This is a genomic window from Achromobacter xylosoxidans, assembly GCF_002192695.1.
Taxonomy (GTDB): domain Bacteria; phylum Pseudomonadota; class Gammaproteobacteria; order Burkholderiales; family Burkholderiaceae_B; genus Achromobacter; species Achromobacter xylosoxidans_C.
Window position 1 is genome coordinate 1 of sequence record NZ_MTLG01000011.1, and the last position, 227478, is coordinate 227478.

204 protein-coding genes, 4 tRNA genes, 1 pseudogene and 1 riboswitch (1 of these 210 only partly in view) are annotated in these 227478 nt (G+C 66.7%); of the genes and pseudogenes, 116 read left to right on the forward strand and 93 right to left on the reverse strand.

Annotated elements, in window-relative coordinates; genetic code table 11:
- Positions 1-317: 317 nt before the first annotated feature.
- The 10 genes from BRO63_RS02430 to BRO63_RS02475 all read right to left on the reverse strand — a co-directional run bounded on the left by BRO63_RS02430 (position 318) and on the right by BRO63_RS02475 (position 8189).
- Positions 318-758 (reverse strand): single-stranded DNA-binding protein, encoded by a 441-nt coding sequence (locus tag BRO63_RS02430; protein ID WP_088138379.1) that lies wholly within the window; start codon positions 756-758, stop codon positions 318-320.
- A 73-nt stretch (positions 759-831) separates the two neighbouring features.
- The gene (locus BRO63_RS02435) at positions 832-1359 is read right to left on the reverse strand and encodes a DUF3158 family protein (RefSeq protein WP_088138380.1); all 528 of its coding nucleotides are present in this window, start codon (positions 1357-1359) and stop codon (positions 832-834) included.
- On the reverse strand, positions 1356-2135 hold the full coding sequence (locus tag BRO63_RS02440) for a PFL_4669 family integrating conjugative element protein (RefSeq protein WP_011489281.1): 780 nt from the start codon (positions 2133-2135) through the stop codon (positions 1356-1358). The genes BRO63_RS02435 and BRO63_RS02440 overlap by 4 nt, the downstream gene beginning before the upstream one ends.
- 331 nt (positions 2136-2466) lie before the next feature.
- Positions 2467-3717, reverse strand: coding sequence for an STY4528 family pathogenicity island replication protein (locus BRO63_RS02445; protein ID WP_088138381.1), 1251 nt, complete (start codon positions 3715-3717; stop codon positions 2467-2469).
- Positions 3718-3720: 3 nt separating this feature from the next.
- On the reverse strand, positions 3721-4281 hold the full coding sequence (locus tag BRO63_RS02450) for a DUF2857 domain-containing protein (RefSeq protein ID WP_088138382.1): 561 nt from the start codon (positions 4279-4281) through the stop codon (positions 3721-3723).
- 15 nt (positions 4282-4296) lie between these two features.
- Positions 4297-5949 (reverse strand): ParB family protein, encoded by a 1653-nt coding sequence (locus BRO63_RS02455; RefSeq protein ID WP_088138383.1) that lies wholly within the window; start codon positions 5947-5949, stop codon positions 4297-4299.
- Complete coding sequence (locus BRO63_RS02460) at positions 5942-6199, reverse strand: hypothetical protein (RefSeq protein WP_003460282.1); 258 nt, start codon at positions 6197-6199, stop codon at positions 5942-5944. Before BRO63_RS02460 ends, BRO63_RS02455 begins: the two co-directional genes overlap by 8 nt.
- Positions 6183-7058, reverse strand: coding sequence for a ParA family protein (locus tag BRO63_RS02465; RefSeq protein ID WP_088138384.1), 876 nt, complete (start codon positions 7056-7058; stop codon positions 6183-6185). Before BRO63_RS02465 ends, BRO63_RS02460 begins: the two co-directional genes overlap by 17 nt.
- Positions 7059-7101: 43 nt before the next feature.
- A complete protein-coding gene (locus BRO63_RS02470) occupies positions 7102-7314 on the reverse strand; it encodes an AlpA family transcriptional regulator (protein WP_003460278.1) in 213 nt (70 codons plus the stop codon).
- Positions 7315-7433: 119 nt separating this feature from the next.
- Entirely contained in the window at positions 7434-8189 is a 756-nt protein-coding gene (locus BRO63_RS02475; protein WP_003460276.1) for a hypothetical protein, read from the reverse strand.
- 1101 nt (positions 8190-9290) lie between these two features.
- Between BRO63_RS02475 and BRO63_RS02480 the strand changes: the two genes are divergently transcribed.
- The 5 genes from BRO63_RS02480 (at position 9291) to BRO63_RS02500 (ending at position 14028) form a co-directional block, all read left to right on the forward strand.
- Positions 9291-9364: transfer RNA gene (locus BRO63_RS02480), tRNA-Cys, on the forward strand.
- Positions 9365-9441: 77 nt separating this feature from the next.
- Positions 9442-9675, forward strand: a complete 234-nt coding sequence (locus BRO63_RS02485; RefSeq protein ID WP_088138614.1) for a hypothetical protein — start codon at positions 9442-9444, stop codon at positions 9673-9675.
- A gap of 84 nt (positions 9676-9759) precedes the next feature.
- A complete protein-coding gene (locus BRO63_RS02490) occupies positions 9760-11220 on the forward strand; it encodes a catalase (RefSeq protein ID WP_088138385.1) in 1461 nt (486 codons plus the stop codon).
- A gap of 112 nt (positions 11221-11332) precedes the next feature.
- Complete coding sequence (locus BRO63_RS02495; RefSeq protein WP_088138386.1) at positions 11333-12964, forward strand: thiamine pyrophosphate-binding protein; 1632 nt, start codon at positions 11333-11335, stop codon at positions 12962-12964.
- A 62-nt stretch (positions 12965-13026) separates the two neighbouring features.
- Positions 13027-14028, forward strand: coding sequence for a Bug family tripartite tricarboxylate transporter substrate binding protein (locus BRO63_RS02500; protein WP_088138387.1), 1002 nt, complete (start codon positions 13027-13029; stop codon positions 14026-14028).
- Here the strand turns inward: BRO63_RS02500 and BRO63_RS02505 are convergent.
- Complete coding sequence (locus BRO63_RS02505; protein ID WP_088138615.1) at positions 14025-14990, reverse strand: LysR family transcriptional regulator; 966 nt, start codon at positions 14988-14990, stop codon at positions 14025-14027. The two genes, BRO63_RS02500 and BRO63_RS02505, sit on opposite strands and share 4 nt — an antisense overlap.
- 119 nt (positions 14991-15109) lie before the next feature.
- On the opposite strand from BRO63_RS02505, the gene BRO63_RS02510 reads away from it, so the two are divergent.
- Positions 15110-16639 carry a CoA-acylating methylmalonate-semialdehyde dehydrogenase gene (locus BRO63_RS02510; protein WP_088138388.1) on the forward strand — a complete coding sequence of 510 codons (1530 nt, stop codon included), beginning with the start codon at positions 15110-15112 and terminating at the stop codon, positions 16637-16639.
- A 12-nt stretch (positions 16640-16651) separates the two neighbouring features.
- On the opposite strand, the gene BRO63_RS02515 is transcribed toward BRO63_RS02510, so the two are convergent.
- From BRO63_RS02515 to BRO63_RS02560, 10 genes are all read right to left on the reverse strand, one after another.
- Positions 16652-17404 (reverse strand): sulfite exporter TauE/SafE family protein, encoded by a 753-nt coding sequence (locus tag BRO63_RS02515; RefSeq protein WP_256943227.1) that lies wholly within the window; start codon positions 17402-17404, stop codon positions 16652-16654.
- Positions 17405-17410: 6 nt separating this feature from the next.
- On the reverse strand, positions 17411-18412 hold the full coding sequence (locus tag BRO63_RS02520) for a Bug family tripartite tricarboxylate transporter substrate binding protein (protein WP_088138389.1): 1002 nt from the start codon (positions 18410-18412) through the stop codon (positions 17411-17413).
- A gap of 199 nt (positions 18413-18611) precedes the next feature.
- A complete protein-coding gene (locus BRO63_RS02525; RefSeq protein WP_088138390.1) occupies positions 18612-19517 on the reverse strand; it encodes a LysR substrate-binding domain-containing protein in 906 nt (301 codons plus the stop codon).
- A 54-nt stretch (positions 19518-19571) separates the two neighbouring features.
- On the reverse strand, positions 19572-20405 hold the full coding sequence (locus BRO63_RS02530; protein WP_088138391.1) for an amidohydrolase family protein: 834 nt from the start codon (positions 20403-20405) through the stop codon (positions 19572-19574).
- 49 nt (positions 20406-20454) lie between these two features.
- Positions 20455-21135, reverse strand: coding sequence for a fumarate hydratase C-terminal domain-containing protein (locus tag BRO63_RS02535; RefSeq protein ID WP_088138392.1), 681 nt, complete (start codon positions 21133-21135; stop codon positions 20455-20457).
- Positions 21129-22064 (reverse strand): fumarate hydratase, encoded by a 936-nt coding sequence (locus tag BRO63_RS02540; RefSeq protein WP_088138393.1) that lies wholly within the window; start codon positions 22062-22064, stop codon positions 21129-21131. Before BRO63_RS02540 ends, BRO63_RS02535 begins: the two co-directional genes overlap by 7 nt.
- Positions 22065-22076: 12 nt before the next feature.
- Positions 22077-23816: an L-aspartate oxidase gene (locus BRO63_RS02545; RefSeq protein ID WP_088138394.1), complete on the reverse strand. Its 1740-nt coding sequence runs from the start codon at positions 23814-23816 to the stop codon at positions 22077-22079.
- A 1-nt stretch (position 23817) separates the two neighbouring features.
- The gene (locus BRO63_RS02550) at positions 23818-24162 is read right to left on the reverse strand and encodes a succinate dehydrogenase (RefSeq protein ID WP_088138395.1); all 345 of its coding nucleotides are present in this window, start codon (positions 24160-24162) and stop codon (positions 23818-23820) included.
- Positions 24159-24494: a succinate dehydrogenase gene (locus tag BRO63_RS02555; protein ID WP_088138396.1), complete on the reverse strand. Its 336-nt coding sequence runs from the start codon at positions 24492-24494 to the stop codon at positions 24159-24161. Before BRO63_RS02555 ends, BRO63_RS02550 begins: the two co-directional genes overlap by 4 nt.
- A 1-nt stretch (position 24495) precedes the next feature.
- Positions 24496-25230 carry a succinate dehydrogenase/fumarate reductase iron-sulfur subunit gene (locus tag BRO63_RS02560; protein ID WP_088138397.1) on the reverse strand — a complete coding sequence of 245 codons (735 nt, stop codon included), beginning with the start codon at positions 25228-25230 and terminating at the stop codon, positions 24496-24498.
- A 334-nt stretch (positions 25231-25564) separates the two neighbouring features.
- On the opposite strand from BRO63_RS02560, the gene BRO63_RS02565 reads away from it, so the two are divergent.
- Together BRO63_RS02565 and BRO63_RS02570 are read left to right on the forward strand one after the other, a co-directional pair.
- Positions 25565-25640 (forward strand) — tRNA-Gly (locus BRO63_RS02565).
- 83 nt (positions 25641-25723) lie between these two features.
- The gene (locus BRO63_RS02570) at positions 25724-26338 is read left to right on the forward strand and encodes a hypothetical protein (protein WP_088138398.1); all 615 of its coding nucleotides are present in this window, start codon (positions 25724-25726) and stop codon (positions 26336-26338) included.
- Between the two features lie 172 nt (positions 26339-26510).
- On the opposite strand, the gene BRO63_RS02575 is transcribed toward BRO63_RS02570, so the two are convergent.
- A complete protein-coding gene (locus BRO63_RS02575) occupies positions 26511-29507 on the reverse strand; it encodes an autotransporter family protein (protein ID WP_088138399.1) in 2997 nt (998 codons plus the stop codon).
- Positions 29508-29999: 492 nt separating this feature from the next.
- On the opposite strand from BRO63_RS02575, the gene BRO63_RS02580 reads away from it, so the two are divergent.
- From BRO63_RS02580 to BRO63_RS02645, 14 genes are all read left to right on the forward strand, one after another.
- Positions 30000-32798: an ATP-binding protein gene (locus BRO63_RS02580; protein ID WP_256943228.1), complete on the forward strand. Its 2799-nt coding sequence runs from the start codon at positions 30000-30002 to the stop codon at positions 32796-32798.
- A 5-nt stretch (positions 32799-32803) separates the two neighbouring features.
- A complete protein-coding gene (locus tag BRO63_RS02585) occupies positions 32804-34036 on the forward strand; it encodes an EAL domain-containing response regulator (RefSeq protein WP_088138400.1) in 1233 nt (410 codons plus the stop codon).
- The gene (locus BRO63_RS02590; RefSeq protein WP_088138401.1) at positions 33963-36203 is read left to right on the forward strand and encodes a hybrid sensor histidine kinase/response regulator; all 2241 of its coding nucleotides are present in this window, start codon (positions 33963-33965) and stop codon (positions 36201-36203) included. Before BRO63_RS02585 ends, BRO63_RS02590 begins: the two co-directional genes overlap by 74 nt.
- A gap of 297 nt (positions 36204-36500) precedes the next feature.
- A complete protein-coding gene (locus BRO63_RS02595) occupies positions 36501-37193 on the forward strand; it encodes a hypothetical protein (protein WP_143219437.1) in 693 nt (230 codons plus the stop codon).
- Positions 37194-37365: 172 nt separating this feature from the next.
- Complete coding sequence (locus BRO63_RS02600) at positions 37366-37893, forward strand: fimbrial assembly protein (RefSeq protein WP_088138403.1); 528 nt, start codon at positions 37366-37368, stop codon at positions 37891-37893.
- Between the two features lie 69 nt (positions 37894-37962).
- Complete coding sequence (locus tag BRO63_RS02605) at positions 37963-40224, forward strand: TcfC E-set like domain-containing protein (protein WP_373557760.1); 2262 nt, start codon at positions 37963-37965, stop codon at positions 40222-40224.
- A 24-nt stretch (positions 40225-40248) separates the two neighbouring features.
- Entirely contained in the window at positions 40249-40938 is a 690-nt protein-coding gene (locus BRO63_RS02610) for a pilus assembly protein (RefSeq protein ID WP_088138404.1), read from the forward strand.
- Positions 40939-40966: 28 nt separating this feature from the next.
- Positions 40967-41998, forward strand: coding sequence for a hypothetical protein (locus tag BRO63_RS33875; RefSeq protein WP_143218608.1), 1032 nt, complete (start codon positions 40967-40969; stop codon positions 41996-41998).
- Positions 41999-42006: 8 nt separating this feature from the next.
- Entirely contained in the window at positions 42007-42507 is a 501-nt protein-coding gene (locus BRO63_RS02620; RefSeq protein WP_088138406.1) for a hypothetical protein, read from the forward strand.
- A 19-nt stretch (positions 42508-42526) separates the two neighbouring features.
- On the forward strand, positions 42527-43078 hold the full coding sequence (locus tag BRO63_RS02625) for a hypothetical protein (protein WP_088138407.1): 552 nt from the start codon (positions 42527-42529) through the stop codon (positions 43076-43078).
- A gap of 35 nt (positions 43079-43113) precedes the next feature.
- Positions 43114-43767 (forward strand): hypothetical protein, encoded by a 654-nt coding sequence (locus BRO63_RS02630; RefSeq protein ID WP_088138408.1) that lies wholly within the window; start codon positions 43114-43116, stop codon positions 43765-43767.
- A gap of 134 nt (positions 43768-43901) precedes the next feature.
- On the forward strand, positions 43902-44531 hold the full coding sequence (locus tag BRO63_RS02635) for a ProQ/FinO family protein (protein WP_088138409.1): 630 nt from the start codon (positions 43902-43904) through the stop codon (positions 44529-44531).
- 151 nt (positions 44532-44682) lie between these two features.
- Positions 44683-44758 (forward strand) — tRNA-Gly (locus tag BRO63_RS02640).
- A 55-nt stretch (positions 44759-44813) separates the two neighbouring features.
- Positions 44814-44887 (forward strand) — tRNA-Cys (locus BRO63_RS02645).
- An 83-nt stretch (positions 44888-44970) separates the two neighbouring features.
- Here the strand turns inward: BRO63_RS02645 and BRO63_RS02650 are convergent.
- Together BRO63_RS02650 and BRO63_RS02655 are read right to left on the reverse strand one after the other, a co-directional pair.
- On the reverse strand, positions 44971-45429 hold the full coding sequence (locus BRO63_RS02650) for a hypothetical protein (protein ID WP_088138410.1): 459 nt from the start codon (positions 45427-45429) through the stop codon (positions 44971-44973).
- Entirely contained in the window at positions 45426-46400 is a 975-nt protein-coding gene (locus BRO63_RS02655; protein ID WP_088138411.1) for a D-2-hydroxyacid dehydrogenase family protein, read from the reverse strand. Before BRO63_RS02655 ends, BRO63_RS02650 begins: the two co-directional genes overlap by 4 nt.
- A 242-nt stretch (positions 46401-46642) precedes the next feature.
- Here BRO63_RS02655 and BRO63_RS02660 point away from each other — a divergent pair, with 242 nt between their 5' ends.
- Positions 46643-46966: a hypothetical protein gene (locus BRO63_RS02660; protein ID WP_179215023.1), complete on the forward strand. Its 324-nt coding sequence runs from the start codon at positions 46643-46645 to the stop codon at positions 46964-46966.
- A gap of 2 nt (positions 46967-46968) precedes the next feature.
- Positions 46969-47559 carry a DUF2946 family protein gene (locus BRO63_RS02665; protein WP_088138412.1) on the forward strand — a complete coding sequence of 197 codons (591 nt, stop codon included), beginning with the start codon at positions 46969-46971 and terminating at the stop codon, positions 47557-47559.
- 9 nt (positions 47560-47568) lie between these two features.
- Here BRO63_RS02665 and BRO63_RS02670 read toward each other — a convergent pair whose 3' ends face one another.
- Positions 47569-48033: a nuclear transport factor 2 family protein gene (locus tag BRO63_RS02670; protein WP_088138413.1), complete on the reverse strand. Its 465-nt coding sequence runs from the start codon at positions 48031-48033 to the stop codon at positions 47569-47571.
- A gap of 96 nt (positions 48034-48129) precedes the next feature.
- Positions 48130-48531 carry a DoxX family protein gene (locus BRO63_RS02675; protein ID WP_088138414.1) on the reverse strand — a complete coding sequence of 134 codons (402 nt, stop codon included), beginning with the start codon at positions 48529-48531 and terminating at the stop codon, positions 48130-48132.
- A gap of 130 nt (positions 48532-48661) precedes the next feature.
- On the opposite strand from BRO63_RS02675, the gene BRO63_RS02680 reads away from it, so the two are divergent.
- The 5 genes from BRO63_RS02680 to BRO63_RS02700 all read left to right on the forward strand — a co-directional run bounded on the left by BRO63_RS02680 (position 48662) and on the right by BRO63_RS02700 (position 52844).
- Positions 48662-49594, forward strand: coding sequence for a LysR family transcriptional regulator (locus tag BRO63_RS02680; RefSeq protein WP_179215024.1), 933 nt, complete (start codon positions 48662-48664; stop codon positions 49592-49594).
- A 10-nt stretch (positions 49595-49604) separates the two neighbouring features.
- Positions 49605-50186 (forward strand): NUDIX hydrolase, encoded by a 582-nt coding sequence (locus BRO63_RS02685; RefSeq protein ID WP_088138415.1) that lies wholly within the window; start codon positions 49605-49607, stop codon positions 50184-50186.
- Entirely contained in the window at positions 50183-50956 is a 774-nt protein-coding gene (gene aat, locus BRO63_RS02690) for a leucyl/phenylalanyl-tRNA--protein transferase (protein ID WP_088138416.1), read from the forward strand. Before BRO63_RS02685 ends, aat begins: the two co-directional genes overlap by 4 nt.
- A 42-nt stretch (positions 50957-50998) precedes the next feature.
- Entirely contained in the window at positions 50999-51736 is a 738-nt protein-coding gene (locus tag BRO63_RS02695) for an arginyltransferase (RefSeq protein WP_059371650.1), read from the forward strand.
- A gap of 67 nt (positions 51737-51803) precedes the next feature.
- Complete coding sequence (locus BRO63_RS02700) at positions 51804-52844, forward strand: quinone-dependent dihydroorotate dehydrogenase (protein WP_059371649.1); 1041 nt, start codon at positions 51804-51806, stop codon at positions 52842-52844.
- Between the two features lie 149 nt (positions 52845-52993).
- Here BRO63_RS02700 and phaP read toward each other — a convergent pair whose 3' ends face one another.
- Positions 52994-53572 (reverse strand): TIGR01841 family phasin, encoded by a 579-nt coding sequence (phaP, locus tag BRO63_RS02705; RefSeq protein WP_088138417.1) that lies wholly within the window; start codon positions 53570-53572, stop codon positions 52994-52996.
- A gap of 374 nt (positions 53573-53946) precedes the next feature.
- Between phaP and BRO63_RS02710 the strand changes: the two genes are divergently transcribed.
- A complete protein-coding gene (locus BRO63_RS02710) occupies positions 53947-54924 on the forward strand; it encodes a tripartite tricarboxylate transporter substrate binding protein BugD (protein WP_088138418.1) in 978 nt (325 codons plus the stop codon).
- Between the two features lie 80 nt (positions 54925-55004).
- Here BRO63_RS02710 and BRO63_RS02715 read toward each other — a convergent pair whose 3' ends face one another.
- The 3 genes from BRO63_RS02715 to BRO63_RS02725 all read right to left on the reverse strand — a co-directional run bounded on the left by BRO63_RS02715 (position 55005) and on the right by BRO63_RS02725 (position 57696).
- Entirely contained in the window at positions 55005-55868 is an 864-nt protein-coding gene (locus BRO63_RS02715; RefSeq protein WP_088138419.1) for an IclR family transcriptional regulator, read from the reverse strand.
- A 168-nt stretch (positions 55869-56036) separates the two neighbouring features.
- A complete protein-coding gene (locus BRO63_RS02720; RefSeq protein ID WP_088138420.1) occupies positions 56037-56852 on the reverse strand; it encodes a competence/damage-inducible protein A in 816 nt (271 codons plus the stop codon).
- A gap of 34 nt (positions 56853-56886) precedes the next feature.
- Positions 56887-57696 carry an EI24 domain-containing protein gene (locus BRO63_RS02725; RefSeq protein ID WP_088138421.1) on the reverse strand — a complete coding sequence of 270 codons (810 nt, stop codon included), beginning with the start codon at positions 57694-57696 and terminating at the stop codon, positions 56887-56889.
- A 63-nt stretch (positions 57697-57759) separates the two neighbouring features.
- On the opposite strand from BRO63_RS02725, the gene BRO63_RS02730 reads away from it, so the two are divergent.
- On the forward strand, positions 57760-58143 hold the full coding sequence (locus tag BRO63_RS02730; protein WP_088138422.1) for a thioredoxin family protein: 384 nt from the start codon (positions 57760-57762) through the stop codon (positions 58141-58143).
- 91 nt (positions 58144-58234) lie between these two features.
- Here the strand turns inward: BRO63_RS02730 and BRO63_RS02735 are convergent, their stop codons facing one another.
- The 3 genes from BRO63_RS02735 to BRO63_RS02745 form a co-directional block, all read right to left on the reverse strand.
- Positions 58235-59716: a DEAD/DEAH box helicase gene (locus BRO63_RS02735; RefSeq protein ID WP_088138423.1), complete on the reverse strand. Its 1482-nt coding sequence runs from the start codon at positions 59714-59716 to the stop codon at positions 58235-58237.
- 323 nt (positions 59717-60039) lie between these two features.
- Positions 60040-60375: an AzlD domain-containing protein gene (locus tag BRO63_RS02740; protein WP_088138424.1), complete on the reverse strand. Its 336-nt coding sequence runs from the start codon at positions 60373-60375 to the stop codon at positions 60040-60042.
- On the reverse strand, positions 60372-61121 hold the full coding sequence (locus BRO63_RS02745; protein ID WP_179215025.1) for an AzlC family ABC transporter permease: 750 nt from the start codon (positions 61119-61121) through the stop codon (positions 60372-60374). The genes BRO63_RS02740 and BRO63_RS02745 overlap by 4 nt, the downstream gene beginning before the upstream one ends.
- Before the next feature lie 195 nt (positions 61122-61316).
- On the opposite strand from BRO63_RS02745, the gene BRO63_RS02750 reads away from it, so the two are divergent.
- From BRO63_RS02750 to BRO63_RS02765, 4 genes are all read left to right on the forward strand, one after another.
- Complete coding sequence (locus BRO63_RS02750; protein WP_088138425.1) at positions 61317-62237, forward strand: branched-chain amino acid transaminase; 921 nt, start codon at positions 61317-61319, stop codon at positions 62235-62237.
- Positions 62238-62314: 77 nt separating this feature from the next.
- Entirely contained in the window at positions 62315-62536 is a 222-nt protein-coding gene (locus tag BRO63_RS02755; RefSeq protein WP_059371641.1) for a zinc-finger domain-containing protein, read from the forward strand.
- Positions 62537-62573: 37 nt separating this feature from the next.
- The gene (locus BRO63_RS02760) at positions 62574-62996 is read left to right on the forward strand and encodes a YybH family protein (protein ID WP_088138426.1); all 423 of its coding nucleotides are present in this window, start codon (positions 62574-62576) and stop codon (positions 62994-62996) included.
- A gap of 17 nt (positions 62997-63013) precedes the next feature.
- Positions 63014-64114, forward strand: a complete 1101-nt coding sequence (locus BRO63_RS02765) for a YheT family hydrolase (protein WP_088138427.1) — start codon at positions 63014-63016, stop codon at positions 64112-64114.
- 30 nt (positions 64115-64144) lie between these two features.
- On the opposite strand, the gene BRO63_RS02770 is transcribed toward BRO63_RS02765, so the two are convergent.
- Entirely contained in the window at positions 64145-65671 is a 1527-nt protein-coding gene (locus BRO63_RS02770; RefSeq protein WP_088138428.1) for a M48 family metalloprotease, read from the reverse strand.
- Positions 65672-65728: 57 nt separating this feature from the next.
- Between BRO63_RS02770 and galU the strand changes: the two genes are divergently transcribed.
- Complete coding sequence (gene galU, locus BRO63_RS02775; protein ID WP_088138429.1) at positions 65729-66580, forward strand: UTP--glucose-1-phosphate uridylyltransferase GalU; 852 nt, start codon at positions 65729-65731, stop codon at positions 66578-66580.
- Positions 66581-66608: 28 nt separating this feature from the next.
- Here galU and BRO63_RS02780 read toward each other — a convergent pair whose 3' ends face one another.
- Both BRO63_RS02780 and BRO63_RS02785 read right to left on the reverse strand, forming a co-directional pair.
- Entirely contained in the window at positions 66609-68054 is a 1446-nt protein-coding gene (locus BRO63_RS02780; RefSeq protein ID WP_088138430.1) for an amino acid permease, read from the reverse strand.
- Positions 68055-68138: 84 nt separating this feature from the next.
- Positions 68139-69554, reverse strand: coding sequence for an NAD(P)/FAD-dependent oxidoreductase (locus BRO63_RS02785; protein WP_088138431.1), 1416 nt, complete (start codon positions 69552-69554; stop codon positions 68139-68141).
- 220 nt (positions 69555-69774) lie between these two features.
- On the opposite strand from BRO63_RS02785, the gene BRO63_RS02790 reads away from it, so the two are divergent.
- Positions 69775-70623, forward strand: a complete 849-nt coding sequence (locus BRO63_RS02790; protein WP_088138432.1) for a MerR family transcriptional regulator — start codon at positions 69775-69777, stop codon at positions 70621-70623.
- Positions 70624-70654: 31 nt separating this feature from the next.
- Here the strand turns inward: BRO63_RS02790 and BRO63_RS02795 are convergent, their stop codons facing one another.
- From BRO63_RS02795 to BRO63_RS02815, 5 genes are all read right to left on the reverse strand, one after another.
- Complete coding sequence (locus tag BRO63_RS02795) at positions 70655-71530, reverse strand: cytochrome c oxidase assembly protein (RefSeq protein ID WP_088138433.1); 876 nt, start codon at positions 71528-71530, stop codon at positions 70655-70657.
- Between the two features lie 87 nt (positions 71531-71617).
- Entirely contained in the window at positions 71618-72721 is a 1104-nt protein-coding gene (locus tag BRO63_RS02800) for a porin (RefSeq protein ID WP_088138434.1), read from the reverse strand.
- Between the two features lie 49 nt (positions 72722-72770).
- Positions 72771-75569 (reverse strand): magnesium-translocating P-type ATPase, encoded by a 2799-nt coding sequence (gene mgtA / locus BRO63_RS02805; protein ID WP_088138435.1) that lies wholly within the window; start codon positions 75567-75569, stop codon positions 72771-72773.
- 421 nt (positions 75570-75990) lie between these two features.
- Positions 75991-76341 (reverse strand): hypothetical protein, encoded by a 351-nt coding sequence (locus BRO63_RS02810; protein WP_088138436.1) that lies wholly within the window; start codon positions 76339-76341, stop codon positions 75991-75993.
- Positions 76342-76784: 443 nt separating this feature from the next.
- Entirely contained in the window at positions 76785-77789 is a 1005-nt protein-coding gene (locus BRO63_RS02815; RefSeq protein WP_088138437.1) for a sodium:calcium antiporter, read from the reverse strand.
- Positions 77790-77841: 52 nt separating this feature from the next.
- Positions 77842-78030: riboswitch (yybP-ykoY riboswitch) on the reverse strand.
- A gap of 128 nt (positions 78031-78158) precedes the next feature.
- On the opposite strand from BRO63_RS02815, the gene BRO63_RS02820 reads away from it, so the two are divergent.
- Entirely contained in the window at positions 78159-79502 is a 1344-nt protein-coding gene (locus BRO63_RS02820; protein ID WP_088138438.1) for an aminopeptidase P N-terminal domain-containing protein, read from the forward strand.
- Positions 79503-79525: 23 nt separating this feature from the next.
- Here the strand turns inward: BRO63_RS02820 and BRO63_RS02825 are convergent, their stop codons facing one another.
- Positions 79526-79990 (reverse strand): hypothetical protein, encoded by a 465-nt coding sequence (locus BRO63_RS02825; RefSeq protein WP_088138439.1) that lies wholly within the window; start codon positions 79988-79990, stop codon positions 79526-79528.
- Between the two features lie 79 nt (positions 79991-80069).
- Between BRO63_RS02825 and BRO63_RS02830 the strand changes: the two genes are divergently transcribed.
- The 6 genes from BRO63_RS02830 (at position 80070) to ruvA (ending at position 85597) form a co-directional block, all read left to right on the forward strand.
- Positions 80070-81239, forward strand: a complete 1170-nt coding sequence (locus BRO63_RS02830) for a UbiH/UbiF/VisC/COQ6 family ubiquinone biosynthesis hydroxylase (RefSeq protein WP_088138440.1) — start codon at positions 80070-80072, stop codon at positions 81237-81239.
- A 116-nt stretch (positions 81240-81355) separates the two neighbouring features.
- Positions 81356-82381, forward strand: coding sequence for a tRNA dihydrouridine synthase DusB (gene dusB, locus BRO63_RS02835; protein ID WP_179215029.1), 1026 nt, complete (start codon positions 81356-81358; stop codon positions 82379-82381).
- Positions 82382-82417: 36 nt separating this feature from the next.
- On the forward strand, positions 82418-82657 hold the full coding sequence (locus tag BRO63_RS02840; RefSeq protein ID WP_006217670.1) for a helix-turn-helix domain-containing protein: 240 nt from the start codon (positions 82418-82420) through the stop codon (positions 82655-82657).
- 104 nt (positions 82658-82761) lie between these two features.
- The gene (gene purH, locus BRO63_RS02845) at positions 82762-84351 is read left to right on the forward strand and encodes a bifunctional phosphoribosylaminoimidazolecarboxamide formyltransferase/IMP cyclohydrolase (protein WP_088138442.1); all 1590 of its coding nucleotides are present in this window, start codon (positions 82762-82764) and stop codon (positions 84349-84351) included.
- The gene (gene ruvC / locus BRO63_RS02850; protein WP_088138443.1) at positions 84351-84899 is read left to right on the forward strand and encodes a crossover junction endodeoxyribonuclease RuvC; all 549 of its coding nucleotides are present in this window, start codon (positions 84351-84353) and stop codon (positions 84897-84899) included. The genes purH and ruvC overlap by 1 nt, the downstream gene beginning before the upstream one ends.
- Positions 84900-85024: 125 nt before the next feature.
- Positions 85025-85597: a Holliday junction branch migration protein RuvA gene (ruvA, locus tag BRO63_RS02855; RefSeq protein ID WP_013391723.1), complete on the forward strand. Its 573-nt coding sequence runs from the start codon at positions 85025-85027 to the stop codon at positions 85595-85597.
- A gap of 7 nt (positions 85598-85604) precedes the next feature.
- On the opposite strand, the gene BRO63_RS02860 is transcribed toward ruvA, so the two are convergent.
- The 5 genes from BRO63_RS02860 to BRO63_RS02880 form a co-directional block, all read right to left on the reverse strand.
- Positions 85605-86513, reverse strand: coding sequence for a complex I NDUFA9 subunit family protein (locus BRO63_RS02860; protein WP_088138444.1), 909 nt, complete (start codon positions 86511-86513; stop codon positions 85605-85607).
- Positions 86514-86615: 102 nt separating this feature from the next.
- The gene (locus BRO63_RS02865; protein WP_088138445.1) at positions 86616-87581 is read right to left on the reverse strand and encodes a threo-3-hydroxy-L-aspartate ammonia-lyase; all 966 of its coding nucleotides are present in this window, start codon (positions 87579-87581) and stop codon (positions 86616-86618) included.
- A gap of 123 nt (positions 87582-87704) precedes the next feature.
- Positions 87705-88778 (reverse strand): Holliday junction branch migration DNA helicase RuvB, encoded by a 1074-nt coding sequence (gene ruvB, locus BRO63_RS02870; protein WP_088138446.1) that lies wholly within the window; start codon positions 88776-88778, stop codon positions 87705-87707.
- Positions 88779-88866: 88 nt separating this feature from the next.
- Positions 88867-90429 (reverse strand): sensor histidine kinase, encoded by a 1563-nt coding sequence (locus tag BRO63_RS02875; RefSeq protein WP_088138447.1) that lies wholly within the window; start codon positions 90427-90429, stop codon positions 88867-88869.
- Complete coding sequence (locus tag BRO63_RS02880) at positions 90429-91130, reverse strand: response regulator (RefSeq protein ID WP_054457345.1); 702 nt, start codon at positions 91128-91130, stop codon at positions 90429-90431. The genes BRO63_RS02875 and BRO63_RS02880 overlap by 1 nt, the downstream gene beginning before the upstream one ends.
- 275 nt (positions 91131-91405) lie before the next feature.
- Between BRO63_RS02880 and BRO63_RS02885 the strand changes: the two genes are divergently transcribed.
- Together BRO63_RS02885 and recQ are read left to right on the forward strand one after the other, a co-directional pair.
- Positions 91406-92647, forward strand: coding sequence for a fimbrial protein (locus tag BRO63_RS02885; protein WP_256943229.1), 1242 nt, complete (start codon positions 91406-91408; stop codon positions 92645-92647).
- Positions 92648-92740: 93 nt separating this feature from the next.
- Entirely contained in the window at positions 92741-94570 is a 1830-nt protein-coding gene (gene recQ / locus BRO63_RS02890) for a DNA helicase RecQ (RefSeq protein WP_088138449.1), read from the forward strand.
- A 42-nt stretch (positions 94571-94612) separates the two neighbouring features.
- Here recQ and BRO63_RS02895 read toward each other — a convergent pair whose 3' ends face one another.
- Together BRO63_RS02895 and BRO63_RS02900 are read right to left on the reverse strand one after the other, a co-directional pair.
- On the reverse strand, positions 94613-95665 hold the full coding sequence (locus BRO63_RS02895) for a cytochrome d ubiquinol oxidase subunit II (protein ID WP_088138450.1): 1053 nt from the start codon (positions 95663-95665) through the stop codon (positions 94613-94615).
- A complete protein-coding gene (locus BRO63_RS02900; RefSeq protein WP_088138451.1) occupies positions 95662-97005 on the reverse strand; it encodes a cytochrome ubiquinol oxidase subunit I in 1344 nt (447 codons plus the stop codon). The genes BRO63_RS02895 and BRO63_RS02900 overlap by 4 nt, the downstream gene beginning before the upstream one ends.
- Before the next feature lie 136 nt (positions 97006-97141).
- Between BRO63_RS02900 and BRO63_RS02905 the strand changes: the two genes are divergently transcribed.
- From BRO63_RS02905 to minE, 4 genes are all read left to right on the forward strand, one after another.
- Positions 97142-98908, forward strand: coding sequence for a glutamine--tRNA ligase/YqeY domain fusion protein (locus BRO63_RS02905; protein WP_013391713.1), 1767 nt, complete (start codon positions 97142-97144; stop codon positions 98906-98908).
- A 162-nt stretch (positions 98909-99070) separates the two neighbouring features.
- A complete protein-coding gene (gene minC, locus BRO63_RS02910) occupies positions 99071-99937 on the forward strand; it encodes a septum site-determining protein MinC (protein WP_013391712.1) in 867 nt (288 codons plus the stop codon).
- 141 nt (positions 99938-100078) lie between these two features.
- Positions 100079-100894: a septum site-determining protein MinD gene (gene minD / locus BRO63_RS02915; protein WP_041652327.1), complete on the forward strand. Its 816-nt coding sequence runs from the start codon at positions 100079-100081 to the stop codon at positions 100892-100894.
- A 3-nt stretch (positions 100895-100897) separates the two neighbouring features.
- Complete coding sequence (minE, locus tag BRO63_RS02920; protein ID WP_006217654.1) at positions 100898-101155, forward strand: cell division topological specificity factor MinE; 258 nt, start codon at positions 100898-100900, stop codon at positions 101153-101155.
- Between the two features lie 89 nt (positions 101156-101244).
- Here the strand turns inward: minE and BRO63_RS02925 are convergent, their stop codons facing one another.
- The 4 genes from BRO63_RS02925 to BRO63_RS02940 all read right to left on the reverse strand — a co-directional run bounded on the left by BRO63_RS02925 (position 101245) and on the right by BRO63_RS02940 (position 104978).
- Positions 101245-101469, reverse strand: a complete 225-nt coding sequence (locus BRO63_RS02925; RefSeq protein WP_042796532.1) for a glycine zipper 2TM domain-containing protein — start codon at positions 101467-101469, stop codon at positions 101245-101247.
- Between the two features lie 191 nt (positions 101470-101660).
- Positions 101661-102194 carry an isochorismatase family protein gene (locus BRO63_RS02930; RefSeq protein ID WP_088138452.1) on the reverse strand — a complete coding sequence of 178 codons (534 nt, stop codon included), beginning with the start codon at positions 102192-102194 and terminating at the stop codon, positions 101661-101663.
- An 83-nt stretch (positions 102195-102277) separates the two neighbouring features.
- A complete protein-coding gene (gene ettA, locus BRO63_RS02935) occupies positions 102278-103951 on the reverse strand; it encodes an energy-dependent translational throttle protein EttA (protein WP_088138453.1) in 1674 nt (557 codons plus the stop codon).
- A 106-nt stretch (positions 103952-104057) separates the two neighbouring features.
- On the reverse strand, positions 104058-104978 hold the full coding sequence (locus tag BRO63_RS02940) for a DMT family transporter (protein WP_088138454.1): 921 nt from the start codon (positions 104976-104978) through the stop codon (positions 104058-104060).
- 101 nt (positions 104979-105079) lie between these two features.
- On the opposite strand from BRO63_RS02940, the gene BRO63_RS02945 reads away from it, so the two are divergent.
- Positions 105080-105946 (forward strand): AraC family transcriptional regulator, encoded by an 867-nt coding sequence (locus BRO63_RS02945; protein WP_256943230.1) that lies wholly within the window; start codon positions 105080-105082, stop codon positions 105944-105946.
- A 69-nt stretch (positions 105947-106015) separates the two neighbouring features.
- The gene (locus BRO63_RS02950; RefSeq protein WP_088138455.1) at positions 106016-106549 is read left to right on the forward strand and encodes a hypothetical protein; all 534 of its coding nucleotides are present in this window, start codon (positions 106016-106018) and stop codon (positions 106547-106549) included.
- A 58-nt stretch (positions 106550-106607) separates the two neighbouring features.
- Here BRO63_RS02950 and BRO63_RS02955 read toward each other — a convergent pair whose 3' ends face one another.
- The 7 genes from BRO63_RS02955 to BRO63_RS33880 form a co-directional block, all read right to left on the reverse strand.
- The gene (locus BRO63_RS02955; RefSeq protein ID WP_088138456.1) at positions 106608-107603 is read right to left on the reverse strand and encodes an ABC transporter ATP-binding protein; all 996 of its coding nucleotides are present in this window, start codon (positions 107601-107603) and stop codon (positions 106608-106610) included.
- Positions 107600-108580, reverse strand: coding sequence for an ABC transporter ATP-binding protein (locus BRO63_RS02960; RefSeq protein WP_088138457.1), 981 nt, complete (start codon positions 108578-108580; stop codon positions 107600-107602). Before BRO63_RS02960 ends, BRO63_RS02955 begins: the two co-directional genes overlap by 4 nt.
- Before the next feature lie 7 nt (positions 108581-108587).
- Positions 108588-109502, reverse strand: coding sequence for an ABC transporter permease (locus BRO63_RS02965; RefSeq protein ID WP_088138458.1), 915 nt, complete (start codon positions 109500-109502; stop codon positions 108588-108590).
- Positions 109502-110491 carry an ABC transporter permease gene (locus BRO63_RS02970; RefSeq protein ID WP_013391701.1) on the reverse strand — a complete coding sequence of 330 codons (990 nt, stop codon included), beginning with the start codon at positions 110489-110491 and terminating at the stop codon, positions 109502-109504. The genes BRO63_RS02965 and BRO63_RS02970 overlap by 1 nt, the downstream gene beginning before the upstream one ends.
- An 84-nt stretch (positions 110492-110575) precedes the next feature.
- On the reverse strand, positions 110576-112147 hold the full coding sequence (locus tag BRO63_RS02975) for an ABC transporter substrate-binding protein (protein ID WP_088138459.1): 1572 nt from the start codon (positions 112145-112147) through the stop codon (positions 110576-110578).
- A gap of 187 nt (positions 112148-112334) precedes the next feature.
- Entirely contained in the window at positions 112335-112832 is a 498-nt protein-coding gene (locus BRO63_RS02980) for a MarR family winged helix-turn-helix transcriptional regulator (RefSeq protein ID WP_088138460.1), read from the reverse strand.
- Positions 112833-113032: 200 nt separating this feature from the next.
- Positions 113033-113221 (reverse strand): hypothetical protein, encoded by a 189-nt coding sequence (locus tag BRO63_RS33880; protein ID WP_125472485.1) that lies wholly within the window; start codon positions 113219-113221, stop codon positions 113033-113035.
- Here BRO63_RS33880 and BRO63_RS02985 point away from each other — a divergent pair.
- The 14 genes from BRO63_RS02985 to BRO63_RS03050 all read left to right on the forward strand — a co-directional run bounded on the left by BRO63_RS02985 (position 113202) and on the right by BRO63_RS03050 (position 130626).
- Positions 113202-115424, forward strand: coding sequence for an indolepyruvate ferredoxin oxidoreductase subunit alpha (locus BRO63_RS02985; RefSeq protein ID WP_088138461.1), 2223 nt, complete (start codon positions 113202-113204; stop codon positions 115422-115424). The two genes, BRO63_RS33880 and BRO63_RS02985, sit on opposite strands and share 20 nt — an antisense overlap.
- A 12-nt stretch (positions 115425-115436) precedes the next feature.
- Positions 115437-116981: an indolepyruvate oxidoreductase subunit beta family protein gene (locus BRO63_RS02990; RefSeq protein WP_088138462.1), complete on the forward strand. Its 1545-nt coding sequence runs from the start codon at positions 115437-115439 to the stop codon at positions 116979-116981.
- 26 nt (positions 116982-117007) lie between these two features.
- Positions 117008-117985 carry a PDR/VanB family oxidoreductase gene (locus tag BRO63_RS02995; protein ID WP_088138463.1) on the forward strand — a complete coding sequence of 326 codons (978 nt, stop codon included), beginning with the start codon at positions 117008-117010 and terminating at the stop codon, positions 117983-117985.
- Between the two features lie 23 nt (positions 117986-118008).
- Positions 118009-119328: an aromatic ring-hydroxylating dioxygenase subunit alpha gene (locus BRO63_RS03000; RefSeq protein ID WP_088138464.1), complete on the forward strand. Its 1320-nt coding sequence runs from the start codon at positions 118009-118011 to the stop codon at positions 119326-119328.
- A complete protein-coding gene (locus BRO63_RS03005) occupies positions 119325-119816 on the forward strand; it encodes an aromatic-ring-hydroxylating dioxygenase subunit beta (protein WP_088138465.1) in 492 nt (163 codons plus the stop codon). Before BRO63_RS03000 ends, BRO63_RS03005 begins: the two co-directional genes overlap by 4 nt.
- A 9-nt stretch (positions 119817-119825) precedes the next feature.
- On the forward strand, positions 119826-121460 hold the full coding sequence (locus BRO63_RS03010) for an AMP-binding protein (protein WP_088138466.1): 1635 nt from the start codon (positions 119826-119828) through the stop codon (positions 121458-121460).
- Positions 121457-122623, forward strand: coding sequence for a thiolase family protein (locus BRO63_RS03015; protein WP_088138467.1), 1167 nt, complete (start codon positions 121457-121459; stop codon positions 122621-122623). The genes BRO63_RS03010 and BRO63_RS03015 overlap by 4 nt, the downstream gene beginning before the upstream one ends.
- Positions 122620-123861: an SDR family NAD(P)-dependent oxidoreductase gene (locus tag BRO63_RS03020; protein ID WP_088138468.1), complete on the forward strand. Its 1242-nt coding sequence runs from the start codon at positions 122620-122622 to the stop codon at positions 123859-123861. The genes BRO63_RS03015 and BRO63_RS03020 overlap by 4 nt, the downstream gene beginning before the upstream one ends.
- Positions 123862-123904: 43 nt before the next feature.
- Positions 123905-124690: a cyclase family protein gene (locus BRO63_RS03025; RefSeq protein ID WP_088138469.1), complete on the forward strand. Its 786-nt coding sequence runs from the start codon at positions 123905-123907 to the stop codon at positions 124688-124690.
- A gap of 50 nt (positions 124691-124740) precedes the next feature.
- Positions 124741-125469 (forward strand): SDR family NAD(P)-dependent oxidoreductase, encoded by a 729-nt coding sequence (locus BRO63_RS03030; protein ID WP_088138470.1) that lies wholly within the window; start codon positions 124741-124743, stop codon positions 125467-125469.
- A 187-nt stretch (positions 125470-125656) separates the two neighbouring features.
- Entirely contained in the window at positions 125657-126808 is a 1152-nt protein-coding gene (locus BRO63_RS03035) for an ABC transporter substrate-binding protein (protein ID WP_088138471.1), read from the forward strand.
- Positions 126809-127046: 238 nt separating this feature from the next.
- Positions 127047-128087 carry a branched-chain amino acid ABC transporter permease gene (locus tag BRO63_RS03040; RefSeq protein WP_059371591.1) on the forward strand — a complete coding sequence of 347 codons (1041 nt, stop codon included), beginning with the start codon at positions 127047-127049 and terminating at the stop codon, positions 128085-128087.
- Positions 128084-129877, forward strand: coding sequence for a branched-chain amino acid ABC transporter ATP-binding protein/permease (locus BRO63_RS03045; protein ID WP_088138472.1), 1794 nt, complete (start codon positions 128084-128086; stop codon positions 129875-129877). Before BRO63_RS03040 ends, BRO63_RS03045 begins: the two co-directional genes overlap by 4 nt.
- A complete protein-coding gene (locus BRO63_RS03050; RefSeq protein ID WP_088138473.1) occupies positions 129877-130626 on the forward strand; it encodes an ABC transporter ATP-binding protein in 750 nt (249 codons plus the stop codon). Before BRO63_RS03045 ends, BRO63_RS03050 begins: the two co-directional genes overlap by 1 nt.
- A gap of 33 nt (positions 130627-130659) precedes the next feature.
- On the opposite strand, the gene BRO63_RS03055 is transcribed toward BRO63_RS03050, so the two are convergent.
- Positions 130660-131595, reverse strand: a complete 936-nt coding sequence (locus tag BRO63_RS03055) for a glycosyltransferase family 2 protein (RefSeq protein WP_088138474.1) — start codon at positions 131593-131595, stop codon at positions 130660-130662.
- Between the two features lie 224 nt (positions 131596-131819).
- On the opposite strand from BRO63_RS03055, the gene BRO63_RS03060 reads away from it, so the two are divergent.
- Positions 131820-132788, forward strand: a complete 969-nt coding sequence (locus BRO63_RS03060; protein WP_088138475.1) for a LysR family transcriptional regulator — start codon at positions 131820-131822, stop codon at positions 132786-132788.
- 99 nt (positions 132789-132887) lie between these two features.
- Here BRO63_RS03060 and BRO63_RS34395 read toward each other — a convergent pair whose 3' ends face one another.
- The 4 genes from BRO63_RS34395 to BRO63_RS03075 form a co-directional block, all read right to left on the reverse strand.
- A complete protein-coding gene (locus tag BRO63_RS34395) occupies positions 132888-133016 on the reverse strand; it encodes a hypothetical protein (protein WP_006226408.1) in 129 nt (42 codons plus the stop codon).
- 229 nt (positions 133017-133245) lie between these two features.
- Positions 133246-134178, reverse strand: coding sequence for a sugar kinase (locus tag BRO63_RS03065; protein ID WP_088138476.1), 933 nt, complete (start codon positions 134176-134178; stop codon positions 133246-133248).
- Positions 134171-134821 (reverse strand): bifunctional 4-hydroxy-2-oxoglutarate aldolase/2-dehydro-3-deoxy-phosphogluconate aldolase, encoded by a 651-nt coding sequence (locus BRO63_RS03070; protein WP_088138477.1) that lies wholly within the window; start codon positions 134819-134821, stop codon positions 134171-134173. The genes BRO63_RS03065 and BRO63_RS03070 overlap by 8 nt, the downstream gene beginning before the upstream one ends.
- Positions 134822-134843: 22 nt before the next feature.
- The gene (locus BRO63_RS03075; protein WP_088138478.1) at positions 134844-135629 is read right to left on the reverse strand and encodes an IclR family transcriptional regulator; all 786 of its coding nucleotides are present in this window, start codon (positions 135627-135629) and stop codon (positions 134844-134846) included.
- A gap of 242 nt (positions 135630-135871) precedes the next feature.
- Between BRO63_RS03075 and uvrA the strand changes: the two genes are divergently transcribed.
- From uvrA to BRO63_RS03090, 3 genes are all read left to right on the forward strand, one after another.
- Entirely contained in the window at positions 135872-141634 is a 5763-nt protein-coding gene (gene uvrA, locus BRO63_RS03080; RefSeq protein WP_088138479.1) for an excinuclease ABC subunit UvrA, read from the forward strand.
- 5 nt (positions 141635-141639) lie between these two features.
- Positions 141640-142776, forward strand: a complete 1137-nt coding sequence (locus tag BRO63_RS03085) for an aminodeoxychorismate synthase component I (RefSeq protein ID WP_088138480.1) — start codon at positions 141640-141642, stop codon at positions 142774-142776.
- 96 nt (positions 142777-142872) lie between these two features.
- Positions 142873-143505, forward strand: a complete 633-nt coding sequence (locus tag BRO63_RS03090; protein WP_088138481.1) for an aminotransferase class IV family protein — start codon at positions 142873-142875, stop codon at positions 143503-143505.
- Here BRO63_RS03090 and BRO63_RS03095 read toward each other — a convergent pair.
- Positions 143502-144404: a LysR family transcriptional regulator gene (locus tag BRO63_RS03095; RefSeq protein WP_054457424.1), complete on the reverse strand. Its 903-nt coding sequence runs from the start codon at positions 144402-144404 to the stop codon at positions 143502-143504. The two genes, BRO63_RS03090 and BRO63_RS03095, sit on opposite strands and share 4 nt — an antisense overlap.
- Positions 144405-144614: 210 nt before the next feature.
- On the opposite strand from BRO63_RS03095, the gene BRO63_RS03100 reads away from it, so the two are divergent.
- From BRO63_RS03100 to BRO63_RS03110, 3 genes are read left to right on the forward strand one after another with little or no spacing between them, the layout of a single operon-like run.
- Positions 144615-145874 (forward strand): aromatic ring-hydroxylating dioxygenase subunit alpha, encoded by a 1260-nt coding sequence (locus BRO63_RS03100; protein ID WP_088138482.1) that lies wholly within the window; start codon positions 144615-144617, stop codon positions 145872-145874.
- A 2-nt stretch (positions 145875-145876) separates the two neighbouring features.
- Positions 145877-146350, forward strand: coding sequence for an aromatic-ring-hydroxylating dioxygenase subunit beta (locus tag BRO63_RS03105; protein WP_088138483.1), 474 nt, complete (start codon positions 145877-145879; stop codon positions 146348-146350).
- 21 nt (positions 146351-146371) lie between these two features.
- Complete coding sequence (locus tag BRO63_RS03110) at positions 146372-146683, forward strand: non-heme iron oxygenase ferredoxin subunit (RefSeq protein ID WP_088138621.1); 312 nt, start codon at positions 146372-146374, stop codon at positions 146681-146683.
- Positions 146684-146699: 16 nt separating this feature from the next.
- On the opposite strand, the gene BRO63_RS03115 is transcribed toward BRO63_RS03110, so the two are convergent.
- The 4 genes and pseudogenes from BRO63_RS03115 to BRO63_RS03130 all read right to left on the reverse strand — a co-directional run bounded on the left by BRO63_RS03115 (position 146700) and on the right by BRO63_RS03130 (position 152875).
- On the reverse strand, positions 146700-147530 hold the full coding sequence (locus tag BRO63_RS03115) for a tRNA threonylcarbamoyladenosine dehydratase (RefSeq protein ID WP_088138484.1): 831 nt from the start codon (positions 147528-147530) through the stop codon (positions 146700-146702).
- Positions 147531-148300: 770 nt separating this feature from the next.
- The gene (locus BRO63_RS03120; protein ID WP_088138485.1) at positions 148301-149725 is read right to left on the reverse strand and encodes an efflux transporter outer membrane subunit; all 1425 of its coding nucleotides are present in this window, start codon (positions 149723-149725) and stop codon (positions 148301-148303) included.
- A 5-nt stretch (positions 149726-149730) separates the two neighbouring features.
- The gene (locus BRO63_RS03125) at positions 149731-151689 is read right to left on the reverse strand and encodes a MacB family efflux pump subunit (protein ID WP_088138622.1); all 1959 of its coding nucleotides are present in this window, start codon (positions 151687-151689) and stop codon (positions 149731-149733) included.
- A gap of 1 nt (position 151690) precedes the next feature.
- Positions 151691-152875 (reverse strand): annotated as a pseudogene (locus BRO63_RS03130) (efflux RND transporter periplasmic adaptor subunit).
- Positions 152876-153365: 490 nt separating this feature from the next.
- Here BRO63_RS03130 and BRO63_RS03135 point away from each other — a divergent pair.
- From BRO63_RS03135 to purU, 6 genes are all read left to right on the forward strand, one after another.
- Positions 153366-154493 (forward strand): MFS transporter, encoded by a 1128-nt coding sequence (locus BRO63_RS03135; RefSeq protein ID WP_256942810.1) that lies wholly within the window; start codon positions 153366-153368, stop codon positions 154491-154493.
- Between the two features lie 2 nt (positions 154494-154495).
- Entirely contained in the window at positions 154496-155158 is a 663-nt protein-coding gene (locus tag BRO63_RS03140; protein ID WP_373557761.1) for a gamma-glutamylcyclotransferase, read from the forward strand.
- A gap of 105 nt (positions 155159-155263) precedes the next feature.
- Positions 155264-155893, forward strand: coding sequence for a pyridoxamine 5'-phosphate oxidase (gene pdxH / locus BRO63_RS03145; RefSeq protein WP_088138487.1), 630 nt, complete (start codon positions 155264-155266; stop codon positions 155891-155893).
- 39 nt (positions 155894-155932) lie between these two features.
- Positions 155933-156457 carry a flavin reductase family protein gene (locus BRO63_RS03150; protein ID WP_088138488.1) on the forward strand — a complete coding sequence of 175 codons (525 nt, stop codon included), beginning with the start codon at positions 155933-155935 and terminating at the stop codon, positions 156455-156457.
- Positions 156454-157563 (forward strand): NAD(P)/FAD-dependent oxidoreductase, encoded by a 1110-nt coding sequence (locus BRO63_RS03155; protein ID WP_088138489.1) that lies wholly within the window; start codon positions 156454-156456, stop codon positions 157561-157563. The genes BRO63_RS03150 and BRO63_RS03155 overlap by 4 nt, the downstream gene beginning before the upstream one ends.
- Before the next feature lie 77 nt (positions 157564-157640).
- Entirely contained in the window at positions 157641-158495 is an 855-nt protein-coding gene (purU, locus tag BRO63_RS03160) for a formyltetrahydrofolate deformylase (RefSeq protein WP_088138490.1), read from the forward strand.
- 35 nt (positions 158496-158530) lie between these two features.
- Here the strand turns inward: purU and BRO63_RS03165 are convergent, their stop codons facing one another.
- On the reverse strand, positions 158531-160198 hold the full coding sequence (locus BRO63_RS03165) for a SulP family inorganic anion transporter (protein WP_088138491.1): 1668 nt from the start codon (positions 160196-160198) through the stop codon (positions 158531-158533).
- 236 nt (positions 160199-160434) lie between these two features.
- A complete protein-coding gene (locus tag BRO63_RS03170; protein WP_088138492.1) occupies positions 160435-161355 on the reverse strand; it encodes a LysR family transcriptional regulator in 921 nt (306 codons plus the stop codon).
- Positions 161356-161480: 125 nt separating this feature from the next.
- Between BRO63_RS03170 and BRO63_RS03175 the strand changes: the two genes are divergently transcribed.
- From BRO63_RS03175 to BRO63_RS03185, 3 genes are read left to right on the forward strand one after another with little or no spacing between them, the layout of a single operon-like run.
- A complete protein-coding gene (locus BRO63_RS03175) occupies positions 161481-163181 on the forward strand; it encodes an acyl-CoA dehydrogenase family protein (protein WP_088138493.1) in 1701 nt (566 codons plus the stop codon).
- 47 nt (positions 163182-163228) lie between these two features.
- Complete coding sequence (locus BRO63_RS03180) at positions 163229-164212, forward strand: Bug family tripartite tricarboxylate transporter substrate binding protein (protein ID WP_088138494.1); 984 nt, start codon at positions 163229-163231, stop codon at positions 164210-164212.
- Between the two features lie 11 nt (positions 164213-164223).
- A complete protein-coding gene (locus tag BRO63_RS03185) occupies positions 164224-165351 on the forward strand; it encodes a CaiB/BaiF CoA transferase family protein (RefSeq protein WP_088138495.1) in 1128 nt (375 codons plus the stop codon).
- Positions 165352-165363: 12 nt separating this feature from the next.
- On the opposite strand, the gene ggt is transcribed toward BRO63_RS03185, so the two are convergent.
- Complete coding sequence (gene ggt, locus BRO63_RS03190) at positions 165364-167121, reverse strand: gamma-glutamyltransferase (RefSeq protein ID WP_088138496.1); 1758 nt, start codon at positions 167119-167121, stop codon at positions 165364-165366.
- Between the two features lie 127 nt (positions 167122-167248).
- Between ggt and BRO63_RS03195 the strand changes: the two genes are divergently transcribed.
- Entirely contained in the window at positions 167249-168154 is a 906-nt protein-coding gene (locus tag BRO63_RS03195) for a LysR family transcriptional regulator (protein WP_088138497.1), read from the forward strand.
- Positions 168155-168238: 84 nt separating this feature from the next.
- Here BRO63_RS03195 and BRO63_RS03200 read toward each other — a convergent pair whose 3' ends face one another.
- Complete coding sequence (locus BRO63_RS03200) at positions 168239-169231, reverse strand: tripartite tricarboxylate transporter substrate binding protein BugE (protein ID WP_088138498.1); 993 nt, start codon at positions 169229-169231, stop codon at positions 168239-168241.
- 240 nt (positions 169232-169471) lie between these two features.
- Between BRO63_RS03200 and BRO63_RS03205 the strand changes: the two genes are divergently transcribed.
- Positions 169472-170371 carry an AEC family transporter gene (locus BRO63_RS03205; protein ID WP_088138499.1) on the forward strand — a complete coding sequence of 300 codons (900 nt, stop codon included), beginning with the start codon at positions 169472-169474 and terminating at the stop codon, positions 170369-170371.
- Positions 170372-170438: 67 nt separating this feature from the next.
- Here BRO63_RS03205 and fumC read toward each other — a convergent pair whose 3' ends face one another.
- Positions 170439-171836 (reverse strand): class II fumarate hydratase, encoded by a 1398-nt coding sequence (gene fumC / locus BRO63_RS03210; protein WP_088138500.1) that lies wholly within the window; start codon positions 171834-171836, stop codon positions 170439-170441.
- A gap of 163 nt (positions 171837-171999) precedes the next feature.
- Here fumC and tsaE point away from each other — a divergent pair, with 163 nt between their 5' ends.
- Both tsaE and BRO63_RS03220 read left to right on the forward strand, forming a co-directional pair.
- Complete coding sequence (tsaE, locus tag BRO63_RS03215; RefSeq protein ID WP_088138501.1) at positions 172000-172539, forward strand: tRNA (adenosine(37)-N6)-threonylcarbamoyltransferase complex ATPase subunit type 1 TsaE; 540 nt, start codon at positions 172000-172002, stop codon at positions 172537-172539.
- Entirely contained in the window at positions 172467-173852 is a 1386-nt protein-coding gene (locus tag BRO63_RS03220; protein ID WP_143218525.1) for an N-acetylmuramoyl-L-alanine amidase, read from the forward strand. Before tsaE ends, BRO63_RS03220 begins: the two co-directional genes overlap by 73 nt.
- Before the next feature lie 102 nt (positions 173853-173954).
- Here the strand turns inward: BRO63_RS03220 and BRO63_RS03225 are convergent, their stop codons facing one another.
- Positions 173955-174593 (reverse strand): VTT domain-containing protein, encoded by a 639-nt coding sequence (locus BRO63_RS03225; RefSeq protein ID WP_088138502.1) that lies wholly within the window; start codon positions 174591-174593, stop codon positions 173955-173957.
- A gap of 102 nt (positions 174594-174695) precedes the next feature.
- On the opposite strand from BRO63_RS03225, the gene mutL reads away from it, so the two are divergent.
- Entirely contained in the window at positions 174696-176651 is a 1956-nt protein-coding gene (gene mutL, locus BRO63_RS03230) for a DNA mismatch repair endonuclease MutL (protein ID WP_088138503.1), read from the forward strand.
- A gap of 2 nt (positions 176652-176653) precedes the next feature.
- A complete protein-coding gene (miaA, locus tag BRO63_RS03235; protein ID WP_179215026.1) occupies positions 176654-177622 on the forward strand; it encodes a tRNA (adenosine(37)-N6)-dimethylallyltransferase MiaA in 969 nt (322 codons plus the stop codon).
- A 61-nt stretch (positions 177623-177683) separates the two neighbouring features.
- Here the strand turns inward: miaA and purM are convergent, their stop codons facing one another.
- On the reverse strand, positions 177684-178733 hold the full coding sequence (purM, locus tag BRO63_RS03240; protein ID WP_088138504.1) for a phosphoribosylformylglycinamidine cyclo-ligase: 1050 nt from the start codon (positions 178731-178733) through the stop codon (positions 177684-177686).
- 382 nt (positions 178734-179115) lie between these two features.
- Between purM and hda the strand changes: the two genes are divergently transcribed.
- Genes hda through BRO63_RS03260 form a run of 4 tightly spaced genes read left to right on the forward strand, consistent with a single transcriptional unit; the run spans position 179116 to position 182366 of the window.
- Positions 179116-179817 (forward strand): DnaA regulatory inactivator Hda, encoded by a 702-nt coding sequence (gene hda / locus BRO63_RS03245; protein ID WP_088138505.1) that lies wholly within the window; start codon positions 179116-179118, stop codon positions 179815-179817.
- Positions 179814-180512 (forward strand): HAD family hydrolase, encoded by a 699-nt coding sequence (locus BRO63_RS03250; protein WP_088138506.1) that lies wholly within the window; start codon positions 179814-179816, stop codon positions 180510-180512. The genes hda and BRO63_RS03250 overlap by 4 nt, the downstream gene beginning before the upstream one ends.
- On the forward strand, positions 180513-181877 hold the full coding sequence (gene pcnB / locus BRO63_RS03255) for a polynucleotide adenylyltransferase PcnB (protein WP_088138507.1): 1365 nt from the start codon (positions 180513-180515) through the stop codon (positions 181875-181877).
- A 3-nt stretch (positions 181878-181880) separates the two neighbouring features.
- Complete coding sequence (locus tag BRO63_RS03260) at positions 181881-182366, forward strand: 2-amino-4-hydroxy-6-hydroxymethyldihydropteridine diphosphokinase (protein WP_088138508.1); 486 nt, start codon at positions 181881-181883, stop codon at positions 182364-182366.
- 23 nt (positions 182367-182389) lie between these two features.
- Here BRO63_RS03260 and BRO63_RS03265 read toward each other — a convergent pair whose 3' ends face one another.
- Genes BRO63_RS03265 through BRO63_RS03280 form a run of 4 tightly spaced genes read right to left on the reverse strand, consistent with a single transcriptional unit; the run spans position 182390 to position 186169 of the window.
- Positions 182390-183286, reverse strand: a complete 897-nt coding sequence (locus BRO63_RS03265) for a sugar kinase (protein ID WP_088138509.1) — start codon at positions 183284-183286, stop codon at positions 182390-182392.
- A gap of 32 nt (positions 183287-183318) precedes the next feature.
- Positions 183319-184152, reverse strand: a complete 834-nt coding sequence (locus BRO63_RS03270) for an HpcH/HpaI aldolase/citrate lyase family protein (protein ID WP_088138510.1) — start codon at positions 184150-184152, stop codon at positions 183319-183321.
- On the reverse strand, positions 184149-185342 hold the full coding sequence (locus tag BRO63_RS03275) for a CaiB/BaiF CoA transferase family protein (RefSeq protein ID WP_088138511.1): 1194 nt from the start codon (positions 185340-185342) through the stop codon (positions 184149-184151). The genes BRO63_RS03270 and BRO63_RS03275 overlap by 4 nt, the downstream gene beginning before the upstream one ends.
- Positions 185339-186169 carry an FAS1-like dehydratase domain-containing protein gene (locus BRO63_RS03280; RefSeq protein WP_088138512.1) on the reverse strand — a complete coding sequence of 277 codons (831 nt, stop codon included), beginning with the start codon at positions 186167-186169 and terminating at the stop codon, positions 185339-185341. Before BRO63_RS03280 ends, BRO63_RS03275 begins: the two co-directional genes overlap by 4 nt.
- A gap of 150 nt (positions 186170-186319) precedes the next feature.
- Between BRO63_RS03280 and BRO63_RS03285 the strand changes: the two genes are divergently transcribed.
- Complete coding sequence (locus BRO63_RS03285; RefSeq protein WP_088138513.1) at positions 186320-187213, forward strand: LysR family transcriptional regulator; 894 nt, start codon at positions 186320-186322, stop codon at positions 187211-187213.
- A 15-nt stretch (positions 187214-187228) separates the two neighbouring features.
- On the opposite strand, the gene paaG is transcribed toward BRO63_RS03285, so the two are convergent.
- The 3 genes from paaG to BRO63_RS03300 are packed head-to-tail and all read right to left on the reverse strand — an operon-like array spanning position 187229 to position 190385.
- Entirely contained in the window at positions 187229-188050 is an 822-nt protein-coding gene (paaG, locus tag BRO63_RS03290) for a 2-(1,2-epoxy-1,2-dihydrophenyl)acetyl-CoA isomerase PaaG (protein WP_088138514.1), read from the reverse strand.
- A complete protein-coding gene (locus tag BRO63_RS03295) occupies positions 188047-189159 on the reverse strand; it encodes an acyl-CoA dehydrogenase family protein (protein WP_088138515.1) in 1113 nt (370 codons plus the stop codon). Before BRO63_RS03295 ends, paaG begins: the two co-directional genes overlap by 4 nt.
- Before the next feature lie 35 nt (positions 189160-189194).
- Entirely contained in the window at positions 189195-190385 is a 1191-nt protein-coding gene (locus tag BRO63_RS03300; protein ID WP_088138516.1) for an acyl-CoA dehydrogenase family protein, read from the reverse strand.
- A 196-nt stretch (positions 190386-190581) separates the two neighbouring features.
- Here BRO63_RS03300 and BRO63_RS03305 point away from each other — a divergent pair, with 196 nt between their 5' ends.
- From BRO63_RS03305 to BRO63_RS03325, 5 genes are read left to right on the forward strand one after another with little or no spacing between them, the layout of a single operon-like run.
- Positions 190582-190986, forward strand: a complete 405-nt coding sequence (locus tag BRO63_RS03305) for a Zn-ribbon domain-containing OB-fold protein (RefSeq protein ID WP_088138626.1) — start codon at positions 190582-190584, stop codon at positions 190984-190986.
- On the forward strand, positions 190983-192155 hold the full coding sequence (locus tag BRO63_RS03310) for a thiolase (protein WP_088138517.1): 1173 nt from the start codon (positions 190983-190985) through the stop codon (positions 192153-192155). The genes BRO63_RS03305 and BRO63_RS03310 overlap by 4 nt, the downstream gene beginning before the upstream one ends.
- Before the next feature lie 11 nt (positions 192156-192166).
- Positions 192167-193687 (forward strand): class I adenylate-forming enzyme family protein, encoded by a 1521-nt coding sequence (locus tag BRO63_RS03315; RefSeq protein ID WP_088138518.1) that lies wholly within the window; start codon positions 192167-192169, stop codon positions 193685-193687.
- Between the two features lie 56 nt (positions 193688-193743).
- Positions 193744-194718 (forward strand): Bug family tripartite tricarboxylate transporter substrate binding protein, encoded by a 975-nt coding sequence (locus BRO63_RS03320; protein WP_088138519.1) that lies wholly within the window; start codon positions 193744-193746, stop codon positions 194716-194718.
- Positions 194719-194737: 19 nt separating this feature from the next.
- Positions 194738-195700 carry an NAD(P)H-dependent flavin oxidoreductase gene (locus tag BRO63_RS03325; protein WP_088138520.1) on the forward strand — a complete coding sequence of 321 codons (963 nt, stop codon included), beginning with the start codon at positions 194738-194740 and terminating at the stop codon, positions 195698-195700.
- Here BRO63_RS03325 and BRO63_RS03330 read toward each other — a convergent pair.
- Together BRO63_RS03330 and BRO63_RS03335 are read right to left on the reverse strand one after the other, a co-directional pair.
- Entirely contained in the window at positions 195697-196692 is a 996-nt protein-coding gene (locus BRO63_RS03330) for a Bug family tripartite tricarboxylate transporter substrate binding protein (protein ID WP_088138521.1), read from the reverse strand. The two genes, BRO63_RS03325 and BRO63_RS03330, sit on opposite strands and share 4 nt — an antisense overlap.
- Positions 196693-196820: 128 nt before the next feature.
- On the reverse strand, positions 196821-197720 hold the full coding sequence (locus tag BRO63_RS03335) for a LysR family transcriptional regulator (RefSeq protein ID WP_059371537.1): 900 nt from the start codon (positions 197718-197720) through the stop codon (positions 196821-196823).
- Between the two features lie 149 nt (positions 197721-197869).
- Between BRO63_RS03335 and BRO63_RS03340 the strand changes: the two genes are divergently transcribed.
- From BRO63_RS03340 to BRO63_RS03350, 3 genes are read left to right on the forward strand one after another with little or no spacing between them, the layout of a single operon-like run.
- Positions 197870-198784, forward strand: coding sequence for an SDR family NAD(P)-dependent oxidoreductase (locus BRO63_RS03340; RefSeq protein ID WP_054457509.1), 915 nt, complete (start codon positions 197870-197872; stop codon positions 198782-198784).
- 7 nt (positions 198785-198791) lie between these two features.
- Positions 198792-199652 carry a MaoC/PaaZ C-terminal domain-containing protein gene (locus BRO63_RS03345; RefSeq protein ID WP_088138522.1) on the forward strand — a complete coding sequence of 287 codons (861 nt, stop codon included), beginning with the start codon at positions 198792-198794 and terminating at the stop codon, positions 199650-199652.
- Positions 199649-200884, forward strand: coding sequence for a CaiB/BaiF CoA transferase family protein (locus BRO63_RS03350; RefSeq protein ID WP_088138523.1), 1236 nt, complete (start codon positions 199649-199651; stop codon positions 200882-200884). The genes BRO63_RS03345 and BRO63_RS03350 overlap by 4 nt, the downstream gene beginning before the upstream one ends.
- 466 nt (positions 200885-201350) lie before the next feature.
- Here the strand turns inward: BRO63_RS03350 and BRO63_RS03355 are convergent, their stop codons facing one another.
- A complete protein-coding gene (locus tag BRO63_RS03355; RefSeq protein WP_054457515.1) occupies positions 201351-202874 on the reverse strand; it encodes a fumarate hydratase in 1524 nt (507 codons plus the stop codon).
- A gap of 159 nt (positions 202875-203033) precedes the next feature.
- Positions 203034-203801 (reverse strand): crotonase/enoyl-CoA hydratase family protein, encoded by a 768-nt coding sequence (locus BRO63_RS03360; protein WP_088138524.1) that lies wholly within the window; start codon positions 203799-203801, stop codon positions 203034-203036.
- Between the two features lie 276 nt (positions 203802-204077).
- Here BRO63_RS03360 and glyQ point away from each other — a divergent pair, with 276 nt between their 5' ends.
- Genes glyQ through def form a run of 8 tightly spaced genes read left to right on the forward strand, consistent with a single transcriptional unit; the run spans position 204078 to position 211517 of the window.
- Entirely contained in the window at positions 204078-204989 is a 912-nt protein-coding gene (glyQ, locus tag BRO63_RS03365) for a glycine--tRNA ligase subunit alpha (RefSeq protein WP_088138525.1), read from the forward strand.
- A complete protein-coding gene (gene glyS, locus BRO63_RS03370) occupies positions 204990-207128 on the forward strand; it encodes a glycine--tRNA ligase subunit beta (RefSeq protein ID WP_088138526.1) in 2139 nt (712 codons plus the stop codon).
- Positions 207125-207664, forward strand: coding sequence for a D-glycero-beta-D-manno-heptose 1,7-bisphosphate 7-phosphatase (gene gmhB, locus BRO63_RS03375; RefSeq protein WP_088138527.1), 540 nt, complete (start codon positions 207125-207127; stop codon positions 207662-207664). Before glyS ends, gmhB begins: the two co-directional genes overlap by 4 nt.
- A gap of 4 nt (positions 207665-207668) precedes the next feature.
- Positions 207669-208397, forward strand: a complete 729-nt coding sequence (locus tag BRO63_RS03380; protein ID WP_088138528.1) for a lysophospholipid acyltransferase family protein — start codon at positions 207669-207671, stop codon at positions 208395-208397.
- The gene (locus BRO63_RS03385) at positions 208384-209379 is read left to right on the forward strand and encodes a M48 family metallopeptidase (RefSeq protein WP_179215027.1); all 996 of its coding nucleotides are present in this window, start codon (positions 208384-208386) and stop codon (positions 209377-209379) included. Before BRO63_RS03380 ends, BRO63_RS03385 begins: the two co-directional genes overlap by 14 nt.
- Before the next feature lie 20 nt (positions 209380-209399).
- Positions 209400-210542 carry a 2-aminoethylphosphonate--pyruvate transaminase gene (locus BRO63_RS03390; protein WP_088138529.1) on the forward strand — a complete coding sequence of 381 codons (1143 nt, stop codon included), beginning with the start codon at positions 209400-209402 and terminating at the stop codon, positions 210540-210542.
- 12 nt (positions 210543-210554) lie between these two features.
- Positions 210555-210950 (forward strand): lactoylglutathione lyase, encoded by a 396-nt coding sequence (gene gloA, locus BRO63_RS03395; RefSeq protein ID WP_088138530.1) that lies wholly within the window; start codon positions 210555-210557, stop codon positions 210948-210950.
- A gap of 33 nt (positions 210951-210983) precedes the next feature.
- Positions 210984-211517 carry a peptide deformylase gene (def, locus tag BRO63_RS03400; protein ID WP_088138531.1) on the forward strand — a complete coding sequence of 178 codons (534 nt, stop codon included), beginning with the start codon at positions 210984-210986 and terminating at the stop codon, positions 211515-211517.
- A gap of 38 nt (positions 211518-211555) precedes the next feature.
- Here the strand turns inward: def and BRO63_RS03405 are convergent, their stop codons facing one another.
- The gene (locus tag BRO63_RS03405) at positions 211556-213802 is read right to left on the reverse strand and encodes an acyl-CoA dehydrogenase (RefSeq protein WP_088138532.1); all 2247 of its coding nucleotides are present in this window, start codon (positions 213800-213802) and stop codon (positions 211556-211558) included.
- A 153-nt stretch (positions 213803-213955) separates the two neighbouring features.
- Between BRO63_RS03405 and BRO63_RS03410 the strand changes: the two genes are divergently transcribed.
- Entirely contained in the window at positions 213956-215185 is a 1230-nt protein-coding gene (locus BRO63_RS03410) for a nucleoside recognition domain-containing protein (protein ID WP_088138628.1), read from the forward strand.
- Positions 215186-215240: 55 nt separating this feature from the next.
- On the opposite strand, the gene pyk is transcribed toward BRO63_RS03410, so the two are convergent.
- Positions 215241-216683: a pyruvate kinase gene (gene pyk, locus BRO63_RS03415; protein WP_088138533.1), complete on the reverse strand. Its 1443-nt coding sequence runs from the start codon at positions 216681-216683 to the stop codon at positions 215241-215243.
- A gap of 106 nt (positions 216684-216789) precedes the next feature.
- Between pyk and BRO63_RS03420 the strand changes: the two genes are divergently transcribed.
- On the forward strand, positions 216790-217932 hold the full coding sequence (locus BRO63_RS03420; protein WP_088138534.1) for a glycerate kinase: 1143 nt from the start codon (positions 216790-216792) through the stop codon (positions 217930-217932).
- Between the two features lie 57 nt (positions 217933-217989).
- Here BRO63_RS03420 and rsmA read toward each other — a convergent pair whose 3' ends face one another.
- From rsmA to BRO63_RS03435, 3 genes are read right to left on the reverse strand one after another with little or no spacing between them, the layout of a single operon-like run.
- Positions 217990-218781 (reverse strand): 16S rRNA (adenine(1518)-N(6)/adenine(1519)-N(6))-dimethyltransferase RsmA, encoded by a 792-nt coding sequence (rsmA, locus tag BRO63_RS03425; RefSeq protein WP_088138535.1) that lies wholly within the window; start codon positions 218779-218781, stop codon positions 217990-217992.
- An 18-nt stretch (positions 218782-218799) separates the two neighbouring features.
- Positions 218800-220392 (reverse strand): peptidylprolyl isomerase, encoded by a 1593-nt coding sequence (locus BRO63_RS03430; RefSeq protein WP_088138536.1) that lies wholly within the window; start codon positions 220390-220392, stop codon positions 218800-218802.
- The gene (locus tag BRO63_RS03435) at positions 220389-222788 is read right to left on the reverse strand and encodes an LPS-assembly protein LptD (protein ID WP_088138537.1); all 2400 of its coding nucleotides are present in this window, start codon (positions 222786-222788) and stop codon (positions 220389-220391) included. Before BRO63_RS03435 ends, BRO63_RS03430 begins: the two co-directional genes overlap by 4 nt.
- 169 nt (positions 222789-222957) lie before the next feature.
- On the opposite strand from BRO63_RS03435, the gene BRO63_RS03440 reads away from it, so the two are divergent.
- The 5 genes from BRO63_RS03440 to BRO63_RS03460 form a co-directional block, all read left to right on the forward strand.
- A complete protein-coding gene (locus tag BRO63_RS03440) occupies positions 222958-223998 on the forward strand; it encodes an aminoglycoside phosphotransferase family protein (RefSeq protein WP_088138538.1) in 1041 nt (346 codons plus the stop codon).
- Positions 223998-224684 (forward strand): N-acetylmuramate alpha-1-phosphate uridylyltransferase MurU, encoded by a 687-nt coding sequence (gene murU, locus BRO63_RS03445; protein ID WP_088138539.1) that lies wholly within the window; start codon positions 223998-224000, stop codon positions 224682-224684. The genes BRO63_RS03440 and murU overlap by 1 nt, the downstream gene beginning before the upstream one ends.
- A 147-nt stretch (positions 224685-224831) precedes the next feature.
- Positions 224832-225530: a DUF6776 family protein gene (locus BRO63_RS03450; protein WP_088138540.1), complete on the forward strand. Its 699-nt coding sequence runs from the start codon at positions 224832-224834 to the stop codon at positions 225528-225530.
- A 121-nt stretch (positions 225531-225651) separates the two neighbouring features.
- Positions 225652-227277 carry an FAD-dependent oxidoreductase gene (locus BRO63_RS03455; RefSeq protein ID WP_088138541.1) on the forward strand — a complete coding sequence of 542 codons (1626 nt, stop codon included), beginning with the start codon at positions 225652-225654 and terminating at the stop codon, positions 227275-227277.
- A protein-coding gene (locus BRO63_RS03460) for a hypothetical protein (RefSeq protein ID WP_088138542.1) crosses the window boundary here: on the forward strand, positions 227274-227478 show its 5' portion. It continues 23 nt past the right edge of the window; 205 of the gene's 228 nt are visible here — the first part of the coding sequence; its start codon is at positions 227274-227276; the stop codon falls past the right edge of the window. Before BRO63_RS03455 ends, BRO63_RS03460 begins: the two co-directional genes overlap by 4 nt.

The window sequence follows — 227478 nt, forward strand, 5'->3', positions numbered from 1 at the left end:
TTGCCCTGGGAGGGCTTCTCGCACAAGAACAGCCGCATATCCGTCCATCCGATTCCCGTGGTTCATGGAGTTGCTGGGATCGAGCATGCCGAGCACCACCGCGAGCAGCAGCAAACAAGCGGCACGCGGCGGCGACCGCTTTCACGGGATGGAAGGGCTTGTGCGGGGATGGCGAGTGGCCGGAGGTATGCGGGTCGGGAGCGGCGATTCGCGGGTACGCGTGGAAGTCAGTGGACGTTGATGGAGCTATCCCCTGGGGATAGCTCGCGACGCATGGAGGGCGGCTAAGCACCGCGGCAGCCGCCCTCCGTGCCGGGTCACTTCCTGCGCTTCGTCTCTTTCGGCGCGGTCGATTCCTGGTCGGCCTGCGGCTTCGGTTCTGCCTCCTGCGGCTTCGGGCTGAGGACCACAGACTCGATGCGGTACGGTAGGATGCCGACGCTGCGCGCGTTGACTTGCCAGGTCTCGCGTGGCTGATCTTCGTTGTCCGTCCAGGGCTCGCGCTCCATGCGGCCGATCACCAGCACCCGCATACCCTTCTGGTAGAGGCTCTGCCAGTGCTCGGCGTCGCGGTGCCAGATTTCCACCGGCGCCCAGAAGCCGCCACGGTCCTCAAAGGTGCCATCCTTCTTGGGAACGGGGTTGTCGAAATAGACGTTCAGGCGCAGCAGGCGGGTGGGCTCGTCGTTGCCATTGGGGAATTCGCGGTACTCCGGTGGCGAGCCGATGTTGCCTTCGCCAGAAAAATGCGTGCTCATGGTGTGATCTCCGTGGTGGTTGAAATACCCGTGCCTCGTCGGCGCCGGGCGCGTGCTGGGATGGCTGGCGCAATCACCGATCGCGCATTGCGGGCGGGGTGGACGTGAGCCGGCGCAGGTAGGCGTTGTCTGCCTCGGCCGCCTTGCTGGCGCATTCCTGCGCCTGCCTGCCCAAGGTGTGCAGCAGGCTGATCTGCATGTTCAACGTGATGCGCTGCAGCTCGATCGCGTGCAGGTCGGCCAGCAGGTTAGCCGGCGTGCTGGTGCTCGCCATCAGCTCCTGCCACAGGGCTACGCCCATGGCCGTGCGGTCGTGCTTGCGCCAGCGAAGGAACGTCGTTCCCGCGCCAGTTGTCTGCTGGGCCAGCTCGATGGGTAGCAGGTGGAAGGGATGCCCGACTGCCTGTTGCAGCACCTGTCGCTGCGCCAAGCCAATCAGTTCGTCGCGCATGGCGAAGCACTGGCTGGCCCAGGCCTCGAAGTCCCCTTTACCTTTAAAAGGCTTTAAAAGGCCTTTTAGAGAGGCCGCGTGTTCCAGCCGCATGAAGGCTTGCTGTTGCAGGCCCCGGAAGTAGCGGATCGGTTGGTTCAGATCGCTCATGCGGGTTCGTCCTCACCGGCTGCGGTTTCGGATGGCTCGGCGGTGATGGCTTCATCGCCGGACGGAGGCGCTGCGGCAGAACCATCGCTGCGCTGTTGCAGGCCACGGCGCGCGATGGGCGGCGCAAACTTCGAACGGCGTGTGCCTTCGAGCACCTCCTGGGGCAGTTCGCCGAACTTCTCCAGCGCCGCCCGCGCTGCGGCATTTTTGGCCGCGAAGTCGTCGCGGGTGCAGCCCGAGTAGCGATACTGCTGCGCCAGACTGAACAGGCTACGCAGCGCGTGGGCGCCTTCGTTGAGCCAGCGCTCCAATGTCGAGCGATCGATCAGCGCGGTGTGATGGGCGAGGATCAACTTGCGGGCGATGTCGTCGTAGTCGGCCAGGAGATAGACCGCCGCGAAGCCGAGCTGCGCGTTCACAAACAAGGGGAGCTTCACCGGCTGCACGTTGAGGTTTTCGCCCAGGCTCAATGCTGCGGGTACGCCGGCCAGTGCCTGGTCAACTTGCTCGCGCAGCGATTGCAGCGTGGATTTGGTCTGGTCGAGCTTTTCCTCGATGCGCAACATCCACCAGTCGCTGTACGGGTCGTCTTGCTCCGATCCGCGCTTCATCTTGTTCATCACGGCGATGTAGCCGTTGAGCCCGACAATGCCCGGCCGCCCCTCAGCGGCGGCACGCCCGTGCCAGATGCGCGAGGCGTGGTGGGTGTGAAGCGTCAGCGACATCGCGCTGCGCAAGGAGCCGAGATTGAGTTGTAAAGGTTCGTTGGTTGCCATGGTGACCGCCCGCTGTGGAAAAAGAGCCGTCAGGATCGGCACGCAACGGAAGGCAGTCAGTCAACAAACCGAAATGAATCAGTCCCCGGTTGTCGTGGCAGTGCCAGCCCGAGGCACGAGCTATCCCCAGGGGATAGCTCCATCAAACGCCATGGAGCGCTGTTCGCGCGAATGGTCAGCGTCGCTCCTGAAACCGGCGCCATTGCAGTGCAGTGGACGAAAGTACCGGGCCGCACCTGTCGGCGTTACGCCTTACATTACATCTATCCCCTGGGGATAGCTCTACTGACGGCCACGGATGTCTGCTTCATGAACATGCCGCTCGTAACGATCAGCTCTTGCGCAGAAGGTCACGCAGCCGTTCGATGTGCTGTTTGGCCACCTCGGGTGGAACCACATTGCGTGGTGCCTCAGACGGCGCATCTCGCGCGGCGGTGGGGGGTGCTGTCGCGCCAGCCTGCTTGGCCCACGCGTTGAACTCGCCACGGATGGCGCGCTGGATGATGCCGAACAGGTAGCCGGCCGGGTTGCGGATGGTGTTGCCGCGACAACGATCGGCCCATTCGTCCAGCACGGCCTGACGCAGCGGGACATCGACCTGCTGCAATGCCACCATCGCCCCGGCCTGCTGCTCTTCTTTCAAACCAAGGAAGCGATCAGGCAAGCGGACACCTTGCATCGCGCGCGCCTGCCCACGCTCGCGCGCGGTAGTACGTACTTCATTAATACGACTACTACGTACAGTACGGTCCTGCTTCGGATTCCGAAGAGAGCCGGCTGACGCGGGTTTCGGCCCTGCTTCGGATTCCGAAGACGGGTGCTCGGGATTCCGAAGAAGGCTTGGAGCCCCTTCTTCGGAATCGTGAACCATGTCCTCCTGTGGATAACTCTCTTGCGTCCCGATGCCCTGGCTGGCGAGGCGTTCGGCAAGGACCTGCAGCCGCGAGGGCAGCGTGCGGCCGGACAGCAACGGGTCTTCGGCGATCTCCTTGAGGGTGTGCAGACCCACGACCTGAACGGCCTTGGCCGAGTGGCCCAGAGCCTGGCTGACGAGCTGCAAGTAGTCCGCGTCGAGCTGCATCGCCTCGAATGGAGTCAAGGGCTCGTCGTGCAGAACATAGAGGTTGCCGAGAATACGGCCGGTCTTGGGGTCGCGTCTGCGCCGCACGAGACTCAACCAGCGTGTCAGGCGCAACAGCGTCAGCGCGCGTGCGACGGTCTCGTGGGAGGCTTGTCCAGCGCAGGGTGTTGACGCGAGCCATGGCCGAAGTTGCTCATATGTCGGAAACGCTGTGACGCCATCCTCGTTGAGCATCATCCGAAACACTTGCCACGCATTGCGCTCCAGCGGTGTCAGGCGTCGGTCGAGAAAGAGCCGCCGCGGCACGCTCTCGTGCCGATTGCCGCTGAAAAGGAAACCGTCACCAGATGTTGACCCGGGCGACGGTGCAGATGCGGGTGCGGGTGCGGATGCGGGCGCGCGGGGTTTGGGCGCAAGGTCTTTCAGCGCGCTGTCGAACAGATCAGCGAGGGCGACGGGGCCATGGCGTGATGCTCGTGGTGCTGAGTCATCCACGGCCATAACTCAACCCAATCCTTGATCGATCCAGCCTTTGATCGCAGCCCAAACCACCGACAGCGGCAGGTCCATGCCTTCGGCGAGGTCCATTGCCGCATCAAGGACCGAGGTTTCGTCCTCCAGATCGACATTCCTGCTGCTGGTCACGGCCTTCCAGCGCCGCCACAGTTCCGTGTCCTGCTCCTCGTCCAGAACCGGATGGCGCCCCTTGCGTTTGGGCAGGCCGAGAACTTCGCGTCGTAGCGCGACTTCCTGATGCGTCAGCCCGTAGAAGCGACTCACCATTTCCGTACTGGCGCCCAGGCGCAGCATGCGATCGACGGTGGCGATCTCCTTCTCCACGTCCTGTGCCTGCTTGAGCAAGCGTCGGAGCACTTCGCGGTTCACGGAGACAGAGCACCAGGAGACGTTGGCATTGGCCAATACGCTGATCAGCGCTGGATGCTTGAGCGCATCCAACTCTTCCTCCCCGAACCCCATCGCCTTGCATCGACGCAATTGGCCGTTGCGCAGGTCGTAGAGCGCCTGGGCGAGGACGGCCTGATTGAGTGGGTTCGGTGCGGACATGCTGGTATCCCTCGCTCAGGTCCCAGAACCGACAGCGCCGGCTTCCAGGTCCAGTAGGCGTCGGGCCAACCGCAGCAGTCGGAACAGCTTGACCAGCGCGGTGTCGCTCAATCGCAAGGCCGCATCGTCCTGGCCGTGCAGCAGTGCCGGCAGGTCGGTGACGATTTGCCCGCTGTCCAAGCCGACGTCGGCCGGCGGCTGACCGGCCAGAGAAACCAGTAGCGCGAGCACGGCGCGTCCCAGGGGCGAAGAAGGCCGGGCCTGGGCGCGGCACGCGAACCCGATGCCATCGGGACGATCCGCGACGTACTCGTCCAGCTCGGCCTCGCCTGCGATCTCGCGCGCGAACTGCGCGATGTGGATGCGTAGCCGATCGGGCGTATCCAGTCCAGGGTCGATATACCAGATGTCCGAGATGGGATAGAGGCCACCGGCCTGCACTGGAATCGACTGCAATACGTTGGCTGAGAAATCGGGCGGTAGCGCATCGCCTAACTGATCGGCGACCATGCGCTGGATGGACTGGAGCCGCTCCGTCGTTGGTGCCGGGGAGATGATGTGCTCCTGAAGCAAATCGCCGACCCCTGCCGTAGGGCTGGCCGCGGAGGCCTCCCTCGGGGCCATGTCGTCCTCGCGCCGCGTAGGCGCGGCCGCTGCATGGCCTGGACGTGGTGCAGGCGTGATAGTGGATGGTGCTGATTCAACCGGCGATCGCGCGATGGCCCCAGGCTCAGGCAATGCGGGCGGCGCCGATGGCGGCGTCGGGTCGCTGACCAACGCACGGTGACGGCTCTCCGATTCGGTCAGGTCCAGCGCCAGGACGTCGTAGTCGATGCCCAGCAATTCGGACATCTGGCCGATCAGCTCGTCTTGCACTCGCTGCGGCGAAAACTCGTCAGCCTGCGTGTCGAATTGCGACAGCACTTCCTGAAAGAAGCCGTCGAAATCCAGAGGAAGAGAGCGGCCTTTGGCGTACTGCTCCCAGGTGCGCTCACAGGCCTTGCGCATGACCGATAGCCGCTCGACCTGGTGGCGGCCCAATCCGCCATAGAGCACGGTCGGGATCGCGGGCAGCAGATAGCGGACCGCATCGACCATGCGGCTGATGTGCGACTGCTGTACCGGGTAGCCATCGGCGGCCAGGCGGCGAGCCAGTTCGGACTGGCTCAGCGTGGTGCCGCTTTCCTCTTCGTAGAACTCACGCGCTTTCTCGACGCCGAGGGCTCGCTCGATGAACGTCAGGCCGCCGCGTAGCTCGTTCTCCGCAAGGTGCCCGGTCAATGCGACGATCTCGCCACGTGCGGGCCAGGGGCGGAACAAGCACGATATGCGGAAGAATCGCTCGTCCTTGGTCTCCGACCAGAGTTCACGCAGGATCGCCAGCCGCGTGTTGCCGCCGTTGCGGATGATGTAGTGATCTTCGCCTGGACGGCGCGTGATGGCCGGCGCCGCATCCAGGCCGCGTTCACGGATGGAAGCCTTGATTTCCTCGTAGGCGGAATTGCGCTTCTTGCGTGGATCGTGATCGTAGGGACGCAACTGGTCTAACGTCACGACCATCGGCGTGTCGACAATCGGGTCGCTCAAGGCGGTGGCGGATGGACCGCTACGTTCGAACCCGGCGGCAAGCAGCTTGCCAGCCATGTCCTGGGACCTCATATCAGCCATGGCCGCATTCCTTTACGCTCGCGGCCTGGGCTTGGGCCTGGCGCTCGGCACGGCGGATCTGCGCGCGGGCGTTGAGGGTCGCCCGGTGGTCGCTCGCGGTCGAGCTGGTGTAGATCGCGGCGCAGCCGACCTTGGTGAACTTGAGGTGTCCACCCGGTGTGCGTTTGACGTGCCAGCCTTCGCTGATCGCAAATTCGATCAGGACGCGTAGCCGCTTGTGGCCGCGGGCCAGTTCATGTGCGCTTGCCATGCTGCCTCCCAGTCTCAGAAGGACGCTGCTGGCGGCCGGACACGAAGGCCAATTGATCCTGCCATTGCGGGAACAACTCGCTGGCAAGGGCGCGCATGGTGTCGAGAGCGGCTGGCGCGACTCTGCCCGGTGGCTGTCGGTACTCGACGCGATGCACCGGCAGGCCGCGGGTCGCAGCGCGCGGATAGGCTTCGATAGCCGGCACGTCAGTACCCAGCACACGGATGCCGGCATGCTCCTGGAACAGGTCGCGCAGGGCCTGCTGGATCAGCCGCGCGTTGGCGGACACGGGGTGGACGCGGTTGATGAGCAGGTGCAGCGGCGGCGGTTCGATGCCGAGGTGTCGGTACGGCGCGATGTCCTCCAGCAACTGCATGGTGCCGCGCCGCAACTCGCGGGCCGCGAGGATTTCCGGGGTCACGGGCGACAGCGCAAGATCGGAGGCGAGCACGGCCATCTCCAGCAAGACGCTGCGCGCGCCCTGGGTGTCGATCAACAGCAGGTCATAGAGAGGCGCCAGCACCGGCAACAGATGGCGTAACCGCAGGCGCCCGTCCGGCGCATGCAGCAGCAAGGTGTTCAGTTCGCCTCGGTGGTCGTTGGAGAGCACTAGGTCCAGGCCCGCGATGCTCGTGCGGGACACGAGCCGGTCGAGATCGCGCTCGTTGAAGGCCAGCAGCTCGTAGATGCCACCGGGCGCGCGGTGGGCCAGTTCGTAATAGGACGACAACGTGGGCTGCACGTCGAGGTCGAGCAGCAGTACGCGCAAGCCCGCGTCGGCGGCAAGACCGCCGAGGTTGGCTGCGGTGGTCGTTTTGCCGACGCCGCCCTTGGTCGAGATGATGGATACAACCTGCATGGCGCTCTCCGTCTAGGGATAGGGAATTCCGAGGGAGAGCCGCTCAGGTGCGATTGTTGAGGCGTTCGGCGATCCATTGGTCGATCTCGACCGAATCCCAGCCCACTGCACGCACGCCCAGACGCAGCGCCTGGGGGAACTTGCCGGCACGCATCAGGTTGTAGATGTGGGCACGCTTGAAGCCGGACTTGGCCTCGACTTCATCGAGACGCAAGATGCGGCGCTCGTTGGGCGGTAGTACAGGTATCTGCGACATGGCGGTCACTCCTGAACGCTCAGTGGCGTTTGTTGGCGTGACACCTATTCAAATGTCGACTTCTGTCTCAGGCCACCGTAAATGCGGTTTCCGTGACCGCAGATTCGGGCTTGCAAATATCAGGAAACGGCGGCCCGCAGCTTGCGGCGGGCTTGTGCAAACTTGGCTTGCAGCGTGCGATCGGTAATGCCCATGAGTTCGCCGTGATGCGCGATCATCGCGGTAGCGATAGCTTCCTGGCTATTGAAACTGGAATACGGTGTGCCCGACGGAGATTGGCCGAGCATCAGTTCCAGCATGGTGCCGATGATGTGGAGGTAGGTGGCCTCGGCCCGGTCGCTGATGGGGCATTGCGCGCAGGCGGGAATGACCGTGGACTGCTTGAGTAGCGCGTCGTGCTGTTCTTGCAGCTCGCGCATTTGGCGCTTGCACTGCTCCAGAGCGGATTTGAGGGCCAATCGCTCGACCAGCATGGCTTGGCCGGTCTCCAGGGAGATGACGGGATGGGCGATGCGTTCGCTGCGAGAGAAGAGAAAGCCGGGCCGCTGCTCGGGGTAGTGCTGGCGCATCCATCGCTTCAGATCGACGTGGCGAACCGTCAGATCAAGGGACTCGATCAGTGCGGTATCGCGTGTTGTGATGCCGTTCTGCCCGAAGGGCAGTTCCCCATTGAGGATGCCGTCGTAGATTCGGTCGGTGTATAGCCGCAGTTCGCCCCAGCGCGGGCAATCCAACGACTGTGGCAGATTCCTTGGCGATAAAACCGAGGCCAGGATCACCTGCTCGTATCGCAGCAGCCCAGCCCAGCGGATGGACGCTTCGATCGGGCGGTAGAACACCTTTGATGTTGGTGCATCATTCTTGTTCTCGTGCATGCTCCGTCTCCTTCCAGGAGAAGAACTACATGGCCGACTCCTTTGACGCCGACCCCGTGGTCGGGCAGTTGTCTGTGTAGGAAACGAGCCCCGAGGCCCGGTCCGTCATGGGTGCTTGAGCACTTCTCACCAGTACGCTTTTACCGGTGGCTGTCATGTGCCCAATGTGCAAAAATTCATCGGCCGCTAGAAGGTCGAGCATCGGGACGTAGGCTCGACAGTGACGCTCACGCTATCAGCGTCGTAATAAGTTGCGGATTCTGCAAATCTGTCTCGGTATGGCCTTATATGCCAGCGGTTTCACAAGGCGCGACGAGATGGTGGTCGTTGTCCAAGGTCTAGGAAAACTGGGCGAATCCACGCCTGTCATACCCGCCCTGGCATCCTGATATACCGATAAAGAATCGCGTGCTGACGCGCCACGGCTAGGGTGCGCGTTCTTCCTGCGTGACTTGCTTGCGCAGACGGGCAATGCAATGCGCGTTGCATGCGGCTCGTAGATGGCATCCGAACTGGGCCGGCACCGAGAGGATCGGCCTGGGCGTCATCGCGGAAGCGGATGCGGGAACTGAGAGCAGGGGCACGGGCGGCCAGTTCGAGACCGTCGCCGACGACGTTGTGACGACTGCGGGTCTGGTGTGCTGGGTGTGGGTCTATGGATGCCAGTGGAACTCTTTGGACGATCTTTGTTGGCGGGGACGAAAAAATAGGCTACAATCTAGGTCTTCGCTGGTCACCTCGGCGAAGAAAGAGCTTGGGAATCAACGACTTACTGCCCTAGTAAACGTCTCTTATCCCGCTCCAAATTTTGATTCCCAGACTTGCTCTGGAAATCCTTGAGAAAGGGCCTTCGGGCCCTTTTTTCATTTCTTCGCCCGAATCGGGCATATTCCCGTGCTGCCCCGCTACCCCGAGCGCGACCTTGCCAAGTGCGCGCCGCAGCTCTGCCGTGCAGATCCCCACGCCGCCACGCGGCTCATGACATACACACCTTTGACCTGCGTCATTCATTCTGGACGCTAGGACAATTTTCGTGGATTTGCGGAAGTCCACGCCCTGCCCGGCTTGCGTACCATTCATTACGTCCTAGGACAAAAAGACGGCGCGGTGGCAGAGTGGTCATGCGGCAGATTGCAAATCTCCTGAGGTTGGTTCGATTCCAGCCCGCGCCTCCAAGACCAGCCTGGCATACCCGCCCATGAGGCTCGGATGCCAGACGCAGCCGCCCTGGCGGCACGCCAAGGAGATCGCCTTGATTCAAGTCACCCTGTTCCATGACGGCTGCAGCCTCTGCCTGGGGATAGACCGCAGCATCGCGGCGGCCTTCGCGACGCCGCTGCATCGCTACGAGTCATTCGACCTCGCGCGGCAGCCCGAGTCCGCCGCCCAGGCCAAGGCTCTCGGCATCACCCGCCTGCCGTCCCTCGTCATCGACGGCCGCGTGCTGCGCCTGGAGGACCACTCCCCCATCGAGCACTACGCCTGACCCCCGCGTGGCCGGATCCGGGCCCGCTGCGATGCACCCGCTCTTGAAGGCCGCTGCCCCGTTGAACCATGCAAGGAGTCCATCATGAGCAAACTCACCACCGCATTCGGCGCCCCCGTTCCGGACGACGACAACACCATGACCGCCGGCCCGCGCGGACCGGCGCTGTTGCAGGACGTCTGGTTCCTGGAAAAGATGGCGCACTTCGATCGCGAGGTGATCCCCGAGCGGCGCATGCATGCCAAGGGCGCCGGCGCCTTCGGCACGTTCACCGTGACCCGCGACATCACGCGCTACACCAAGGCCAGGATCTTCAGCCAGGTCGGCAAGCGCACCGACATGTTCGCCCGCTTCTCCACGGTGGCGGGTGAACGCGGCGCGGCCGATGCCGAACGCGACATCCGCGGCTTCGCGCTCAAGTTCTATACCGAGGAAGGCAACTGGGACCTGGTCGGCAACAACACGCCTGTCTTCTTCGTGCGCGACCCGCTGAAATTCTCCGACCTGAACCGGGCCGTCAAGCGCGATCCGCGCACCGGCATGCGCAGCCCGCAGAACAACTGGGATTACTGGACGCTGCTGCCCGAGACCCTGCACCAGGTGACGCTCATCATGGGCGATCGCGGCATTCCCAAGAGCTATCGCCACATGCATGGCTTCGGCAGCCACACCTACAGTTTCATCAACGCCGCCAACAAGCGGTTCTGGGTCAAGTTCACCTTCAAGACCCAGCAAGGCATCCAGAACCTGACGGACGCCGAGGCCGGCCAGGTCATCGCCGCGGACCGCGAGAGCAACCAGCGCGACCTGTACGAAGCGATCGAACGCGGCGAGTTCCCGCGCTGGACCCTGTACGTGCAGATCATGCCCGAGGCCGAGGCCCATACCTACCCGCTCAATCCCTTCGATCTGACCAAGATCTGGCCACACCGGGATTATCCGTTGATCGAGGTCGGCGTCCTGGAACTCAACAGGAATCCGGAGAACTTCTTCGCCGACGTCGAACAGGCGGCGTTCAGTCCCGCCGTAATCGTGCCCGGCATCGGCTTCTCACCCGACAAGATGCTGCAGGGCCGCCTGTTCTCGTATGGCGACACGCAACGCTATCGGCTGGGCGTGAACTATCCTCAGATCCCGGTGAATGCGCCTCGCTGTCCGTTCCATGGCTACCACCGCGACGGGGCCATGCGCGTGGATGGCAATGGCGGCAGCGTCCCCGCGTACACGCCCAACAGCCACGGCGCCTTGCGGCCGCAGCCAGACTACTCCGAACCGCCGCTGGACATCAGCGGCGCCGCGGCCCGCTGGGACCACAGGGAAGATGCCGATTACTACTCCCAGCCCGGCAATCTGTTCCGCCTGATGGCGACGGACGAAAGGCAGAGGCTGTTCGAGAACACGGCACGCGCTATCCGAGGCGCCTCCGAGGAAGTCATCGAACGCCACATCGCCAACTGCACTCGAGCCGACCCGGCCTACGGGCAAGGCGTACGCGCAGCGATCGCGGCGCGGGCCGCACACAGGCATCCGCAAGCGATGCCCTAGGTTCAATAAACATCAACCAACACGCCACGGATAGCCGATAAACTGAACTCTCCCATAGCCGGTAAAAAAGGGCGCGCAGAGTTTCACTAGCGCCGCCCAAGCGGAGAGACAAGTGCTTGGATCCCAGTTGATTATCCGTACGCTGCATCGCCTGGGCGTCAAGACCATCTTCAGCCTGTCCGGCAATCAGATCATGCCGCTCTACGATGCCTGTATCGACGCAGGCATCCGCATCATCCACGTGCGGCATGAGGCGGCTGCCGTCTTCATGGCGGACGCATGGGCCCAGATCACCGGCGAACTCGGCGTAGCCATGCTGACCGCGGCGCCAGGCATCACCAACGGCCTGGCGCCGCTTTATTCGGCGTCGCAGGCGGAAAGCCCCGTGCTGCTCATTTCGGGCGATTCGTCCGTTGGCGAAGACGGCTCGGGCGCGTTCCAGGAACTGGACCAGGTCGCCATCACCCGTCCGCTGACCAAGCTTTCGCTGCGTCCGCAGACCGCGCAGGAACTCTACCCCGCGCTCGAAAGCGCGGTCGCGCAGGCGCTTGCGCCCCGGCGCGGACCGGTGCATCTGGCCCTGCCCTTCGACCTGATGACGGCCGAGACTGGCCTGGCCGAGCTTCCCGCCCTGGCGCAGAAGCACGAGCCTGCCACGTTTGACGCAGCCGGCATGGAACGACTCGCCGCGTTGGTAAACGTGGCGCAGCGCCCCCTGGTGCTGGCCGGCCCCACAGGCGCACGGCCTCGCATGCGCGCAACCCGCGAGATGCTGGAAGAAAAGCTTGGGGTGCGCATCATCCCCATGGAAAGCCCCCGCGGCCTGAAGGACCCGTCCCTGGGCTCCTTGGCCGGACTCATCGCGCAAGCAGACCTCATCGTGCTGGCGGGCAAGTGCCTGGACTTCACGCTGGGCTTCGGCGGCGCGGGCGCGCTGGGCCAGACAGCCCGGGTCGTGGCGATCGACCCCGACCCCGCGATGCTGGAACGCGCGGCCCGCCTGCTGGGCGACCGCCTGGCCCTGGCCCTGCCGGGCGATCCCTACGCTGTGCTTGCGGCCTTGCGGGCGGCGCCAGCGCCGGCCGAGCGCGGCCCATGGCGCGCGCAGGTGGATGAGGCGCTGCGCAACCGCAGCACCCTGGGCGCGTCCAATGCCGCCGCTGACGCATTGGGGCCGCGCGCGCTTTGCGTAACGGTCCAGGCTTTTCTCGCCTCCGCCCCCCACCCCATCCTGGTCTGCGACGGCGGCGAGTTCGGCCAATGGGCGCAGGCATACTGCCAGGCCCCGGTACGGATCATCAACGGCATGTCCGGCGCAATCGGCGCGGGCGTCTGCTACGCCATCGCCGCCAAGATCGCGCGGCCCGACGCCACCGTGGTCGTACTGATGGGCGACGGCACCGCAGGCTTCCACCTGATGGAGCTGGACACGGCGGTACGCGAACAGGCCGCGATCATCGCCGTGATCGGCAACGACCTGCGCTGGAACGCGGAACACCTTATCCAGATGCGTACCTATGGGCCGCAAAGACTGATCGGCTGCGAACTCGCGCCGACCGCGCGCTACCACGAAGTCGCCGCGGCGCTCGGCGGAGCAGGCTTTGCCGCGCAGGACAGCGACAGTCTCGCCACCGCGCTGGACATGGCGGCGCACAGCGGGCTGCCCGCCTGCATCAACGTTTCCCTGGCGGGCGAACCCGCCCCGGTTTTCAACGCATCAACGCAGTCCGCGACCGGTCATTGACCTCGAAGCATCGAGCCCAGCTGCAGTCCGGTTTCGTCCCTTAGCACGACAGGAGACCTTCCATGATCAGACCTACCGGCCTGCCGGCGGGCGCGTTCGCTCGCGCCGCGATTTGCATGCTTGCCTCGCTTCCTGGCCTGGCAAGCGCCCAATCCTATCCTTCCAAACCAGTCCAGCTCATCGTTCCCTTCAGCGCGGGCGGCGACGCCGACATGGCGGCCCGCAATCTGTCCGCCGCCGCGCAAGGCCTGCTTGGCCAGCCGCTGGTCGTGGTCAACAAGGCCGGGGCGAACGGCGCGATCGGCTCCGCCGCCGTGAAGAACGCCGTCCCCGACGGCTACACCCTGCTGGTCGGCCGGATAGGCTCCCAGGTCCTGTTGCCGGCGCTACAGCCCAAGACCACGCCTTACACCGCAAAGGACTTCACGTACATCGGACTGCTGGAGCTGAACCCGGTGGTCTGTGTCGTGCATCCGGACAGCCCCTACAAGACCATCGGCGACCTGGCGCAGGCATTGAAAGCCCATCCCGGCAAGCTCAACTACAGCCACTCCGGCCCGGCCACGGTGCAGAATCTTGCGCCGCAGCTGCTGCTCAGCAGCCTCGGCCTGAAGCCAGAGGCCGTGGTCAACGTCCCCTACAAAGGCGGCAACGAAGTCGCGCTGGCGGTGCTCAGCAAGGATGCGGACTTCGCCTGCAACAACCTGAGTTCAATGACGGGCATACTCGCCAGCGGCAAGCTGCGCGCCTTGCTGACGACCACGCCCGAACGCCTGGCGCAGTTCCCCGACATACCGACCGCGCGCGAGCTGGGGCTGCCGCAACTCGAAGCGGTCATAGGCTGGAGCGGATTGTTCGGACCGCCGGACATGAGCCCCGAGGCCGTGGCCAAATGGGCCGCCGTGCTCCAGCAGATCTCACAGGATCCGAAGTGGATCGCCGGCAACGCCAACTTCGGCGGCATCCCCCACGTCCTGTCGCCCACCGAGACGGAAAAATACGTGAGCCAGGGGGCCGCGGTCTATGCCGACCTGGTGGCCAAGGCCGGACTACAGGTCAACTAGCTTGCCTCGCTTTCCGTTCCCGGCGGTCCGCCGAGTCCGGCGGACGCGGGAATCGCCTCGCGCAGATAGCCGACGAAAGAGGATACGGTCAGGGGCACGCGCGGCGTGTAGGGCCTGACCGCGTACAGCCGTTCCGCATAGTCGCCCACCACCCGCCACCCGCGCAGGACCTCGACCAGCGCCCCGCTGCGCAAGGCCTGGTTGGCGCTGAAATCCGGCAGCAGCGCGATTCCCAGGGATCCGGCCGCCACCTCTCTCAGCACTTCGCTGTTGTTGGCCGTGAAGCTGCCGCGCACCGGCACCGCCACGCGCTTGTCCCCGTCACGCGACTCGAACGACCAGGAGGCGCTGCCGCTGCGCCGCAGGTAGTGCAGGCAATTGTGGGCCGCCAGATCCATCGGCGTCTTCGGCGTGCCGTGCCGCGCCAGGTATTCCGGGGCCGCAACCAGCACCGAGCGCGTTTCGCAGATGACCGAGGCGACATGCGTGTCCGGCACGCCGGCCACGTGCCGGATCGCCAGATCGAAACCCTCGGTGGCCAGGGAGGCCAGATGGTCGCTGAGTTCCAGCTGGATCCGCACGTCGGGAAAATCCTTCAGGAATCCGGGTATCAGCGGCGCAATGACCTGGCGTCCCAGGGCCACCGGTGCGGTCACGGACAGCACGCCGCGCGGCCCTTCGGACAGGTCCCGCACCGCCGAGAAGCCCTCTTCGATGCGCAGAAAGGCCGCCGCGGTCTGGTCGACCAGGCTCTGCCCCGCCTCGGTCAGGCCGACGCTGCGGGTGGTGCGGCGCACGAGGGGAACGCCAGCCGCCTGCTCCAGTTCCACGATGCGCTGGCTCACCGAGGCCTTGCTGATCTGCAGGCGGCGCGCGGCCGCCGTGTAGCTGCCGGTATCCGCCAGCACCCCAAGGCAATGGATATGCGACCACAGATCTTCCAGACGCCTGGTTTTCGTCATGCCCAGCTCCATTGTTCAAAACATCAAACACTGATTCCAGCCCTGCGGTCTCGACGGCCGAGCGGCAATGCGCGACATTGCCAGCTCCAGAACACCATGCTTGAGCACAGGAGCCAGCCATGACCGCAAGCAATGCCAGCGCCCAATCCCGCGATGCCGGACACTACATCGGCGGCAGCCTTGTCGAGGGGACAGGCAGCCGCCAGCCCGTCTACAACCCGGCCACGGGCGCCGTCGCCAAGCAGGTGGCCCTGGCCACGCCCGACGAGGTGAACCGCGCCGTGGCCAGCGCCCGGGCGGCATTTCCGCAATGGGCGGACACCCCTCCCATCCGCCGCGCCCGCGTGCTGTTCAGGTTTCTTGAACTGATGAACAAGCATCGCGATGAGCTGGCCCACCTGATCACCGCCGAGCATGGCAAGGTTTTCAGCGATGCGCAAGGCGAAGTCACCCGCGGCATCGACATCGTCGAGTTCGCCTGCGGCGTTCCCCAGCTCCTGAAGGGCGCTCACACGGAACAGGTCTCCACCGGCATCGACAACTGGACGCTGCGCCAACCGCTGGGCGTGGTGGCGGGGATTACGCCGTTCAACTTTCCGGTGATGGTGCCCATGTGGATGTTCCCCGTGGCGATCGCGGCGGGCAACACCTTCGTGCTCAAGCCCAGCCCCACCGACCCCAGCGCCTCGCTGCGCATCGCCGAACTGCTGCGCGAGGCGGGCCTGCCCGATGGCGTGTTCAACGTGGTGCAGGGCGACAAGGTGGCCGTGGATGCGCTGCTGGAACACCCGGACGTCAAGGCCATCAGCTTCGTCGGTTCCACGCCGATCGCCAACTACATCTACGAGACCGGCGCGCGCCACGGCAAGCGCGTGCAGGCCCTGGGCGGCGCCAAGAACCACATGGTCGTGATGCCGGACGCCGACATCGACCAGGCGGTCGATGCCCTGATCGGCGCCGGCTACGGCTCGGCCGGCGAGCGCTGCATGGCGATCAGCGTGGCGGTGCTGGTGGGCGACGTGGCCGACCGGCTGCTGCCCAGGCTGATCGAGCGCACCAAGACGCTGAAGGTGCTGGACGGCGAGAACCCCGCCGCCGAGATGGGCCCCATCGTGACCCGCGCCGCCCATGAACGCATCAGCGGCTACATCGACCTTGGCGTGCAGGAAGGCGCGCAACTGCTGGTGGACGGCCGCGGCTTCCAGGGCTCGCAGGCGGGCGCCGGTTGCGGCGACGGCTTCTGGATGGGCGGCACGCTGTTCGACCACGTCACGCCGGACATGCGCATCTACAAGGAAGAAATCTTCGGCCCGGTGCTGGGCTGCGTGCGCGTGAAGGATCTGAAAGAGGCGGTGGACCTCATCAACGCCCACGAGTTCGGCAACGGCGTGGCGTGCTTCACCCGCGACGGCAACGTGGCGCGCGAGTTCGGCCGCCGCATCGAGGTGGGCATGGTGGGCATCAACGTGCCCATTCCTGTGCCCATGGCCTGGCATGGCTTCGGCGGCTGGAAGCGCAGCCTGTTCGGCGACATGCACGCCTATGGCGAAGAAGGCGTGCGCTTCTACACGCGGCAAAAGTCGATCATGCAGCGCTGGCCCGAAAGCATCGGCAAGGGCGCCGAGTTCGCCATGCCGACGGCCAAGTAGCGGCAGCCTGTCTCACGCGGGCGAGATCCATCCGCGATAGATGGCGCCCGCGCCCGCTATCGCGAGCAGCACGAAGATGGCCCGTTTCAGCAGTTCCGGAGACACGCGGACCCTGAGGCGGGACCCGCCGTACAGGCCGATCAGGGCCACGGGCAGCAGCACGGCGGCCGTGGACAGGATTTCCGGCTGCGCATACAGTCCGGCGGCGCCGAAGGCCGCCGCCCGGATGAGGCCGCTGGCCAGGATGACCACCGAGATCGTGGCGCGGAACTGGTCCAACGCATCCAGCCGGCGCGACAGATAGATGGTGTAGATCGGCCCGCCGGTCCCGAACAGCGCGCTGAAGATGCCGCCGAACACCCCGAACGGCAAGGCCCAGAAGGTATTCAGCGGCGCCGACGGCTTGGCCCGCGCGCCCCGCAGGCCCTTGATGCACACCGCCAGCACGAAGCTGCCCAGCAGGATCAGAGGCCAGCGGGCGCCAGCGTTGTGCAACAGCGTCACACCTAGTCCTATCCCGAGCAGCAGCCAGGGAAACAACCGCTTGAGTTCGGCCAGGGACACGCGTCGCCAATTGCTGCCGCCCACCAGCGCGGTGCAGGCCAGGTCGAACAGCACCACCAGCGGAACCGCGAACGGCAAGGGCATGAACTGGACCAGCAGCGGCACGGCCACCATGGCCGCGCCGAATCCCGTCATCCCGAAGACGACATAGGCGACAAGGACGACGGGCGCGGCGTAGGCCAGCGTATCGGGCGGCATCATGTCGACTCAGCTCGCGGTGATCTTCTTCTTTTCCACCAGCGCCTTCCATTTGGCCGACTCCCGGGCGATCTCTTCCTTGAGCGCGGCAGCGGGCACGATGGTCGCCGACATGCCCTGGTCCGCCAGGTAGCGCTGCATGTTGGGTTGTTCAACCGCCTTTCTCGCGTCGGCCAGCAGCCGGTCGACCGAGGCCTGGGGCGTACCCGCCGGCGCCAGCAAGGCGAACCAGCCCGTGAACTCGAACCCCGGCACGCCGTCCTCGGCCGTGGTCGGCACGTCCGGCAGCAACGCGGAACGTTCCTTGCCCGTCACCGACAGCGCCCGCAGGCGCCCACCCTTGAGCAACGGCACGATGGCGTTGATGTTGCCCACGGCGACTTCGATCACACCCGCCATGAGATCGGTGTAGGCCGGGCCTTCGCCCTTGTACGGGACGTGCATGAGTTCGATCCCGGCCGCGTCGCTGAAAGCTTCGCCCGCCATGTGCGTCTGGCTGCCCACGCCCGCCGACGAGAAGCTGAGCTTGCCCGGCCTGGCGCGGGCGTACTCGATCAGTTCGCGCGTGTTCTTGACCGGCAGGCTGGCATTGACCGTGATGACCATGGGTCCGTTGGCCACCTTGCCGACGGGGCTGAAGTCAGCCAGCGAATAAGGCAGTTTGCTGTAGATGAACTGGTTGACCGTGAACATGCTGCCCGATGCGAGCAACAGCGTATAGCCATCCGCCGGCGCGCTGGCGACGGCCTGCGCGCCCACGCTGCCGCCGGCGCCCGCGCGGTTCTCGACGATCACGCTCTGCTTCAGGCCCTTGCCCAATTCGGCCGCCAACGCGCGGCCCAGCAGATCGGTGGCCCCGCCCGCCGAAAACGGGACGATCATGCGTATGACTTTGTCCGCCGGCCAGTCGGCCCGCGCAGGCAAGGCGATAAATGGCGCGAGCGCCAGGCCACAGCCCAGCGTCTTGACGACGCGGCGACGCGCATTATTGGGGTGAGTGTCGTTCTTCATGGATTTGTCTCCTTCAGTTCGCGGGACGGCGAAGCCCGCCGGCTTTCGGCCGGCAGACGATCCGCCAGGCAGCAACTGTCCCTCGGGCCGATAGGCTCGATTTTTTAGGGATGTCGCGGTGTTTTTCTGCGGACTACGAGGCTGCTGAACTTCTGAACTGCTGGACTGCTTGACTACTGATCTGTCAGACCCAGGACCACTACAGGTGGGAACCGGCCTGCTCCGCGCCGTCGCGCTGGCCGGCGCAGACTGACTTCAAGGCATCGAGCAACAACTGCGTAAGATGGGCCCGCGGGTTCTCCTTCGGCGCCAGGATGCCCAGGCGGCGCGTGACCGTGGGCGAGCCGAACGGAATGACGCGGATGCCCGGCGGAAATTCGTTCCTGCCGCGGCAGGCGGGCACCACCGAAGCGCCCAGGCCATTGGCCACCATGGCGATCACGCCCTCCAGGTTGTCGATCTCCATGGTCGAACGCACGGTGATGCGCCTGCGCACCATCTCTTCCTGCACCAGATGTCCCACGCGCGCCGAACGATTGAAGCGGACATAAGGGTTCTGCTCCAGGATCTCCTGGTCGCTGGCGCCCTTGACCGAACGGTGCGCAATGACGACCAGCTGTTCTTCGACGAACGGCAGGAAATCCAGGCCCGAGCGCGGCGCATCGGGTTCGGTCACGATCGCCACGTCCAGCTGGCGGTGATAGATGGCGCGCTCCAGGTCATGCGTAAGCCCCGTGGTGACGTGGACCTCCAGGCCATGGCCCTGCTTCTGCAGGTGGCGCAGCGCCAGCGGCAGCACGCCCGACACACAGGTATGGACGCTGCCGAGCCTGAGCAGTCCCGACGAGGTGCCTTTCTTCAGGGCCGCGCTCATGCTCTCCCAGTGCGCGATCAGGTCGCGCGCCCGGTGCACCAGCGCCAGACCCGTGTCCGTGAGGATAGGCGGACGCCGGCTGCGGTCGAAGATCGTGATGCCCAGCTCGTCCTCGAGCGCGCGGACCTGCATGCTCACCGCCGACAGCGACAGGCCGATGGTATTGCCGGCCTCGGCGAAGCTGCCGTGGTCTGCAATCGCGATCAGCGTATAGAGCGTCCTGATGTCCATGCAAGAAAGATTCCTGGTGAAAGGCAGCATTGCGGAAAGGAGGAGTATGCCGCGCTAGATGCCAAGCAGCCGCCGCGCATTGCCTCCCATGACCTTGCCGAGATTATCTTTCCGGATCGGCAAGGTCTCGAACCACTCTTTGTACCCCTGCACCGGGCAGAACGGGAATGAGCTGGCGTAAAGCAACCTGTCCGAGAGAAAGCCGTCGGCCGCCTTCACGTATTCCTCCCAGCCCGGCATGCGGGAAAAGTACATATCGGGCGACAGCCACAGGTTCTGGCGGCGGAAGGCCAGGTGCAGGATCTCGTTGACCCAAGGCCACCCGCCATGGGCGACCACCACGTTCAGGCCAGGAAAGTCCGCCAGCACCCGGTCGGTCCGTATCGGATCGGAGTAACTCAGGTCCGGACCCGCCGTGCCCCCGACCATCATGATCACCGGCACGCCCAGATCCTCGCAGTGGGCGTAGATCGGATAGAGGCGCCTGTCGTCCGCGTACATGGGAACCGGATAGGAACCCGGCTCGATATTGATCAGCTTGAAACCTTCCTCGACCGCCTGGCTGATGGTCTGGCACGCGCGGCGCCGGTCGGTGGGGTCGATGGAGGCGGCGCCGATGAATCGGTCCGGATGGTCGGCCACGATGCCGCGCACGTCCTCGTTGGACACGCTGCCCAGCACGCCGGCCAGGCGGCCCACGACCACGCCGCGGTCTATCCGCGCGGCATCCATTTCTTTCAGCAGCAGCGGCATCGATTGCTGCTGCGCCGCCGCCGAGGGCTCGAAGCCCACCGTCCGCGTAAAGCCATCGCGGCGTTCTCCCGCCGAGTACATCAGCGTGTCCAGGAAGCCGCCTACCGGCGGCCGCAGCCTAAAGTCGATGATCATTGCAGTCTCTCTGTCAGGTATGGGGTTGCCGCAAGCCGCGCTGCCGCGCCTACATCACTTCGTCCTTGCGGTCGTCCGTCTCGCCGTAGCGGTGCAAGGCGGGCGGTTTCAGCCCGGCATAGAGCTTCTCGATGCCCGCGTTGATGGTCTCGGCATGCTGGGCGAAGAGCGAATTTCCTTCGAGGTCGCTTTCGACGATGAAGGGCCCGAAATTCTCGACCTCAAACAGCCACATGGCCTGCGCGATGCCCAGTTCATCCAGCCAATGCACCTCGCGCACGCGCTTGATGCCCCGGCCCAGCAAGGCACCTGTGCCATAGCCCACGGTCGTCAGGTAGATCGCGCCGCCGGGCGCCAGCACCTGCTTGTAGTCGTCGGCGGGCATGCCGCCCTTGCCGATCAGGATGCGACAGCCGGTCTCATCCAGCCAGCGCGGTATCCATTTGGAAAACCGGAACGACGCCGTGGCGGTGACCGCGCCCACGTTGTAGCCGCCGCGGCCGTCCGGCGCCGCGGCCGGGGAACAATGAAAGTTGACGTTGCTGATGGCGCGCAGGTCCACCGGCAGCGGCAGGCCCTGGTCCAGCACTTTCTTGTAGACGCCTTCGCGGGCCGTGTAGACCACGCCGTTCAGATACACGGCCGAGCCGAGTTCCAGCCTGGCGATATCTTCCCGCCTGGCGGGCAGGTCCAGATGAAAGACCTTGATGTCGTCGTCGTTGCTTACCATTCGACCGTCTCCCGGCGCATGTAGGGCGTGAACCATTGGGGATCGGTGCGATACTCGATCTCCCCGTTGGCATGGATCCGCGCGGTGGCGCGGCGCGAAGACAGGCAAAAGGTATGCAGGCTGATGGGCATGCCTCCCGTGTGGGTGTAGCCGCACTCGATATGGCAGTCCACCACCATGCCGGAGCCGACGAAACCCATGGCGCCCATGCCGATGGAATTGCCCAGCTGCATCAGCTCCAGTTCTAGTTCCGCCACCTTGGGGTCGGGATTGCGGTCCCCTACCGTGCGCAGACAGGCGGCCTGCTTGCCCAGCTGCATGCAGGTGTCCTTGGATCCGCCCAGCCCGATGCCGACGATGGCCGGCTGACAGGCCAGCCCGCGCTTGCCAAAGGCGATCAGCGTGTCCAGCACGAAGCGCTTGATGCCGTCTATGCCGTCGCCAGGAAACAGCATGCGGTAGTCGGTGCCGAACAGCCCTCCCTTGTGCACGGTGGTGATGTCTATCCAGTCGCTGTCCGGCTCGAACGACCATTCGACCTCTGGCGCGTTGATGCCGACATTGTTGTTGTGGTCGGTGCGCCAGAGCGGATGCACGCGGTTGGGCCGCAGCGGTACGCTGACCGTCGCCTCGGCCGTGGCATGGCGCAACGCGCGCTCCACGGCGACGAAGCCACTGTCGACGGAAGCGTTGTTGCCCACCTTGACGTAGTAGCGCGGCAGGCCGGTGTCGGCGCACATGGGACGCCGGTCCTGGTCGGCAGCCTCCCAGTTGTCCACCATAGCGTGGATGACGAAGCGCGGCAGCTTGCCGGTTTCCTTTTTCTGCAGCTCCTGGATGCCGCGCTTGTAGTCGGCCGGGATCTCGATGGCCGCGCGGCGCATGATCTCCAGCGCCGCCTCTTCAACTTTCTGGACAGGGATGCTCATGGTTGGAGTGCCTCAACTCTGGGGGATGCCCGCCTCGCCCTCGATGAGCGATTCGCCGGGTTTTACGATGTCGAAGGAAACCGGAACCATCTCCAGCGCCACCTCGCCGTCCTGGGCGCTCACGCGCGTGTAGCAGCTGGTGTGCAGGTCGCCGGCCTCGGGGAAATCCTCGCGGTAGTGCGCGCCGCGGCTGTTCTCGCGCGCCAGCGCCGAGACCGTAATGACCTTGGAAATGTCGACCAGGCTTTCCAGGTTGAGCCAGTCGTGCCAGGTCAGGTTGTAGCGGCGGTCGCCGTCCGCCACACCTATGTCGCGCAAGGCGGCGCGGTGGCCGGCAATGGCGTCCAGGCCGTGCGCCATGGCCTCTTGGCGGCGCAGCACGCCTACGTCGTCCCACATGGTTTGCGAGAGCGCGTCGCGCAGCTCGTGGATGCGGCCCGCGGGCCGGGAAAACGGGAACTCGGCGCGTTCGATGCCGCGCGCGATGACGCGCTGATCCGGATCGCGCCACTGGCTGGACTTGGCGACATAGGCTGCCATCGCATCGCCCGCGATGCCGCCGAACACCGTGGAATTGGCCACGCCATTGCCGCCCAGACGGTTGGCGCCGTGCACGCCGCCGCAGTCCTCGCCGGCCGCATACAGGCCCGGCGACGCCGTCGAGCCGTCCACGTTGAACTCGACCCCGCCCATCAGGTAGTGCGCAGTCGGCACCACCTCCACCTTGCCGCCTGCCAGGTCGAAGCCGCAATCCTTGCAGCGGTTGACCATGCCGGGAAACGTCTTGGCCACCTTGTCCGGGCCCAGATGGCTCATCTGGATGTAGACCCCGCCCATCGGACCCGTGCGTCCTGCGCGCATTTCGGCGTAAATGCCGCGGCTGACCACGTCGCGCGTGGCGCGTTCGCCGCGCTTGTCGTAATTGGCCATGAAGCGCTCGCCCTCGCCGTTGAGCAGATAGCCGCCCGCTCCGCGCAGCCCCTCCTCCAGCACCGTGCCGGTCATGCGCGTGTCTGGCCCGCCGAGCAGGCCCGTGGGGTGAAACTGCACCATCTCCATGTCCCGCAGCTTCAAGCCGTAGCGCAGCGCCATGGCCAGGCCGTCGCAGGTCTTGTCGCCCGAAGGCGTGTGGTAGCGGTACATGGTCGGGCCCGCCCCCGTTGCCAGCAGCACGGCCTTGGCCTGGACGTAGCGGTACAGGCCTGTGCGCATGTCGATGAACAGCACGCCCGAGATGCCGGAGCCATCGGCGGCGGGAATCAGCTCGATGGCGCGATGCTCTTCCAGTTCGTCCACGTCCAGCGCCCGCACCTGCTCCATGAGGCGGTTGATGATCTCGATGCCCGTCAGGTCGGCCTTGTGTACCGTGCGGTCGAAGCTCTGGCCGGCAAATGCCTTGGAATGCAGGGTGCCGTCGGGATTGCGGTCGAAGAAGCAGCCGATCTCGTTTTCCAGCTCGCGCACGCGCTCGACCGCGCCTTCGACCAGCCGCCACGCCAAGTCCTGGCGCGGCAGCCATTTGCCGCCCTCGATGGTGTCCATGAAGTGGCGCTCCACCGAGTCGCCTGCGGCCAGCGCGACGTTGTAGCCGCCCTGGACCATGCGGGTACAGCCGCACTTGCCCAGCAGGCCCTTCACCGTCACCGTCACGCGCAGCGACGGATTCGCCTTCTTGGCGTGCAGCGCCGCGAACAGGCCCGCACCGCCGGTGCCCAGCACCAGAATGTCCGTCTTGTAATTCTCGATCCGCATCTCAGATCACTCCCGCGATGAAAACCAGGCCCGTCGCCATGGAGACCGCAAAGCCCCACCCGATCCAGGCGACGCGCGCCTCGCGCGGCGAATTCCACGGCAACAGCTCCAGCGCCAGCAGGCGCAGCCCGAAGAACATGTGCAGCGTCAGCAGCAGCACCAGCCCCCACTCGCCGACCTTCATCGCCGGCATGTCGGCGAGCTTCAGGAATCCGTCCAGCCGCGCCTCGTCCAGCGCCATCGCCAGCACATAGAAATGGACGGGCAGGAACAGGGCCAGCGCCAGGCCCGAGATGCGGTGTCCCAGGAAGGCCCAGTACGCCTGATGGTTGCGCGCCGATTTCATGGCATCAGCCCTCCCACCGCCGCGACGGCGCGCACGCCCAGGAGGAGCAGGCCCACGCCGAACACCAGCCCGACGGCGGACGCGGCGCCGCGCCCAAGCCGCAGCCACTCGATCAGGATGTTGCGCAGGCCGATCGGCACGTGGACCGCCACGCTCAGCACGAACAGGCCGTAGAAGATGATCCAGAACCAGTTGTCCTGGGTGCGCGCGAGGATCTCGCCCGCGGTCAGGCCGCCGCGCACGGCATAGATCACCAGGCCCACATGTACCAGGACAAAGGGCGCCATCACCATCGCCGTCAGGCGCTGGAGCGCGAAAAGACGAGCTTCCATGTCAGCCCCCCTTGAGCAGGCTGAAGATGGCGCTGCGCTTCAATCCCGCAATGCTGCCGGTGGGGCTGAGGCTTACCGGACAGTGCTTCATGCAGCTGCCCTGGGTGTGGCAGGAATTGCAGCCGCTGCCGGAAGTGGCCTTGCGCAGCACGTCCTTGGGGTCGGCGTGCCGTTCGTCGTTGTACAGCGTCCACGCCCGGTTCAGGGCGGCCGGGCCAAGATAATCCTTGTCCCAGGACACCACGTCACAGGCCGCATAGCAGACGCCGCAATTGATGCATTCGATGGCCGCGTCGGCCTGCTTGCGCTTCTTGCTCTGCGGCGACACCAGCGCCGGCGGATCGTTGCGCGTGGCCGTGCCGACGAAGGTGTTCCCAGCGCGCGCCCACTTCTGGAAGAACTCACTCATGTCGACGACGAGGTCCTTGATCCGCGGCATATTGCGCATTGGCTCGATCACGATCACACCGCCCTCCTCGACGCGGCTCACGTGCGTGCGGCAGGTCCAGCGCGGCTTGCCATTGACCGTCATGGCACAGGATCCGCAGACGCCGACGCGACAGGCGTATCGATACGAGAGGCTCGGTTCCTGCGTGCGCTGCACTTCGGTCACCACATCCAGAACCGTCTGGTTCTCCCGCCATGGGACCGAGTAAGTGGAATAGCTTCCGTCTTCGGTTCCCCGCGAGATGCGGACCGTGAGTTGTCGCTGATTCGTGGAGTTCTTGGTATCCATTTTTCCGCCCTCGGACGACAGGCTGCGCCCATGAACAGAATTCTGAATCTCGCGTCTTGTTGAAGCAATATGGATTTGGTTGATATTTTTTGAAGTTATTTTCGACCCGTCCAGAGGCGCGTCGGACCATCCGGCGCATGCCGCGCCGCCACATCTTCAATGGATGGCGATCACTGGACGCAGCCAGACCGCCGTCAGCCTGGAATCGAGGCAGGACGGCGAGCCCCTCGGGGCTCCCTCAAGCGCCTTTTGAAAAATTAGGTATACTTCCGCCTCGTTTGCTGGAACCGCCCCCGGATCGCAATGATCGCGGATGGCGCAAGGCAAGGGAAATGCGGGAGTAGCTCAGTTGGTAGAGCGCAACCTTGCCAAGGTTGAGGTCGCGAGTTCGAGACTCGTCTCCCGCTCCAGATTCGAAAAAGACCCAGACTTCGGTTTGGGCTTTTTTTTGTGCGCCGGTTTGTGCCGCTTGGAAAATGAAGGAACACGGGCAATGGATATTGCATTATTCCTGCTGGTGCTTTTCGCGACATGGCAGGTGCTGCGCGTGCGCTACCAGCGCGCCCGCATTGCGTTGCTGGGGCGTCATCTGGGCGGTTTGCAGCTTGAGCGCCACATGGAAACACTGACGCAAGGCTACACCCGCGCCATCCGCGAAGACACCGAAAACCGCCAGCTACAGGTGCTGGAAACCTTCGCCCAGACCGAACGCGCCGTAGCGGCACAAGTGCAGTCGCTGGCCGATGCCATGCAAAAGGAAAGTCCACAGGCTACCCGCGTGTCCACGCTCTCGTTCTGCGTGCCATACATCGAGCGCTTTCTTCCTGCGATGACACGGGATTTTCGTGAGCTGCTGCACATCCATGCACTCGGCTTGCGCCATGTCGTGGACAACGAAGGCCACTGGGACGCAAGAGAGCGCGCGTACCACCTCTCGGCGGAGTTGTATCTGCTGCAGCACAGTTGCCATTGGTTCTGCAAATCCCGCGCCGTGGCCGATGCACGGCTGATGCTGCGGCATCAGGTCAATCACCAGAAAGTCCTGGATTCCGTGTCTGCTGTTACCCGCTCGGCCTATCTGCGCTGGCAGGGGGACGATAAACACTAAGACCAGCGGCGCCTCGTCCGTTCTGGCCCCGCTCAGCGGGCATGCTTGAACAAGTCCTTGAAAAAGGGGCGAATCTTTCGATTCGCCCCTTTTCATTTGTTCTCGATTCCAGCCCGGCGCTGGCGCAGCAAGCGTCATGACCGCGACGCTTGCTGCGCCTGTCGGCGCCTGATCAGAAGCGCACGGCCAGCTTGAGCACGCCCGACTGCTGCCGGTTGCCGCCGCCGAACTGCGCATCATAGGCGATGCCAGCCGTCGTGTTGCGCGTGATGGCCATCTCGGCGCCCAGGCCCAACACGGCCGCATCGCGTGCGATCGGCACGCCCGTCACCGAGAACGTGCTGCCGCCTTCGAAAGCCAGCTGCTGCTTGGGCTTGACATCACCCATGGCATGGCGCCAGCCCAGCGACGCGGTCAGGCGGCCGGGCGCGCTGTCGGAACCGAACTCCCAGGCGCCTCGCAGACCCAGCGTGGTGCTGGTCACGTCATCGGAATTGCTGGACCCGCGCAGGGCCGCCGAGCCGCCCGATTCCTCGAAGCCGCGCGTGCGCAACTGGTTCCACGCCAGGCCCGCAAAGGGTTCGATGGTGTAGGCATCGCCCAGCGGCAGGTTGTAGCCGAGTTCGGTGAACACCTGCGTCGACGACGCGTGATAGGACGACTCGAGCCGCTGGTTCAGGCTGCCCGCCGCCACATCGCGTTTGGCGTCGATGTCATGCCAGGTATAGGCCGCGCCGGCCATGAAGCGGACGTGGCCAGGACCGGCCTGGAAATTCCGGCCGCCGAACAGGGTCGCCGTGTAGCTGTCGACATTGGTGCGCGAGGACACATCGTCGATCGAGTTGTGGCTGCCGATGTAGCCGACCGCGCCGCCCAGGCGCCAGCCGCCGCCCACCGCGCCATCGCCGCCGACGAAAAGGCCGCCCGACGATTGGCTCACGCTGGACGCGTTGCCATCGCCGCCGAACTTGCTCCAGTTGCCGAACGCTTGCGCCCAGACCGGCGACGCGCCGCTTTGCGGCATGGCGGCGGCCGACGGCGAGCCCAGCTGGGCCGTGGGCCGTCCGGCCAGCACCGGCGCGTCGAGGTTGCCGCGCAGGTGGGACAGCGGCAGCGTGCGCACGGTATCGCCCTGGCTCAACAGCACGCTGGCGGTGCTTGCGTACGCTTCGCCCGACAGCATCCTCAGAGCCGAACGCGCTTCGTTCGGGGTCATGGCGAGCACGGCGGTCGCAACCTGGCTGGCGCCGGTGGTCTTGCCCGCGGCGATGCCACTATCGACCAGGGAAGATCCGCTGCCGGTCGACGGCGATTCATTGCCGGCGGTGGACGAGCCGTTGCCGGTCGAGGACGAACCGTTATCCGTCGACGTCGAGCCGTTGCCCGTCGACGTGGAACCGTTGCCGGCCGAGGACGAACCGTTGCCCGTCGACGTGGAACCGTTACCAGCCGAGGACGAACCGTTGCCCGTCGATGTGGAACCGTTACCGGCCGAGGACGAACCGTTGCCCGTCGACGTGGAACCGTTACCACCCGAGGACGAGCCATTGCCCGTCGCCGGCGGCTCCTCCTTGTCCAGCGCGCCGCCCACGTTGCTCTCGTTACCCGAGCCGCCGATGCTGCCGATCGGCACGTCGTTGCGCGTCAGGGTCATGTACGCATTCTTCGGGTCGTAGCTGAGCGTGGGCGTCAGGAACGCGTATCCGCTCGAGGCGCCGGTGAACTGGCCCTGGATGCCGCCGTCCGCGGTCAGGATGTTGTAGGTCGTGCGCGGCGCATAGTTGCCGTCGGGACCCACGTGCGCCACGGTGCCGTCGAGGTAGGCGACGCCGGTGACATGGATGCGGTCGCTGAGGCTGCTGCCCGGATCGGCATGCACGCGGTAGATGGTGTTCTGGCCAAAGGTCAGGTTGCCGTTGACGGTGAGCGTGCCCATGGGCGTGCCGTCATTGCCGGGAGAGATGACCGCGGTGGGATAGAGGTTGGTGGTGCCCACCTGGCCCACGCCCGCCAGCACGACTTCGCGGCCGATGTCCATCGGGCCGTTCAGCTTGCCGTCGATCTCCAGGGCGCCGTCGGCAATCAGGATGGGACCCGTGAGGCCGCTGCTGTCGGCGGTCAGGATCACCGATCCCGGGCCGGTCTTGACGAAACCCTGCGTGCCTTGCAGCGGGTTGTCGATGGTGTCGACGAATTGGCCCGAAGCATAGGTGCCGTCGCCGACCACGATCGCGGGCGGGTTGCCGCCGCTGCCGACCAGGGTGATGGGAGCGCCTTGCAGGCGATAACGGTCGGTGGCGAACTGGATGCCGGACACGCGCACCGGACCGGCGCCGCCGTCCACGTTCACCGTGCCCGCCGCGCCCGTGAAAATGGCGTAGCCGCCATCAGGCAGAGCGCCCGTGGCATTGCTCGGGCTGTTCCAGTTCGCGCTGGCCGCGCTCCAGGTGCCGTTGCCGCCGCCCGAACGGGTCGCGGATGCCGCGCCGTTGCCGTTCCACAGGTTGGTGGTGCTCGGCCCCAGGATGAGATTGATCTGCTTGTCGCCGGTCAGGTTCTGGATGGTCGCGGCGGGCGCGGAATCGCCCGAGACCGAACCCAGCGTCAGGCCGTTGCCGCTCAGGTTGCCGCCGTAGGACAGGATCCGGTAGTAGCCGGCATTGACGCCCAGGGTGTTGACCGTAACGTTCAGCGTGGTGTTGTTGATGGCGGCGTTGCCGCGCACGGTGATGTTGTCGCCGGTGCCCGGCTGCGTAATGGGCAGCCCCGCATAACCCGTCTCGAAATTGAATACGGCGTTGTTCATCGACAGATTGCCGTTGACAACCAGATTGCCGTTGGAGACCCCCGTCGGCGTGCCGACTTCATACCCGGGCGCCACGCGCGCGCCCGACACGTTGAGATCGCCATTGATCGCGCCAAACCCCGCGACCGTGCCGTTCGAGTTCGCATTGACATTGCCGCCCAGCGTGACGCCCGAGCCGCCGCCGTTGCCGCCGATCACCAGCGTGCCGCCGTTGACATCCACCCCGCCCGGGAAATTGGCCGAGCCGTCGAGCACCTGCGTGTTGCCCGACGTAACCGTCAGGTCCGCAGCCATGACGCCACCGCAGTAGGACGCGCTCAGCGCGAGCGTCGCCGTCAGCCATTTCTTCGTGTCGTGTATCAACGTAAATCCTCCATATGTCGATTAATAAATTTGATATCCAAGGCATTACCGGATCGCTATAAAAGTATTATTAAGTAACCGGGTAACCCTAATGGCCGAAACAAGTTTTCTCGAAAAAAGGAGGCAATTTATACCCCTTTTCTTTCAATATCGAAAATTAATGAATAGATACCATCTTTATTATTTAAATCAGTGACTTGGATACCATCCAAACAACCAAAATCGCATTAATGGATACCATCCAAAGCTAAAACTAATTACAAAGGACAATATCTAAATTATTTATTTTCCAATAATGGATACCATCCAATGCCATGCGGCACGGGTTTTACAGCCCGATTTTCGATGCGATCGAGAAACAATTTGACATGGCACGGATGAAGACGCGGCGCAGCTGACCGCCTTGCTTCCAGAATTTTCTTATCCGTGCAGACCGGCCCGGCCCATACCATTCCTTGCATGATGGCCGCCCCCAGCCTCCCCGACGGATACATGCCGGCAACCGCCAGGTTGCCGATGATCCTGCTGCACCTGCTCGCGCTGGCGTTGCTGGCATGCATACTGGTCGGGACGATGCTGTCCATGTATTGGTCGTTCAGCGACGAGGTCTCCAGCTACCGCCGCCGCATGAACGCCGCCGCCGACCGGGCGCAGATATTCTTCGACCAGCGCGAAGCGCTGCTCCGTTCCGTCGCCGGTTCCTCGGTGCGCAACACCGACCGCATGCCTGCCCGGCACACACCCAGGACATTCGGCCAGACAGGGCAAATCAGCGTGATCCCGCTGACAGACGACGCGGATGCCTACGAATGGGCCTTGATCCTCACCCGCCGCAACCGGGCGGACCTGGCCACGGCCAATGCGCGCATCGTCTACACCACGCTGGCCGAACCTGGCGCCACGCGTCTGGCGTTGGACGACACGCGGCATGGCGGCCACGCCATCTCCCCGGAAACTGAAAAGTGGCTCTACGAAACCCTGGCCGCGCACCACGCCACGCCGGATCCGGACGACGGCCGCGCGCCTGTCGTCTGGATCCGCCCCCTGCTGGACTCCACCGATCATCTATTTCTCTATACGCCTCTGGACACCACGGGACGCGAGCAGACCTGGGTGGGGCTCGAGGTCGACGACATCGCCTCTGTCATCGCGGCGGAACACCCTACCGACGGCGCAAGCTATGCGCTTTACGACAGCGACAGCCGGGTGGCCTTGCACGGCGGACCATCGCCATCCGCGACGGACTCGATATCGGCAAGGCTGAGCCGCGACTCCTTCGGCTTCCAGGGCAGAAGCTGGCTTCCCCACAGCCTCGCACTGAGCAAGGCCGTAGGCGAAGCCGGCTGGCGGCTGGTCTACTACGTGCCGACGCAGGATGTGTTGCGCCACGGCGCGTCCGCCTTCTGGGCCGTGGGCGCCGTCGCCGCCTGCCTGAGCACGGTGGTCCTGCTGGGCGTGCGCCACATCCGGGAAAAGCTGGTCTCTCCCGCCATCCGGTATCAGACGGCCCTCATCGATAGCCTGGCCTTGAACCGGAAGATCATCGAAGTCGCGCCGATCGGGCTCAGCCTGGTGCGTCCCGCCGACGGCACCCAAGTCATCTCGAACGAGGCGGCCCGGCATCTGCTGGACGCGCACGACAGCTGGCGCGAAGACACTCGGGCCGCGGTCAATCAGGCTGGCCAGCATGAGTATCAACTGGGCGACGGCCGCACCGTGTGCCTGACATACGCCGCCACCAGCTACCAATCCGAGAACGTGGTGATATGCGCCATCAGCGACATTTCCGCCCAGAAGGAAGTCGAGCGCACCTTGCGCAACGCCAAGCAGGCCGCCGACCAGGCGAACGACGCCAAGACCTTGTTTTTCGCCACGATCAGCCACGAGATCCGCACCCCCCTGTACGGCATACTCGGCACGCTGGAACTGCTCGCGCTCACGCCCATGACGAGCCAGCAGCAGCAATACCTGCACACCATGCAGCAATCGTCCTCGACCTTGCTGCGCACCATCAACGACACACTGGACCTGTCCCGCATGGAGGCCGGCCGCGAGGACCTGATCCTGTCGGCGTTCTCCCCCGCGGAGATGGTCGAAGGGGTGGTGGCCAACTACGCCGCACGCGCCCAAGGCAAGGGGCTGCAGATCTATTCCATTTCCGGCGTCGGCATGCCGGCGATGGTGACGGGAGACCTGACCCGGTTACAGCAGATCCTCAACAACCTGGTGAGCAACTCGGTCAAGTTCACCGAGGCCGGCCGGGTCGTGCTGCGCGCCACCGCGAGCGCCGTCGAGGCGGATAAGGTCACGATGCGATTCCAGGTCACGGATACCGGCGTGGGCATACGCGCGGAATCGCAAGCCCAGTTGTTTGAACCCTACTTCCGGGCGCATCCCGGCCTGGAGCAGGACGTGACCGGCACCGGTCTGGGCCTGGCCATCAGCCGGCGCCTGGTCGACTTGATGGGCGGCAGCCTGTCCGTGGTCAGCGAGGTCGGCCTGGGCACCAGCATCACCTTCACCCTCACGCTGGACGTGACCGAGATGGAGCCGGCATCTCCCATACTGCTGCGGCGCAGCGCCGTCTACGTCAGCGGCGCCGTTCCGGAAGTCGTGGCGAACGCATGCGCGTGGCTGAATAAATGGGGGGCAATCGCCATACCGTATCGAGCGCAGGCCCCCATGCAGGATGCCGGCAACGCGGTCCTGCTGCAGACCTGGCCTCCTGGGCAACCCGAACCATTCTGGACCAGAAGCAAGGTACGCGTGCTCGCGCCGGGCGCGGATCAAGCGTCGATCGCATCCCGCGGCAGCCGCCTCGGCATCACGAGCCTGGGCAATCCATTCAGCATCGGCATCGCGGTGGGAATGGCCCAACAGGGCCACGAACCGCCTTTGCTCCCCCCTCCCAGCGCGCAACGCGTGTCGCTGGGACAACGCATCCTGGTCGTCGAGGACAACGCGATCAACCAGGTCATCCTGCAGGAGCAGCTCGAGCACCTGGGATGCTCGGCCACCATCGTCTTCAATGGCCGCGAGGCCTTGCAGCGATGGGACCCCGACAAATACGACGCCGTCATCACGGACATCAACATGCCCATCCTGGACGGCTACGACCTGACACGGGCCCTGCGCGAACTCGGCTACCGGGGAACCATACTGGGCGTAACCGCCAGCGCGGCGCCCGAAACCATCACCAAAGGGCTGGAAGCCGGCATGAACCAGGTGCTGCTGAAGCCCCTGCCCATACTGGCCCTGACCGCAACCCTGCACGCATACATAGAAGGCTGAGAAAAATGCTGTCCAAACTTAAAGTACTGGTGCTGGACGACCACGCCTACCAGTGCATCCTGCTGAAGGACATGCTCGAAGAAGCGGGCTTCAGGCATGTCGATACGACGCTGGACGCGCACGAGGCCTTGGAGCGGATACGGAAGGAAGGCCATCAACTGGTGCTGATGGACGTGGACATGCCCGGCATGGACGGCGCGCAATTCATCCATGAGCTCGCCTGTCGCGATCTCAACCCGATACTGGCGATCATCACGGGATGTTCGCGCCGCATGGGCAACAGCATCGGTCTCATGGCTAAAGAGCGCGGATTCGCCGTGCTGGGAACCTTCATCAAACCCGTTTCCACGGAACAGATCGGCAGTCTGGCGGTGAGCCTGCAGAGAAAGCCGCCTGCCCCGCCAAGCGAGCACCCCGGTTCCTGCGTCGACGACGTCCGTCCGCTGCTGGACCGGCGCATGGTTGAAACCGCCCTGCGCGATGGCAGCATCCAGGCCTGGTTCCAGCCGAAGAAATCGCTCGCCTCCGGCAACATCGTGGGCGCCGAGGCTCTGGTCCGCTGGCAGCACAAGGAGCTTGGCCTGATGCTGCCGTCCTGGTTCCTCAAGTCGTTGCGGGCCTACAACCTGGACCACGAGCTACTGCTGCGCATGCTGGACGACGGGCTGAAGGCGTATTCCATCTGGCGCGGCCAGGGACACCGCATTCCCATCTCGGTCAATCTTTCCGCCAGCCTGCTGGATCTTCCGCAACTTCCGGACGAACTCCATGCCATGGTCGCCAAGCTAGACATTCCCGCCTCGGACGTAACTTTCGAGCTGCTTGAAGACGCGATGCCGACGCTCGCGGGCCAGTTCCACATGGGGGCAAGCCGCCTGCGCCTGAAGGGATTTGGCCTGTCGCAAGACGACTTCGGCAAAGGCTACAGCTCGATGTACAGCCTTATCTCCACGCCCTTCACCGAGGTGAAGATCGACCGGGCATTCGTCAACGGCGCCGCGGCCAACGAGGTGCTGGCGGCCGCCCTGGTGGCCTCGATCCAGCTGGGGCGGCAACTGGGCCTGCAAGTGACGGCAGAAGGCGTGGAAACGCTGGAAGACCTGCAATTGCTTAGGCGGATCGGATGCGATGTCGCTCAGGGATTTCTGATTTCCGCGGCCGTCAATGTCGCGACCTTCTGCGAGCTGCTGGCCTACGAGCCCAACTCATACTTCACCCCTTTGTCCCCGCCCCACTAGGGCCCGGTCCGCCGACATATTTCTGACCCTGGATATGCCGCTGAATAAGAAAAACCGCGGCCTGCGCCGCCTGAATATCGCATTCCTCTGCGCCCTCCCCCTAGCCCTGCTCTGCGCCGCCGCGCTCTACTGCGCGCACCAACAAGTCCTGCGGCGGCACGCGCATCTGCTAAATCTCGACTTTCCGACGCTCCTGCGCGCCAATGCCTGGCTATTCGCCTGCGCCTCGCTGCTACTGATCGCCGCACTCTACGCCGGCGCCGTGCTCTGGTTGTGGTGCCGCCGCCGCATCGTCCAGCCGGCGCATGCGGCCAGGCGGGCGCTCGCTGAATGCGAGGCGCTCGGCCGGACCATGCTCGTCACCGTTCCCTGCGCGCTGTGCGCGCTCTCGCGCGCCAACGGCCGGCTGGTCTTCAGCAACGCCTTGGCATTGCAATGGCTGGGAGCTGGCGCTGGCCAGGCGCTGCCGGACACGCCCGACGTCAGACGTCTGTTGCGGCAAGCCCTGGATGCGGAGGAACCCGGCAGCATCGAGGCCTTCAATGCCCATGGCGGCCGCGTGCTGACGGTGGCCTACGCGCCCACGCGATACCGCAGACAGGATGTGGTGCTGTGCGCCTTCGCCGACATTAGCGCGCGCGCCGAGATGGAGCACCTTCTAGGCCTTGCCAAGGCACAGGCCGACAAGGTCTATGAGTCCGGGGCCGGCATCCTGTCCGGCATCACGCGCGAGATCCGCTCGCCTCTGTACGGGATGCTGGGCACCCTCGAAGTGCTGGGGATGACGGCGCTGAGCCAAGAGCAGAGGCAGCAAGTCGACCGCGTCCAGAGCGCCTCCCTCGTTCTGCAGCAGGTCACCGGCGACCTGCTCGACATCGCCAGGATCGAGTCTGGTCAGTTCGCCCTGGAAGCCAGCGCCTTCGACCCGCGCGAGCTGGTCCAAGGCGCCGTGGCCGCCCATGCCCCGGTGGCCGAACAGAAGGGGCTGATCATCCATGGCAGTCTGGACGCCTCGGTGCCGGATTGCGTCCGCGGCGACGCCGGTCGCATCCGGCAGATCCTGGGCCATCTGCTGAGCAATGCCATCAAGTTCACGGAATCCGGCCAGGTCGTCGTCAGGCTGCGCGCCCAGGCGATGCCGGACGCCAGGCTGCGTCTCGACCTGCAGGTCACCGATAGCGGCATCGGCATCGCCGCAGCCGAACAAGCCAGGCTGTTCGAGCCATTCCACCGAGCCGCAGCCGGTATGCAGGCGGCGCGCGGCGCGGGCCTGGGTCTGGGCTTGTTCCTGTGCGCCCGCCTGGCGGCGCTCATGGGGACCCGCGTCCAGGTCATAAGCGAACCAGGGCTGGGCAGCAGCTTCTCCGTTTCCTTCATGCTGGACCAGGCGCAGGCGCCCTGCGGCCCGGCCCCGCAACTGCAGGGCCCGCATGCCCACGATCTCCTGAACCTGCGGATCCTCGTCGTCGAGGGCAACTTGATCAACCAGGCCACGCTGCACGATCAGCTCATGCACCTGGGTTGCCGCCCCACGTTCGCGTCGGACGGGGCCGAAGGACTGGCATTGTGGAACATACAGCCTTTCGACCTGGTCATGGCGGATACCGACCTGCCCGGCATGAATGGCTATGCGCTTGCCAGGGCCCTGCGCGCCCAGGGCACCACAGCGCCCGTCATTGCCCTGGTCACAAGCGCGAGCAGGGCAGAAGAGCAGCGCTGTTCGGCGGCCGGCATGGACGGCTGGCTCGCCAAGCCGATAGGCTTGCGCGAGCTCAGGCAAAGACTCCAGGCATATGTCACCGCTCCCCCCCATGCGCAAGGCCTCGCGGGCGCAGCGCCGCGGACTGCCCCTGCCGCGCCACGGATTGGCGCGGCAGGGGTTCCCGCCAAATACAAAGCCGTCTTTCTCGAAACCATGGACCGGGATATCGTCCGGCTGGAAGCCTCGATGCGCAGCGGTGACGCCGCGGATGTCCGCGCCTTGCTGCACCGGATACGCGGGGGCCTGGCCGCCGTGCACATGATCCCTCTATTGGGCCAGGCCGACGACCTGGCGGCCTTGCAGCGCAAGCAAGGCCTGAGCGGCTCAATGCCTCGGCAGATCGCCGCCTTCATCGAGCAGCTGCGCGGCAAGATGCGCGAAATCGCGTCAGAAAAAACCGGCTGAATTTGCGGCGCCTCAATTCTGCGCCAACCGCAGGCCTGAATGCGGTTCGGTGGGAGGCAATTGAGAAAATTCCCATAGTTCATGCATCCAGTGATTTCTAGAATCACAATTTGAAAAAGGATGCATGCCCCGCGCGCAAGCGCAGTCGCCATCCTGGCCGACAACGCGCAGGCATGCGCCAAAAAAATGGAATCTCTCACCAGCGGCGGCGTTTGCCCTCGCCCCGCAAATCCGGCATCAACGGAAGCTGGCTATCAGCCCGTCTTTTCCGCCGATGGCCGGGTATGCGAATACGCCTTGCCCGACCTGTACCCGGGCCACGCCCCCCTGCAGGACGGCATCCATCCGGCCACGCATGAACTGTACGACGCGCTGCATCTCTTCGGGCAGGGAAATCAGGGCATTCCACTGTCCTTCAACTACGCGCCCAATGCCGCGGGCGTGTCGTGGTCGGCGCACAGCCTGTGCGCCGAACTGAACCTGTCGCTGGATCGGAACCGCTTGCATCTGCAGCCCGGCGGAACCGATGGCGGTACAACCGGACCGAGCTATCCGGCTGCGCTGGTCACGCTGAACATCCCCATGACGTGGGACCTGCTGCCGGATGCCGAACTCTTCCGGAACCGGCACGACTTCAGTACCGGCCTGAGAGTCAGGATCGGCCCGACGCTCGTTGAAGGGCGGCCGGCGCCGCACGGCGTGCTGCGCGTGGCGGGATTGCACATGAAGATCCCCGAGCGGTTCTCGGAACATCCCATGCTGCATGGAAAGTTCTTCTCCCTGCTGCAGCGGGCGCAGGCGTTCAAGCTGCCCGTGCTGGTCATGGACGTCAATGACGCCACCGATTTCCATTGGATGCGGTCTTTCCCGAACCTGATGTTCCAGGGGAATCTGCTGTCGACGCGCATCGGCGCGGACAGCCTGGGCCTGCTGCTGGCGATGGGCGGCGACAAGTGGCGGGACTTCAAGGTGGGGGGGCGTGCGCGATAGCGCCGCGCCTGCGCTGGCATTCTTCGCCATCAGAACAAGAAATTTCTCAGCCCTGGGAGCACGTTGAACCCGGATGATGCATGGGGTCGGACGCACACAAGGCGTCCGCTACACAACCCCGCCTTCACGAACCCCTGAAGGCGTTCATTCAACATCAACTCCAGGTTTTCATATGAAACTGAACAAGATCCTGATCGCGCTGGGATTGGCTGGCGCGTTTGCCGGCACGGCGCTTGCGGCTACCCCTGCGGAGATAAAAAAAAGCGTCACCAAGAGCATCACCCTGACGGCCCAGATCAACGACGCGATTTTCGTGTCCAAGCCCGACGGCTCCACCTGGTACGGCACCGAGGAGCTCGAACCGGCAGACTACAGGCAGCTGACATTCTCCAAGACGCTGCCGATCCGCATATTTTCGAAGGCCGCTGGGATCAACGTCAAGCTCTCCCAACCTCTGAAAATGTCCAACGGACACCTTGAGATGATCAACCCACAGGTGATCTTGACCCACGCCGCAGGCGACCAAATCCTGGCATACGACAAACCCGAAAAGATTACCCAGGTCGTGCAGGGCAACGGCGGCTTTGACGAAATCCACAATCTGGAAATCTCAGTGGACAGCCCCCAGCAAACCAACGGCCAAACCCCCAACGGCAGCTACAGCGGCAATCTGGTCATGGTCTTCGAGCCGGCCCCTTAAGTCTCGCTCGACCATCGTTCTCCAGGGCCCCGTCCGGGGCTCTTCCTTCCCCCTTTTGGACTGCAGGGCATGCGCGCTCATCGGGTTTCCTTTTGCCTTAAAAAAATCCTGCCGTGCGTTCTTGCCGCGTCCTCCACCCAGGCCTTTGCGCAAGTGAAGATTTCCTACGGCATTCCTGAAGGCTTCAGCGCGGTTGAAATGGACAATAGCGCAAGCTACGTCTCCAGTTTCAACGGCAGGACGCTGCCGGGATTGATCGCCTATTCCCTGGAGCAGAACCGACTCGCGTTCGACCCCGTCAAGTACGCGGAAAACGGCGTGACGGTGGAAGAAATAGAAGCCATCCGCCAGGTGGTTTCCACCATCGACTACAAGCAATGCGTCAACGGCTGCGACCTGCGCGTGGCGGAGCACTACGTCACCATCGACAAGATCCGCCGCACATTGCAGATCAGAAGCTCACGCGACGACTACCTGTCTCCCGCGACCACCTGGGGACTGATCAACAATCAGTCGCTGGACCTGCGCGGATCTTCCGACAGCTATCGTGCCATGAACCTCAGCGGCACGACATGGCTGGGTCTGCCACTGCGCAGCTTCGGCTACATGAGCTGGTACGGCAGCCGCAACCGCATGCGCGGCCGCAGCAATAGCGATCAGGGGATCTCCTCTTACTTCCTGCAGAAGAACTTTCACAGCGCCTATGTGCGGGCGGGCAAGCAGAATAGCCTCGATTACGCCTCGGGCTCGGTCAGCACGATGCTGTCGCCCAGCTTCGATCAGTTCGTCACGATCGGCAGCCAGAACCATTTGCGGGCCGACCGCGATACGGGTTCGCTGGTGCTGTATTCCACTGCCGAAGGAAACTACGAGTTCTACCGCAACGGGCGGCTCATCCTGAAGCGGCCCGCCATACTCGGCCGCAATGAGATCAGCTTCATCGACCTGCCTGGCGGCTACTACCCGGTGGAGATCCGGCTGGTGGACCGCAATGGCAATCTGATCAACCGCGAAACTCGCGACATCAACAACCTGAACTTCAACGGCGGCGGCGGCAACTCCTGGCACATGACCGCGGGCAAGGAAATGGGCGCAGGCGGCCAGCTGCTTCAAGCTGCCGTCAGCCGCAACCTGAGCCAGTTCTACCTGAACGCCTCATTCATCAGTGGCGACCAATCCCGCTGGGCGGGTGAACTGAACGTCACGCGGCCCTCCCGCATCGGCACGGCAGACCTCACGCCTACGCTGGGCGTCCTAGGCGGCGAACGCGGCGCGGGCGCTTATTTCAACCTGTCGATGAACGATCCCGTGCTGGGCAGCCTGTCGGCCAGCCGCTATCAGATTTCAGACGTGTCGCGCTTCTATTGGGGCACGCCCAGCACCAGCTTTTCATACAGCAGAAGCGTGGGCGATGTCATGCTGGGCTACAACTACAACAAGCACAGCCGCGGCGAGATACAGCAAGCCGAAGCCCGCTGGCACTACCGCCCCAACGGCCTGTGGTCGACTTTCTCCCTGGGCGTGCAAAAAGGCGGCTACGGCCGTGGCGACGACGGCTACGCCGTGTACTTCAACATGAGCTGGACCTTGGACAAGACGCAAGCCAGCTTCCGTGCGGCCCGTCAGGGCGGCGAGACTCAGCTCAGCGGCGACTATCGCAAGGATTTCCAGGACAGCTACGGCACCTCGGCGGCGGGCGTCACGGTCAACCGGAACAGCACAAGCAACAGCGTCAGTGTTTACGGCAGCCGCTCCGGAACCCGTGGCGATACCTCCCTCAACCTGGGCCACAGCGACTTCAGGAGCAACGCAGATTTCAACTACCGCGGCATGCTGGCGGCCAGCGCCAAGGGCATCGCGGTGGGACGCTACAGCAACAGCGGCAGCGCCATGCTGCTGGACACGCCCGCCATCGACGGCGCCTCCTACGGCTTCAGCGTGGAAGGCCATCCGGTCGGCGGCGGCGGCACCTACGCCGTGCCGCTAGGCCAATACCGCGACGTTCCCTTCGCCCGCGTCCTGAGCAACAGCGAACACATGGACATGAGCATCGAAGTCCCCGCCAACGTTGTGCGCGCCCATCCTGGCCAGGTGTATGCGGCGCAAGCCAAGGTGGCGATCAACATGGTCTACAGCGGCATCCTGACGGACCCGTCCGGCAAACCCCTGGGCGGGATCATCCAGGAAACCGGCGACACGGCGTACCCCAATGGACTGTTCTCCATCGCCAGCAAGACGGTGCTTACCAAGATCACGCTGCGGCAGCCCGGCAGGCACTACACCTGCGACCTCGGCAACACCATCAACGGCAGCTACTACCGCTGCCAATAACCAGATTTCCGAAGAGGAACCACGATGCTACGAAAGACTCTGCTCACGCTGTTCGGTTCGATGCTGCTGGCCGCGCCGCCGCCGCCGGCGCAGGCCGAAGGCGAACTGCTGGTGATGCCAGCCCGGATCAAGGTATTCAACGGCCACGACTACGGCGTCACCGTCAGGAACGTGGGGGACGGACCGCTATACCTGTCGGCCACGCTGCAGAAGGTGATGAATCCCGGCCTCACCCCCGAGGAGCAAATGCCGCTGAGCCAGCTCGAGCATCCAGGTCTGCTCGCCAGTCCGGACAAATTGACGCTGGGGCCTGGCCAGAGCCGCACCATCAGCCTGAAGTCGCTGTCCGTGCCGGCAGCGGAAGAGATGTACCGCCTTTACGTCGTGCCAGCCAGGGCAATGCAGGTCGAAGAGGCGCCCCAGGACAAGATCAGCGCGCCCATGTCCGTTTCCATAGGCTATGGCGTGCTGATCCAGCACATGCCTCCTCCGGGTCTGCAACGGTCGGGCTGGTCGCATCGCTGCGAAAACGCGGGTGTGAGGCTGGAGAATACCGGCAATGTGTCCCTGGTCCTTGCGGATATTGCATCGCCTGACCGCAGGTTGGAGCAGAACCGGGTGGTGTTGTTTCCTGGCGCGTCGCGGCGTTTCGAGGGCAAGAAGCTCACGATGCTGATCGGCGATGCGCCGCAGGGTTTCGATTGCCGCAGATGAGCATGGCGCAATGTACGAGGGACCAACCATGAGATTGCCGAATTTCAAAGGATGGATGATGCCGCGACCAGTTGCTGCCGTACTGGCAACAAGCGCGATGATCGCCAGTAGTGACGCCTTGGCATGGCGGGGCATCTACTACAGCAACCTGAGCAACGGCTATAGCGATTGCACCTACCAAAACAATGGCAATGGCACCAGCACGCTGGGCGTGACCATCAGCTATAAGAACATTCTAGGTCACCTAGGCAAGCATAGCGGGCCGTTCAGGAGCCGAGGAATCCTTGTATACACCTATGATAAAGACGGCAAACTGCAGCAGTCTGGTCACTATGCCAGTGCTGTCTACATGGATGGCGTTCGGGACTCGGGTAAAACAAGCGGCATTGACTACATGGTCTACGATAACAGTGATTTCCGTTACACGGTCTGGCGCGATACATCCGCGAGAGTCGTGCGGGTAACGGTCGTTGCCGATAACAAGCACCTTGCACCGTGGCCTGCCATTGGGGTAAGAGCAGCGAATGTCACGCAAAAGAACGACGTCGCCGAAATAACCGGACTGGCCTATATCGGCGCAGACAGCTCAACGGGCAACTGCAATATCATCACCGATCCGAAGATTCCGCCCCCACCTGTGGCTCCCAAGATCCACATGACCGCGCCGGACTGGAATCTCGGAGAGTTGCTGCCCGGAGCGCCTGCGGAAAGGCCATTTTCTGGCGCCGGCGAAGAATTGTGCTTCACCTACGACCACCTCAAATGGACAGGATTGCGCTACGCCATCAACGCGACCAACCAGAACGGCCTGTCGGGCAATGGCTGGTACCAACTCAAGCACCTGACCTCGCCTTCCGACACGGTGCCATACCGAGTCGTGCTGCGGAACGCGACGACCAGTACCGAGGTCGCGCTGCCCAACACCGGCAATGTCGTGTCCGCCTTGGGCAACAACGGACGCGATTGCTTCATCCCCACGTTCACGGCTGACACGCCCAAGGCGGCGAAGGAAGGCGACTACAGCGACGTGCTCACCTTCACGGTCGTCGCACGACCTTAGCTCATGCCATGAGCGTTCATGTCCTTCCCCGGCGATTCGCCCGCCGCACCGCGTTTATCGTTGCGGCACTCGCCCTGCCCTGGCCCCAGCACGGCCAGGGGGCCGGCATCCTGCACCTGCCGAGAGCGGAACTGCGCCTGGAACCCGGTCGAGCGCCGAGCGAACTGCTGGCGGAAAACCGTGGCGACAGCCCGCTCTATCTGGATGTGGAACAGCATCTGCTCCTCAATCCCGGATCGACGCCGGAAGTGCTGGCGCCAGTTGGCGAAACAGAGCGACCCAGCTTGCTGGTCACCCCCAAGCGCCTGATTCTGGCGCCGGGACAAAAGTACCGGATGAGCGTGCGCGTCTTGCATGCGCCTGCCCGCACGCAAGTCTGGCGCATCACCTTCCGGCCTAGGGAGCGGGTGATTCTGAACGGCGGCGAGGCCGATGGCAGCGCGCCCCTGATCATCAACATGGCGTACGGCGTTCTGATCTATCAGATCGCCGCGCACGCTCAGCCTTGAAACCCATGAGAACCCGGACATGAACAGAATCCCAATCCGCGCGTGCCTGATGCTGGCCCTGGGAATGGTCCCTGTCGCAGCCGCCGCCGTGGATATCGTCCTAACCGGCGATACCACTAGCAGGATCACCGCCACGGTCAGGGCCGCCAACAGGCTGCTGGTCACGGACGACAAGGGCGGCTGGTTCGACCAGGGCTTGGCGATGCAGCAGCTGCGCGGATGGGAATCGCCGTATGAGACGCAGGCGCGCTTGCGCGTCGTGTCCTCGAGCGGCGCGTTTCAGGTGCGCATGGACCGGCCGCTGGAAATCCGCAACACGGCCAACGCGGCCCTGGTGTTCCGTCGGCCCAAGGTTTCCCTGGCCGCGGAAGACGGGGAGCAGAAAACCCTGGAAGTAGGCCAGGACGTGAAATTCGAGAATCCGTTTGCGCCGGTTGCAGGCGAGGACTCCATCGGCTACTACGGGCTGGCGATTTCGGCTTATCCGCCGGAAGGCAATTTCAAGGAGACGGCAGGCAACTATGTCGGCGAGCTGTCGTTGGTCTTTGAACCGACCGCCCGGATCCCCTGAGGCGCTGTGCGCGGCCGGATTTCGCGGAGATGCGGATGAAACCCTCCAGTTGCCTGTTCTTGCTTCTGGCGTCCTGGCTTGCGGCGCCTGCGCTCGCGCATATCGATGTGATGCCCAAGCTCGCCGTCGTGCAAGGCAAGCCGGCCTCTGTCCATATCGTCAACCAGGGCGATCGCGCGGAGTACGTGTCCGTTACCCTGTCGCGCCTGCTCAACCCTGGCGTCGAACCTGAACAGGAGCGCCTGGAACCTATCGCGCAAACCGAGCAGCCTGCGCTCTACGTCTACCCGTTCAAGCTCTCGCTAGGCCCGGGGCAGAGCAAGACCATCACCCTCAAGCCGCTGGCCGAAGTGGACCAGGAGCAGGTCTACCGGCTGGACATCAAGCCCGTCGTCAACCTGCTGGATCGGGCGGGACAAGGTACCTCCGGCAATGTGGTCGTCACCCTTGCGTTCAGCACCCTGGTCAGGCTGCTGCCGCCAAACGAAACTTCGGAGCTGTCGCTGCGTTGCGAGCCGGAAGGCGCCTGGCTGGCCGCGTCAGGCAACGTGCGCCATCAGGTCAAGGACGCCGTCGTCGATGGCCTGCCCGTGGATCCATTCAACGTCTATCCGGGCACGCCCATTCTGCTGAAAGGCCGCGCGATACGGGTTCCCGGCCAGTCCCCCTGCCCGCCCTCCGGACGCTGATTCCCGGAAAATCCGCCCACGCCGCCACCGGCGGCCATGGCGCCGGCGCCACACACGGGGCCTCTCGACAGTGCTGCATTCGCGCACTTGCGGTAACCTTCAGCCTGAACAAATCTGAGGTGTTGGAAATAACAATGGGTTTTGAAAAACTTGCCGACCTGCGCGAGCAGCTACGGGCACAGGCTCAAAAGGCGGTGCCGGTCCAACCGAAGGCGGCAGGCCGGACAAAGAAGCGGGAGCCTGATCAAGCGAAGGCTACGGCGCGGCCGCAGCAAAAGCGCGAGTCTGGTCAAGCGAAAGCTGCCGCCCGCCCGCAGCAAAAGCGCGAGCCTGTCGACCCCGCGGTCGAGGCCATCTGGCGCCTGCAAAAGCACTTCCCGCAGGCTTTCCCCAAGAATCCCGCGCCCAAGCTGCCGCTCAAGCAAGGCATCCTGGCCGACGCGGCCCAGCATCTCGAAAAGCTGGGCATGACGGAAGAACAGCTCAAGCAGGCCATCGCCACCTGGTGCAAGGGCAGCCGCTACTGGGGCAGCATGGTCGCGGACGCCACCCGCGTCGACCTGCAAGGCCAGCCTGCGGGCACGGTGACGGCTGAGCAAGCCGCCTATGCGCGCCGCCAGGCTTCGCGCCGGCCGGCCGGCAAGGCTCGTCCCGCGAAGAACGCCGCCGCGCCGGCCCCGTCGCCGGCCGAGGCGCCTGCTGCTGCGCCCGTGCCCGACTCCGCGCCCGCGGCCGCCACGCCCGCCCCCGGCGACACGCCCTGACGGCCCGCATGGCCCGGCAAGCGGGGACTTTTTTCATCTCCCCGCCTTGCCAGGCTACACAAGCCCAAAATTCTGTGTATAATCGCTGTCTTTGGTGGACACGGCCTTTCTGAAAACCAAGTCAGAAAACACACCAAAACGCAGTACCCCCGCGGGAGTAGCTCAGTTGGTAGAGCGCAACCTTGCCAAGGTTGAGGTCGCGAGTTCGAGACTCGTCTCCCGCTCCAAATACAAAAAGGAAGCAACGGCCAACACCGCGCTTCCTTTTTTCTTGCAAGTGCTGGCGCAATGGCAGAGTGGTTATGCAGCGGATTGCAAATCCGTGTACGTCGGTTCGATTCCGGCTTGCGCCTCCAGCGATTTCTCAAAACCCGCAGATAAAAATCTGCGGGTTTTTTGTTTTCCGGGCGAAGCTGTCGGCCCGTTGCCGCGATGGAGGCTAGGCAGCCCTGCCCCCAGCCAAGGCATTCAGACGCTCGGTCTGCCAAATGAACTCCGGTTCGAACGACTCGGGATCTGACACCGCGCCGTAACCGCCCTGCCCATAGACCGCGGCATAAGCCGCGTATTCCGCCGCGCTCAGCGCCTTGCCAGCCAGCGCGCTGGCGACGGCATAGGTCGCGGACACGGCGGCATGACCGCAGCCGTCCAGGGATTTTGATCCCTGATGCCGGCTCGCCAGGCGCGCAGCCCGCGCAGAAACCTGCCCCAGCTGTTCGCGGCCGATCGCACCGTCCAGATAGCGGCCCAGCTCTGCCAGGCAATCCACGGCCTCTTGCGCTTCAAGCAGATGCTCGACCCGCTGCGCGCAAGCGCGGCCGAATGCCAAACGCAGACGTTCATTGGCAGCAGCGCCCAGGTCCAACTGTTTAGCCAAGCGTTCCAGCGATCCATTCATGACGCAACCACCTGCGGATTCACCATGTTCACGGGCTTGCCTGCCGCAAAGGCGAGAATCTGGTTGAACACGTCCTTGAACTGCAGATCCCATTCCTCATAGGTCACGTAGCCGATGTGAGGTGTGCATACGACGTTGGGCATCTGCAAGAGCGGATTCGAGGTATCGGTCAACGGCTCCTGCTCGAACACGTCCAGCGCGGCCATCGCCGGACGTCCGGCCTGCAGCGCAGGCGCCAGGGCGCCGGGTTCGATGAGCCCCGCGCGGCTGGTGTTCACCAGCAGCGAACCGTCCCTCATGGCCGCGAGATCCGCCGCCGTGACGATCCCCTTGGTGGCGGGGACCAGGCGCATGTGCAGCGACAGCACGTCACAAGAGGAGAAGAACTCCGCCTTGGAGGCCGCGATTTCGTAGCCGTTTTCACGCGCGCGCTGCAGCGACTCGGGACGGGCCCAGACCAGCACCCGCATGCCGAATGCCCGTGCATAACCCGCAACCACGCTGCCGATGCGTCCATAGCCAAAGATGCCCATGGTCTTGCCTCGGACGGTGTGACCCACGCAGCATTGCCAATGGCCCTGGCGCATGGACTCCACCTGCTGCGGCAATTGGCGCATGGCCGCCAGCATCAGCGCCCACGTCAGCTCCGCGGCGGCATATGACGGCGTATCCGCGTGCAGATCCGAACAAACGAGCACGCCGTGATCGCTGCATGCGGCGACGTCGATATGCGGATAGACGCTGCGCTGGCTAATCAGGCGCAGCTTGGGCAACCGTTCGATCAACTCGCGGCGTATGGTGGTGCGCTCACGGATCAAGACCAATGCTTCCGTATCGGCGAGGCGCTGCGCGAGCACATCGGCATCTTCCATGTGATCCGCCCAAACGGTGACCTCGTGATCGCGCAGCAGCGCATAACAAGGTAGGCGGCGCAGGGTATCGAACCAGTCGTCCAGAATCGCGATCTTCATGTTTGAAACTCGCCAATGAGCGGTGAAGGCTCAAGTTTTACGCCGGTTCTGACGCTTCGTAAAACAAAATGATGACGCTCATTCACCCCTCGCGCGGACGGCCGCGGCGGCCTTTCGTCCATCTCGACAATTGGCGTCAGGTACGATGGCGGCTTTTCCGCCAGCATCTGGTTACGCATCACTACGCGCCGTCAATCAAATGATTGCTATGGTGACGCCGTTTGCAACTGATGACGGACCCCATGCGTACCCTTCCGAACTCCCGAGCCCGCTCTTCCTCCGCGCTGCTGACGCTGTCCACGGCGGCATTGCTCACGCTGGCCCCGCTTGCGGCGCAGGCGGATTCGGACAAGCACCGCCATCGCCACGGGCGCGAGTATAAAGAGCAGTATTGGGACGGCGCCTGTAAGGTCGAGCGCAAATGGAAGCGCAATGGCGACTACCAGGAAAAGCGCAAGTGCCGGGACGACTACCGCCACGGCTATGTGCAGGTGCCGCAGCCGGTGGCCGTGATGCCGGCGCCCGCCATTGTCATCAACCCTCCTCCCATCATCATCCGCCCCTGAACATGGATCAATCGGTGAAGGACGCGCTAGCCCGCTGGCCCGACGTGCCGGCGGTATACGGCTGGCTGTCGCTGGACGCGCGCGGCCGCTGGCGCCTGCATCCGCAAGGGCAATCAGCCGCAGGCGGTCCGGGCGAGTCCATCACCAATACGCAGATCCTGGAATTCATCAACCGCAACTACGAACACGATGACGCGGGCCGCTGGTTTTTCCAGAACGGTCCCCAGCGCGTATTCCTGCGCCTGGACGCCGCGCCCTACGTGCTGCGCTTGAGCGACGACAACAGCGGGCTGCTCACGCACACCAACGTGGCGATCGATTCGGTCGAGCAGTGGAAACTGGACGACGCGGGACAACTGTATGCGATGACGCCACTGGGCGCGGGCATCGTGCTGGACCGCGATCTGCCGCCGCTGCTGGAGAAGATGACCACGGCGGACGGCGCGCCGCTGCTCGACACGCTGGCAGACCTTGCCCCCGGCAGCGCAATCCAGGCGGTCCTGCCCGGAATCTACCCGGCCGCCCCCCTGGCGCTGATCGCGCAAAAGGACGTGGCGCGGGAATTGGGCTTCGAAGCGAATCCCCGCGCCTGAACGGCGCCTTCAGAACATGCCGTTGGGATTGGCGGACTGCTCGGGAATGGGCTGCACCGCGTCCCAGTGCTCCACGATCTTGCCCCGCTCCAGGCGGAAGATGTCGATGATGGCGCTGCCACGGTCGCCGGGCTGGCGCACCGCATGCACGTGCAGGATCACGTAGTCGCCATCGGTGAAGACGCGCTTGATCTCGCTGCGCGACTGCGGAAACTTGTCGCGCAGATAGGCGATGAACTTGCGGAAGCCTTCGGGCCCGTCCGCGGCGTTCGGATTGTGCTGCACATAGCGGTCGCCCACGTACTTCAAGGCGGCGTCCGCGTCCTTCTGGTTCAGGCCCTTCTCGTAGAAGGCCAGCACGGCCGCCTTGTTGGCGGCTTCCTGTTCGGCGGAGGCATGGGCGGCGGGCGACAAGGCCAGGGCCAGCATGGCTGCGGCGGCGGCGCGCTTGAAATACGGCTTGGAGAAGAACATGGAAACTCCGGAAATGGAAAACGGCCGGGCCATTCTATGGGCCGGCCGTCCCGCAGGCCACGTCCGTGGCGGTAGACAGACTGGTGCGCGCAGCGATCAGCCGCGGCCGCTCTTGACCAGCGCGTACTTGCCGTCGCCCAACAGCGCCAGCACGGCAGCCGCCACGGTCAGGAAGATCGGATACTCCCAGCCGCCGCCGGCATTGCCGAAGCCCCAGCCATTGGGAAAATGCACGGTCGACGCCACGAACAACTGCACTACGGCGATGGCGGCGATCCAGCGCGGCACGACGCCCAGGATCAGCAGCACGCCGGCGCCGACTTCAAAGAACGTCACCGGATAGGCCAGCCAGCCGGCGAAGCCGATCTTGGCGAAGAACTGCGCGGTGCCGGGCAGCGTGAACACCAGCAGCTTGGTCAGGCCATGGGCCAGGAACATGACGCCAAGCGCCACGCGCAGCAACAGCGCGGCATAGGGCGCGGTACGGGTATCAACCATTGCACTCTCCTAGAGCGGTAGGGGAATCGCCCAGGACGGGAAGATTCTTGATGAGCGCTATTCTTGCGATTCCAAAAACAAAGATAAACATGCAGAATTGCAAATTATTGTTCCCCGATAGGAAACAATCTTGGACACGCACACCGCCATGCAGACCTATGCCAAGGTCGTGGAACTGGGCTCATTCGCGGCCGCGGCCGACAAGATGGGCCAGGCCCGTTCCGTGGTCACGCGCCAGATCGCCTATCTGGAACAGAAATACGGCGTGCGCCTGCTGAACCGCACCACGCGCAAACTGAGCATGACCGACGCCGGGCGCGCCTTCTACGAACGCGTGCGGCCCATCCTGGCCGAGGTGGCGGACCTGGAACTGTCGCTACAGGCCGAGGGCCAGCGCCCCAGCGGCCGCCTGCGGGTCAGCGCTCCCGTGTCGTTCGGCATCCTGCACCTGGGGCCGGCGATTGCCGAATACCTGCAGCGCTACCCAGACGTGATCATCGACCTGGACCTGAACGACCGCGTGGTGGACCTGGTGGAGGACGGCTACGACGTGGCGGTGCGCATCGGCCCGCTACAGGATTCGTCGCTGGTCGCGCGGCCCCTGGCGCCGCAGCAACTGCGGGTCTGCGCCGCGCCCGACTACCTGCAACGCCACGGCACGCCGCGGACGCCCGAGGAACTGAAGCAGCACCGCTGCCTGCATTACGCCTATGCCAGCACCGGCAACGAATGGCATTTCGAGAAGGACGGCGTGACCCATCTGGTGCGCGTGAACGCGGCCCTGCGGGCCAACAACGGCGACGTGCTGCGGACCGCCGCGCTGGCCGGCCACGGCATCATCCTGCAGCCCGATTTCCTGGTGGGCGACGACATCCGCGCCGGCCGCCTGATTCCGCTGCTGACCGATTACGCCCATACCCCGATCTCCATGTACGCCATCTATCCGCACCGGCGCTTCCTGTCGCCCAAGGTACGATCCTTCGTGGAGCATCTGGAGGACCGCTTCGGCGCCCCCTCCCCGGCCGTTCCGGGCCGGCGCGCCAGCCCCCGCCGCAGCCGTTAGAATCGTACCCATGACCGCAAAATCGCCCCTCGAATACTTCCCCGCGCCGCGCCGTTCGCATTTCTGCAGCCAATGCGGCTCGCCCATCAGCCGCCGGGTTCCCGAAGGCGACAACCGCGAACGCGACATCTGCGATCACTGCGGCGCGATCCACTACCAGAATCCGAGGCTGGTGGTCGGCACCGTGCCGGTCTGGGAGAACCGCGTCCTGCTGTGCCGGCGCGCGATCGAACCGCGCTACAACACCTGGACCCTGCCCGCCGGCTTCATGGAGCTGGGCGAAAGCACCGCGCAGGGCGCCGCCCGCGAAACGCTGGAGGAATCCGGCGCGCGCATCAAACTGGGCGAGCTCTACACCATCATCGACCTGCCGCAGATCGATCAGGTGCACGTGTTCTACCTGGCCCAGGCGCTGTCGGCCGACCTCGACCCGGGCCCCGAAAGCCTGGAGGCGCGCTTTTTCGACGAATCCGAGATCCCCTGGGACGACCTGGCGTTCCGCACCGTGGCGACCACGCTGCGCCATTACTTCGACGACCGCAAGCAGGGCGTGTATCCCCCCCATCACTACACCCTAGAATCGCACCGTTGAAACTGCCCTGGCTAGCCGTCGACACTCCTTTTCCGCCCGCGGAGTTTGCGCTTGCGGATCCCGACGGCCTGCTCGCGGCGGGCGCGGACCTGTCCACATCCAGGCTGATCGAGGCCTACTCCAACGGCATATTTCCCTGGTACTCCGAGGGCGAGCCCATTCTATGGTGGAGCCCAGATCCGCGCATGGTGCTGGCCGTGAAGGACTTCGCGCCGTCGCATTCGCTGCGCAAGCTGCTGCGCCAGATCGCCAGCCAGGAGCAGGCCGCCGCGCCGCGCGTGCAGGTGCGCGTGGATACCGCTTTCGCCGAGGTGATGGCGCAATGCGCCGCGCCGCGCGACGGCCAGCCCGGCACCTGGATCACCGCCGCCATGCAGCAGGCCTATCGCGCCTGGCACGAGGCCGGCTACGTGCACAGCATCGAAACCTGGATCGACGGCGAACTGGCCGGCGGCCTCTACGGCATCAGCCTGGGCCGCATGTTCTTCGGCGAATCCATGTTCACCCGCGCGCCCAACGCGTCGAAAATCGCGCTGGCCTACGTGGTGCGCTACCTGGACGCGCAAGGCGTGCAACGCATCGACTGCCAGCAGCAGACGCGCCACCTGGCCAGCCTGGGCGCGCGCGCCATCCCGCGCGCCGCGTTCCTGCAGCATGTGCGCGCGACCACGGCGCAGCCCCCGATCGCCTGGGCGCGCGGCACGCTGGACAGCGCCGGCCGCTTGCATCCCGACACAGCATCGGGCCCGGGGTTCGGCGTTAATATGTAGCCACTCCCCTTGCGGGCCTGCCGCCGCATCGCGGGACCTCCGATGAGCCAGCTCAAAGAACTCCCCTTCTCCACCCTGCAGTTCTACGCCACCGCTCCCTACCCTTGCAGCTATCTGCCAGGTCGCCAGGCACGGTCGCAGGTCGCCGCGCCCGGCCATCTGATCAACGCGGGCACCTATTCGCAACTGGTGGAGCAAGGCTTTCGCCGCAGCGGGCTGTTTACCTACCGGCCCCATTGCGACAACTGCCACGCCTGCATCCCGGTGCGCGTGGATACCGCAGGCTTCGCGCCCAACCGCAGCCAGCGCCGCGCCTGGCGCGACCATCAGGGCCTGCAGTCGTTCGTGGCCGAGCTGGCCTGGTCGCCCGAGCACTACCGGCTCTATACGCGCTACCAGCAGGGCCGCCATCCGGGCGGCGGCATGGACGAGGACAGCCGCACGCAATATGCGCAATTCCTGCTCACCAGCCGCGTCAATACCCGCCTGGTCGAGTTCCGCGACGAGACGGGCGAGCTGGTCATGGTGTCCATCATCGACGTGCTGGACGACGGCCTGTCCTCCGTCTACACCTTCTACGATCCCGACATTGCCGGCAGCCTGGGCACCTACAGCATCCTGTGGCAGATCGAACAATGCCGCACGCTGAACCTGCCCTGGCTGTACCTGGGCTACTGGATCGCCGACAGCCGCAAGATGTCCTACAAATCCAGCTTCCACCCGGCCCAGTTCCTGGTCGACGGCGTGTGGGGCGAGCAGCCCGCATTGCCGCCCGCCTGATCCGCCCCTCCTTTGGAGCGCCTGGCGCGACGCAGGGCCAGCAGAATTCGCTCTACAATTCCGCCCCATGTCTATCCTCTTCCACGCCTATCCCCTGGCCCGCCCGGCGCTGTTCGCCATGGACGCGGAAACCGCCCACGAAGTCACCCTGTCGGGCCTGCAGCGCGCCTATGAATGCGGCGCCACGCGCAAGCTCATGCACGCGCAGCCGAAGGCGCCGAGCACGCTGATGGGCTTGCAGCTGGCCAACCCGATCGGGCTGGCCGCGGGCCTGGACAAGAACGGCGCCTATATCGACGCGCTGGGCAACCTGGGATTCGGCTTCATCGAGGTGGGCACGGTGACCCCGCGCGCGCAGCCCGGCAACCCCAAGCCGCGCATGTTCCGGCTGCCGCGCGCCAATGCGCTGATCAACCGGCTGGGCTTCAACAACCAGGGGCTGGAGGCCTTCCTGGCCAATGTGCAGCGCAGCACCTGGCGCAAGCAAGGCGGCATCCTGGGGCTGAACATCGGCAAGAATGCGGACACGCCGATCGAGCGCGCCGCGGACGACTACCTGATCGGGCTGGAAGGCGTGTATCCGCATGCCGACTACGTGACGGTGAACATCTCCTCGCCCAACACCAAGAACCTCCGCGCGCTGCAAGGCGGCGACGAACTCTCGGCCCTGCTGGCGCAACTGGCGGACAAGCGCCGCATGCTGGAAGACAAGCACCAGCGGCGCGTGCCCATGGCAGTGAAGATCGCTCCCGACCTGACGCACGAGCAGATCGATTCCATCGCGGAAACGTTGCCGCGCCATGGCATCGACGGGGTCATCGCCACCAACACCACCCTCTCGCGCGACGCCGTCACCGGCCAGCCGCATGCCGAGGAAGCGGGCGGCCTGTCGGGCGCCCCGGTGCATGAATTGTCGCTGGCGGTCATCCGCCGCCTGAAGGAAAAGCTGGGCGGCAGCCTGGCCATCATCGGCGTGGGCGGCGTGATGTCGGGCCGCCAGGCGCGCGAAAAGATGGACGCGGGCGCCGACGCGGTGCAGCTCTATACCGGCCTGATCTACCGCGGCCCGGCCCTGGTGGGCGAATGCGTGCGCGCCGTGGCGCGCTGAGCCCAAACGCGGCCGGCATCCGCCGGCCATACAGCGAAAAAACAGGCAAAAAAAAGGGGCCACCCGGTGGGTGGCCCTAATTCCAGCTCTGCTCTGTCACTCAACAGTACTACATAACTGCGGTTTGCGCAGCCCTGCGCGCCAAAAACTTAGGCGCTGCGGCGGCTGCGGCTGGCAACCTTGGTCGCGGCGTCGGCAGCGTCCGTGGCAGCCTTGAAGGTCGCGTTGGCGGCGGCGTTCAGGTTCGACTCGGCGACTTCGGCGGCCTGCTTGGCGGCCTTGGTCATCGAATCGTAGGCGCTGGTCGCGGTGGCCAGCGAGGACTTGATCAGGGCAACGGCGCTTTCGGAGCCGGTCGGGGCGTTCTTGGAGAACTGGTCGACGGCTTCGCTCAGCTGCTGCTGGCTTTCGGCGATCTGGTCTTCGGTCAGCTTGACCAGGCTGGTCTGCACGCCGGCGACGATGTCGTACACGTGCTTGGTGTAGGCCATGGCCTTCTCGGCGCCCGGCTGCAGCAGGCCCGAGGCGAAAGCGGCGGCTTCCTGCGGATCCTTGACTTCAGCGGCTTGCTGCGACTTCTGGGCGACTTCGTCCAGGGTGGCGCGGACGACCTTCAGGTTCAGTTCGACCAGCTTTTCGAAGCCGGCGAACACGGCCGACTGGGCGGCCACGATGGTGTTGATGCTGGCCTTTTGACGGTCCAGGACTTGTTGCGGGATAGCGCTCATAGGATGCTCCATGGGTAGCCGGAGGCTGTCCGGCAAGTAAGGAATGGTTGTCTGCGACGAACTATAAAAACGTGCGCGGAAACTGGTACTACAAGCTACCGCCGGCCCGTTTGATGCACTGCACAATTGACATTCTAGACTGGGAAAAATCCTTGTCAAGGAGTTTTTGTGCGACGCAACAAAAAATTGCACTTTGATGGTGCAAGCCTCGCCTGGGTTTGATCCAGCACAAAGGTTTCCCAGGATTCAGGAAATACCCGAAGTGACGTCGTATCAATTGTTTTCTAAACTGCTTTCACGCCGATGACAGACAAATAAACCCACAAGTCGGCGCGCAACAACAAATCGCAGCAAACCCTGCAATTGGAGACCTCATGACCCTCATCCCCCGCACGCTTTCGGCCTTGCTCGCGGCCAGCGCCATGCTCGCAGCCGGCGCCGCCCAAGCCGAATACCCGGATCGCCCCATCAACATGGTGGTGCCGTTCGCCGCTGGCGGCCCGACGGACAACGTCGCGCGCTCGCTCGCGGAAGCCATGCGGCCGAGCCTGGGCCAGACGGTCGTGGTCGAGAACAAGGGCGGCGCCGGCGGCACCATCGGCACCACCCAGGTGGCCCGCGCCCAGCCCGACGGCTACTCCGTCCTGCTGATGCATGCCGGCTTCTCGACGGCGCCCTCGCTGTACAAAAATCCGGGGTACGACCCCTACAAGAGCTTTGAGCCCATCGGCCTGGTGGTCGACGTGCCGATGACCATCATCGCGCGCTCGGACTTCCCGCCCAACAACATCAAGGAACTGGCCGAGTACGTCAAACAGAACAAGGACAAGGTGTCCCTGGCCAACGCCGGCATCGGCGCCGCCAGCCATCTGTGCGGCACCATGCTGGTCGAAGCGCTGGGCGTGCAACTGCTGACCATCCCCTACAAGGGCACGGCGCCTGCCATGAACGACCTGCTGGGCAAGCAGGTCGACCTGATGTGCGACCAGACCACCAACACCACCCAGCAGATCGACAGCGGCAAGGTGAAGGCCTATGCGGTCACCAGCCTGAAGCGCGTCCCGACGCTGCCCAACCTGCCGACCATGGACGAATCCGGCTACAAGGGCTTCGAAGTGGGTATCTGGCATGGCATGTGGGTGCCGAAGGGCACGCCCAAGCCCGTCGTCGACAAGCTGGTCAAGAGCCTGCAGGCCGGCTTGGCCGATCCCAAGTTCCAGGACCGCATGAAGCAGCTGGGCGCCACGGTGCTGACGTCCGAAGCCAACCCGCAAGCCCTGGACGCCAAGGTCAAGCAGCAGGTCCCGCAGTGGGGCGAGCTGTTCAAGAAGGCTGGCGTCGAACAGCAATAATCGACAGACGCGCCTCCACGGCGCACGCAAAAGAAAAGCCCCGTCAGGGGCTTTTCTTTTTGGCGACCGGCATTCGGTGGTTACGGGCGCAGGGCCTCGGCGGCCATGCCCAGGCCGTTGAAGCCGGTGGAAACCGACGGCTCATAGCCCAGCGCTTCGGAGATGCTGGCGGCGGTGTCGACCAGCGCCTTGATCCAGTCGTCCTGCAGGCGCTCCGCGGGGGCCGAGATGGACAGGCCGGCGACCAGCTTGCCGGTGTCGTCGAAAATACCGGCGGCGATACAGCGCACGCCGAGTTCCAGTTCTTCGTTGTCGCGCGCATAGCCGTGGCGCCGCACCAGCGCCAGTTCGCGCTCCAGGCGGTCCAGGTCGGTCAGGCTGTTGCGCGTGTGGCCGGCCAGGCCGGTGCGCAGCGCATAGGCGCGGACCTGGCGCGCATCGGCGGTGGACAGGAACAGCTTGCCGGTGGAGGTCAGGTGCAGCGGCGCGCGGCCGCCGATGGCGCGGACCACCTGCATGCCGGAACGCTCGCTCCAGGCGCGTTCGATGTAGACGATCTCGTCGCCCTGCTGGACCGACAGGTTGATGGTCTGGCCGGTCAGCTTGTGCAGCGAGCGCATGGCGGAAATGGCCGCCTCGCGCACGTTCAGGCGCCCCTTGACCAGCGAACCCAGCTCCAGCAGGCGCATGCCCAGCTGATACAGGCCGTTGTCGACGCGTTCGACGTAGCGGCCCACGACCAGGTCGTTCAGGATGCGATGCGCGGTGGATGCATGCAGGCCGGTGGTCGCGGAAAGTTCTTTCAGCGTTACCGGATCCGGCTGCGCGGCCAGGGCGTCGAGCAGGCGCATGGCGCGCTCGATCACCTGGATGGCGATGGGATGGGCGGAGGCGCCTTCGGTCTCGGCGTCCAGGGCATTGCGGGTAGTGGAGAGACGGGACATGGAAAGGGGGGCGAGGACAGCTGCGCCGCCTGTAGGGCCCCACCTTCGGGAACCGGACTTGCGGCATCGCAGCAAACAGTTCTTTCCCGTATTGTGAAATTTACTGGCGCATTTGGCAACCGCTTTTTGTATCAAAAAAAGGGCCTCACATCCCGTGCGGCCCTGATTTCAGGCTGCCGGCGGCGGCGCCAGCTTGCCGCCCAGACGCAGCACCTCGGCCCGCAAATACTCGAGAGCCTCGGCCGCGGCGGCCGGTTCGCCCTTCACGCCCAGGTCGATATGGGGCGTGCCGCCGGCCTCCCCCACGCTGGGCAGGCTGAACGCGCGCACGCCAGGCCAGCGTGTTTCCACGGTCTGCATGGCCGGGGTGATGCGTGATTCGGGCATGCTGAAAACCAGGAAGGAATGCTCGGCGTGGGCACGCACATGCTGCAGTGCACGATAGCGTGTGTCCAAGGTCCATTCCAGCATGGGCCAGGCCATGACGGGAAAGCCCGGCACGAAGGTGTGGTCCTTGACGAAGAAGCCGGGGATGCGATTGTAGGGATTCGGGACGATCTCGCAGCCTTCCGGAAACACGCCCATCTGCAGGCGCTGCTGGTTTTCCGGCGCGCTCATATCGGCCGTGCCCTGCCCCTTGGCGGCCATTTCGGCCGTGCGTAGCGCGATGGCCTGCTCGGCCTCGGGGTGCAGCGCCAGCGGCAGGCCCAGCGCGGCCGCGGCGGCCTGGCGCGTGTGGTCGTCGGGCGTGCCGCCGATGCCGCCACAGGAAAACACCACGTCGCCGCTGGCGAAGCTGCGCTTGTAGGTGGCGACGAGCGTGTCGCGGTCGTCAGGCACGATCTCGGCCCAGCCCAGCTGCATGCCGCGCGCGGCCAGCAGTTCGACGATCTTGGAAAAATGCTTGTCCTGACGGCGGCCCGAGAGGATCTCGTCCCCCACGATGATGAGGCCGATACGGCGGGCGGCGGATTCTGCGGCCATGTCCGATTCCAGAAGTTGAGAGGGATGACGCCGGTCAGACGTCGATGACGCGGTCCTCGCGCAAACGCTTGAGCGCTTCCAGACCATAGTGGGCGTAGACCAACGCCGAGAACACCGGCAGGATGACCCACGCCGGCGGCAACAGGTTCAACAGCGAACAGATCAGGCCGATGGTCCAGAAGCCGCCGTTGTTGCGTTCCAGGATGAGCTTGCGTTCGGCGGGGCTGGCATGTTCGACGATGGCGTCCACGCGCATCATGCGCGAAAACGCGAAGGCCCACCAGAAGATCGACAGCGCAATGGCCATGGGCGGCACCAGCCAGAGCGGCAGCGTCAGCAGCCAGCCCGCGGCAAAGGCCAGGGATACCCAGATCGCGTTCCATACACTGACCGCGGTCGCGTGCTTGCCTTGCGGCGTGACGCTCACGTATTCACGCTTGCTGACGTGGCGCAGCACCAGCGGCATCACGAAGACGGCTGCAATCGCCAGGCCCAGGATGCCCGAGACCGGCAGCAGGATGGCCACGGCGATGATGGGGACCATGTAGACCTTGAGCGAGAACAGGCCCATCGCCAGCATCCAGTCCTCGGCCCGGTTGACGAAGTCCCAGCGCGCCGCCTCGGCCGCCAGCCATTCGTTGAGCGGCGTCCAGAACAGGTACAGCAACAACAGGGCCCCCACCAGCGCGATCAGGAACGGCAGCAGCACCGCGAACAGCATGGAGGGATGGCATTGGGACACCAGCGCGCGCTTGAAGGCCTGGCCCACGCTGACGGCGCCGGCCCCGGCAGCGGAAAATCGGCCGTTCTCGGGCGTGGCGGAATCAGTGCGCAAAGCGGTCATGGAGAAGAAATGAGGGGGTGGACATCCCGGGTATGATAGTCAAACACGCCTTGATCTGCCCACATGTCCCTACTTGTACCCGATACCGACTTGGCCGCGCTGCGCGCGCGGCTGGGCTCATCGCCCGACGCCTGGCTAGTGGCCTGTTTCTGCGCGGCCTGGTGCGACACTTGCGAGCAATACAAGCCCAAGCTGCAAGCGCTGGCTGCCACCATGCCGCGGCATGTCTTCGCCTGGATCGACATCGAGGACCACGCCGAACTGCTGGGCGACGAAGACGTGGAGAACTTCCCCACGCTGCTGGTGCAGATCGGTACGCGGGTGGTGTTCTACGGCCCGATGCTGCCGCATATCGGCCACCTGGAACGCCTGCTCGAAAGCCTGAATGAAAACAGCCCCGAGGTCGCCACGGCATTGCCGGACCTGCCGCGCATGCTGGCCGCCTGAGCCGCGGCATGCCGGCGCGCCAGGCGCGGCCCAGTCATAAAAAAAACCCGCAACGCCCAAGGGCTTGCGGGTTTTTTCATGCAGGCGCTAGTCAGGGCTTGCGGCTGCCGCCCAGCAGGACAGCGACCTGGCGCTTGGGCGCGGAGGATGCGCCATTGGTCCTGGGCGCCGGCTCTTCAGCCGGAGCCGACGGGGCCGAGGGTTCGTAGGGCTTCAAGAAGAAGTCATCCACGGGCTGGCGCGGCGCGCCGGAAGAATAGCCGGAACGGCGGTCGGACGAACGGCCGCGATCACCACGGCCGTCACGGCCTTCACGACCCTCGCGGCCTTCGCGCGGGGACGAGCCGCGGCGCTCGTCGCTGCGGCGGTGGCTGCGCGCGACCAGGTCGGCCGGAACATCCAGCGTGCCGCGCGGCACTTCGCGCTTGATGAGTTTTTCGATGTCGAGCAGGAAACGCTCTTCGTCGGGCGTGAACAAGGCAATGGCCTCGCCCGACGCGCCCGCGCGGCCCGTGCGGCCGATGCGGTGCACGTAGTCTTCGGCGTTGTACGGCAGGTCGTAGTTGATGACGCAGGGCACGCCGGCCACGTCCAGGCCGCGCGCAGCCACATCAGTGGCCACCAGCACTTCCAGTTCGCCGGCCTTGAAGGCTTCCAGCGCCTTCATGCGGTCGGCCTGCGTCTTGTCGCCGTGGATGGATTCGGCCTTGACGCCGTCGCGTTCCAGGTCGCGGGCCAGCCGCGCCGTGCCGATCTTGGTGTTGGAGAACACGATGACCTGGTTCAGGCCGCGCGACTTCACCAGATGCACGACCGCGGCGCGCTTGGCATCGCTGGGCATCTTGTAGGCGATCTGGGTGATCGTGTTGGCCGTGGCGTTGCGCGCCGCGACTTCGATCTCTACCGGTTGATTCAGGTACGAACGTCCGAGCTTGCGGATTTCATTGCTGAACGTGGCGGAGAACAGCAGGCCCTGGCGCTGCGCCGGCAGCAGGCGGATGATGCGTTCCAGGTCGGGCAGAAAGCCCATGTCCAGCATGCGGTCGGCTTCGTCCAGCACCAGAATGCCGACCTGGCTCAGGTTCACGTTCTTCTGCTCGACGTGGTCGAGCAGGCGGCCGGGCGTGGCCACCAGCACTTCGCAACCGCGGCGCAGGGCTTCCTTCTGCGGACCGATATCCACGCCGCCGAAAACAACGGCCGAACGCAGCGGCGTCTGCTTGCTGTAGCGCTTGACGCTTTCGTAGACCTGGTCGGCCAGTTCGCGCGTGGGCGTCAGGATCAGCGCGCGCACCGGATGGCGCGCGGGCGATGCGCTGGTGTTGGCCAAGGGCATCAAGCGGTGCAGGATGGGCAGCGTGAAGGCAGCCGTCTTGCCGGTGCCGGTCTGCGCGGCGCCCATGACATCGCGCCCTTCCACCACGACGGGAATGGCCTGGGCCTGGATGGGCGTGGGCGTGGTGTAGCCGGTTTCGGCGATGGACTGCAGCAGCAGAGGATGCAGCCCGAAATCGGTGAACGTCGGCGCGGGTGCGTCAGCGGCAGGTGCTACGGATTGAGTGGATTCAGTCATCAGGGTTAGGCAGATACCGGGACCAGTGAAAAAGAACAAAACGAGAGTGCTACGCGCACTGCACTACATATGCATCGGAACAGCCTGAACACGCGCAATCCGCATCCTGCGTTGCAGGCCAGGCGGCGCATTCTGGATTCGATACTTATGAGGGCAGTACCAGGCCCGGATTGCTGTGGATAACATGATTTTAGCGCAGCCGCATTACCACACGGTCCGACGTCGGTTCGAAAGGCATTGCAAACGCCTTCCGCCGGCCGCCAGGAAGCGCCCGCCGGGCATACCAGGAGCGTCCACTGAGTGGACGCTTTTGGTCAAAACCGTCAACCGGCCAGCCAGCGCAGGCCCCACAGGGCCAGCATGCCCACGATGATGACCAGCACCGCGCTACGCGTACGCAGGAAAACCAGCACGGCGACCACGCCCGCGACCAGCTTGTAGTCGAACACCGGCCCCAGGCCAGCCTTCCAGGGCAGCAGGTCCGGCACGATGATGGCGGTCAGGGCGGCCGCGGGCGCATAGCGCAAGGCCCGCCGCACGCCTTCCGGCAGGGGGATGTAATCGCCGAACAGCATGAAGCCGGCGCGCGTCAGCACACTGCACAGCGCCAGCAGCAGGATGGCGGAATAGACGTAGATTTCGGCGGGCCAGAGGGTCATGCGCGGGCCTTGAAGTAGCGTTCCGCCCAGATGCCGGCGACCACGCCCGCCACCACGGCGGCGGCCAGGCCCAGGCGCAGCGGCAGGACCTGCCCGGTCCAGGCGACCACGCCGGCGGCCAGCATGGAAATCAGCATGGGCTTGGTGTTGGCCAGCGGCACCGTAATGGCCAGCAGCGCCAGCACCGCGGCGAAGTCCAGCGACCAGCCCGTGGGCACCATGGTGCCGAGATAGATGCCGACAATGGAGGACGTCTGCCAGACGAACCAGCCTGGCGCGATGGCGCCCAGGAAGAACCAGAGCTGTTCGCGCGTGCCGCGCACGGCCGCATCGCCATAGCGCGGCATGAACAGCACGAAACCCATGTCGGTCGTGAAATACCCGAGCCCCAGCCGCTTGGGCCAGGACAGATGGCGGAAATAGGGGTGCAGCGCCGCGCCGAATATGAGAAAGCGCAGGTTCACCACGCAGCCGGCGGCGAAGATCAGCCAGAGCGGCGCGCCGGTGGCGATGAGCGGCAGGGAGGTCAGCTGGGCCGAGCCGGCGTAAAGCAGCAGGGTCATGGCCAGCGCCATGGTCTCCGTCAGGCCCGACTTGACCATGGCCACGCCGGTGACCAGCCCCCAGGTGGCGGTGGCGATCAGGGCGGGCACGATGGCGTGTACGCCTGCGCGGAAGGCGGTAACGCGTTCCTGGCGGACCGCGGCGGGGTCTTCGGTTTCAGGAAGCGCGGATTCAGAGGACAACGGCAGGCCCCTGGCGATTCGGACAGGACGACATGGAAACTCTAAGGAAAAGGAACGCACGACAACCCGTTCGCCCGCCGGGATCACTACGCGCGGGCCTGACGGCGCCGCGCCGGGGCGCGAATAGGCGCGTATTGTAACCTCGCTGCTTGATACAATACGGACCTCGAGATTCCTGGCTCTTGGGAGTAGACCATGTCGATGGCAGACCGCGACGGCTTCATCTGGTACGACGGCAAGCTCGTACCGTGGCGAGACGCGACCACGCACGTCCTGACGCACTCCCTGCACTACGGCCTGTCGGTGTTCGAGGGCGTGCGGGCCTACCGCTCCGAGATCGGCACCGCCATCTTCCGCCTCGAAGACCATACCAACCGCCTGTTCAATTCGGCGCACATCTACCAGATCCCCATGCCCTTCGATCGCGACACGATCAACGAAGCGCAGCGGACGGTCGTGCGCGAGAACCAGCTGGAAGCCGGCTACCTGCGCCCCCTGGTGTTCTATGGCCCCGAAAAAATGGGCGTATCGCCCAAGGGAGCCCGGGTGCACGTGGCCATCGCCGCCTGGCCCTGGGGCGCCTACCTGGGCGAAGAAGCGCTGTCCGCGGGCATCCGCGTCAAGGTGTCCTCATTCGCGCGCCAGCACGTGAACGTCACCATGCCGCGCGCCAAGGTGGCCACCACCTACGCCAACTCGATCCTGGCCAATACCGAGGCACTGCAGGACGGCTACGACGAAGCCCTGCTGCTGGACACCGAAGGCTTCGTGGCCGAGGGCTCGGGCGAGAACCTCTTCATCGTCAAGGACGGGGTGCTCTGCGAGCCCGAGATCGCCTCCGCCCTGACCGGCATTACCCGCTCCACCATCCATGCGCTGGCCGCAGACCTGGGCCTGCGCGTGGTGACCAAGCGCCTGACGCGCGACGACGTCTACATCGCCGACGAGGCGTTCTTCACCGGCACGGCCGCCGAAGTGACGCCCATCCGCGAGGTGGACAACCGCCAGATCGGCAGCGGCCGGCGCGGCCCGATCACGGAGAAGCTGCAGAAAGCATTTTTTGACGTGGTGAATGGCCGCAACCCGAAGTACCATCACTGGCTGAGTAAAGTCTGATCCGCGCGGCCCGGTCCATGACCAGGCCGCATCATTGCCCCAACCTGCCGTTTACCGGTTTTTTTTCAGGAATATCCATGACCGCTGCTGCTCCGGCCGCCGTCCCCCACCCCCACGAAGTCATCGAGGTCGGCGCCGACGACCTGCCCGTGTTCTGTCCGGGCCCCAAGGCGCCGCTCTGGAGCATGCACCCGCGCGTGTTCCTGGACGTGGCCCGCACCGGCTCCGCCAGCTGCGCCTACTGCGGCGCTGAGTACCGCCTGAAGCCCGGCACCGTGCTGCACGGCCACGGGCACTGAGTCACCCGCTCTACAACGCCCACCCGTTTCCGCCACCATGTTCGCCACGCCCGAAGAAGCAGAACACGCGTTCTACGAAGCCCTCGATCAGGCGGACGTCGTTCGCCTGATGCAAGTCTGGGCGGACGACGAGGAAGTCGTCTGCATCCACCCGGGAGGCCTGCGCATCGTCGGCCATTCGGCGGTGCAGGACTCCTGGCAGCAGGTGCTGGCCAACGGCCCCTTGCACGTGCGCCCTTTACGGCCGCTGGTCATGCTGAGCATGATGTGCGCGGTGCACGTGCTGGTGGAACAAGTGGCGGTGCAGACGCGGGAAGGCACGCAATTCGCCAATTGCTACGCCACCAACATCTACCACAAGGGCCCGACCGGCTGGCGCATGGTCATGCACCATGCCTCGCCGGCGCCCACGGAAGCCGGGGTGCTCGACTTGCACGACGTACCCGACATGCTGCACTGAATCGGGTGGATTCTTAGTTGGCCGCTGCTCGTCTTGATACCACGCCCTGCCCCGTTCCCTCCTGGTTGCCCGGAGGCGACAGCCAGACGGTTTATGCCGCCCTGTTCGCGCAGTATCACCGCATCGCGTTCGTGCGCGAACGGGTGGACACGCCCGACACCGATTTCGTCGACTTCGACTGGACCGGCCCGGGCCTGTTCCCGCACAAGGCCGCCGACGGCGCGCCCGTCAGCGGCCAGCGCCCGGTTGCCAATGGCAAGACCGCCGCGGCCAGGTGGATGACCGATGCGGACTGGAAGTCCCTGCCGCATACGCCCGACACTCCCGCCCTGATCCTGTTCCATGGCCTGGAAGGCGGCAGCAACAGCCGCTATGCGCAGTCCATCGCGCATCATTTCCGCGCGCGCGGCTGGATCGTGGTGATCGCGCATTTCCGAGGCTGTTCCGGCGTGCCCAACCGCCTGGCCCGCGCCTACTATTCCGGCGACTCGGCCGAGGTCGGCTTCATGCTGGAAACCGTGCGCCAGCGCATCCCGCATGCGCGCTGGCATGCGGTCGGCGTCTCGCTGGGCGGCAACGCGCTGCTCAAGTACCTGGGCGAACACCAGGAGGACACCGGCTGGCTGACGGCCTGCGCGGGCGTTTCCGTGCCGCTGGACCTGGTGGCTTGCGGCAAGACCCTGTCCACCGGCATATTCAACCGTAGGGTCTACACCGGCCATTTCCTGAAGACGCTCAAGCACAAGGTGCTGGAGAAGGCGCATCGCTATCCCGGCGCCGTCGACGTCATGCGCATCGCGCATGCGCACGACCTGCGCGAATTCGACGACACCTACACCGCGCCCATGCATGGCTTTCGCAATGCGCTGGATTACTGGACGCGCGCGTCCAGCAAGCCCTGGCTGCCCAAGATATCGGTGCCCACGCTGGTGCTCAATGCCCGCAACGACCCGTTCGTGCCGGCGGCGTCGCTGCCTACGCCCCAGGAATGCTCGTCCAGCATCCTGCTGCACCAGCCGACGGATGGCGGCCATGCCGGTTTTCCGACCGGCAGCTTCCCGGCCCACCTGAATTGGCTGCCGCAGCGCCTGGGACGCTTCTTCGAAACCGGCCAGTAGGGCGCGCCGGCGCCCTGCCCGGCCCGGCGCTCAGCCCGACTTGAAGCGTTCCAGCAACTGGCGCTCTTCGGCCAGCTTGTCCTTCACTTCCTTGATCTGCACGTCGATCTGCGACTGCTCGTAGAAGTCGGTGGACATGTTGCGCGCCTGCTGCAGCTGCGATTCCGCGGCGGCGTATGCCCCTGTCATGACGTAAAAGCGCGCCTGATCGCGGCGCGCGGCCACGGGCTTGCCGTTGCGGTCTTCGCTCTGCGCCAGCATCTGGTAGAGGCTGGGCTCGTCGCTGCCCCATTGCTTGATCTTGGCCCGCAGGTATTCCTGCGCGTCGGCGTGGCGGCCGACGCTTTGCAGCGCCTGGGCGTAGGCGATGCCCAGGGCGCGATAGCCGGGCCAGCGCTTGGTGCCGGCCTGGGCCAGCTCCAGCGCCCGGGGGTACTCCTTGCGGGCCAAGGCGATATCCACGCTGAGCTTGGCCAGCTGGGCCGAGCTGCGGCCGTCCGCGGACGCCAGGTTCCAGTTGCGCTCGGCCTCCGCCAGGTTGTTGCGCTGGAACGCCTGCAGCGCCAGGCCGTAGTAGGCGGCCGACTTGCGCACGCCGGACAGCGCCTGGGCCTCGTCCTGCAATTGCTGGCCGGCGGTGCGCAGGCTGACCGCGTCGCGGCCCTGCACCACGCGCATCTTGGCGCGTATGTACCAGAAGTCGTCGCTATCCACGTGGCGAGCCACGGGGGACTGGTTGCGCACCCGGTTCTGCACGTCCGACATGCGCTCGATGGACAGCGGGTGGGTGCTGGCCCATGAGCCGCCGCCCGCTCCTTCGTTCAGGCGCGACGCGTTCATCAGGCGCCCGAACATCTGCGCCATGCCCTCGGCGTCATAGCCCGCCTTGGTCAGCATCTGCAGCCCGGCCCGGTCGGCCTCGCGTTCCGCATCGCGGGAAAAGCCCAGCTGGCGGTTGATGGCCGCGGCCTGGCCGAATGCCGCCACACCCACCGCCAGATTGCCGCCGCCCCCGGCCAAGGCCGCCAACAGCGCCCCCGCCAAGCTGGCCAGCATCACCATGCTGTTCTGGTTCTGCTGGGTCATGCCGCGGGCGATGTGGCGCTGCACGACGTGGCCGATTTCGTGCGCCAACACCGCGGCCAGCTCGGACTCGCTGGCCGAAGCCACGATCAGGCCGGTATTGACGCCGATGAAGCCGCCGGGCATGGCGAAGGCGTTGATTTCAGGGTCGCGCACGCCGAACATCTCGACCTCGGGGACTCCACCGGGCGCGAAAGCCGCCAGCTTGCGCCCCATGGTGGTGAGGTACTGGCTGAGTTCGGAATCGTCGACATAGGTCGGATCGCGCCGCCCCTGGGCCATGATGGCCTCGCCCAGGCTGCGCTCCAGCGCGGGGGACAGTTCGGCCGCGGAGGCCGCGCCCATTGAAGGCAGGCCCACGGGCTGCGCCCAGGCGGAAATGGGGATGGCGGGCATGGCCAGGGCCACGGACAGGCCGACGATTGCGCCCCGTTTCGCAATCGAGCAAATGGATGGCTTTTTCCTGCGGTTCATAAGCCTATGATAGCGATGCGCTTAAAATGTTTCATCGATAGCCCCAACGAGGTCTCAATGCGTCCTGTCCGTAAAGCTGTTTTCCCTGTTGCCGGCATGGGTACGCGCTTCCTGCCCGCCACCAAGGCGATGCCCAAGGAAATGCTGCCCGTCGTCGACAAGCCGCTGATCCAATATGCCGTGGAAGAAGCCGTGGCCGCCGGGATCACCGATCTTATTTTCGTGACAGGGCGCAACAAGCGCGCCATCGAAGACCACTTCGACTCCGCGCCGGAACTCGAATCGGACCTGGAAAGCAAGGGCAAGCACGAGCTTCTGGCCATGGTGCGGGGCATTCTACCCGCGCATGTGAATTGCCTCTATATCCGTCAGTCGGCTCCGCTGGGGCTGGGCCATGCCGTGCTGTCCGCCGCGCCGGCGGTGGGCGACGAACCCTTTGCCGTGCTGCTTGCCGACGACCTGATCGACTCCGACCAGCCGGCGCTCAAGCAACTGATCGACGTGGCCGTGACGCAGAACGCCAGCGTGCTGGGGGTGCAGGACGTACCGCGCGCCGATACCCGCAAGTACGGCATCGTGGCCACCCGCCAGGGAGATGCCAGCGCCAATGGCCGCACGGAACGCGTCACCCATATCGTGGAAAAACCCGACCCCGAAGCCGCGCCGTCGACGCTGGCCGTGGTCGGCCGCTACGTGCTGGAAGCCGCGATCTTCGACCACCTGCGCTCGACCAAGATGGGCGCCGGCAACGAGATCCAGCTGACCGACGGCATCGCCTCGCTGATGCGCGAGCGCGCCGTGTATGCGCACCGCTATGAAGGCGTGCGCTACGACTGCGGCAGCAAGGCGGGCATGTTCCAGGCCACCGTGGCGCTAGGCAAGAAGTATCACGGCCTGCTGCCGGAATAGCCGCAAGCCTGCGGCTATTGATGCCGCGTCAAGGCTTGAGCGCCGCGGCCTCGCTCCGGCCGTTCAAGCCTTGCCCCAGAATTCCGCGCGCTGCGGGCTCCTGGGCCCTCGGTCCGCCGATGCCGAAACGCTGCGCCGCCACGCCCATCAGGACGATTACAACGCCCAGCGCGGACGTATATAGCACCTCCTGGCGGTACGTACCTTCCAGCACCATCGTCAGCAAGGCTGCGCAGATGAACAGGATGACCGCCCAGGTCAGCCAGGGAAACAACCACATCTTCAACTTCAGCTCGACTCCCTGAGCCTGCAGGCGCTGCCGCATGCGCAGTTGGCAGCATGCGATGGTCAGGTAGACAAACAGCGCCACGCAGCCCGTGGTTTGCATGAGGACGTCGTACAGGTCCATCGAGGACGTCGCCATCATGTAGACGGCAACGAATGCAAACACGCTGGATATGACCACGCCCACGTACGGCGCACCGGACGAAGCGCCGGTAATGGCCATGATGCGATGCGCGTCGCCGCGGCGGGCCAATGAATAGAGCATGCGCGACGAGACATACAGCGCCGAGTTGAAGCAGCTGCAGACCGACGTCAGCACGATGGCGTTGACGATCAATTGCGCGTAGGGAATGCCCATCGCGTCCAGCACCACGTTGTAGCTGCCACGCGTCGGGTCGACCAGGGCGGGCGTGTCATAGGGCACCAGGCAAACCACCAGAAAGATGGACCCTACATAGAACAGGCAGATCCGCCAGACCACCGATCGGATGGCTTTCACGATTTGGCCGCCGGGCTCAGAGGTCTCACCCGCCGCCACCGTGACGACTTCCGCGCCCATCATGGCAAACATGATGCCCAGCAATGCGGTGACCACGGCGCCAGGCCCATTGGGCATGAACCCCCGATCGGTGAGATTGGACATGCCACCGGCATCGCCAAAGGGCCACAGGTGCACAACCGCCAGCGTTCCAACCACCAGGAACAAGACGATGGCCACCACTTTGATCAAGCCGAACCAAAACTCGAATTCCCCGTAGTTTTTGACGTTCATGAAGTTGACGCCTATCAACCCAAGCGTCAGGAGCAGCGCATAGACCCAATTGGGCGCCACGGGGAACCAGCCATGCAGAATCTGTCCCGCGACATAGGCTTCCCACCCCATCAGCAGCGCCCAGAAGTACCAATACAGCCAACCGATGGTGAAACCGGCCCAGCGCCCGATGGCACGATCCGCGTAGGTCGAAAAAGAGCCGGTATCGGGCTGGGCCACGGCCATCTCGCCCAACATGCGCATGACCAGAAACACCAGGACCCCGCCGCCCAGATAGGCCAGGATCACCGCGGGTCCGGCCAGCGCGATCTGCTTGCCGGACCCCACAAACAAGGCTGCGCCGATGACCCCAGCAATGGAAATCATCGTCATGTGGCGCGATTGCAGCCCACCCTTGAGTCCCTCACCCTTAGACATGCTTTCTCCTTTGACCGCGCCCCCGGTATGGAACGCGCTTGTTTTGTTTTTCCTGCGCAGGCCTGATGCGCGGCGCGCTTGACGCTAGTCTTCAAGCCCTGCGGGCGCCAACCCCGCCAGGAGCACGTCAAGCCAGCGCGGCGCGAGATCCCGCGCTTCACGCTCTTCCTTTCTGCGTACGGCGTTGCGGACCAGCGAACCGCCGAAGTACTTGATGGGTTCGGGCGGAAACCGCTTGGGCTTGCGGCCGACCAGGGCACAGCGGCGCCACGAATCGTTGCGATCCAGGGCCAGGCTCGCCAGGATCCTGCCGCCCAACAGGCTGGGAGCGACGCCGTTGCCGCTCCAACCTACGCCGTAGTGGATGTGCCCGGTACCGGCCAAGGTCCCGAAAACGGGCAGGCTGTCGTAGGTCCGGTCGATCGGACCCGACCACGCATGCGAGACGCGCACATCGGCAAGCGTCGGGTAGGCGCGGCGGAAATCCTGTTCCGCCATCAGGCAGCTTTCTTCGTGGCGGCTGAAGGTGGCGTCGATGGCGCCGCCCCGGGAAAGCGCCCCCGTACCCTTGCCGTACGCGATCCGCCCGTCCCTTGTGGTCCGGTAGTACCCGACCATCAACTGCGAGTCGGTGATCGCTTCGCCTCTCGTCCAGCCCAGGGAAGCCAGGCGCTCGGGGATCGCCTGCGTCACGACGATGGAACTGTTGACGGGCACGATCAGCCTTGAGATTTCAGGAATGGCCGCGGCCCATGCGTTCGTCGCCAACACGACGCTTTTGGCCAGTATCGTGCCCGAGGCGCTGCGGATCACCGCCGGATAGCCGTGGCTCAACTCCAGCACCGGCGTGTTTTCATGGATCACGATGCCGCGCTCCAGGGCCACTCTGCGCATGCCTCGCACCAGCCGTGCCGGCTGCACCGTGGCGTTGCCGCGCTCGAACACGCCGGCCCTGTGCATGCGAGACCCGGTTCGACGAGCGACGTGCTCCGGCAGCACGTGCTCGAAGGGACGCGCGCCGACCCGGGCGCAGGCCTGGAGCGTGCCCTCCCATGACTCCTGTTGCGCATCGGAAGTTGCAGTCCAGAGCCAGCCCCCGCGGCGAAAGTGCGCATCGATGCGATGGCGGCCGCAGAACTGTTCGATTTCATCGATGGCGCGTTCCGAGGCCCGGGCCAGGAACAGCGCATCGTCGACACCCGCGAACGCAAGCAGCGAAGCGATCTTCGGCCACCAGGACATGGCCATGCCGCCGTTGCGCCCTGAAGCGCCCCCGCCGCAGACGTCCCGTTCCAGGACCACGACCTTGGAATGAGGACTGAGTTCCTTGATGCTCAACGCCGTCCACAGGCCTACATAGCCTCCACCGATAATCACTATGTCGGCGGCCTGACTTCCGGTCAGCGGCGCACTTGCTTGCAAGGCGGGTTCCGCCTCCTGCATCCAGAAGCTGCGTTGCAGAAAAGGCTCTGCTTGGCTTGTAGGGTGTGAAATGATCATGAGTAAGCGGCTCGATCCGGCCGCGCTTTGGGTTAAATATATCTACATAATTTCTGTAGGTCTGAATCCTATCGAAGCTGATTTTCAGGAAAAATAGGGGCTTTCCCCGATATATCCGGCCCCATCACGAAGGGTCGGATTTATATAATTTATCTATATATATTCTGTATGCTTCGCCACACCGGTCCATCCACCGCGCCAGCCCAGGAACTTCACTTGCATGTCTGAGTATCGAATCGGCGACGTTGCGCGCCTCACGGGCACGAACATCTCGACGCTGCGGCTATGGGAGCAGCACGGCCTCCTCGTTCCGGCGCGCACCGAAACGGGACAGCGCATCTACTCAGATGCGGATCTGGCCCGGGTATCCCATATCGTTCGTCTGCGGCAGATCAACGGCCTGAACATGCCCGCGATCCGCCGCGTACTGGATGAGTCGCAGGCCGGATCAGCGTCCATGGCGCCACCATCGCCTGCCTCGGGCGCGACGGCATCTCAAGCCCGCGAAATAGCTGACGCCGCCGCGCTCGGACTGCGCTTTCGCACCGCGCGCCGAAGCGCTGATTTGTCGTTGAAAGAGGCGTCAGACGAAACCAGCCTGCCCGTGTCCTTCATTTCCACTTTTGAACGGACGGGCCGAGGGGCCACCGTCGCGAGCCTGAAGCTGCTCGCCACCTGTTATGGCACGTCGCTGACGGCCCTGTCGGAAGTGTCGCCCAAGCCATCGCGCAACGCGGCGGAGGTCGTGCGCAAGGGCCAGGAAATACACGCCCCGTCGTTCGGCGCGGGCATCCAGATCCTGCAGCTCGCAACCAGCCTGCCCTCGCTCGACTGCCAGAAATGGGTCCTGGCGCCGGGCGCCCGCAGTGAAGGCGCCTATACGCACCATGGAGAGGAGTGCATCCACGTCATCGCCGGCGAATTCAGCATTACGGTCGATCTGGCGGCGCCCGTGACCCTGCGCGCCGGAGACAGCATCTCGTTCCTGAGCGGACGGCCCCACTCGTGGAAAGTCGTCGGCGAGCAAACCGTGGAGCTGTTCTGGGTCAATACGCCGAAGAGCTTCTGAGCCCGACGGCATACGCCCCTCCCGTGGTTTCTCAAGCCGAAGCGGCGCGGGTGCGAGCCTTGGAACGGGCCAGCGCATCGCGATCCGCCTTGCGCAAGCGCCCCTTGGCCGACAGGCGCATCAAGGTTCCCAGGGCCACCATCAGGCCGATCACCTCGACCAGCGCCGCCGGAATCCACATGGTCAGGCCGCCTATGGTCTGGTCGGTCTGGGCCGACATGGCGATGGCCCGGCCGCATAGCTCGAACAGCGGATAGATATCGCTTTCGGTGAAGGCGATGACCGCCCCCGCCACCATCTGCGGCAACATCGTCAGCACGGGCGAAATGACCCGGCCGCCCGGCGTCATGGCCGCCGGGGGCGCGGGCCTGCGGTCCAGGATCAGGTTCCAATACATGAAGCCGCTGATCACCACCGACCAGTTCATCAGGCGGTAGAGACGCCAGTCCAGCATGGAATAGAACTGCACCGACGGGATCAGCCAGACCAGCACCAGGAAGACGAACAGCGCCGGCACGAAGATCTTGTGGGTCAGCAGCGTCACCGTGGCGCGGCCGGCGCCCGTGCGCAGGAAGTCACGCAGCCGGATACGCCAGCGCATGGGCAGGCCCGCCCGCATGACCTGCCCCGGAAACGCCGCCATGACCAGCAGCGGCCCCAGATGGTGCAGCACCAGATGCTGGATGCGGTGGATGAAGAACATGCGCTCGGCGTAGTAGTCCAGCCGGGTGTGCATGGACAGGTACAGCAGCACCATGCCCGTCCAGAACAGGATGCGGCGGGCGGCGGTCACGTGATGGACCTTTTGGCCGCGCACGAACAGCACGATGGCCACCAGGAAGGAGGCCACCAGCGTGGGAGAAAACTCCCAGGGTATGAGCCATTCGAGACTATCCATGCAAACCATCCGGAAAACGTCGGGGCTGTACGAGGACGGGCGCGCTGCGCCGCACCCGCCGATTGTAGTTGACCCCGGCCCGCCCTTCCCCGGCGCTCAGAAACGGTGCGAAATGCCCGTGCCCACGCGCGTGGTGTGCGAATGGGCAGGATCGAACTGGTCGTCCAGCGTGTAGTTCGACGCGTAGCCGGCAAAAGCATAGAGCGTCGTGCGCGGGGACAGGCCGTAGGTATAGCCCAGAGTCACCACCTGCGCATTGCGCGCCGTCATGCCGTTGTCCCAATGCCAGTCCGGGTGCGCCAGCGACCATTGCAGCAGCACGGCGCCGGGCCCGACCGGCACGCTGGCGCCGACCAGCCAGGCATTGACCGTGCCGCCGCGCACGAAGGCGGCCGGCCCCAGGCCCATGCCCAGCCCGTCCGGATCGCCGCCGTCCAGCCCGACGTCGCCGTTGCGCTGGCGCGACCAGGCCAGGGACAGTTTCAGCACCTCGAAATCGTAGGAGACGCCCAGCTGCACCGCCTGCGGCCGGCCGTTGCTGCCCGGCGGGGCGTCGGCCAGGCGTAGCTGGTCCCAGGTGGCGACCGCCAGCAAGGGGCCGTCCTCGTATTTCAGGCCCAGGCTGAGCGCGCGGTTGTTGTTGGCGGTGCGGAAGCGCTCCTGGCCGTCGGCGTCGAAGGAATAGCCGATGCCGGCCTGAAACCCCTGCCAGACCGGGCTGTAGTAATTGACCAGGTTGCTGAACTGGTAGTTATCGGACGCCTTGAAGGTGGCGCCCATGCCCATTTCCTTCCAGGACGCGATTTCCAGGGAGTTGCCGTAGACCTGGCCTATCGTGTGCTGGCGCCCCAGCCGCAATTCTCCATAGCTGTCATGGCCCAGGCCGACCCAGGCGGCGTAGTTGAAAAGGCGGTCGTCGTCAGCCCGCTTGCCCGATGAGGGATCGAAGCCGCTTTCCAGCTGGAACCTGGCGCTCCAGCCCCCGCCCATGTCTTCCGCCCCCGTCAGGCCCCACAGCGAGTCGGTCAACCCGCCATTGAGCAGCCCGCCATGGCTGCCCTGCCCCGAGACCGTGGTGACGGCCACGCCCGCGTCCACCACGCCATACAGTCTCAGCCCCTGCGCGGTATCGGCGCCGCGCGCCGCCAGGGGAAGGGCCAGGCCCGCCGCCATCAGCGCGGCAAAAGTAGCGATTCTCATGCGTTTCTCCTTGCGCGGCGGGCTTGCGTCCGCCGCGGGCCTCATCTACTTATTGCCAGCCGTAGCGCCGGACCCAGATTCCCTTCAGCAACTGCGTCAGCGCGCAGTAGGCCAACAGGATGCCGACCAGCCAGGGGAAGTAGCTCCAGGGCAGCGCCTGCAGCTGGAGATACCCGGCCAAGGGCGAGAACGGCAGCAGGAGCCCCATCGTCACCACCATCAAGGTCATGCCCATCAGCGGCCAGGCGGCGCGGCTTTGCAGGAACGGGATCTTGCGTGTGCGGATCATATGGACGATGAGCGTCTGCGACAACAGGCCTTCGACGAACCAGCCCGACTGGAACAGCGTCTGGTGTTCGGGCGAGTTGGCCTGGAAAACGTACCACATGAGCGCATAGGTAGCGATGTCGAACAAGGAGCTGATCGGACCGAAGAACACCATGAAGCGGCCCAGGCCGTCCGGATCCCATTGCTGGGGCTTCTTCAACAGTTCTTCGTCGACATTGTCGAACGGGATCGCCGTCTGGGAAATGTCGTACATCAAGTTCTGCACCAGCAGATGGATGGGCAGCATGGGCAGGAACGGCAGGAAGGCGCTGGCCACCAGGACCGAGAAGACATTGCCGAAGTTCGAGCTGGCCGTCATCTTCAGGTACTTGAGCATGTTGCAGAAGGTCTTGCGGCCTTCGATGACGCCGTCCTCCAGCACCATCAGGCTCTTTTCCAGCAGGATGATGTCCGCGGCCTCTTTCGAGATATCGACCGCCGAATCCACGGAAATGCCCACGTCCGCCGCCCGCAGGGCCGGTGCATCGTTGATGCCGTCGCCCATGAAGCCCACGGTGTTGCCCTGGTCCCGCAGGCTGCGCACGATGCGTTCCTTGTGGGCCGGCGTCAGGCGGGCGAAGACGTTGGCCTCGCGCACCGCCGCGGCCAGTTGCGCCTCGTCCATCGCCTCGATCTCGGCGCCCAGGTAGACCTTGCGCACCTCGAAATCCACCTCGCGGCAGACCTTCTGCGTCACCAGTTCGACGTCGCCGGTCAGCACCTTCACTTCGATGCCGGAATCCTTAAGCGCCTTCAGCGCGGGGGCGGTCGATTCCTTCGGGGGATCCAGGAAAGCCATGTACCCGACCAGCACCAGGTCGGACTCGTCGGCAACGCCATAGGTTTGCTGGGTGGGCGGCAGTTCCTTGACGCCGACCGCGATCACCCGCAGACCGTCGCGGTTCAGGTCCGCCGTCACCCGGCGGATGTCGGCCCGGCGAGCATCGGTCAGCAAATGCTCTTCGTGGCCCACGCGCAGGCGGGTGCAGACCGCCAGCATCTCTTCCAGCGCGCCCTTGCAGATCAATTCATGGTGCTCGCGGCCGTTCTCGGTCTCGTTGACCACCACCGACATGCGGCGCCGCGAAAAGTCGAAGGGGATCTCGTCGACCTTGCGGTACTTCGCCGCCAGGTCCAGCTTGCGCTCGACCTCGGCGTGCTGCAGCACCGCCACGTCCAGCAGGTTCTTCAAACCGGTCTGGTAGTAGCTGTTGAGATAGGCGTAGGCCAGCACGTCGTCGCTGCTGGCGCCGTAGACGTCGGTGTGGCGCTCCAGCACGATGCGGTCCTGGGTCAGGGTGCCGGTCTTGTCGGTGCACAGCACGTTCATCGCGCCCAGGTTCTGGATCGCGTCCAGCCGCTTGACCACGACCTTGCGGCGCGACATGCGCACGGCGCCCTTGGCCAGCGTGGCCGTGACGATCATGGGCAGCATTTCGGGCGTCAGGCCCACGGCGATGGCCAGCGCGAACAGCAGCGCCTCCATCCAGTCGCCCTTGGTAAAGCCGTTGATCAGCATGACGATGGGCGCCATAACCAGCATGAAACGGATCAGCACCCAGCTCACGCGGTTGATGCCCTGCTGGAACTGGGTCGGCGCGCGGCTGGTCTGTGTGACGCGTCCGGCCAACTGGCCGAAATAGCTGCGCGAGCCGGTGGCCACCACCAGGGCGCTGCCCGAGCCGCTGACCACGTTGGTGCCCATGAACGCCATGTTCTCGAGTTCCAGCGCGTTGGCGGTCTCGGTTCGCTGCGTGGCGTACTTTTCGACGGGCAGCGATTCGCCTGTCAGCGCGGCCTGCGCGATGAACAGATCCTTGGCGTTCAGGATGCGGCAATCGGCGGGAATCATGTCGCCCGCGGACAGCAGCACCACGTCGCCCGGCACCAGGTCCGCCAGCGGCACCTCGATTTGCCGCGAGCCGCTGACATGCAGCGCCACGCCAAAGTAGCGGCGGGCATCGCCTTCGGCATCGGTCGCGGGGTCGCTGCGCAGCACGGTGGCGGTGTTCTGCACCATGGCCTTGAGTGCCTCGGCGGCGCGGTTGGAGCGCCGTTCCTGCGCGAAACGCAGCACGGTGGAGATGAGCACCATGAATCCGATGACGAAGACCGCCTTCCAGGACTGCTCGTCCGGCTCGGCCATGCGCACGTCGGTGAGCCAGGACAGCGTCGCCAGCGCGGTCAGCAGCAGGTTGAACGGATTGCGGTAGGACAGCCAAAGGTGGGAATACCAGGGCAGCGGCTTTTCGTGGTCGACCTCGTTGGCGCCGTAGCGTTCACGCGCGGTCTGCGCCTGGGCCTCCGACAGTCCGCCACGGCTGCTGCCGAACAGGGCGAACAAGGCGCCGAACCCCATGCGCGACAGGTCCAGCGTTTGACGGTTGGCGTGACGCGCGGTATCGGAGGACGCGGCGGCGGCCGTGGCGCCGCGCTCGGGCATGGGCGAGCGGCGGAAGTGTCTGGCGCTATGGCGCAGGCCCGCCGCCGACGTAAAGAAGGACTTGAGAAACTTGAACATCGGAGTGCTCCGGTTGTACGTGTAGTTGTCGGAGACACGGACGACCCTGCCCTCTGCTGCCCGCGCGCAGGCAGCAGCGGTCCGCGGCTTTCGCGCAGAAAGCCGTCAATCCACCGCATACAGGCGTGCGCAGGCACCGGAGCAATGTTGCCGGTATCCGGATCGCATGAAATGCGCCGGGTGCGGAAAACGGAAGGGAGCTAGCGGGGGAATCGGTACCGGCGGCGAAAGCGCACGAAACGTGGGCCAGGCCGGCGATTCTTGGCTGCGGACTCCGTACGGGCCAGGATGACTATCCTGCCTGTCGGCTCGCAGCGAGTGGACAGGTCAGGCAGGCATGCCGGCGCCGCGCACTGGGCGCAATCGAGGCTCGGGGTCTAAGGCACTGGGCATGATCTCTCCTGTGGAAGAAAGGGCGGCCTCAGGCCAGCGCGGCCTGCGTGGCCGGCGTAGTCTGGGTGCCGAAATGCACGTGGCGCACGGCGGGATTGGCGCTCAGGCGGCGCGCCTGCGACATCAGTTCGCCCCGCAGCTCCGGGGGGCAATTGACGGTGATGCAGGCCGACGCCATGCCAGGATCCCGGCCCTGGTCGATCTGCACTTGCGAGACGTCCAGGCCGGCGGCGCTGAAGTCCAGGCAGATCTGCTTGCGCAAGGCGCCCAGCTCGTCGCGCGGACAGATGACCGTCAGGCGCGAAGTGCCGCGGCGGCGGCCCAGGGCGGTGGCGCGGTCCACGCCGGCGCGGCGTAGGAACAAGTCGAAGAAACGCATAACGACCTCCATTGCAAGAATGGGGAGCGTGATCGCGAATACGCGCGCAACCGCGCTGCGCGTGGCGGACAGGCACGAGGAAAACGTGCGCGAACGCTGACGCTGCGGCTGAAGCGGCGGTTCTGGCGGTTTACGTTGGGGAGGTTCCCGGCAAGCCGCTGGCTTGCGCGATTGCCCGGGCTTGCGCCTGGAGCTTGGGATACAACCGCAACCTGTTCAACAGGCTGCGGCAGACGGAGTTCTGCGTGGACCTGTTAAACAGCGACGTCGATGCAAGATCGACAACTTTCGCCGGAATCGGTATTCACGAAGACTGCTCCTGGGATGGATAACGGGCAAGATTTTACGCGGGTTTCCACTTATGGACAAGGCTTTTGGCGCTGAAGCCTGCCTGAATTCGGAAAAAAGCCGCGGGGGGCCGAAGCCCCACGCACCCAGCGCCGTCAAACGTAGAAATGCCAGCCCAGGTAGGCGGCGAACACGGCATACAGGCCGCCCACCGCCGACAACGCCGGCACGCTCATGGCCGAGCGGCGGAAACGCAGCCACAGCAGGCCGATCGACAGCATCGTGAACAGGCCCGCCGCAAGCAAGGGCGCGTCCAGCAGCCAGGGCGTCATGAAGATGCCCAGCGCGCTGGGGATGGTCGCCTGGATCATCATGGCGCCCGAGATGTTGGCCAGCGCCAGCCGTTCCTTGCCCTGACGCACCCAGATCAGCGCGTTCATGATTTCCGGCAGCTCGGTCGCCACCGGGGCCAGCAACAGGGCGGCCACATGGGGCGATGCGCCCATGGCCACGCCCAGCAGCTCGATCTGGTTCACGAACACATGCGATGCCCCGGCGATCACGACCAGGGCCATCACCGTCTGCGTGACCGCCCAGAACATGCTCGGGTCCTGGTCGCGCGGGCGCAGCTTCAGCGGCTCCAGATCCTCGCTGTCCAGGCTCGCCTCGTCGTTGCTGAGCTCGCGCTTGACGTAAAGGCCGTAGGTGGCAAGGAACAGGATGCCCAGCCAGGGCTTCCAGGCAAAGGCCAGCAGGCCCAGCCCCACCTTGAAGAGGAAGATGCCCATGAACCAGGCCTGGTCGCGGGCCAGCCGGCGCTGGTCCGCGTTGATACAGTCCGCCTGCGTGGCCCGTCCCCGGCGCGCGCGCCACAGGGCCAGGCCCACCACCGCATAGGCCAGCGTGGCCAGCACCAGCGGGCCGCCCATGGCGGCGCCCACGCCTATGTCTTTTTGCTCGGGGGTTTCGCCGAACACGACGGCCATGAAGGTCACGGCGCTTTCCGGCAGGGCCGTGCCGAACGCGGCGAGCACGGTGCCGGTGGCGGTGGCGCCCAACTGGAAGCGATGGCCGACCCACTCGACGCCGTTCACGAAGAACTCGCAGGCGAAGTAGATCACTGCCGCTGACAGGAAAAACAGGAACAGGGTGAGAAACATATAGGCGAGCCGGACGAGCAGAAACCAATTGGCGCGACGTCGCGGCTCGCCCGGCTGGGGTGAACGCAACGCGGCCAAAGGTCTCGCCTGGCTGATCCATGCGGCGGGTGCCGCCGTGCATGGATACCGCTACTAGCGCCATGGAGTCCTAGCGGCTGCTACGCAGCGCTGAACCACCAAGTCTGTTGACGCTAGCTCCTTTGCGGGGACAAAGGATGGCTACTCCCCAATGACAGAGCGGCGATTGTAGCAGCTTGCCCCGCGCGGTCCAGCGAATTCCGCGAGCCCTGCATGGGGTGTCGTATCCCGGGGATGGCGGGTAAAGTAAACGGCATCATCACCTTGCCGGGGTTCGCGCCCCAATCCGCCATGAGCCTGCCTCCCGACGACATCGCCCCTTACGCCGCGCGGCGCCAACGCCTGATGGCGCATATGCGGGCCGAAGGCGGCGGCATCGCCATACTGGCCACCGCCCCGGAGGCCACGCGCAACCGTGACGCGGAATATCCCTACCGGCACGACAGCGACTTCTTCTACCTGACCGGATTCACCGAACCCGGCGCCTGGCTGGTGCTGATCGCGGGCGCAACCGACCGCGCCCTGCTCTTCTGCCGTCCGCGCCATATCGAACATGAAATCTGGGAGGGCAAGCGTTTCGGCCCCGAGGCGGCCGCGGCGCATTTCGGTTTCGACGACGCCCATCCGCTCGATGCGCTGGACGAACTGATGCCCGCGCTGCTGCAGGACCACGCCACCTTGTACGCCCCCCTGGCTGGCGACAAGCGCCACGACGGCCGCCTGCATCGCTGGCTGGCCGCGGCCCGCGAAGCCAGCCGCGGCGGCCATGCGCCGCCCGCGCGCCAACAGGACATCCGGCCGCTGCTGGCCGAGATGCGGCTGATCAAGGACGCCACGGAAATCGCCGCGATGCGGCGCGCGGCCAAGATCTCGGCCGGCGCCCACGTGCGCGCCATGCGCATCGCCCGCCCCGGCATGCACGAGTACGAAATCGAGGCCGAACTGCTGTACGAATTCCGCCGCCACGGCGCGCAATCGGTGGCCTACAACAGCATCGTGGCCGCCGGCGCCAATGCCTGCGTGCTGCACTATCCGGCTGGCGAAGCCGTCCTGCGTGACGGCGACCTGGTGCTGATCGACGCGGGCTGCGAGGTCGACAGCTACGCCAGCGACATCACCCGGACCTTTCCCGTGAACGGCCGCTACAGCGGTCCGCAGCGCGCGCTGTACGACCTGACGGTGGCAGCCCAGGATGCCGCCGCCCAGGCCACGGCGCCCGGCCGCGGCTTCAACGACGGACACCAGGCTGCCCTGCGCGTCCTGGCGCAGGGCATGCTGGACCTGAAGCTCCTGAAGGGTTCGCTGGACGGCGTGCTGGAATCCGGCGACTACAGCCGCTTCTACATGCACCGCACCGGCCACTGGCTGGGCCTGGACGTGCATGACGTGGGCGACTACCGCCAGCCCGGTCCGGCCCACGGCGCCGAGCGGCCCTGGCGCAAGCTGGAGGCGGGCATGATGCTGACGATCGAACCCGGCATCTACGTGCGGCCCGCCGACGACGTGCCCGAAGCCTACTGGAACATCGGCATCCGTACCGAAGACGACGCGCTGGTGACGGACGAAGGCTGCGAACTCATCACCCGCGGCGTGCCGGTGCAGGCCGGTGAAATCGAAGCGCTGATGCGCGAATAGACTGGCGGCGCGCCAGGTCCGCGCTAGAAGACGTAGCCGTCCAGCCAGCCCATGGCGATCCAGGTGTAGACCACCACCATGGCGATGGCGAACATGGACACGATGGCGCCGACCAGGCAGGCCAGGATCGCGACCAGCACCGGTCCCCAGCCGGTCTGGGTCGGCCGGCCCAGGCCGTCGTTGTAGAGGCGGTCGAACTTCTCGTCCGGCATCAGCGAGAACACCGCGCTCTCGATGAACCCGTCGACCATGGGAATGAACACCAGGAAGAAGGCGGGGTTGTCGTACCAGACGGGGTAGAAGCTGACAGCGCAGAACAGGCTGGCCAGCGTGTACGCGGTCACCAGCCAGGCGTGGCGGCGGCCCAGATACCACCAATGCGCCCCCACCGCGCCGAACAGGCAGGCCAGCAGTCCGACCGCGACCTTGCCGCGCGGACGGCGGGCGGGAACGGCGGACAAGGGGGATGAGGCCTGGAGCTGCGTCATGTCGATCGACCGGAAAGGGGACCACGGCGCCAAGACGCGCCGGCTGCTGCGGATTGTAGTGGACGGGTAAAATCCGGTCATGACTTCATCCGCCTTCGACATAGCGATTCTAGGCGCGGGCCCGGTGGGCCGCGTGCTGGCCCTGATGTTGGCCCGCGTGGCGCCCGACCCCGCGCGCATCGCGCTGCTTGCCGGCAGCGCGCCCGCCCCGGTCGCGCCATCGGCGGCGGCGCCCGCCTCGGACCCCCGCGTGCTGGCCATGAACCACGGCAGCCGCGTGCTGCTGGAATCGCTGCATGCCTGGCCCGAACGGTCGGCCGACATCCGCAACATCCATGTGTCGCAGCGCGGCCGGCTGGGCCGCACCCTGATCCAGAACACCGATTTCGGCGTGCCGCAGCTGGGCAGCGTGGTCGGCTATTCCGGCCTGCACGCCAAGCTGGACGAATGCGTGGCCGCTTGCGGCGTCACCGTGCTGCAAGGCCCGCCTGCCCGGATCGGCATGCAGGACGCGGACGGCGTGCGCGTCGAACAAGGCGACACGACGCTGCTGTGCCGGGTCGCGGTGCAATCCGACGGCGCGGGCGCAACCGACCTGCGCCGCGACTATGACCAACATGCGGTGCTGACCACGGCGCACGCCACCCTGCCCCGCCGCGGCTGGGCCTGGGAACGCTTCACCGCCGAAGGCCCGCTGGCGCTGCTGCCACACCCGCAGACCCCGGACGCCTATTCCGTCGTCTGGTGCAGCGCCCCCGAGCGCGCCGCCGAACTGGCGGCGCTGGACAACGCCGCGTTTTCGCGGGCGCTGTCGGTAGCCTTCGGCGACCGCCTGGGACGGCTTTCCAGCCAGGCGCCGCGGCATGTCTTCCCATTGGCGCTCAGCGCCCGCCGCGCCCAGGTGCACGGCCGCGTGGCGGCCATCGGCAATGCCGCGCAGACCCTGCATCCGGTCGCCGGCCAGGGCCTGAACCTGGGCCTGCGCGACGCCGCCCGCCTGGCCCAGACCTTGGCTGGCTGGCTGGCGCATCCCGAGGTCAATCCCGGTTCCGCGCTGGCGGAATTCGCCAGGGCGCGCCACGTGGACCGCTTCATCACCGCCGGCCTGACCGACCTGATGCCCCGCATCTTCTCGACCGGCCTGGCGCCGGTGGAACACGCTTGCGGCCTGGCCTTGTTGGGAATGGATCTGGCCTCCCCGCTGCGAGCCCCGCTGGCGCAGCATCTGCTGCAAGGTTTCCGCGCCTGAATTCCTCCCCCATCCGCCCCCGATAACGGGGCGGATTGTCTGCTTTCGCCTTCCTTTGTTACGAATTGTTCTCCAGGTGACAAAGGGGGAGCGATCGACCCGGTTAAAATGTGAGCATGCGCATAGGTCAATGGACCCTACCCAACAACGTGCTGGTCGCGCCCATGGCGGGCGTGACGGACCGTCCTTTCCGCCAGCTTTGCAAGAAGCTTGGGGCGGGCTATGCCGTGTCGGAAATGGCCGCGAGCAACCCCAAGCTGTGGGATAGCGTCAAGACTTCCCGGCGCCTGAACCACGACGGCGAGATCGCCCCCATTTCGGTACAGATCGCGGGCGCCGACCCCGCCATGATGGCGGAAGCGGCGGTGTTCAACGCCAGCAAGGGCGCCCGGATCATCGACATCAACATGGGCTGCCCGGTGAAGAAGGTCTGCAACGTGGCCTCCGGGTCGGCGCTCTTGCGCCACGAAGACCAGATCGCCCGCATCCTGGACGCAGTGGTGGCCGCCTGCGCGCCCCTGGACGTGCCGGTGACCCTGAAGACCCGCACCGGCTGGGACCGCGAAAGCCGCAATGCCCTGCGGGTGGCGAAAATGGCGGAAAACGCCGGCATCGCCGCCCTGACCCTGCACGGGCGCACCCGCGCCGACCTCTATACGGGCGAGGCGGAATATGACACTATCCGCGCCGTCAAGGCCGAGCTGAAAATCCCCGTTGTCGCCAACGGAGATATCACCACTCCCGAAAAAGCCAGGCACGTCCTGGATTACACTGGCGCCGATGCGGTCATGATCGGGCGGGCGGCCCAAGGCCGTCCCTGGATTTTCCGCGAAATCGACCACTACCTGCGCACGGGCGAAACACTGGCCCCTCCCTCCTATGGGGAAATGCGCGAGCTGCTGCTCGAACATCTCGACGACCACTATCGGTTCTATGGCGAGCACACCGGCGTACGCACGGCGCGCAAGCACATAGGCTGGTATCTGGACGGCCTGCCGGGGGCGGATTCGTTCTGCGCCCGCATGAATCTGATCGACAACACCCGCGACCAGTGGCGGGCCGTGTCGGACTGGTTCGACCTCATCTCGCGCGACGGCGGATCCCATCCGGCGCCGGTCGCAGAAGCCCTGCTGGCGGCATAACCGCCTCAACACCAACATAAAAATATCTGTACTCAAATGAGCAAGAAAGATGTCCTGGAAGAATGCGTGCGCGCCAGCCTGGAGCGCTATTTCGAAGACTTGGGTGAATCCGAGCCTCACGACATGTGGGACATGGTGATGCGCTGCGTGGAGCGCCCGGTACTCGAAGTGGCGTTGGAACGGTCGGGCGGCAACCAGTCGCGGGCATCCGAAATGCTGGGCATCACCCGCAACACCCTGCGCAAGAAGTTGCTGGCGCACAATATCCAGGTATAGCTTTCGCGCGCGGGCGGCAGGCGCATCGCGCCGCCCGCTCCCCCCCAGATTTCCCATCCGACCTGAACGAGGAAGGCGTTACCGCCCCACTCCCGTCCCTCACCATGAAAATCGAAACCGCCCTGCTTTCGGTGTCCGACAAGACCGGCATCGTTGAATTTGCCCGCGCCCTGGCCACGCGTGGCGTGCGCCTGCTGTCCACCGGCGGCACCGCCAAGCTGCTGGCCGACTCCGGCCTGACCGTCACCGAAGTGGCGGCCCACACGGGCTCGCCCGAAATTCTCGATGGCCGCGTCAAGACGCTGCACCCGAAGATCCACGGCGGCCTGCTGGCGCGCCGCGACAGCGCCGAACACATGGACACCATCAAGGCGGCGGGCATCGACCGCATCGACATGCTGGTGGTCAACCTGTACCCGTTCCGCGAAACCGTGGCCAAGCCGGACTGCACCTTCGCCGACGCCGTCGAGAACATCGACATCGGCGGCCCGGCCATGCTGCGCGCGGCGGCCAAGAACCACGGCACCGAAGCCGGCGGCGTGACCGTGGTGATCGACCCCGTCGACTACTCGCGCGTGCTGGCCGAAATGGACAAGGGCGGCAACACCTCCTACGGCCTGCGCCTGGCGCTGGCCTCCAAGGTCTACGCCCACACCGCCGCCTACGACGGCGCCATCGCCGCCTACCTGACCAGCCTGGCCGACGCCGAGCCCAAGCAGGAAGCCGTGCCTGCCCGCAACGAATGGCCCGGCACGCTGACCCTGCAGGTCAAGCAGGAACAGGCCCTGCGCTACGGCGAGAACCCGCACCAGACCGCCGCCTTCTACGTCGACGCGCAGCGTCCGGCCGGCCTGCTGGGCAACTACCGCCAGCTGCAAGGCAAGGAACTTTCCTACAACAACATCGCGGACGCCGACGCCGCCTGGGAATGCGCCCGCAGCTTCGAAGCGCCCGCCTGCGTCATCGTCAAGCACGCCAACCCCTGCGGCGTGGCGGTCGCGGCCGACACGCTGGGCGCCTACCAGCAGGCCTTCAAGACCGACCCGACCTCGGCCTTCGGCGGCATCATCGCCTTCAACCGTCCGGTCGACGCCGCCACGGCCGAAGCCGTGAGCGCGCAGTTCCTGGAAGTGCTGCTGGCCCCCGCCTATGACGGCGCCGCGCTGGCCATCCTGGCCGCCAAGAAGAACGTGCGCGTGCTGGAAGTGCCGATGGGCACGGGCCAGAACGCCTTCGACATCAAACGCGTGGGCGGCGGCTGGCTGGTGCAGAGCCCGGACGCCTACAACGTGCCGCGCGACGCGCTCAAGGTGGTCAGCAAGCGCCAGCCCACCGAGGCCGAAATGAATGACCTGGCATTCGCCTGGAAGGTCGCCAAGTACGTCAAGTCCAACGCCATCGTGTTCGTGGGCGGCGGCATGACCCTGGGCGTGGGCGCCGGCCAGATGAGCCGCATCGACTCGGCCCGCATCGCCTCGATCAAGGCGGAAAACGCCGGCCTGACCCTGAAGGGCTCGGCCGTGGCGTCGGACGCCTTCTTCCCGTTCCGCGATGGCCTGGACGTGGTGGTGGCCGCCGGCGCGACCTGCGTGATCCAGCCGGGCGGCAGCGTGCGCGACGACGAAGTGATTGCCGCGGCCGACGAGCACGGCATCGCCATGGTGCTGACCGGCACCCGCCACTTCCGCCACTGATGCGCGTCCTCGGCATCGATCCCGGCCTGCGCCGCACCGGCTTCGGTGTGATCGATGCCGACGGCCCGCGGCTGCGCTACGTGGCCAGCGGGACCATCGTGGTCCCGCCGGCGCTGGCGCTGGCCGAACGCCTCAAGGTCATCCTGGACAATCTGCGCCAGGTGGCGCGCGACACGCAACCCGATGTGGCCGCGCTTGAAATCATCTTCCTGAATACCAACCCCGCGTCAACCCTGTTGCTGGGCCAGGCGCGCGGCGCCGCGCTGTGCGCGCTGGCCGACAGTTCGCTGGCGGTGCACGAGTACACCGCGCTGCAGATCAAGAAGGCCGTGGTCGGCACCGGCCGCGCCGCCAAGGAGCAGGTGCAGATGATGGTGCAGCACCTGCTGGCGCTGGACGGCGCGCCCGCGCCCGACTCGGCCGACGCGCTGGCCTGCGCGATCTGCCATGCCCATGCCGGGCCCATGCAGGACAAGCTCGAGCGCCTGGGCGCGTCCCTGCGCATGAGCGGCAAGACCCGCATCCGCAACGGCCGCCTGATCGGCTGAAACCCTGATTCGCCGCGGTTTGCCGCGCAGCGGAGCAGGTTCCCGCCGATTGCGCGCCCGCGCGTATAGAATCCCCGCATCCGCCGCGCATTCAGCGGCCTCACCATTGCCAGGCCACCATCACCATGATCGGACGCATCACCGGAACCCTGATCGAGAAACTCCCGCCCACCATCTGCGTGGACGTGGGCGGTCTGGGCTATGACATCGACGTGCCCATGAGCACGCTGTACTCGCTGCCCGACACGGGCGCCCGCGTCACGCTCTACACGCACCTGACGGTGCGCGAAGACGCCCACATCCTGTATGGCTTCGCCTCGGCCGGCGAACGCAGCGCATTCCGCGAACTGATCAAGGTCAGCGGCATCGGCGCGCGCACCGCGCTGTCGGTGCTGTCGGGGCTGTCGGTGGCGGACCTGGCGCAGGCCATTACGCTGCAGGAATCGGGCCGCCTCACGCGCGTGCCCGGCATCGGCAAGAAGACCGCCGAGCGCCTGCTGCTGGAAATGCGCGGCAAGCTGGGCGCGGACATCGGCGCCTCGCCGCACGCGGCGCCCGACAACCAGTCGGACATCCTGAACGCGCTGCTGGCGCTGGGCTACTCAGAGAAGGAATCGCTGTCGGCGCTGAAGACCCTGCCAGAAGGCGTGGGCGTGTCCGACGGCATCAAGCAGGCCTTGAAGGCGCTGGTGCGCTGAGCCAGGCTTACAGGTAGCGCGGCGCCACGGCTTCCAGGCCGGTCGGCACCACATGCAGTTCGGGCGCTATCGGTCCGGTACAGATGTTGTCGCGGCGCAGGGAATCCAGGTTGTCGCGCGACATCAGCGGCGTGCCGGGCAGGCATTCGAACAGCCGGGCCTGCATGCGGCCCACGCCCATCGGCATGCTGACGACCGGGCGGGGATGGCCGCCCCAGGCGGCGCACAGCCGGGCGATCTCGCCCAGCGTGTAGACCTGGGGGCCGCCCAGTTCGTAGGTCTTGCCGCAGGTATGCGTATTGCCCAGCGCCGACACGATGGCGGCGACCACATCGCCCACATAGACCGGCTGCATGCGCACGTGCGCGCCCGCCAGCGGCAGCGCCGGCAGCCAGCGCGCCAGGCCGGCGAACATATTGGTGAATTTGTCGTCGGGGCCGAAGACCACCGAAGGCCGGAAGATGGTCCAGCCGCCGTCCTGCCAGCTCTGCAATTCCTGCTTGATGGCGGCTTCGCCGTCGCCCTTGGAGCGCTGGTACATGCTGTCGCCATTGGAATCGGCGCCCAGCGCGCTGACGTGCAGCAAGCGGCGCACACCCTGCCGGCGGCATGCTTGCGCGATGCGCTGCGGCAGCAGCACGTGCGCCCGCGCAAAGGCCGAGCCATAGGGCCGGCCGGCGTTGCCGTGCAGGATGCCGACCAGGTTGACGACCGCGTCGCAACCTTGCGCCAGGCTGTCCAGCGTGGCGTCGTCATGCACGTCGCATTCGAGCAGGGTAACGGTGGGGAGAATCTGCAGGTCGCGCCCGCGGCTGTAGAGCCGGGTGGGCACGACGATCTGATGTTGATCCGCGGAAAGCCGCGCTACCAGATGACGGCCGATGAAACCGGTGCCGCCGATGACAAGGATACGCATGTCGCAGCCCCTGTTCGTCAGGATTCAGTCCCGATTCTGCCTTGCACACGCGACAACCGCAAGCGCGCATCGGCGGCCCCGGAATGGGACCGCCCGCCGGTATCAGGCCGCCAGCAGCTTGGCGTAGACCGGAAGATCGACGTTGCCGCCGCTGATGATGACGCCGACCCGCGCGCCACGCACCGGCACCACGTTCTGCATGACGGCGGCCGCGCCCAGGCAGCCGGTGGGTTCGACCACCATCTTCATCCGTTCAGCGAAGAAACGCATGGTGGTGACCAACTGTTCGTCGGTCACCGTGACGATGTCGCGCACATGCTTCTGGATGAGCGGGAAGGTCAGGTTGCCCAGATGCGTCGTGGCGGCGCCGTCGGCCAGGGTCTTGGGCGCAGGAATTCGGACGATTTCACCCTTGCGCAAGGACTGCTGGCCGTCGTTGCCCGCCTCGGGCTCGACGCCGTAGACCAGGCAGCGCGGGCTCAGCGCGTAGGCGGACAGCGCCGATCCCGACAGCAGGCCGCCGCCGCCCAGGCAGACGAACAGGTAGTCCAGTTCGCCCACTTCCTCGAACAACTCCTTGGCGGCTGTACCCTGGCCGGCGATCACATCTTCGTGATCGTAGGGCGGGATCAGGGTGGCGCCGGTTTCCGCCTGGATGCGGCGGGCGATCGCTTCGCGGTCCTCGGTGTAGCGGTCATAGGTGACGATCTTGCCGCCGTAGCCCTCGGTGGCCGCGCGCTTGGCGGCCGGCGCGTCCAGCGGCATGATGATGGTGGCCTGCACGCCCTGCAACTTGGAGGCCAGGGCGATGGCCTGCGCATGGTTGCCCGACGAGAACGTCACCACGCCCGCGGCGCGCTGTTCAGGCGTCAGGCGCGCAATGGCGTTGTAGCCGCCGCGGAACTTGAAGGCGCCCATGCGCTGGAAGTTCTCGCACTTGAAGAAGACCGACGCGCCGCTGATCGCGTCGGCGGTGGCCGAGGTCAGTACGGGCGTGCGGTGCGCGTTGCCGGCCAGGCGCTCGCTGGCGCGCACGACATCATCATAGGTGGGCAATTCGGGCTGCATGGGATGGGGGTCCTTTGATCGCGAAGGGAAATCAAAACCTTCGGATGATAAACCCGTAGCGCAGTCCCGGCGCCGATTGGGCGCCGTTCGACGCTCGCACCCTGTCCGATCGAGGCCCGTCGCCTACTTGCCGAAGAGGTCGCCAGAGCCCGTCGTGGTGCCAGCCGGCGGGGTCAGCCCCAGATGGCGCCAGGTAGTCAGCGTGGCGGTGCGGCCGCGCGGCGTGCGCTGCAGATAGCCGTGCTGGATCAGATAGGGCTCGATCACGTCCTCGATCGTGTCGCGCTCTTCGCCGATGGCGGCGGCCAGGCTGTCCACGCCGACGGGGCCGCCGTCGAACTTGTGGATGATGGCCTCGAGCAGCTTGCGGTCCATCAGGTCCAGGCCCTGCGGGTCCACCTCCAGCATGGCCAGCGCGCGGCCGGCGACCTCGGCGTCGATGGTGCCGCCGGCCTTGACCTCGGCGTAGTCGCGCACCCGGCGCAGCAGCCGGTTGGCGATGCGCGGCGTGCCGCGGGCGCGGCGCGCGACTTCCGCCGCGCCGTCGGGCGTGATGCCGGCGTTCAGAAGTCCGGCGCTGCGCGTGACGATGTGGCCGAGATCGGCGGCGTTGTAGAACTCCAGCCGCGACACGATGCCGAAGCGGTCGCGCAAGGGGTTGGTCAGCATGCCGGCGCGGGTGGTGGCGCCGACCAGGGTAAAGGGCTGCAGGTCCAGCTTCACGCTGCGCGCGGCGGGGCCTTCGCCGATCAGGATGTCGATCTGGAAATCCTCCAGCGCCGGATAGAGGATTTCCTCGACCACGGGCGACAGGCGGTGGATTTCGTCGATGAACAGGACGTCGTTCTTTTCCAGGTTGGTCAGGAGCGCCGCCAGGTCGCCCGGGCGTTCCAGCACCGGGCCGGAGGTCTGGCGCAGCTGCACACCCATTTCATGCGCAATGATGTGGGCCAGCGTGGTCTTGCCCAGCCCTGGGGGGCCGAACAGCAGCACGTGGTCCAGGGCTTCGCCGCGCTTCCTGGCCGCGGCGATGAAGATCTCCAGCTGTTCGCGGGCGCGGTGCTGGCCGACATACTCCTGCAACGCCTTGGGCCGCAGGGCGCGTTCGATCGACTCCTCGTTGGGCGACACCGGCTGCGGCGCCACGATACGGGGGGCGTCGGGACGGGAGGAAAGCGAATCGGACTGGATGGCCATGGTGCGGAAACAACAAAGTACTGAGCAGGATGCATCGTACCGTAGGGCGGCCCGCCCTGGGGGGCGGCCCGCCTGCGCGGACGGCGTCCTAGGGCGTTTCGGACAGCGGCAGCCTGACCCGCACGCACAATCCGCCCGACTCCGCTTCCAGCAGCTCCAGCGAGCCGCCATGGGCGCGGGCGATGGCCTCGGCCAGCGCCAGGCCCAGGCCCACGCTGCCGGTGCGCGTGCGGGCGTCGTCCAGGCGGCTGAACGGGCGCAGCGCCTCCTGGCGCCGTTCCGGCACGATGCCGGAACCGTGGTCGGCCACGTCCAGCACCGCGTGGCGGCCCTCGTGCCGCAGGCTGACCTCGACCGGCGGCGCGCCATGGTTCAGCGCATTGCCGATCAGGTTGTCCAGCAGCCGGCCCAGCGCCACGGCGTCCGCCTGCACCACCAGGGTGGCGACGTCGTCGCCGGCGCGCAGGCTGATGTCGGTGCCGGCGCCCTGCCAGGCGCCCACGCGCTCGGTCAGCCAATCGGACAGGAGCATCGAAGCGTAGCGGTAGGCCGCCGGGTCGGTGCCGCGCACGAAGCCGATGAACTGGTCCACCATGTGCTGCATGTCCTGCAGGTCCGCGCGCAGCCCTTCCTTCAGCTTGGAATCGTCGGCCAGCTCGATGCGCAGCCACATCCGCGACAAGGGGCCTTTCAGGTCGTGCGGCAGGCCCGACAACAGGGTGCGGCGCACCGAATCGGATTCGGACAGCGCATCCAGCATGGCGTTGAAGCGCATGCCCAGCACCCGCGTTTCATGCGGGCCCGAGGGCTCGACCCGTTGCGGCTGCCCTGCCGCCAGCCGGTCGGCGGCATCGGCCAGCCGGGTGATCGGACGCGTGATGTGCCACGAGAATCCCACCGCCAGCAACAGCAGCAGCCCCAGGCCGCCCAGCCAGGCGGCGATGAACGGCGTGGCCACCGGCGGATCCAGGCGGTCCAGCGGAATGACCAGCCATTCGCGCAGGCGCGGTGCGTCCTCGCTGGCGGGGTTGGGCGCCAGGGAAATGAAGATTTCCGGCGTGGGCCCGCGCGACAGCGCCACGCGCGTGCCGTCGTTCAGGCGTTCATTGAGCTGTTGCACCAGCACCCGCAGGTCGCGGCGGATGTCGTCCGGCTCGGGCTGGTAGCGGCGGTTGTGTTCCTCGCGGTCGCGCGCGCGCTCGCCTTCCCGCGCGCTGGCGCGTTCATCGCCATGCTCTTCGTCGCGCACTTCCGGGGGCGGCGGCGCCGGCGGGCCGTGTATCTGCGCGTCCGCGAGCGGGGGAGGCGGCGGCGGCGGCTTCGGAGCCGCCTTCGGCGGCGGACGGCGGCCATTGAAGCGCTGCAGCTTGGCCTCGGCGGGCAGCACCCGCGACCACAGCCGCCACTGGTTCTGCGAGGCCGTGCGCACGAAGTCGGCGCGTTCCTCCGCCGGCACCTGCGACACCGCGGCGCGCAAGGTGCGGATGGTGGTGACGATATAGCCGATGGCCACGTCTTCCATGAACTTGTGCCGGAAGTACGACACCGTCACCAACGTGGCCGCCTGCGTCAGCAGGACCGAGCCCAGGATCAGCAGGATCAGCCTTGCCCGCAGCGAGCGCGGCACCAGGAAGCCAGGAGAAAAGCGCATCAGGGCGAGAACCGGTAGCCGATGCCCCAGACGGTCTGGATCCAGCGCGGCTGCTTGGGATCGTCTTCGATGACCCGGCGCAGCCGCAGGATGGCGATGTCGATGGCGCGGTCGTTGCGCTCGCCGGCGTCGTCGTCGCGCGCCAGCGCCAGCAGGCGTTCGCGCGACAACGGCTTGCCCGCGTTGCGCACCAGCGCTTCCAGCAAATTGATCTCGCCGCCGGTCAGCTTGACCACGGTGCCTTCACGCGACAGCTGGCGGGTGGAGGGATCGAACACGAAGGGGCCGAACGAGACCGGCGCGTCCTTGGTCAGCGCCGAGGGGCCGCGCTTGCGGCGCAGCACCGCCTCGATGCGGGCCAGCAGCTCGCGCGGATCGAAGGGCTTGCCGACGTAGTCGTCGGCGCCGGCCTCCAGGCCGATGATGCGGTCAACGGCCTCGTCGCGCGCCGTCAGCAGGATGACGGGAATGTCCTCGCCCTGCTCGCGCAGGCGGCGGCAGGCGTCCGCGCCGTCGCCGCCGGGCAGCATGCGGTCCAGCACCAGCAGGTCGGGCGCGTAGCGGGTGATGCGGGACGACAGATCCGTGGCGTCCGGCGCCAGCAGGGTGTCGTAGCCATGCCGGTTCAGGTAGTCGGCCAGCAATTGCCGTAAGGCGGGATCGTCGTCGACGACCAGCAGCTTGGTGTGGGGATTGTCCATGGATGCATAGTGCGGCCCTCTGCCACAAGCCGCAAGAGGCGGGAAATCAACTGAAATATACCTGTTGCACGATGTTGGACGCGTTTACCAGCGCTTTCCCGCCACGGCGCTGCGCCCGCTGCGGACTGGCCCTAAAATAGACAGGCGCCGCCTTCTGTCCGTTTTGCCAAGAATCGTTTACAGGCAAGGCGCCACCCTCTTTCTACACTGTGTCTATGGTCGCCCCCGCATTCATCTGGCGAAAATCCTTGTTGCGCGCCGCGCTGGCGGCGGCCATGGCATGCCCGCTCGCTCCGGCCCTGGGCGATCCTGTTGCTGCGTCCCCCTATATGCCGCCGGCCTCGGCGCGCGGCATCGGGGTGTTGTCGCCGGTGCAGCCCATCCCCGTGCGCCCCGCCGCTTCCATGGAGTCGCGCGCGGTGCCGTTGGATCCGTCCCCTTGCGACATGCAGACCATGGAACCGGCGCTGGACACCAGCGTGCACGGCGCCGGCGACGCCGACCTGATCCCCGGCACCGGGCTGGCGCTGTCCGGCGACGCGCAGCCCGCGCCGGTGCCGCTGGATTGCGGCGTGCTCACCACGCCCGAGGAACCCGCGCCGGACTATTCGTTCGCGCTCCAGGACGGAGACCTGCCCCGCGTGCCCGTGGTCATGATTTCCGGGGTGTCGCGCGCCTCCCGCCCGTGGTTCGCCTCCGCCAGCAGCCAGGACGGCCTGCGTTACGGCGGCAACCGCAACTGGGTCTACCGCAACGCCACGGGTCCGTCCGTCGCCGTCGGCAACATCGATGCCCGGGCGCCAGCCTGGGGCAGCGGCGCGCCGGTGGGCGGACTGCAAATCTCGAACTGGGCCGGATCCGGCGCCACGGCCCCGGAAGGCAGCTTCGGCTATTCCTCGTCGCTGGGGCGCCTGAACCGCATGGACCCTGCCGCCAGTTCCGGCGCCGTGGACTACGGCGACCCGGTAGGCAGCGGCAGCGTGCGTTACGGCCTCACGTCCGACCTGACGCTCGAAGGCCAGATGCAGAGCGCCCCATCGCTCACCACCCGCGGCATGGGCACCACCTATGCCGCGGGCGAATACGGCACGTTCCGCGCCGGCGCCACGCAAAGTTCGTTCGATGCGGCCAGCGCCTGGCGCTACCGCTTCGACTACAACGTGGCCGTGGCCGACAGCGTCAACCTGGGCTACACCAACGAGCAGGTCGGCGCGGGCTTCGGCGACCTGTCCAGCTACGCGGGCGGCGCAGCCTCGGCGGCGCACACCCGCAACACGCTGTCGGCAGGCGTCCCCATCACCGGCTGGGGCGTGCTCAGCGGCACCTATTCGGGCCTGCGGGAAGGCTCCGAGCTGGCCGAGCAGCGCGTCGGCCTGTCCCACAGCATGTTCGTCGCGCCCAAGGTCAAGCTGGCGGTAGGCGCGGACCGCGACATCATTTCCGGCAACTACGAATGGCGCGCCAACCTCAGCATGCCGGTGGATACCTTCATGCGCGGCACCTGGCTGAGCTGGTAGGCAGGCCGCGGCCAGGACAGAAATCTCCCTCTGGAAAGGGCCAAGCGGAATTGCGGCTTAAAATCCCTGCCATGATGCTTCCGGCCTACCCCCATGTCTGACGCGCGCGCCCTCGGCGTGTTGCAGCGCGTTTTCGGTTACGAATCCTTCCGCGGCGACCAGCAAGCCATTGTCGAACAGGTGATCGACGGCGGCGACGCGCTGGTCCTGATGCCCACGGGCGGCGGCAAGTCGCTCTGTTACCAGATCCCGTCGCTGGTGCGCGAAGGCACCGGCATCGTCGTGTCGCCGCTGATCGCGCTGATGCAGGACCAGGTCGACGCCCTGACCGAACTGGGCGTGCGCGCGGCCTTCCTCAACTCCACCCAGGAATGGCGCGTCGCCCGCGACGTCGAGCAGGCCTTCCTGGCCGGCGAGCTGGACCTGCTGTACGTGGCGCCCGAACGCCTGCTGACCGACCGCTGCCTGCAATTGCTGGAACGCGGCCGCATCGCGCTGTTCGCCATCGACGAGGCCCACTGCGTGTCCCAATGGGGCCACGACTTCCGCCCCGAATACCTGGGCCTGTCGATGCTGCACGAGCGTTGGCCCGACGTGCCGCGCATCGCGCTCACGGCGACCGCCACCGCCGACACGCGCAGCGAGATCGCCCAGCGCCTGTCGCTGGACGATGCGCGCCACTTCGTCTCCAGCTTCGACCGCCCCAATATCCGCTACCGCATCATCGAAAAGAACGAGGTGCGCAAGCAGTTGCTGGACATGATCCAGACCGACCATGAAGGCGAATCCGGCGTGGTGTACTGCCTGTCGCGGGCCCGCGTGGAAGAGACCGCGGAGTTCCTGTGCAACCAGGGCATCGACGCCATGCCCTATCACGCGGGCCTCAGCGCGCAGGTGCGCGCCGCCAACCAGGCGCGCTTCCTGCGCGAGGACGCCGTGGTCATGGTGGCCACCATCGCCTTCGGCATGGGCATCGACAAGCCCGACGTGCGCTTCGTGGCGCACATCGACCTGCCCAAGTCGGTGGAAGGCTATTACCAGGAAACCGGCCGCGCCGGCCGCGACGGCCTGCCGGCCACGGCCTGGTTGGCCTACGGTTTGCAGGACGTGGTGCAGCAGCGCCGCATGATCGACGAATCGCCGGGCGAAGAGTCCTACCGCAGACGCCTGGGCCAGCAGCTGGACGCCATGCTGGGGCTGTGCGAAACCGTGGAATGCCGGCGCGTGCGCCTGCTGGCCTACTTCGGCCAGCAGATCACGGCCTGCGGCAACTGCGACGTCTGCCTGGACCCGCCCCAGGCCTGGGACGGCACGGTCGCGGCGCAAAAGGTGCTGTCCGCCGTCTACCGCCTGTGGAAGGAACGCGGCCAGCGCTACGGCGCCGGCCACATCATCGACATCCTGCGCGGCAAGGTCACCGACCGCACCAAGCAGCACGGCCACGAAACGCTGAGCGTGTTCGGCGTGGGCGCGGACCTGAGCGACACCGCCTGGCGCGGCGTGCTGCGCCAATTGCTGGCGCAAGGCCTGCTGACGGTGGACCACGAAGGCTACGGCACCCTGGCCCTGACCGAAGGCAGCCGCGCCGTGCTCAAGGGCGAACGGCAGCTGATGCTGCGCCGGGAATCCGAAAAAAAACCACGTTCGGGCAAGACCGGCAGCGGCCGCCCCAAGGCGGCGGCCATCGACCTGCCGGCCGAACTGCAACCCGTATTCGAAGCCTTGCGCGCCTGGCGCGGCGAAGTGGCCAAGAGCCACGGCGTGCCGGCCTACGTCATCTTCCACGACGCCACGCTGCGCGAGATCGCGCTGGCCCAGCCCGAATCGATGGACGATCTGAGCCACATCAGCGGCGTGGGCGCGCGCAAGCTGGAAGCCTACGGCGAGGAAATCCTGCAGCGCGTGGCCAGGCCGGTCTTGTAATGGCTGCCCTCGGGGCAGCCGCGGCCGGGCGTCCCCGCCAGGTCAGCTTGGCGGCGGCAACAGCGGCACCGGGGCGCGCTCCTTGCCGAACACCGAGCGGTAGGCCAGGATGTTGAACACCAGCACCACCGGTATGCCCACCACCGCTCCGGCCAGCACCAGGCGCATCGAGCCCAGCGCGCCCGCGCCGTCCCACAGCGTCATGTCGTCCAGGATCAGGTAGGGGAACAGGCTGTAGGCCAGGCCGCTGAGCATCAGCAGGAACAGGGCCACGCACAGCACGAACGGCAGCCAGCTGAAGCGGTCTGCCTTGCCCGGCAGCCGCGCCAGCAGCATTTCTGCCGCCACGAAGCCCGCCAGCATCAGCACCCAGACCGTCGCCGCCAGGCTCAGGTGGGCGATGTTGCTCCACTTGTAGAAGATGCCCGCATTGGCCAGGCCCAGCGTGACCGCGATCGCCACCATGCCCACCGCCGTCCAGCGGATGGCGTGGCGCGCCCAGTTGGCGGCGCGGCGCTGCAGATCGCCGTCCACCCGCATCACCAGCCAGGATGCGCCCAGCAGCACATAGGCGGCCACCGCGCACAGTCCCACGAACATCGAGAACCAGCCGTAGCCGGCATCGGACTGGTAGCCGGTCGCGATGCGGCCCAGCAGCATGCCCTGGCCGAAGGCGGCGATCAGCGACCCCGCCCAGAAACCGAAGATCCAGCGCGGCTTCATCTCGTTGCGCGCGCGGATGCGGAATTCGAACGACACGCTGCGCAACACCACCCCCAGCACCATGCAGGTCAGCGGCCCGTAGAGCTTGCCCAGCACCGCGCCCCAGGCGAACGGGAACGCCGCCGCGAACAGGCCCATGCCCAGCAGCAGCCAGAATTCATTGGCGTCGCGCCACGGGCTCAGCAGGCTCATCATGCGGCCGCGCTCGTGTTCCGGCGCCAGTTGCAGCAGGATGCCCACGCCCAGGTCGAAGCCGTCCAGCACCATGCCCGCGGCGATCACCACGAACAGCAGGGCCATGAAGGCCAGCGGCATCCAGAAAGAGGGATCGTCGGGGTTCAGGCCCTGAGAGGCGGCCAGCATGGCGATCATGGCGTGCCTCCAGCCAGTTTGCGCACGGGCACGACGCCATAGCGCGCCGCGTGGAACAGCATGCCGACGAACGCCGCGAGCAGCAGCAGGTACAGCACGCCATAGCCTATCAGCCCGTACAGCACGGTGCTGGAAGCCACGATGCCCAGCACCTCGGATTGCGTGACGGTGCCGTTCACCGCGAACGGCTGCAGGCCCAGGATGGAAACCCACCATCCGGCCACGACGGCAATGGCGCCGGAGAACATCATGCCGCACAGGACCCGCTGCCACCAAGGCGGTAGCGTGGACGGATCCAGTCCGCGCCGGAACGTCCACAGAAAGGTCACGCAGGCGACAGCCAGCATCAGCAGGCCCAGCCCGGCCGCCACGCGCAGCGACCAGAAGGTCAGCGCCACCGGCGGCAGCATGCCCGAATACTTGTCCAGGCCGCGGTAGGTGCCGTCCTGGTTGCGATGCAGCCACATCCCGCCCATGTTGCGCAGGGTCAGGTCGGCCACATTGGAATGCGAGCGAGCATCGGGCCAGGCGAACAGCACCAGCTGCGGCTGCGCGCCGCTTTCCCAGTAGCCCGCGGCGGCGGCGGCCTTGGCGGGCTGCAGCTTGGCGATCATCTGCCCGGCGCCGGTCGCGACCGGCAACTGCATGAAGGCCGCCACCACGGCGACCACCAGCGCGGTCTTGAACGCATTGCGTTCGCCATCGCCCAGCGGGCGCCGCAAGGCTTGCAGCGCGGTCACGCCCATCATCAGGAAGGCGGAGGCCAGGGCCGCGCCCACCATCACCACCGCCATGCGCCACCCCACCGACGGATTCAGCACCACGGCCACCCAGTCATAGACCTGGTAGCGCCCGTCGACCAGCAGCGCACCGTCCGGCGTCTGCATCCAGGATTGCAGGGCCAGCACCCAGAACACCGCCACCAGCTGCCCCACCGCCACCATCAGCACGGCCAGCGTATGGGCGCCATCCGACACGCGGCGCTGGCCGAACAGCATGACGCCCAGGAAACAGGACTTGAGGATGAAGACCGAGAGGATGCCGTAGCCCAGCAAGGGGCCGGCCACGTTGCCGATCTTGTCCATCAGGCCCGCCCACAGGCTGCCCAACTGGATCAGCACCGGCACGCTGGCCGCCAGGGTCAGCACGAAGGCCAGCGCGAAAATCCGCACCCAGAAGCGGTAGGCGGCCGTCCAGCCGCCCTGCCCGGACCAGCGCGCCCTGATCTTGAAGAACAGCAGCACCCAGGCGAGCGCCAGGGAGAAGGCCAGGAAAAACGCCAGGAAGCTCAGGCTGGCCACGAACTGCGCGCGGGCCAGGGATAACGTGGATATGTCCATGATGGCCCGTAGTGTAGAGCCAGTTACATGACCGTGGGGACAGTTTGAAACCGGTTGCACGGGCCGCCAAAAGGCCTCGCCTGCGGAACGTGGCAAAATTGACTCTTTGTCGCTGCTTTTTCCTATTCTTTCAAGAATGACCTCCGCCACGACGCCGACCCCCGCCGCATCCAATTTCCTGCTCAACATCGTTCAAGACGACCTCGAAGCCCAGCGCTTCGCAGGCAAGCGTTGGGCGGGCAAGCCTGGCCCGGCGGCCTTGCAAGAGCAGGGCGGACTGGATTCGGCCCGCATCCGCACGCGCTTTCCGCCGGAGCCCAACGGCTACCTGCACCTCGGCCACGCCAAGAGCATCTGCGTGAACTTCGGGCTGGCCCGCGACTTCGGCGGCGTCTGCCATCTGCGCTTCGACGACACCAATCCGGAAAAGGAAGACCAGGAGTACGTCGACGCCATCATCGAGGCCGTGCACTGGCTGGGCTTCGACTGGAAGGCCGACGGCAATGACAACCTGTACTTCGCCAGCGACTACTTCGGCTATATGTACGAGTTCGCCGAGGCGCTGGTCGAGGCCGGCCACGCCTACGTGGACGAGCAAAGCCCCGAAGAGATTCGCGCCAACCGCGGCACGCTGACCGAACCCGGCACCGACTCGCCCTGGCGCAACCGCCCGGCCGCCGAGTCGCTGACGCTGCTGCGCGAAATGCGCGACGGCAAGCATCCGGACGGCAGCCTGGTGCTGCGCGCGAAGATCAACATGGCTTCGCCCAACATCAACCTGCGCGACCCGGTCATGTACCGCGTGCGCCACGCCCACCACCACCGCACCGGCGACCAGTGGTGCATCTACCCGATGTACAGCTGGGCGCATCCGGTCGAAGACGCGCTGGAAGGCATCACGCACAGCGTCTGCACGCTGGAATTCGAAGACCAGCGCCCGTTCTACGACTGGATCCTGGCGCGCCTGGCCGAACTCGGCAAGCTGGCGCAGCCGCTGCCGCACCAGTACGAATTCGCGCGCCTGAACGTGAGCTACGTCGTCACCAGCAAGCGCAAGCTGCTGCAGCTGGTGCGCGAAGGCCACGTGGACGGCTGGGACGATCCGCGCATGCCGACCCTCTTCGGCCTGCGCCGGCGCGGCTACACGCCGTCCTCGATCCGCCTGTTCTGCGACCGCACCGCCGTGTCCAAGTCCGATTCCCGCATCGACTACAGCCTGCTCGAGCAGGCGGTGCGCGACGACCTGGACCCGGTCGCGCCGCGCTCGGTGGCCGTGCTGGACCCGCTCAAGCTGGTCATCACCAACTACCCGGAAGGCCAGACCGAGATCTGCACCGCGCCGCGCAACCCGCACGATCCCGAAGCCGGCGTGCGCGAATTCCCGCTGTCGCGCGAACTCTGGATCGAACGCGACGACTTCCGCGAAGAAGCGCCCAAGAAGTACTTCCGCCTGTTCCCCGGCAACACCGTGCGCCTGAAGTACGGCTACGTGGTGCGCTGCACCGGCTTCACCAAGAACGAGGCCGGCGAGGTCGTCGAGGTCCAGGCCGAATACCTGCCGGAAACCAGGAGCGGCACGCCGGGCGCGGACAGCGTCAAGGTCAAGGGCAACATCACCTGGGTCAGCGCGGCCCACGCGGTGCCCGCCCAGATCCACCTGTACGACCGACTGTTCGCCGATGCGCGTCCCGACGGCGGCGACAAGGACTTCCTGGCCTGCCTGAACCCCAACTCCAAGCTGACCGTCACGGCCTGGCTGGAACCGGGCACCGTCGCCACGCCGGGCGCCACCTGGCAGTTCGAGCGCCTGGGCTACTTCACGGCCGACCTCAAGGAATCCACTGCCGAAGCGCCGGTGCTCAACCGCATCGTGACCCTGCGCGATTCCTGGGCGCAAGGCTGACGCGATCCGCGTCCGCATTGCCGGGAAAAGGCGCCGAAAGGCGCCTTTTTCTTTGGATCCGCCCCCTGCGCATGCCGCCCCTGGGCGGGTTATCATCCCCCGAACCCCGCAGCCGGTCGAGCGCGCCGTTTCCCGGCGCCGGGACCGCCAGCCACAATCAAGATGAACACTGAATCCCTAGCCCTGGACTTCAAAAGCGCCACCCTCTATGCCATCCGGGTGGTCCTGCACAGCGCCGACCCCGAACGCCTGAACGCCGCCCTGGCCAAGCGCATGGCCGATGCCGGCAGCTTCTTCGAAAACGAACCCGTGGTCGTCGACGCCAGCCGCGTCGAAGAGAAAATCGATTGGACCGCCCTGGTGGCGGCATTGCGCGGCCACAACCTGCCCCCCATCGGCGTGGTGGCCGAAGGCGCCAACCTGGAAGCCGCGCGCGCCGCGGGCCTGGCGCCGGTGGAACTGTCCACGCCCGCGGCCCGGCCCGCGCCGGTGATCGACACCGCGCCGCCCAACGACGTCTCCACCCCGGTGCCATCCGTACCCGCCGCCGCGGTCGAAACCGCGCCCGCGCCCACCGAAGTGTCCACCGAGCCGGAAGCGCCCGCCGACAAACCCGCGGCCGAACCGCTGCCGGCGCGCGCGGCCAGCAACACTACCTCCGCCGCCAGTCCCACGCCCGCCGCGCCGCACTCGTCGTCGGCGCTGGTCATCACCAAGCCGCTGCGTTCGGGCCAGCGCGTCTATGCGCGCCACACGGACCTGGTGGTGATCGGCATGGTGAGCCAGGGCGCGGAAGTCATCGCCGACGGCAACATCCATGTCTACGGCCCGTTGCGCGGCAAAGCCATGGCAGGCGCTCGCGGCGACACCTCGGCGCGCATCTTCACGACCCACCTGGATGCTGAACTGCTGGCCGTGGCCGGCGTGTACCGCGTGGTCGAGGACAAGCTGGACCGCACCCTGCACAACCAGCCCGCGCTGGTCCGCCTGGATGGCGAGACGCTGCGCATCGAAGCCCTCAAGGCCTGAGATCCGGCGCCAGGCCGCCCGCGGCGGCCGCTGCGCTCGCGCAGACACCCGCGCAAATTTCAACACATCCTGTAAGAAGCCTTACAAGGGCTTTTTGCTTTACGATAACGCGATTTATTCGAACATAAGGGTTTGATCGTCATGACACGCATTGTTGTGGTGACTTCCGGCAAAGGCGGCGTGGGCAAAACCACGACCAGCGCCAGTTTTTCTGCAGGACTCGCGATGCGGGGCCACAAGACCGCTGTCATCGACTTCGATGTCGGCCTGCGCAACCTCGACCTGATCATGGGCTGCGAACGTCGCGTCGTGTACGACTTCGTCAACGTGATCCAGGGCGAAGCCACGCTAAACCAGGCTCTCATCAAGGACAAGCAGCTCGAAAACCTGTTCATCCTGCCCGCCTCGCAGACGCGCGACAAAGACGCGCTGACGCAGGAAGGCGTGGAAAAGGTCATCAACGACCTCAAGGGCATGGGCTTTGACTACATCGTCTGCGACTCGCCCGCCGGCATCGAAACGGGCGCGCTGATGGCCGCCTACTTCGCCGACGACGCGCTGGTCGTGACCAACCCGGAAGTCTCGTCGGTGCGCGACTCCGACCGCATCCTGGGCATCCTGGCCGCCAAGTCCAAGCGCGCCGTGGAAGGCGACGAACCGGTCAAGGAATACCTGCTGCTGACGCGCTACAGCCCCAAGCGCGTGGTCGACGGCGAAATGCTGTCGCTGGGCGATATCGAGGACATCCTGCGCATCAAGCTGATCGGCGTGATCCCCGAATCCGAAGCGGTGCTGCAGGCCTCGAACCAGGGCCTGCCGGCCATCCACCTCAGAGACACCGACGTTTCCGAAGCCTACAAGGACGTCGTGGCCCGTTACCTTGGCGAAGACAAGGCCCTGCGCTTTACCGACTACGAAAAGCCCGGTTTCCTGAAACGCCTGTTCGGAGGCAAGTAAGCAATGTCCTTCCTGTCGTTTCTGCTTGGTCAAAAGAAGACCTCCGCATCCGTTGCCAAGGAACGGTTGCAGATCATCCTGGCCCACGAGCGGGGCCGCGGCGATTCGCCCGATTACCTGCCGCAGCTGCAGCAGGAGCTTATCGCCGTCATTTCGAAATACGTGAAGATCAACCCCGAAGACATCAAGGTGCACCTGGAACGCCAGGACACGCTGGAGGTTCTGGAGGTGAAGATCGAAATGCCGCAGAACGAGACCTGATGCGGCTGCGCGCGCCGCCATCCGGCGCCCGCGCGATAGTCAAAAAAATGCCCGGCATTGCCGGGCATTTGCTTTGGGGCGGCGGATGCTTAACGCTTGCCGACCTGATCGCCGATGACGCCGCCGATCGCCGCTCCGCCCACCGTTCCGAGGATGCCGCCGTTGGTGATCACGGCGCCTGCCACGCCGCCCAGGGCAGCGCCGCCGACGGCGCTCTTCTGGCGATGGCTCATGCCGTCCCAGGAAGAGCAGCCAGCCATGGCGGCGGTCATCGCCAGCGCGACACAGATTTTGGAGAGAGATGCGATTTTCATATTTGTGGTTCCTATTCTCGTACCCGGGAATCGCGCATGAAACTGGATGCGAGCGCGCGGCGCCCATAAGGGTCTGGAACCTTCAGGATCGCAAAATATTCTTGCCCTGGCTGTGAAGTTTGCCCATGAATTGTGTCAAAAGGCGAGTTAATCTTTGCGCGCCCCAGGGATATTGTTGCAGCACGCTGCCGCTATTTGACCAGACGTAACACCTCGCGAAAGCGCGGGTGCTCGCAAGTGCGCATCCACTCGAATATCGCCATCTCGGACGTGACGATTTCAGCGCCATGCGCGCGCGCGCGGCGCAGCGCCGCGTGATGATCGGCGGGCTTGCGCGAGCCCGCGGCGTCCGACACCAGCACCGCGTGGTAACCCAGATCGACCAGGCCGATCACGGTCTGCAGCACACAGATATGCGCCTCGCAGCCCGCCACCAGGATGGTCTTGCGCGCGGCCGGCAGCCAGGCCTCGAAGCCCGGCTCCAGCGCGGAAGAAAAGTGCATCTTCTGGAATGTCGTCTGGATCTGCTCGCGCAGCGGCTCCACGGTGGCGCCCAGCATCTTGGCGTGGTGTTCGGTGGCGGCCACCGGCACGTCCAGCAGGCGCGCGGCCTGCGCGAGTTTGTGCGCGGCTTGGAGCACGGCCTCGCCTTCGTGGATGACGGGCATCAACCGGCCCTGCATGTCGACGATCAGCAGGGTGGAATCGGAAGCGGACAGCAGCATGGCGTGGAACTCCTGGAAGTAGCCTCTAGCATAACGCTGGCAAAAAAAACCCGGCGCGAGGCCGGGATTCTTGCAGGCGCTGATTACTTCAGGGCCTTGTAGCGCAGGCGCTTGGGCTTGGCGCCCTCTTCGCCCAGACGGCGCTTCTTGTCGGCTTCATATTCCTGGTAGTTGCCGTCGAAGAACACGACTTGCGAGTCGCCTTCAAAGGCCAGGATATGCGTGGCGATGCGGTCCAGGAACCAACGGTCGTGGCTGATGACCATGACGCTGCCGGGGAACTCCAGCAGCGCGTCTTCCAGCGCGCGCAGGGTTTCGACGTCGAGATCGTTGGACGGTTCGTCCAGCAGCAGCACGTTGCCGCCGGCGATCAGCGTCTTGGCCATGTGCAGGCGGCCGCGTTCACCGCCCGACAGCTGGCCCACGACCTTGTTCTGGTCGCCGCCCTTGAAGTTGAAGCGGCCCAGATAGGCGCGCGACGACATTTCGAACTTGCCCACGGTGAGCAGGTCGGCGCCGTCGGCCACCGCGTCGAACACGGTCTTCTTGTCTTCCAGCGCATCGCGCGACTGGTCGACGTAGGCCAGCTTGACGGTCTTGCCGATATTGACCTCGCCCGAATCGGGCTGCTCGCGGCCGGCGATCATGCGGAACAGCGTCGACTTACCGGCGCCGTTGGCGCCGATGATGCCGACGATGGCGCCGGGCGGCACCTTGAAGCTGAGATTGTCGATCAGCAGGCGGTCACCGTAGGCCTTGCTGACGTTGTTGAATTCGATGACCTCGTTGCCCAGGCGCTCGCCCACGGGAATGAAGATTTCCTGGGTTTCGTTGCGCTTCTGGTATTCGTAGGACGACAGTTCCTCGAAGCGGGCCAGACGCGCCTTGGCCTTGGCCTGGCGGCCCTTCGGGTTCTGGCGCACCCACTCCAGTTCCTTCTTGATGGTCTTCTGGCGGGCCGATTCAGACGACTCTTCCTGCTTCAGGCGGTCTTCCTTCTGCTCCAGCCACGAGCTGTAGTTGCCCTTCCAGGGGATGCCGTAGCCACGGTCCAGTTCCAGGATCCATTCGGCCGCGTTGTCCAGGAAGTAGCGGTCGTGGGTCACGCCCACCACGGTGCCGGGGAACTTGTGCAGGAACTGCTCCAGCCATTCCACGCTTTCGGCGTCCAGGTGGTTGGTGGGTTCGTCGAGCAGCAGCATGTCGGGCTTGGACAGCAACAGGCGGCACAGCGCGACGCGGCGCTTTTCGCCGCCGGACAGCTTGCCGACGATGGCATCCCAGGGCGGCAGGCGCAGCGCGTCGGCGGCGATTTCCATCTGGTGCTCGATATCGTCCGCGCCGCTGGAGGCGGCGGCGGCGATGATGGCTTCAAGCTCGGCCTGCTCGGCGGCCAGCGCATCGAAATCGGCGTCCGGCTCGGCGTAGGCGGCATAGACCTCGTCCAGGCGCTTCTTGGCCGTGACGACGGCGCCCAGGCCTTCTTCCACCGACTGGCGCACCGTGTGCTCGGGGTTGAGCTGCGGTTCCTGCGGCAGGTAGCCGATGTTCAGGCCCGGCATGGGGATGGCTTCGCCCTCGATTTCGCGATCGACGCCGGCCATGATCTTCAGCAGCGTCGACTTGCCCGAGCCGTTCAGGCCCAGCACGCCGATCTTGGCGCCAGGAAAAAACGAAAGCGAAATATCGCGCAGGATCTGCCGCTTGGGCGGCACGATCTTGCCGACGCGGTTCATGGTGTAGACGTATTGGGCCATGGGCTCGTATGGGAGATATAGCTGATGAACCGTCGATTGTAGGCCGGAACCCTGACCGGCGTATGTCCGCCGCCAAATGGCCGGCCCGCGCTGCGGGTCCGTCCCTTCAGGCGGCCTTCGGCCGCACCGCGCGCCCGCCAGTGCGCAGCTGCGCCAGCATAACGCCGGCCAGCGCCATCGCCCCGCCGACGATGTGGAACAGATGGGGCTTTTCGTCCAGGAACACGGCCGCGATCGCGACCGTGGCCACCGGCATGAGGTTGAGGAAAATGCTGGCGCGGTTGGGACCCAGGTGCTTGACGCCCTGCATCCATAGAAAGGGCGCGAACAGCGACGGGAACACCGCCGCGTACAGCACCAGCGGCAGGTTATCGGCGTTGAGCGGCGAAGGCGGCGCCATCAGGAAGGCCGGCAGCTGGAACAGCACGCCGAAAGCCACCTGCACATACAGCGACTGCCACGGTCCCACCGGCAAGGCCCAGCGGCGCAGCAGCACCCCATACAGCGCGTAGGCCAGCGCGCCCACGCCCATCAGCAGGTCGCCGCGGTTGGCCCCCACTTCCAGCAGCCGGGCGGGATCGCCTTCGCCGATCAGCAGGGCCAGGCCCGCCAGCGACAGCAGGCCGCCCAGCATGGCCATGGCCGAGGGCAGCTCGCGCAGCAGCAGCGCCACCACCGCAATGGTCATCAGCGGAATCATCGCGGTAATGATGCCCATGTTGGTCGCCGTGGTACTGGCGGCCGCCACATAGGCCAGGCCCTGGTACAGCGCCATGCCCAGTCCGCCCAGCACCGCCAGCTTGGGCAGGTTGGGCAGGATCTGGCGGCGCTGCGCCCAGACGCCAGGCAGCACGAAGGGCGTCAGCACCACGCCGGCCAGGGCCCAGCGGTAGAAGCCGATGGCAGCGGGCGCAATGGCGCTGGCCGCCATCTTGGTGACGATCATATTGACCGACCAGATCAGGGCCGCCAGCAACGGGTACAGCAGGTAGCGGGCGGGAACATGGGGAGAGGAAGCACGGGTCATGAGGGGCAATGCGCAGGGGATGGACAAGACGGGGCCAGTGTAGGATATGTCCGACCTGATGTATATAATGAAAAACAGACAAAATCAGACGAAGTTCCGACATGTCCGCCATCGATTCCGCGCCCGAGCTGGCCAGCCACCTGCCCTACCCGCTGGCCTGCCGCATCCTGCATTTCACGCCGAACTCCCGCATGAAGCGCCACAGCTCGCCCTGGGCGGAACTGAACTTCGCGATCTCCGGCATCATGGAAATCGGCATACGCGGCGTCACCTATCTGTCGCCGCCGCAGTACGCCATCTGGATACCGCCGCATGTCGAGCATTGCTGCCAGAACGAGGGCGAGGTGCACTACGCCTGCATCGACATCCCCGCCGCGGCCTGCGCCGGCCTGCCCACGGAACCGTGCACGCTCGAGATCAGCCCGGTCATGCGCGCGATCCTGGGCGACTTCGAGCAACGCGGCATCAGCTATCCGGATACGCCGGAAGACCGGCGCATGGCGCAGATCGTCATCGATCAGGCCCGCCAGGCGCGGGCTTACGCCAGCTACCTGCCCTCCACCTCCGATCCGCTGCTCGCGCCCATCCTGTCGGCGCTGCAGCACAGCCCTGGCGACAAGCGCGGCGCCGCGCACTGGGCCGCCACCGCGAAAATCACCGAGCGCACGCTGCTGCGCCACTGCCAGCAGCACCTGGGCATGTCGTTCAATGAATGGCGCCTGCGACTACGCGTGGTCAGCGCGCTGGGCATGCTGGACGCGGGCCAGCCGGTCCAGTCCGTGGCGCGCGAACTGGGCTACAGCACGCCCTCGGCCTTCATCGCCATGTTCCAGCGGCTTACGGGCCAATCGCCCGACAACGCGCGCAGGCGCAGCCAGGGCGGCGCGCCCGCGCCACGACCCCGGAAAACCGCGTCATCCAAGCGTCTGATGCAAGGCGCGGCCGATCGCGAGACAATACGACTGTAGCCAGGGCCTGCCAGCAGGCCCGAATCTTGCCGTGCCGTCGCGGCTTCATCGCGCCCAGGAATCCTCTTCATGTCTGCCTCCGCCACTCCCCCCGCCTCCCTGACCCATTTCAGCACCACCGAACTGGACATGCTGGCCAAGACCGCCGACGCCTTGAGCGCCTATCTGGGCAAGCCCGTGCTGGCCGAAGTGGTGCTGGGCGATGACGGCACCGAATGGGTGACCTATGGCGTGCCCATGGATGAAAACGCCAAGCCCGACGAGGACCAGACCCACGTGCAGCTGGGAGGCCCCGGCGCCCGCCTGCTGGGCAACCGCGGCGGCTTGGCCCAGTCCGACGACGACACCTACGACTGCCTCTATCTCTGGGCCATCGAGATCTCGCTGAACGAAGGCGAGCGCTTCATCAAGCTGGACCACGACGGCGAAGAATCGGCCTGGTCCGACAATCTGGAAGACGTGCTGCCGTTCGCCCTGTCGGAAGAGCCCGTGCCGGCGGATCCGGACGCGGAAGACGAAGAGGAAGAAGAAGACGAGGACGATGAGGATGACGAGGGCGATCACGGCCACGACCATCCTCACGACCACAACCACCGCCACTGAGGCGGCGCCGGACGGCGGGTTGCGGCCGGCATGGCCGCGCAACCGCGCCGTCCGCGGATCAGACCGAGATCCGCCCTTCCTGCACGGCGTGGCAGGCCACCACCGACAATCCCGCAGCCAGCGCCACCGGCGCCTCGGCCTTGCAGCGCTCGTTCGCGTGCGGGCAGCGCGGATGGAAGGTGCAGCCCGAGGGCGGATTGAGCGGATTGGGCACCTCGCCCGCCACCGCGGTGCGCGGCTTGCCCGCCCCGTTGATGTCGGGAATGGCCTCCAGCAGCATGCGCGTGTACGGATGGCGCGGCCGCGCGAACAGCTCGTCGCGCGGCGCCACCTCCACCATGCGGCCCAGGTACATCACCCCCACCCGGTCGGCCACGTGATGCACCACCGCCAGGTTGTGGGAAATGAACAGATAGGTCAGCCCCAGGTTGCGCTGCAGGTCCTTCATCAGGTTCAGCACCTGCGCCTGCACCGACACGTCCAGCGCCGAGGTCGGCTCGTCGCACACCAGGAATTCCGGATTCACCGCCAGCGCCCGCGCGATCGAGATGCGCTGGCGCTGGCCACCTGAAAACTGGTGCGGATAGCGGCCCTGGTCGGCCGGATCCAGGCCCACCTGCTTGAGCAGTTCGCCCACGCGCGCGCTGCGCTCGTCAGGCGTCATGGCGGTGTGGGTCAGCATGGGCTCGGCGATGATGCGGCCGACGCGCCAGCGCGGGTTCAAGCTGGCATAGGGGTCCTGGAAAATCATCTGCAGCCGCTTGCGCAGGGCGCGGCCGCCCGGCTCGGACATGCGCGACAGAGGCTGGCCGTCGAAGCGTATGTCGCCGCGGGTCAGGCCATACAGGCCCACCAGCATGCGCGCCACGGTCGATTTGCCGCAGCCCGATTCGCCCACCAGCGCCAGCGTCTCGCCGCGCGCGATCTCGAACGACACTCCGTCCACGGCGCGCAGCATCACGCGCGGCTTGCCCGCGAGCTTGCGTTCCAGCCACGGCGGCGACACATCGAACCAGCGCGCGGCGTCCTTTACTTCCACCAAGGGCGTCGTCATGCGGCCACCTTATCGTTGTTGTCGTGCAGCCAACAGGCCGCGCGGGACGTGCCGGCCGTCATCAGCTCCGGACGCTCCACGCCGCAACGCGGCAGGCGCTGGCCGCAGCGCGGATTGAAGGCGCAGCCCGGTGGAATGGCGTTCAGGCGCGGCATGCTGCCGTCGATCTGCACCAGCCGCTCGGAATGCCCTTCCAGCGACGGAATCGAGCCCATCAGCCCCGTCGTATAGGGATGGCGCGGCTTGTGGATCACGTCCGCCACCGGACCGATCTCGGCCACCCGGCCCGCGTACATCACCGCGACGCGGTCGGCGGTTTCGGCGATCACGCCCATGTCGTGCGTGATCAGCATCACCGCCGTGCCGTTTTCACGGCACAGGCGCTTGAGCAGCTCGATGATCTGCGCCTGAATTGACACGTCCAGCGCGGTGGTGGGTTCGTCCGCCACCACCAGCTTGGGCTCGGCCGCCAAGGCCAGCGCGATCACCACGCGCTGGCGCATGCCGCCGGAAAATTGGTGCGGGTAGTGGTCGATGCGCTCGCGCGCGGCCGGGATGCCGGTCGATGCCAGCAGCTCCACCGCGCGCTCGCGCGCCTGGGACCAGCTCAGGTCCAGGTGCGTCACGATGGTTTCCGCCAGCTGCCGGCCCACCGTGTACAGCGGGTTCAGCGAGGTCAGCGGGTCCTGGAACACCGCGCCGATCTCGCGGCCGCGCACGCGGCGCATCTGCTCATCGGGCAGGTTGTCGATGCGGCGGCCCGCCAGCAGGATCTCGCCCGCGGCGATGCGCCCCGGCGGTTCCAGCAAGCCGATGATGGATGCGCCGGTCAGGGATTTGCCGGCGCCGGATTCGCCCACTACGCCCAGGACTTCGCCAGCCTGGATGGAAAAGGACACGTCGTCCAGGGCGCGCAGCGTGCCGCGGCGCGTGGGAAATTCCACGCGCAGGTTGCGGACTTCTAGAAGTGCGCTCATGTAAACCTCAATTCAGCCGGGGGTTGAGCGCATCGCGCAGCCAGTCGCCTAACAAGTTGACCGACAGCACCAGCAGCACCAACGCCGCGCCGGGGAAGATGGTGATCCACCATTCCCCTGAAAACAGGAAGTCGTTGCCGATGCGGATCAGCGTGCCGAGCGACGGCGCGGTCGGCGGTACGCCTACCCCCAGGAACGACAGCGTGGCCTCCGTGATGATGGCCGTGGCCAGGTGCACCGTGGCCAGCACCAGCACCGGACCCAGCACATTGGGCAGCACGTGGCGGAACATGATCACGGGCGAGGCCACGCCGATCACGCGCGCCGCCTGCACGTATTCGCGGTTCTTCTCCACCAGGGTGGAGCCGCGCACGGTGCGCGCATACTGCGGCCAGCCCGCCAGCGCGATCGCGCCGATCAGCACCGGGAACGCGATCAGCTCATGCAGCTCGCGCGGCACCGCCGCCCGCGCCACGCCATCGATCAGCAGCGCGATCAGGATGGCGGGGAACGACAGCTGCACGTCGGCGATACGCATGATGAACGCATCGATGCGCCCGCCCGCGTAGCCCGAGATCAGCCCCAGCACGATGCCGATCAGCATCGACAGCAGCACCGAGGCCAGGCCGATCAGGAGCGACACGCGGGTGCCGTACAGGATGGCCGAGTACAGGTCGCGGCCCTGGCTGTCGGTGCCCAGCAGATAGGTCGGCAGGCCGTTGGCCTCCCAGGCGGGCGGCAACAAGGCGTCCAGCAATTCCACCGTGGTCAGGTCGAACGGGTTGTGCGGCGCCACCCAGCCGGCCCCGAAGGAGCCGATCAGCAGCAGCGCCAGCATCACGGTGGCGACGATGGCCACGGGCGCCCGGCGCCAGGCCCAGGCGATGTCGCTGTCCCACCAGCGTTTGAGTACGGCGCGCATCAGTGAGCCCCCCCGCCGCGGGTCAGCCCGGAACGCAGGCGCGGGTCCACGACAAAATACAAAAGATCGACGATCAGGTTGATCACCACGAACACCAGCGCAATCAGGCACAGGTAGGCCGCCATGACGGGCACGTCGGCGAATTGCACGGCCTGGATGAACAGCAGGCCCATGCCCGGCCACTGGAACACGGTCTCGGTCACGATGGCGAAGGCGATGATGCCGCCCAGCTGCAGGCCGGTGATGGTGATGACCGGCACCATCGTGTTCTTCAGCGCATGGCCGAAGTGGATGGCGCGGCGCTTCAGGCCGCGGGCGCGGGCGAACTTGATGTAGTCCGAACGCAGCACCTCCAGCATTTCCGAACGCACCAGGCGCAGCACCAGGGTCATCTGGAACAGCGACAGGGTGATGGACGGCAGGATGAGATGCTTCCAGCCCGTGGCGGTGAACAGCCCCGAGGACCACCAGCCCACGCTGACGGTGTCGCCGCGGCCGTAGCTGGGCAGCCAGCCCAGTTGCACGGAGAACACCAGGATCAGCAGGATGCCGATCAGGAAGGTGGGCAGCGACACGCCCAGCAGCGAGCCGGCCAGCAGCAACTGGGACACCAGGCTGTTGCGCTTGAGCGCGGTATACACGCCCAGCGGCACGCCCACCAGCAGCGCCAGCAAGGCCGCCACCATGGACAGCTCCAGCGTGGCCGGCAGGCGGGACTTCAGCAGGGTGGAAACGGGTTCGCTCTGGCGCAGGGATATGCCGAAATTGCCCTGCAAGGCGTTGGCCACGAAATGGCCGAATTGGACGATGGCGGGCTCGTTAAGCCCCAGGCGCTCACGCAGTTCGATGCGCTCGGCATCGGTGGCGTCCTGTCCCAGCATGATGGTGACAGGGTCGCCGACGTATTGAAAAAGCACAAAGGCCAGTAGCGCGACGGTGAGCATCACCGCTACGGCCTGCAACAGGCGACGCAGTATGAAAGCAAACATAGGCGGGAAAGGCGTAACGGCGGAAACCCGCAGGCCTGCTCAGCATGAACAGGCCGTCGGGCTCCGCCGTTTGATTAGCCTGGATCAGTCAACCTTGACCCAATCGGCAACGAGGCGATTGTCGGCACGGTGGACCACCGTGACGTTCTTGCGCATGGCCCAGGGAATGACCTGGTCGTGCAGCGGGATGTGGCCGAAGTCCTTGGCGTGCCCTTGCAGCACGGTGATGATGTCGGCGTCACGCTTGGCCGGATCGGTTTCCGTCTTGATCCGGTCGATGATGACGTCCAGTTCCTTGTTGCTGTAGTTGCCCAGGTTGTACATGCCGTCCGCGCCCTCGCCCTTGGTGCGGATCAGGTTCTGCAGCGTGTACATGGCGTCGAAGGTGGGCACGCCCCAGCCGAACAGGTAGGCGCTGGTGTCGAACGACTGCACCTTGGGGAAATAGGTGGAGCGCGGCATGGCGTTCATGGTCGCCTTGACGCCGACCTTGGCCCACATGCCGACCACTGCCTGGCAGATGGCTTCGTCGTTGATGTAGCGGTTGTTCGGGCAGTCCAGCGTGAAGTTCAGCGTGCCGTCGTAGCCGGCTTCCTTCAGCAGGGCGCGGGACTTTTCCGGATCGTAGGGCACGCGCGCCTGCAGCTGCTGGGCCCAGCCGTGCACCTGCGGCGCGATCATCGTGCCGGTGGGCGCGGACAGGCCGCGCATCACGGCGCGCTTGATGGCGTCCACGTCGATCGCGCGGTACAGCGCCTCGCGCACGCGGATGTCCTGGAACGGGTTCTTGCCCTTGATGTTGGAGTACTGGAGTTCCGGACGCTTCTGGTCCAGGCCCAGGTAGATGGTGCGGTACTCGTTGCCTTCCACGACCTTGGCCGACTGGCGCAGGCGGTCCAGGTCCTGGGCCGCCGGATCCAGCACGAAGTCGATTTCGCCCGACAGCAGCGCCGCGGTGCGCGTGGCGTTCTGCTTGATCGGCGTGAACACGACCTCGGTCACGTTGCCGACCTTGCCGCCCTTGTTCCACCAGTCCTTGTTTTCCTCGAACACCGTGCGCACGTCCACTTCGCGCGACTTCAACTTGTAGGGGCCGGTGCCGTTGGTGTTGCGCGCGGCGTAGGTCTCTTCCTTGTTGACGAAGTCCTGCGGCTTGGCGACGTTATTCTTTTCCGACCAGGCCTTGTTCATGATGAACACGTTGGTCAGCTGGCGCAGCAGCACTGGATTGGGCGCCGAGGTCTCGATCTCGACCGTCAGGTCGTCGATCTTGCGCGCTTCCTTGATGCCGGTGGTGTAGGCCTTGTAGTTCGAGGTGGGCGCCATGGCGCGGTGGATCGAGAACACCACGTCGTCGGCGGTAAAGGCGGCGCCATCATGGAACTTCACGCCGGGGCGCAGCTTGAAGCGGTACAGCGTGGGCGAAACCTGCTCCCACTCCGTCGCCAGGCGCGGGTTGACCTTGAAGGACTTGTCATAGTCCACCAGCGGTTCGTAGACGTAGCTGTTGGCGGCGATCGTCATGCCTTCGTTCTGCGAGTGCGGATCGAAGGTGAGGATGTCGCCCTGGGCGGCCCAGCGGAAGGTCTTGGCCTGCCCGATCGTGGGCACGGCAACGGCGGCGGCGATCGCGATAGCAATCAAAGTGCGGCGCATAGGTTCAACTCCTGACTGTAGTCTGAATACCGGCGCGATATTGCCTAGCCGCAAGACCTCCGTCAATTGAGGGTTTATGCGTACCGTAGGGGGTTTTCACAGAGGGAAGACCAATTGGGGACACATAAGCTTGTAACAAAATAATTGAAGTAAACAGCGTTGGGCACGCCGCCCGCCCCACCCCCGGCTATTCGTCGTCCGGCGCCGACAGTTCCAGCGGCACGTGCTCGGTCATCAGCACTTCCAGCATGTCGATCAGCATCGCGGCCTTTTCCTCGCCGAACGGGGCTAGCACGGCCTTCTGGTGCTGCAAAGCCTGCTCGCACAGCGCGGCGATCAGATTCGTGCCCTTGGTGGTGATGCAGACCCGCGTCTGCCTCCGGTCCGCGCGCACGCCGGTGCGCGCCACCAGCCCTTCGGCCTCCATGCGCTGCACCACCTTGCTCAAGGTGGGCTGCTTGGTGATGGCCAGCACCGCCAGCGTGCCTATGGTTTCGCCTGGACTGCCCTCCAGGCTGGCCAGCACCCGCCATTCAGTCACCGACAGGCCGGCCGCTTTTACCTGCAGATGGAATTCCGCCGAAATGCGCTGGCTGGCCTGCGCCAGCAGATAGGCCAGATAGCCATCGACGAAGCGGCCTTTGTGCGCCGCCGCGTGCGTGTCCCGCTGCTTGTCCAACCGCATGTTGCTTTGCTCCCACGCACCGGAATACAGGGCCGACGCGGCCCGACGAAATGCGCATTGCACCACGCTGGCGCAAACGCGCGCCATGATGTGCCGCAATGCTGTTGCGCAGCACAGGGTATACCCGGAATCGCAACCCGTTTTTGCACCATCGCAGCGCCGGAACAGTGCTGCGGACTAGAGAACAACGAGTATATACGTCATTGTTTTAGCGTGATATTTTTTGTTTTCCATGAAATTTCATCTTTTTTGTTGACAGCTAAAACGTTGACTCCTAAAGTATTTTTAAGACGAGAATTTCCCGACGTGACGATGCTGCGCAGCAGCAACCATTGAGACCCGCAGGCCGGGCCGCGAAGGAGTGCCAGAATGGCTGAAAGGTCTTTCAAGAAAGAAGTCCAGCAGTTGCGCATCGGCGCGGGCGAAGAGTTCCGCGGAGAAGGCATTCTTGCGGTCACCAAGGCCTTGCTGCAGTCCGGCGTGGGCTACGTCGCGGGCTACCAGGGTTCGCCGATCTCGCACCTGATGGACGTGCTGGCCGACGCCAACGACATCCTCCAGGAACTGGGCGTGCACTTCGAGGCCAGCGCCTCCGAGGCCACCGCGGCGGCCACGCTGGCCGCATCGGTCATGTACCCGATCCGCGGCGCCGTCACCTGGAAGTCCACCGTGGGCACCAACGTCGCGTCCGACGCGCTGGCCAACCTGGCCTCGGGCGGCGTCACGGGCGGCTCGCTGGTCATCGTGGGCGAGGACTACGGCGAAGGCTCGTCCATCATGCAGGAACGCTCGCACGCGTTCGCCATGAAGTCGCAGATCTGGCTGCTGGACCCCCGCCCCAACCTGGAAAGCATGGTCAAGGCGGTGGAAGACGGCTTCGAGCTGTCCGAGGCCAGCAAGACGCCCGTGATGCTGCAACTGCGCATCCGCGGTTGCCACGTGCATGGCCGCTTCATCGCCAAGGAAAACAAGCGCCCCGCCTTCTCGCTAGCGCAGGCGCTGGAAAGCCCGGCGCGCGACACCAGCCGCATCGTGCTGCCGCCCGCCTCCTTCCTGCACGAGCAGGAAAAGATCAAGGAGCGCTGGCCCGCCGCCATCCGCTACATCAAGGAACACAAGCTCAACGAGCACTTCGACGGCGACCAGGACGATATCGGACTGATCCTGCAAGGCGGCCTCTACAACGGCGTGATCCGTTCCTTGCAGCTGCTGGGCCTGGCCGACAACTTCGGCAACAGCCGCATTCCGCTGTACGTCATGAACGTGACCTACCCCGTCATCGAGGACGAGGTCATAGCCTTCTGCCGCGGCAAGCGCGCCGTGCTGCTGCTGGAAGAGGGCCAGCCGGACTACATCGAACAGAACCTGCACGCCGTGCTGCGCCGCGCCGGCATCGACACCAAGCTGTCCGGCAAGGACGTGCTGCCGATGGCGGGCGAATACACCACCCAGGTCATGCGCGACGGCCTGCGCGAATTCCTCAAGCGGCAGCGCCCGGAATCGCTGCAGACGCATCCCGCCGCCGTGGCCGATGCCCAGGCCGCGGAACGCCAGCTCCAGATCACCGAGGTGGCGCGGCCCAAGCCCGCCCGCCCGGCCGAACAGCCCATCACCTTCCACAAGCACGTCGAAGGCCTGGCGGCCGTGGTGCCGCCGCGGCCTGCCGGCTTCTGTACGGGCTGCCCGGAAAGGCCGATCTTCTCGGCCCTGACCCTGGCGCAGGAAACGCTGGGCCAGCACCATATTTCCTGCGACATCGGCTGCCACCTGTTCTCCATCCTGCCGCCCTTCAACCTGGGCGCCACCACCATGGGCTACGGCCTGGGCGCCTCCAGCGCGGCGGCCTTCAACGTGCCGGCCGCCAAGCGTCCCATCTCCATCATGGGCGACGGCGGTTTCTGGCATAACGGGCTGTCCTCCGGCATCGGCAACGCGGTCTTCAACAAGTACGACGGCGTCATCGTCATCGTCGACAACTTCTACGCCTCGGCCACGGGCGGGCAGGACATCCTGTCCTCGCGCGCCGAAAACCCCGACCGCTCCACCAACAACCCCATCGACCAGGCCGTGCGCGGCGTGGGCGTGAAATGGGTGCGCACGCTGGACCGCACCTATGACGTGGCCAAGGTGCGCGCCACCATCGAGGAAGCGCTGACCACCGACATCAAGGGTCCCAAGGTCATCATCGCGCAGTCGGAATGCATGCTGAACAAGCAGCGCCGCATCAAGCCGCTGTTCAACAAGGCGGTCAAGGAAGGCAAGCGCGTGGTCAAGGAACGCTTCGGCGTGGACCCGGACGTCTGCACCGGCGACCATGCCTGCATCCGCCTGTCGGGCTGCCCCTCGCTGACGGTCAAGGACAGCGGCGACCCCTTGAAGGAAGACCCGGTGGCGCACGTGGAAAGCAGTTGCGTGGGCTGCGGCAATTGCGGCGAAGTCGCCCATGCCGCCGTGCTCTGCCCGTCCTTCTACCGCGCCGACATCGTCCACAACCCGACCGGCCGCGACCGGTTCCTGGCGCGCATGCGCACCGCCGTCATCGGCTTCCTGCAACGCCGCCGCGCCGCGCGCCTGGCCCACCACGCCCTCTGAGGACCCTGTTCCATGAACCCGGCCGTTATGCAACAAGCCAACCCGATCAAGATTGCCATCCTGGCCATGGGCGGCCAGGGCGGCGGCGTGCTGGCCGACTGGATCGTCGACATGGCCGAGCACGCCGGCTGGTGGGCCCAGACGACCTCGGTGCCGGGCGTGGCCCAGCGCACCGGCGCCACCATCTATTACCTGGAACTGCTGCCCGAGTCCGAGGTGCAGCGCGCCGGACGGCAACCCGCGCTGGCGCTGATGCCCACCCCGGGCGACGTGGACCTGGTGGTCGCCGCCGAACTGATGGAAGGCGGCCGCGCCATCCAGCGCGGGCTGGTCACGCCGGAACGCACCGTGCTGCTGACCTCTTCGCACCGCAGCTACGCGGTCAGCGAAAAGTCCGCGCCCGGCAACGGCATCGCCGATCCCAACAAGGTGCTGGAAGCGGGCCGCGCCGCGGCCAAGCGCTTCCTCTGCTTCGACCTGCAGGACCTGGCCGACCGCGCCGGCAGCGTCATCAGCGCCAGCCTGTTCGGCGCGGTGGCCGGCAGCGGCGCCCTGCCGTTCTCGCGCGATGACTTCGAAGCCACGGTGCGGCGCGCCGGACTGGGCGTGGAAGCCAGCCTGCGCGCCTTCGCGCTGGGCTACGAATCCGCCGACCAGGCGCCCGCGCAACCCGCCCCCATCGACCTGGCGCGGCCGGTGCCTGCCGTGCCCGAACGCGCCGCCAGCCCCAAGGCGCAAGCCCTGCTGGACACGATCAAGCGCGACTTTCCCGCCTGTGCCCAGCCCATGCTGGCCGTGGGCGTGCGCCGCCAGATCGAATTCCAGGACCTGGCCTACGCCACCGAGTACCTGCGCCACATGAAGGCCATCCGCGACCTGGACGCCGCCCACGGCGGCGAGGCCCGGCAATGGGCCCTGACCTGTGCCGCGGCCCGCTACGTGGCCACGGCCATGGCCTATGACGACGTGATCCGCGTCGCCGACCTGAAGACCCGCGCCACGCGTTTCGACCGCGTGCGCCAGGAAGTGGGCGCGCGCCCGGACCAACTGGTCTACACCACCGAATTCATGCACCCGCGCCTGGAAGAAATCTGCGGCACCCTGCCCGCCGGCCTGGGCCGCTGGCTGGAAGGCTCCAAGGCCTTCGGCGGCTTCGTCGAACGCCGCCTGGGCCACGGCCGCCGCATGCAAAGCGGCACGCTGGGCGGCTTCCTGATGCTGTATACGCTAGCGGGCATGCGCCGCTTTCGCCGCAGCACGCTGCGCCACCAGGCCGAGGCCGCCGGCCTTGCGCAATGGCTGGACCTGATCGCCCGGCTGGCCCCGCGCGACTACGCGCTGGCGGTCGAAACCGTCAACTGCCGCCGCCTGGTCAAGGGCTATAGCGACACGCACGTGCGCGGCGGCGGCAAGTACCGCCAGCTGCTCGCCGCGGCGGAACAACTGGCCGGCCGGCCCGACGCCGCCGAAGCGCTGCGCGCGCTGCGCGAAACCGCGCTGGCCAACGAGAAATGCGGCCCCATGGAACGCCAGCTGGCTGAAAAGCTGGCGGCCTGAGACAAGTAAAGATAGGGACAAACGCCGTGCAGACACTGAAACTCATCGTCCGGGAAGTCCGGCAGGAATCGCCGCTGATCCGTTCGTTCCGGCTGGCGCGCGAGGACGCCGGCCCCCTGCCCGCCTTCGGACCGGGCGCGCACCTGAAGGTGACGGTGCCCGGCCTGCGCGAGCCGCGCTGCTATTCCCTGGTGCAATTGGCGCCGGAAGCCGGCAAGTTCGCCCAGCCCGCGGAATACCGCCTCGGCGTGCGCCTGGAGGAAACCAGCCAGGGCGGATCGCGCCACATGCACGCGCTGGCAGCGGGCGACACGCTCACGGTCGAAGGCCCGAAGAACGATTTCCCGCTGCACGAATCGCCCGCCGGCGACGAGCCCGTGGTGCTGATCGCGGGCGGCATCGGCATCACGCCGGTGGCTTCCATGGCAGCGGCGCTCAAGTCCGCCGGACGCGCCTTCCATCTGCACTACTGTGGCCGCAGCAAGGACCAGCTGGCCTTCCTGCCCGAACTCCAGGCCCTGGCCGGCGACGACCTGAGCCTGCACGCGGACGACGATCCGTCCTGCCGCTTCGACCTGCAGGCGCTGCTGGACGCGTCCTCGCCGCGCCAGCACCTGTACGTCTGCGGCCCCAAGGGCCTGATCGACGCGGTCATCCAGGGCGCCCATGCGCGCCACTGGCCCGACGCCCACATCCATTTCGAGCTCTTCGCGACCGCCGCGCCGCAGGCCGGCGACCAGCCCTTCGAGGTCGAGCTGCGCCAGTCGGGCCGGGTGCTGACCATCCCCGCCGACAAGACCATCATCGACGTGATGGAAGAAGAAGGCTGCGACCCGATGTACGACTGCAAACGCGGCGAATGCGGCGTCTGCCAGGCCACCGTGCTGGAAGGCGAACCCGACCACCGCGACTACTACCTCTCGGACACCGAGAAGGCCAGCGGCAAGATCATCCAGATCTGCATCTCGCGCGCGAAATCGGCGCGCCTGGTGCTGGACCTGTAGCCCCGACGCAAGGAAGCGCCATCATGGCCAAATACCGCGACAACCCCGACGCCATCCGCGCCCTGCTGCGCGACACCGAGGTGCACAAGGACCTGTTCATCGACCAGGAGCTGTTCGAGCTGGAGATGGAACGCCTGTACGCCAACACCTGGGTCTACGTCGGCCACGACAGCCAGGTTCCCAATCCGGGCGACTACATCACCACCACGGTGGGCAACCAGCCCGTGGTGATGGTGCGCCACAGCGACCGCTCGGTGCGGGTGCTGCACAACCGCTGCCCGCACAAGGGCACCATGGTGGCGGGCGAGGCCTGCGGCAACACCGGCAAGTTCTTCCGCTGCCCCTATCACGCCTGGACCTTCAAGACCGACGGCAGCCTGCTGTCCATCCCGCTGAAGAAGGGCTACGAGAACACCGGCCTGGAAAACTGCGAAGCCAGCCAGGGCATGGCGGCCGTGAAGGACGTGAAGAACCATCGAGGCTTCGTGTTCTGCCGCTTGAATCCGGAAGGCCAGTCCTTCGAGGACTTCTTCGGCGAATCGCTGTCCACCCTGGACAACATGGTCGACCGCTCGCCCGAGGGCCGGCTGGAAGTCGCCGGCGGCGTGTTGCGCTACATGCACCGCTGCAACTGGAAGATGCTGGTCGACAACCAGACCGACACCTGCCACCCGATGGTGGCGCACGAGTCCTCCGCAGGCACCGCCGTGAAGGTCTGGGAGCAGGCGCCGGAAGGCACGCCCAAACCCATGGCCGTCGAGTTGTTCGCGCCCTTCATCTCGCCTTACGAGTTCTTCGAGAACATGGGCATCCGCGTCTGGGAAAACGGCCACGGCCATACCGGCGTGTCGGACTCCATCCATGCCTCGTACTCCGGCATTCCGGGCTACTGGGATTCCATGGTCGCCGCCTACGGCGAGGACCGCGCCAAGCAGATCCTGGGCGACGTGCGCCACAACACCGTGTACTTCCCCAACATCATGGTCAAGGGCCCGATCCAGACGCTGCGCGTCTTCAAGCCGATCGCCGCCGACCGCACGCTGGTGGAATCCTGGACCTTCCGCCTGGTGGGCGCACCCGACCTGCTGCTGGAACGCACGCTCATGTACAACCGCCTCATCAACGCGCCGACCTCGGTGGTCGGGCACGACGACCTGGAAATGTACGAACGCGCGCAGGACGGCCTGCAATCGCGGGCGCGGGACTGGGTCAACGTGGGCCGGCTGTACTCGCCCGACGAGGTCGGCCAGAAGAACGTCGCCACCAATGGCACCAATGAATGGCAGATGCGCAACCAGTACCGCGCATGGGGCCGCTACATGACCGGACCGGAGTCGGTATGAGCGCAAGCGACCGCGAGTTGATCGATTTTGTCTACGCCGAGGCGCGCATGCTGGACGAGCTGCGCTTCGAGGACTGGCTGGACCTGTACACCGAAGACGGCTACTACTGGATGCCGCTGGCCCACGGCCAGACCGATCCCAAGCTGCACGCCTCGCTCATGTACGAGGACAAGCTGCTGCTGCGCGTGCGCGTGGAGCGGCTGGCCGGCCAGCGCACGTTTTCACAGCAGCCCAAGAGCCGCTGCCATCACCTGCTGCAAGCGCCCACGGTGGAGCACGGCCATCCGGACGCCGCCCCCGCCGAAGGCCGCCATGTGGTGCGCACCGCCTTCCACTACGTCGAGACCCGGCAGGACGCGCAGACGCTGTACGCGGGCTGGGCCACCCACCACCTGGTGGAGCAGGATGGCGCATTGCGCATCCGCCTCAAGCGCGTGGACCTCGTCAACTGCGACTCGGCCTTCGGCAATATCCAATTGTTCATGTAGGAGCGGCTTGTGAGCACCACGGTCTATCAGGCATTCCGCGACACCGCGGCCCGCTACGGCGCCCAGCCCTTTCTGTGCATCCTGCCGGAAACGGCGCGGGCCTACGGCATCACGGCGGGCGAGCTGAGCTACGCCCAGGCCGCCGAGTCCATCGAGGCCCTGCGCGCGGCCTATGCGCGCGCCGGCTACGGCCACGGCCACCGCGCCGGCCTGCTGCTGGAGAACCGCCCCGCGTTCTTCCTGCACTGGTTCGCGCTGAACGCGCTGGGCGTGTCGGTGGTGCCCATCAACCCCGATCTGCGCGCGGCCGAACTGGAATACCTGACGGGACACTCCGAAATCGCGCTGGCCGTGGCGCTGCCCGAGCGCCACGCCGACCTGCGGGCCGCCGCAAGCCGCGCCGGCCGCGAACTGCGCGTGATGGGCCCCGATGATTCGCCGCCCGCCGCGCCCTTCGCCGCGCCGCTGGCAGGCAGCGAGCCCGATGTCCTGACCGAATGCGCCCTGCTCTACACGTCCGGCACCACCGGACGGCCCAAGGGCTGCATCCTGCCCAACCGCTATTTCCTGCATGCCGGCGGCTGGTACGCCCGCATCGGCGGCCTGTGCGAACTGCGTCCCGGCCTGGAGCGCATGCTGACGCCGCTGCCCCTGGTCCACATGAACGCCATGGCGTACTCGGCCATGGCCATGGTGTTGACCGGCGGCTGCCTGATCCCGCTGGACCGCTTCCATCCCAAGACCTGGTGGGACAGCGTGCGCGACTCCGGCGCGACGGTGCTGCACTACCTGGGCGTGATGCCCGCCATCCTGATGAAGGCCGAACCGTCCGCACGGGATAAGCAGCCCGCCATCCGCTTTGGCTTCGGCGCCGGCGTGGACCGCAAGCTGCACCAGCCCTTTGAAGAGCGCTTCGGCTTTCCGCTGCTGGAAGCCTGGGCCATGACCGAGACCGGCGCGGGCGCCGTCATCATCGCCAACCAGGAGCCGCGCCACATCGGCAGCAGCTGCTTCGGCCGCGAGGAAGACGACGTGCTGGTGCGCATCGTCGCCGATTCCGGCGTGGAAGCCGCCGCCGGCGAACCGGGCGAGCTGCTGGTGCGCCATGCGGGCGAGGACCCGCGCTACGGCTTTTTCGCCGGCTACCTCAAGGACGAGGACGCGACCTCCCAGGCCTGGGAAGACGGCTGGTTCCATACCGGCGACATCGTGCGCCGCGACGCCGACGGCGCGCTGCGCTTCGTGGACCGCAAGAAGAACGTCATCCGCCGCAGCGGCGAGAACATCTCCGCCGTCGAAGTGGAAAGCGTGCTGCTGCAGCACCCGCTGGTCAAGGCCGTGGCGGTCGCCGCCGTGCCCGACGCGGTGCGCGGCGACGAGGTACTGGCCTGCGTGGTGCCCGAGAGCCTGCCGGCCGAGGGCGCAGCAATGGCCGAGGCCGCCCGCAGCATCGTGCAATGGAGCCTGGAACAGCTGGCCTATTACAAAGCCCCAGGCTACGTCGCATTCGTCGACAGCTTGCCGCTGACCACCACCAACAAGATCCAGCGCGGCGAAATGAAAGCCCTGGCGCCCACGCTGCCCGGCACGGCCCGCTGCGTGGACACCGGCCACATGAAGAAACGCCAGGAGCCCGCGCGATGAGCCGCCTGGGCTACGACGGCGTGGTGGCGGCCTTGCCCGTCACGATTCCCTATGAACGATATTCGACCCACGCCGCCCATTGGTGGCTGGGGCGGGCGCTGGGCGCGCTGATCCGGCAAGCCGGCATCGCCAAGACCGAGGTGGACGGGCTCTGCGTGTCCAGCTTCACCCTGGCGCCCGACACGGCCGTCGGCCTGGTGCAGCACCTGGGCATGAGCCCGCGCTGGCTGGACCACATCCCCATGGGCGGCGCCAGCGGCGTGGCCGCCCTGCGCCGCGCGGCCCGCGCCGTGCAGGCTGGCGACGCCAGCATCGTGGCCTGCATCGCAGGCGACACCAACCACGTGGACTCGTTCCGCAACACGGTCAGCCAGTTCTCGCGCTTTGCGCAGGACGCGGTCTATCCCTATGGCGCGGGCGGCCCCAACGCCAGCTTCGCGCTGCTGACCGCCAACTACATGCGCGCGACCGGCGCCACCCGCGAGGACTTCGGCAAGCTGTGCGTGGCGCAGCGCGACAACGCCTTGCGCTATCCGCACGCGCTGATGAAAAAGCCGCTGACGCTGGCGCAATACCTGGATGCCCGCGTCATCACCGACCCGATACACCTGTTCGATTGCGTGATGCCCTGCGCCGGCGCTGACGGCTTCCTGGTCATGAGCGAGGACCGGGCGCGCGCGCTGAACCTGCCCTACGCCCGCATCCTCTCCACCATCGAGCGCCACAACGCCTGGACCGAGGACCCGATCCAGACGCGCGGCGGCTGGAGCATGGACCTGGATGAGCTGTACGGCCAGGCCGATGCGCAGCCGGGCGACATGGATTTCCTGCAGGCCTACGACGACTATCCCGTCATCAACCTGATGCAGATCGAAGACCTGGGCTTCTGCCCGAAAGGCGCGGCTCCCGACTTCGTGCGCGGCAACAGCTTCACCGTGGACGGCAGCTTTCCCTTCAACACCAATGGCGGCCAGCTGTCGGTGGGCCAGGCCGGCGCGGCCGGCGGTTATCTGGGCATGGTCGAGGCGCTGCGCCAGCTGAGCGGCACGGCTGGCGGCACGCAGGTGGCCGACGCCCGCCTCGGCATGGTCAGCGGCTTCGGCATGATCAACTACGACCGCGGACTGTGCACTGCCGCGGCCATCCTGGGGAGCCACGCATGACCGAACCCTTGGCCAAGCCGCCCCGCAAGAACCCGATCGCCCGCACCCGCCAGCCGACGCTGCCGCCGGGCTGGCGCAGCCGCAGCGCGCTGGGGCTGACCGCCGCCGCCGCCGAAGGCCGCTTCGACCTGCAGACCTGCGCCGACTGCGGCGCGGTCCAGTATCCGCCGCGCGAAGTCTGCGGCGATTGCCTGTCCGAGCATCTGCCCTGGCGTCCGGCCGATCCCAGCGGCGTGCTGCTCGTCAGCACCACCCTGCACCATAGCAACGACCTGTATTTCCGCGAACGCCTGCCGTGGCGCGTGGGCACGGTGCGCATGACGGCCGGCCCCTCGGTGGTCGCGCACGTGCACCAGGACTGCGCCGACGGCGACCGCGTGCGCCTGACGCTGAAACTGGACCGCAGCGGCCAGGCCGTGATGATCGCCCTGCCTGAAAGGAATACGCCGAACATGGAAGACGACAAGACCCTGCGCGAGACCTCGTGCGATCCGAAATTCCGCCGCGCGCTCGTCACCGACGGCAAGTCGGCGGTGGGCCAGGCCGTGGCGCGCGCCCTGCTGGACGCCGGCTGCCCGGCCGTGTTCCTGGGCGACCCGCAAGCCTGGAAGCGCGACGCTGCCTACGACGCGCTGGCTGCCGACCCGCGCGTGCAGGCGGTGGTGCTGGACGTGACCGATACCGATTCGGTCGAACGGGTCGCCGCCTCCATCGGCGGCAAGGTCGAGATCCTGGTCAACACCGCCGACCTGGAACGCGAAGGCGGCCTGCTGAATCGCAAGGACGTGAACACGGCGCGCGACGCCATGGACGTGAATGTGCTGGGCTTGATGCGCCTGGCGCAGAGCTTCGGCCCGGCCCTGTGCGGACGCGCCGCGGACGGCGTCAACAGCGCCACCGCCTGGGTCAACGTGCTGTCCATCTACGCCCACATGAACCTGCCGTCGCGCGGCATGTGGTCGGCGTCCAAGGCGGCCGCGCTGTCCCTGGCGCAATGCCTGCGCGCCGAGATGCGCGGCGCGGGCGTGCGGGTGGTGAACGTGTTCCCCGGGCCGGTGGATCACGAATGGGAGCAGCGCACGCCGCCCCCGCGCGTGGCGCCCGCGGCGATCGCCGCCGCCATCGTGCGCGCGCTCAAGGACGGCATCGAGGACGTCTACGTCGGCGATGTCGCGCAGGAATTCCGCGCCCGGCTGGCGGAGAACCCCAAGGGACTGGAACGGGAGCTGGGAGCCTGACGGCCCGCCCTGCCCCGACAACGCACGAACCGAGAGGAACAGCATGAGCCAAAACATTCTTGCCCAATTCATGGCCGAACTGGTGTCCGGCCGCATCCGCGTGGTGGACCTGACCGAGACGCTGACGCCGGAATTCCCCACCATCGTGCTGCCGCCGGAGTTCGGCCAGGCCTGGCCGTTCCGCATCGAGGAAATCTCGCGCTACGACGAGCGCGGCCCCGCCTGGTACTGGAACAACTTCTCGTGTTCCGAGCACACCGGCACCCACTTCGACGCGCCGGCCCACTGGGTCACGGGCAAGGACCAGCCCGACAACACGGTGGACACGATTCCCATCGAAGCCTTCATCGCCAGCGCTTGCGTCATCGATTGCTCGGCGGAGTCCCGCGACAACCCGGACTTCCTGCTGACCATCGACTTCGTGAAAAAGTGGGAAGAGCGGCACGGCCGCATCCCCGCGCGTTCCTGGGTACTGATGCGCACCGACTGGTCCAAGCGCGCCAAGCCCGCCGACTACCTGAACCTGCAGGAAGACGGCGCGCACTCGCCCGGCCCGGACGCTGAAGTGGTGCCCTGGCTGATCAAGGAGCGCGACGTGCACGGCTTCGGCACTGAGTCGGTCGGCACCGACGCGGGCCAGGCGCAGCACCTGGATCCCCCCTATCCCTGCCACTACTACATGCACGGCAACAACCGCTACGGCCTGCAGTGCATGACCAACCTGGACCAGCTGCCGCCCACCGGCGCGGTGATCTTCTCGGCGCCGCTCAAGATCCGCAGCGGCTCGGGCAGCCCGCTGCGCGTGCTGGCGCTGGCGCCCAAGGCCTGAGCCGGCCGCGCCTAAGCCGGCCTCACGACAACGACAACAGGGGGATATCCATGACGCACACCAACGTCGCCATCGTCACCGGCGGCAGCGCCGGCATCGGCGCCGAGATCTGCCGCAGCATGCTGGACGCAGGCTACGAAGTGATCTCCATGGCGCGCCGCGCCGCCGACTTCAGCCACCCGCGCCTGCACAACGTGCAGGTGGACCTGCTGGACGCCGAGGCCACCGCGCAAGCGGGCGCCGAAGCCGCCGCCCAGTTCCCCATCAGCCACGTCATCCACAACGCCGGCGTCATCTGGCCCAACCTGCTGCCGCAGGTCACGCAGGAAGAACTGCACGGCCTGACGCAGATCCACCTGGGCGCGGCCATCAGCCTGGTGCAGGCCGCCCTGCCCGGCATGCAGGAGCGCAAGTTCGGCCGCATCGTGATGATGTCCTCGCGCGGCGCCCTGGGCCTGCCGACCCGCACCGCCTATTCGGCCACCAAGGCCGGCATGGTGGGCATGGCGCGCACCTGGTCGCTGGAGCTGGCGCCCTATGGCATCACGGTCAACGTGGTGGCGCCCGGCCCGATCCAGACCGACATGTTCTACGAAGTGATCGAGCCCGGCAGCGAACGCGAAAAGCAGTTGGCGGCCGGCATACCGGTCAAGCGCCTGGGGCGTTCCGACGACGTGGCGCGCGCCGTCATGTTCTTCTCGGATCCCGCCAACAGCTTCGTCACCGGCCAGACGCTGTTCGTCTGCGGCGGCGCCAGCGTCAGTTCCATCACCATCTGAACGCGCATCGCGCGCCGCTTCGGGTTTTGACGGATAGGTAAGCACTGCGGACCGGGTCTACAGTGCGAGCCTGCGCACAGAAAGTTTAAGCAACAAGTATTAAAGCAAACCAAGCAAGCACAGAAGTACCCGTTTTCTCCGTTTTCCAGCCGCACCCCCACCCTGCTCCCTATCCGGAGGTTTTGCCATGCTGTCGAAGAAACTCCCCCTGGCCGCTGCCGCCGCGGTAGCCGCGCTGTTCGCCCTGCCCGCCCTGGCCCAAGTCAAGGTCGGCGTCGTCACCTCGTCCACCGGCCCCACGGCCCTGGTGGGGATTCCGCAGAAGAACACCGTGCCGCTGCTGCCGAAGAAAATCGGCGACCTGACCGTGGAATACATCTCGCTGGATGACGCCAGCGATTCCACCAACTCGGTGACGGCATTCAAGAAGCTGATCTCGGAACAGAACGTGGACGCGCTGATCGGCCCGTCGGGCTCGCCCAACGCCATGGGCGTGATCCAGTTCGCAGCGGAAGCCGGCGTCCCGATGCTGGCGCCGGTGGGTACCGCGGCCGTCGTGCTGCCCATGAACGACCAGAAGAAGTGGGTCTTCAAGACCACGCAGAACGACGACATCATTGCGCGCGCGCTGGTCGACCACATGGCCAAGACCGGCATCAAGACGGTCGGCTTCATCGGCCTGAACGATCCCTACGGCGAGAACTGGTACAAGGTCTTCTCGGGCCTGGCCGCCGAAAAGGGCATCAAGATCGCCGCCAACGAGCGCTACCTGCGCTTTGACAGCTCGGTCACCGGCCAGGCGCTGAAGATCCTGGCCGCCAAGCCGGACGCCGTGCTGGTGGCCGCTCCCGGCGCCGCCAGCGTGCTGCCGCAGACCACCCTGTTCGATCAGGGCTACAAGGGCAAGTTCTACCAGACCCACGGCGCTGCCCTGCCCGACTTCCTGAAGCTGGGCGGCAAGAAGGTCGAAGGCACGGTGCTGGCCGCCAGCCTGATGCTGGTGCTGCCGGAAATGCCGGACAGCAACCCGTCCAAGAAGGTCGCTTCGGACTACATCGCCGCCTACGAGAAGCTCAACGGCTCCAAGCCCGCCACCTTCGGCGCCAACGTCTATGACGCCGGCCTGCTGCTGGAAAAGGCCGTGCCGCTGGCGGAAAAGGCCGGCAAGCCGGGCACCAAGGAGTTCCGCAACGCGCTGCGCGATGCGCTGGAGCAGACCAAGGAGCTGGTCGGCACGCAGGGCGTCTACAACATGAGCGCCGCCGACCATAGCGGCTTCGATGACCGCGGCCGCGAACTCATCACCGTCAAGGACGGCGCCTGGACACTGGTGAAATAGTCCCCCCCGAAGCGCTGCGCGCTTCCCCCCCCTGGGGGGCATGCCTGCGGACCGGCGGAGCCCGGCTCCGCAAGGTGGGCTCCCCCCGAAGCGCTACGCGCTTCCCCCCAGGGGGCATGCCTGCGGACCGGCAAAGCCGGCTCCGCGGCATCCCGAGGATGCGCAGAGTTTGCTCCGTAGGCGCGCGGATGGGGAATGAGGTGCCTGGCGTGCTTGTCTGTCTTACCCGGAATTTCGCATGAATGCTCAGATTGCCCTGATACTCGGGCAGGACGGCATCACCAACGGCGCCATCTATGCGCTGCTGGCCTTGTCCATCCTGCTGGTCTTTACCGTCACCCGCGTGCTGTTCATCCCGCAAGGCGAGTTCGTCGCGTTCGGCGCGCTCACCATGGCCGCGCTGCAGGCCGGCAAGCCGGTGCTGCTGGTGTGGCTGCTGTTTGCCTTCGCGCTGGCCGAGGTCGGCGCCGATCTGCTGGCGCGCCGCAAGCGTCCCGGGCGCAACCGCGGCGCCTGGCGCATGGCCGTCAAACTGGCCTATCCGCTGGTGCTGGCCGCGCTGTTCTATAACCTGCCGCTGGCCCAACTGCCGATGGCGGCGCAGGCGCTGCTGACGCTGCTGCTGCTGGTGCCGATGGGACCGCAGTTGTACCGCCTCTTCTACCAGCCCATCGCGTCGGCCTCGACGCTGGTGCTGCTGATCGTCTCCATTGCCGTGCACCTGGCGCTGGTCGGCCTGGGACTGCTGGCCTTCGGTGCGGAAGGCGCCCGCACGGCGCCCTTCAGCGACGCCAGCCTGGCGCTGGGACCATTGAACGTCAACAGCCAGGCGCTGTGGGTGGTGGCGGTGTCCGCCCTGCTCATCGTCGTGCTCTACCAGTTCTTTGAACGCTCGATGTACGGCAAGGCCCTGCGCGCGGCCGCCTTCAACCGGCTGGGCGCGCGGCTGATGGGCATTTCGCCGATCTTCGCCGGCAAGGCCACGTTCTTCCTGGCCGCGCTGATCGGCACGGTCTCGGGCATCCTGATCGCCCCCATCACCACCATGTATTTCGACTCCGGCTTCATGGTCAGCCTGAAGGGCTTCGTGGGCGCCATCATCGGCGGCCTGGTGAGCTATCCGCTGGCCGCGGCCGGCGCCATCCTGGTCGGCCTGATCGAAGCCTTCTCCTCGTTCTGGGCCAGCGCCTACAAAGAAATCATCGTGTTCACGCTGATCATCCCCGTGCTGCTCTGGCGTTCACTGAAAAGCCATCACGTCGAGGAAGAAGACGAATGAACCCGCGCCATATCCTCCTCGCATTCCTGGCGCTGCTGGCGCTGGGCCCGCTGGTGCTGCCCCCGTTCTACGTGACGCTGCTGAACTACATCGGCCTGTACGCCATGGTGGCGCTGGGCCTGGTGCTGCTGACCGGCGTCGGCGGCCTGACGAGCTTCGGGCAGGCCGCCTTCGTGGGCGTGGGCGCCTACACCACCGCGCTCTTGACCACCCGCGCGGACACGCTGCCGTCCTGGCTGGGCTGGCTGGGCGCATCGCCCTGGCTGACCTTGCTGGCCGGGCTGCTGCTGACGCTGGTCATCGCCTACCTGCTGGGCGCGATCACGCTGAAGCTGTCGGGCCATTTCCTGCCGCTGGGCACGATTGCCTGGGGCCTGTCGCTGTACTTCGTCTTCGGCTCGGTCGAGGGCCTGGGCGGCCACACCGGCATTCCGGACATTCCCGCCATCAACCTGTTCGGCTGGACGCTGAACCAGGGCGACAACATCTATTACCTGATCTGGGCCTTCCTGCTGGTGGCCGTATGGTCCACGCAGAACCTGCTGGACTCGCGCGAAGGCCGCGCCATCCGCGCCTTGAAGGGCGGCCGCGTGATGGCCGAATCCATGGGCGTGGACACGGCCCGCTCGCGCATGGTGATCTTCATCATCGCGGCGCTGCAGGCCTGCGCCTCGGGCTGGCTGTACGCGCACATGCAGCGCTTCGTGAACCCCAACCCCTTCGGCCTACAGATGGGTATCGAATACCTGTTCATGACCGTCATCGGCGGCGCGGGACAGGTCTGGGGCGCGCTGGTCGGCGCCGGCGTTTTCACCGTGCTCAAACAATGGCTGCAGGACTGGATGCCCAAGCTGCTGGGCCAGACCGGCAACTTCGAAGTGATCGTGTTCGGCTTCGGCATGGTGCTGCTGCTGCATCGCGCCCGCAGCGGCCTGTGGCCGGTCCTGACGCGCTGCGTGCCGGTGAAGAAGCAACCGCGCAAGCTGGACATGAATGCCGAGCCGCTGCCGCGCAAGCCCATGCCGCCGCGCGGCGAGGTGGTGTTGAAGGCCGTGGACGTGACGCGCAAGTTCGGCGGCCTGGTCGCCAACAACGCCATGAACCTGGAAATCCGCGCCGGCGAAATCCTGGCGCTGATCGGCCCCAACGGCGCGGGCAAGAGCACCATGTTCAACCAGATCTCGGGCGTGGACACGCCGACTTCCGGCACGGTGACGCTGCTGGGCCACTCCGTGGCTGGTACCGGCGCGCGCCGCATCGCGCGGCTGGGCCTGTCGCGCACCTTCCAGCACGTGCGCCTGCTGGGCCGCATGAGCGTGCTGGAAAACGTGGCCATCGGCGCCCACCTGCGCGGCCATCGCGGCGTGCTGCCGGCCGCCTGGCGGCTGGACCGCGCCGAGGAATCGCGCCTGCTGGCCGAAGCGGCGCGCCAGGTCGAACGCGTGGGGCTGGGCAAGCATCTGCACGACGAAGCCGGTTCGCTGGCCCTGGGCCAGCAGCGCATCCTGGAAATCGCCCGCGCGCTGGCGTCCGATCCCTGCATCCTGCTGCTGGACGAGCCCGCCGCCGGCCTGCGCTACCAGGAAAAATGCGAACTGGCCGAACTGCTGAAGAAGCTGCGCGCCGAAGGCATGGCCATCCTGCTGGTGGAACACGACATGGACTTCGTGATGGGGCTGGTGGACCGCGTGGTGGTCATGGACTTCGGCGAGAAGATCGCCGAGGGCCTGCCCGCCGAGATCCAGCACAACCCCGCGGTGCTTGAAGCCTATCTGGGCGGAGTGGAATGATGAGCGCGAATTTGCTGGAAGTGCGCGACCTGCGCGTGGCCTACGACAAGATCGAAGCCATTTCGGGCGTCAGCCTGACGGTGGGCGAAGGCCAGATCGTGACCGTGATCGGGCCCAACGGCGCCGGTAAGACGACCTTGCTGTCGGCCATCATGGGCGTGCTGCCGTCCAACGGCCGGATCGTCTTTGGCGGCAAGCCGCAGGAACACGCCGAGATCGAGGAAATGGTGGCCGCAGGCATGAACCTGGTGCCCGAAAAGCGCGAGCTGTTCGCCGAGATGACGGTGGAAGACAACCTGATGCTGGGCGCGTTCCACCGCTTCCGCTGCGGTTTGCGCGACCAGGACCAGACGCTGGCCGAGGTCTACGAGCTGTTTCCGCGCCTGCGTGAGCGCCGCGCCCAGCTGTCCGGCACCCTGTCCGGCGGCGAACGCCAGATGCTGGCGGTGGGCCGCGCGCTGATGGCCAAGCCCAAGCTGCTGATGCTGGACGAACCCAGCCTGGGCCTGGCGCCGCGCATCGTGCGCGAAGTGTTCCGCATCGTCGCGCGCCTGCGCGAAATGGGCGTGTCCATCCTGCTGATCGAGCAGAACGCCCGCGCCGCGCTGCAGGTGGCCGATTACGCCTATGTGCTGGAGACTGGCGCCGTCACGCTGGAAGGCCCGGCCGCCCAGGTGGCGCAGGATCCGCGCGTGGTCGAGGTGTATCTGGGATTGGGACACGGGGCGCCCGCCGCGGCGCCGGCGTAAAACGCCCAGGGGGACCTGCCCGCGCGGCAGGTCCTAGGCCACGCCGCGACGCCTGTCGCGGCGGTACAGGGCATACCCCAGCGGCCACATGACCGCGACCATGAACTTCGCTGCCGGATTGGTCAGCTTGTAGGCCTGCACCGCCGTCGCCACTCCGGAGTGCTTCAGATGCAGCCGGAAGCGGGTATAGCGCGCCGCGGCCATGATGAACTCGCGCGGCCGGTAGCGAAAGAATTCCAGATGGTGCTGCAGCATGTCCCAGGCCAGCAGGTACAGGCCCTGGGCGTTGTTGCCCACCGAGACCGCGCCCTGGCTCAGGCCGCCAGGCGTGTCGTGGTAGGTACGCACCACGCGGTTGATGAAGCGGCTGAGATAACCCGCGCGCGCGATCGCCCACCACACCAGGCTTTCCGGCACGAAGCCCGCGACATCCTCGGGGAAAGGATACTTCCTGAGGATGTCGGTGCGCATACAGCCGAACTTCTCGCCCTTGATGCGATAGCGGAAATAGACGTCCACGGCCGTGCTGTCGAACACGTCCTGCGGATAACGGTCGCCGACGATGCTGCCGTCGGGACGCGCGCACAGGCCCGTCACGGCCACGTAGGATTCGCGCCGCGCCGGCGGAATGCTGTCCCAGGCCTGCTTGAACGTGGCCAGGGCGTCGGGCGGCATCTCGTCGTCGCTGTCCAGGCCGACGATGAGTTCGCCGCGCGCCTCGCGCACGCCGCGGTTGAAGGCAGTTTTCTTGTGGCGGTTGTTCTGCCAGAAATAGCGGATCGGAAAATCGGCGCGCGCCTGCCAGTCCAGGATGGCTTCATGGGTATTGTCGGTGGAACCGTCGTCCACCACGACCCATTCGAAATCCCGGAAAGTCTGGCGGGAAAGGGATTCATATACCCGGTGCAGCGTGCCCGCCCGGTTGTAGGTGGGCGTTAAAACAGTGAAAAAAGTTGGTGTGTCGGTCATGCCCACTGAGCCCCTTTGCGATGCGTCTTGCAAGCGCTGCGGTCTTGGTTTTGGTGTTTTCGCCTGAAGTTTAGGGGATATGTCTGCGCGCACCGGTCCCGCGCTGCTCAAATTTGCAATCAAATCTGACAGAAATGCCGATTCGCAGGGTTTGGAGCGGCCGCGCCGATCTTGGGACGCGTACCGTAGTGGCGTACACTCGGGCGGCCAAAACCGGAATGCCTATGGAAGCTTCGACCGTCCAGCTCAATGACATCGCCTTGTTCGTGGAGGTTGCCAAGCGCAAAAGCTTCAGCCTGGCGGCGCGCGCGCTGAATATGCCGACCTCGACTTTATCGCGCCGCATCAACGAGCTGGAGCGCGCCATCGGCCTGCGCTTGATCAACCGCAACACGCGCCGCCTGGATCTCACCGAAGCGGGCGCGGCCTACATGCGCCGCTGCCAGGGCCTGATCGATGAAGCCCGGCTGGCGCATGAACAGCTGCAATCGCTGTCCGGCGGCCCCTCAGGCAACCTGCGGGTATCCATGCCCTACAGCCTGGCGATCTGGCTGCTGCCGGAAACCATCAATGATTTCACCGACCGCTATCCGGAAGTGGAGTGCGAGTTCGACCTGAGCATGCTGACGGCTTCCGATGCGCAGGGCACCCCGTTCGACATCGTGCTGCGCTTTGGCAGCAACGCGGACTACCCGCTGGCGTCGGCCAGTGCCGCCGATCTCAACGGCAACCGGAGCATGCATAGCGGTGCGGTCGTGCAGGAGCTGGTCTCCCTGAACAACTACCTGTATGCCTCCGACCGCTATCTGGAACGCTATGGCGAACCCAAGACGCCGGCGGATCTCACCCAACACCAGTGCCTGCGCACCACCATCGACGAGGCGCATTCGCACTGGACGCTGCGCCGCGGCGCGGTCAGTGAACGCGTGCCGGTCAGCGGCCACCTGGCGGCCAACAATATGAGCATCGCGGGCACCCTGGCGGGCCTGGACCTGGCGATCACGCGCATGCCGCACTGCCTGGCGCTGGAGCCCATCATCAAGCGCAATTCGCTCAAGCGGGTGCTGCCGGGCTGGTCGGTGGATCCGATCTCGATCTACGTGGTGTATCCGTCCAGCATCCAGCCCGCCAAGACCCGGGCCTTCATGGACTTCATCCGGCCCAAGCTCGGTCCGCCCCAGGACAAGAAATAGGCCCGCCCCTCGGCCGGCAAGACGAAAAAAAACCCGCTGGCTCGCGCCTTGCGGGTTTTTTTTGATCAGGCCGGGGCAAGCCCCGGCGCGACGCGTCGATTAGACGCGCTTGATCTTTTCCAGCATCTTGAACACGCCCTTGGGCGACTTGACGAACAAGCGCTTGAAAGCCTTGCCCAGGCAACGGCGTTCCAGGGTGTTGCGACGCACGCGTTTGCGTTCAGCCATGTTGATTCTCCTGTTGAATTTGCGGAAATGTTGCCCGCACAACCGGATACTGGGCTGGCGGAAAATTCGGGTAACTTGGCATTTTAGCCTGAAATGCCCTGACGGCGCCAATGACGCGAAAATGCGGCGTTTCCGCCACGTTCGCGCCAGCTGCGGTCAAATGCGGGACGGAACAGCGTCCTGCCAGTCTGGGCAGGCGCCCGCGCCTGCCCGGGAAGCCCTGCCGCGATCAGCCAGCTAGGCTCTTCAGCCGTTCCAGCACCTGTTCCTTGCGCGGCAGCGGGTCGACCGCGCCGTAACCCAGGGTGGACAGGGCCGCCGCGGCATTGGCATAACGCACCGCGTCTTCCCAGGAATCGCCCTGGCAGCGGCGCGCCAGCAGGCTGCCCGCGAAGCAGTCGCCCGCCCCGGTCGCGTCCACCGCGTCCACGCGCAGGGCGGCCACGGGCACGCGGCGGTGGCCGTCGTCGATGATGGAGCCGTCCTTGCCCAGCTTCAGCACCACCACCCCGCTGGCGCCGGCGTCGCGGATCCAGTCCAGCGTGCGTTCCGGATCGTCGTTGCCGGTGAGGTGCTGCATGTCGTCCATGCTGGGCAGGAACAGGTCGGCCGTGCGCATGGTCTCGCGCAGCACGGCGCGGGCGCGGTCCACCGGCCACAGGCGCAGCCGCAAGTTCGAATCCAGACTGACCTGAACGCCGGCCGCGTGCGCGCGCTCGATGGCGGCGAACACGGTGTCGCAGGCGCTGGTGCTGATCGCCAGGCTGATGCCCGACACGTGCAGGTAGCGGGCGCGCTCGATCAGGCCCGAGTCCAGGCTGGACGGCGTCATCAGGCTGGCGGCGGAGCCGCGGCGCAGATAACTGAAGGCGTGGCCGTCCGGGCCGTGCTGCACAAAATAAAGGCCGGTGTGCGCCTGTTGGTCCACCTGCACGCCCGAGGTATCCACGCCCTCGGCCTGCCACAAGTCCAGGAACTGCTGGCCGAAGGCATCGTTGCCGACGCGCGTCAGATAGGCGCAGCTTGCGCCCTGCCGCGCCGCGGCGATGACAGCGTTGGACGTATCGCCGCCGAAGCCCTGCAGGTACTGGCGCTGGTCCTGGTGCGTCTGGTTCAGTTCGACCAGCGGTTCGCCCAGCGCGACGATATCGAAATCAGCCATGGGCGGCCTCCCGGGTGCGGATGATCTGCGCCACCAGCGCGGCGGTGTCGCGGGCGGCGAAGGCCGCCTTGTCATAGAGGTTGCTGCCGATGCCGACGATGGCGGCGCCGGCGGCGAAGTACGAGCCCATGTTGTCCTGGGTGACGCCGCCCGTGGGGCAGAAGATGGTGTCCGGGTAGACCGACTTGAGCGCCGCCAGGTGCTTGGGGCCGCCCGTGTCCGCCGGGAAGATCTTCACCACGTCCACGCCCGCGCGGCGCGCCGCCAGCACTTCGGTGGGCGTGAACGCGCCCAGCAGGCAGAGCGCGTCGGCCGCGTGCGCCAGGTCGACGATGTCGGTGGCCAGCGCCGGCGACACCAGGAAATCCGCGCCCGCGACCAGGGCCTCGCGCGCCTGCTGCTGGTCCAGCACCGTGCCCACGCCCAGCAGCAGCTCGCTGCCGTGCTTGTCGCGCAGCGCCCGCAGCAAATCGGTGACGCCGGGGATGGTCCAGGTCAGTTCCAGCGTGGTGCAGCCAGCGGCCACCGCGACTTCGGCCGCATAGGCGGCGGTGGCGGCGTCCGTGTAGCGCAGCACGGGGACGACCCGGGAGGCCAGCAGGGTGGAGAGCTTGGAGGCGAGAGGGGCAGCGGTTGCGGTCATGGCATTCCTTGGAGGCAGGCGGTCAGGCGCCGCCGGGTGATACCGGCAGGACGGCGAGTTTGGCCGCGGCGGCATCGCGCAGCCGCAGCAAGGGTTCGATATAGGCGGCTTGCGGGTCGTCGCGCCGCCGGAACAACAAGGTGCTGACGCTGACGCCGGCAATGGGCCGCCCGGCCGCATCGCACAGGGCCACGCCGTAGCAGACGATGCCGGCTTCGTTTTCTTCGTCGTCGGTGGCGTAACCGCGGGCGGCGGCCACGTCCAGCACGGCGCGCAGTTCGGGCAGGCTGGTCACGGTGCCCGGCATGCGCGCGGCCAGCGGCAGCTCGCGCAGCAGGCGTTCGCGCGAGGCCGGGTCCAGCGCCGCCAGATAGGCCTTGCCGACCGCGCTGGAATGCAGCGCCACCGAAGCCCCGACGCGCGAGGCCATGCGCACCGGTCCGGGACTTTCCAGCTTGTCGATATAGGTCATCTCGTGCCCGGCGGGCACGGCCAGGTGCACGGTTTCGCCGGTTTCGTCGCGCAAGGCCTGCAGGTCGGGCGCCAGCGCCGCGCGCAGGTCGAACTGGGACCAGGCGCGGCTGGCCAGCGACATCAGGCGCGGCCCCAGGCGGTAGGCGCCGCCGGTTTCGGCCACCATGCCCTGCTCGGCCAGCGCCGCGACGATACGGTAGACGGTCGGCCGGGGATAGCCGCAGCTGCGCGCCAGCGACGCAGCCGTGGGCGGCTGCGGCGCATCCGCCACCGCCTGCAGCACCGTCATGAACTTGGCGAACGCCGCAGCGCCCGGGACCTTGGTTTCCAGCAACGATGTCTCCAACTAAGGGCGGCAAGCCTTTAGCAATGAATCTGCAGAATGCGCAACGCGGACAGCGCGAATTTCAGACGAATCTGCGATACTGTTTATTTGTACAGCTAGTGAGCCTTGCGGTTGTCCACATTTTGGACACATGACTCACAATATAGTCAATTATTCCATATCGCCGCGCTCGGAACCAGCGATGGGTTGTCGCTCGGGCAGGCCTCTCCCCTCAGGCTACGATACCGTCCATGAGCTCCCAAATTCGCATCGTTGGCGCCCGCCAGAACAATCTCAAGAACCTGGACCTGACCATCGCCACCGGCGAACTGGTCGTCGTGACCGGCGTGTCGGGGTCCGGCAAAAGTTCGCTGGCCTTTGACACCCTCTACGCCGAGGGGCAGCGGCGTTATGTGGAAACCTTCTCGCCCTATGCGCGCCAGTTCCTGGACCGCATGGACAAGCCGCAGGTGGACCGCATCGAAGGCATCCTGCCCGCCATCGCCATCGACCAGACCAATCCGGTGCGCAGTTCGCGCAGCACGGTCGGCACGATGACGGAACTGAACGACCACCTGAAGCTGTTGTTCGCGCGCGGCGCCAAGCTGTATTGCCGCGGCTGCGGCAAGGTGGTGCGGCGCGACACGCCGGATTCCGTGTACCACTCGCTGGCCGAACGCGCCGCCGCCGCCGGCGATCCGCGGCTGGTGGTGACCTTCCCCATCGCCGTTCCCGCCAACTTCACCGAAGAAGAAGTGCGCGGCTTCCTGGAGCAGCAGGGCTACACCCGCGTGCACGCCGAGGAAAACGCCGCGCCGCGCGCGGCCGCCCCGGCCAAGGGCGCCAAGAAGGCCAAGGCCGCGAAAGGCAGCACCGAATCGCGCCGCATCCTGCACGTGGTGCAGGACCGCTTCCGCTTCGCCGGCACCGAGCGCGAACGCGTGATGGAAGCGCTGGACACCGCGCTGCGCATGGGCGCCGGCCATCTGGCCGTGTACGTCATGGACGCCGAGGGCGGCAACGCGCACATCTGGAAATACAGCGACCGCCTGCATTGCGCGGATTGCGACATCGAGTACACCGATCCCCTGCCCAGCAGCTTCTCGTTCAACTCGCCCCTGGGCGCATGCGAGGCCTGCCGCGGCTTCGGCCGCGTGATCGGCATCGATTTCGGCCTGGTCATCCCGGACGAAAACAAGACCCTGCTGGAAGGCGCCATCAAGCCCTGGACCACGCCGTCGTACAAGGAATGCCAGGACGAACTGCAGAAGTACGCGCCCAAGGCCGGCGTGCCGCTGGGCGTGCCCTGGAAGAGCATGAGCGAAGAGCACAAGCGCTGGGTGCTCTACGGCACGCCCGACTGGAAGGGCGGCAACGACGCCTGGAAGCACCAGTGGTACGGCGTGCAGCGCTTCTTCGACTGGCTGGAAACCAAGGCCTACAAGATGCACGTGCGCGTGCTGCTGTCGAAGTACCGCAGCTACACGCCCTGCCCCACCTGCAACGGCGCGCGCCTCAAGCCCGATGCGCTGCTCTGGCGCCTGGGCACCAAGGAAGAAGCCGACACCGTGCTGCCGCCGGCAGACGGCCGCTACAAGCGCTTCATGCCCGTGGGCGCCAACTGGAGCCGCGAACAGCTCGAAGGCCTGGGCGGCCTGTCCATCCATGACGTGATGCTGCTGCCCATCGAACGGGTGCGGGCCTTCTTCGACACCCTGTCGTTCTCCGGCGCGCTGGACGCCGCCACCGACCTGCTCATGACCGAAGTGCGGGCGCGTCTCAAGTTCCTGTGCGACGTGGGCCTGGGCTACCTGACGCTGGACCGCCAGAGCCGCACGCTGTCGGGCGGCGAGGTGCAGCGCATCAACCTGACCACGGCGTTGGGCACCTCGCTGGTGAACACCCTGTTCGTGCTCGACGAACCGTCCATCGGCCTGCATCCGCGCGACATGCACCGCGTGGTCGAAGTCATGCACCGGCTGCGCAACGCCGGCAACACGCTGGTGGTGGTGGAGCACGACCCGCAGGTCATGGTGGCCGCGGACCGCATCATCGACATCGGCCCCGGCCCCGGCGAACGCGGCGGCCAGATCGTCTTCGACGGCACGCCGTCGCAATTGCGCGCGGCGCGCACGCTGACGGGCGATTACCTGGGCGGCCGCCAGCGCGTGGAAGCGCCGCGTCCGATGCCGGTGGCGGCGAACACGCCGCGGCTGCTGCTGGAAGGCGTCAGCGCGCACAACCTGAAGAACGTCTCCGTCGAATTGCCGCTGGGCCGCCTGGTCTGCGTGACCGGCGTGTCCGGCTCGGGCAAGTCCACGCTGGTGCAGGACGTGCTGTTCCCCGCCCTGCTCAAGCAGAAGGGCAAGCCCTCGGAAGCGCCCGGCGCCTTCGAGCGCCTGCTGGGCGCCGAACAGATCGCCGACGTGGTCATGGTGGACCAGACCCCCATCGGCAAGACCGCGCGTTCCAACCCGGCCAGCTACGTGGGCGCGTTCGACGCGATCCGCAAGCTGTTCGCGCAAGCGCCGCTGGCGCGTGAACGCGCCTACACCGCGGGTACGTTCAGCTTCAACGGCGGCGACGGCCGCTGCCCGACCTGCGGCGGCACCGGCTTCGAGCATGTGGAGATGCAGTTCCTGTCGGACGTCTACCTGCGCTGCCCGGACTGCGACGGCAAGCGCTTCCGCCCGGAAGTGCTGGAAGTGCGCGTCGAACATCTGGGCAAGAGCGCGTCCATCGATGAAGTGCTGGAGATGACGGTCAGCGAGGCGCTGGACTTCTTCAAGGGCCTGCGCGACGTGCAGACCGGCCTGGCACCGCTGGCCGACGTGGGCCTGGAATACGTGCGGCTGGGGCAGCCCGTGCCCACCCTGTCGGGCGGCGAGGCGCAGCGCCTGAAGCTGGCCGGCCACCTGGCCGAAGCCGCGCGCAGCGGCATTTCCACCGCCAAGGTCGCCAAGAAGGGTAGCCTGTTCCTGTTCGACGAACCCACCACCGGCCTGCACTTCGACGACGTGGCGCGGCTGATGCGCGCGTTCCGTAAGCTGCTGGCCGCCGGCCACACGCTGCTGGTGATCGAGCACAACCTGGACGTGATCCGCGCGGCGGACTGGCTGATCGACCTGGGTCCCGAAGGCGGCGACGCCGGCGGCCTGGTCATCGGCACCGGCACGCCGCAGGACCTGATGGACAACCCCAAGTCGCATACGGGCGCCGCCCTGCGCGACTACGAAGTCAGCATCCTGCCGGCCGACGTGGTGGTAAGCACCGACGCCGACGCGCAGGAAGTGGAGCAGGCCGGCCTGACCGCCCGCATCGCCGAGCCCGGCGAAGCCTACGGCGCGGACGTGGGCCGCCCGCTGCAGTCCCTGATGCGCGAGCGCCGCCAAGCCAACATGGCGATCGAGATCCGCAATGCCCGCGAGCACAACCTGAAGAACGTCAGCGTGGAAATCCCGCGCGACAAGTTCACCGTCATCACAGGCGTGTCCGGCTCGGGCAAGTCCACGCTGGCCTTCGACATCCTGTTCAACGAGGGCCAGCGCCGCTACCTGGAGTCGCTCAACGCCTACGCCCGCGCCATCGTGCAGCCGGCCGGCAAGCCGGACGTGGACGCCATCTTCGGCATCCCGCCCACGGTCGCCATCGAGCAGCGCACCAGCCGCGGCGGACGCAAGTCCACCGTGGCCACGATGACGGAAATCCACCACTTCCTGCGCCTCTTGTACGTCAAGCTGGGCACGCAATACTGCCCGGATTGCAACGTGGCGGTGGAGCCGCAGAACACCGACCAGATCGTGGCGCGGCTGCTGCGCGAGCACAAGGGCGTGCACATCGGCCTGCTGGCGCCGCTGGTCACGGCCCGCAAGGGCTATTACACGGACCTGGCCAAATGGGCAGGCTCCAAGGGCCACTCGCACCTGCGCGTGGACGGCGAGTTCATTCCCGTCGCCCCCTGGCCGCGCCTGGACCGCTACAAGGAACACACCATCGAGCTGCCGATCGCGGACGTGGTGGTGGACCCGGCCAACGAGGCCGAGCTGCGCGCGGCGGTCAAGAACGCGCTGGAAAACGGCCAGGGCGTGATGTCCGTGGTCTGGCCGGTGAACAAGCTGCACGAGGCGCTGGACAGCGACCTGCAGCAGCAGCATTTCTCGGTCAAGCGCGCCTGCCCGTCTTGCGGCACCAGCTTCCCCGAGCCGGATCCGCGCCTGTTCTCGTACAACTCCAAGCATGGCTGGTGCACGGGCTGCTACGGCACGGGCCTGCAACTGCAAGGCTTCGATGAAGAGCAGACCGGCGAGGAAACCGCCTGGAACGCCTGGTACGAAGGCGAGGCCAAGCCCTGCACGCAATGCGACGGACAGCGCCTGAACCGCGTCGCCCGCGCCGTGCGCTGGCGCGACAAGTCCATCGCCGAACTCGCCTCGCTGCCGGTGTCGGACGCGCATACCTTCTTCACCGGGCTGGTGGCGCGCGGCCGCGAAGGCGAGATCGCCCGCGACATCCTCACGGAAATCCGCGGACGCCTGAACTTCATGCAGGAAGTGGGCCTGAACTACCTGGCGCTGGACCGCGCCGCGCCCACGCTGTCCGGCGGCGAAGCGCAGCGCATCCGCCTGGCCGCGCAACTGGGTTCGAATCTGCAAGGCGTCTGCTATGTGCTGGACGAACCGACCATCGGCCTGCACCCGCGCGACAACCGCATCCTGCTGGACGCGCTGGCGCGCCTGGAAGGCAACGGCAACACGCTGGTGGTGGTGGAGCATGATGACGACACCATCCGCCGCGCCTCGCACATCATCGACATCGGACCGGGCGCGGGCATCCGCGGCGGTCGCGTGGTGGCCCAGGGCAGCGCGCAGGACCTGATCGACGCGCCCGAATCGGTCACCGGCCGTTATCTGGCCAAACCCTTGCAGCACCCGCTGCAAGGACGCCGGCCGGTCGAGGCCGACACGCCCATGATCGAGATCAAGGGCGCGCGCCTGCACAATCTGCGCAGCGTGGACGCGAAGATTCCGGTGGGCCGCCTGAGCGTGGTGACCGGCGTGTCGGGCTCGGGCAAGTCCACGCTGGCGCGCGAAGTGCTGCTGGACAACCTGATGCAGGCCGTGTCGCAAGGCAAGGCGCCGGGCTGGGCGGGCTGCGAGAGCATCAAGGGCTGGGAAGCCATCGACCGCGTGCTGGAAGTGGACCAGACGCCCATCGGCAAGACGCCGCGCTCGTGCCCGGCCACCTATGTGGGCTTCTGGGACGATGTGCGCAAGCAATTCGCCGACACCCGCGAATCGCGCATGCGCGGCTGGACCGCGGCGCGCTTCTCGTTCAACACCGGCGACGGCCGCTGCCCGATCTGCGAAGGCCAGGGCATGCGCACCATCGAGATGAACTTCCTGCCGGACGTGAAGGTGCCTTGCGACGCCTGCAACGGCGCGCGCTTCAACAACGACACGCTCAGCGTGCAGATGCGCGGCAAGAACGCCGGCGAACTGCTGGCCATGGAAGTGGACGACGCCATCGGCTACTTCGCGGCGCATCCCAAGATCCACCGCCCGTTGCAGCTGATGCAGGACGTGGGCCTAGGCTACCTGACGCTGGGACAGCCCTCGCCCACGCTGTCGGGCGGCGAAGCGCAACGCATCAAGCTGGTGACCGAGCTGTCCAAGGCGCGCCTGACCGACGGCCTGATCAAGACCGGCCGCGCATCCCGCATCCCGCATACGCTGTACGTGCTGGACGAGCCCACCGTCGGCCTCTCGATGGCCGACGTGGAAAAGCTGATCCACGTGCTGCACCGCCTGGTGGAAGCCGGCAATACGGTGGTGGTGATCGAGCACAACCTGGACGTGATCGCCGAGGCCGACTGGCTGCTGGACCTGGGCCCCGAAGGCGGCACGGGCGGCGGCAAGCTGGTGGGCGAAGGCTCGCCCGAACACGTCATGACCCTGAGCGACCATTCCCATACCGGACGGGTCCTGAAGGAATTCCTGGCACATCAACAGCAGTAAGAAGCATGGAATGTCGTTTTGAAGACCGGCTGGCCGGCCGCGCGCGGCGATTCGAGGGCTTGTGCTCGCGGATCGAGGCGCGCTCTGCCGCCGAGGTCGCCCCTGCTCTCGCGGCCATCGAAGCGCAGCGGCGGCAGGGGCGCTGGATCGCCCTGTTGCTGGACTACGAACTGGGCGAATGGCTGTTGCCCGAAGCCGCCATGGCGCCGCCCGCCGGCCCCTGGACGCCGCCGCGCGACGATGGCAGGCCGCGCCTGACGGCGCTTGCATTCGAACGCAAGCAGGACGAAGCGACCTGGGACGCGCCGGATGCAGGCAGCGCGCCGGCCGCCATCAGCCTGCCCGCGCCGCGCATGACCGAGGCGGAGTACGTGCGCCAGATCGAGGCCATCCGCGGCCTGATCGGCGACGGCGAGCTGTATCAGGTGAACTACACCCAGCCGCTGGACCTGCAATTCCAGGGCGACGCGGCCACCCTGTACCGGCGCATTGCCGCCCGCAATCCGGTGGCGCACGGCGCGTTCATCCAGGACGGCGAGCGCACGGTGCTGTCGTTTTCGCCCGAACTGTTCGTGCGCCGCGACGGCCCGCGCCTGACCACGCGCCCGATGAAGGGCACGGCCCCGCGCCACCCCGATCCGGCCGAGGACGAACGGCTGGGCCAGGCGCTGCTGGCCAGCGAAAAGAACCGCGCCGAAAACCTGATGATCGTGGACCTGCTGCGCAACGACCTGGGCCGCCTGGCCGAGCCGGGCTCGGTGCGGGTCGACGCGCTGTTCTCGCTGGAGCGCTACCCCACCGTCTGGACCATGACGTCCACGGTGTCGGCGCTGGCGCCGCATGCCTCGCTGGAAGAGGTGCTGCGCGCGCTGTTTCCCTGCGGCTCCATCACCGGCGCCCCCAAGGTGGCGGCCATGCGCCGCATCCGCCAGATGGAAACGGCGCCGCGCGGCCTGTATTGCGGCAGCATCGGCTGGCTGGCGCCGGACGGCGACTTCTCGCTGAATGTCGCCATCCGCACCCTGGTGCTGGACCCGGCCGGCCACGGCGTCTATAGCGTGGGCGGGGGCATCGTGCACGATTCGGACCCGGCCGAGGAATGGCAGGAATGCCACTGGAAGGCCCGGATCCTGCGGGCCTGAGGCCGCGGCCCAGGCGTCCGGCGCCCCTGCTCGCCGGCGGCCATCGGTAGTAGGATAGAGCGCGGCGGCAGCGCACCTTTACCCCAGGAGAGTCCCATGCAACCCGAACTGATCGAGACCATCCTGGTCGATGCCGAACGACGCGTGCCGCTGCTGGCGCGCCACCTCAAGCGCCTGGAAGCGTCCTGCAAGGCCCTGGGCTACGGCTGGGGCGGCCGGGCCGTCGAGGCCGACATCATGATTACCGCGCTGGGCCTGGCCACGCCGGGGCCGCACCGGCTGCGCCTGCTGGTGGCGCGCGACGGCAGCCGCAACATCCAGACCGCGCCGCTGCCGCCCCTGCACCCTGCGCAGGAAGCCATGCTGGCGCCCGAAGCGCTGCGCTCATCCGAACCGCTGCTGCGCTACAAGACCACTTACCGCCCCTGGTACACCAAGACCATCGAATGGCTGCCCTCGCATCCGCACATCTTCGACCTGCTCTATCTGAATGAACGCGGCGAACTCTGCGAAGGCAGCCGCAGCAACGTCTATCTGCGCCTGGACGGCGATTGGTACACGCCGCCCGTGGACAGCGGCTGCCTGCCCGGCGTGCAGCGCGCCGAGCTTTTGGAAACGGATCGCGTGGAAGAACGCGTCCTGACCCTGGCCGACCTGCACGCCGCCGAGGAAATCCGCCTGTCCAACGCGCTGCGCGGCTGGTTTCCGGTGACGCTGCGCGACGCTTAATCCGCGAACTCGTCGACCACCACCTGCCGCAGCCACTGGTTGGCCGGCTCGCGGTGGTTGCGGGCGTGCCAGAACACATTGATGACCGACTCCGGGATCTTCACCGGACAGGGTGCGGTCGCCAGGCCGAACGGACCGCAGGCGCAGTCGGCGAAGCGCTGGGGCACCACGGCGATCATGTCGGTGGCGGCCAATACCGGCCCCACCGCGATGAAGTGCGGCACCGTCAGGCGCAGGCGCCGCCGGATGCCGGCCTGCCCTATCACCTGGTCGACCACGCCGTGGCCCGTGCCTTCCGACGCGATCGCCACGTGCTCGGCTGCGCGGAACTGCCGGGCCGAGACCCCGGTGCGCGCCAGGGGATGATCGCGGCGGAAGATGCATACATAAGGCTGGCGGAACAGCAGGCGCTGGAAGAAGCCGCTTTTCAGGTCGGGCAGGAAGCCCATGGCCAGGTCGATGCGGCCGCGCTCCATCTCGTCCTTCACGTCGATCGAGGTCGTGCGCACGGTGCGCACCGTGACGCCGGGCGCGGCGCGGTCCAGCGCGCGCATCAGCCGCGGCAGGAAATAGGTCTCGCCCACGTCGTTCACGCCGATCACGAAGGCGCGCCCGCTGTGCGCGGGGTCGAACGCGGCGCGGGCGTTCAAGGTGCTGTGCAGCGCCTCCAGCGCGGCGGCGATGGGCTGCGCCAAATCCTGCGCGTAGGGCGTGGGCACCATGCCGCGCGAGGTGCGCAGGAAAAGCTCATCGCCCAACAGCTTGCGCAGCCGGCCCAGCGCGTTGCTGACGCCGGGCTGTGAAATGCCCAGGCTCTCGGCCACGGCCGACACCCGGCCGTGCTTGCGCAGTTCATTGAAGACGACCAGCAGGTTCAGGTCCACGTCTTGCAGGTTCATGGGCTGTCTCCACCAATATTGATTCTGGTGATTTATCTCATTAAGTAGATTCTATTTATTTATTTCACTATCTGCCCGATGATGCGACAAACGCCAGCGCCCATGCCGCGCCGGCTCTGCCGGACCGCTCCCGCGGTCCGCCGAACCAAGGAGACACGCCATGCGTACCTGTACGCTGCCCGCCGCCGCGCCCTGCCGCCGGAGCGGATCATGAACGCCCCCGAGCAGCCCATCCAATTCGCCCCGCGCTGGCAGGACGACGGATCCCACCGCATCCCCTTCGGCGTCTACACCGACGCCGCCCTGCATCAGCGCGAAATGGAGCGGTTCTTCTACCGCGCCCACTGGAGCTACGTGGGCCTGGAGGCCGAGATCCCCAATCCCGGCGACTTCAAGCGCACGGCGGTAGGCGAACGCTCCGTCATCCTGCTGCGCGACAACGACGGCCAGGTGCGCGTGGTGGAAAACGTGTGCGCCCACCGCGGCGTGCAGTTCTGCCGCGAACGTTCCGGCAACCGCAGCGAATTCGTCTGTCCGTACCACCAGTGGAACTACGACCTGCAGGGCAACCTGATAGGCGTGCCGTTCCGCCGCGGCGTCAAGCAGGACGGCAAGGTCAACGGCGGCATGCCGCCAGACTTCAAGCCGGAAGAGCACGGCCTGACCAAGCTGGCGGTGGCCTGCCGCAATGGCGTGGTGTTCGCCTCGTTCGACCACGATGTCGAGCCGCTGGAGGACTATCTGGGGCCGGACATCCAGCATTACTTCGACCGGGTCTTCGACGGCCGCGAATTGGTGATCCACGGCTACAGCCGCCAGCGCATCCCCGGCAACTGGAAGCTGATGCAGGAGAACATCAAGGATCCGTACCATCCGGGCTTGCTGCACACCTGGTTCGTCACCTTCGGCCTGTGGCGGGCCGACAACCGCTCCGAGCTGAAGATGGACCAGCACTTGCGCCACGCCGCCATGATCTCGACGCGCGGCCAGGGCGGCAAGGGCAGCGTGACCAGCGGCGTGTCCAGCTTCAAGGAGCAGATGTCGCTGAACGACGACCGCTTCCTCGACATCGTGCCGGAACCCTGGTGGAACGGTCCCACCGCCGTGCTGATGACGCTGTTTCCCAGCGTCATCATCCAGCAGCAGGTGAACTCGCTGTCCACCCGCTACATCCAGCCGGTGGGCCACGACGCCTTCGACTTCGTCTGGACGCACTTCGGTTTCGCCGACGACACGCCCGAGATGACGCGCCGCCGGCTGCGCCAGGCCAATCTGTTCGGCCCGGCGGGCTTCGTGTCCGCGGACGATGGCGAGGTCATCGAGTTTTCGCAATCAGGCTTCGAACAGAAGCCTTGGCACCGCAGCGTGGCGGAACTGGGCGGCAAGACCGCCGAAAACACCGACCACATGGTCACGGAAACGCTGATCCGCGGCATGTACGCGTATTGGCGGCGGGTCATGGAGGCCTGACGATGCTGGACTTTCCCCTCTACTACCAACTGACCTGCCTGTACAACGACTACGCCGCCGCGCTGGACGCGGAGGAATGGGAGAAGTGGCCCGAGTTCTTCCTGGAGGATTGCGTCTACAAGGTGCTGCCGCGCGAGAACCACGAGCGCGGCTATCCGCTGGCGACCATGTCCTTCGAAAGCCGCGGCATGCTGAAGGACCGCATCTACGGCGCCACCGACACGATCTTCCACGACCCCTACTACCAGCGCCACGTGGTGGGCGCGCCGCGCGTGCTGTCGGTGCAGGGCGACCGCATCGAGTCCGAGGCCAACTACGCCGTGTTCCGCACCAAGCCCAGCCAGTTGACCACGGTGTTCAACGTGGGCCGCTACCTGGACGTGGTGCGGCACGGCCCGGACGGGCTCAAGTTCGAATCGCGCCTCTGCATCTTCGACAGCGAGCTGGTGCCGAATTCGCTCATCTACCCCATCTGAATGAACAAGGACAGCACAACCATGAGCACGCAATGGATCAAGGCCATCGCGCGGGACGAAGTGCCTGAAGACGACGTCATCGCCGTGCAGGCCGGCGGCCGCGAGATCGCGCTGTATGGCGTGGAGGGCGAGGTCTACGCCACCGCCAACCTCTGTACGCACGGCAATGCGCGGCTGTGCGACGGCTTTCTAGAGGGGCATGAGATCGAATGCCCGTTGCATCAGGGGCGCTTCGACGTGCGCGACGGGCGCGCGCTCTGTTCGCCGCTGCGCGAGAACATTGCCACGTATCCGGTCAGGATCGAGGACGGGGTGGTGTTCGTGGCCCTGTAGGGCCGTTCGTGTTCGTTCAGATTGCCAGACGCAGGGCTGCGTTGGCCGCCGCCATGCCCATGGCGGCCGTGACGGTCACGACCGAGCCATAGCCGGCGCAGGACAGGCCTTGCGGCGCCAGGACTTCTCCTGAGGCCCCCATGTCGTCCTCGCCTTCGGTGGGGCGGGTCCAGGCGTCGGGCAGGATGGCGGGCTGGTCGAACCACAGGGCGTGGATGCCCATTTTTGGCACGCGCTTCAAGGCCTTGCCGTTCTGGTCGGAAGCCCGCGGAAAGCCGTGTTCGCGGCGCAGCTTGTTGCGCAGCTTGGACAGCAGCGCATCGTTGACCGCGGCCGACAGGTCGCCGGCGCGCAGGGCCAGCGGATCGGTCTTGCCGCCGGCGCCGCCGCACAACAGCATGGGCACGCCGATTTCGCGCGCATGCAGGATCATCGCGATCTTGGCCGCGGCCTGGTCGGTGCAGTCGATGATGACGGAGTACGGGCCGGGCAGGACCTCGGCGACGTTCTCGGGCGAAACGAAGTCATCCACCCGCGTCAGCCGGCATTCCGGATTGATCGCCAGCACGCGTTCGGCCATGGCATCGACCTTGGACTGGCCGAGCGTCTCGGTCAGCGCGTGGATCTGGCGGTTGACGTTGGATTCGGCGATGTGGTCCAGGTCGATGAGCGTCAACGCGCCTACCCCGCAACGCGCCAGGGCTTCGACGGTCCAGGAACCTACGCCGCCCAGGCCTGCTATTGCCACGTGGGCGTTACGCAGGCGGGTCGGGGCTTCGGGGCCGTAGAGGCGGGAAAGGCTGCCGAAGCGGCGGTCGAGGTCGGCTTGGGGTTCTGGGGTGTTCATGGGGGCGTATTTTATTGCAGGCGGATGGTCGGGTTCTTAAGACGCCTGGCACGGCGGCGCCCGGGATGGCGCGGGGCAACGATTGCGGTCCGGAGCCTTCGCTCCGGACTTCCCCTTCGTCATCCTCGTCACCGCCTGCGGCGGTTCCTTCGGATTCCCTCGGGCTTATCGACGCCCCGCGCCACCCCGGGCGCCGCCGCGCCAGGCTCCGCTTTTGAATCTTGCCGGCCGCTGGGGCGGGTGGTGTGCTTGGCATTCTTCTCCCCGGTTGGGGAGAGAAAAAGATCTTGCAGGGACGCCAAAGACGGCCGCGCGGGCGGCCTTCTTTGGCATATGGGCATTGTTAGTTGTACGGATGACGCTGCGCGCTGGTGCCGGCACGCATTCATATGCAGTTCGTCGATCAACGCCGCTTCCTGTTCGCGCACAGCTCATCATCAGCGCGCAGCGCCATCACCAACCGCAAGACGCCGCGTAAGCCCCAAGAGGCCGCCCGGGCGGCCGGCCTGGGGCGGGCACCGCAAGACCTTCGCCCACCCCCAACGTCCGCGAGAACACTACGAAGTCCAGTCGCCCCAGCTGACGCCAAGTTTCAAAAGCGGAGCCTGGCGCGTCGGGGGCCTGCGATGCGCGGGGCGTCGATAAGCCCGAGGGAATCGGAAGGGAAGGCCGAAGGCCTGGACGACGATGACGAAGGGGAAGTCCGGAGCGAACGCTCCGGACCGCAATCGTTGCCCCGCGCATTGCAGGCCCCCGACGCGCCAGGCGCCTTAAGAACCCACTGCAACGCCAGCAGCCACGTCAACAACATCATCCCCACCAAGCGCCTGATAAACCGTCACCTGATTCACCAACCGATTCAACATATTCTCATCCCAGGAAACCTCAGCCACCCGCCGCTTCTCCTGTGCATCGAGCCAGTCCTTCAACGGCACGGCCCCCGCCCGATAGCGCACTTCGTACAGCCGCTCGGCCTCGCGCGCCGCGCGCAGAGAGGCATCCAGCTGCTCCGCCTGCAAGCGCAGTTGCGTGCGCTTGGACAGGGCGTTCTCCACGTCCGCCATCGCCTGGTACAGCGCCTGCCGGAAATTCACCACGCGCTCTTCGTAGTCCGCCTTGGAGATCTTGATGTTGAGCTGCATCTGGTTCCACTGCAGGAACGGCAGCGTCAGCGCCGCGCCCAGCGAACCCACCGGGTTCTTCAGCACATCGGATAGCGTGGGACTCGAACTGCCCAAGGCGCCGGTCAGCGTCAGCGGCGGATAGAAGCTGGCGCGGGTCGCGTCGACCGTGGACAGGGACTGGCGCAGGCGCAGTTCGGCGGCGCGCAGGTCGGGACGGCGGCCCAGCAGGTCGGCCGGCACGCCGGCGCGGGCTTGCGGCAAGGGATAGCCCGGCAGCCGCGCGGGGTCGGCCATCATGCGGTCCGGCGGGCCGTCGAACAGGATGGCCAGGGCGTTGGCGTATTCCACGCGCTGCTGCACCAGCAGCGTGTAAGCGGCTTCCTGGCTGGCCACGGTCTGCTCGGCCTCGGCCATCTCCAGCGCCGAGGCGCCGCCCGCCGCGTACTGCGCCCGCACCAGGTCCTGCGTCTTGCGCGCGTAGGCGATGCTCTCGGCGCTGCTGGCGAGGCGCTGGTTGATGAAGGCGGTCTGCCAGTACAGCGTGGCCGTGGTGCCCACCAGGGACAGCGCTGCGCTCTGGCGGTCCTGCTCGGTCGCCAGCGCATCCCATTGCGCCGCGTCGCGCTGGCTGGACAGCTTGCCCCACAGGTCCACTTCGTAGCTGACGGTCAGTTGCGCCGCATTGGTCCGGGAGATGGCCCGATCGCCGTAAAGATTGCGGTTGCGCGTCACATTGGCGTTGCCGCCCAGTTGCGGCAGCAGCTTGTCCTCGGTGATTCCGGCCTGGTACTGGGCCCGGCGCACGCGGATTGCGGCCGCGGCCAGGTTGTTGTTGCGCGCCAGCGCGGCGTCGACCAGGCCGTTGAGCGTCGGGTCGTTGAAATTGCGCCACCACTCGCCGCCATCGGCCAGCGGCCCGGCCTGGAGGTCGCCGCCAGGCGCATGGGTCCAGGCCGCGGGGACGGACGTCAGCGGCCGCTCGTAGTCGGTATGCAGCAGGCTGCCGCAGCCGGCCAGGGCCAGCAGCAGCGCCAGGGCGCCGGGTTTGCAGATCAGGGAAACCGCTTTCATCTTCCTCATTCCCGGGCCAGGGCCTCGACGGGATCCAGGCGCGCCGCATTGCGCGCCGGCAAATAGCCAAAAAGCACGCCGATCAAGGTCGAGCAGCTGAACGCCGCCACCATCGATGCCGTGGAATAGATCATCTGGAACGAACCGCGCGTGGCCTTGGACACCAGCACGCCCAGCCCCAGGGACAGGACGATGCCGATTGCGCCGCCTATCAGGCACACCAGCACCGCTTCGATCAGGAATTGCTGCATGATGTCGCTGCGCCGCGCGCCCACGGCCATGCGCACGCCGATCTCGCGGGTGCGCTCGGTCACCGACACCAGCATGATGTTCATGACGCCGATGCCGCCCACCATCAGCGAGATCAGCGCGATCATGGACACCAGCAGCGTCATGGTGGCGGTGGTGCGTTCGATGGTCTTGCGGATCGCGTCCGTGTTGAACACGAAGAAATCCTTGGTCACGTGGCGCCGCGTCAGCACGCGCACGATGGCCTGTTCGGCCGCGGCGGGCGGCGTGGCGTCATTGACGCGCACCGTGATGCTCTTCAGATGCTGCTGCCCCAGCACGCGCGACAGCGCCGTGGTGTAGGGGACCCACACGTTCAGCGTGTCGTTGCTGCCGAATACGGTGTCCTTCTTCTGCGTCACCCCGATCACGCGCGCGGGCATGGATCCCAGGAACACCACCTGCCCGATGGGTTCGGTATGCGAACCAAACAGCTTGCGCCGGGTGGCGTCGTCGATCACGACTTCCTGCGCGCGCCGCGTCACGCTGGTGTCGTCGAAGAACTTGCCCTGCGCCAGCTTGATGGCGCGCACGCGGAAATACTGCTCGCCCACGCCCTGGATCGTGCCGGTCACCGACACGTTGCGAAAGCGCAGCGTGTTGTTGGTGGAGACCTCCGGCGTGACGCTGTCCACGTAGGATTCTCGCGCCAGCGCGTCCGCGTCGGCCGGCACCAGGGTGCGGATATTGACGGCCTTCTCGTCGCCGAAGTCCTTGCCGGGGAAGATCTCCACCGTGTTGGTGCCGATTTCGCTGATGTCGTCCAGGATCTTGCGGCGCGAGCCCTCGCCCAGCGCCACCACCGACACCACGGCCGCGATGCCGATGATGATGCCCAGCATCGTCAGCGCGGTGCGCAGCCGGTGCGCGTTCATGGCCAGCAGCGCCATGCGCAAAGCCTCGCGGCAACGGTCCAGGTAAGCCTGCCAGACGGGCCGCGCGGCCAGCGCCGGCGCGTCTTCCTTGATGCGCTCGGTACGCGGCGCATCGGGATTGCGCTTGTCGGCGACGATCTCGCCGTCGCTGATCTCGATGATGCGCTGGGCATGGCGGGCCACGTTCATATCGTGCGTGACGATGATGATGGTGTGGCCAGCCGCGTTCAGCTCTTCCAGGATGCGCAGCACTTCCTGGCCGGTGTGCGTGTCCAGCGCGCCGGTTGGTTCGTCGGCCAGGATGATGTCGCCGCCGTTCATCAATGCGCGCGCGATGCTGACGCGCTGCTGTTGGCCGCCGGACAACTGGCCGGGCCGGTGCCCGGTCCTGTCGCCCAGGCCCAGCCGCCGCAGCAACTCTGCGGCGCGCGCCAGGCGCGCTTCGCGCCGCTTGCCGGCATAGACGGCCGGCACCTCGACGTTGCCCTGCGCGGTCAGGTCGGACAGCAAGTGATAGCGCTGGAAGATGAAGCCGAAGTGCTCGCGGCGCAGCTCGGCCAGTTCGTCCGGGTCCAGCTCGCCCGTGCTGCGCCCGTCGACCCGGTACTCGCCGCGGGTCGGACGGTCCAGGCAGCCCAGGATGTTCATGAGCGTGGACTTGCCCGACCCGGACGCGCCCACGATCGCCACCATCTCGCCGGCCTCGATGGCCAGGTTGATGTCCTTCAGGACCGCGATGGTCTGCTCGCCCGCTGGAAACTCGCGGCGCACGCCCGTAAGCGATATCAGAGGCCCGCTCATGTCAGGCTCCCGGCGCGACGGCCGGCGCGGCATCCGCCGACACGACGCGCTCGCCCACCTCCAACCCCTCCAGCACCTGCGCCTGGACGTTGTTGTTCATGCCTATCCTGACCTGGCGCGTTTCGGTCTTGTTGTCCTTCAGGACCACGCGCACGGCGTAGCGGCCGTCCTCGCCGCGCTTGCCGAGCGCCGAGGCCGGCACCACCACCGTGTCCTTGGCCTCGCCCAGCACGATGAAGACCTGGGCGGTCATGGAGATGCGCAGCTTCTCGTCCGGGTTGGGCACGTCGAACAGGCCGTTGTAGTAGACGGCGGCGGTGGTGGAGCTGCCGCTGGCCGATCCGGTCAGGGAAGACGCGGCGTCGTCCTTCTGCACCGAATCCGGCGCCGGCTCCACCGCGCGCAACTGGGCGCGGTAGCGCTCGTCGGGCTCGCCCAGGATGGTGAAGTACACCGGCAGGCCCGGCTTCACGCGGGTGACGTCGGCCTCCGAGATCTGCGCCTTGATGGTCATGGTGTCGACCTGGGCCACCTTGATGATGGTGGGCGCGCTCTGGATCGAGTTGACGGTCTGGCCTTCCTTGGTGACCACCGCGACCACCATGCCGTCGATGGGCGAGACGATGCGGGTTTAGCCCAGGTTGACGCGGGCGGTGTCGACCTGGATCTCGGCCTGCGCGATCTGCGCGTCCAGCGAGGCGATCTCGGCCCGGGTCACGCCCAGCGTGGCCTCGGCGGTCTCATAGGCTTCGCGCGAGCTGGCGTCGGCCGCCAGCATCTGCCGCTGGCGGCGGAAGGCGAGTTCTGCCTGCTTCAGCGTGGCGACCTTGGCGGCCCGCTCGGCGCGACGGGTCTGCAGGGCGGCTTCGGCGTTGCGCAGCTCGTTCTGCTGGGTCATGTCGTCGATCTCGGCCACCAGTTGGCCCTTCTTGACGCGGTCGCCCAGCGCCACCTTCAGGGATTTCAGCTGGCCGGTGGCCTGCGCGCCCACGCTGACGCGCTCGATGGCGTCGATGGTGCCGCTGGCCAGCACGCTGTCTTCCAGATTGGCGCGGGTGACCTCGGCCACGGCGAACGTGGGCGGCGGCGGCGCGGAGAAGAACGCGGCGCGCACGCCGAACACGGCCAACAGGAGCAAAACGGCGATCAGGGAGTAGCGCTTGAACTTGCTGCGGGACTTTTTCATTGAACCTGCCGGATGTAGCGCCGGTTATCGGGCCGGCGCCGGTATTGCGAATTGCGGACCGGGCAAGCGACCTTGCCCACGATGCCTGCTCATCCTAAACGTGTCGTCCGCCGGAACGATCGACGATCTGTGGCGAAACAGTGAAAAACAGTAAAGCGGGGCGGAACGTCAAGGTCCGCGTGATTGTTCCGTTGCATGAACGATACAACGCTTTGTCCGTCACTCTCGAAAGCCCTTGCCCGCAGATGCGGCGAACGTGCCGCCATCTTGCGCCATAAGCATGCGAGTTCGCCCCTAGATAGCCGCCATCATGCGATTGGCGCCAATATGCGTTTGCGGCGCTGCAAAACAGCCGCGCCTCGACATAGGGCGACGATATGGCCAGAATGAACGCAGTTAAGCCGTATCCGTGTCCACTCCTCATAGATCCCCCTCTTCGTCACCCAGTTCCCCAGAGTTTTCCGGGGCGGTGCTTTTGTGCCTGCTGGCCATGATGAATCACGTGGCGCTCACTGGGGGACGGATCACCGTCTCGCTCACGGCGCTGCAGATGGGACTGTCGACCTTCAAGGTGGGCACGCTGGTCGCGGTGTTCGCAGTGCTGCCCATGCTGTTCTCGGTGCGCGCCGGCCGCTGGGTCGACAGGGTCGGCATCGTGCGGCCCCTGGTCATCGGCACGTCGCTGGTCGCTTGCGGCACCGCGCTGCCCTTCATCTCGCAAACCCAGTTCGCCCTGCTGGTTGCATCCTGTTGCATCGGCATCGGCTTCATGTTGCATCAGGTCGCCACGCAGGACCTGCTGGGCCACGCGGAACCGGCTCAGCGGCTGCGCAATTTCTCCTTTATGTCCTTGGCGCTGGCGGGGTCCGGATTCTCGGGTCCGCTGATCGCCGGGCTGGCGATCGACCATCTGGGCACGCGCCTGGCCTTCGGCCTGCTGACCTTGGGCCCGCTGCTTTCTGCGGGCGGGCTTTATGCCTTGCGTCACCAATTGAAGGCGGTAGATTCGCAGCTGTCAGGCAAAAAAGAGGCTGAAAAGCGGCGCGTTACTGAATTGCTGGAAGTGCCTGCATTGCGCCGCATCTTGATGGTCAACACGATTTTGTCCGGGGCGTGGGACACCCATTTGTTCGTCGTGCCCATTTTCGGCGTCGCCATCGGCCTGTCGGCAACCACGATCGGCATCATTCTTGCGTCCTTCGCGGCGGCTACTTTCGTTATCCGCCTGATATTGCCCTTCATTCAGCGCCGCGTGCGGTCCTGGACGCTGGTGCGCGTTGCGATGGCGACAGCCGCCATCGATTTCATGCTTTATCCGCTGTTCACCGACGTTAACGTCCTGATCGTACTGTCTTTCATCCTCGGCCTGGCCCTGGGGTGCTGCCAGCCGAGCATGCTCTCCCTGCTGCACCAGCATTCGCCGCCGGGCCGCGCCGCCGAGGCCGTGGGCCTGCGGATGGCCTTGATCAACGGCTCGCAGGTGTCCCTGCCGTTGACCTTCGGCGCGCTCGGTGCGGTAATTGGGGTTGCCCCCCTCTTTTGGGCTTATTCCGTGGCCCTGATGGCCGGAGGCTGGGCCAACCGCAATCCCCCGATCGAATCCGAACGCAAAGCGTAGCCGTGAACATGCAGTCCTCTCCTCCCGCCGCCGGCAACTCCGGCGCCAGCCTGCCCTTTCGCCTCTGGACTCCGCAAGAGCGGCAGGAATCGCTGGAAGAGGCCCTGCGCCACTGGCAATCGGGCGAGGACGTGTGGGTGTACGGCTATGGCTCGCTGATCTGGCGGCCCGACTTCGACTTCGTCGAACGCCGGCTGGCGACCCTGCGCGGCCACCACCGGGCGCTGTGCCTGTGGTCGCGGGTCAACCGCGGCACCCCGGAATGTCCGGGCCTGGTGTTCGGCCTGGACCGGGGCGGTTCCTGCCGGGGGGTGGTCTACCGCCTGGCGGGCGGCCAGGTGCCGACCTATTTCCCCGCGCTCTGGGAGCGCGAGATGTCCACCGGCGCCTATCTGCCCCGCTGGATCAACTGCGCCACCGATACCGGCACCGTGCGGGCGCTGGTCTTCATCATGAACCGGGACAACCCGGCCTACATCCGCGCCCTGCCCGAGCCCGAGCTGCTGGCCATTGTGCGCCGGGCTGCCGGCCGCTACGGCCCCTGCACCGACTACGTGGTGCAGACCGCCCAGGCGCTGCGCGCCGCCGGCATCCATGACGCCCGCCTGGACGCCATCGCGCGCCGGCTGGAGCTGGACGGACACACCCTGCCGGAAGGCGCCTGAGGCCGCGCCTCGGAAAATCTTGCCTGCGCCCTGAGCGGGGTCAATAAGGGTACCGCCTCCCAAGCGGTATAAACTCCTTGTTATCAACGCTGAACTACTCGCCCCATGTCCGTCTCTGATCTGCGTCAAAGCTACGACAAGAACGTGCTGCTTGAAGGCCAGGCCGCGGCCTCCCCGTTCGAGCAATTCACCCGCTGGTTCGACGAGGCCCTGGCCGCCAAGGTCCCCGAACCCAACGCCATGACCCTGGCCACGGTGGACGCCAGCGGCCAGCCCAGCGCGCGCATCGTCCTGATCAAGGGCTTTGACGAGCGCGGGTTCACGTTCTTCACCAATTACGAATCCCGCAAGGGCCTGGACCTGCAGGCCGAGCCGCGCGCCAGCCTGCTGTTCTTCTGGCAGCCGCTGGAGCGCCAGGTCCGCATCGAAGGCGTGGTCGAGAAAGTGGCCGGCGACGAGTCGGATGCCTACTACCACAGCCGGCCCGCCGGTTCGCGCATCGGCGCCTGGGCCTCGCGCCAGAGCCAGCCCATCACCCGTGACGAGCTGGAAGCCCGCGAACAGGAATTCCGCGAGCGCTTCGGCGAACAGCCGCCGCGCCCGCCGCACTGGGGCGGCTACCGCCTGAAGCCCACCGCCTTCGAATTCTGGCAAGGCCGGCCTTCGCGCCTGCATGACCGCCTGCGCTATGTCGCCGACGGGCAGGCCTGGAAGATCGAACGCCTGTCGCCTTGATGCCGGGCGCCTCGCGCCCGCCCCCCAATTAACGATTGCATGACCGCCTCCTCCCCTGATTTTGACGCCGCCTTTTTCCGCACCGCGCTGGGCCGTTACGCCACGGGCGTAACGGTCGTGACGACCGCCGACCCCGATGGCGCGCCCATCGGCCTGACGGTCAGCTCCTTCAACTCCGTGTCGCTGAACCCGCCACTGGTGCTGTGGAGCCTGTCGCGCAGCTCGTCGTCGCTGGCCGCCTTCGAGCAATGCGAGCGCTACGTCGTCAACGTGCTGGGTTCGGAGCAGATCGCGCTGGCGCGCCGTTTCGCCACCGGCAAGACGCCGGACCGCTACGCCGGCCTGACGGTGCACCACGCGCCGGGCGGCACGCCCATGCTGGACGGCCATTGCGCCGCCTGGTTCGAATGCCACAACCGCAGCCGCTACGTCGAAGGCGACCATGTCATCATGGTGGGCGAAGTGGAGCGCTGCGGCCATAGCGGCGAGCCGCCGCTGGTGTTCCATGCCGGCGGTTTCGACCTGACCCCGGCCGGCGCCCGTTCGGAAAGGAAAGCACCATGAGCGTGGATGTGGATTGCGTCGTCATCGGCGCGGGCGTGGTCGGCCTCGCGATCGCGCGGGCGCTGGCCCAGTCGGGGCGCGAAGTGCTGGTGGCTGAAGCCACCGAGGCCATCGGCACCGGCACCAGCTCGCGCAATTCCGAGGTCATACACGCCGGCATCTATTATCCGGCGGGCAGCCTCAAGGCCCGCCTCTGCGTGCGCGGCAAGCACCTGCTTTATTCCTATTGCGCCGAGCGCGGCGTGCCCTACAAGCGGCTGGGCAAGCTCATCGTCGCCACCACGACGGAACAGGCCGCGCAACTGGAGGGCATTGCCCAGCGCGCCCGGGCCAATGGCGTGGACGACCTGCAGTTCATCTCCGGCGAAGACGCCATGCGCCTGGAGCCGGCGCTGCGCTGCACCGCCGCGCTATCCTCGCCCTCCACCGGCATCGTCGACAGCCATGCGCTGATGCTGTCATTCCAGGGCGATGCCGAAAACGCGGGCGCCCAGTGCGTCTTCCATACGCCGCTGGCCTCGGCCCGCGTCCGTCCCGAGGGCGGCTTCGAGCTGCAGTTCGGCGGCGACGAGGGCATGGCCCTGAGCTGTAACGTGCTGATCAATTCGGCTGGCCTGCAAGCGCCCGCGCTGGCGCGCCGCATCGAGGGCCTGCCCGCGTCCAGCATTCCCCAGGACTACCTGTGCAAGGGCAGCTATTTCACGCTGTCCGGCCGCGCGCCGTTCTCGCGCCTGATCTACCCCGTGCCGCAGCATGCCGGCCTGGGCGTGCACCTGACGCTGGACCTGGGCGGCCAGGCCAAGTTCGGCCCCGACACCGAATGGGTCGAAACCGAGGACTACACGCTGGACCCGGCCCGCGCCGAGGTCTTCTACGAAGCCGTGCGCAGCTATTGGCCGGCCCTGCCCGATGACGCCCTGGCGCCCGGCTACACCGGCATCCGTCCCAAGATTTCCGGCCCCCATGAACCCGCCGCCGATTTCGTCATCGCCGGCCCGGCCGCGCATGGCGTGCCCGGCCTGGTGAACCTGTTCGGCATAGAATCCCCCGGGTTGACCTCCAGCCTGGCCCTGGCCGAAGAGACGCTGGCCCGTCTGAACGGATGATCTCCACGCCGCGCATGCCGCGTGGCGCCATCAATAAATACCGTCACCTTTTCTCCTTTTTCTCCTCTCCCTGAACCATGCAGCACAACGACTACATCCTGACCCTGTCCTGCCCCGACCGCACGGGCATCGTGTACCGCGTCAGCGGCCTGTTGTTCGACTTGGGCTGCAACATCCTGGATTCGCAGCAGTTCGGCGATGAAGAGACCGGCCGCTTCTTCCTGCGCGTGCACTTCGACGTGCCGGCGGGCGTGGCCGCCAGCGACCTGCGGGCGCGGCTGGACGGCATGTCCGCCGAGTACGGCATGGAGCTGAAGCTGCATGACGCGCGCCGCAAGGAACGCCTGCTGATCATGGTCAGCAAGCAGGGCCACTGCCTGAACGACCTGCTGTTCCGCGTGCACAGCGGCCATCTACACGCCGAAGTGGCCGCCATCGTGTCGAACCACAACGACTACGCCAGCCTGGCCGCGTCCTACGGCATCCCGTTCCACTACCTGCCGGTCACGGCCGACACCAAGGCGGAACAGGAACAGCAGGTGCTGGCCCTGGTCGACCAGGAAGGCATCGACCTGGTGGTGCTGGCCCGCTACATGCAGATCCTGTCGGAAGACATGTGCCGCGCGCTGAACGGCCGCGCCATCAACATCCACCACAGCTTCCTGCCCAGCTTCAAGGGCGCCCGTCCCTACCACCAGGCGCATGCGCGCGGCGTCAAGATCATCGGCGCCACCGCCCACTACGTGACCTCGGACCTGGACGAAGGCCCCATCATCGACCAGGACATCGAGCGCGTGGACCACACGATGACGGCCCAGGACCTGACCCAGGTCGGCAGCGACATCGAGTCCCTGGTGCTGTCGCGCGCCGTGCGCAGCCACGTCGAGCACCGCATCCTGCTCAACCGCAACAAGACCGTCGTCTTCCGCTAGAAGGAAGATGGGGGCCGCCCTGGGCCCCCAGCCGTCTAGCCGCCCTCGGCCGCCAGCGCCAGGGCGGCGGCCGTGGCGCTCGCCACGTCGGGCCGCAGATGGCCCTGCAGCCGGTGGTACAGGCCGATGCGGCGCACGATGTCCCGCGGCTGGCCCATCAGGCCCGAGACGATCAGCGCCACGCCTCGCGTCTCGCACGCCTTGCTCAGGGCTTCGAGCGCCTCGGCGCCGGTCGAATCCACGTAGATCACGTTCTTCAGGTCCAGCACCAGCGCCCGGGCCGGCAGGCGGTCTTCCAGCGACTCCACCAGCTTGGTGGCGCCGAAGAAGACCGTGCCGTACAGGCGCCAGACCTCGATCCTGCCATCCATGCCGGCCAGCAAGGGCTGCTCCGCAGCCGTGATGCGCTCGGCGCGCGACAGGCTGGAGATGCGGTAGATGAAGGTCAGGCAGGCGGCAAAGATGCCGAACTCGACCGCGACCGTCAGATCGAAGACCACCGTCAGCAGGAACACCGACACCAGCGTGATCCGGTACGGCAGCCGGTAGCTCTTGAGCCGCGCGAACTCGCGCCATTCGCCCATGTTCCAGGCCACGAACATCAGGATGGCCGCCAGGGTGGCCAGCGGTATCGAGGCCGCCAGGGGCGCTGCCGCCAGCATCACCACCAGCAGCACCAGCGCGTGCACCATGCCCGCGACGGGGCTGGTGGCGCCGCTTTTCACATTGGTCACGGTGCGCGCAATGGTGCCCGTGGCCGGCATGCCGCCGAAGAATGGCGTGACGAAGTTGGCGACGCCCTGAGCCATCAGCTCCTGGTTGGGGTCATGCCGGTCGCCTATCATGCCGTCGGCCACCCGCGCGCACAGCAGCGACTCGATGGCGCCCAGCGCCGCCAGCGTGATGGTGGGCATGAGCAGGAAGCGGGCCGATTCCCAACTGAACGCAGGCAGCGTGAAATCCGGCAGCGCCGCCGGTATGCCGCCGAAGCGGCTGCCTATGGTTTCCACCGGCAAGCCGAACACGGCGACCGCCGCGGTCGCCAGCACCAGCGCGATGATCGAGCCCGGCACGCGGGCCAGCCTGGCCGCCCGCTGGCCACCCCATTTGGGCAGCCAGCGCTGCCAGCCCACGATCACCGCCAGCGACAGCAGCGCGACGCCGGCGGCCCAGGGATTCAGCGACGACAGATGGCTGCCCAGCGCGCCCAGGATGCCGAAGAAGTCGCCCGGCATCTTGGGAATCGCCAGGCCCAGGAAATCCTTGACCTGCGACAACGCGATCAGCACCGCGATGCCGTTGGTGAAGCCGATGATCACCGCCACCGGAATGAAGCGCACCAGCGTGCCCAGCCTGAGCAGCCCCATCACGAACAGCAGTACGCCCGACAGCGCCGTGGCGATGATCAGATTGGCCACGCCGTACTGCTGCACGATGTCGTAGACGATGACGATGAAGGCGCCCGCCGGCCCGCCGATCTGCACCCGGCTGCCGCCGAGCAGAGCGATCAGGAAGCCCGCGATGATGGAAGTGAACAGCCCGGCCTCGGGCTTGAGGCCCGACCCGATGGCGAAGGCCATGGCCAGCGGCAGCGCAACCACGGCCACGGTGAGGCCCGCGCCCAGGTCCTGGGCCAGGCGGACACGGTCGTAACCGCGCAACGCGTCGAAAAGACGCGGACGAAACGAAAAAGGAATTTCCACGTAAGACTCCGGAGAAGTGCAACCGAAACACCCTGCAGTGGGGTTCAGTACTTCGCCGGAGGGCCGCAATGGCGCAGCCTGGTGATGAAACGCCTGCGGCGCGTGAGCGGCAGGACTAGACGGTAGGACATGGCTAAAACCCGGAATTCGCGTTCGTATGCAAACGGTTCCCTCCCTGGCCGCCGGACTGACGGCGCGGGGATACCGCTAACGATAAGCCTTCGGGCAGGTTCTGCCTACCCGGATGGCGGATTTCGCGAGGTTTCCGGGGACTCCCAGCCATGCCGCGCCGCCATTTCCACCGCTTTTTCCTGCAGCGGCGTACGCTCGGCCTCGCGCCAGATCATCTGGCTGACCGAGCGGGCCGCGTGCTCGAAGGCGATGAAACGCGTCCCCGCCAGCCCGCTGCGCGACAGGCAGGCCGGCACGATGGACACGCCCAGCCCCTGCGACACCAGCGACGCCACGCTCAACCAATGCCGGACCTCGTGCCGGATCACAGGCATGAAGCCCGCGGCCACGCACATGGAGAGCACCGTCTCGTAATAGCTGGGCGAAGCGGCCCGGGCGAAGAAGACGAAATCATCCGCCGCCAGCTCCGCCAGCCGCAGCGAGTCGCGGCCGGCCAGTGGATGCGCCTGCGGCAGGCACACCACGAAAGGCTCGGCCATCAGGTCGCGCGCCAGCACGCCGTTGGGCACCGGATTGGCGTGGATGAAGCCCAGATCCTGCTCGCCGCGGCGCACGGCCTCGATCTGGTCGTGCGAGTTCAGTTCGGTCAGCACGTGTTCCACGTCCGGCAGCTCGGCGCGCATGGCGCTGAGCAGCGCCGGCAGGCCGCGGTACAGCATGGAGCCCACGAAGCCGATGCGCAGCCGCCCGCGCAGGCCCGCATCCACCCGCTGCACCAGCGTACGCACCTCTTCCGCCTGGCGCAGCAGCGTCAGGGCTTCGCGGTACAGCACCTGGCCGGCGTCGGTCAGTTCGACGTGGCGGCTGGTGCGCGTCAGCAGGCGCGCGCCGACGTTGTCCTCCAGCTGCCGGATGGCGTAGCTGAGCGGCGGCTGGGAAATGTGCAGCCGCGTGGCCGCGCGGCTGAAATGGCGCTCTTCGGCCACGGCGATGAAATAGCGCAACAGGCGCGGATCCAGGTCCATCTGTCTCCCCTGGGACTGCAATCCATACTTTTTTTGGATTGTTCTACACACAAACAGTATTTGTATAGATTAATCCATGCAAGCACCATCACAGGCATCGTTCCCGTCTTCAGCAGGATGCCGCCATGGATACCCCCGTCAAGACCGCGCCCCCCGCCGCCACCCCCGTTCCGGATTCGCGCGGGCAGAACCTGTTCAGCGCGGACCCCTATGCCGAGGCGCTGAGCCGGCGCTACCTGCCGCCCGCGCTGCACGTCCACCTGCTGCCCCACCTGGAGCGCCTGGGCGCGCTGGCGGGCGGCGTCATGGACGAACTGGCCGCCACCGCCGACAAGCACCCGCCGACGCTGTCCGTGCGCAGCCGCGCCGGCACCGACGAATCGCGCATCGACAAGCATCCGGCCTATGTCGAACTGGAGCGCCTGGCCTACAGCGAATTCGGCCTGGCCGCCCTGTCGCACCGGGGCGGCGTGCTGGGCTGGCCCGAGCCCATGCCCGCGGCCGCCAAGTACGCGCTCAGCCATCTGTTCGTGCAGGCGGAGTTCGGGCTGTGCTGCCCGGTCAGCATGACGGACTCGCTGGCGCGCACGCTGCGCAAGTTTGGCGACCCGGCACTGGTCGAGCGGGTGCTGCCCGAGGTGACCTCGCAGGATTTCGACGCGCTGCGCCAGGGCGCCATGTTCATGACCGAACAGGGCGCGGGCTCGGACGTCAGCGCCACCGAAGTCACCGCCACCGCGCAGGATGACGGCACCTGGCTCATCCACGGCGACAAATGGTTCTGCTCCAATCCGGACGCGGGCTACGCCATGGTGCTGGCGCGCAGCGAATCGCAGCCCGGCCTGAAGGGCGTATCGCTGTTCCTGCTGCCGCGCGACCTGGCCGACGGCACGCACAACCACTACCGCATCCTGCGCCTGAAGGACAAGCTGGGCACGCGCTCCATGGCCAGCGGCGAAATCCGCCTGGAAGGCGCGGTGGCCTGGCTGGTGGGCGAGCGCGGCCGCGGCTTCAAGCACATGGCCGACATGATCAACAACTCGCGCCTGTCCAACGGCATGCGCGCCGCCGGCCTGATGCGCCGCGCCGTGACCGAGGCGGTCTATGTCTCGCAGCACCGCCACGCCTTCGGCAAACGCCTGATCGACATGCCGCTGATGCAGCGCCAGCTGGTCAAGATGACGGTCTGGGCCGAACAGGCCCGCAGCGTGATGTTCCAGACCGCGCGCGCGCTGGCCGGCGCGGACCAGGGCGCGGCCGATCCGGCGCTGGCGCGCATCCTCACGCCGCTGATCAAGTTCCGCGCCTGCCGCGATGCGCGCAAGGTGACCGGAGACGCCATGGAAGTACGCGGCGGCTGCGGCTATATCGAGGAATGGACCGAACCGCGGCTGGTGCGCGACGCCCACCTGGGTTCCATCTGGGAAGGCACCAGCAACATCGTGGCGCTGGACGTGCTGCGCGCCATCACGCGGGAAAACTCGCTGCCGGCGCTGCGCAGCCATATCGACGGCCTGCTGGCCGCGGGCCGCCCCTGCCCGCCCGAACTGGCCGAGATGCAGGCGCGCGCGCTGGAACAGACCTATGCGCTGGCCGAACACGCCGCGCAGGCCGACCGCCCCGAACTGGCGCGCCAGGCGGCCTCGCTGCTGTACCACGCGGTATCCATGGCCGCCCTGCGCTGGGAAGCCACCGAACCCGGCCTGGAAAGCCGCGCGCTACTGGCCGACCAGGTGCTGCAGCATCGCCTGGGTCCGCGCGATCCCTATGCCATCCCGGCCGACGAAAGCGCGGCGTGCCGGGCCATCCTGCAGTACGCGCTGTAAGCACCGACGCCGGCGGCACAGCCGGCGCGCAACCACTGGAGACAAGCATGAACCGAACCCTCGCCCCCTTGCTGCTGGCGGCCGCCACGGCCATCGCCCCCGCCGCGCCCGCGCTGGCCGCGGACGCCTATCCCTCGGCCCGGCCCGTGACGCTGATCGTGCCCTTCCCGCCCGGCGGTCCCACCGACGCCCTGGCGCGCAGGCTGGCCGACAAGCTGCGGCAGCCGCTGAACCAGAACGTCATCGTCGAAAACCGCGCCGGCGCCGGCGGCAACATCGGTTCGGAATACGTGGCGACGGCCAAGCCCGACGGCTACACCCTGCTGTTCGGCACTTCCGGTCCGCTGGCGATCAACGTCAGCCTGTACAAGAAGCAGGGCTACGACCCCGAGACCAGCTTCGCGCCCATCATCCGGATCGGCCACCTGCCCAATATCCTGGTGGTCAACCCGTCGGTGCCCGCCAGCAATGCGCAGGAACTCATCGCCTACGCCAAGAAGAATCCGGACAAACTGAGCTACGCCTCGTCGGGCAACGGCGCCTCGTCGCACCTGGCCGGCATCCTCTTCAACAACATGGCCGGCACCCAGATCATGCACATCCCCTACAAGGGCACGGGTCCGGCGCTCAACGACCTGCTGGGCGGGCAGGTGTCGATGTCGTTCACCGACATCCTCACCGCGCTGCCCTACATCAAGGCGGGCAAGCTGCGCGCCATCGGCCTGGCCAGCGCCCAGCGCTCGGATGCGCTGCCTGACCTGGCCACGCTCTCCGAGCAGGGACTCAAGGGTTATGACGTCAGCGTGTTCTTCGGCATCGTCGCGCCCAAGGGCACGCCGGCCGATGTGGTGGACACGCTGAACCGCGCCTTCAAGACCGCGCTGTCCGATCCCGAGGTCGCGCAGACGCTGCGCAGCCAAGGCATCGTCGAAGCCCGGGACCAGACGCCGCAGGGCCTGGCGACCTTCATCTCGGCCGAAGTGCCTAAATGGCGCGACCTCATCAAGAGCGCCCACGTTTCCATCGACTGAACGGACCCCACATGGCTGCAACCCTGCCCAACGCCGGCGCGCTCGCCGGCTGCAAAGTGATAGACCTGTCGCGCGTGCTGGGCGGCCCCTATTGCACGCAGATCCTGGCCGACCACGGCGCCGACGTGCTGAAGATCGAGCCTCCCGGCGGCGACGAGACGCGCGGCTGGGGGCCGCCCTTCCTGGGCGATACGGCGTCCTACTTCATCGGCGTCAACCGCAACAAGGACGGCATGACGCTGGACCTGTCGCAGGCGGCGGGGCAGGAACTGCTGCGCCATCTGCTGGCCGATGCCGACGTGCTGGTGGAGAACTTCAAGCCCGGCACACTGGAAAAATGGGGCTTGGGCTACGACGCGCTGAGCCGCGACTTCCCCGCGCTGATCCATTGCCGGGTCAGCGGCTTCGGCGCGGACGGCCCGCTGGGCGGCCTGCCCGGCTACGACGCCTGCGCCCAGGCCATGTGCGGCCTGATGAGCGTGAACGGCGACGCGGACGGCGAAGCCACCCGCGTCGGCCTGCCGGTGGTGGACATGGTGACCGGCCTGAACGCGGCCGTGGCCATCCTGCTGGCGCTCAATGAGCGTACCCGCAGCGGCCTGGGACAATTCCTGGACATCACGCTGTACGACTGCGCCCTGTCGCTGCTGCATCCGCACGCGCCCAACTACTTCTACAGCGGCAAGGTGCCCGCGCGCAGCGGCAACGCGCACCCGAACATCGCGCCCTACGAAACGCTGCCCACCGCCAGCGGCCCGATCTTCCTGGCGGTCGGCAACAATCGCCAGTTCGCGCAACTGGCGCAGACGCTGGACGCGCCGGCGCTGGCCGAGGACACGCGTTACGCCACCAACGCCGACCGCCTGCGCAACCGCCAGGCCTTGCGCGACGACCTGGCCGCGCTGCTGGCGGGCCATGAGGCCGCCGCGCTGGCCGACCGCCTGCTGCGCCGAGGCGTGCCCGCGGCCGCCGTACAGAGCGTGGACCAGGCGCTGGCGCATCCGCACACCCGTCATCGCGGCATGGTGCTGGAGCAGGGCGACTACCGTGGAGTGGGCTCGCCGATCAAGCTGTCGCGCACCCCCGCGACGCTGCGCAAGCTGCCTCCGGATCTGCGTTCCGCCGACACCGGCAAGTAGCCCTGCGCGGCCTCAGCCGCCTTGGGCGACGCCTTCTCGGCGCGGGTCGGCGCCGCCCTGCAGGCCACCGCCATCGATCACGATGCCGTGGATGCCGCTGGGGAATTCGAGTATCCGCACCGGGTGCCCCATGCGCTCGAGCTCAGGCGCCAGCGCCTCCAGCGCGGTGCCCTTCTCCAGTTCGGTCTCCTTGTTGCGGCTGCCCATGTTCGGCAGGTCGATGGCCGCCTGGATGTCCAGGCCCCAGTCCAGCACGCCCACGATGGTCTTGGCCACGTAGTTGATGATGGCGCTGCCGCCCGGCGACCCCACCAGCAGATAAGGCTTGCCGTCGCGCAGCACGATCATCGGCGCCATCGAGCTGCGCGGGCGCTTGCCCGGTTCGATGCGATTGGCGACGAGGCGGCCCTCGGGATCCTTGTAGGACGAGGAGAAATCCGTCATCTCGTTGTTCAGCAGGAAGCCGCGCACGAAGATCTTGCTGCCGAATTCGTTTTCGATGGTGGTCGTCATGCTCAAGGCATTGCCCTGCGCGTCCACCGCCACCAGATGGCTGGTCGAGGGCAACGCCAGCGCGTCGTCCTTGCCCAGCGACAGCAGCTTGCCTTCCGGATCGCCGGGCAGCGCCACCTTCATGCTGCGGTCCGGCTGGATCAGGGCGCCGCGCGCGCGCAGATAGGCGGGGTCCAGCATGGCGCGCACCGGCACCTGCACGAAGTCCGGATCGGCCACATAAAAATCGCGGTCGGCGAACGCCAGCCGGCCCGCTTCGGAGAAGTAATGCACCGCTTCCACGCTGCCAGGTGCAAAGATGGGCAGGGGAAACTGCTCCAGTTCGCCCAGCATCTGCAACACCGCGATCGGGCCGCTGCTGGGCGGCCCCATGCCGCATAGCTGGTAGCCGCGATAGGCGCCGCAGACGGGATCGCGCGTCTTGGCGCGATAGCCTGCCAGGTCGGCCAGCGTCAGGTCGCCGGGCACGGCATGGCCGCGCACCGCGGCGACGATGTCCCGGGCGATGTCGCCCTGGTAGAACGCGGTGGCGCCTTGCTGCGCCACCGCGCGCAGCGTGCGCGCGAATTCGGGGTTCTTCAGCACATGGCCCACCGGCCACGGCGCGCCGTCCGGCGCATAGAAATAGGCCGCGGCCGCGGCTTGCGCGCGCAGCTCCTTGTTGCCGGCCAACAGCTTGTGCAGACGGGGCGACACGGCGAAACCCTGCTCGGCCAGCCGGATCGCGGGCTGGAACAGATCGGCCCAGGGCAGCGCGCCCTGCTCCTTGTGCGCCAGTTCCAAGCCGCGCAGCAGGCCCGGCACGCCCACCGCCAGGCCGCTGTTCACCGCGCGGGCGAAAGGCACGGGCTTGCCGTCCGGATCCAGGAAACGCTGCGGCTGGGCCGCGGCGGGCGCCGTCTCGCGGCTGTCGTAGGTCTGGATGCGCCCGCTCTTGGCCGAATACACCACCATGAAGGCGCCGCCGCCTATGCCGGACGATTGCGGCTCCACCAGGTTCAGCACCAGTTGGGTAGCGATGGCGGCATCCACCGCGCTGCCGCCCCGGCGCAGCATCTCGTCGCCGGCCTGAGTCGCCAACGGATTGGCCGATGCCATCATGAAATGCGGCGCCCGCACCAACTGGCGCGTCTGCGTGCCGCTGGCGGCCTCGGGGTTCAGGTCCTCGACGGCCTGTGGCGTGCGCGCCCACGCAGCAGGCATGGCCGCGAGCGCGGCGGCAAGCATGAGGGCGACGGCATGTCGGGGTGCGCGCATGGGGAGGCTCCGGTGGGCGCCGGCTTTCCGGCAGGGGTTCATGATAGTCAAGGCGCCGGCGTCTGTCGCGACGCGGGCCGCATCCGGCTTAGAATCGCGGTTTCCGCCCACCGTCCCCCACCGTGCCATGCGTTTGCGCCACATCGAGATTTTCGAAGCGATCCGCCGTACCGGATCCCTGACCGAGGCCGCGGCCGCGCTGCATATCTCGCAGCCCGCGGCCAGCAAGCTCTTGGCGCATGCCGAGGCGCAACTGGGCTTCAAGCTGTTCGAGCGCGTGAAGGGCCGGCTGGTCGCCACCCGCGAGGCCGAGATCCTCACGCCCGAGGTCGCGCGCCTGAACCAGGACCTCAACAGCGTGCGCAGGCTGGCCGCCAGCCTGCGCGACCATCCCAACGGCCACCTGCGCCTGGGCTGCGCACCGGCGCTGGGCCTGGGACTGCTGCCCGGCGTGGTGCGCGACAGCCGCGCGGCGCAGCCCGGCATCACCTTCGACATCCACACGCATCACAGCACCGAACTCGTGCAGGGGCTGCTGACGCGCGAGCTGGACCTGGCCATCACCTTCGACACCAATGACTATCCGGGCCTGACCCGCATGGGACTGGGGCACACGGAACTGGTGCACCTGAGCCGCAAGGATGGCTCGGGCCCGCTGCCGCTGGCGGATCTGACCGCCATGGCGGGCGATACATTGATCGTGCTGGACGCCGCCGACGCCTCCGGCGCCCTGCTGCAGATGGCGCTGGATGCGCAGGGCCTGGATCCGCAGGTGGCGATCCAGGTGCAGACGCATTACGTGGCCTGTGCCCTGGTCGACGCGGGTTGCGGCGACGCCATCGTCGACGCGATCACCGCGCAGGCGATGCTGCGCCCCGGCATGAACCTGCGCCGGCTGGACCCCGCCCTGCGCGTGCCGATCAGCATCATGGTGCGCAACCAGGACCCGCTGTCGGCGCTGCACCGGGACTTCATCGAACGCCTGCGCGCCGCTTGCGAAGCGCTGCAGGCCGGACTCGACGCCACGGCCTGAGCGGCCCGCGCAAAAAAAGACGGGCGCCCGAAGGCGCCCGTCATGGCTTGCAGACGGGGCAGGCAGCGCCCGCCCCGCGCGGCATCAGTCCAGCTTGATGTTCTGCTTCTTCACGACGTCCTTCGCCCAGTCATACTGCTCTTTGATTTCCTTGGCGAATTCTTCCGGCGTGTTGCCCGACGGCGCCGAGCCCTGGTCGTCCAGCGCCTTGATGACCTTGGGGTCCTTCAGGGCCACGACGGCAGCGTCGCGCAGCTTGTTCACGACTTCCATCGGCGTGCCCTTGGGAGCCAGCAGGCCGTACCAGACCGGCTGGTTCAGCACCGGGAAACCGGCGTCCTTGAAGGTCGGCACGTCCTTGATGGCTTCGATGTTGGTCGGCCACGCGATGGCCATGGCGCGCAGCTTGCCCGCCTGGATCTGCGGCATCGACGACGGCAGGTTGTCGAACAGGATTTCGATCTGGCCGCCGACGGCGTCAGCCACGGCCGGGCCCGACCCCTTGTACGGCACGTGCACGATGTCCGTGCCCGTAGCCATCTTGAACGATTCGCCCATCAGGTGCAGCACGCCGCAGGTGCCCGAGCTGCCGTACGAGTACTTGCCCGGGTTCTTCTTCAGCTCTTCCAGGAAGCCCTTGAAGTCCTTGGCGGGGAACTTCGGGTTCACGGCCACCACGTTGGCGGTGTTGGCGAAGTTGGTGACCGGCTGGAAGTCCTTGATCGGATCGTAGGGCAGGTCGTTGGGGCGGCAGGCCGGGTTCACGGCCATGGTCGACACGGTGGCGATGGACAGCGTGTAGCCGTCGGCATCGGCGCGCGCGGCTTCGGATGCGCCGATGGCGCCGCCGGCGCCGCCCTTGTTTTCCACAACCATGGGCTGGCCCAGTTCCTGGCTCATGCGCTGCGTCACCAGGCGCGCGATGATGTCGGTGGAACCGCCGGGCGCGAACGGAACGATGACGCGGATCGGCTTGCTCGGGTACTTGTCGGCAGCGTGAGCGGCGGAGGCGCCAAGGGTGCCGGCAGCGCCGGTGGCCAGGGCGATGGCCACGGCCAGGGAGCGGACTTTATTCATAGGTGTGTTTCCTCCAATATGCGAGCCCGTGTGTGTACGGACCGTTGTGTGATGCGCCTGCCTGTGGGCAGGTCCGCAATTAACGGTGGTGGGCGCATGCTCTGTGCGCAGGGTGAGCACTGCTTTTATACGTTGCTTGTGGCACACGCGCCCGCCAGAATGACGGAGAATAGCAGCAAATACTTACAGACGCATAGCGCAGCGATCCCCGTCTGACGCGCATCAAATACGTACTCGCACATGTCGGTCGCCCTTCTGGTTTTCCCTGATTTCATGCTGGTCGCACTGGGCTGGGCGCTGCATCACAAATTGAATTTCTCGCGCGAATTCTTCGCCGGCACCGAACGCCTGGTCTACTTCGTCCTGCTGCCCGCGCTGCTGTTCCAGTCCATCCTGCGCACCCCCATCACCGCCGGCAACGCCGCCATGCTGCTGCAGGCCAGCGCGGCCGTCATCGCGGCCGGCGTCGCGCTGACCTGGCTGGCGCGCTGGGTGCTGCGACCTTCGTCGCTGAGCCTGGCCTCGTCCGCGCAATGCGGCTACCGCTTCAATACCTATCTAGGCCTGGCCTTGTCGGCCAGCCTGGGCGGCGCGCAGGGCCAGACGGTCATGGCGCTGATCGTCGGCTTCGCCGTGCCCATGGCCAACATGGCCGCGGTCTACGGCCTGGCCCGCCACAGCGGCGGCAACCTGCTGCGCGAACTGGCCCGCAATCCGCTGGTCATTTCGACGCTGGCCGGCCTGGCCTGCAATCTGGCCGGCGTGCACCTGCCCGGGCCGCTGGACACGGTGTTGGCGCGTCTGGGCGCGGCGGCCCTTGCGCTGGGCATCATCTGCGTGGGCGCCAGCCTGGCCTGGGAAGGCGGCAAGGGCCATGGCGCGCTGATCGCCTGGATGCTTGCGGTCAAGCTGGTGGCGCTGCCTGCGGTGGCCTTGCTGGTCGCGCATCTGCTGGCGCTGCCGCCGCTGGAATCGCGCATGCTGCTGCTGTTCGCAGCCCTGCCCACCGCCTCGGCGGCCTACGTACTGGCCATGCGCATGGGCGGCGACGGCCGCATGGTGGCGGTGCTGATCTCGCTGGGCACGCTGCTTTCGGCGCTGACGATTCCGCTGTGGCTGATGCTCACCGGCGCGGCCTGAGAGACGCTGCGCCGCCAACGAAAAAAGACCGCCGCGGCGGTCTTTTTTCATGCGAGCGGCAGTCTTCCTACGAGGACTTGTGCGCGTTGGTCATGGAGGCCGGCACCACCCATTCGGCGAACTGCGCCTCGGTCACGTAGCCCAGCGCCAACGCCGACTCCTTCAGCGACAGGCCTTCCTTGTGCGCCTTCTTGGCGATCTGCGCGGCCTTGTCGTAGCCGATGTGCGGATTCAGCGCCGTCACCAGCATCAAGGACCGGTCGACCAATTCGGCGATGCGCTCGAGGTTGGGCTCGATGCCGGCGGCGCAATGCTCGTTGAAGCTGGCCATGCCATCGGTCAAGAGGCGCACCGATTGCAGGAAGTTATGGATCACCAGCGGCTTGAACACATTGAGTTCGAAATTGCCGCTGGCGCCGCCGATATTGATGGCCACGTCGTTGCCCAGCACCTGCGCGGCCAGCATCGTGATGGCCTCGCATTGCGTCGGATTGACCTTGCCCGGCATGATGGAGCTGCCCGGCTCGTTCTCGGGGATGCTGATTTCGCCCAGGCCCGAACGCGGACCGCTGGACAGCCAGCGCACGTCGTTGGCGATCTTCATCAGGCCGGCCGCCAGCGACTTCAGCGCGCCGTGCGCGAACAGCAGCGCTTCGTGCGAGGCCAGGCCCTGGAACTTGTTGGGCGCCGACACGAAGGCGGTGCCGCTGGCATGCGCCAGTTCGGCGGAAACCTTGGCGCTGAACTGCGGGTGCGCATTCAGGCCCGTGCCCACCGCGGTGCCGCCGATGGCCAGCTGGTGCAGGCCCGGCAAGGTGGCGCGGATCTGCTGCTCGGACAGGTCCAGCTGGGCCACATAGCCCGACAGCTCCTGGCCCAGGGTCAGCGGCGTGGCGTCCTGCAGGTGGGTGCGGCCGATCTTGACGATGTCGTAGAACTCGGCGCTCTTGGCCGCCAGCGTGGCGCGCAGCGCCTTCAGCGAGGGCAGCAGATGATGCTCAACCTGCACCGCGGCCGCCACGTGCATGGCGGTCGGGAACGTGTCGTTGGACGACTGCCCGCGATTGACGTGATCGTTCGGGTGGACCTTGCGCTCTTCGCCGCGCACGCCGCCCAGCAGTTCCGAGGCGCGGTTGGCCAGCACCTCGTTCATGTTCATGTTGCTTTGGGTGCCGGAGCCGGTTTGCCAGACCGACAGCGGGAATTCGTTGGGCCACTTGCCGGCGATCACCTCATCGGCGGCGCGGACGATGCCGTCGGCGATCTTCGGATCCAGTTCGCCCAGATCGGCATTGACCTTGGCGGCCGCGCGCTTGAGCCGCGCCATCGCTTCGACCAGCGGGACCGGCATCTTTTCGGTGGAAATCGCGAAAAAATGCAGCGAACGCTGGGTCTGGGCGCCCCAGAGGTGATCTTCCGGGACTTCGATGGGACCAAACGTGTCTTTTTCAATGCGGGTCTTCATGGCGCGTGCTACTCCGTGGCGACGTCGATTGCGGCTGGCGGCGGCGCGCCAGTCACGAGAATGTTGAGAATGACAATCAGTTCTAGGTTAGCAGAAACCCGCATTCCTATAATTGCGCAAACATCCGTGCTCCCTCCATCGTTTTTACCACTCGCCCCGCGCCATGTCCGCCCCTCTTTGCAGCCTGACCTTGCACCTGCCCGACGAAGCCGCCACGGAATCGCTGGCGCGGCAGCTCGCTCCCCTGGTTTCCGGCGGGCAGGCCGGTCCGGCAGGGGGACATATCCACCTCCGGGGAGACCTGGGCGCGGGGAAAACCGCCTTCACTCGGGCCCTGTTGCGGGAATGCGGCATCACGGGACGGATCAAAAGTCCCAGCTACGCGCTGCTTGAATCCTATAAAGTTTCTAACTTATACTTCTATCACCTTGATTTTTATAGATTTAGTGATACGCGAGAATGGTTGGACGCAGGATTCCGGGATTTACTGCGTGACGACGCGGTCGTTTTGATCGAATGGCCGGAGCGGGCCGGGGGCCTTTTGCCCCCTCCCGACCTGCTGATTTCCCTAGCCTATGCAGGCGACGGACGCGACGCCACCCTGACCGCGTACACCGCTCGAGGACAAACATGGTTGAACGCGATTGTCCCCCCGCCCCAGTCGGCGCCCTCCCCTCGGCAGGCGCCACCCGGCGCCGCCTGATTAGCGTCGCCGCTACTCTGCTCGTCCTGCCGGTCCTGCCGCGCCTGGCGCAGGCGGCGACCATCCTGGCCGTCCGCACCTGGCCGGCCGACGAATACACCCGCGTCACGCTGGAGCTCGACAGCGAGCTCAAGGCTGAACAGTTCACACTTGAAAACCCCCACCGCCTGGTGGTGGACATCGAGGGACTGACCATCAGCGCGGCCCTCAACGACCTGGTTTCCAAGGTCCGTCCGGACGATCCCTACATCCAGAGCCTGCGGGTGGCGCAGAACCGCCCCAACGTGGTGCGCCTGGTGTTCGACCTGAAGCAGCCCGTGGCGCCCCAGGTGTTCACGCTCAAGCCCGTGGCCGACTACCAGTACCGCCTGGTGCTGGACCTGTATCCGAAGATCGCCCAGGATCCGCTGATCGCGATCCTGAACAAGCAAAGCGGCCCCGACGTGGACGACCCGCTGGCGCGCATCCTGGAAGACATCCAGCGCAATCCGGTGACCCGCGCCGATCCGCCCGAGCCGCCGCGCGTGCGCGGCCAGCAGCCGGCGCCTCCGCTGCCCACCGCGCCCAAGCCCCCGCCCGCCACCGCCAGCCGCGGCAAGCAGCGCATGCTCACCATCGCGCTGGACCCCGGCCATGGCGGCGAGGACCCGGGCGCCATCGGCAGCAGCGGCCTGCGCGAGAAAGACGTGGTGCTGCGCATCGCCCGGCGCCTGAAGGCGCTGATCGACAGCCAGCCCTACATGCGCGCCTACCTCACGCGCGACGACGACTACTTCGTGCCCCTGCATGTGCGCGTGCAGAAGGCGCGCCGCGTGCATGCGGACCTGTTCATCTCGATCCACGCGGACGCCTGGGTCAAACCCTCGGCCAACGGCTCGTCGGTGTTCGCGTTGTCGCAACGCGGGGCCACCAGCGCCCAGGCGCGCTGGATGGCGGACAAGGAAAACGCGGCCGACCTGATCGGCGGCGTCAACCTCGGCAGCCACGACCGCCAGGTGGCCAAGGTGCTGCTGGACCTGTCCACCACCGCGCAGATCAACGATTCGTTGAAGGTCGGCAATGCCTTCCTGGATGAAATCAAGAAGATCAACCGCCTGCACAAGAACAGCGTCGAACAGGCCGGCTTCGCGGTCCTGAAGGCGCCGGACATTCCTTCGGTGCTGGTCGAAACCGCCTTCATCAGCAACCCCCAGGAAGAGGCCCTGCTGCGCAGCACCTCGCACCAGGACAAGCTGGCGCAGGCCATGATGACGGGCATCCAGCGCTACTTCACCGCCAACCCGCCGCTGGCGCGGCTGGGCGACGTGAGCTGACGGCCACGGCTGCCGCCGCATGAAAAAAGGGCGTTGCGCTTCACGGCGCAACGCCCTTTTCATTTGCCTCGCGCGGATGCGGCGCCTCGCGCCGCGCCCATCTCAGGCGCCGCGCCTGGCCTTGATCAACTTGAACACCCCTGCCCCGATCACCGGCACGATGGCCGCGGCCAGGCCCAGCAGCACGATGGTGTTCAGGTGTTCGCGCACCAGCGGAATGTTGCCGAAGAAGTAGCCCGCGGCCACCAGGCTCACCACCCACAGCAGCGCGCCCAGGATGTTGAACAGCTGGAAGCGGGACAGCGGCATGTCGGCCACGCCCGCGACAAACGGCGCGAAGGTGCGCACGACCGGGATGAAGCGCGACATCACGATGGTCTTGCCGCCATGCTTTTCGTAGAACGCGTGCGTGCGCATCAACGCGCCACGGTCCAAAAAGCGCAGGTTCATCGAAAACACGCGCGGCCCGATGTAGCGTCCGATGGCGTAGTTCAGCGTATTGCCGGTGATGGCCGCGACGATCAGCAGTCCGCCCATCAGGAACGGGTCGATGTGTCCGGTGGCGCCGAACGCGCCCGCGATGAACAGCAGCGAATCCCCCGGCAGGAACGGCAGCACGACCAGCCCCGTCTCCGCGAAAACAATCAGGAACAGCACCAGGTACACCCACATGCCATATTGCGCGACCCAGACGCCGAGCGTCTTGTCGATGTGGAGCACCATATTGAAAAATTCGAGCATTGAAGCAACCCTGCCGGCGAAATGGGATATCAGTCCGCGACTATAGCCCACCCGCCCATGACGCTAAAATCATCCACATAGCCATACCTGAACGCCAGCCACATGACCGAACGCCGCTCCATTCTTGCGCTTCCCGACCTGCTGATCAGCCAGATCGCCGCCGGCGAGGTGATCGAGCGGCCGGCGTCCGTGCTCAAGGAAATCCTTGAAAACGCCATCGACGCGGGCGGACGCGCCATCGAAGTGCGCCTGGAAGGCGGCGGCATACGCCGCATCGCCGTGACCGATGACGGCGGCGGCATCCCGCCCGAGGAACTGCCGCTGGCGCTGGCGCGCCACGCCACCAGCAAGATCCGCTCCTTGAACGAGCTGGAGTCGGTGGCGTCCATGGGATTCCGCGGCGAAGCCCTGGCCTCCATCGCCTCCGTGGCCCAGGTCACCATCATTTCCCGCACCCGCGACGGCGAGCACGCCTGGCAGATCGACGCCGGCAGCATGCAGGTCAGCCCCGCATCGGGTCCTCCGGGCACCACGGTGGACGTGCGCCAGCTGTTCGACGCCGTGCCGGCCCGCCGCAAGTTCCTGCGCTCCGAGGCCACCGAATTCGGCCATTGCGTCGACGCCATGGAGCGCATCGCGCTGGCGCATCCGCAGATCGCCTTCCGTCTGTTCCATCATGACCGCGCGCAGCGCCAATGGCTGCCCGCCGAGCCGCCGCAGCGCATCCGCGACGTGCTGGGCGCGGAATTCGCCGAACACGGCCTGCTGCTGTCGCACTCCGTCGGCACGGTCAGCCTGGCGGGCATGATCACCCGCCCCACCGCGGCCCGCGCCCGCGCGGACCGCCAGTATCTCTACGTGAACGGCCGCTACGTGCGCGACCGCACCGTCAGCCACGCCCTGCGCGCCGCCTACGCCGACGTGCTGCATGGCGACCGCCAGCCCGCCTACGTGCTGTTCCTGGACATCGATCCGGCCGCCGTGGACGTGAACGTGCATCCGGCCAAGCACGAGGTCCGCTTCCGCGACAGCGGCGCGGTGCATCGCTTCGTCTCGCATGCGGTCGGCCAGACGCTGGCGCAGACCGGCGGCGCGTCGGCGGTGACGCCGGCTGCGCAAGCCGATGACGCGGACGACGCGGGCTTTGAAACCGTGGCCCGCCCCGCCGCCACGACCGGCGCCACCCCGCAGGCCACGCCCTATGCGCCTGCCGCCAGCTCGCGGCCAGTGGCGGATACGCCCCGACCCGGCTACAGCGGCGGCAACGCATCACCCTCCTACGGCTTGCGCCCCTCGCCCGCGCCGCAGCGCCCCCATACCCAGGTCCCGTTCCGCCTGCACGCCGAACCCGCCGGCATCCCGGCCGCCGACTGGCAATCGCTCTACCGTCCGCTCGATGACGATACGGCCGCCAAGACGGCGCCGCTGCGCGAACCCGCGCCAGCACCCGCCGCGGCCCTGCCCGCGGACGAGGAACATCCGCTGGGCATGGCGCTGGCGCAGCTGCACGGCATCTACATCCTGGCGCAGACCCGCCGCGGCATCGTGCTGGTGGACATGCATGCCGCCCATGAACGGGTGGTCTACGAACAGCTCAAGCAGGCCCTGGACGCGCGCAGCCTGCCGCGCCAGGACCTGCTGGTGCCCGTGGTGTTTCATGCCCAGGAAAAGGACGTGGCGCTGGTCGAGGAATTCGAAGAGCAATTGAACGAACTCGGCTTCGAAATGCGTCCGTCCGGACCGACCTCGATCGCCGTGCGCTCCGTGCCGGCGATCCTGGCCCGCGGCGACATCGAGACGCTGGCCCGCGCCGTATTGCGCGACCTTGGCGCCGTGGGCGTTTCGCGCCTGCTGACGGAACAGCGCAACGAACTGCTGTCCACCATGGCCTGCCACGGCTCGGTGCGCGCCAACCGCAAGCTCACCATCGAAGAGATGAACGGCCTGCTGCGTCAGATGGAAGCCACCGAACGCGCCGACCAGTGCAACCACGGCCGTCCCACCTGGATCCAGTGGTCGGTGTCCGACCTGGACAAGCTCTTCCTGCGCGGGCAATAAGCTTGTCGCCGTCCGCCTCCCCCAACGCGGCGCCGCTGGTCATCTGCCTGGCCGGCCCGACCGCGGCAGGCAAAAGCGCCTCCACCCTGGCGCTGGCCGAACGCTGGCCGCTGGAGATCGTCAACGTCGATTCGGCCACGATCTATCGGGGCATGGACATCGGCACGGCCAAGCCCTCGCCCGAGGAACAGGCGCAGGTGCCGCAGCATCTGCTGGACATCCTCGATCCCACTCAGTCGTACTCCGCCGCCGACTTCGTCGCCGACGCGCTGCGCCTGATCGACGAGATCCGCGCGCGCGGGCGCATCCCGCTGCTGGCGGGCGGCACCATGATGTACTACAAGGCGCTGCGCGATGGCCTGGACGACCTGCCCCAGGCCGATCCGGCGCTGCGCGCCGAGCTGGAAGCGCGCGCCGCCATCCAGGGCTGGCCCGCGCTGCACGCCGAACTGGCGCAGCGGGATCCGGTCACCGCCGCGCGCCTGGCGCCCAACGACAGCCAACGCATCCAGCGCGCGCTGGAGATCTGCATGCTGTCCGGCCAGCCCATGTCCGCCCTGCTGCTGCGCGGCCAGCGTCCGCGCGACGACACGGGCAACCAGTACCTCACCATCAGCCTGGAGCCCTCCGACCGCGCCGCCCTGCATGCCCGCATCGAGCAGCGCTTCGACGCCATGCTGGCCAAGGGACTGCTCGACGAGGTCCGCGCCCTGCGCGCCCGGGGCGACCTGCACACCGGCCTGCCGTCGGTGCGCTGCGTGGGCTACCGGCAGATGTGGGCGCACCTGGACGGCGAGGTCGACCTGGCCACCGCCCGCGAACAGGGCATCGCCGCCACGCGCCAGCTAGCCAAGCGCCAGATCACCTGGCTGCGCGCCCAGCCCGAGCGCGTCATCGTCGACTGCCTGGCCGCCGATGCCGTGGCGCAGACCATAGACGCCATGGCCGTCGCCCTGGCAGGACGCGCCTAGCCAGGCGCCAGGCACAAAAAAACCGCGCCATGGCGCGGTTTTTCGTTGCGGACCGGCGGGCTTACACCACGAAGGTCTGCGCCATGCCTTCCTTCTGCTCGACGATCTCGCCCAACGTGCTGACGGTCTCGCCCTGCTCACGCAGCGTGGCGGCGATGGCTTCGGCCTGCGCCGGATCCACCACCAGCACCATGCCGATGCCGCAGTTGAAGACGCGGTACATCTCGGTGTCCTCGACCTGGCCTTGCTGTTGCAGCCACTGGAACAGCTTGGGCATTTCCCAGTTGGCGCGGTGCAGCTGGGCCGACAGGCCGGGCTGCAGGATGCGCGGCACGTTGTCCAGCAGGCCGCCGCCCGTGATGTGGGCCAGGCCCTTGATGCTGGCGCCGTGCTTGGCCAGGGCGGCCAGCACCTGCTTCACGTAGATGCGCGTCGGCGCCATGACCACGTCGACCAGCGGCTGGCCGTGGAAATCGTCGTCGGGCTTGGCGTTGGCGCGCTCGAGGATCTTGCGCAGCAGCGAGTAGCCGTTGGAATGCGCGCCGCTGGAAGCCAGGCCCAGCACCACGTCGCCGGTCTTGATCGACTGGCCGGTGATGATGGCGGACTTTTCCACCGCGCCCACCGCGAAACCGGCCAGGTCGTACTCGCCGTCCGGGTACATGCCCGGCATTTCGGCGGTTTCACCGCCGATCAGCGCGCAACCCGACAATTCGCAGCCCTTGGCGATGCCGCCCACCACGGCCGCCGCCGTATCCACCGAAAGCTTGCCGCAGCCGAAATAGTCCAGGAAGAACAGCGGTTCCGCGCCCTGCACCAGGATGTCGTTGACGCTCATGGCGACCAGGTCGATACCCACGGTGTCGTGGCGGTTCCAGTCGAACGCCAGGCGCAGCTTGGTGCCCACGCCGTCGGTGCCCGAGACCAGCACGGGTTCCTTGTACGACTTCGGCACTTCGAACAGGCCGCCAAAGCCGCCGATACCGGCCAGCACCCCGGGACGCATGGTGCGCGCCGCAAGCGGTTTGATACGGTCGACCAGGGCGTCGCCTGCGTCGATGTCGACACCGGCATCGCGGTAGGTCAGAGGGGCGGTAGGTTGATTCGTCATGAGAAATGCCGTGGGGTATGTAACAATTGCTGGGATTTTGGTGGAACGCCCTGCATTTTACGATGTTGCGGGCGCAAGCAGGGATCATCCCCGCCACGGCGCCGCGAAAGCGGTTCGGACAGGGACGGACCTGGTGCGCTGGGCCGGGGCGCGGCAAGGAGGGCCGGATCGGCGCAAACCCAAGCCAGTCCAGGGCCTTGGACGCGACACCTTGGCCCCAGGTGGTTTAAAGTGTAGGGTTGGCCGGTATTGATTTTGCCAGTTTCTGGCGACCAAAACCCGGCGGCCAAAATCCTGGCAGGCCAGTTTTGACCGGCCGCATTGATCCATAGCTGTATTTGACCTGTACTACCCGCCTCGTTTCGGCACCCTGTAAGCTCCCATGAACCGCCAGCTGCTGCTCGACGTTCTCCCCGCGCCAGCGCCATCGCTGAACAACTATATCGCCGGCCCCAACGGGGAAGCGCTGGCGGCGGTGCGCGCGCTGATTCCCGGCCGCGCCCTGTATATCTGGGGCGCCGCCGGCTGCGGCCGCAGCCATCTGCTGCGCGCGCTGACCGCCCGTCCCGATGCCGTCTACATCGACGCCGCGACGGGCGAGAACATGCTGCGCCGCCTGGCCGAAGCCGATTCCAAGTCGCCCATGCCCAAGTTCGTCGCGGTCGACGACGTGCACCGCATGAACGACAGCCGCCAGGCCGCCCTGTTCGCGCTCTACAACCGCTGGCGCGAATCCGCCGCCACCGGCCGCGCCTTCGCGCTGGCGCTGGCCGGAGACCGCGCCCCGCTGTCGATGCCGCTGCGCGAAGACCTGCGCACGCGCCTGGGCTGGGACCTGGTGTTCCGCCTGGACCCGCTGTCCGACGCCGACAAGCTGGCAGCCCTGTCGGCCCAGGCGGCCGAGCGCGGCATGCACCTGGCGCCCGAAATCATCAATTGGATGCTCACGCACCACGAGCGCGACATCCGCAAGCTGGCGGCGTTGATCGACGCGCTGGACCGTTATTCCCTGGCCACCGGCCGTCCCATCACCCTGCCCCTGCTGCGGGCCATGCTCGCAGATCCTGATTCACAACGCACATGACCTCCCGACGTCTCGCCCTGTTCGACCTGGATCACACCCTGTTGCCGCTGGATAGCGACTACCAATGGGCCGACTATCTGGCGCGCACCGGCCGCGCCGGGGATCCCGCCGAAGCCCGCCGCCAGAACGACGATCTGATGGATCGCTACAACCGCGGCGAACTCACCGCCGAGCAGGCCGCCGAGTTCATGCTCGGCCTGCTGGCCGCGCACACGCCCTACGACCTGGCGGCCTGGCACGAGGACTTCATGGAAGAAGTGATCCGCCCGTCCATGACGCCCGCCGCGCGCGACCTGGTGCAATCGCACCTGGAAGCCGGCGACCTGTGCGCGGTGGTCACGGCCACCAACAGCTTCGTCACCGCGCCCATCGCCCGCGCCTTCGGCGTGCCCCACCTCGTGGCGACCGACGCGGAATACCTGCGCGGGCGCTACACCGGCCGCATCCTGGGCACGCCCAGCTTCAAGGAAGGCAAGGTGGTGCGCGTCAACGATTGGCTGGCCGGCATGGGATTGGGGCTTGCGGATTTCTCGGAATCGTTTTTCTATAGCGATTCGGTCAACGATGTGCCCCTGCTGGAGAAAGTGACCCGCCCGATCGCAGCCAACCCCAGCCCCACCCTGCGCGGCATCGCCCAGGAACGCGGCTGGCAGGTGATCGACTTGTTCGACCACATGGAAGATTCGAAGTCCTAAATGATCACTGAAACCATAAAAAAATTCGTCGGCCGACTATTTGCGCCGGCAGCCCGGGGGCCGTTGCGCATCGAGCGCGACAAGCACGGCATCGACCGCCGCAACGTATCGCGCCACGCGATCAAGGTCTGCGAAGTGCTGCGCCAGCACGGCTATGACGCCTACATCGTCGGCGGCGCCGTGCGCGACCTGATCGTGGGCCTGGAGCCCAAGGACTTCGACGTGGCCACCAACGCCACGCCCGAACAGATCCGCCCGCTGTTCCGCCGCGCCCGCATCATCGGCCGCCGCTTCCAGCTGGTGCACGTGGTCTTCGGCCAGGAAATCATCGAAACCTCCACCTTCCGCGCGCCCGCCTCGGAAGACCAGGAGACCGACGAGCACGGCCGCATCTTGCGCGACAACGTGTTCGGCTCGCACGAAGAAGACGCGGCGCGCCGCGACTTCACCATGAACGCGCTCTACTACGACCCGCACAACGAGGAAGTCATCGACTTCCACAACGGCGTGGCCGACCTCAAGAAGCGCCAGGTCCGCATCATCGGCGATCCGGCCAAGCGCTACCGCGAAGATCCGGTGCGCATGCTGCGCGCCGTGCGCTTCGCCGCCAAGCTCAACGGCACCATAGACCCGGCCACGCGCCAGCCCATCAGCACCATGGCCGAGCTCATCGAAAACGTGCCGGCCTCGCGCCTGTTCGATGAAATGCTCAAGCTGCTGACCTGCGGCCATGCCATGGACTGCCTGCGCCAGTTGCGCGCCGACGGCCTGCACAAGGGCCTGCTGCCCCTGCTGGACGTGGTGCTGGAACAGCCCGGCGGCGAGCATTTCGTGGAACTGGCGCTGGAACGCACCGATGCGCGCGTGCGCTCGGGCAAGACCATCAGCCCCAGCTTCCTGTTCGCCGCGCTGCTGTGGCAACAGGTGGAGGCGCGCTGGAAGCAGCTGCGCGCACAGGGCGAACACACCATCCCCGCGCTGTCGCAGGCCGCCGATTCGGTGCTGGACGAACAGACCGAAAAGCTCGCCATCCAGCGCCGCTTTTCGTCGGACATGCGCGAGATCTGGTTCATGCAACCGCGCTTCGAGCGCCGCATGGGCAAGACCATCTACCGCATGATCGAACAGCCGCGCTTCCGCGCCGCCTGCGACTTCCTGCAGCTGCGCGCCGCCGCCGGCGAGTTCGACAGCGTGCTGGCGCAATGGTGGATGGACCTGGCCAACGCCGACGACGTCACCCGCGGCGAAATGATCGAAGAGGTGGCCCGCCAGCCGCGCGATGCCGGCGACGCCCCCGCCGCCCCGCGCAAGCGCCGCCGTCCGCGCCGTTCGCCCTCGCGCGGCACGCCGCCCGCGGCCGATTAAGCCATGCCCCCTCTCGTGCGCGCCTATGTCGCCCTGGGCGCCAACCTGGGTGACGGCGCAGCCACGCTGCGCCGCGTCCTGGCCGAATTGCAGGAAACCGACGGCATCGCAACGGTGACGGCATCGCCGTTCTACCGCAGCGCGCCGGTCGAGGCCACCGGCCCCGACTTCGTCAATGCGGTGGCGGCGCTGGACACGCATCTGGCCCCGCTGGCCCTGCTGGACGCGCTGCAGGCGCTGGAAAACCGGCATGGCCGCGAGCGCCCGTACAAGAATGCGCCGCGTACCCTGGACCTGGACATGCTGCTGTATGGCGACGCCGTGCTGGACCATGAGCGGCTGACGCTGCCCCACCCCCGCATGCACCTGCGCGCCTTCGTGCTGCTGCCCCTGCGCGACCTGGCCCCCGGCCTGGCGCTGCAAGGCAAGCCCATCGGCGACTGGATCGCCGCGATCCACGACCAGCCGATAGCGCGCATCGCAGACTGAGCGCCAGCGGGCGAGCTTGCCCGCTATTCCTTCGGCGCGTAGGCCATCATCACGCGCTCCACGTCCTCGACCTGCGGCAGGCCCGCTTCATTGCCCAGATGCTGGATCTTGTGGGCCGAGGCCGCACGCGCGAAGGTGAAGTGCTCTACCCAGGGCAGTTCCGGCCTGTTCAGATAGGACCAGACGTAGGCGCCGTGGAACACGTCCCCGGCTCCCGAAGTGTCGACGATGCTGGCGGCCGGCACCTCCAGCGCGGGCAGGACAGCCACCGTTCCCGTCTCGTCGTACCAGAGCATGCCGCGCTCGCCCATGGTGACCGCGCCGATGCGGCAGCCGCGCGCCTTCAGCAGTTCCAGCAGGCCTGACGGCGCAAGCCCCAGCTGCTCGCACATGCGCTCCGCGCAGACCGCCACGTCGATGTGGCGCAGCAGCTCGTCGGTGTTCTCGCGCACGCCACCGCCATCCAGCGAGGTCAGCACGCCCGCCTGCCGGCAGGCCTGCGCGTAATGCAAAGCGGCGTCAGGCTGATGGCCGTCCAGGTGCAGGGCGCGATAGCCGCCGATGTCCAGCCGCGGAAAGTCGTTCAGGTAGTCCACGTCGCGCGCGCGCACGATGGCGCGCTTGCCGTGATTGGGCATGATGAAGGACAGGGACGAACGGCCCACCTTGCGCGCATGCAGCGACACCCCGTGCGCCGCCGCCATGTCCGTGTACATATGGCCCAGCCAGTCCGATGCCAACGAACAGATCAGGTCTGGCGGCGTGCCCAGCCGCGCGCAAGCGAACGCGGCTGTCACCGCATTGCCGCCGAAGGACACGGCGTAGTCGCGCGCCACGCTTTTTTCATCGCCCATGGGCCATTCGTCCGCCAGCACGGTGACGTCGATGTAAGTGTGTCCGATGAAGAGCGCTTCGCCCATGGTGCTGCCGGAAAGGAGTGATCGGAACCGGCCTAGATGCCGGTGGTTTCGCCCGCCTGCGCCAGCACCAGCCGGGCGCGCGCGATGACAGGGGCGTCGACCATCTTGCCGTCCAGCATGAAGGTGCCGGCCGCGGTGTCGCGGTGCGTGGCGATGACGCGGCGCGCCCATGCCAGTTCCTGTGCCGCGGGCACGAAGGCCGCGTGGATCACCGGCACCTGCGTGGGATGGATGCACAACATGCCGCCGAAACCCATTTGCTGCGCGCGGGCCGCGGCGTGCGACAACCCGGCCTGGTCCTGGACGCCCGGGAACACGCCATCCAGGGCCGGCGCCAGGCCTGCGGCGCGGCTGTGCAGCAGCACCTGCACGCGAGCCTGGTCCAGCACCGTCTCCGCGCCCGGCGTATCGGGCGTCAAACCCAGGTCCAGGCCGTAATCCAGGCTGCCGAAAGCCAGGCGCTCCACGCCGGGCGTGGCGGCGACCTCGGCAACGTTGAGTATGCCCTGGGCGGTTTCCAGGATGGGAATCACCCGCAGGCCCGCCTGGACCACGTGGCGCACCTGCGCCAGGCTCTCGGCCTTGGGCAGCAGCACGCCGGCCACCCCGGGCTTGCCGCGGCAGGCCTTGAGGTCGTCGTCGTGCCAGGAGGTGGAGGCGTCGTTGATCCGCACCCACAGCCGCGCGCCAGGGTTCGTCCCCAGGAAATCGCACAGCGCTTCCCGGGCGGACGCCTTGGCCAGATGCTCCACCGCGTCTTCCAGGTCGACGATGACGGCATCGGCCCCGGCGGCCAGCGCCTTGGGGATGCGCTCGGGGCGTGACGCCGGCACGAACAGCGCACTACGGACAACGGGATGCGTCACACGACCTCCGATGCATGGAATTGCGCCACTTTATCGGGCGCGTATCCCAATGATGCTAGCACCGCATCGGTGTTTTGGCCCACCGCGGGCACGGCCGCCATGCGCGGCGCGAAGGCGTTGCTGCTGGCCGGAGGCAGCAGCGCGGGCAGAACGCCTGCGGGGCTGTCCACCTGGCTCCAGCGGCCGCGGGCCTGCAGTTGCGGGTGCGCCCAGACGCCGGCCATGTCATTGACGCGCGCATTGGCGATCTGCGCGTCCTCCAGCCGCTGCGTCACCTGTTCGATGGTCAGGTCGGCGAAGGCGGCCACGATCAGCGCGCGCAGGTCGTCGCGGTTGGCGGTGCGCAGCGAATTGGAGATGAAGCGCGGGTCTTCCGCGAGTTCGGCCTGGCGCAGCACCTGGGCGCAGAACACGCGCCATTCGCGCTCGTTCTGCAGGCCCAGCATGATGGTGGCGCCCCCGCCCACGGGGAACGGGCCGTAGGGGTAGATAGACGCGTGGGCCGCGCCCGCGCGCACCGGCGGCGTGGCGCCATCGAAGGCGTAGTACATGGGGAAGCCCATCCACTCCACCATGCTCTCCAGCATGGAGACGTCCAGGCGGCTGCCCAGGCCCGTCTTCTGCCGCAACAGCAAGGCATTCAGGATGGCGGAATAGGCGTACATGCCGGCGGAGATGTCGGCGATGGAACAGCCGGCCTTGACCGGATCTTCCTTGGTGCCGGTCACGGACAGGAAGCCGCTTTCGCTCTGGATCAGCAGGTCGTAGGCCTTCTTGTCCTGGTAGGGGCCACCTTCGCCATAGCCCGAGATATCGCAGACGATCAGGCGCGGGTACTTCTTGTGCAGGGCATCAAAAGACAGGCCCAGGCGCGCGGCGGCGCCAGGCGCCAGGTTCTGCACCAGCACGTCGGCCGTTTCCAGCAGGCGTTCCATGATGCCGCTCGCCTCCTCGCGCTTGAGGTCCAGCGTCAGGCTTTCCTTGGACCGGTTGGTCCAGACGAAATGCGAGGACAGGCCGCGCACGCGCTCGTCGTAGCCGCGGGCGAAGTCCCCGCCGCCGGGACGTTCGATCTTGATGACGCGCGCGCCCATGTCTGCCAGCTGGCGGGTGCAGAACGGCGCGGCGATGGCGTGCTCCAGGCTGACGACGGTGACGCCGTCCAGGGGACGGGGGGCCTCTATGCTCATTCGGTAAACCTCAATTCGGCTTGGTGGGCCAGCGTGCCGTCCTGCTCGGCCCAGAGCTGGGCCACGCCCGGCTCGGTCAAGCGGCCGGCCACCTGGAAGGGGGTGGGCGCAATCAGCGGACGCAGGCCGCGATACGACAGATGGGTCAGGCGCGCCTGCGGGTGGGCGCGGGTAAACGCGGCGACCATCTCCGTGGCGATGAGCGGGCCGTGCACCACCAGTCCGGGATAGCCCTCGGTGCCGGTCACGTAGGGATGGTCGTAATGGATGCGGTGGCCGTTGAAGGTCACCGCCGAATAGCGGAACAGCAAGACGGGCGACGGCTCGACGGTATCGCGCCACTGCGCCTGCGGCGCGGGTTCGCTGCCCGAGAGCTTGGGCGGGGTCGGCTGGCGGTAGACGATGTCCTGCTCTTCATGGATGGCGACTTCGCCTTCCTGGAGGAACTCGTGGCGCACGGTCACGAACAGCAGCGCGCCGGTACGCCCCGTCTTTTCCTTGACGTCGATCACGCTGGATACGCGCTCGGCGGGCACGCCGACCTTCAGCGGCCGGCGGAATTCGACCCGGCCGCCCGCCCACATGCGGTTGCGGTCCTGGGCCGGCGGCAAGAAGCCGCCGCGCGCCGGATGACCATCCGTCCCCAGCCCGTCCATGTCCACCGTGGAAATGAAGAACGCCCATTGCCACAGCGGCGGCAAGGCATCGCCCTGGACCGGCGCGGGGCCGCCCAGGGTGGCCGCGATGCGCGCGGCGTGGCCCGGGTCCATGGCGTCCGCCTTGCGTTCGCCGCTGCCGATCCACGCGGCCGGATCTGTAGATGTCATGCCGATATCCTCTGCTGGGGTTTTTACAGCCTGAAGCATGCCCGCAAGCCGTCCCGCTTGTGAATTCGTTTTTGCTCAAGGAGGGGTTTGCGGCGCCTGAATCGGGTGCCCGCCCCCCAGCCCGCCACCTCGCGCCGTAATATATGGGCCATGCACTTCGACCTCGCCGACCTACGCCTGTTCATCCACATCGCCGAATCCCCCAGCCTGACCCAGGCTGCCAAGCGGGCGCACCTGTCCCTGGCGGCCGTCAGCGTGCGCATCAAGGCGCTGGAAAACCAGCTCAATACCCGCCTCCTGTACCGCGACAGCCGCGGCGTGGAAATCACGCCCGCGGGCCAGAAGCTGCTGCAGCATGCGCGGGTCATCATGCGCCAGGTGGACCACCTGAAGCACGACTTCCAGGAACAGGCCGACGGCGACAGCGGCCACATCCGCATCTTCGCCAACACCACGGCGGTCACGGAATTCATGCCGGACATCCTGGCGCAGTTCCTGTCCGGCCACCCCGGCGTCACCGTGGACCTGCAGGAACGCCTGACCCGCGACATCGTGCGCGGCGTGCTGGACGGCACCACCGACCTGGGCATCGTGGCCGGCCCGGTGGACGCGCCCGAATTGCAGACCATCCACTTCAGCACCGACAAGCTGGTGCTGGTGGTGCCCAACGGCCATCCCCTGCAGGACCAGGAAAAGATCAAGCTGGCCGAGGCGGTGCGCTATCCCTTCATCACCATGCACGAAGGCTCCACCCTGGTCGCCTTCCTGCGCGACCAGCTGGAACAGGTGGGCCAGCGCCTGCCCCAGCGCATCCAGCTCTACAGCTTCGATTCCATCTGCCGAATGGTGCAGGCGGGCGTGGGCATCGGCGTCATCCCCGACTCCGCGGCGCGGCGCTATGGCGCCGACATGAAGCTGCGCGTGGTCGAGCTGGACGAGCCCTGGGTAGTGCGCGAACGCAAGCTGCTGGTGCGCGACATCGACGCGCTGCCGGGCTGCGCGCGCGAACTCATCCAACAGATCCAGGCAACGCGGACGCCCTGACCACGCACCGCCCGCTCAGGTGCCGGTGAATGCCGGCGGACGCTTCTGCGCGAACGCCCGCATGCCTTCCAGGTAATCGTCGGTGTAGCCGAGTTCGCGCTGCAAACGGCATTCCAGGTCGAACTGCTGCGCCAGCGTGTTGCCGCTGGACGCGTGCAGCGCGGCCTTGGTGGCGCCGTAGGCGCGGGTAGGCCCCGCCGCCAGCGTATCTGCGACTTCGGCCAGCGTGTCCGCCAGTGCCTCGTCCGGCACCACGCGCCAGATCAGCCCCCAGGCTTCCGCCTGCCGGGCGCTGAGCGCCTCGCCGAACAACGCCGCGCCCATGGCGCGGGCTGAACCCACCAGCCGCGGCAGGAACCAGGTACCGCCGGCATCGGGCAGCAGGCCGATCTTGCTGAAGGCCTGGATGAAGCGCGCCGACTCCACCGCGAACACCACGTCGCAAGCCAGCGCCAGGCTGGCGCCCGCGCCGGCCGCTACGCCGTTCATCACGCACACCACCGGTACCGGCAAGGCCCGCAGCCGGGTGACCAAGGGCCGGTAGCATCGCTCCAGGATCAGGCTCAGGTCGCGGCGCGCGCCGTCTTCGGCGGGCTTGCGCTCGCCGAGGTCCTGGCCCGCGCAAAAGCCCCGCCCCGCGCCGGTGATGATCAGCCCGCGCAGGCCGCTGTCGGCCTCCATGGCGTCCAGCGCCCGCGCCAGCTCGGCATGCATGACTTCCGTGAAACTGTTCAGCCGTTCGGGCCGGTTCAGCGTGATGAGGCCCACGCCCCGCTCCAGCGTGAAGCGGATCTGGGTGTAGCCGCCATCCCCGGATTGGATTGCCGCCGCGCTCATGCCAGTTCCTCCAGCACGGCCAGTTGTTCGGCCGTGTCGCCGAGCAGCTGGTCGACGACGGTCAGCCGCTTGAAGTAGTCGCCCACGTCCAGCTCGTCGGTCATGCCCATGCCGCCATGCAGCTGCACCGCCAGTTGCGCCACCAGGCGTCCGGCGCGCGCGGCTTCCAGCTTGGCCGAGGCGATCATGCGGCGGCGCTGCGCGGCGTCGGTTTCGGTCAGGGCCGCCACCGCCACATAGGCCATGGACAAGGCCAGCTCCTTGGCCACCAGCATCTCCGCCAGGCGATGCTGCAGAGCCTGGAACGAGGCCAGCGGCTGGCCGAACTGCTTGCGCGCCTTCAGGTAGTCGACGGTGATCTCCAGCAGCCGTTCCATCGCGCCGGCGGCATGCGCGCAGAGCGCGGCCGTGCCCCACTGCAAGGACCGCGCCAGGGCCTGGTCGGCGGCGGCGCCTTCGGCCAGCAAGGCCTCGGGCGGCAGGCTGACCGCATCCAGGTCCAGCCGGGCGCAACGCGCGCCGTCCAGCGTGGGCGTATCGGTGATCCGTACCCCTGCGGTATCGGCCGGCACCGCCAGCAGCAGCGTCTGGCCCTTATCGCCGCGCGCGCTGACCAGCCAGGCCGTGGCCGCCGCGCCATGCCAGACCAGATGCTTGACGCCCTCCAGCCGCCAGCCTTCGGCCGTCCTGCCGGCGCGGCAATCGCGCGGCTCGGCCTCGTAGCGGCGGCCAGGTTCCTGGTAGGCCACGCTGACAATGGCGTCGCCCGAGGCGATGGCCGGCAGCCACAGGCCGCGCGCCTCGCCGCCGCAAGCCTCGATCAGCGCCGCGCCCATGACCGCACTGGGGATGACCGGCTCGGACACCAGTCCGCGTCCCAGTTCCACGTGCACGGGCAGCAGGCTGGCGGGCACTTCGCCGAAGCCGCCGAAATCCTGCGGGATGGTCAGTCCCAGCACGCCCAGTTCAGCCAGCGCGGCCCAGGCGTCGGCATCCAGCTTGCCCGCGGCCTGGCGGGCGCGGCGGCGCGGGTGCGTCCATTCCTGGTCCACCAGCCGCCGCAGGCTGTCGGCCAGCATGCGTTGTTCTTCGGTATAGATGAAATCCATGCGTCGTCTTCCTGTCGGGTTGCGCGAGGCCGGGCCTACAGGCCCAGCACCAGGCGGGCGATGATGCCCTTCTGCACTTCGGTGGTGCCGCCGTAGATCGAGGTCTTGCGCATGTCGGCATAGCCCGCGCCGGCCGCGGCCGCAAGCGCAGGCCCCGGACCGCTGTATCCCTGGTCCGCCTGCAGCCAATCGGGGTCGTAGGGCCAGGCGTCCGGCCCCGCCACCTCCATCTGCAGCATGGCCAGGTCCTGCTGGATCTCGGAGCCCCGGATCTTCAGCACGGAGGCTTCCGGCCCCGGCGTGCCGTCATTGCTGGAGGCCACGCGCAGCAGCAGCATTTCCAGCGCCATGATGTCCACCTCGATGCGCGAGATGCGGTCGCGGAACCGACTATCGGCCAGCAGGGGCTTGCCCCGGGACTGCGCCTGCGCGGCCATGTGCTTGAGCACGCCCAGTTCGCGGTGGCAATGGCCCAGGCCGGCGATACCGGTGCGCTCGTGACCAAGCAGGTACTTGGCATAGGTCCAGCCCTGGTTCTCCACGCCCACCAGGTTGGCCACCGGCACGCGCACGTTTTCCAGCCAGACCTCGTTCACGTCGTGCCCGCCGTCCAGCGTGCGGATGGGCCGCACGGTCACGCCTGGCGTACTCATGTCCAGCAGCAGCATCGAAATACCGCGCTGCGCGCGGGCCTCGGGATCGGTGCGGACCAGGCAGAACATCCAATCGGCGTACTGGGCCAGCGTGGTCCAGGTCTTCTGGCCGTTGACGACGTACTCGTCGCCATCGCGCACCGCGCGGGTCGAGAGCGAGGCCAGGTCGGACCCCGACCCCGGCTCGGAATAGCCCTGGCACCACCAGTCCTCCACGCGGATGATGCGCGGCAGAAGGCGCGCCTGCTGCTCGGCGCTGCCGTACTTCATCAGGACCGGACCGATCATGGACAGGCCGAAAGGCAACAGGCGCGGCGCGCCGGCCTTGAAGCACTCCACCTCGAAGATCAGCCGCTGCAAGGCGTTCCAGCCGGTGCCGCCATGTTCGACAGGCCAGTTCGGCGCGCCCCAGCCCTGGTCGGCCAGGATGTTGTGCCAGCGCACGTAGTCCTCGCGCTCCAGCCGCTGGTGCCGCAGCACCTTGTCGCGTATGTCCTGCGGTAGCTTGTCCGTGGCGAAGGCGCGCACTTCTTCGCGGAATAGCCGCTCCTGCGGCGTCCAGGTCAGATTCATGGTCGGGCTCCTTTTCCGGTATCTAGCCACGGCCCGGCACGCCGGACAATCTGCCTCTTCCGAAGACGGGCTTCGCGCAGGACATAGGGCGCCCCACTACGGGCCGGCGGAAGGCCTGCTTCAGCAATGAAGAATGGCCGAACCCGCCGCCAGTGCCGACACTTGCAAGCGTCATCCACTGGAACCCGTAGGCATCATGACCGTTCCCGATCAGCAGGCCGCCGCGCCGCAAGGCGTCGAGGCGCAATACCGGCAGGCGCTGGACCAAGGCCGCTTCCTCATCCAGCATTGCGCCGGCTGCGACCGCGCAGTGTTCTATCCCCGCATGATCTGCCCGCATTGCGGCGCGGACAAGCTCGCCTGGACCGCCCCCGACGGACGCGGCCAGGTCTATTCCACCACCGTGGTGCGCCGCAAGCCCGAGGCTGGCGGCGACTACAACGTGGCGCTGATCGACCTGCCGGAAGGCGTCAGGCTGATGAGCCGCGTGGAAGGCGTGGCGCCAGATGCCGTGCATATCGGCATGGCGGTGCGCGCGCAGGTAGCGCAGCAGGACGGCCGCGGCCTCCTGGTCTTCGTACCCAACAAGGAGGCGCAATGACGCTGAACGATCTGCGCGGCGCCGTGGCGGTCGCCGGCGTGGGCCACGCCGGCCTGGGCCAGGCCGCGGGCTACACCGAAATGGAAATCCTGGTGCAGGCGGCGCAGCGCGCAGTGGCGGACGCCGGCCTCAGCATGCGCGACATCGACGGCATCTGCACCGCCAGCGTGGCCGCGCCCATGTGGGCCATGCCGGTGATCGAACACCTGGGCATCCGCCCCAGCTTCATCGACAGCACCATGCTGGGTGGCTCCAGCTTCGTCGCGCACCTGCTGCCGGCGCTGCACGCGCTGGCGTCCGGCCAGTGCAATGCGGTGCTGGTCTGCTACGGCAGCACGCAGCGCACTTCCACCTTGAGCCGCGCCGAGATCGGCCGGGTGCGCAAGCAGTTCGACCCGCAACCCTACGAAACGCCCTACGAGCCGCTGAGCCCCTTGTCGTCCTACGCGCTGGCGGCCGCGCGCCACATGCACCAGTACGGCACGCGCCGCGAGCACCTGGCGCAGGTGGCGCTGGCCGCGAACCAGTGGGCCCAGCTGAATCCCGAAGCGCAATTGCGCGAACCCGCCACGCTGGACCAGATCCTCTCGGCCCGCATGGTGTCCGATCCCCTGAGCGTGCGCGATTGCTGCCTGGTCACCGATGGCGCCGGCGCCTACGTGCTGGTGCGCGCCGAGCGCGCCCGCGATCTGCCGCGCCCGCCGGTCTACGTGCTGGGCAACGCCACCGCGGTCTGGAACCGCCAGATATCGTCCATGGAAGACCTGACCGTGACCGCCGCCGCCGAATCCGGCAAGCGCGCGTTCGCCATGGCGGGCGTGACACCCAGGGACATCGACGTGGTGGAGCTGTACGACGCCTTCACCATCAACACCCTGCTGTTCCTGGAAGACCTGGGCTTCTGCGCCAAGGGCGAAAGCAAGGACTTCATCGCGGGCGGCGCCATCGCCCCGGGCGGCACGCTGCCGGTTAACACCAATGGCGGCGGGCTGTGCTGCGTGCACCCCGGCATGTACGGCGTCTTCATCATGATCGAGGCCGTCCGGCAGCTGCGTCGCGAGTGTGGCGTGCGTCAGATTGCCGATGCGCACCTGGCCCTGGTGCATGGCAACGGCGGCACCCTGTCCAGCCAATCCACCGCAATCCTGGGCACCCAGGCCACGCTTTGAACGACGCAACCATGTCCCCGGCAGCCCCTCTTACCCGCATCCATCAATTGCTGGCGCAGCAAGCCGGCCAGCGGCCCGACGCCATCTTTCTGCACGAGGAAGGCGGCGGCAAACTGAGCTACGCGCAGTTCTGGCGGCGCGTGCAGGCCGCGGCCGCGTGGCTCGAAGAACAGGGCGTTCGTCCCGGGCACCGCGTGCTGATTGCAGGTGAAAACTGCGCGGCCATGATCGCCGCGTTGTTTGCCTGCAGCGCGGCGGGCGCCTGGCCAGTAGGCGTGAACGCGCGCCTGTCCGCGCGCGAGATCGACGCCATCCGCATCCATGCGCAGCCCGAACTGCTGCTCTACACCAGCGGAATTTCGCCAGCCGCCGCAGCCCACGCCGAGCACGCCGGCGCCATCGACGCCGATCCCGACGTCTGGGGGCCGGGCATGCAGGCTGCGCGGGCGGACAGTCCCACGCACGCCGAGACCGGCGATTCAGCCGCCGAAGTAGCCACCGTGATCTACACGTCCGGCACCACGGGCGCGCCCAAGGGCGTTCTCGTGCCGCACTGCGGCCTGCTGCATTTCGCCCGCGTCTCAGCCGCCTCGCGCCGCCTGACGCCGCAGGACATCGGCTACGCCGCGCTGCCCATGTCGCACATCTTCGGCATCGCCACCGTGCTGATGGCCACGGTGCACGCCGGCGCCAGCCTGGTGCTGCGCAGCCGCTTCGACGCCGCCGACGCCTTCAAGGCCCTGGCGCATCCGGGCGTCAGCATCCTGCAGGGCGTGCCCACCATGTTCAGCCGCATGATGGCCGTGGCGCCGCCGCGCGCGGAGCTGCGGGCCCCTGCCCTGCGCTACCTGTACACGGGCGGCGCAGCACTCGACCCCACCCTCAAGCGCGACGCCGAGCGCTATTTCGGCGTCGCCATGCACCACGGCTACGGCATCACCGAGTATGCGGGTTCCATGTTCGTCACCCGCATCGACGCGCCGCGCGGCGATTGCTCGGCCGGGCACGCGGTGGAAGGCGTGGAGCTGCGCATCGGCAATCCCGACAACGGCGCACCCGCGCCCGGCGAACGCGGCGACATCCTGATCCGCGGCCCCGGCGTCATGCTGGGCTACTACCGCAATCCCGAACAGACCGCGCAGGCGCTGCTGCCCGGCGGCTGGCTCAATACCGGCGACATCGGTTATGTCGACGAGCACGGCGCGCTGTTCATTGCGGGGCGTTCCAAGGACCTGATCATCCGCTCGGGCTTCAACGTCTATCCGCTGGAAGTCGAATCCGTCATCAACGCCTTCCCCGGCGTGCGCCTGTCGGCGGTGGTCGGCCGCGCCACCGCCGACCAGAACGAAGAAGTCATCGCCTTCGTCGAGCCCCTGCCCGGCGCCACGGTCGACACCAACCTGCTGATGCTGCATCTGCGCGCGCAGCTGGCGCCCTACAAGCGGCCCGCGCGAATCATCCCCATCGAAACCATTCCCACCACCGTCAGCGGCAAGATCCTCAAGCAGCCGCTGAAAGAAAGGCTGGCGTAGCCGCGGCTTGCTGTTCCGCTGCACGACCCGCTACTTACCCACAAGGAGACACCAGCGTGAACATCAAGACCCTGCTCGCCGCGGCCGCCGCCGCGGCGGCGCTCGCCACGGCCTCAAGCGCCCGCGCGGACGCCTATCCCGAACGCCCCATCCGGCTGCTGGTGGGCTATGCCCCTGGCGGCCCCGTGGACACCACCGCCCGCGTCTTCGCCAAGTACCTGGGCGACAAGCTGGGCCAGGCCGTGGTGGTGGAAAACCGCGCCGGCGCCAGCGGCATGATCGCCTCGGACGCCACCGCCAAGGCCGCGCCCGACGGCTACATGCTGGGCTTCGCCGCCAGCCCCACCCTCACCATGTCGCCGCTGGTACAGCGCAGCACGCTGTTCGATCCGCGCAAGGACTTCTCGCTGATCGGGCTGGTGGTGGACTACGCCAACGTGCTGTTGATCGGTCCGCAGATTCCCGCCAAGAACGTCAGCGAACTGGTCACCTACGCCCGCGCCCATCCCGACGCCGTGTCCTTCGGTTCCGCCGGCATCGGCGCGTCCAACCACCTGTCGGCCGAGCTGCTGAAAAAGCAGGCGGGCGCGCCCATGCTGCATGTGCCCTATCGCGGCAACTCGCCTGCCATGGTGGACGTGATCAGCGGCAAGATCACCTTCATGTTCGACATCACCAGCACCGCCATCCCCTTCGTCAAGAGCGGCAAGGCGCGCGCCCTGGCGGTCACCTCCAAGACCCGCAACCCCGAACTGCCCGACGTCCCCACCATGGTCGAAGCCGGCATGAAGGACTATGAAGTGGTGGGCTGGTACGCGCTGGTGGGTCCGAAGAAGCTGCCCGACGCCGTGGCGGCCCGCCTGACCCGCGCACTGAACGAAGTCTCCAGCGATCCCGCCTTCCGCCAGGCCATGACCGACGGCGGCTACACCATCAACACCGGCGACTCCAAGGCGCTGCAATCGCGCATCGACCGTGAATACGCCTTGTGGTCCGACGTCATCCAGAGCGCCAACATCCAGGCCAATTGAGTACCACCGGAGCATCCAGATGAATCCCCCGCTCGCGCTGCACGCCCAGACCCGCCTCCCCGTCATCGGCGCCCCCATGTTCCTGGTCTCCGGACCGGACCTGGTGGTGGCGCAATGCGCGGCGGGGATCATCGGCACCTTCCCCTCGCTCAACGCCCGTCCCCAGGAACAGCTGCACGACTGGCTCACCCGCATCGAACACGGCCTGGCCGCGAAACGCCAGGCCGCGCCGGACGCCACGATCGCGCCCTACGGCGTCAACCTGATCGTCCACCCCAGCAATCCGCGCTGGCAGGGTGATCTGGCCATCTGCGCCGAGCGGCGCGTGCCGCTCATCATCACCTCGCTGCATGCGCCCGAAGCCGTGGTCGCCGCCGCGCATGGCTACGGCGGGCTGGTGTTCCATGACGTCACCAACGTGCGGCACGCCAAGCGCGCGCTGGACGCCGGGGTCGACGGCCTGATTCTGGTGGCGGCGGGCGCGGGCGGCCATGCGGGGCAGATCAGTCCATTCGCGCTGGTCAACGAGATCCGCGCCTTCTACGACGGCCCGCTGGCGCTGTCCGGCTGTATCAGCCACGGCAAGGACATCCTGGCCGCGCAGGTGCTGGGCTGCGACTTCGCCTACATGGGCACGCGCTTCATCGCCACGCAGGAATCGCTGGCCGGCGACGCCTATCGCGAAATGGTGCTGCAGGCGCAGGCGGCGGACGTGACCTACACGCCCTACTTCTCGGGCGTGCCCGCGAACTACCTGTCGGCCAGCATACAGGCGGCGGGCCTGGATCCGCTGGAGCTCGCCAGGAACGGCGTGGCTCCGCCCGCGAACATGGACAAGAGTTCGCGGCCCAAGGCCTGGAAGGATGTGTGGAGCGCGGGCCAGGGAGTGGGCGCGGCGCAGGAAATCCTGCCTGCCGCGATGCTGGTGGATCAGCTGGAATCCGAGTACCGCGCCGCGCGCGAAGCCCTGCGCCGGTTTTAATCCAGCTTGATGTTGGCGGTCTTGATGACGTCGCGCCATTTCGCGATTTCATCGCGCACGAACTCGCCGAACTGTTCGGGGGTGCCGGGCTTGGGCTCGGCACCCGCCGCGATCATGCCCTGCGCGGTGGCCGCATCCGACAGCACTTTCACCAGGTCCGCGTTCACGCGCTGGACGATGTCGGACGGCGTGCCCTTGGGCGCCATCACGCCGCTCCAGGAGTAGGCTTCGTAGCCCGGCAGGCCGGACTCGGCGATGGTAGGCACATCGGGCAGCATGCTGGAACGCGTGGGATTGCCCACCCCCAGCGCGCGCACCTTGCCGCCCTTCAGATGCGGCACGGCGGACGGCCCATCGGCGAACATCACCTGCACCTGGCCGCCCAGCAGGTCCTGCATGGCGGGCGCGCTGCCGCGGTAGGGCACGTGCTGGATGCGCACGCCGGCCATGGCATTGAACAGTTCACCTGCCAGATGCGTGCCGCCGCCCGTGCCAGATGAGCTGAACGACAGCTTGCCCGGGTTGGCCTTGGCATAGGCGATCAGTTCGCTCACCGAATTGACGGGCAGCGCAGCGTTCACCACCAGCACGATGGGGAACACCGCCGCCATGCCGACCGGCACGAAGTCCCGCGTAATGTCGTAGCTCAGATTGCCGCGCAGGCTGGGCAGCACCGCGTGGTGGATGGAGGCGAAGAAGTAGTTGTAGCCATCGGGCTCGGCCTTGGCCGCGAACTGCGCGCCCACGATGCCGCCGGCGCCCGACTTGTTGTCCACCACCGTGGGCACCGACCAAAGCTGGCCCAAGGGCTGCGTGGTGAAGCGCGCGGTCGTATCCACGGGTCCGCCGGCGGGGAAAGGCACGATGAAGTTCACGGCATGCGCCGGCCACGCGGCGGCACGGACTTGCTTGGGGAACAGCGCGGGCAGCGCGGCGGCAGCGCATGCAGCACCCAGCCGCGCAATGGCGCGGCGGCGTAGTAGATCGGTCACGGCAGTCTCCTGGTTCTCGGTTTTATGGGCGGCCAAGCTCTAGGACTGCTGCCTGACGCCTTTTTTATTATTTGCCGAACCCGTGAAGCCACCGCTACATATTTGCAAAAGCCCCTCTTCGGGACGCGCTACAGGCCGCGCGCCGCGCGCTGCACGTGCTCGATGAAGCATTCCGCGAAACTGGGCAGGTCGCGTCCGCGCTGGCGGCACAGCAGGCGGTCGCGCAGCGCCCAGGGGTCGTCCAGCTTGAGCACGTGCAGCGCGTCCGGGCGGCTGTAGCGCGCGGCGCAGGCGCGCGGCACCACCGCGATCCCCGCGCCCGCCTCCACCATGCGGCACACGGCCTCGAAGCTGCCTACGTGCACCCGCTGGCAGATGCGCTTGCCCAGGCCGCTGGCGATGTCTTCCAGGAAGGTCTGGATGGCGCTATCAGGATGGATGCCGACGAACTGGTACGCGTCCAGCAGGTCAGCGAAATGCGCGGACTCGGAGGCAGCCAGCGGATGGTCCAGCGAGGTCACCACGGTGAGCTCATCTCGGAACAGCGGCGTGACATCCAGGCCGGACACATCGATGTTGCCCGCCACCAGCCCCAGGTCTCCCTGGCCTGCGCGTATGGCAATGACGATATCGCCGGAGATTTTTTCTTCCAGCTCCACGTCCACATCAGGGTTTTCCGCAAGAAACGTGGACAGCGCATCGGCCAGGAAGGAATTGGTGGCAGTGGTGTTGGCCAATAGGCGCAGGCGTCCCTTCAAGCCGCTGGCGTAGGGCTGCAGGTCCGCGTTCAGGCATTCCAGCTGCCGGAACACGGCGTTCGCATGCTTGAGCAGCACTTCGCCCGCCGGCGTCAGCGCCACGCCCGTGGCCATGCGCACCAGCAGCCTGGCCTTGAAGGCCTCTTCCATGTTCTTCACCCGCGCGCTCGCCGCCGGCAGCGACAGGAAGGTGCGCTCGGCAGCCCGGGTCAGATTGAGTGTTTCCCCCACGTTCAGAAACAAACGCAGGTCCGTCAGATCGTGTCTCATGTTCCACCACGCAGAAGGGGGGCATATCTAATTTTGAATTCTTCGCATGCCTCGTCGAATCTACCATGGTGCATCCCCTCGAACCAGAGCGTTTGATGCGGAACTGTTTTCCACACGGCGCGCGCGCCGCAGCACAGGAGTCAGCTTCAATGAGCGGCATAGTTTCCGGAAAAGTAGTGATCGTGACGGGCGCCGGCGGCGGCATCGGCCGCAGCATCGCGCTGGCCATGGCCCAGGCCGGCGCCAAGGTGGTGGTGAACGACATCGGCGTATCGCTCACCGGTGAAGGCGGCGCTGACGGCCCCGCGCAAGCGGTCGTCAAGGAGATCGTGGCAGCGGGCGGCCAGGCCGTTGCCAACACCGACAGCGTGGCCGCGTACGACAGCGCCAGCCGCTGCGTGCAGACGGCGATCGACGCCTTCGGCCGCATCGACGCCGTGGTCAACAACGCCGGCAATCTGCGCGACCGGGTTTTCCACAAGATGAGCGAAGAGGAATGGAGCCAGGTGCTGGGCGTGCACCTGAACGGATCCTTCTTCATGAGCCGCGCGGCGGCGCCCTACTTCCGCGAACAGGAGTCTGGCGCATTCGTGCACATGACGTCCACGTCCGGTCTGATCGGAAACTTTGGCCAGGCCAACTACGCGGCGGCCAAGCTCGGCATCGTGGCCTTGTCGAAATCCATCGCGCTGGACATGGCGCGCTACAACGTGCGCTCCAACTGCATCGCGCCGTTCGCATGGAGCCGCATGACCAGCTCCATTCCCGCTGAAACCGACGAAGAAAAAGCCCGCGTCGAAAAGCTGAAGAAAATGGAAGCCGGCAAGGTCGCGCCCATGGCCGTCTACCTGGCCAGCGACGCCGCCAGCGAGGTCACCGCGCAGATCTTCGCGGTGCGCGCCAACGAGATCATGCTGATGAGCCAGCCGCGGCCGCTGCGCACCGTGCACCACGGCGAAGGCTGGACGCCCGAGCGCATCGCCGAGATCGCCGTGCCCGCCATGCGCAAGCACTTCTACGCGTTGGAGCGTTCGCCCGACGTGATCGACTGGGACCCCATCTGAGGCCGCCATGCCCCTGGACTACGCAACCGTGAAGCACTGGCGCTTCGACGAAGTACGCCAGCGCTACGACGAGAAAGACACCATGCTGTACGCCCTGGGCATAGGCCTGGGACAAGACCCCGAAGACGCCGGCCAGCTGCGCTACGTGTACGAAAAGGGCTTGCAGACCTTTCCCACCATGAGCGTGGTGCTGGGCTATCCGGGCTTCTGGGTCCAGGACCCGCGCGCAGGCATAGACTGGGTGCGCGTGGTCCACGGCGAACAGCGGCTGACCATGCATGCGCCCCTGCCCGCGGCGGGCGTGGTCACCGGCAGAAGCCGCAACACGCACGTGATCGACAAAGGCGCCGACAAGGGCGCCATCATCATCACCGAACGCACCCTGCACGACGAAGACGGCGCCTGCCTGGCCACCCTGCGCCAAAGCACCTTCTGCCGCGGCGACGGCGGTTTCGGACAGGGAGACGACAGCCCCGCCGCACTGCCCTCGGTGCCCGACGGCGCCCCGGACCTGCGCTGCGAAATCCGCATCCCCGCCAGCGCCGCCCTGCTGTACCGGCTGAACGCGGACCGCAACCCGCTGCACGCGGACCCCGAAGTCGCCCGCCAGGCCGGCTACCCCAGGCCCATCCTGCACGGCCTGTGTTCTTACGGCATAGTCGCGCACGCCATCGTCAAAAGCTGCTGCGGCTACGACGCCTCGCGCCTGGCCAGCCTGAACACCCGCTTCTCGGCGCCGGTATATCCCGGCGAAACCCTGCAATGCGACATCTGGCGCCTGCCCGACGGCCAGCTCAGCTTCCAGGCCCGCGCGCTGGAACGCAACGTGCTCGTCTTGAGCAACGGCACCGCGGAGCTGAAACCATGACGCGCCCCGCCGCCTTGACCGGCATCCGCGTGCTGGACCTGTCACGCATCCTGGCCGGCCCCTGGTGCACGCAGAACCTGGCCGACCTGGGCGCCGATGTCATCAAGATCGAACGTCCCCGCGTGGGCGACGACACCCGCGCCTGGGGCCCGCCATTCCTCAAGGACGGCGCCGGCCAGGACACCGAGGAATCCGCCTACTACCTCAGCGCCAACCGCAACAAGCGTTCCGTCGAAGCCGACATGGCCACGCCCGCAGGCGCCGCGCTGATCCGCGAACTGGCGGCCGCCAGCGACATCCTGGTCGAGAACTTCAAGGTGGGCGGCCTCGCCAAGTACGGCCTGGACTACGACAGCCTGAAACAGATCAACCCGCGCCTGATCTATTGCTCGGTCACCGGCTTCGGCCAGGACGGCCCCTACGCGCAGCATCCTGGCTACGACTTCATGATCCAGGGCCTGGGCGGCCTCATGAGCATCACCGGCGAACGCGACGACCTGCCCGGCGGCGGGCCGCAGAAGGCCGGTGTGGCGGTGACCGATATCATCACCGGCATGTACGCCACCGTCGCGATCCTGGCCGCCCTGCAGGAGCGCCACAACAGCGGCCTGGGCCAGCACCTGGACATCGCCCTGCTAGACAGCCACGTCGCCCTGCTGGCCAACCAGAACTCCAATTACTTCAACTCCGGCGTCGCGCCCCAGCGCGCCGGCAACGCGCACCAGAACGTCGTGCCCTACCAGGTGTTCGCCGCCAGCGACGGCCACCTGATCGTGGCCACGGGCAATGAATCGCAGTACCGCGCGTACTGCCGCGCCATCGGCGCGCCCGAACTGGGCGACGACCCGCGCTTCGCCACCAACCGCATGCGCCTGGCCAACCGCGAACTGCTGGTCGGCCTGCTGACCGAGATCATGCGCCAGGGCAAGCGCGACGACTGGATCGCCAAGCTGGAAGCCGTAGGCGTGCCCTGCGGGCCGATCAACGATATCGCTCAGGCCCAGGCGCATCCGCAAGCGCAGGCGCGGCAGCTGCGCCGCGATATGCCGCATCCGGCGGGCGGGATCGCTGCGGTGACGGCCAGCCCGTTGCGGCTGTCGGCCTCGCCGGTGGAGTACCGCCGCGCGCCGCCGCTGCTGGGGGAGCATACGGAGGAAGTGCTGCGGGAGGTGCTGGGGAAGACGCAAGAAGAGATCGCCATATTCCGCGAGGGATTAAAGACGACGAACTGACGAGGCCGCGCCTACAGCGAAGACTCCAGTCACAAGACGACAATGCGCCCCCACACGCCACTCACCGCATGCGCGCAAGCGACCACCACAGCAATCAAATAAATCACGTATGTCATTATTGGCCGCCCGGGCGGCCAATAATGACGGGCAAACCAAGCCTCTCCCCCGACCACGGCTCCAGCAGCGCGCCAGGCCAAGACAAACGTAGCCCGTCGGCGCGGGCGCCTGGGTGGCGAGCAACCTCGATGCGCCCGAGGGAATCCGTAGGGAAGGCCGCAGGCCTGGACGAGGATGACAACGGGGCAGTCCGGAGCGAACGCTCCGGACCGCAATCGTGGGCGCTCGCCACCCAGGCGCCCGCGACGACGGGCGGCCTACGAAGCGAAGCAAAGCAGAGCAAAGCGCTCACTGGAAAAAAAAACGGCCGCCAGTCCCCTGGCAGCCGTTTTTCCCACAACCTACAGAATCAAGCCACAGCGACCGGAATCTTCCCGATCTTGGCCTGCCACTCCTTGGGACCCGTCGTATGGACAGAGGTCCCCTGAGCGTCAACCGCCACGGTCACCGGCATGTCCTTCACGTCGAACTCATAGATAGCTTCCATGCCCAGGTCCGCAAAACCCAGCACCTTCGCGCCACGGATAGCCTTCGACACCAGGTACGCAGCCCCGCCCACCGCCATCAGATAAGCCGAGTTGTGCTTCTTGATGGACTCGATCGCCACCGGACCGCGCTCCGACTTGCCGATCATCGCGATCAGGCCCGTCTGCTCCAGCATCATGTCCGTGAACTTGTCCATCCGCGTGGCCGTCGTGGGACCCGCCGGGCCGACCACTTCGTCGCGCACCGGATCCACCGGACCCACGTAGTAAATGACCCGGTTCTTGAAATCCACCGGCAGCGGCTCGCCCTTGGCCAGCATGTCCTGGATGCGCTTGTGCGCCGCATCGCGGCCCGTCAACATCTTGCCCGACAGCAGCAAGGTCTGGCCCGGCTTCCAGCTGGCCACTTCTTCCTTGGTCAGCGTATTCAGGTCCACCTGCTTGGACTTGTTGTAGTCCGGCGCCCAGTGCACTTCCGGCCACTCCGACAGCGACGGCGGATCCAGGCGCGCGGGACCCGAGCCATCCAGCTCGAAGTGCGCATGACGCGTCGCCGCGCAGTTCGGGATCATCGCCACCGGCTTGGACGCCGCGTGCGTCGGGAACGTGCTGATCTTCACGTCCAGCACCGTCGTCAGGCCGCCCAGGCCCTGCGCGCCGATACCCAGCGCATTGACCTTCTCATACAGCTCGATGCGCAGCTCTTCCAGCTTGTTCTGCGGACCGCGGGCCAGCAGCTCGTACATGTCGATGTCTTCCATCAACGACTGCTTCGCCATCAGCATGGCCTTCTCGGCCGTGCCGCCGACGCCGATGCCCAGCATGCCCGGCGGGCACCAGCCGGCGCCCATCGTCGGCACCGTCTTGAGCACCCAGTCCACCAGCGAATCGCTCGGATTCAGCATCGCGAACTTCGACTTGTTTTCCGAACCGCCGCCCTTCGAAGCGACTTGCACGTCGACCTTGTCGCCCGGGACAAGCTCGACGTGCAGGATACAGGGCGTGTTGTCGCGCGTGTTCTTGCGCGCGAACAGCGGATCGTCCAGCACCGAGGCGCGCAAAGGATTGTCCGGGTTCAGATAACCGCGGCGCACGCCTTCATCACAGAGCTCCTGCAGCGTGCGCTTGGTCTCGAAACGCACGCCCATGCCGACCTTCAGGAACACGTTGACGATACCCGTGTCCTGGCACAGCGGACGCTTGCCCTCGGCGCACATGCGCGAGTTGGTCAGGATCTGCGCCATCGCGTCGCGCGCGGCGGGGCTTTCCTCGCGCTCATAGGCGCGGGCCAGGTGGCGGATGTAGTCGACCGGGTGGTAGTAGCTGATGAACTGGATGCCATCGGCTATCGACTGAATGAAGTCTTCTTCTTTAATGATGACTGACATGGCGATATGCGGGTGTAGATGAAAAACGTGAAAACGCGGCCGCCAGGATTAGCGCGGCGCAACGGAGAAAGATCTATTTTGCCGCCGGGCCGCCCCAAGGCAAAATGCGCCCCCTCGGGGGGCAGCAAGCCCCGAAGGGGCGCGGCGTGGGGGCAATTCCTATTTGCCTTGCCAGACCGGCTTGCGCTTCTCTGCGAAGGCGGTCGCGCCTTCCTTGGCGTCGGCGGAAGAAAAGATGTGCGCGATCAGCGGACGCTGCTGGTCGAACATGCTGGCCTGGTCCCAGTCGCCCGACTGCGCAACCACGCTCTTGGCGGTCTGCACCGCCAGCGGGCCGTTCTCGACAATGGCGCGGGCCAGTTCCAGCGCGCCGGCCAGGGCGGCGCCCGGCTCGGTGATGCGGTTGACCAGGCCGAAGGAATAAGCGCGCTCGGCCGTCAGCATCTCGCCCGTCAGGATCACTTCCATGGCGATGTGGTACGGCAGGCGGCGCGGCAGGCGCAGCATGCCGCCGGCGCCGGCCACCAGGCCGCGCTTGACTTCAGGCAGGCCGAACTTGGCGTTGCTGGCGGCCACGATCAGGTCGGAAGCCAGCGCCATTTCGCAGCCGCCCGCCAGCGCATAGCCTTCCACCGCGGCGATCAGCGGCTTCTTGGGCGGCCGTTCGTTCAGGCCGGCGAAGCCGCGGCCTTCCACGTAGGGGCGCTGCCCGGACTTGGCGAAGGCCTTCAGGTCCATGCCCGACGAGAACGTGCCGCCGCCGCCCGTCAGGATGCCAATGCGGATATCGTCGCGGCTGTCCAGCTGGTCCAGCGCCGCGGCCATGGCCTGCGCGGTTTCCAGGTTGATGGCGTTCTTGGCCTCGGGACGGTTGATCGTGATGATCTGGATGCCGTCGGTGACTTCTACCTTGATCAGGTCTGACATGGGACTGCTCCTTCCGGGAATTCTCGGAATCGGGTTCCGGGTTTTATATAAGACTTGGTACGCAACCTGGAATCATACGATCATTGGTTTCCAGGCGCAGCGGCAGGCCTGCGGGGCGTCCACCAGCGGCACACTGTCCCCCAGCGAACCGCCCCGCAGGCCTAGATGTAACCGTCCGTCCGGCATTCGGGAGCCGGACCGCCCCAGGCCAGTTAAAATGCCGGGTTTCCCACGCCCAGGGCAAGCCTTGCCCGGCGGCCGAATTCCAAGAATCCTATGCTCACCTTTCAGCAAATCATCCTTACGCTCCAGGAATACTGGGACAAGCAGGGTTGCGCCCTGCTGCAGCCCTACGACATGGAAGTCGGCGCCGGCACCTCGCATACCGCCACGTTCCTGCGCGCAATCGGCCCGGAGCCCTGGCGCGCCGCCTACGTGCAGCCCTCGCGCCGCCCCAAGGACGGCCGCTACGGCGAAAACCCCAACCGCCTGCAACACTATTACCAGTACCAGGTCGTGTTGAAGCCCGCGCCCCCGGAAATCCTGGACCTGTACATCGGCTCGCTCAAGGCGCTGGGCATCGATCCTACCCAGCACGACATCCGCTTCGTCGAGGACGACTGGGAAAACCCCACCCTCGGCGCCTGGGGCCTGGGCTGGGAAGTCTGGCTGAACGGCATGGAAGTCACCCAGTTCACCTACTTCCAGCAAGTGGGCGGCCTGGACTGCACCCCGACCACCGGCGAGATCACCTACGGCCTGGAACGCCTGGCCATGTACCTGCAGGACGTGCAAAGCGTGTACGACCTGGTCTGGACCGAAGGCGCCAACGGCAACCGCGTGCTGTACCGCGACGTGTTCCACCAGAACGAGGTGGAACAGTCCACCTACAACTTCGAGCACTCGTCGGCCGACATGCTGTTCTCGCACTTCAATGACTACGAAGCCGAGGCCAAGCGCCTGATGGACGTGCCGCTGGCGCTGCCCGCCTACGAGGCCGCGCTGAAGGCCGCGCACACGTTCAACATGCTGGACGCGCGCGGCGCGATCAGCGTCACCGAGCGCGCCGCCTACATCGGCCGCATCCGCAACCTGTCGCGCGCCGTCGCGCAGGCTTATTACGATTCCCGCGAACGACTGGGCTTTCCCATGCTGGGCCGCGACAAGGCCGCCGGGGAGGCTGCATAAATGACGACGAACATCCGCCCGCTGCTGGTCGAACTGCTGACCGAAGAACTCCCGCCCAAGGCCCTGCAGAAGCTGGGCCAGGCCTTCGCCGAAGGCGTACGCGCCACGCTGGAGCGCCACGGCCTGCTGGCCGCCGGCTGCGCCGCCACGGCGTACTCCACGCCGCGCCGCCTGGCCGTGCACCTGTCCGCCGTGCTGGCGCAGGCGCCGGACCAGCCCTACGCCGAAAAGCTCATGCCGGTGAAGATCGGCCTGACCGAAGACGGCCAGGCCACGCCCGCGCTGCAAAAGAAGCTGGCCGCCAAGGGCCTGGAAAATATCGACCTGTCCACGCTAGAACGCGAATCCGACGGCAAGCAGGACTATCTGGTCGCCCGCGGCACCGCCCCCGGCGCCCAGCTGGCCGCCGGCCTGCAGGAAGGCATCGACGCCGCCATCAACGGCCTGCCCATTCCCAAGGTCATGCGCTACCAGTTGGCCGACGGCGTCACCACCGTCAAGTTCGTGCGTCCGGCGCACGGCCTGGTCGCGCTGTTCGGCGCCGACGTGGTGCCGGTGTCCGCGCTGGGCCTGGCCGCCGGCCGCGACACGCTGGGCCACCGCTTCATGAGCGCGGGCACCGTGTCCATCGCCGACGCCGACGCCTATGCCGCCACCCTGGCCGAAAAGGGCCGCGTGGTGGCCTCGTTCGAAGGCCGCCGCGACGAGATCCAGCGCCAGTTGCTGGACCATGCCGGCCGCCTCAACGCCACGCTGGGCGACGACCCCGAAGTGGCGGCGCTGCTGGACGAGGTCACGGCCCTGGTCGAGCATCCCACCGTCTACGTGGGCCAGTTCGAAGAGCAGTTCCTGCAAGTGCCGCAGGAATGCCTGATCCTGACCATGCGGCTGAACCAGAAGTACTTCCCGCTGTTCGATCCGGCCAGCGGCCGCCTGACGCACCGCTTCCTGATCGTCAGCAACATGCACACCGACAATCCGGTGAACATCGTCGAAGGCAACCAGCGCGTGGTGCGCCCGCGTCTGGCCGACGCGCAGTTCTTCTTCGAGACCGACCGCAAGATCCCCCTGGCCGCGCGTGTCGAGCAACTGGGCAGCATCGTCTACCACAACAAGCTGGGCACCCAGCTCGAACGCGTGGAGCGCGTGCGCGCCATCGCCCGCGGCGTGGCCGAACAGCTGGGCGGCGACGTCTCCGCCGCCGACCGCGCGGCGATGCTGGCCAAGGCCGACCTGGGCTCCAACATGGTGGGCGAATTCCCCGAGCTGCAAGGCGTCATGGGCGCGTACTACGCGGCCGGCGACGGCGAGCCCGACAGCGTGGTGCAGGCCCTGCGCACGCAGTACCGCAACCGCTACGATGCGCCCGTCACCGCTGAATCGCTGACCGCCGCCATCCTGTTCATCGCCGAACGCGTGGAAACCATGGTCGGCATCTGGGCCATCGGCCTGGCGCCCACCGGCGAACGCGACCCCTTCGGCCTGCGCCGCGCCGCGCTGGGCCTGATCAGCGCCTTCGAGCAATTGGCCGCGGGCGGCTGGCTCAAGATCAGCCAGGCCGGCCCCTTGTCGCTGGACGGCCTGCTGCAACTGGCCGCGGGCACCTTCCCCGCCGGCAAGATCCCCGCCGACACGCTGACCGAAGTCCGCGCCTTCATCTATGAGCGCTACCGCAACCAGCTGATCAACGACTTCGACCGCAACGCCGTCGAAGCCGTGATCGCGCTGACCCCGCCGCTGCACCAGGTGGCCGAACGCGTGCGCGCCGCCGCCGCCTTCGCGCAGCTGCCCGAGGCCGCCAGCCTGGCCGCCGCCAACAAGCGCATCGGCAACCTGCTCAAGAAGGCCGAAGGCGAGATCGGCGCGGTGAACGACGCCGCGCTGGTGGAACCGGCCGAGAAGGCCCTGGCCGCCGCCGTGTCCGCGCTGCGCCCGAAGGCCGAGGCGCAGTTGGCCGCCGGCGACTTCGCCGGCAGCCTGAGCACGCTGGCCCAGGTCCGCGAGCCCGTGGACGCCTTCTTTGCCGACGTCATGGTCATGGCCGAAGACCCGGCCGTGCGCGCCAACCGGCTGGCCCTGCTGGGCCAGCTGCATGGCCTGATGAACCAGGTCGCTGACATCTCCAGGCTGGCACAGTGAAACTCATCATCCTCGACCGCGACGGCGTCATCAATCAGGACAGCGATTCGTTCGTCAAGAATCCGGACGAATGGATCGCCCTGCCCGGCAGCCTGCACGCCATCGCCCGGCTGACGCAGGCGGGCTGGAGGGTGGTGGTCGCCACCAACCAGTCGGGCCTGGCGCGCGGCCTGTTCGACATGGACACGCTGACGGCCATCCACACCAAGATGCGGCGCGAACTGGCCGCCGCGGGCGGCAGCATCGACGCGGTCTTCATGTGCCCGCACGGCCCGGACGACAACTGCTCCTGCCGCAAGCCCAAGCCCGGCATGTTCGAGCAGATCGGCCACCGCTACGACGTCGACCTGGCCGGCGTGCCGGCGGTGGGCGATTCGCTGCGCGATCTGCAAGCCTCGTCGTCGGTCGGCTGCTCGCCCTGGCTGGTGCTGACCGGCAACGGCAAGAAGACGCTGGCCAAGGGCGGCTTGCCCGACAACACCCGCGTCTGCGACGACCTGTCGGCCGTGGTCGACACCCTGCTGCAGGACCATTGATCCGATGGCCCGGCTACGTTCGCTGCTGTACTTCCTGTTCCTGGCCATCACGGTCATTCCCTATGCCTTCGCCTGCATTTTGTGGGCGCCGCTGCCGCTGCACTGGCGCTACAAGCTGACCGTGGGCTGGCCGCGCCTGGCCATCTGGGGCGCGCGCGTCTTCTGCGGCATCCGCTGGCAGGTCAAGGGCTGGGAAAACCTGCCCGACGGTCCCGCGGTGCTGCTATCCAAGCACCAGTCGGCCTGGGAAACCCTGTTCTTCCCCGCCCACATGCCGCGCGAAGTCTGCTTCGTCTACAAGCGGGAGCTGCACATGGTGCCGTTCTTCGGCTGGGGCCTGGCGCTGCTGCGCATGATCCCGATCGACCGCGCCAAAGGCCGCGACGCCTTCGAACAGGTGGTCAAGCAAGGCCAGACACGCCTGGACGAAGGCCGCTGGCCCCTGCTGTTCCCCGAGGGCACCCGCGTGCCGCCCGGCAAGACCGGCCGCTTCAAGATGGGCGGCGCGCTGCTGGCCTCGCGCACCGGCGCCGTCGTCATCCCGGTGGCGCACAATGCGGGCGAATGCTGGCGCCGCAATGCGTTCGTGAAGTATCCGGGCATGGTTACCGTCTCCATCGGTCCCGCGATAGAATCCAAGGGACTCTCCCCCGATGACCTGAACAAGAAGGTTCAGGACTGGATCGAAGGGGAAATGCGACGTCTCAATCCAGAAAGGTATGGCCAGCACTGATCAGCTCGAACTCCTGTTCGACGAACAGCAGCACGACGCGCCCACGGGCGCGCCGCCGCTGAACGCCGCGCCGAAGGCCCCGGCCGCGCCTAAGCCGGCCGCACCTAAGGCGGCCCCGCCCAAGCCCCTCTTCCCCGATCCACCACCGGCCGCCGCCCCTGCGGGCGAGCCGCTGCTGACGCTGTCGCCCAACGCGGCCTCGCGCGTCCCGACGCCCTGCCCCGACCCTTTGCCGCCCGGCGCGCGCTGGCGCGAGGTCGCGACCGAACAACAGCCCATCGGCTTCGTGCTGCTGCGCTCGCGCCGCCGCAGCATCGGCTTCGTGATCACCGACGACGGCCTGCGCGTCACCGCCCCGAACTGGGTCACGCTGACGCAGGTCGACGACGCGGTGCGCGAGAAAGCGCGCTGGATCCTCGCCAAACTGCGCGAATGGCACGCCCGCAAGCAACAGCTGGCCATGGCGCACACGCGCTGGCAGCCGGGCGGCGAACTGCCCTACCTGGGCAAGCGCATCGTGATCGGCGTGGGCGGCGACAGCCGCCAGGCCAGCCTGTCGGGCGATGCCGACGCGCCGCAGGATGGCGACACCCTATGGCTGGCCCTGCCGTCCTCGGCGGATCAGGGCCGCATCCGCGATTCGGCCCAAGCCTGGCTGCAGCAGCGCGCCGGCGCCTGGTTCGGCGCGCGCCTGGCCCACTTCCTGCAGGTCAGTGGCCTGAAGATCCAACGCTGGCGCCTGTCCTCGGCCGCCACCCGCTGGGGCTCCTGCACCAGCGACGGCAACATCATGCTGAACTGGCGCCTGATCCATTTCGCGCCCGCCATCATCGACTACGTCATCGCGCACGAGCTTGCCCATTTGCGCGAAATGAACCACAGTCAGGACTTCTGGCGCGAAGTGGGGCAGATCCTGCCCGACTTCGAAGACGCCAAGAACATCCTGCGGCGTCACGACCCCGCATCCTTGCCTCAGTTCTGAGGCATTCTGGAGACACGAGAATGTTGCTGCTGATTCCGGGCCCGGTCACGACCGACGCGCGGGTGAAGGCCGCCATGGCGCAAGACTATGCGCCGTGGGACAACGATTTCCGCCAGACCTACCGGCAGGTCTGCGATGGCGTGCTGCGCGCGGCGCAGGCGTCGCCCGACGAACATGCCGCGCTGGCGCTGCCGGGCTGCGGCCACTTCGCGGTGGAAGCCGCGATCCGCAGCTTCATCCCCGCCGGCGGGCGCCTGCTGGCGCCCTCCACCGGCGCCTACGCCGCCCGCCTGCAGAAACTGGCCAGCGATGCCGGCCGCGTCGCCGTACCGCTGCCCGTGGGCGCCACCGAGCGGATCGATCCATTGGCGGTCGCCCAGGCTCTGGAACAGGATCCCACGCTCTCGCACCTGGCGCTGGTCTACAGCGAAACCGGCAGCGGCATCTGCCACGACGTGCCTGAACTTGCGCGCATCGCGCATGCGCTGGGCCGCCGCGTCATCGTCGACGCCGTGTCCGCCTTCGGCGCGCTGCCCCTGGAGCTGCGCGCCCTGCCCGCCGTGGAAGCCGTGATCGTGACGGCCAACAAATGCCTGGAAGGCATGCCCGGCGCCGCCTTCGTGGTGGCGCGGCGCGACAGCCTGGAAGCCGCGCGCGGCGTCGCCGGCAGCTGGTCGCTGGACCTGGCCGACATCTACCAGCAGAGCCTGCAGCCCAACGCCGGCCCGCGCTTCACGCCGCCCGCGCCCACGCTGGCGGCGCTGGCCGTGGCGCTGGAGCTGCACCGCGAAGAAGGCCGCGAGGCCCGCCTGGCGCGCTACACCGCCAATATGCGCACGCTATATGATGGCGTCAGGGAGCTGGGCCTGGCGCCCTACCTGCCGCCCGCGCTGCAGGGCCCCATCGTCGTCAACGTCCGCGCCCCGGACGCGCCGACCTGGAACCTGCAACTGTTCGTGGACGCCCTCAAGCGCCGCGGCTACGTGCTCAGCAACTTCTACAACACCGAACAGCCTTCGTTCCGGGTCGGCTGCATCGGCGCCTTCGGGCCCGACCAGATGCGGCAGGCAGTCGACGCCATGGGCGGCGCGCTGCGCGACATCGGCATCACCCGGGAAGCCGCCGGCAACGGCGGATTCTTCCCGCTCCCCCTCACCGCTTAAGGAAAACATCCCATGCGTATGCTCCACACCATGCTGCGAGTCGGCAACCTCGACAAGTCCATCGACTTCTACACCAACGTGCTCGGCATGCGCGTCCTGCGCCGCAACGACTACCCCGAGGGCAAATTCACGCTGGCCTTCGTCGGCTACCAGGACGAAACCGAAGGCGCCGTCATCGAACTGACCCACAACTGGGACACGGACAAGTACGACCTGGGCACCGGCTATGGCCACATCGCCCTGGAAGTCGACAACGCCTACGAAGCCTGTGACAAGGTCAAGGAAAAAGGCGGCAAGGTCACGCGCGAAGCCGGCCCGATGAAGCACGGCAAGACGGTCATCGCCTTTGTCGAGGATCCCGACGGCTACAAGATCGAGTTCATCCAGAAGAAAGGCCGCCAGGACTGAGCCCCGCGCGGCTGACGCCAGGAAGACACTCCCATGATCCACACCATCCTGAAAATGGGCGATCCGCGGCTGCTGCGCGTGGCCGCGCCCGTCGAACGCTACGACACGCCCGAGCTGCATGCGCTAATCGACGACATGTTCGAAACCATGGCCGCCGCGCAAGGGGTGGGCCTGGCCGCGCCGCAGATCGGCGTGGACCTGCAGCTGGTGATCTTCGGCTTCGACCGCAACGAGCGTTATCCGGACGCGCCCGCCGTGCCGCAGACCATCCTGTGCAATCCCGTCATCACGCCGCTGTCGGACGAGCTGGAAGACGGCTGGGAAGGCTGCCTGTCGGTGCCGGGCCTGCGCGGCCTGGTGCCGCGCTACCGCCGCATCCGCTACAGCGGGCGCGACCCCTACGGCCAGCTCATCGAGCGCGAGGCCGAGGGCTTTCACGCCCGGGTGGTGCAGCATGAATGCGATCACCTGATAGGCCGGCTCTATCCGTCGCGCATCCAGGACTTCAGCAAGTTCGGATTCACGGAAATCCTGTTCCCGGACATGGATCCGAACCAGGACGACTGAGGCCCCGCTCCCGCCTTGCGGGAGCTTGCGTCTCTACCCTAAGCCTCGCCCGAGTCCGTCTTGGCGGCCTGCGGCGACAGCTCCTCGGGCGCGAAATCGTCCACCTGCAACACCCTTGCTATCAGGGCCTCGGCCTCCTCCAGCTCGGTCGCCTGCAAATCGGTAATAGCGCCGCGCTGGTGGGCTTCACGCCAATCACGCACCCCGGACTGGCGCAGGCGGTCGCGCAGTGGCTGCACCGCGTCCGCCAGCGCGAAGGCGCGGGTCAGCAGGCCCACCGGATCGTCGCCGGCGCTTCCAGCCTCGCGGTGCAGGTCGGCTGCCAGGCGCACATGGGTGGGCGAAGGCTTGAGCAGCAGTTCCGCGCATTTCCGGGTCAGCTCATCCCCCGGCCCCTTGGCTAATCGCAGCGGCAGGATGGCGGCGCGCAGCCCCCATGACAACACGCGGCCCGGCAGGTTGCGCAAGACCTGGTCCATGCTTTTCTCGATACTGGCGCAGCCCTGCTCCATGCACCAATGCACCAGCGGCAGGTCGTCGTGCTTGCGGCCCTCGTCTTCCCAGCGCTTGAGCACCGCCGACAGCAGGTACAGCTCGGACAGGATGTCGCCCAGGCGCGCGGAGATCATTTCACGGCGCTTCAGGCCTCCGCCCAGCTGCGCCAGAGTGGCGTCGGCCAGCAGCGCGAAACCCGAGGCGTAGCGGCCCAGCCGCCGGTAGTGCCCAGCCACGGGCCCGGACGACGGCGCGGGCGCCAGCATCCCGCCGGTCCAGGCGCGGCCGATGGCGCGCAGCGCGTTGATGCCCGTGTGGCGCAGATGGCGCCAGAACACGTCGTGGAAGACCTCCATGCCGCGGTCTTCGTCGGGATTGCCCAGCGCCAGGATTTCCGGCATCAGATAAGGATGTGCGCGGATCGCGCCCTGGCCGAAGATGATCAGGTTGCGCGTCAGGATGTTGGCGCCCTCGACCGTGATGGCGATGGGCACGGCGCGGTACAGCGCGCCCAGGTAATTGCTGGGGCCGTCGATGACGGCGCGGCCGGCATGGATGTCCATCGCGTCGTTGACCGAACCGCGCATGCGCTCGGTGGCGTGGTACTTCATGATGCCGGAGACCACCGCCGGCTTGACGCCCTGGTTCAGCGCGGCGCAGGTCAGGCGCCTGGCGGCCTCCACCAGATAGGCATTGCCCGCCAGCCGCGCCAGCCCTTCCTGCACGCCTTCGAACTTGCCGATGGGGATGCCGAACTGTTCGCGCACGCGGGCGTACATGCCCGTGGTGTGCGCGCACATCGCGGCGGCGGCGGCCGACAGCGACGGCAAGGAGATGCCCCGCCCCGCCGCCAGCGCGCTCATCAGCATCTGCCAGCCGTGCCCGGCGCGCTCGGCGCCGCCGATCAGCGCGTCCAGCGGCACGAACACGTCGCGCCCGCGGTTGGGGCCGTTCTGGAAGACCTGCATGGCGGGCAGGTGGCGGCGCCCGATCTCCACGCCGGGCGCTTCGGTCGGCACCAGGGCGACCGATATGCCGATGTCCTTGGCGCCGCCCAGGATGCCGTCGGGATCGGACAGCTTGAAAGCCAGGCCCAGCACCGTCGCCACCGGCCCCAGCGTGATGTAGCGCTTGTGCCAGTTCAGCCGGATGCCGATCAGTTCGCGTCCGTCCACCACCTGGCGGCACACCACGCCGGTATCCACCATGGACGCGGCGTCCGAGCCGGCCTCGGGGCTGGTCAGGCCGAAGCATGGCACCTCGCGCCCGTCCGCCAGCCGCGGCAGCCAATAGTCGCGCTGCGCCGGCGTGCCGAACTGCATCAGCAATTCGCCGGGCCCCAGCGAGTTGGGCACCATGACGGTGACGCCCGCCGTGATGGAATAGGCCGAGATGCGCCGCACGACCTCGGAGTGCGCATAGGGCGAAAAGCCCAGGCCGCCGTAGCGCCGCGGAATGATCATGCCAAAGAAGCGTTCGGCCTTCAGGAAATCCCATACCTCCGGCGGCAGGTCGCGCCGGTTCCAGGTGATGTCCCATTCGTCGAGCATGGCGCAGAGCCGGGCCAGCGGACCGTCGATGAAGCGCTGTTCGTCCGCGCTCAGCGTGGCCGCCGGCACGCCCAGCAGCTTGCGCCAGTCGGGATTGCCGGTGAACAGGTCCGCGTCCCACCAGGTGTCTCCGGCCTCGATGGCCTCGCGCTCCGTGGCCGACATGGCCGGCAGCGCATTGCGCGCCCAGCGGTAAGCGGGTTCCGAGATGCGGCGCCGGCGCCATGCATTGAAGTCCATGAGTGTTCCTCACTGTTATGGCCCCAGGCCCCAGGGCGTATCAGGTCAAAGTACCAGAATTGGCGGCGCCGGGCCAAGCTGCGGCCTGCCGACTCTGCGACAATGGGCCTCGGCGCGCAGCGCGCAATCCATCGCTATCCGGGCAGTCTCCGCATGCTGAACAAACTCTGGCTGGGCTTTTTCCTTACCGCGGCCGCGGCGGCGCTGTACCGCTGGCTGGTCATCGGCGACCCCGAAGTCTTCCGCATGATGGTGGCCAGCCTGTTCGACATGGCCCGCGTGTCGGTGGAAGTGATGGTGCTGCTGTTCGGCACGCTGACGCTGTGGCTGGGCTTTCTGCGCATCGCCGAGGGCGCGGGCCTGGTGGAAAAGCTGGCGCGCCTGCTGGGTCCGCTGTTCGCGCGCCTGATGCCTGGGGTGCCGCGCAACCACCCCGCCATCGGCCTGATCACGCTGAACTTCGCCGCCAACGGCCTGGGGCTGGACAATGCCGCCACCCCCATCGGGCTGCGCGCCATGCGCGAATTGCAGTCGCTGAATCCCACGCCCGAAACCGCCAGCAATGCGCAGATCCTGTTCCTGGTGCTGAATGCGTCGTCGCTGACCCTGCTGCCGGTGACGCTGTTCATGTTCCGGGCGCAACAGGGCGCGCCGGACCCGACGCTGGTGTTCCTGCCCATCCTGCTGGCCACCAGCGCCTCGACGCTGGCCGGCTTCCTGGCCGTGGCGGCCTGCCAGCGCCTGCGCCTGATCGATCCGGTCGTGATGTTGTGGCTGGGCGGCGCGGCGCTGCTCATGGGCGGATTCATGGCGCTGCTGGCCAGCATGTCGGCCGCGGCCATCGCCTCGCTGTCGTCGCTGCTGGGCAACCTTGCGCTGTTCGGCATCCTGCTGGCCTTCCTGATCGCAGGCGCCTGGAAGAAGGTGCCGGTCTATGAGGCCTTCATCGAAGGCGCCAAGGAAGGCTTCGACATCGCCAAGAGCCTGCTGCCCTATCTGGTCGCGATGCTATGCGCGGTGGGCGTGCTGCGCGCATCGGGCGCGCTGGATTTCCTGCTCGACGGCATCCGCTGGCTGGCGGTGCAGGCTGGCTGGGACACGCGCTTCGTGGACGCCTTGCCGACCGCTTTGGTCAAACCCTTCTCAGGCAGCGCCGCGCGCGCCATGATGCTGGAAACCATGACGCATTTCGGCGTGGACAGCTTCCCCGCGCTGCTGGCCGCGGTGGTCCAGGGCAGCACCGAGACCACCTTCTACGTGCTGGCGGTGTACTTCGGATCGGTAGGCATACTGCGGGCGCGCCACGCGGTGGGCTGCGCCCTGATCGCCGATCTGGCCGGCGTGCTGGCGGCCATTGGCGTGTGCTACTGGTTCTTCGGCTAGGACGAGCCACGGGGCAAGGAGCGCCAGCCTGGCGCGGCGCCCTTGCCCCTCGGCATCAATCCACCAGCAGGATCTTCATGCCGTTGGTGCCGCCGCTGTCGCGGTAGAAATCGCCCTTGGTCAGGATCACCCAATCGCCGGTCTGCACCAAGTTGCGCTTGCGCAGTTCATCGATGGCGGCGTTGCTCAGGTCGGCCGGCTCGTAGTCCGACGGCGCGAACGGAATCGTGTAGACGCCGCGGAACATGGCCACCCGGTTCTGCGTGGCGCTGTGCGGGCTGTAGCAGTAGATCGGCACGCCCGAGCGGATGCGCGACATGATCAGCGGCGTATGGCCGCTTTCGGTCAGCGAGATGATGGCCTTGACGCCGGGAAAATGGTTGGCCGCGTACATGGCCGCCAGCGCGATGGTCTCGTCGCAGCGCGTGAAGGTCTCGCCCAGGCGGTGATGCGACTTGGTGGACGTGGGGTGCTTTTCCGCGCCCAGGCAGACGCGGGCCATGGCCTGCACGGTTTCCACGGGATACTGGCCCGATGCGCTTTCCGCGGACAGCATGACGGCGTCGGTGTAGTCCAGCACCGCGTTGGCCACGTCGGACACTTCGGCCCGCGTGGGCATGGGGCTGGAGATCATGGACTCCATCATCTGCGTCGCGGTGATGACGACCTTGTTCAGGGTGCGCGCGTGCTGGATGATGCGCTTCTGGATGCCCACCAGTTCGGCATCGCCCACTTCCACGCCCAAGTCCCCGCGCGCCACCATCACGCCGTCGCTGGCGCGGATCAGCGCGTCCAGCGCCTCGTCGTCGGCCACGGCTTCCGCGCGCTCGATCTTGGCGATGATCCAGGCCTGGCTGCCGGCGGCAGCCAGCAGCGTGCGCGCCTCGTCGATGTCGCTGCCATACCGCGGAAACGATACCGCCACGTACTCCAGATTCATTTCGGCGGCCAGCTTGATGTCGACGCGGTCCTTGTCGGTCAGGCTGGGCGCGGACAGGCCGCCGCCGCGGCGGTTGATGCCCTTGTTGTTCGACAGCGGGCCGCCCACCGTCACGGTGGTGTGGACCTCGTCGCCCTCGACGCTGTCCACCACCAGCACCACGCGGCCGTCATCCAGCAGCAACTCGTCGCCGACGCGGCAGTCCTGCACCAGTTCGGGGTAGTCGATGCCGACGATGCTGGCCGTGCCGGCTTCCTTGGGGTGCACGCGCGACAGCGTGAACGGCTGGCCGACCTGCAGCTGCACCAGCTTGTCGGTGAAGCGCGCGATGCGGATCTTGGGGCCTTGCAGATCGCCCATGATGGCGACGAAACGGCCCTGCCTGGCGGCGATCTCGCGCACCATGCGGGCGCGTTCGCGATGGTCGTCCGCGCTGCCATGCGAGAAGTTCAGGCGGGCCACGTCCAGGCCCGCGCGGATCAACGCTTCAATGCGTTCGGGCGTCGAAGTCGAAGGTCCCAGGGTGGCGACAATTTTGGTGCGGCGCAATACGGGCATGGCGATCCACTCTCGCTAAAACAACAAAAACGCTATGGTACGCCGGCCACGCCCACGCAGGTATCATGGGCATCATCTCAACCGACAAACGAGCTCGACCGAACCCGTGAAAATCGTCATCGCCCCCGACTCTTTCAAAGAAAGCGTGTCCGCGCCCGATGCCGCGGCAGCCATTGCGCGCGGCGTGAAGGCCGCCTTTCCTGGCGCCCATACGGTGTGTATTCCGATGGCCGACGGCGGCGAAGGCACGGTCGAAGCCGTGCTCGCGGCGACCGGCGGCAAGGAACGCCAGCTTACGGTGAACGATGCGTTGGGCTACAAGGTCGACGCCGTGTGGGGGCTGCTGGAAGACTGCACGGCGGTGATCGAAATGGCCGCGGCGGCGGGCCTGGAACTCATCGCGCCTTCCAAGCGCGATCCCATGCGCGCCAGCAGCCACGGCGTGGGCGAACTGATGCTGGCCGCCCTGAACGCGGGCGCCAAACGCATCATCCTGGGCCTGGGCGGCTCGGCCACCAACGACGCGGGCGCCGGCATGCTGACGGCCCTGGGAGTGCGCCTGCTGGACGCGGACGGCCGCAGCCTGCCGCCTGGCGGCGGCGCGCTGGGCAAGCTGGCCAGCATCGATACCCACGGCCTGGATCCGCGCCTGGCCCAGATCCGCATCGACATCGCCTCCGACGTGGACAACCCCTTGTGCGGCCCGCAAGGCGCCTCGCACGTGTTCGGCCCGCAAAAAGGCGCAACGCCAGAACAGGTGCTGACGCTGGACCAGATGCTGACGAATTTCGCCGACGTGTGCGCCAGGCACCTGGGGGCCGACCACCGCGATCACCCCGGCGCGGGCGCGGCAGGCGGCTTGGGATTCGCGGCCAAGGCCTTCCTCAACGCGCAATTCCGGCCCGGCGTGGAGATCGTGGCGGAACTGGGCGGCCTGGCCCAGGCGGTCGAGGGCGCGGCCCTGGTATTCACCGGCGAAGGCCGCATGGACGCGCAGACCCTGCGCGGCAAGACCCCTGCCGGCGTGGCGAAGATCGCGCAGCGCGCGGGCGTGCCCGTGGTGGCGCTGGCCGGCTCGCTCGGCGAAGGCTACGAAGCGCTGCATGCCTGCGGCATCAGCGCCGCCTTCAGCCTGGCGCCCGGCCCCATCACGCTGCAGCAGGCGCTCACCGACGCGGAAAAACTGCTGGCCGACCGTGCCCGCGACGTCATGCAACTCTGGATGACCGCGCAGAAACGCATGTTGTAGGAACCCAAATGAAAGAAGCCCGCTTACGCGGGCTTCTTTCATTTTGCGGGTCCGGTGTCACTCGGCCTGCAGCACGCCGGCCGCCACCAGCGCATCCGCGAGGCGCATGTACCGGTCCACCGAAATATCCTCGGCGCGCGCCGTGGGCGCGATGTCGAGCGCTTCCCAGGGCACCTGCGCGGCCCAGTCCGCCAACACCCGGCGCAACATCTTGCGGCGCTGCGAAAACGCGCGCGCAACCACTGTTTCGAAGGCGCGCTCGCTGACCGGACGCAGGCGATCCGCCGGCAAGGGCACCATGCGCACGATCGCCGACACCACCTTGGGCGGCGGATCGAAGGCTTCCGGCGGCACGTCGAACAGCTTGTGCATGCGGTAGCGCGATTGCAGCATCACCGACAGGCGGCTGAAGTCGCCCGACCCCGGTTGCGCGACCATGCGGTCGATCACTTCCCGCTGCAGCATGAAATGCTGGTCGCGGACGTGGTCGGCCCAGCCCATCAGGTGGAACAGCAGCGGGCTGGAGATGTTGTAGGGCAGGTTGCCCACCACACGCAGCGCCGGCCCGAATTGGGAAAAATCCACCGTCAATGCATCGGCCTCGACCACGGTCAGGCGGGTGGCGTCGAACTGCTTGCGCAAGCGCGCCGCCAGGTCGCGGTCGATCTCGACCGCCGTCAGGTGATCCAGGCGTTCGAGCAAGGGCCGGGTAAGCGCGGACAAGCCCGGGCCGATTTCGACCACGGTATCGTCGCGGGCGGGCGAAACCGCCCGGACGATGGACTCGACCACGCTCTCGTCGGTCAGGAAGTTCTGGCCAAAGCGCTTGCGCGCCTGGTGCTGGGACATGTAAAGCCTGTAATGCGTTTAGCGGTTGTTCTGCTGGATCTTCTGCTGCTTTTCCAGGCGGTTGTCGATGTACGCCTGGGCGCGCAGCTGCTCGAGCCAATCCTCGAAAGCCGGCTGGGCGCGGCGTTCGAACAGGATCTGACGGGCCTTCATGCGGGCCATGTCGTCGGTGGCGTCATGCTGGCGGCGTTCTTCCACTTCGATCAGGTGCCAGCCGAAAGGCGATTGCACCGGCTGGCTGATTTCGCCCGGCTTCAAGGCGTTCATGGCGGCCTCGAACGGCGGCACGGTTTCGCCCGGGTTCAACCAGCCCAGTTCGCCGCCTTGCGGGGCGGTCGCATCCTGCGAATACTGGCGCGCCATGTCCTCGAACTTGGCGCCGCCGCTCACCAGGCGCTGGCGCACCTGCTCCAGGCGCTGGCGCGCCAATTCGTCGCTCATGACGGTGGAGGTCTTGATCAGGATGTGGCGCGCGCGGGTCTGCATCACTTCCACCGGGCCTTGGTGCGCAGGCGCCTGCGCGGGCGCGGCGGCGGGTTGCGGCGCCTGGGCCGGCGCTGGGGCGCGGGCCGTGCGCGCGGGCGCCGGCTGGGCGGTGCCGCGGTCCATCACCTTGATGATGTGGAAACCGTTGCCGCTCTGGATCAGGCCGCTGACCTGGCCTTTCTGCAAATTGCCGACAGCCTGCACGAACAGGTCGGGCCAGCCGTCCAGCGGACGCACGCCCATGACGCCGCCTTGCAGGGCTTCCGGGCCGTCCGAGGCCGCGGCAGCCAGGCTGGCGAAGTCATCGCCGCGCTTGGCTTGCGCCAGCAGGCCTTCGGCCTTCTTGCGCAGCGCCGCCAATTGCTCGGGCGACGAGCCCTCGGGCACGCGCACCAGGATCTGGGCCAGGGCGTAGAGCATCGGCCCCGAAGGCGCTGCCGCCTGCTGGGGTTCGGGCTGCGGTTGGGCCTGCGGTTGCGGGGCCGCTTGCGGTGCCGCGCCGAACGCCGGGTTACGGCGCTGATCCTTCAGGAAGGCATCGACTTCGGCGTCCGAAATCACAATCGTGGAATCCACCGCGCGCTGGCGCAGGCGATCCGTGCGGATCTCGTCGCGCAGCGCCTTGCGGTAGCTATCCCAATTCGTGCCGGATTTTTCGATCTCCTGGCGCAACTGGGCCACGGTGATCTTGTTGCGGCCGGCAATGGTCTGGATCGCCTGGTCGATTTGCGCGTCGTCCACGCGTATGCCCAGACGATCGGCTTCATGGCGCTGCACGCGCTCCATGATGAGGCGCTGCAGCACCTGGTGCTGCAGGGTCTGGTCGTCCGGCACCTGGATGCCGCGAGTCTTCAGCTCGCCCGAAATACGCAAGGACGCGTCACGCAGCTCGCGCAGCGTGATCACGTCCTTGTCCACCACTGCGGCAATCCCGTCGACGAACTGCTCGCGTTGGGGCGCGGGCGCCGGCGCGGCGCTCTTCTGCGCGGCGGAATTCGGCTTGGCGCCATTGTTCACGGCCTTGCCGCCCTGTTCGGCCGCATGGGCCACGGGCAAGCCGGCGCACACGGCCAGCAGCAGCGCATTGCCGGAGAGGCGGCGCAAAGAGTGCAACCTACGCATCATTCATACCTTTCAAATGTGGTCCCGGTGGGCACAGGCGGCGTAATGCGCGAGTAGCCGGGGATACTTCTGTTCAGCAGGTTCATCGGGTCGGTTCCCAGGGAACCCAGGCCCGTCAGCTCAAGCTGGAAGAACAGTGCCGAGTTGGCGTCCGTGGCGGAGACCGCGTATCGCTGGTAGACCATGCGGCCCACCCAGCAGCAATCTCCCTTGTACTCCAGGCCGGCGATCGCCTGCGTGACGCGAGGCGAATCCGTTGTATTGGCCAGCGTGCTGGAGGGACCGCTGCGCAGCGAATAATCCACCCGGCCCACGCCGTACCAACGCTTGGAGAACGGCCATTGCACCGCAAGGCTCACCTGGTTCTGCCCCTGCGCCTGATACTGAACGCCGGGTTGGGGATCGCGCTGGTAGCGGTATGACACCGCTACCGTCGTCAAACGCTGTGGCGTCCAACGCGCGCTGATCAATCCGCGCGACCATTTGTCGTCGTAGGGATTGTATTGCGCGGCGACATCGGTGCTGAGCGTGTCGGTCAGGGCCGCGCTGGCGCCCACTAGGAAGTCGGAGCGTACATTTTCGCGGGGAATCTCGCCGGGCAGCGTGACCTTCTGGTCTGCAAAGTACAGCCGCTGCGCAACACCGAGCGACATCCGCTCAAAACCGGTGTTGGCATCCAGCCAGCGCGTCGTCAACGCCGCAGTCAGCTGGTTCGCATTCGCAATGCGGTCCCAGCCGCCAGAATAAATATTCTCTTCGAACGCCTGCGAAAAGCTGAAATCCGCCAGCGATGTGTCATATACAGGTATCTTCGACTGGTCGCGGTACGGCACATACAGGTAGTACAGGCGCGGTTCCAGGGTTTGGATGGACGCCTTGCCGAAGAGCGAGGTATCGCGCTCGAAAATCAAGCCCGAGTCCACCGACATGATCGGCACCGTTCGAGATTGAGACCGTGGATACCCAAACGAAGTACCCGCAGCATCCGTATTCCCGCTGTTCAAGCGCAGCCAATCTTTACCGTACCAGCTGGTCTGGTATTGCGTGTAGTTCACGCCTACCTTGGGCACGATAAACCAGCCCGGTTTCACGATCGGATATGAAACCGTCGGGTACGTTTGCAGGCGATCGCCTTGAGGCCCCTGGCGTACGCCACCCACGTTAGGAATGCTGAAGCGTACAGCGGTGGAGGTCCAATCGACGTCAAAACCGCCCCAGTCGTAGCGTGCGCCACGCAAATACAGCTCGGGCACCTTATCGTACGGAGGGACCAACGGCGCATCGGGGTCCTGCAGCGTCTGGTATTTGTAGACCTGGACGTAGGTGCTCCAGTAGTCCGAAGCCCAACCCACGCGGCCGCGTTGCGGCAAGTAAGTGGTGGACGCCTGGTTCAGACCCAGCTGGGAGATATCGCGGAAATAGTTGTCGTCCGAAACTTTGGCGACATCCCAATCTGCGTAGAATCCATGCGAAAACGTCTGCTGGTGACGCCACAAGTACATCCAGCGGTCGCTGTCAGTGAGCTTGTCATTGGGCAGATAGGTGCCTACCACTGTGCCCGTATAACCTGGCCCAAGATAGCGGAACTCCCCGCCCAGCTGTACGCCGCGCTTGGAGAAGTAGCGCGGCTGTACGGTCAGATCGTAGTTCGGCGCCAGATTCAGGTAATACGGAATCGAAAAATCCAAGCCGCCCTGGCTGGTCGTGCCGTAGGTCGGCATCAGGAAACCCGACTTGCGCTCCTTCTTGACCGGAAAGGTCATGTAGGGCGACGCCAGGATGGGCACGTCCTTGAAATACAGCACGCCATTGCGCGCCACGCCTTCGTTCTCGTCGAAGTCGATGTCGACGGTATTGGCCTTGATGTACCAGGACGGCGTTTCGCAGGCGCAGCCACTATACGTCACCGTTTGCAGACGCATCTGCGACCGGCTGAAGATGTCCGCATGCTCGGCGACCGCAAAGCCGCCGTTGGCGCCCATCCAGAAATTGGGTTTTTCGATTTCGCCCGAGGACTTGTCGACGTTGAACTTCGCGTTCGGCCCGATCACCAGGGTGCCGTCGCGCATCATGCGCGCGCTGCCCTGGACGTCGACTTCGCCCGTGTCCTTGCGGTAGTTGATGCGGTCGCCCTTGATCACGCTGTCGATGCGGCGCACCTGGGCATTGCCGGTCAGGGTCAGGTCGGAATCCGGATCGCCATCGATGCTGTCCGCCTCCATGAAGGAGGGAATGCTGTCGTCCGGCAAGCGGTGCATCCGCAGGCCCGGCGAGGTGCGCAACACGGGAGTCGCCGAGGTCGACGACGCGGCGGGAACGCTGCCCTGGCTGCCTTGGGCCTGGACGGCTCCGGCAGCGACACTGACAGCAGAGAGGATCAACCATCGAACCTTGCGCACGAGTGAAAACAGCCCTTTTTGACGATGGTGGGAACGCGACACCGGCACCCACGGAGGGCCAATGCTAACGGAAACGAGCCGGTATTATAGAGAAGCCGCGCCATAGGCCCAGACTTATGTGCTCGGGACACAATTCTCAGCAATATTGCCTTTCTGACACGGATCTTCCTTGAAAAACGATCACGACCCCCGCCTGGAGCAGATCCGCAACTGGCTGGGCAGCCTGCCCGCCAGCCTGAACCTGGCCATCGACACGCTGCGCCCGGCGTCGGCCGACGCCAGTTTCCGCCGCTATTTCAGGCTGGACGCCGGCGAGCGCACCCTGATAGTCATGGATGCCCCGCCCGCGCACGAGGATTGCCGCCCCTTCCTGCACGTGGACCGCTTGCTGGCGGACGTGGGCCTGAACGTGCCCGCCGTGCTGGAACAGAATCTGGACCAGGGCCTGCTGCTGCTGTCCGACCTGGGCGAGCAGACCTATTACCAGCGCATCCAGGCGGGACTGCCGGACAGCGAACTGCAGACGCTGTACCGCGAGGCCCTGGCCGCGCTGGTCCGCCTGCAGCAGGCGTCCACCGCCGGCCTGGGCACCTACGACACGACCCGCCTGGCCGACGAGCTCAAGCTCTTCCCCGAGTGGTACGTGCAGAAGCATCATGGCGTGACCCTGGACGACAAGACGGCGAACGCGCTGGACAAGATCTTCGCGCTGCTCTCCACCAGCAACGGCGGACAGGCCCAGGTGCTGGTGCACCGCGATTACCATTCGCCCAACCTGATGGTCTGCGACCAGCCGCAATACGGCCCCAACCCGGGCATCATCGACTTCCAGGATGCGCTGATCGGCCCGATCACCTACGACCTGGCCTCGCTGGTGACCGACGCCCGCACCACCTGGGAAGAGCCCCAGCAGCTGGACTGGGCCATCCGCTACTGGGAAATGGCGCGGGCCGCGGGCTTGCCGGTGGACTCGGATTTCGCCGAATTCCACCGCGCCTATGAATGGATGGGCCTGCAGCGCAACCTGCGTATCCTGGGGGTCTTTGCCCGCCTGAATCACCGCGACGGCAAGGCGCATTACCTGGCCCACATTCCGCGCATGAACGGCTATGTGCGCCAGGTCGCCCAGCGCTACGGCGTCTTCACACCGCTGCTGCGCCTGCTGGACAAGCTGGACGACCGCCAGGTCAGCGTCGGATACACCTTCTGATGCGGGCCATGATCCTCGCGGCGGGCCGCGGCGAACGCATGCGCCCGCTGACCGACCGCCTGCCCAAGCCTCTGCTTGCCGTGGGCGGCCAGCCGCTCATCGTCTGGCATCTGCGGCGGCTGGCGGCCGCCGGCATCCGCGACATCGTCATCAACCACGCCTGGCTCGGCCACGAAATCGAACAGGCGCTGGGCGACGGCGGCACGTACGGCGTACAGATCCGCTATTCGGCCGAAGCCGTCGCGCTGGAAACCGCCGGCGGCATCGTCCAGGCGCTGCCGCTGCTGGGCGACGAATCCTTCCTGGTCGTCAATGGCGACGTCTGGTGCGACTGGGATCCGGCCGCGGCGGCGGATCTGGCGCGCGGCGTCCCCGCAGGCGGCGCCTGGCTGCTGCTGGTGGATAACCCGCCCCAGCATCCCGCCGGCGATTTCCGCCTGGATGCCGACGGCAGCGTCCATGCCCAGGGCGAACCTCGTTTGACCTTTGCAGGCATCGGCGTCTACCATCCCTCGTTGTTCGCCGACGTCCCCCGGGGCGCAGCGGCGCCCCTGGCGCCCTTGCTGCGGCAGGCCATGGCTCGCGACCTGGTGCGCGGCGCGCGCCACGAAGGCAAATGGACGGATGTCGGCACGCCGCAGCGGTTGGCTGACCTGGACGCGGAACTCAACGGACAGGTCCGCTGATGTCCACATATTTCACAATATCAAGGTGCGCAACCAGGCTTGTCCGCGCACCCAACGGGCCCGGCTAACCGGGTATTCTCTAGCGCTTTGGCCTGCGCGCGCAGCGCGCCGGCAGGCAAATACACAGGAAGTTTTCTAGGAATGGGGATGTTTGGAAGATCGCAACGGGCTGTGTTCAAGCCCTCCGTGTACCAGCCCGGCCAACGCACGCGCCGCATGCCGCGCTGGCTGGTCCTGCTGCTGGTGGGCATCGCCCTGGGCGCCGGCGGCGTGCTCTTCCTGCAGACCAACTACGGCCCGCAACGCCTGACGGTGGAGCAGTCCGAGCAGCTGCACAGCGAACTGAGCACCGCCAACCTGGAGCGCCAGCGCCTGCAAAGCCAGCTCGAGGAAGCCACCCAGCAGCGCGACGCCAACAAGTCCGGCCACGAAAAACTGACCGCCGACCTTTCTGACGCCCGCAGCAAGATCGACACGCTGAACAAGGAACTGGTGCTGTTCCAGGACGCCATGCCGGCCGATCCGCGCGGCGGCAACCTGGGCATCCGCTCGGCTACCTTCAAGCGCGCGCCCGGCCTGCTGGACTACCAGGTGCTGGTCATGCGCGAGGACCGTCAGGGTGCGCCGTTCAAGGGCACGCTGACCTTCTCCATCGACGGCACCTACCCGAACGGCCGCGCCGCCACCGTCACGCCGGAAGGCCCCGCCCTGAACGTCGACCGTTACGACTACGCGCTGGGCCAGCTGAAGCTGCCTGACGGCTTCACGGCCAAGGTCGTGGTATTGCGCGTGCTGGACGGCGCCCAGAAACAGCAGGCAATGCGTATCTATTACGTGCGCAACTGATACGTCGCGCCGCCCCGAAGACCCGCCCTGATCCGGCGGGTTTTTTTTGTCTTGCCAAAATAGTTGCGTGCGCAACCTCTTGCGAATATAGTTGCGTGAACAACCAATATCTGGAGACACCATGCCGTTACCCGCGCACGTTCCCGTCCTGATCGCCGGCGGCGGCCCCGTCGGCCTGACGCTGGCCGCCCTGCTGGCCGAATACGGCATCGCCTCGCTGACGCTGGAGGCTGACGACGACTATTGCAGCGGCAGCCGCGCCATCTGCATCTCGCGGCGATCGCAGGAAATCATGGGCTGGGTCGGCGCCGACCGCCCCCTGATGGCCACCGGCCTGGCCTGGACCGGAGGCCGCAGCTACTACCGCAACAGCGAGGTCCTGCATTTCGAGATGCCGCACGACCCGCTGCAGCGCTACGCGCCCATGGTCAACATTCAGCAGTACGCGGTCGAGGAATACGCCCACCAGGCCATGCAGCGCCATCCGGCGCTGGCCGCGCTGCGCTGGTCGGCGCGGCTCGCCGGCCTGCGCACGGACGCGGACGGCGTCACCGCCGAAGTGGACGCCGAAGGCGGCCGCCAGACCGTGCGCGCCGATTGGCTAATCGCCTGCGACGGCGGCCGCAGCACCGTGCGCGAAGCCCTGGGCCTGAAACTGGAAGGCATGCAGTACGAAGGACGCTACGTCATAGTCGACATCGAACAGGAGTCCAACCGCCCCGTGGAACGCCTGGCCTGGTTCGATCCGCCGTCCAACCCCGGTTCCACCCTGCTCATGCACCGCCAGCCCGGCAACGTCTGGCGGGTGGACTACCAGATCCGCGACGACGAGGACCCCGAAGAGGCGGTCAAGCCGGAAAACGTGCTGCCGCGCGTGCAGAGCCACCTGGACATGATCGGCGAGACCGCGCCCTGGAAGCCGTTGTGGATCTCCATCTATAACGCCAAGTGCCTGACCTTGGACAGTTACCGCCATGGACGCGTGCTGTTCGCCGGCGATGCCGCCCACCTGGTGCCGATCTTCGGCGTGCGCGGCCTGAACTCGGGACTGGACGACGCCGGCAACCTGGCCTGGAAGCTGGCCTGGGTGCTGCAAGGCCAGGCCCCCGACAGCCTGCTGGACAGTTACAGCGTGGAGCGCGTGCACGCCACCCGCCAGAACCTGGCCTACGGCGCCAAGAGCACCGAATTCATGGCCCCGCCGGACTTTGGCTTTCGCTTGATGCGCGAGGCCGCGCTGCGCCTGGCGCTGACCGACGAGCGCGTGCGCCAGCTCATCAACCCGCGGCAGTCGGCGCCCATTTCCTATGACGCCTCGCCGCTGAACCTGGCTGACGGCGCGCAGCAAGCCGGCGCCGTCGCCGCGCCCGGCCAACCCGCCCCCGAGGCGCTGCTGCAGGATGGCGGCACGCCGCTGCATCTCAGCGCCTGCTTCGGGGCCGGCTTCGTCGCGCTGGCGCTGGACCCGGACGCCCAACTGGCAGCCGAACTGGACGCCCTGGCCGCTGCCACCCGCGATGCGCCCCGGCCGCTGCGCGTGCTGAAGACGGGCAAAGACGCCCTGCAAGACCCGCACGGACAATTGCGCCAGCGCTACGGCGCGCATGCCGGCAGCGTCTACCTGCTGCGGCCGGACGGCTACGTGCTGGGCCGCTGGATCGCTCCCGCGGCCGCCAGCCTGCGCGCCGCGCTCAAGCCCTACTACCCCTCGATCGCCCTGGATACGCCCAAGGAACAGCAAGCATGAACAACGAAGAACTGGACCAGGTCTATACCGCCATGGCGCAGACCCTGACGCGCGTCGGCGAGGAACAGGCGTCGCTCTTCCTGTCGATCCTGAGCCTGTCGCTGCTGGCCCGATTGGGCGATGCGCGCGACGCCGCCGCGCTGCTGGCGCAGGCGGAAGCCGCCTGCCTGGCCAACGGCCCTGTGGCACACTATCCCGCAT

Excerpts from the sequence above, each read along its gene's own strand:
- BRO63_RS02465 (WP_088138384.1), bottom strand. The coding sequence starts at position 7,058 with ATGCAGGTTGTATCCATCATCTCGACCAAGGGCGGCGTCGGCAAAACG.
- BRO63_RS02445 (WP_088138381.1), bottom strand. The coding sequence starts at position 3,717 with ATGGCCGTGGATGACTCAGCACCACGAGCATCACGCCATGGCCCCGTC.
- BRO63_RS02460 (WP_003460282.1), bottom strand. The coding sequence starts at position 6,199 with ATGGCAAGCGCACATGAACTGGCCCGCGGCCACAAGCGGCTACGCGTC.
- BRO63_RS02830 (WP_088138440.1), top strand. The coding sequence starts at position 80,070 with ATGACTTCATCCGCCTTCGACATAGCGATTCTAGGCGCGGGCCCGGTG.
- minE (WP_006217654.1), top strand. The coding sequence starts at position 100,898 with ATGTCCTTCCTGTCGTTTCTGCTTGGTCAAAAGAAGACCTCCGCATCC.
- BRO63_RS02450 (WP_088138382.1), bottom strand. The coding sequence starts at position 4,281 with ATGTCCGCACCGAACCCACTCAATCAGGCCGTCCTCGCCCAGGCGCTC.
- BRO63_RS02930 (WP_088138452.1), bottom strand. The coding sequence starts at position 102,194 with ATGCTGCTGTCCGCTTCCGATTCCACCCTGCTGATCGTCGACATGCAG.
- BRO63_RS02795 (WP_088138433.1), bottom strand. The coding sequence starts at position 71,530 with ATGGTTTGCATGGATAGTCTCGAATGGCTCATACCCTGGGAGTTTTCT.
- BRO63_RS02715 (WP_088138419.1), bottom strand. The coding sequence starts at position 55,868 with ATGTCCCGTCTCTCCACTACCCGCAATGCCCTGGACGCCGAGACCGAA.
- murU (WP_088138539.1), top strand. The coding sequence starts at position 223,998 with ATGCGGGCCATGATCCTCGCGGCGGGCCGCGGCGAACGCATGCGCCCG.
- BRO63_RS02625 (WP_088138407.1), top strand. The coding sequence starts at position 42,527 with ATGAACAGAATCCCAATCCGCGCGTGCCTGATGCTGGCCCTGGGAATG.
- BRO63_RS03250 (WP_088138506.1), top strand. The coding sequence starts at position 179,814 with ATGACCTCCCGACGTCTCGCCCTGTTCGACCTGGATCACACCCTGTTG.
- BRO63_RS02730 (WP_088138422.1), top strand. The coding sequence starts at position 57,760 with ATGTCCCTACTTGTACCCGATACCGACTTGGCCGCGCTGCGCGCGCGG.
- BRO63_RS03045 (WP_088138472.1), top strand. The coding sequence starts at position 128,084 with ATGAACCCGCGCCATATCCTCCTCGCATTCCTGGCGCTGCTGGCGCTG.
- BRO63_RS02655 (WP_088138411.1), bottom strand. The coding sequence starts at position 46,400 with ATGAAGATCGCGATTCTGGACGACTGGTTCGATACCCTGCGCCGCCTA.
- BRO63_RS02905 (WP_013391713.1), top strand. The coding sequence starts at position 97,142 with ATGACCTCCGCCACGACGCCGACCCCCGCCGCATCCAATTTCCTGCTC.
- BRO63_RS02970 (WP_013391701.1), bottom strand. The coding sequence starts at position 110,491 with ATGTTTGCTTTCATACTGCGTCGCCTGTTGCAGGCCGTAGCGGTGATG.
- BRO63_RS03350 (WP_088138523.1), top strand. The coding sequence starts at position 199,649 with ATGACGCGCCCCGCCGCCTTGACCGGCATCCGCGTGCTGGACCTGTCA.
- BRO63_RS03390 (WP_088138529.1), top strand. The coding sequence starts at position 209,400 with ATGTTGCTGCTGATTCCGGGCCCGGTCACGACCGACGCGCGGGTGAAG.
- BRO63_RS02940 (WP_088138454.1), bottom strand. The coding sequence starts at position 104,978 with ATGACCCGTGCTTCCTCTCCCCATGTTCCCGCCCGCTACCTGCTGTAC.
- BRO63_RS02570 (WP_088138398.1), top strand. The coding sequence starts at position 25,724 with ATGGATATTGCATTATTCCTGCTGGTGCTTTTCGCGACATGGCAGGTG.
- BRO63_RS02885 (WP_256943229.1), top strand. The coding sequence starts at position 91,406 with ATGGCATGCCCGCTCGCTCCGGCCCTGGGCGATCCTGTTGCTGCGTCC.
- BRO63_RS02455 (WP_088138383.1), bottom strand. The coding sequence starts at position 5,949 with ATGGCTGATATGAGGTCCCAGGACATGGCTGGCAAGCTGCTTGCCGCC.
- BRO63_RS02700 (WP_059371649.1), top strand. The coding sequence starts at position 51,804 with ATGTCTATCCTCTTCCACGCCTATCCCCTGGCCCGCCCGGCGCTGTTC.
- BRO63_RS03030 (WP_088138470.1), top strand. The coding sequence starts at position 124,741 with ATGACGCACACCAACGTCGCCATCGTCACCGGCGGCAGCGCCGGCATC.
- BRO63_RS02560 (WP_088138397.1), bottom strand. The coding sequence starts at position 25,230 with ATGGATACCAAGAACTCCACGAATCAGCGACAACTCACGGTCCGCATC.
- BRO63_RS03205 (WP_088138499.1), top strand. The coding sequence starts at position 169,472 with ATGTCGGTCGCCCTTCTGGTTTTCCCTGATTTCATGCTGGTCGCACTG.
- BRO63_RS03050 (WP_088138473.1), top strand. The coding sequence starts at position 129,877 with ATGAGCGCGAATTTGCTGGAAGTGCGCGACCTGCGCGTGGCCTACGAC.
- BRO63_RS03105 (WP_088138483.1), top strand. The coding sequence starts at position 145,877 with ATGCTGGACTTTCCCCTCTACTACCAACTGACCTGCCTGTACAACGAC.
- BRO63_RS03405 (WP_088138532.1), bottom strand. The coding sequence starts at position 213,802 with ATGGACTTCAATGCATGGCGCCGGCGCCGCATCTCGGAACCCGCTTAC.
- BRO63_RS03155 (WP_088138489.1), top strand. The coding sequence starts at position 156,454 with ATGAGCGTGGATGTGGATTGCGTCGTCATCGGCGCGGGCGTGGTCGGC.
- BRO63_RS03315 (WP_088138518.1), top strand. The coding sequence starts at position 192,167 with ATGTCCCCGGCAGCCCCTCTTACCCGCATCCATCAATTGCTGGCGCAG.
- BRO63_RS02660 (WP_179215023.1), top strand. The coding sequence starts at position 46,643 with ATGCGTACCCTTCCGAACTCCCGAGCCCGCTCTTCCTCCGCGCTGCTG.
- BRO63_RS03170 (WP_088138492.1), bottom strand. The coding sequence starts at position 161,355 with ATGGACCTGGATCCGCGCCTGTTGCGCTATTTCATCGCCGTGGCCGAA.
- BRO63_RS02975 (WP_088138459.1), bottom strand. The coding sequence starts at position 112,147 with ATGCGCCGCACTTTGATTGCTATCGCGATCGCCGCCGCCGTTGCCGTG.
- BRO63_RS03110 (WP_088138621.1), top strand. The coding sequence starts at position 146,372 with ATGAGCACGCAATGGATCAAGGCCATCGCGCGGGACGAAGTGCCTGAA.
- BRO63_RS03035 (WP_088138471.1), top strand. The coding sequence starts at position 125,657 with ATGCTGTCGAAGAAACTCCCCCTGGCCGCTGCCGCCGCGGTAGCCGCG.
- ettA (WP_088138453.1), bottom strand. The coding sequence starts at position 103,951 with ATGGCCCAATACGTCTACACCATGAACCGCGTCGGCAAGATCGTGCCG.
- BRO63_RS03340 (WP_054457509.1), top strand. The coding sequence starts at position 197,870 with ATGAGCGGCATAGTTTCCGGAAAAGTAGTGATCGTGACGGGCGCCGGC.
- BRO63_RS03275 (WP_088138511.1), bottom strand. The coding sequence starts at position 185,342 with ATGAGCATAGAGGCCCCCCGTCCCCTGGACGGCGTCACCGTCGTCAGC.
- BRO63_RS02785 (WP_088138431.1), bottom strand. The coding sequence starts at position 69,554 with ATGATCATTTCACACCCTACAAGCCAAGCAGAGCCTTTTCTGCAACGC.
- BRO63_RS02670 (WP_088138413.1), bottom strand. The coding sequence starts at position 48,033 with ATGTTCTTCTCCAAGCCGTATTTCAAGCGCGCCGCCGCCGCAGCCATG.
- BRO63_RS02600 (WP_088138403.1), top strand. The coding sequence starts at position 37,366 with ATGAAACTGAACAAGATCCTGATCGCGCTGGGATTGGCTGGCGCGTTT.
- BRO63_RS02635 (WP_088138409.1), top strand. The coding sequence starts at position 43,902 with ATGGGTTTTGAAAAACTTGCCGACCTGCGCGAGCAGCTACGGGCACAG.
- BRO63_RS02955 (WP_088138456.1), bottom strand. The coding sequence starts at position 107,603 with ATGACGACGCCCTTGGTGGAAGTAAAGGACGCCGCGCGCTGGTTCGAT.
- BRO63_RS02620 (WP_088138406.1), top strand. The coding sequence starts at position 42,007 with ATGAGCGTTCATGTCCTTCCCCGGCGATTCGCCCGCCGCACCGCGTTT.
- BRO63_RS03185 (WP_088138495.1), top strand. The coding sequence starts at position 164,224 with ATGGCTGCAACCCTGCCCAACGCCGGCGCGCTCGCCGGCTGCAAAGTG.
- def (WP_088138531.1), top strand. The coding sequence starts at position 210,984 with ATGATCCACACCATCCTGAAAATGGGCGATCCGCGGCTGCTGCGCGTG.
- BRO63_RS02580 (WP_256943228.1), top strand. The coding sequence starts at position 30,000 with ATGCCGGCAACCGCCAGGTTGCCGATGATCCTGCTGCACCTGCTCGCG.
- BRO63_RS03325 (WP_088138520.1), top strand. The coding sequence starts at position 194,738 with ATGAATCCCCCGCTCGCGCTGCACGCCCAGACCCGCCTCCCCGTCATC.
- glyS (WP_088138526.1), top strand. The coding sequence starts at position 204,990 with ATGACGACGAACATCCGCCCGCTGCTGGTCGAACTGCTGACCGAAGAA.
- BRO63_RS02500 (WP_088138387.1), top strand. The coding sequence starts at position 13,027 with ATGATCAGACCTACCGGCCTGCCGGCGGGCGCGTTCGCTCGCGCCGCG.
- BRO63_RS03150 (WP_088138488.1), top strand. The coding sequence starts at position 155,933 with ATGACCGCCTCCTCCCCTGATTTTGACGCCGCCTTTTTCCGCACCGCG.
- BRO63_RS02665 (WP_088138412.1), top strand. The coding sequence starts at position 46,969 with ATGGATCAATCGGTGAAGGACGCGCTAGCCCGCTGGCCCGACGTGCCG.
- BRO63_RS02545 (WP_088138394.1), bottom strand. The coding sequence starts at position 23,816 with ATGCGGATCGAGAATTACAAGACGGACATTCTGGTGCTGGGCACCGGC.
- ruvC (WP_088138443.1), top strand. The coding sequence starts at position 84,351 with ATGCGCGTCCTCGGCATCGATCCCGGCCTGCGCCGCACCGGCTTCGGT.
- BRO63_RS02985 (WP_088138461.1), top strand. The coding sequence starts at position 113,202 with ATGGCTGAAAGGTCTTTCAAGAAAGAAGTCCAGCAGTTGCGCATCGGC.
- BRO63_RS02530 (WP_088138391.1), bottom strand. The coding sequence starts at position 20,405 with ATGATCATCGACTTTAGGCTGCGGCCGCCGGTAGGCGGCTTCCTGGAC.
- BRO63_RS03040 (WP_059371591.1), top strand. The coding sequence starts at position 127,047 with ATGAATGCTCAGATTGCCCTGATACTCGGGCAGGACGGCATCACCAAC.
- BRO63_RS02490 (WP_088138385.1), top strand. The coding sequence starts at position 9,760 with ATGAGCAAACTCACCACCGCATTCGGCGCCCCCGTTCCGGACGACGAC.
- BRO63_RS03060 (WP_088138475.1), top strand. The coding sequence starts at position 131,820 with ATGGAAGCTTCGACCGTCCAGCTCAATGACATCGCCTTGTTCGTGGAG.
- mgtA (WP_088138435.1), bottom strand. The coding sequence starts at position 75,569 with ATGTTCAAGTTTCTCAAGTCCTTCTTTACGTCGGCGGCGGGCCTGCGC.
- BRO63_RS03285 (WP_088138513.1), top strand. The coding sequence starts at position 186,320 with ATGCACTTCGACCTCGCCGACCTACGCCTGTTCATCCACATCGCCGAA.
- BRO63_RS02760 (WP_088138426.1), top strand. The coding sequence starts at position 62,574 with ATGTTCGCCACGCCCGAAGAAGCAGAACACGCGTTCTACGAAGCCCTC.
- BRO63_RS02735 (WP_088138423.1), bottom strand. The coding sequence starts at position 59,716 with ATGACTGAATCCACTCAATCCGTAGCACCTGCCGCTGACGCACCCGCG.
- BRO63_RS03195 (WP_088138497.1), top strand. The coding sequence starts at position 167,249 with ATGCGTTTGCGCCACATCGAGATTTTCGAAGCGATCCGCCGTACCGGA.
- BRO63_RS03345 (WP_088138522.1), top strand. The coding sequence starts at position 198,792 with ATGCCCCTGGACTACGCAACCGTGAAGCACTGGCGCTTCGACGAAGTA.
- recQ (WP_088138449.1), top strand. The coding sequence starts at position 92,741 with ATGTCTGACGCGCGCGCCCTCGGCGTGTTGCAGCGCGTTTTCGGTTAC.
- BRO63_RS02505 (WP_088138615.1), bottom strand. The coding sequence starts at position 14,990 with ATGACGAAAACCAGGCGTCTGGAAGATCTGTGGTCGCATATCCATTGC.
- BRO63_RS02725 (WP_088138421.1), bottom strand. The coding sequence starts at position 57,696 with ATGACCGCTTTGCGCACTGATTCCGCCACGCCCGAGAACGGCCGATTT.
- BRO63_RS02740 (WP_088138424.1), bottom strand. The coding sequence starts at position 60,375 with ATGACCCTCTGGCCCGCCGAAATCTACGTCTATTCCGCCATCCTGCTG.
- BRO63_RS03055 (WP_088138474.1), bottom strand. The coding sequence starts at position 131,595 with ATGACCGACACACCAACTTTTTTCACTGTTTTAACGCCCACCTACAAC.
- BRO63_RS03410 (WP_088138628.1), top strand. The coding sequence starts at position 213,956 with ATGCTGAACAAACTCTGGCTGGGCTTTTTCCTTACCGCGGCCGCGGCG.
- BRO63_RS02555 (WP_088138396.1), bottom strand. The coding sequence starts at position 24,494 with ATGGAAGCTCGTCTTTTCGCGCTCCAGCGCCTGACGGCGATGGTGATG.
- BRO63_RS02880 (WP_054457345.1), bottom strand. The coding sequence starts at position 91,130 with ATGGACAATCCCCACACCAAGCTGCTGGTCGTCGACGACGATCCCGCC.
- BRO63_RS02895 (WP_088138450.1), bottom strand. The coding sequence starts at position 95,665 with ATGATCGCCATGCTGGCCGCCTCTCAGGGCCTGAACCCCGACGATCCC.
- BRO63_RS03265 (WP_088138509.1), bottom strand. The coding sequence starts at position 183,286 with ATGGGCGAAGCGCTCTTCATCGGACACACTTACATCGACGTCACCGTG.
- galU (WP_088138429.1), top strand. The coding sequence starts at position 65,729 with ATGCGTCCTGTCCGTAAAGCTGTTTTCCCTGTTGCCGGCATGGGTACG.
- BRO63_RS03455 (WP_088138541.1), top strand. The coding sequence starts at position 225,652 with ATGCCGTTACCCGCGCACGTTCCCGTCCTGATCGCCGGCGGCGGCCCC.
- BRO63_RS02875 (WP_088138447.1), bottom strand. The coding sequence starts at position 90,429 with ATGCGCTTTTCTCCTGGCTTCCTGGTGCCGCGCTCGCTGCGGGCAAGG.
- BRO63_RS02720 (WP_088138420.1), bottom strand. The coding sequence starts at position 56,852 with ATGGCCGCAGAATCCGCCGCCCGCCGTATCGGCCTCATCATCGTGGGG.
- BRO63_RS02790 (WP_088138432.1), top strand. The coding sequence starts at position 69,775 with ATGTCTGAGTATCGAATCGGCGACGTTGCGCGCCTCACGGGCACGAAC.
- BRO63_RS02540 (WP_088138393.1), bottom strand. The coding sequence starts at position 22,064 with ATGAGCATCCCTGTCCAGAAAGTTGAAGAGGCGGCGCTGGAGATCATG.
- dusB (WP_179215029.1), top strand. The coding sequence starts at position 81,356 with ATGCGCATAGGTCAATGGACCCTACCCAACAACGTGCTGGTCGCGCCC.
- BRO63_RS03300 (WP_088138516.1), bottom strand. The coding sequence starts at position 190,385 with ATGAATCTGACCTGGACGCCGCAGGAGCGGCTATTCCGCGAAGAAGTG.
- BRO63_RS02520 (WP_088138389.1), bottom strand. The coding sequence starts at position 18,412 with ATGAAGAACGACACTCACCCCAATAATGCGCGTCGCCGCGTCGTCAAG.
- BRO63_RS03175 (WP_088138493.1), top strand. The coding sequence starts at position 161,481 with ATGGATACCCCCGTCAAGACCGCGCCCCCCGCCGCCACCCCCGTTCCG.
- BRO63_RS02945 (WP_256943230.1), top strand. The coding sequence starts at position 105,080 with ATGTCCGCCATCGATTCCGCGCCCGAGCTGGCCAGCCACCTGCCCTAC.
- BRO63_RS03335 (WP_059371537.1), bottom strand. The coding sequence starts at position 197,720 with ATGAGACACGATCTGACGGACCTGCGTTTGTTTCTGAACGTGGGGGAA.
- tsaE (WP_088138501.1), top strand. The coding sequence starts at position 172,000 with ATGTCCGCCCCTCTTTGCAGCCTGACCTTGCACCTGCCCGACGAAGCC.
- BRO63_RS02470 (WP_003460278.1), bottom strand. The coding sequence starts at position 7,314 with ATGTCGCAGATACCTGTACTACCGCCCAACGAGCGCCGCATCTTGCGT.
- BRO63_RS02770 (WP_088138428.1), bottom strand. The coding sequence starts at position 65,671 with ATGAACCGCAGGAAAAAGCCATCCATTTGCTCGATTGCGAAACGGGGC.
- BRO63_RS03100 (WP_088138482.1), top strand. The coding sequence starts at position 144,615 with ATGAACGCCCCCGAGCAGCCCATCCAATTCGCCCCGCGCTGGCAGGAC.
- BRO63_RS03020 (WP_088138468.1), top strand. The coding sequence starts at position 122,620 with ATGACCGAACCCTTGGCCAAGCCGCCCCGCAAGAACCCGATCGCCCGC.
- BRO63_RS02430 (WP_088138379.1), bottom strand. The coding sequence starts at position 758 with ATGAGCACGCATTTTTCTGGCGAAGGCAACATCGGCTCGCCACCGGAG.
- BRO63_RS02525 (WP_088138390.1), bottom strand. The coding sequence starts at position 19,517 with ATGGACATCAGGACGCTCTATACGCTGATCGCGATTGCAGACCACGGC.
- BRO63_RS02590 (WP_088138401.1), top strand. The coding sequence starts at position 33,963 with ATGTCGCGACCTTCTGCGAGCTGCTGGCCTACGAGCCCAACTCATACT.
- BRO63_RS02860 (WP_088138444.1), bottom strand. The coding sequence starts at position 86,513 with ATGCGTATCCTTGTCATCGGCGGCACCGGTTTCATCGGCCGTCATCTG.
- BRO63_RS02815 (WP_088138437.1), bottom strand. The coding sequence starts at position 77,789 with ATGTTTCTCACCCTGTTCCTGTTTTTCCTGTCAGCGGCAGTGATCTAC.
- BRO63_RS03090 (WP_088138481.1), top strand. The coding sequence starts at position 142,873 with ATGCAACCCGAACTGATCGAGACCATCCTGGTCGATGCCGAACGACGC.
- BRO63_RS03355 (WP_054457515.1), bottom strand. The coding sequence starts at position 202,874 with ATGTCAGTCATCATTAAAGAAGAAGACTTCATTCAGTCGATAGCCGAT.
- BRO63_RS02435 (WP_088138380.1), bottom strand. The coding sequence starts at position 1,359 with ATGAGCGATCTGAACCAACCGATCCGCTACTTCCGGGGCCTGCAACAG.
- ruvA (WP_013391723.1), top strand. The coding sequence starts at position 85,025 with ATGATCGGACGCATCACCGGAACCCTGATCGAGAAACTCCCGCCCACC.
- rsmA (WP_088138535.1), bottom strand. The coding sequence starts at position 218,781 with ATGTCCCAGCACCAGGCGCGCAAGCGCTTTGGCCAGAACTTCCTGACC.
- BRO63_RS02780 (WP_088138430.1), bottom strand. The coding sequence starts at position 68,054 with ATGTCTAAGGGTGAGGGACTCAAGGGTGGGCTGCAATCGCGCCACATG.
- BRO63_RS02820 (WP_088138438.1), top strand. The coding sequence starts at position 78,159 with ATGAGCCTGCCTCCCGACGACATCGCCCCTTACGCCGCGCGGCGCCAA.
- phaP (WP_088138417.1), bottom strand. The coding sequence starts at position 53,572 with ATGAGCGCTATCCCGCAACAAGTCCTGGACCGTCAAAAGGCCAGCATC.
- BRO63_RS03200 (WP_088138498.1), bottom strand. The coding sequence starts at position 169,231 with ATGAATAAAGTCCGCTCCCTGGCCGTGGCCATCGCCCTGGCCACCGGC.
- BRO63_RS02605 (WP_373557760.1), top strand. The coding sequence starts at position 37,963 with ATGCGCGCTCATCGGGTTTCCTTTTGCCTTAAAAAAATCCTGCCGTGC.
- BRO63_RS03380 (WP_088138528.1), top strand. The coding sequence starts at position 207,669 with ATGGCCCGGCTACGTTCGCTGCTGTACTTCCTGTTCCTGGCCATCACG.
- BRO63_RS03295 (WP_088138515.1), bottom strand. The coding sequence starts at position 189,159 with ATGGATTTCATCTATACCGAAGAACAACGCATGCTGGCCGACAGCCTG.
- BRO63_RS03385 (WP_179215027.1), top strand. The coding sequence starts at position 208,384 with ATGGCCAGCACTGATCAGCTCGAACTCCTGTTCGACGAACAGCAGCAC.
- purU (WP_088138490.1), top strand. The coding sequence starts at position 157,641 with ATGCAGCACAACGACTACATCCTGACCCTGTCCTGCCCCGACCGCACG.
- BRO63_RS02965 (WP_088138458.1), bottom strand. The coding sequence starts at position 109,502 with ATGCGCGCCGTACTCAAACGCTGGTGGGACAGCGACATCGCCTGGGCC.
- BRO63_RS03085 (WP_088138480.1), top strand. The coding sequence starts at position 141,640 with ATGGAATGTCGTTTTGAAGACCGGCTGGCCGGCCGCGCGCGGCGATTC.
- BRO63_RS03000 (WP_088138464.1), top strand. The coding sequence starts at position 118,009 with ATGGCCAAATACCGCGACAACCCCGACGCCATCCGCGCCCTGCTGCGC.
- BRO63_RS03135 (WP_256942810.1), top strand. The coding sequence starts at position 153,366 with ATGATGAATCACGTGGCGCTCACTGGGGGACGGATCACCGTCTCGCTC.
- BRO63_RS03095 (WP_054457424.1), bottom strand. The coding sequence starts at position 144,404 with ATGAACCTGCAAGACGTGGACCTGAACCTGCTGGTCGTCTTCAATGAA.
- minD (WP_041652327.1), top strand. The coding sequence starts at position 100,079 with ATGACACGCATTGTTGTGGTGACTTCCGGCAAAGGCGGCGTGGGCAAA.
- BRO63_RS03115 (WP_088138484.1), bottom strand. The coding sequence starts at position 147,530 with ATGAACACCCCAGAACCCCAAGCCGACCTCGACCGCCGCTTCGGCAGC.
- BRO63_RS03125 (WP_088138622.1), bottom strand. The coding sequence starts at position 151,689 with ATGAGCGGGCCTCTGATATCGCTTACGGGCGTGCGCCGCGAGTTTCCA.
- BRO63_RS02695 (WP_059371650.1), top strand. The coding sequence starts at position 50,999 with ATGAGCCAGCTCAAAGAACTCCCCTTCTCCACCCTGCAGTTCTACGCC.
- BRO63_RS02585 (WP_088138400.1), top strand. The coding sequence starts at position 32,804 with ATGCTGTCCAAACTTAAAGTACTGGTGCTGGACGACCACGCCTACCAG.
- BRO63_RS02535 (WP_088138392.1), bottom strand. The coding sequence starts at position 21,135 with ATGGTAAGCAACGACGACGACATCAAGGTCTTTCATCTGGACCTGCCC.
- BRO63_RS02990 (WP_088138462.1), top strand. The coding sequence starts at position 115,437 with ATGAACCCGGCCGTTATGCAACAAGCCAACCCGATCAAGATTGCCATC.
- purH (WP_088138442.1), top strand. The coding sequence starts at position 82,762 with ATGAAAATCGAAACCGCCCTGCTTTCGGTGTCCGACAAGACCGGCATC.
- glyQ (WP_088138525.1), top strand. The coding sequence starts at position 204,078 with ATGCTCACCTTTCAGCAAATCATCCTTACGCTCCAGGAATACTGGGAC.
- BRO63_RS02925 (WP_042796532.1), bottom strand. The coding sequence starts at position 101,469 with ATGAAAATCGCATCTCTCTCCAAAATCTGTGTCGCGCTGGCGATGACC.
- mutL (WP_088138503.1), top strand. The coding sequence starts at position 174,696 with ATGACCGAACGCCGCTCCATTCTTGCGCTTCCCGACCTGCTGATCAGC.
- BRO63_RS02960 (WP_088138457.1), bottom strand. The coding sequence starts at position 108,580 with ATGAGCGCACTTCTAGAAGTCCGCAACCTGCGCGTGGAATTTCCCACG.
- paaG (WP_088138514.1), bottom strand. The coding sequence starts at position 188,050 with ATGAGCGCGGCGGCAATCCAATCCGGGGATGGCGGCTACACCCAGATC.
- BRO63_RS02810 (WP_088138436.1), bottom strand. The coding sequence starts at position 76,341 with ATGCGTTTCTTCGACTTGTTCCTACGCCGCGCCGGCGTGGACCGCGCC.
- fumC (WP_088138500.1), bottom strand. The coding sequence starts at position 171,836 with ATGAAGACCCGCATTGAAAAAGACACGTTTGGTCCCATCGAAGTCCCG.
- BRO63_RS02685 (WP_088138415.1), top strand. The coding sequence starts at position 49,605 with ATGACCGCAAAATCGCCCCTCGAATACTTCCCCGCGCCGCGCCGTTCG.
- minC (WP_013391712.1), top strand. The coding sequence starts at position 99,071 with ATGAACACTGAATCCCTAGCCCTGGACTTCAAAAGCGCCACCCTCTAT.
- BRO63_RS33875 (WP_143218608.1), top strand. The coding sequence starts at position 40,967 with ATGAGATTGCCGAATTTCAAAGGATGGATGATGCCGCGACCAGTTGCT.
- BRO63_RS03450 (WP_088138540.1), top strand. The coding sequence starts at position 224,832 with ATGTTTGGAAGATCGCAACGGGCTGTGTTCAAGCCCTCCGTGTACCAG.
- BRO63_RS02900 (WP_088138451.1), bottom strand. The coding sequence starts at position 97,005 with ATGGACATATCCACGTTATCCCTGGCCCGCGCGCAGTTCGTGGCCAGC.
- BRO63_RS03015 (WP_088138467.1), top strand. The coding sequence starts at position 121,457 with ATGAGCCGCCTGGGCTACGACGGCGTGGTGGCGGCCTTGCCCGTCACG.
- BRO63_RS02550 (WP_088138395.1), bottom strand. The coding sequence starts at position 24,162 with ATGAAATCGGCGCGCAACCATCAGGCGTACTGGGCCTTCCTGGGACAC.
- BRO63_RS03260 (WP_088138508.1), top strand. The coding sequence starts at position 181,881 with ATGCCCCCTCTCGTGCGCGCCTATGTCGCCCTGGGCGCCAACCTGGGT.
- BRO63_RS02750 (WP_088138425.1), top strand. The coding sequence starts at position 61,317 with ATGTCGATGGCAGACCGCGACGGCTTCATCTGGTACGACGGCAAGCTC.
- BRO63_RS02515 (WP_256943227.1), bottom strand. The coding sequence starts at position 17,404 with ATGATGCCGCCCGATACGCTGGCCTACGCCGCGCCCGTCGTCCTTGTC.
- BRO63_RS03305 (WP_088138626.1), top strand. The coding sequence starts at position 190,582 with ATGACCGTTCCCGATCAGCAGGCCGCCGCGCCGCAAGGCGTCGAGGCG.
- BRO63_RS02510 (WP_088138388.1), top strand. The coding sequence starts at position 15,110 with ATGACCGCAAGCAATGCCAGCGCCCAATCCCGCGATGCCGGACACTAC.
- BRO63_RS02825 (WP_088138439.1), bottom strand. The coding sequence starts at position 79,990 with ATGACGCAGCTCCAGGCCTCATCCCCCTTGTCCGCCGTTCCCGCCCGC.
- ggt (WP_088138496.1), bottom strand. The coding sequence starts at position 167,121 with ATGCGCGCACCCCGACATGCCGTCGCCCTCATGCTTGCCGCCGCGCTC.
- ruvB (WP_088138446.1), bottom strand. The coding sequence starts at position 88,778 with ATGGCCATCCAGTCCGATTCGCTTTCCTCCCGTCCCGACGCCCCCCGT.
- BRO63_RS03065 (WP_088138476.1), bottom strand. The coding sequence starts at position 134,178 with ATGGCTGATTTCGATATCGTCGCGCTGGGCGAACCGCTGGTCGAACTG.
- BRO63_RS03005 (WP_088138465.1), top strand. The coding sequence starts at position 119,325 with ATGAGCGCAAGCGACCGCGAGTTGATCGATTTTGTCTACGCCGAGGCG.
- pyk (WP_088138533.1), bottom strand. The coding sequence starts at position 216,683 with ATGCCCGTATTGCGCCGCACCAAAATTGTCGCCACCCTGGGACCTTCG.
- BRO63_RS02755 (WP_059371641.1), top strand. The coding sequence starts at position 62,315 with ATGACCGCTGCTGCTCCGGCCGCCGTCCCCCACCCCCACGAAGTCATC.
- BRO63_RS03180 (WP_088138494.1), top strand. The coding sequence starts at position 163,229 with ATGAACCGAACCCTCGCCCCCTTGCTGCTGGCGGCCGCCACGGCCATC.
- BRO63_RS03220 (WP_143218525.1), top strand. The coding sequence starts at position 172,467 with ATGGTTGAACGCGATTGTCCCCCCGCCCCAGTCGGCGCCCTCCCCTCG.
- BRO63_RS03430 (WP_088138536.1), bottom strand. The coding sequence starts at position 220,392 with ATGATGCGTAGGTTGCACTCTTTGCGCCGCCTCTCCGGCAATGCGCTG.
- BRO63_RS03310 (WP_088138517.1), top strand. The coding sequence starts at position 190,983 with ATGACGCTGAACGATCTGCGCGGCGCCGTGGCGGTCGCCGGCGTGGGC.
- BRO63_RS02840 (WP_006217670.1), top strand. The coding sequence starts at position 82,418 with ATGAGCAAGAAAGATGTCCTGGAAGAATGCGTGCGCGCCAGCCTGGAG.
- BRO63_RS02710 (WP_088138418.1), top strand. The coding sequence starts at position 53,947 with ATGACCCTCATCCCCCGCACGCTTTCGGCCTTGCTCGCGGCCAGCGCC.
- BRO63_RS03280 (WP_088138512.1), bottom strand. The coding sequence starts at position 186,169 with ATGACATCTACAGATCCGGCCGCGTGGATCGGCAGCGGCGAACGCAAG.
- BRO63_RS02650 (WP_088138410.1), bottom strand. The coding sequence starts at position 45,429 with ATGAATGGATCGCTGGAACGCTTGGCTAAACAGTTGGACCTGGGCGCT.
- BRO63_RS02800 (WP_088138434.1), bottom strand. The coding sequence starts at position 72,721 with ATGAGAATCGCTACTTTTGCCGCGCTGATGGCGGCGGGCCTGGCCCTT.
- BRO63_RS02440 (WP_011489281.1), bottom strand. The coding sequence starts at position 2,135 with ATGGCAACCAACGAACCTTTACAACTCAATCTCGGCTCCTTGCGCAGC.
- hda (WP_088138505.1), top strand. The coding sequence starts at position 179,116 with ATGAACCGCCAGCTGCTGCTCGACGTTCTCCCCGCGCCAGCGCCATCG.
- BRO63_RS03225 (WP_088138502.1), bottom strand. The coding sequence starts at position 174,593 with ATGCTCGAATTTTTCAATATGGTGCTCCACATCGACAAGACGCTCGGC.
- BRO63_RS03025 (WP_088138469.1), top strand. The coding sequence starts at position 123,905 with ATGAGCCAAAACATTCTTGCCCAATTCATGGCCGAACTGGTGTCCGGC.
- BRO63_RS02630 (WP_088138408.1), top strand. The coding sequence starts at position 43,114 with ATGAAACCCTCCAGTTGCCTGTTCTTGCTTCTGGCGTCCTGGCTTGCG.
- BRO63_RS03360 (WP_088138524.1), bottom strand. The coding sequence starts at position 203,801 with ATGTCAGACCTGATCAAGGTAGAAGTCACCGACGGCATCCAGATCATC.
- BRO63_RS03070 (WP_088138477.1), bottom strand. The coding sequence starts at position 134,821 with ATGACCGCAACCGCTGCCCCTCTCGCCTCCAAGCTCTCCACCCTGCTG.
- uvrA (WP_088138479.1), top strand. The coding sequence starts at position 135,872 with ATGAGCTCCCAAATTCGCATCGTTGGCGCCCGCCAGAACAATCTCAAG.
- BRO63_RS02610 (WP_088138404.1), top strand. The coding sequence starts at position 40,249 with ATGCTACGAAAGACTCTGCTCACGCTGTTCGGTTCGATGCTGCTGGCC.
- BRO63_RS03120 (WP_088138485.1), bottom strand. The coding sequence starts at position 149,725 with ATGAAAGCGGTTTCCCTGATCTGCAAACCCGGCGCCCTGGCGCTGCTG.
- purM (WP_088138504.1), bottom strand. The coding sequence starts at position 178,733 with ATGACGAATCAACCTACCGCCCCTCTGACCTACCGCGATGCCGGTGTC.
- BRO63_RS02675 (WP_088138414.1), bottom strand. The coding sequence starts at position 48,531 with ATGGTTGATACCCGTACCGCGCCCTATGCCGCGCTGTTGCTGCGCGTG.
- BRO63_RS34395 (WP_006226408.1), bottom strand. The coding sequence starts at position 133,016 with ATGGCTGAACGCAAACGCGTGCGTCGCAACACCCTGGAACGCCGTTGC.
- BRO63_RS02475 (WP_003460276.1), bottom strand. The coding sequence starts at position 8,189 with ATGCACGAGAACAAGAATGATGCACCAACATCAAAGGTGTTCTACCGC.
- gloA (WP_088138530.1), top strand. The coding sequence starts at position 210,555 with ATGCGTATGCTCCACACCATGCTGCGAGTCGGCAACCTCGACAAGTCC.
- pdxH (WP_088138487.1), top strand. The coding sequence starts at position 155,264 with ATGTCCGTCTCTGATCTGCGTCAAAGCTACGACAAGAACGTGCTGCTT.
- BRO63_RS02980 (WP_088138460.1), bottom strand. The coding sequence starts at position 112,832 with ATGCGGTTGGACAAGCAGCGGGACACGCACGCGGCGGCGCACAAAGGC.
- pcnB (WP_088138507.1), top strand. The coding sequence starts at position 180,513 with ATGATCACTGAAACCATAAAAAAATTCGTCGGCCGACTATTTGCGCCG.
- BRO63_RS02950 (WP_088138455.1), top strand. The coding sequence starts at position 106,016 with ATGTCTGCCTCCGCCACTCCCCCCGCCTCCCTGACCCATTTCAGCACC.
- BRO63_RS02865 (WP_088138445.1), bottom strand. The coding sequence starts at position 87,581 with ATGCAGCCCGAATTGCCCACCTATGATGATGTCGTGCGCGCCAGCGAG.